Source organism: Bradyrhizobium erythrophlei, from assembly GCF_900129425.1.
In the GTDB taxonomy this organism is placed as follows: Bacteria; Pseudomonadota; Alphaproteobacteria; order Rhizobiales; family Xanthobacteraceae; genus Bradyrhizobium; species Bradyrhizobium erythrophlei_C.
Genome location: NZ_LT670817.1, coordinates 6275135 through 6505820 on the forward strand (window position 1 = coordinate 6275135; position 230686 = coordinate 6505820).

Annotated in this window: 192 protein-coding genes and 9 pseudogenes (2 of these 201 cut by a window edge); 91 read left to right on the plus strand and 110 right to left on the minus strand. The window is 59.9% G+C overall.

The window, feature by feature from the left end; all coding sequences use genetic code 11:
• On the plus strand, positions 1-376 hold the end of the coding sequence (locus B5527_RS30100) for an ankyrin repeat domain-containing protein (RefSeq protein ID WP_172842706.1). The gene continues 575 nt to the left of window position 1, outside the view; the window shows 376 of its 951 coding nt (coding positions 576-951); its start codon lies beyond the left edge, outside the window; its stop codon occupies positions 374-376.
• On the opposite strand, the gene B5527_RS30105 is transcribed toward B5527_RS30100, so the two are convergent.
• The 7 genes from B5527_RS30105 to B5527_RS30135 form a co-directional block, all read right to left on the minus strand.
• Positions 373-960 carry a c-type cytochrome gene (locus tag B5527_RS30105; protein WP_245332321.1) on the minus strand — a complete coding sequence of 196 codons (588 nt, stop codon included), beginning with the start codon at positions 958-960 and terminating at the stop codon, positions 373-375. The genes B5527_RS30100 and B5527_RS30105 overlap by 4 nt on opposite strands.
• Before the next feature lie 97 nt (positions 961-1057).
• Complete coding sequence (locus B5527_RS30110; RefSeq protein ID WP_079604749.1) at positions 1058-2764, minus strand: pyrroloquinoline quinone-dependent dehydrogenase; 1707 nt, start codon at positions 2762-2764, stop codon at positions 1058-1060.
• 242 nt (positions 2765-3006) lie between these two features.
• Positions 3007-4029: a peptidyl-alpha-hydroxyglycine alpha-amidating lyase family protein gene (locus tag B5527_RS30115; RefSeq protein WP_245332767.1), complete on the minus strand. Its 1023-nt coding sequence runs from the start codon at positions 4027-4029 to the stop codon at positions 3007-3009.
• A 113-nt stretch (positions 4030-4142) separates the two neighbouring features.
• Positions 4143-4442, minus strand: a complete 300-nt coding sequence (locus B5527_RS30120) for an HU family DNA-binding protein (protein WP_079604750.1) — start codon at positions 4440-4442, stop codon at positions 4143-4145.
• A 202-nt stretch (positions 4443-4644) separates the two neighbouring features.
• Entirely contained in the window at positions 4645-5055 is a 411-nt protein-coding gene (locus B5527_RS30125) for an MBL fold metallo-hydrolase (RefSeq protein ID WP_338065136.1), read from the minus strand.
• Complete coding sequence (locus tag B5527_RS30130; protein ID WP_172842707.1) at positions 5042-6388, minus strand: MFS transporter; 1347 nt, start codon at positions 6386-6388, stop codon at positions 5042-5044. The genes B5527_RS30125 and B5527_RS30130 overlap by 14 nt, the downstream gene beginning before the upstream one ends.
• Positions 6389-6510: 122 nt before the next feature.
• Positions 6511-7581 carry a Gfo/Idh/MocA family protein gene (locus B5527_RS30135; RefSeq protein ID WP_079604753.1) on the minus strand — a complete coding sequence of 357 codons (1071 nt, stop codon included), beginning with the start codon at positions 7579-7581 and terminating at the stop codon, positions 6511-6513.
• Between the two features lie 252 nt (positions 7582-7833).
• Here B5527_RS30135 and B5527_RS30140 point away from each other — a divergent pair, with 252 nt between their 5' ends.
• From B5527_RS30140 to B5527_RS30175, 7 genes are all read left to right on the plus strand, one after another.
• On the plus strand, positions 7834-8718 hold the full coding sequence (locus B5527_RS30140; protein ID WP_079604754.1) for a hypothetical protein: 885 nt from the start codon (positions 7834-7836) through the stop codon (positions 8716-8718).
• Between the two features lie 574 nt (positions 8719-9292).
• A complete protein-coding gene (locus B5527_RS30145) occupies positions 9293-9820 on the plus strand; it encodes a hypothetical protein (RefSeq protein WP_154072614.1) in 528 nt (175 codons plus the stop codon).
• A 381-nt stretch (positions 9821-10201) separates the two neighbouring features.
• On the plus strand, positions 10202-12613 hold the full coding sequence (locus tag B5527_RS30155) for a phosphoketolase family protein (RefSeq protein ID WP_079607623.1): 2412 nt from the start codon (positions 10202-10204) through the stop codon (positions 12611-12613).
• Between the two features lie 90 nt (positions 12614-12703).
• Positions 12704-13459 carry an HAD family hydrolase gene (locus B5527_RS30160; RefSeq protein WP_079604757.1) on the plus strand — a complete coding sequence of 252 codons (756 nt, stop codon included), beginning with the start codon at positions 12704-12706 and terminating at the stop codon, positions 13457-13459.
• A gap of 39 nt (positions 13460-13498) precedes the next feature.
• Positions 13499-15931 (plus strand): glycoside hydrolase family 65 protein, encoded by a 2433-nt coding sequence (locus B5527_RS30165; RefSeq protein WP_079604758.1) that lies wholly within the window; start codon positions 13499-13501, stop codon positions 15929-15931.
• A gap of 152 nt (positions 15932-16083) precedes the next feature.
• Positions 16084-16773: an ROK family protein gene (locus B5527_RS30170; RefSeq protein ID WP_154072929.1), complete on the plus strand. Its 690-nt coding sequence runs from the start codon at positions 16084-16086 to the stop codon at positions 16771-16773.
• Positions 16774-16839: 66 nt separating this feature from the next.
• Complete coding sequence (locus tag B5527_RS30175) at positions 16840-17250, plus strand: hypothetical protein (protein ID WP_079604759.1); 411 nt, start codon at positions 16840-16842, stop codon at positions 17248-17250.
• Between the two features lie 26 nt (positions 17251-17276).
• On the opposite strand, the gene B5527_RS44710 is transcribed toward B5527_RS30175, so the two are convergent.
• Positions 17277-17453 carry a transposase gene (locus B5527_RS44710; protein ID WP_154072615.1) on the minus strand — a complete coding sequence of 59 codons (177 nt, stop codon included), beginning with the start codon at positions 17451-17453 and terminating at the stop codon, positions 17277-17279.
• A 141-nt stretch (positions 17454-17594) separates the two neighbouring features.
• Here B5527_RS44710 and B5527_RS30180 point away from each other — a divergent pair, with 141 nt between their 5' ends.
• Both B5527_RS30180 and B5527_RS30185 read left to right on the plus strand, forming a co-directional pair.
• Complete coding sequence (locus B5527_RS30180) at positions 17595-18248, plus strand: glutathione S-transferase family protein (RefSeq protein WP_079604760.1); 654 nt, start codon at positions 17595-17597, stop codon at positions 18246-18248.
• Between the two features lie 142 nt (positions 18249-18390).
• On the plus strand, positions 18391-19707 hold the full coding sequence (locus B5527_RS30185) for a sensor histidine kinase (protein ID WP_079604761.1): 1317 nt from the start codon (positions 18391-18393) through the stop codon (positions 19705-19707).
• A 465-nt stretch (positions 19708-20172) separates the two neighbouring features.
• On the opposite strand, the gene B5527_RS30190 is transcribed toward B5527_RS30185, so the two are convergent.
• The 4 genes from B5527_RS30190 to B5527_RS30205 all read right to left on the minus strand — a co-directional run bounded on the left by B5527_RS30190 (position 20173) and on the right by B5527_RS30205 (position 23898).
• Positions 20173-21105 carry an efflux RND transporter periplasmic adaptor subunit gene (locus tag B5527_RS30190; RefSeq protein ID WP_079604762.1) on the minus strand — a complete coding sequence of 311 codons (933 nt, stop codon included), beginning with the start codon at positions 21103-21105 and terminating at the stop codon, positions 20173-20175.
• A gap of 10 nt (positions 21106-21115) precedes the next feature.
• Entirely contained in the window at positions 21116-21307 is a 192-nt protein-coding gene (locus tag B5527_RS30195; RefSeq protein WP_172842709.1) for a DUF1656 domain-containing protein, read from the minus strand.
• Between the two features lie 4 nt (positions 21308-21311).
• Positions 21312-23354 carry an FUSC family protein gene (locus tag B5527_RS30200; RefSeq protein WP_079604764.1) on the minus strand — a complete coding sequence of 681 codons (2043 nt, stop codon included), beginning with the start codon at positions 23352-23354 and terminating at the stop codon, positions 21312-21314.
• Positions 23355-23499: 145 nt separating this feature from the next.
• Entirely contained in the window at positions 23500-23898 is a 399-nt protein-coding gene (locus tag B5527_RS30205) for a nuclear transport factor 2 family protein (protein WP_079604765.1), read from the minus strand.
• Between the two features lie 125 nt (positions 23899-24023).
• Between B5527_RS30205 and B5527_RS30210 the strand changes: the two genes are divergently transcribed.
• Positions 24024-24698, plus strand: coding sequence for a TetR/AcrR family transcriptional regulator (locus B5527_RS30210; RefSeq protein WP_079604766.1), 675 nt, complete (start codon positions 24024-24026; stop codon positions 24696-24698).
• Positions 24699-24922: 224 nt separating this feature from the next.
• Here B5527_RS30210 and B5527_RS30215 read toward each other — a convergent pair whose 3' ends face one another.
• Both B5527_RS30215 and B5527_RS30220 read right to left on the minus strand, forming a co-directional pair.
• Positions 24923-25321, minus strand: a complete 399-nt coding sequence (locus B5527_RS30215; RefSeq protein ID WP_079604767.1) for a hypothetical protein — start codon at positions 25319-25321, stop codon at positions 24923-24925.
• Positions 25322-26142: 821 nt separating this feature from the next.
• On the minus strand, positions 26143-27336 hold the full coding sequence (locus B5527_RS30220) for a lanthionine synthetase C family protein (protein WP_079607625.1): 1194 nt from the start codon (positions 27334-27336) through the stop codon (positions 26143-26145).
• An 836-nt stretch (positions 27337-28172) separates the two neighbouring features.
• Between B5527_RS30220 and B5527_RS30225 the strand changes: the two genes are divergently transcribed.
• The 4 genes from B5527_RS30225 (at position 28173) to B5527_RS30240 (ending at position 34353) form a co-directional block, all read left to right on the plus strand.
• Positions 28173-28913, plus strand: a complete 741-nt coding sequence (locus B5527_RS30225; protein WP_079604768.1) for a response regulator — start codon at positions 28173-28175, stop codon at positions 28911-28913.
• A 2-nt stretch (positions 28914-28915) separates the two neighbouring features.
• Positions 28916-30250, plus strand: coding sequence for an ATP-binding protein (locus tag B5527_RS30230; RefSeq protein ID WP_079604769.1), 1335 nt, complete (start codon positions 28916-28918; stop codon positions 30248-30250).
• A gap of 285 nt (positions 30251-30535) precedes the next feature.
• Positions 30536-33019, plus strand: coding sequence for an outer membrane protein assembly factor BamA (gene bamA, locus B5527_RS30235; protein WP_079604770.1), 2484 nt, complete (start codon positions 30536-30538; stop codon positions 33017-33019).
• A 176-nt stretch (positions 33020-33195) separates the two neighbouring features.
• Positions 33196-34353, plus strand: coding sequence for an alpha/beta hydrolase family protein (locus B5527_RS30240; RefSeq protein WP_245332322.1), 1158 nt, complete (start codon positions 33196-33198; stop codon positions 34351-34353).
• Between the two features lie 21 nt (positions 34354-34374).
• Here the strand turns inward: B5527_RS30240 and B5527_RS30245 are convergent, their stop codons facing one another.
• On the minus strand, positions 34375-34926 hold the full coding sequence (locus tag B5527_RS30245; protein WP_079604771.1) for a MarR family winged helix-turn-helix transcriptional regulator: 552 nt from the start codon (positions 34924-34926) through the stop codon (positions 34375-34377).
• Positions 34927-35297: 371 nt separating this feature from the next.
• Here B5527_RS30245 and B5527_RS30250 point away from each other — a divergent pair, with 371 nt between their 5' ends.
• From B5527_RS30250 to B5527_RS30270, 4 genes are all read left to right on the plus strand, one after another.
• Positions 35298-36821, plus strand: a complete 1524-nt coding sequence (locus B5527_RS30250) for a porin (RefSeq protein ID WP_079604772.1) — start codon at positions 35298-35300, stop codon at positions 36819-36821.
• 1015 nt (positions 36822-37836) lie between these two features.
• Positions 37837-38298, plus strand: coding sequence for an EF-hand domain-containing protein (locus B5527_RS30260; protein ID WP_079604774.1), 462 nt, complete (start codon positions 37837-37839; stop codon positions 38296-38298).
• Positions 38299-38594: 296 nt separating this feature from the next.
• Positions 38595-39062: a sterol desaturase family protein gene (locus B5527_RS30265; protein WP_172842710.1), complete on the plus strand. Its 468-nt coding sequence runs from the start codon at positions 38595-38597 to the stop codon at positions 39060-39062.
• A gap of 19 nt (positions 39063-39081) precedes the next feature.
• Positions 39082-39663: a hypothetical protein gene (locus B5527_RS30270; RefSeq protein WP_245332323.1), complete on the plus strand. Its 582-nt coding sequence runs from the start codon at positions 39082-39084 to the stop codon at positions 39661-39663.
• Positions 39664-39752: 89 nt separating this feature from the next.
• Here the strand turns inward: B5527_RS30270 and B5527_RS30275 are convergent, their stop codons facing one another.
• The 11 genes from B5527_RS30275 to B5527_RS30325 all read right to left on the minus strand — a co-directional run bounded on the left by B5527_RS30275 (position 39753) and on the right by B5527_RS30325 (position 51065).
• The gene (locus tag B5527_RS30275; protein ID WP_079604776.1) at positions 39753-41132 is read right to left on the minus strand and encodes a patatin-like phospholipase family protein; all 1380 of its coding nucleotides are present in this window, start codon (positions 41130-41132) and stop codon (positions 39753-39755) included.
• A 225-nt stretch (positions 41133-41357) separates the two neighbouring features.
• Positions 41358-42164, minus strand: a complete 807-nt coding sequence (locus B5527_RS30280) for an enoyl-CoA hydratase/isomerase family protein (protein WP_079604777.1) — start codon at positions 42162-42164, stop codon at positions 41358-41360.
• Between the two features lie 21 nt (positions 42165-42185).
• Positions 42186-43733, minus strand: coding sequence for an AMP-binding protein (locus tag B5527_RS30285; protein WP_079604778.1), 1548 nt, complete (start codon positions 43731-43733; stop codon positions 42186-42188).
• A complete protein-coding gene (locus B5527_RS30290) occupies positions 43726-44247 on the minus strand; it encodes a (2Fe-2S)-binding protein (RefSeq protein ID WP_079604779.1) in 522 nt (173 codons plus the stop codon). Before B5527_RS30290 ends, B5527_RS30285 begins: the two co-directional genes overlap by 8 nt.
• Positions 44244-45056, minus strand: coding sequence for an FAD binding domain-containing protein (locus tag B5527_RS30295; protein ID WP_079604780.1), 813 nt, complete (start codon positions 45054-45056; stop codon positions 44244-44246). Before B5527_RS30295 ends, B5527_RS30290 begins: the two co-directional genes overlap by 4 nt.
• Positions 45053-48052, minus strand: coding sequence for a xanthine dehydrogenase family protein molybdopterin-binding subunit (locus B5527_RS30300; protein ID WP_079604781.1), 3000 nt, complete (start codon positions 48050-48052; stop codon positions 45053-45055). The genes B5527_RS30295 and B5527_RS30300 overlap by 4 nt, the downstream gene beginning before the upstream one ends.
• Positions 48053-48181: 129 nt before the next feature.
• On the minus strand, positions 48182-49024 hold the full coding sequence (locus B5527_RS30305) for an AraC family transcriptional regulator (protein ID WP_079604782.1): 843 nt from the start codon (positions 49022-49024) through the stop codon (positions 48182-48184).
• Positions 49025-49158: 134 nt separating this feature from the next.
• Positions 49159-49854 carry an urease accessory protein gene (locus tag B5527_RS30310; protein ID WP_079604783.1) on the minus strand — a complete coding sequence of 232 codons (696 nt, stop codon included), beginning with the start codon at positions 49852-49854 and terminating at the stop codon, positions 49159-49161.
• A gap of 110 nt (positions 49855-49964) precedes the next feature.
• Positions 49965-50162: a hypothetical protein gene (locus B5527_RS30315; RefSeq protein ID WP_338065048.1), complete on the minus strand. Its 198-nt coding sequence runs from the start codon at positions 50160-50162 to the stop codon at positions 49965-49967.
• 205 nt (positions 50163-50367) lie between these two features.
• Positions 50368-50700: a hypothetical protein gene (locus B5527_RS30320; protein ID WP_079604784.1), complete on the minus strand. Its 333-nt coding sequence runs from the start codon at positions 50698-50700 to the stop codon at positions 50368-50370.
• Positions 50701-50849: 149 nt separating this feature from the next.
• The gene (locus tag B5527_RS30325) at positions 50850-51065 is read right to left on the minus strand and encodes a DUF2061 domain-containing protein (RefSeq protein ID WP_079604785.1); all 216 of its coding nucleotides are present in this window, start codon (positions 51063-51065) and stop codon (positions 50850-50852) included.
• Between the two features lie 717 nt (positions 51066-51782).
• On the opposite strand from B5527_RS30325, the gene B5527_RS30330 reads away from it, so the two are divergent.
• Both B5527_RS30330 and B5527_RS30335 read left to right on the plus strand, forming a co-directional pair.
• Positions 51783-52067: a hypothetical protein gene (locus B5527_RS30330; protein WP_245332324.1), complete on the plus strand. Its 285-nt coding sequence runs from the start codon at positions 51783-51785 to the stop codon at positions 52065-52067.
• A 296-nt stretch (positions 52068-52363) separates the two neighbouring features.
• Positions 52364-52597 (plus strand): hypothetical protein, encoded by a 234-nt coding sequence (locus B5527_RS30335; protein ID WP_079604787.1) that lies wholly within the window; start codon positions 52364-52366, stop codon positions 52595-52597.
• A gap of 863 nt (positions 52598-53460) precedes the next feature.
• Here the strand turns inward: B5527_RS30335 and B5527_RS30345 are convergent.
• Positions 53461-53625: a septal ring lytic transglycosylase RlpA family protein gene (locus tag B5527_RS30345; protein WP_079604789.1), complete on the minus strand. Its 165-nt coding sequence runs from the start codon at positions 53623-53625 to the stop codon at positions 53461-53463.
• A 471-nt stretch (positions 53626-54096) separates the two neighbouring features.
• Between B5527_RS30345 and B5527_RS30350 the strand changes: the two genes are divergently transcribed.
• From B5527_RS30350 to B5527_RS30415, 13 genes and pseudogenes are all read left to right on the plus strand, one after another.
• Positions 54097-54873 (plus strand): winged helix-turn-helix domain-containing protein, encoded by a 777-nt coding sequence (locus tag B5527_RS30350; RefSeq protein WP_154072616.1) that lies wholly within the window; start codon positions 54097-54099, stop codon positions 54871-54873.
• A gap of 421 nt (positions 54874-55294) precedes the next feature.
• Positions 55295-56734: a class II fumarate hydratase gene (fumC, locus tag B5527_RS30360; RefSeq protein WP_079604792.1), complete on the plus strand. Its 1440-nt coding sequence runs from the start codon at positions 55295-55297 to the stop codon at positions 56732-56734.
• Positions 56735-56746: 12 nt separating this feature from the next.
• Positions 56747-57136, plus strand: a complete 390-nt coding sequence (locus B5527_RS30365; RefSeq protein ID WP_079604793.1) for a hypothetical protein — start codon at positions 56747-56749, stop codon at positions 57134-57136.
• A 45-nt stretch (positions 57137-57181) separates the two neighbouring features.
• Positions 57182-57586, plus strand: coding sequence for a hypothetical protein (locus tag B5527_RS30370; RefSeq protein ID WP_079604794.1), 405 nt, complete (start codon positions 57182-57184; stop codon positions 57584-57586).
• 67 nt (positions 57587-57653) lie between these two features.
• Entirely contained in the window at positions 57654-59192 is a 1539-nt protein-coding gene (gene mqo, locus B5527_RS30375) for a malate dehydrogenase (quinone) (protein WP_079604795.1), read from the plus strand.
• A gap of 61 nt (positions 59193-59253) precedes the next feature.
• A pseudogene (locus B5527_RS30380) lies at positions 59254-59376 on the plus strand (succinate dehydrogenase iron-sulfur subunit); the annotation flags it as partial.
• Between the two features lie 65 nt (positions 59377-59441).
• On the plus strand, positions 59442-61094 hold the full coding sequence (locus tag B5527_RS30385) for an NAD-dependent malic enzyme (RefSeq protein ID WP_079604797.1): 1653 nt from the start codon (positions 59442-59444) through the stop codon (positions 61092-61094).
• Positions 61091-62488, plus strand: a complete 1398-nt coding sequence (locus tag B5527_RS30390; protein WP_079604798.1) for an NAD(P)/FAD-dependent oxidoreductase — start codon at positions 61091-61093, stop codon at positions 62486-62488. The genes B5527_RS30385 and B5527_RS30390 overlap by 4 nt, the downstream gene beginning before the upstream one ends.
• Positions 62489-62596: 108 nt before the next feature.
• A complete protein-coding gene (poxB, locus tag B5527_RS30395; protein WP_079604799.1) occupies positions 62597-64333 on the plus strand; it encodes a ubiquinone-dependent pyruvate dehydrogenase in 1737 nt (578 codons plus the stop codon).
• A 179-nt stretch (positions 64334-64512) separates the two neighbouring features.
• Entirely contained in the window at positions 64513-66561 is a 2049-nt protein-coding gene (locus B5527_RS30400) for an FUSC family protein (RefSeq protein WP_079604800.1), read from the plus strand.
• Positions 66558-66761 (plus strand): DUF1656 domain-containing protein, encoded by a 204-nt coding sequence (locus tag B5527_RS30405; protein ID WP_079604801.1) that lies wholly within the window; start codon positions 66558-66560, stop codon positions 66759-66761. The genes B5527_RS30400 and B5527_RS30405 overlap by 4 nt, the downstream gene beginning before the upstream one ends.
• A 9-nt stretch (positions 66762-66770) precedes the next feature.
• On the plus strand, positions 66771-67742 hold the full coding sequence (locus B5527_RS30410) for an HlyD family secretion protein (RefSeq protein WP_079607628.1): 972 nt from the start codon (positions 66771-66773) through the stop codon (positions 67740-67742).
• Positions 67743-67936: 194 nt separating this feature from the next.
• Complete coding sequence (locus B5527_RS30415) at positions 67937-68380, plus strand: hypothetical protein (protein WP_154072617.1); 444 nt, start codon at positions 67937-67939, stop codon at positions 68378-68380.
• Positions 68381-68579: 199 nt separating this feature from the next.
• On the opposite strand, the gene B5527_RS30420 is transcribed toward B5527_RS30415, so the two are convergent.
• The 10 genes from B5527_RS30420 to B5527_RS30465 are packed head-to-tail and all read right to left on the minus strand — an operon-like array spanning position 68580 to position 78907.
• The gene (locus tag B5527_RS30420) at positions 68580-69632 is read right to left on the minus strand and encodes an extracellular solute-binding protein (protein WP_079604803.1); all 1053 of its coding nucleotides are present in this window, start codon (positions 69630-69632) and stop codon (positions 68580-68582) included.
• 27 nt (positions 69633-69659) lie between these two features.
• Positions 69660-70073, minus strand: a complete 414-nt coding sequence (locus tag B5527_RS30425) for a Rieske (2Fe-2S) protein (RefSeq protein ID WP_079604804.1) — start codon at positions 70071-70073, stop codon at positions 69660-69662.
• Entirely contained in the window at positions 70070-71182 is a 1113-nt protein-coding gene (locus B5527_RS30430; protein WP_079604805.1) for an amidohydrolase family protein, read from the minus strand. The genes B5527_RS30425 and B5527_RS30430 overlap by 4 nt, the downstream gene beginning before the upstream one ends.
• Complete coding sequence (locus B5527_RS30435) at positions 71179-72285, minus strand: amidohydrolase family protein (RefSeq protein ID WP_079604806.1); 1107 nt, start codon at positions 72283-72285, stop codon at positions 71179-71181. The genes B5527_RS30430 and B5527_RS30435 overlap by 4 nt, the downstream gene beginning before the upstream one ends.
• Positions 72285-73400, minus strand: coding sequence for an ABC transporter ATP-binding protein (locus B5527_RS30440; protein ID WP_079604807.1), 1116 nt, complete (start codon positions 73398-73400; stop codon positions 72285-72287). The genes B5527_RS30435 and B5527_RS30440 overlap by 1 nt, the downstream gene beginning before the upstream one ends.
• Positions 73401-73415: 15 nt before the next feature.
• Positions 73416-75179, minus strand: coding sequence for an ABC transporter permease (locus B5527_RS30445; protein ID WP_079604808.1), 1764 nt, complete (start codon positions 75177-75179; stop codon positions 73416-73418).
• 13 nt (positions 75180-75192) lie between these two features.
• Positions 75193-76206, minus strand: coding sequence for an ABC transporter substrate-binding protein (locus B5527_RS30450; protein ID WP_245332325.1), 1014 nt, complete (start codon positions 76204-76206; stop codon positions 75193-75195).
• A gap of 57 nt (positions 76207-76263) precedes the next feature.
• Positions 76264-76677 (minus strand): Rieske (2Fe-2S) protein, encoded by a 414-nt coding sequence (locus tag B5527_RS30455; protein ID WP_079604809.1) that lies wholly within the window; start codon positions 76675-76677, stop codon positions 76264-76266.
• Positions 76677-77780 carry an amidohydrolase family protein gene (locus B5527_RS30460; RefSeq protein ID WP_079604810.1) on the minus strand — a complete coding sequence of 368 codons (1104 nt, stop codon included), beginning with the start codon at positions 77778-77780 and terminating at the stop codon, positions 76677-76679. The genes B5527_RS30455 and B5527_RS30460 overlap by 1 nt, the downstream gene beginning before the upstream one ends.
• The gene (locus tag B5527_RS30465; protein WP_079604811.1) at positions 77777-78907 is read right to left on the minus strand and encodes an amidohydrolase family protein; all 1131 of its coding nucleotides are present in this window, start codon (positions 78905-78907) and stop codon (positions 77777-77779) included. The genes B5527_RS30460 and B5527_RS30465 overlap by 4 nt, the downstream gene beginning before the upstream one ends.
• A 144-nt stretch (positions 78908-79051) precedes the next feature.
• On the opposite strand from B5527_RS30465, the gene B5527_RS30470 reads away from it, so the two are divergent.
• A complete protein-coding gene (locus B5527_RS30470; RefSeq protein WP_079604812.1) occupies positions 79052-79558 on the plus strand; it encodes a MarR family winged helix-turn-helix transcriptional regulator in 507 nt (168 codons plus the stop codon).
• 175 nt (positions 79559-79733) lie between these two features.
• On the opposite strand, the gene B5527_RS30475 is transcribed toward B5527_RS30470, so the two are convergent.
• The 11 genes from B5527_RS30475 to B5527_RS30525 all read right to left on the minus strand — a co-directional run bounded on the left by B5527_RS30475 (position 79734) and on the right by B5527_RS30525 (position 103253).
• Positions 79734-80441, minus strand: a complete 708-nt coding sequence (locus tag B5527_RS30475; protein WP_079604813.1) for a 4'-phosphopantetheinyl transferase family protein — start codon at positions 80439-80441, stop codon at positions 79734-79736.
• Positions 80442-80483: 42 nt separating this feature from the next.
• Positions 80484-83588: an efflux RND transporter permease subunit gene (locus B5527_RS30480; RefSeq protein WP_079604814.1), complete on the minus strand. Its 3105-nt coding sequence runs from the start codon at positions 83586-83588 to the stop codon at positions 80484-80486.
• A 1-nt stretch (position 83589) separates the two neighbouring features.
• Positions 83590-84843: an efflux RND transporter periplasmic adaptor subunit gene (locus B5527_RS30485; protein WP_172842711.1), complete on the minus strand. Its 1254-nt coding sequence runs from the start codon at positions 84841-84843 to the stop codon at positions 83590-83592.
• Positions 84844-84973: 130 nt separating this feature from the next.
• Positions 84974-86395, minus strand: a complete 1422-nt coding sequence (locus tag B5527_RS30490; RefSeq protein WP_079604816.1) for a glycosyltransferase — start codon at positions 86393-86395, stop codon at positions 84974-84976.
• A 42-nt stretch (positions 86396-86437) separates the two neighbouring features.
• Complete coding sequence (locus B5527_RS30495; protein WP_197689230.1) at positions 86438-93940, minus strand: non-ribosomal peptide synthetase; 7503 nt, start codon at positions 93938-93940, stop codon at positions 86438-86440.
• 53 nt (positions 93941-93993) lie between these two features.
• Entirely contained in the window at positions 93994-94203 is a 210-nt protein-coding gene (locus tag B5527_RS30500) for an MbtH family protein (protein WP_079607631.1), read from the minus strand.
• 52 nt (positions 94204-94255) lie between these two features.
• Complete coding sequence (locus B5527_RS30505; RefSeq protein WP_079604817.1) at positions 94256-94888, minus strand: acyl-homoserine-lactone synthase; 633 nt, start codon at positions 94886-94888, stop codon at positions 94256-94258.
• Positions 94889-95214: 326 nt separating this feature from the next.
• Positions 95215-95943, minus strand: coding sequence for a helix-turn-helix transcriptional regulator (locus B5527_RS30510; protein ID WP_172842713.1), 729 nt, complete (start codon positions 95941-95943; stop codon positions 95215-95217).
• A gap of 145 nt (positions 95944-96088) precedes the next feature.
• Entirely contained in the window at positions 96089-98464 is a 2376-nt protein-coding gene (locus B5527_RS30515) for a xanthine dehydrogenase family protein molybdopterin-binding subunit (RefSeq protein ID WP_079604819.1), read from the minus strand.
• A 163-nt stretch (positions 98465-98627) separates the two neighbouring features.
• Positions 98628-101021: a xanthine dehydrogenase family protein molybdopterin-binding subunit gene (locus B5527_RS30520; RefSeq protein ID WP_079604820.1), complete on the minus strand. Its 2394-nt coding sequence runs from the start codon at positions 101019-101021 to the stop codon at positions 98628-98630.
• 1161 nt (positions 101022-102182) lie between these two features.
• Positions 102183-103253 carry a YeiH family protein gene (locus B5527_RS30525; RefSeq protein ID WP_079604821.1) on the minus strand — a complete coding sequence of 357 codons (1071 nt, stop codon included), beginning with the start codon at positions 103251-103253 and terminating at the stop codon, positions 102183-102185.
• Positions 103254-103342: 89 nt separating this feature from the next.
• On the opposite strand from B5527_RS30525, the gene B5527_RS30530 reads away from it, so the two are divergent.
• Positions 103343-104263: a LysR family transcriptional regulator gene (locus B5527_RS30530; protein ID WP_079604822.1), complete on the plus strand. Its 921-nt coding sequence runs from the start codon at positions 103343-103345 to the stop codon at positions 104261-104263.
• Here B5527_RS30530 and B5527_RS30535 read toward each other — a convergent pair.
• From B5527_RS30535 to B5527_RS30565, 7 genes are all read right to left on the minus strand, one after another.
• Entirely contained in the window at positions 104260-104496 is a 237-nt protein-coding gene (locus tag B5527_RS30535) for a hypothetical protein (RefSeq protein WP_079604823.1), read from the minus strand. The genes B5527_RS30530 and B5527_RS30535 overlap by 4 nt on opposite strands.
• 183 nt (positions 104497-104679) lie before the next feature.
• A complete protein-coding gene (locus tag B5527_RS30540; protein ID WP_079604824.1) occupies positions 104680-105012 on the minus strand; it encodes a sulfite:cytochrome C oxidoreductase subunit B in 333 nt (110 codons plus the stop codon).
• Between the two features lie 5 nt (positions 105013-105017).
• On the minus strand, positions 105018-106226 hold the full coding sequence (locus B5527_RS30545; protein ID WP_079604825.1) for a molybdopterin-dependent oxidoreductase: 1209 nt from the start codon (positions 106224-106226) through the stop codon (positions 105018-105020).
• A gap of 59 nt (positions 106227-106285) precedes the next feature.
• Positions 106286-107158, minus strand: coding sequence for a succinate--CoA ligase subunit alpha (sucD, locus tag B5527_RS30550; RefSeq protein ID WP_079604826.1), 873 nt, complete (start codon positions 107156-107158; stop codon positions 106286-106288).
• Positions 107155-108282 (minus strand): succinate--CoA ligase subunit beta, encoded by a 1128-nt coding sequence (locus tag B5527_RS30555; protein WP_079604827.1) that lies wholly within the window; start codon positions 108280-108282, stop codon positions 107155-107157. Before B5527_RS30555 ends, sucD begins: the two co-directional genes overlap by 4 nt.
• A gap of 11 nt (positions 108283-108293) precedes the next feature.
• Entirely contained in the window at positions 108294-109721 is a 1428-nt protein-coding gene (gene sauS, locus B5527_RS30560) for an acylating sulfoacetaldehyde dehydrogenase (protein WP_079604828.1), read from the minus strand.
• A gap of 39 nt (positions 109722-109760) precedes the next feature.
• Positions 109761-111032, minus strand: coding sequence for an MFS transporter (locus B5527_RS30565; protein ID WP_154072618.1), 1272 nt, complete (start codon positions 111030-111032; stop codon positions 109761-109763).
• A 168-nt stretch (positions 111033-111200) separates the two neighbouring features.
• Between B5527_RS30565 and B5527_RS30570 the strand changes: the two genes are divergently transcribed.
• Positions 111201-112082 carry a LysR substrate-binding domain-containing protein gene (locus B5527_RS30570; RefSeq protein WP_079604829.1) on the plus strand — a complete coding sequence of 294 codons (882 nt, stop codon included), beginning with the start codon at positions 111201-111203 and terminating at the stop codon, positions 112080-112082.
• Positions 112083-112122: 40 nt separating this feature from the next.
• Here the strand turns inward: B5527_RS30570 and xsc are convergent, their stop codons facing one another.
• Positions 112123-113898, minus strand: coding sequence for a sulfoacetaldehyde acetyltransferase (gene xsc / locus B5527_RS30575; protein ID WP_079607633.1), 1776 nt, complete (start codon positions 113896-113898; stop codon positions 112123-112125).
• Positions 113899-114049: 151 nt separating this feature from the next.
• Here xsc and B5527_RS30580 point away from each other — a divergent pair, with 151 nt between their 5' ends.
• Positions 114050-114811 (plus strand): IclR family transcriptional regulator, encoded by a 762-nt coding sequence (locus B5527_RS30580; protein WP_079604830.1) that lies wholly within the window; start codon positions 114050-114052, stop codon positions 114809-114811.
• Between the two features lie 14 nt (positions 114812-114825).
• Entirely contained in the window at positions 114826-115746 is a 921-nt protein-coding gene (locus B5527_RS30585) for a bifunctional enoyl-CoA hydratase/phosphate acetyltransferase (RefSeq protein ID WP_079607634.1), read from the plus strand.
• A 308-nt stretch (positions 115747-116054) separates the two neighbouring features.
• On the opposite strand, the gene B5527_RS30590 is transcribed toward B5527_RS30585, so the two are convergent.
• The 3 genes from B5527_RS30590 to B5527_RS30600 all read right to left on the minus strand — a co-directional run bounded on the left by B5527_RS30590 (position 116055) and on the right by B5527_RS30600 (position 120482).
• Entirely contained in the window at positions 116055-117326 is a 1272-nt protein-coding gene (locus B5527_RS30590) for an IS701 family transposase (protein WP_079604831.1), read from the minus strand.
• Between the two features lie 156 nt (positions 117327-117482).
• Positions 117483-118802 carry an MFS transporter gene (locus B5527_RS30595; protein WP_079604832.1) on the minus strand — a complete coding sequence of 440 codons (1320 nt, stop codon included), beginning with the start codon at positions 118800-118802 and terminating at the stop codon, positions 117483-117485.
• A 33-nt stretch (positions 118803-118835) separates the two neighbouring features.
• On the minus strand, positions 118836-120482 hold the full coding sequence (locus B5527_RS30600) for a GMC family oxidoreductase (protein ID WP_079604833.1): 1647 nt from the start codon (positions 120480-120482) through the stop codon (positions 118836-118838).
• A 97-nt stretch (positions 120483-120579) separates the two neighbouring features.
• Here B5527_RS30600 and B5527_RS30605 point away from each other — a divergent pair, with 97 nt between their 5' ends.
• The gene (locus B5527_RS30605; protein WP_079604834.1) at positions 120580-121344 is read left to right on the plus strand and encodes an IclR family transcriptional regulator; all 765 of its coding nucleotides are present in this window, start codon (positions 120580-120582) and stop codon (positions 121342-121344) included.
• Between the two features lie 48 nt (positions 121345-121392).
• Here the strand turns inward: B5527_RS30605 and B5527_RS30610 are convergent, their stop codons facing one another.
• The 4 genes from B5527_RS30610 to B5527_RS30625 form a co-directional block, all read right to left on the minus strand.
• A complete protein-coding gene (locus B5527_RS30610; protein ID WP_079604835.1) occupies positions 121393-121749 on the minus strand; it encodes a Rieske (2Fe-2S) protein in 357 nt (118 codons plus the stop codon).
• A complete protein-coding gene (locus tag B5527_RS30615; RefSeq protein WP_079604836.1) occupies positions 121746-122795 on the minus strand; it encodes an amidohydrolase family protein in 1050 nt (349 codons plus the stop codon). Before B5527_RS30615 ends, B5527_RS30610 begins: the two co-directional genes overlap by 4 nt.
• Positions 122796-122894: 99 nt before the next feature.
• Positions 122895-123998 carry a mandelate racemase/muconate lactonizing enzyme family protein gene (locus B5527_RS30620; RefSeq protein ID WP_079604837.1) on the minus strand — a complete coding sequence of 368 codons (1104 nt, stop codon included), beginning with the start codon at positions 123996-123998 and terminating at the stop codon, positions 122895-122897.
• A gap of 63 nt (positions 123999-124061) precedes the next feature.
• Positions 124062-124895: an IclR family transcriptional regulator gene (locus B5527_RS30625; protein ID WP_172842716.1), complete on the minus strand. Its 834-nt coding sequence runs from the start codon at positions 124893-124895 to the stop codon at positions 124062-124064.
• 152 nt (positions 124896-125047) lie between these two features.
• Between B5527_RS30625 and B5527_RS30630 the strand changes: the two genes are divergently transcribed.
• From B5527_RS30630 to B5527_RS30660, 7 genes are all read left to right on the plus strand, one after another.
• The gene (locus B5527_RS30630) at positions 125048-126250 is read left to right on the plus strand and encodes an MFS transporter (protein ID WP_079604839.1); all 1203 of its coding nucleotides are present in this window, start codon (positions 125048-125050) and stop codon (positions 126248-126250) included.
• The gene (locus tag B5527_RS30635; protein WP_079604840.1) at positions 126247-127248 is read left to right on the plus strand and encodes a quinone oxidoreductase family protein; all 1002 of its coding nucleotides are present in this window, start codon (positions 126247-126249) and stop codon (positions 127246-127248) included. Before B5527_RS30630 ends, B5527_RS30635 begins: the two co-directional genes overlap by 4 nt.
• Positions 127245-127919, plus strand: coding sequence for a Crp/Fnr family transcriptional regulator (locus B5527_RS30640; protein ID WP_172842717.1), 675 nt, complete (start codon positions 127245-127247; stop codon positions 127917-127919). Before B5527_RS30635 ends, B5527_RS30640 begins: the two co-directional genes overlap by 4 nt.
• Positions 127920-128090: 171 nt before the next feature.
• Positions 128091-129029, plus strand: a complete 939-nt coding sequence (locus B5527_RS30645; protein ID WP_276329359.1) for a Bug family tripartite tricarboxylate transporter substrate binding protein — start codon at positions 128091-128093, stop codon at positions 129027-129029.
• A complete protein-coding gene (locus tag B5527_RS30650; RefSeq protein WP_079604843.1) occupies positions 129026-129580 on the plus strand; it encodes a tripartite tricarboxylate transporter TctB family protein in 555 nt (184 codons plus the stop codon). The genes B5527_RS30645 and B5527_RS30650 overlap by 4 nt, the downstream gene beginning before the upstream one ends.
• A gap of 9 nt (positions 129581-129589) precedes the next feature.
• Positions 129590-131119 carry a tripartite tricarboxylate transporter permease gene (locus tag B5527_RS30655; protein ID WP_079604844.1) on the plus strand — a complete coding sequence of 510 codons (1530 nt, stop codon included), beginning with the start codon at positions 129590-129592 and terminating at the stop codon, positions 131117-131119.
• Positions 131120-131136: 17 nt separating this feature from the next.
• A complete protein-coding gene (locus B5527_RS30660; protein WP_079604845.1) occupies positions 131137-131901 on the plus strand; it encodes an SDR family NAD(P)-dependent oxidoreductase in 765 nt (254 codons plus the stop codon).
• A gap of 30 nt (positions 131902-131931) precedes the next feature.
• On the opposite strand, the gene B5527_RS30665 is transcribed toward B5527_RS30660, so the two are convergent.
• From B5527_RS30665 to B5527_RS30685, 5 genes are all read right to left on the minus strand, one after another.
• Entirely contained in the window at positions 131932-132696 is a 765-nt protein-coding gene (locus tag B5527_RS30665) for an ABC transporter ATP-binding protein (protein ID WP_079604846.1), read from the minus strand.
• Between the two features lie 9 nt (positions 132697-132705).
• Complete coding sequence (locus tag B5527_RS30670) at positions 132706-133677, minus strand: ABC transporter permease (RefSeq protein ID WP_079604847.1); 972 nt, start codon at positions 133675-133677, stop codon at positions 132706-132708.
• Positions 133655-134929 (minus strand): ABC transporter substrate-binding protein, encoded by a 1275-nt coding sequence (locus tag B5527_RS30675; RefSeq protein WP_079604848.1) that lies wholly within the window; start codon positions 134927-134929, stop codon positions 133655-133657. Before B5527_RS30675 ends, B5527_RS30670 begins: the two co-directional genes overlap by 23 nt.
• A gap of 104 nt (positions 134930-135033) precedes the next feature.
• Positions 135034-135534, minus strand: a complete 501-nt coding sequence (gene accB, locus B5527_RS30680) for an acetyl-CoA carboxylase biotin carboxyl carrier protein (RefSeq protein ID WP_079604849.1) — start codon at positions 135532-135534, stop codon at positions 135034-135036.
• Positions 135534-136403, minus strand: coding sequence for an IclR family transcriptional regulator (locus B5527_RS30685; protein WP_079604850.1), 870 nt, complete (start codon positions 136401-136403; stop codon positions 135534-135536). The genes accB and B5527_RS30685 overlap by 1 nt, the downstream gene beginning before the upstream one ends.
• 142 nt (positions 136404-136545) lie before the next feature.
• On the opposite strand from B5527_RS30685, the gene B5527_RS30690 reads away from it, so the two are divergent.
• The 3 genes from B5527_RS30690 to B5527_RS30700 are packed head-to-tail and all read left to right on the plus strand — an operon-like array spanning position 136546 to position 140176.
• On the plus strand, positions 136546-137895 hold the full coding sequence (locus B5527_RS30690) for an acetyl-CoA carboxylase biotin carboxylase subunit (RefSeq protein WP_079604851.1): 1350 nt from the start codon (positions 136546-136548) through the stop codon (positions 137893-137895).
• Positions 137895-139349: a pyruvate carboxylase subunit B gene (locus B5527_RS30695; protein WP_079604852.1), complete on the plus strand. Its 1455-nt coding sequence runs from the start codon at positions 137895-137897 to the stop codon at positions 139347-139349. Before B5527_RS30690 ends, B5527_RS30695 begins: the two co-directional genes overlap by 1 nt.
• Entirely contained in the window at positions 139346-140176 is an 831-nt protein-coding gene (locus B5527_RS30700) for a 3-keto-5-aminohexanoate cleavage protein (protein ID WP_079604853.1), read from the plus strand. The genes B5527_RS30695 and B5527_RS30700 overlap by 4 nt, the downstream gene beginning before the upstream one ends.
• Here the strand turns inward: B5527_RS30700 and B5527_RS46735 are convergent.
• On the minus strand, positions 140173-140343 hold the full coding sequence (locus tag B5527_RS46735) for a hypothetical protein (RefSeq protein ID WP_245332814.1): 171 nt from the start codon (positions 140341-140343) through the stop codon (positions 140173-140175). The two genes, B5527_RS30700 and B5527_RS46735, sit on opposite strands and share 4 nt — an antisense overlap.
• Here B5527_RS46735 and B5527_RS30705 point away from each other — a divergent pair.
• Entirely contained in the window at positions 140309-141535 is a 1227-nt protein-coding gene (locus tag B5527_RS30705; RefSeq protein ID WP_425305114.1) for an MFS transporter, read from the plus strand. The genes B5527_RS46735 and B5527_RS30705 overlap by 35 nt on opposite strands.
• 43 nt (positions 141536-141578) lie before the next feature.
• Complete coding sequence (locus tag B5527_RS30710) at positions 141579-142337, plus strand: SDR family NAD(P)-dependent oxidoreductase (protein WP_079604855.1); 759 nt, start codon at positions 141579-141581, stop codon at positions 142335-142337.
• Between the two features lie 647 nt (positions 142338-142984).
• On the opposite strand, the gene B5527_RS30715 is transcribed toward B5527_RS30710, so the two are convergent.
• Positions 142985-143839 carry an N-formylglutamate amidohydrolase gene (locus B5527_RS30715; RefSeq protein WP_079604856.1) on the minus strand — a complete coding sequence of 285 codons (855 nt, stop codon included), beginning with the start codon at positions 143837-143839 and terminating at the stop codon, positions 142985-142987.
• Between the two features lie 297 nt (positions 143840-144136).
• Between B5527_RS30715 and B5527_RS30720 the strand changes: the two genes are divergently transcribed.
• Complete coding sequence (locus B5527_RS30720) at positions 144137-144931, plus strand: GntR family transcriptional regulator (RefSeq protein ID WP_154072619.1); 795 nt, start codon at positions 144137-144139, stop codon at positions 144929-144931.
• 802 nt (positions 144932-145733) lie between these two features.
• Here B5527_RS30720 and B5527_RS30725 read toward each other — a convergent pair.
• Together B5527_RS30725 and B5527_RS44715 are read right to left on the minus strand one after the other, a co-directional pair.
• Positions 145734-148427 (minus strand): bifunctional acetate--CoA ligase family protein/GNAT family N-acetyltransferase, encoded by a 2694-nt coding sequence (locus B5527_RS30725; protein WP_079604858.1) that lies wholly within the window; start codon positions 148425-148427, stop codon positions 145734-145736.
• A 163-nt stretch (positions 148428-148590) separates the two neighbouring features.
• Positions 148591-148743 carry a hypothetical protein gene (locus tag B5527_RS44715; protein WP_154072620.1) on the minus strand — a complete coding sequence of 51 codons (153 nt, stop codon included), beginning with the start codon at positions 148741-148743 and terminating at the stop codon, positions 148591-148593.
• Between the two features lie 171 nt (positions 148744-148914).
• Here B5527_RS44715 and B5527_RS30730 point away from each other — a divergent pair.
• Positions 148915-149643: pseudogene (locus tag B5527_RS30730) on the plus strand (CBS domain-containing protein).
• 64 nt (positions 149644-149707) lie between these two features.
• On the opposite strand, the gene B5527_RS30735 reads toward B5527_RS30730, so the two are convergent.
• Entirely contained in the window at positions 149708-150133 is a 426-nt protein-coding gene (locus B5527_RS30735) for a CBS domain-containing protein (protein ID WP_079604859.1), read from the minus strand.
• 92 nt (positions 150134-150225) lie between these two features.
• Complete coding sequence (locus tag B5527_RS45850; RefSeq protein ID WP_079604860.1) at positions 150226-150600, minus strand: universal stress protein; 375 nt, start codon at positions 150598-150600, stop codon at positions 150226-150228.
• 283 nt (positions 150601-150883) lie between these two features.
• On the opposite strand from B5527_RS45850, the gene fixL reads away from it, so the two are divergent.
• The 5 genes and pseudogenes from fixL to B5527_RS46740 all read left to right on the plus strand — a co-directional run bounded on the left by fixL (position 150884) and on the right by B5527_RS46740 (position 154588).
• Positions 150884-152416 carry a sensor protein FixL gene (gene fixL, locus B5527_RS30745; protein WP_245332327.1) on the plus strand — a complete coding sequence of 511 codons (1533 nt, stop codon included), beginning with the start codon at positions 150884-150886 and terminating at the stop codon, positions 152414-152416.
• On the plus strand, positions 152406-153023 hold the full coding sequence (gene fixJ, locus B5527_RS30750) for a response regulator FixJ (protein WP_079604862.1): 618 nt from the start codon (positions 152406-152408) through the stop codon (positions 153021-153023). Before fixL ends, fixJ begins: the two co-directional genes overlap by 11 nt.
• Positions 153024-153101: 78 nt before the next feature.
• A pseudogene (locus B5527_RS30755) lies at positions 153102-153496 on the plus strand (response regulator transcription factor).
• Positions 153497-153613: 117 nt separating this feature from the next.
• A complete protein-coding gene (locus tag B5527_RS30760) occupies positions 153614-154303 on the plus strand; it encodes a helix-turn-helix domain-containing protein (protein WP_079604863.1) in 690 nt (229 codons plus the stop codon).
• Positions 154304-154375: 72 nt separating this feature from the next.
• Positions 154376-154588, plus strand: coding sequence for a hypothetical protein (locus B5527_RS46740; protein WP_079607635.1), 213 nt, complete (start codon positions 154376-154378; stop codon positions 154586-154588).
• Positions 154589-154638: 50 nt separating this feature from the next.
• On the opposite strand, the gene B5527_RS30770 is transcribed toward B5527_RS46740, so the two are convergent.
• The 14 genes and pseudogenes from B5527_RS30770 to B5527_RS30830 all read right to left on the minus strand — a co-directional run bounded on the left by B5527_RS30770 (position 154639) and on the right by B5527_RS30830 (position 166584).
• Complete coding sequence (locus B5527_RS30770) at positions 154639-154860, minus strand: DUF3734 domain-containing protein (protein ID WP_245332328.1); 222 nt, start codon at positions 154858-154860, stop codon at positions 154639-154641.
• A 134-nt stretch (positions 154861-154994) separates the two neighbouring features.
• On the minus strand, positions 154995-155855 hold the full coding sequence (locus B5527_RS46745; RefSeq protein ID WP_245332329.1) for an integrase core domain-containing protein: 861 nt from the start codon (positions 155853-155855) through the stop codon (positions 154995-154997).
• A 461-nt stretch (positions 155856-156316) separates the two neighbouring features.
• A complete protein-coding gene (locus B5527_RS30780; protein WP_245332330.1) occupies positions 156317-156631 on the minus strand; it encodes a response regulator in 315 nt (104 codons plus the stop codon).
• A 36-nt stretch (positions 156632-156667) separates the two neighbouring features.
• Positions 156668-157930, minus strand: a complete 1263-nt coding sequence (locus tag B5527_RS30785; protein WP_079607636.1) for an acetate/propionate family kinase — start codon at positions 157928-157930, stop codon at positions 156668-156670.
• Positions 157931-157935: 5 nt separating this feature from the next.
• Positions 157936-158901, minus strand: a complete 966-nt coding sequence (locus B5527_RS30790) for a phosphate acetyltransferase (RefSeq protein WP_079604865.1) — start codon at positions 158899-158901, stop codon at positions 157936-157938.
• A gap of 102 nt (positions 158902-159003) precedes the next feature.
• A complete protein-coding gene (locus tag B5527_RS30795) occupies positions 159004-159405 on the minus strand; it encodes a hypothetical protein (RefSeq protein ID WP_245332331.1) in 402 nt (133 codons plus the stop codon).
• Between the two features lie 215 nt (positions 159406-159620).
• A complete protein-coding gene (locus tag B5527_RS30800) occupies positions 159621-161747 on the minus strand; it encodes a DUF3141 domain-containing protein (RefSeq protein WP_245332332.1) in 2127 nt (708 codons plus the stop codon).
• A 150-nt stretch (positions 161748-161897) separates the two neighbouring features.
• Positions 161898-162386 (minus strand): hypothetical protein, encoded by a 489-nt coding sequence (locus tag B5527_RS30805; protein WP_079604868.1) that lies wholly within the window; start codon positions 162384-162386, stop codon positions 161898-161900.
• A gap of 564 nt (positions 162387-162950) precedes the next feature.
• A pseudogene (locus tag B5527_RS47870) lies at positions 162951-163106 on the minus strand (IS5/IS1182 family transposase); the annotation flags it as partial.
• A pseudogene (locus B5527_RS30810) lies at positions 163105-163284 on the minus strand (transposase); the annotation flags it as partial. The pseudogenes B5527_RS47870 and B5527_RS30810, both read right to left, overlap by 2 nt.
• A gap of 18 nt (positions 163285-163302) precedes the next feature.
• A complete protein-coding gene (locus tag B5527_RS30815) occupies positions 163303-164031 on the minus strand; it encodes a hypothetical protein (RefSeq protein ID WP_245332333.1) in 729 nt (242 codons plus the stop codon).
• 86 nt (positions 164032-164117) lie between these two features.
• Complete coding sequence (locus B5527_RS30820; protein ID WP_079604870.1) at positions 164118-164567, minus strand: hypothetical protein; 450 nt, start codon at positions 164565-164567, stop codon at positions 164118-164120.
• Between the two features lie 332 nt (positions 164568-164899).
• Positions 164900-165517, minus strand: coding sequence for a helix-turn-helix domain-containing protein (locus B5527_RS30825; RefSeq protein WP_172842718.1), 618 nt, complete (start codon positions 165515-165517; stop codon positions 164900-164902).
• A gap of 431 nt (positions 165518-165948) precedes the next feature.
• Entirely contained in the window at positions 165949-166584 is a 636-nt protein-coding gene (locus B5527_RS30830; protein ID WP_079604872.1) for a response regulator transcription factor, read from the minus strand.
• Positions 166585-166812: 228 nt separating this feature from the next.
• Here B5527_RS30830 and B5527_RS30835 point away from each other — a divergent pair, with 228 nt between their 5' ends.
• Positions 166813-167205, plus strand: a complete 393-nt coding sequence (locus B5527_RS30835) for a response regulator transcription factor (RefSeq protein ID WP_079604873.1) — start codon at positions 166813-166815, stop codon at positions 167203-167205.
• Here the strand turns inward: B5527_RS30835 and B5527_RS30840 are convergent.
• From B5527_RS30840 to B5527_RS30850, 3 genes are all read right to left on the minus strand, one after another.
• Positions 167200-170154, minus strand: coding sequence for a PAS domain S-box protein (locus tag B5527_RS30840; RefSeq protein WP_079604874.1), 2955 nt, complete (start codon positions 170152-170154; stop codon positions 167200-167202). The two genes, B5527_RS30835 and B5527_RS30840, sit on opposite strands and share 6 nt — an antisense overlap.
• Positions 170155-170438: 284 nt before the next feature.
• Complete coding sequence (locus B5527_RS30845; RefSeq protein WP_079604875.1) at positions 170439-173585, minus strand: efflux RND transporter permease subunit; 3147 nt, start codon at positions 173583-173585, stop codon at positions 170439-170441.
• A gap of 5 nt (positions 173586-173590) precedes the next feature.
• Positions 173591-174886, minus strand: a complete 1296-nt coding sequence (locus B5527_RS30850; RefSeq protein ID WP_245332334.1) for an efflux RND transporter periplasmic adaptor subunit — start codon at positions 174884-174886, stop codon at positions 173591-173593.
• A gap of 727 nt (positions 174887-175613) precedes the next feature.
• Between B5527_RS30850 and B5527_RS30855 the strand changes: the two genes are divergently transcribed.
• The 3 genes and pseudogenes from B5527_RS30855 to B5527_RS46750 form a co-directional block, all read left to right on the plus strand.
• The gene (locus tag B5527_RS30855) at positions 175614-175805 is read left to right on the plus strand and encodes a hypothetical protein (RefSeq protein ID WP_079604876.1); all 192 of its coding nucleotides are present in this window, start codon (positions 175614-175616) and stop codon (positions 175803-175805) included.
• Positions 175806-176220: 415 nt separating this feature from the next.
• Positions 176221-176988 carry a transglutaminase-like cysteine peptidase gene (locus B5527_RS30860; protein ID WP_172842719.1) on the plus strand — a complete coding sequence of 256 codons (768 nt, stop codon included), beginning with the start codon at positions 176221-176223 and terminating at the stop codon, positions 176986-176988.
• Between the two features lie 370 nt (positions 176989-177358).
• A pseudogene (locus B5527_RS46750) lies at positions 177359-177535 on the plus strand (ABC transporter substrate-binding protein); the annotation flags it as partial.
• Between the two features lie 251 nt (positions 177536-177786).
• Here B5527_RS46750 and B5527_RS30865 read toward each other — a convergent pair.
• Positions 177787-178491 (minus strand): annotated as a pseudogene (locus tag B5527_RS30865) (zinc-binding dehydrogenase); the annotation flags it as partial.
• 133 nt (positions 178492-178624) lie between these two features.
• Entirely contained in the window at positions 178625-179035 is a 411-nt protein-coding gene (locus tag B5527_RS30870; RefSeq protein WP_079604879.1) for a F0F1 ATP synthase subunit epsilon, read from the minus strand.
• Between the two features lie 184 nt (positions 179036-179219).
• Here B5527_RS30870 and B5527_RS30875 point away from each other — a divergent pair, with 184 nt between their 5' ends.
• A complete protein-coding gene (locus B5527_RS30875; protein WP_197689231.1) occupies positions 179220-179645 on the plus strand; it encodes a CBS domain-containing protein in 426 nt (141 codons plus the stop codon).
• A 573-nt stretch (positions 179646-180218) separates the two neighbouring features.
• Here B5527_RS30875 and ltrA read toward each other — a convergent pair.
• Entirely contained in the window at positions 180219-181574 is a 1356-nt protein-coding gene (ltrA, locus tag B5527_RS30880; protein ID WP_245332335.1) for a group II intron reverse transcriptase/maturase, read from the minus strand.
• An 831-nt stretch (positions 181575-182405) separates the two neighbouring features.
• Positions 182406-183005: a hypothetical protein gene (locus B5527_RS30885; RefSeq protein WP_079604881.1), complete on the minus strand. Its 600-nt coding sequence runs from the start codon at positions 183003-183005 to the stop codon at positions 182406-182408.
• Between the two features lie 547 nt (positions 183006-183552).
• On the opposite strand from B5527_RS30885, the pseudogene B5527_RS30890 reads away from it, so the two are divergent.
• From B5527_RS30890 to B5527_RS45935, 7 genes and pseudogenes are all read left to right on the plus strand, one after another.
• A pseudogene (locus tag B5527_RS30890) lies at positions 183553-185950 on the plus strand (phosphoketolase family protein).
• Positions 185951-185971: 21 nt separating this feature from the next.
• On the plus strand, positions 185972-186541 hold the full coding sequence (locus tag B5527_RS30895) for a histidine phosphatase family protein (RefSeq protein WP_079604882.1): 570 nt from the start codon (positions 185972-185974) through the stop codon (positions 186539-186541).
• A gap of 54 nt (positions 186542-186595) precedes the next feature.
• A complete protein-coding gene (locus B5527_RS30900) occupies positions 186596-187351 on the plus strand; it encodes an HAD family hydrolase (RefSeq protein ID WP_079604883.1) in 756 nt (251 codons plus the stop codon).
• A 35-nt stretch (positions 187352-187386) separates the two neighbouring features.
• The gene (locus tag B5527_RS30905; RefSeq protein ID WP_079604884.1) at positions 187387-189768 is read left to right on the plus strand and encodes a glycoside hydrolase family 65 protein; all 2382 of its coding nucleotides are present in this window, start codon (positions 187387-187389) and stop codon (positions 189766-189768) included.
• A 255-nt stretch (positions 189769-190023) separates the two neighbouring features.
• Positions 190024-192549, plus strand: a complete 2526-nt coding sequence (locus B5527_RS30910; RefSeq protein ID WP_079604885.1) for a glycogen/starch/alpha-glucan phosphorylase — start codon at positions 190024-190026, stop codon at positions 192547-192549.
• Positions 192546-194699, plus strand: coding sequence for a glycogen debranching protein GlgX (glgX, locus tag B5527_RS30915; RefSeq protein ID WP_079604886.1), 2154 nt, complete (start codon positions 192546-192548; stop codon positions 194697-194699). The genes B5527_RS30910 and glgX overlap by 4 nt, the downstream gene beginning before the upstream one ends.
• A gap of 49 nt (positions 194700-194748) precedes the next feature.
• Complete coding sequence (locus tag B5527_RS45935; RefSeq protein WP_210199306.1) at positions 194749-194928, plus strand: hypothetical protein; 180 nt, start codon at positions 194749-194751, stop codon at positions 194926-194928.
• Between the two features lie 608 nt (positions 194929-195536).
• On the opposite strand, the gene B5527_RS30930 is transcribed toward B5527_RS45935, so the two are convergent.
• Together B5527_RS30930 and B5527_RS47875 are read right to left on the minus strand one after the other, a co-directional pair.
• Positions 195537-197804, minus strand: a complete 2268-nt coding sequence (locus tag B5527_RS30930) for a glycoside hydrolase family 65 protein (protein WP_079604889.1) — start codon at positions 197802-197804, stop codon at positions 195537-195539.
• Between the two features lie 611 nt (positions 197805-198415).
• Positions 198416-198679, minus strand: coding sequence for a phasin family protein (locus B5527_RS47875; protein ID WP_079604890.1), 264 nt, complete (start codon positions 198677-198679; stop codon positions 198416-198418).
• Positions 198680-198945: 266 nt separating this feature from the next.
• Here B5527_RS47875 and B5527_RS47435 point away from each other — a divergent pair, with 266 nt between their 5' ends.
• The 6 genes from B5527_RS47435 (at position 198946) to B5527_RS47450 (ending at position 202891) form a co-directional block, all read left to right on the plus strand.
• Complete coding sequence (locus tag B5527_RS47435) at positions 198946-199572, plus strand: WYL domain-containing protein (RefSeq protein WP_338065137.1); 627 nt, start codon at positions 198946-198948, stop codon at positions 199570-199572.
• Positions 199573-200588: 1016 nt separating this feature from the next.
• Complete coding sequence (locus B5527_RS30945; protein ID WP_079604892.1) at positions 200589-200945, plus strand: DUF3489 domain-containing protein; 357 nt, start codon at positions 200589-200591, stop codon at positions 200943-200945.
• 4 nt (positions 200946-200949) lie between these two features.
• Positions 200950-201459: a DUF2924 domain-containing protein gene (locus B5527_RS30950; RefSeq protein ID WP_079604893.1), complete on the plus strand. Its 510-nt coding sequence runs from the start codon at positions 200950-200952 to the stop codon at positions 201457-201459.
• Entirely contained in the window at positions 201456-201800 is a 345-nt protein-coding gene (locus tag B5527_RS47440) for a recombinase family protein (RefSeq protein WP_338065050.1), read from the plus strand. Before B5527_RS30950 ends, B5527_RS47440 begins: the two co-directional genes overlap by 4 nt.
• Position 201801: 1 nt before the next feature.
• Positions 201802-202041 (plus strand): recombinase family protein, encoded by a 240-nt coding sequence (locus tag B5527_RS47445; protein ID WP_338065051.1) that lies wholly within the window; start codon positions 201802-201804, stop codon positions 202039-202041.
• Positions 201962-202891, plus strand: coding sequence for a hypothetical protein (locus tag B5527_RS47450; protein WP_338065052.1), 930 nt, complete (start codon positions 201962-201964; stop codon positions 202889-202891). Before B5527_RS47445 ends, B5527_RS47450 begins: the two co-directional genes overlap by 80 nt.
• Positions 202892-203425: 534 nt before the next feature.
• On the opposite strand, the gene B5527_RS47880 is transcribed toward B5527_RS47450, so the two are convergent.
• The 3 genes and pseudogenes from B5527_RS47880 to B5527_RS30965 all read right to left on the minus strand — a co-directional run.
• On the minus strand, positions 203426-203590 hold the full coding sequence (locus B5527_RS47880; protein ID WP_425305036.1) for a KUP/HAK/KT family potassium transporter: 165 nt from the start codon (positions 203588-203590) through the stop codon (positions 203426-203428).
• 142 nt (positions 203591-203732) lie between these two features.
• Positions 203733-203867, minus strand: a complete 135-nt coding sequence (locus B5527_RS47885; protein WP_079604894.1) for an ArsR family transcriptional regulator — start codon at positions 203865-203867, stop codon at positions 203733-203735.
• A gap of 23 nt (positions 203868-203890) precedes the next feature.
• Positions 203891-204142: pseudogene (locus B5527_RS30965) on the minus strand (aldehyde dehydrogenase family protein); the annotation flags it as partial.
• A 466-nt stretch (positions 204143-204608) separates the two neighbouring features.
• On the opposite strand from B5527_RS30965, the gene B5527_RS30970 reads away from it, so the two are divergent.
• From B5527_RS30970 to B5527_RS30980, 3 genes are all read left to right on the plus strand, one after another.
• On the plus strand, positions 204609-204878 hold the full coding sequence (locus tag B5527_RS30970; RefSeq protein WP_079604895.1) for a hypothetical protein: 270 nt from the start codon (positions 204609-204611) through the stop codon (positions 204876-204878).
• 402 nt (positions 204879-205280) lie between these two features.
• Positions 205281-205484, plus strand: a complete 204-nt coding sequence (locus B5527_RS30975) for a hypothetical protein (protein ID WP_079604896.1) — start codon at positions 205281-205283, stop codon at positions 205482-205484.
• 13 nt (positions 205485-205497) lie between these two features.
• Complete coding sequence (locus B5527_RS30980) at positions 205498-205686, plus strand: hypothetical protein (RefSeq protein WP_154072623.1); 189 nt, start codon at positions 205498-205500, stop codon at positions 205684-205686.
• A gap of 59 nt (positions 205687-205745) precedes the next feature.
• On the opposite strand, the gene B5527_RS30985 is transcribed toward B5527_RS30980, so the two are convergent.
• Positions 205746-205949, minus strand: coding sequence for a hypothetical protein (locus B5527_RS30985; protein ID WP_079604898.1), 204 nt, complete (start codon positions 205947-205949; stop codon positions 205746-205748).
• 703 nt (positions 205950-206652) lie between these two features.
• On the opposite strand from B5527_RS30985, the gene B5527_RS30990 reads away from it, so the two are divergent.
• Positions 206653-207006 carry a hypothetical protein gene (locus B5527_RS30990; RefSeq protein WP_079604899.1) on the plus strand — a complete coding sequence of 118 codons (354 nt, stop codon included), beginning with the start codon at positions 206653-206655 and terminating at the stop codon, positions 207004-207006.
• 749 nt (positions 207007-207755) lie between these two features.
• Here B5527_RS30990 and B5527_RS30995 read toward each other — a convergent pair.
• Genes B5527_RS30995 through B5527_RS31005 form a run of 3 tightly spaced genes read right to left on the minus strand, consistent with a single transcriptional unit; the run spans position 207756 to position 213037 of the window.
• Entirely contained in the window at positions 207756-208388 is a 633-nt protein-coding gene (locus B5527_RS30995; protein WP_172842720.1) for a TetR/AcrR family transcriptional regulator, read from the minus strand.
• 25 nt (positions 208389-208413) lie between these two features.
• Positions 208414-211851, minus strand: coding sequence for an indolepyruvate ferredoxin oxidoreductase family protein (locus B5527_RS31000; protein ID WP_079604901.1), 3438 nt, complete (start codon positions 211849-211851; stop codon positions 208414-208416).
• Between the two features lie 10 nt (positions 211852-211861).
• Positions 211862-213037, minus strand: a complete 1176-nt coding sequence (locus tag B5527_RS31005) for an acyl-CoA dehydrogenase family protein (protein WP_079607638.1) — start codon at positions 213035-213037, stop codon at positions 211862-211864.
• 139 nt (positions 213038-213176) lie between these two features.
• Here B5527_RS31005 and B5527_RS31010 point away from each other — a divergent pair, with 139 nt between their 5' ends.
• From B5527_RS31010 to B5527_RS31055, 10 genes are all read left to right on the plus strand, one after another.
• A complete protein-coding gene (locus B5527_RS31010) occupies positions 213177-214730 on the plus strand; it encodes an acyl-CoA carboxylase subunit beta (RefSeq protein WP_079604902.1) in 1554 nt (517 codons plus the stop codon).
• Positions 214731-214738: 8 nt separating this feature from the next.
• On the plus strand, positions 214739-216745 hold the full coding sequence (locus tag B5527_RS31015; protein WP_079607639.1) for a biotin carboxylase N-terminal domain-containing protein: 2007 nt from the start codon (positions 214739-214741) through the stop codon (positions 216743-216745).
• A gap of 11 nt (positions 216746-216756) precedes the next feature.
• Positions 216757-217227 (plus strand): MaoC family dehydratase, encoded by a 471-nt coding sequence (locus B5527_RS31020; RefSeq protein ID WP_079604903.1) that lies wholly within the window; start codon positions 216757-216759, stop codon positions 217225-217227.
• A gap of 103 nt (positions 217228-217330) precedes the next feature.
• A complete protein-coding gene (locus tag B5527_RS31025; protein ID WP_079607640.1) occupies positions 217331-218632 on the plus strand; it encodes an MFS transporter in 1302 nt (433 codons plus the stop codon).
• 195 nt (positions 218633-218827) lie between these two features.
• Positions 218828-220756 (plus strand): AMP-binding protein, encoded by a 1929-nt coding sequence (locus tag B5527_RS31030; protein ID WP_079604904.1) that lies wholly within the window; start codon positions 218828-218830, stop codon positions 220754-220756.
• A gap of 76 nt (positions 220757-220832) precedes the next feature.
• The gene (locus tag B5527_RS31035) at positions 220833-221699 is read left to right on the plus strand and encodes an HpcH/HpaI aldolase/citrate lyase family protein (RefSeq protein ID WP_079604905.1); all 867 of its coding nucleotides are present in this window, start codon (positions 220833-220835) and stop codon (positions 221697-221699) included.
• A gap of 276 nt (positions 221700-221975) precedes the next feature.
• Positions 221976-222950 carry a Bug family tripartite tricarboxylate transporter substrate binding protein gene (locus tag B5527_RS31040; RefSeq protein ID WP_172842721.1) on the plus strand — a complete coding sequence of 325 codons (975 nt, stop codon included), beginning with the start codon at positions 221976-221978 and terminating at the stop codon, positions 222948-222950.
• Positions 222951-222989: 39 nt separating this feature from the next.
• The gene (locus B5527_RS31045; protein WP_079604907.1) at positions 222990-223958 is read left to right on the plus strand and encodes a Bug family tripartite tricarboxylate transporter substrate binding protein; all 969 of its coding nucleotides are present in this window, start codon (positions 222990-222992) and stop codon (positions 223956-223958) included.
• A gap of 128 nt (positions 223959-224086) precedes the next feature.
• Entirely contained in the window at positions 224087-224968 is an 882-nt protein-coding gene (locus B5527_RS31050) for an ABC transporter substrate-binding protein (RefSeq protein ID WP_172842722.1), read from the plus strand.
• A gap of 138 nt (positions 224969-225106) precedes the next feature.
• Entirely contained in the window at positions 225107-226210 is a 1104-nt protein-coding gene (locus B5527_RS31055) for a M20/M25/M40 family metallo-hydrolase (RefSeq protein WP_079604909.1), read from the plus strand.
• A 106-nt stretch (positions 226211-226316) separates the two neighbouring features.
• Here the strand turns inward: B5527_RS31055 and B5527_RS31060 are convergent, their stop codons facing one another.
• The 6 genes from B5527_RS31060 to B5527_RS31085 form a co-directional block, all read right to left on the minus strand.
• A complete protein-coding gene (locus tag B5527_RS31060) occupies positions 226317-227201 on the minus strand; it encodes an alpha/beta fold hydrolase (RefSeq protein ID WP_079604910.1) in 885 nt (294 codons plus the stop codon).
• Between the two features lie 528 nt (positions 227202-227729).
• Entirely contained in the window at positions 227730-228368 is a 639-nt protein-coding gene (locus B5527_RS31065) for a TetR/AcrR family transcriptional regulator (RefSeq protein WP_197689232.1), read from the minus strand.
• 60 nt (positions 228369-228428) lie between these two features.
• A complete protein-coding gene (locus tag B5527_RS31070) occupies positions 228429-228707 on the minus strand; it encodes a DUF1330 domain-containing protein (RefSeq protein WP_079604912.1) in 279 nt (92 codons plus the stop codon).
• A gap of 403 nt (positions 228708-229110) precedes the next feature.
• The gene (locus B5527_RS31075) at positions 229111-229746 is read right to left on the minus strand and encodes an MBL fold metallo-hydrolase (protein WP_338065138.1); all 636 of its coding nucleotides are present in this window, start codon (positions 229744-229746) and stop codon (positions 229111-229113) included.
• A gap of 306 nt (positions 229747-230052) precedes the next feature.
• Positions 230053-230304, minus strand: a complete 252-nt coding sequence (locus B5527_RS31080) for an alpha/beta hydrolase (RefSeq protein ID WP_197689233.1) — start codon at positions 230302-230304, stop codon at positions 230053-230055.
• A gap of 243 nt (positions 230305-230547) precedes the next feature.
• Positions 230548-230686: the 3' end of a globin family protein gene (locus B5527_RS31085; protein WP_245332336.1), read on the minus strand. The gene runs 260 nt beyond the window's last position; only the last 139 of its 399 coding nucleotides appear in the window; the start codon falls outside the window, past its right edge — the gene reads right to left on this strand; its stop codon occupies positions 230548-230550.

Below are 230686 nucleotides of genomic sequence, written 5' to 3' on the forward strand. Positions count from 1 at the left end.
GCCGCCGATCGTCTACGCGGCAGCCGGCGCGCGGCTCGATATCGTCAAGCGGCTGCTGGCGCGAAGCATCGACGTCAACGCCCGCTATCCCAATGGTCTCACACTGCTGATGTGGGCATCGGGCCCGGATGAAGCGGTCCCGGAAGCGGAGGCGATCAAGGTCGTGACGTATCTTTTGGATGCCGGCGCGCATATCGATGACCGGGATGACCGCGGCCGCACGGCCCTGATGATCGCGGCCGAAGGCGGCCATGCCGAAATCGCCAATCTGTTGCTGGCGCGAGGCGCCGACGCATCGCTCAAGGACAAGGCCGGAAAACGCGCCGCAGATCTCACGGTGCTGTCTGCGCTGCGCGAACAACTGACGCCGCGCTAGAGACCCGACAGATATTCCGCCAGCGCCGCGATGTCGTCGGGAGAGGTGGCAAGCATCAAATCGGACATGCCGGGATTATTGCCGCGCGCCCGGATGCGGAAGTCACCCATCGTCTTCGTCAGGTACTCCCGGCTCAGGCCCGCCAGCCGAGGCACCGTGCCGTCGCCCTGGAAATGATCGAGATGGCAGCCGGTGCAGCCCACCGAACGGTTGGCGTTCGAGGCGCGGTCCGCGACTTCCTTGGGCGCACGAGGCTGGCCCAGATCGGGCCACGGCTTTGCCGCGAAATATTCCGCGATCGCCTGCATGTCGTCCCGCTCCATCGATGAAGCGATCGGCTGCATGATGTCGCTCTTGCGGTCGCCGCGCTTGAAATCGCGCAGCTCGATATAGAGGTAGCCCGCCTTTTGTCCCCAAATGACGGGGATCGTCTTGTCGGCCGGCTTGCCGTCCGCGCCGTGGCAGCCGGCGCAAACCTGGGTCTTTTCCTCGATGCTTTGTGCGTATAGCGGCGTCGTGCAGATGTTCAATACGGCCGCCAGGGCAACGATGGCGGAAGTGCAAAAGTTCAACTTGCCGCTCATTTATGCGATCCGGTGGCGACTAATCAGAAGACCAGTTACTAGTTAAAAGAAACGGGACCGCAACCGGTCCCGCTTCACTGCTCGATCGCCTGTGCGCTCAATTGAGCGTGAAGGCGATAATGTTGTTGCCGCGGTGAAAATCGATCTGGGTGTTACCGCCCGCGCCGACCACGATATATTGCTTGCCGCCCACCATGTAGGTGGAGGGTGGCGCATTGACGCCCGCGCCGGCGCGGAAGTTCCACAATTCCTTGCCGTTGGACGAATTGTAGGCCGCGAACTTGCCGTTGCCTTCACCGGTGAACACAAGGCCCCCGGCGGTTGCCAGAATGCCGCCGATCATCGGCTCCGGCGTTTTGACCTGCCATTTGATCTTGCCGGTGTTGTAGTCGACGGCGGTGATGTTGCCCGCCTGCGCCTCGCCCGGAATCACCTTGAAGGCGCCACCAAGCCACAACTTGCCGTTCGGATACGGCGAGTTCTCGACCTGGTAGGTCATGGGCTGATGCAGGTTGATGGCATAGGCCAGGCCCTGCCCCGGGTCGGTGGCGATCGGCGACCATTCGACACCGCCGTTCGCACCCGGCAGCATGCGGGCGCCTTCCTTGGTGGGAAGAACCCACATGTTCTCCTGCGGCACCATGGCTTCGGAGAACCGGATCAGGCTGCAATCCTTGCGGTCATGAACATAGATGTGACCGGTCTTGCCGGCATGGATCACGCCCGGGATGACCTTGCCGTCCTTGCCCTTGACGTTGACCAGCACCGGCGGGCTTGCGGCATCGAGATCCCACAGATCGTGGGCGATGTACTGAAAGTGGCAGACATATTTGCCGGTATCGAGATCAAGCGATACCAGCGAGTCCGTATAGAGATTATCGCCGGGGCGGTTCGAACCATCGAGATCGGGCGAGGGATTGCCGACCACGAAATAGATCCGGTTGGTCGCCAGATCGACGGCGGGATTCTGCCACACGCCGCCGCCGAGTTTCGCATAGGGATCGCCTGACTTGGCGAGCAAGTCCTTTTCGGCCTGGATGTCGCGGTGCATATCGCGGCCGGTAGCGTCCTTGGTCGCCCAGACGCCGACCGAATTCTCCGGTATCGTATTGAACGTCCAGAGCAGCTTGCCGGTCTTCGCATCATAGGCTTTCATAAAGCCGCGGATGCCGTATTCGCCGCCATTGGTTCCGATCAGGACCTTGTCCTTGATCACGGTCGGCGCCATCGTCTCGCTGTAACCGAGCTCCGGATCGGCGATGTCGGTCTTCCAGACGACATCGCCGGTCTTTGCGTTCAGGGCCACTAACTTGGAGTCGAGCGTGGCGAGGTAGACGAGATCGCCGAGAACCTGGACGCCACGATTGTTGGGACCGCAGCAGTAGGTCGTAACCAGTCCCATCTTGTGGTTATAGTGCCAGAGCTGCTCGCCGGTTTTGGCGTCGAGCGCATAGACATGGCTGAACGAGGTCGTCACATACATGACGCCGTCGACAACGATGGGCGAGGTTTCCAGCGATTCCTTGACGTCGGTCTGGAAAATCCACGCGACGTGCAGGTTCTTGACGTTGCCGCGCTCGATCTGCCTGGCAGGATGAAAGCGCGTCTGGGCATAATTGCCGTTGGTCAGCAGAAAATTCGTTGTGTTCTTGTCGGCTTCGTTGAGCTGTTGCTGGGTAACCGGTGAAACCTTTGCCTGGCCCGATGCCGACTTGGCTTCCTGCTTGGTCTCCTGCGCGGTGCTCGGCCCAGTGAGTAATCCGACCAAACCGATAGCGGCGCATACAATAGAAAATCTATTCATGTTTCCCGCCCCAATTATTATCTTTAACCGACAAATTGGTCCGCCGGTGCCTTTCAAATCTGACCTGATCGGGCTGGTTTGACAAGGAGAAAACGCCACGCCGAGAGTTCATGGGCGCTCGCTCGGCGGAATTGCCATCGTCCACTTGCCGCACTGCAACCGCCACGGCGGCGTAGGCAACCAATTAAAAGTCCAACCGAATTAGCGCCTATGCCAGGCGCGCCAGCGCCGCTGCAGCAACGCTACTTTTTCAAATATTTCTTCAAGTCCCTCGGGCCGACTTCGGCGCCGAAGACATTGCCTTCCTTGTCGACGCCGACGCCTTCGGCGGTGCTCGACACCGACATGGGCTGTTGATCGGGGATCAGGCCCAACACCCTGGCATCTTCGAGCTTGCCGAAACGGATGCCCTTTTCGCAGCCGGGATTATAGGCATAGGCCGCGGCATCGCGGGACTGGGATTCGGAATCGCCGACATAGATCGTCTGATCCCTGGTGACGACGATGGCGCTCGGGCGGCTGAATTGTTTCCACTCGCCGAGATAGCTTCCGTCGCGGTCGAAGCGAGCGATGCGATTGTGGTTGCGGTCACCGACCAGCAGGCGGCCCTTGGCATCGAAGGCCAGCGCATGCGGCACGTCAAGCTCGCCTGGCCCACTGCCCTTGCCGCCAAATGATCTGATGAATTTGCCCTCGGGTGAAAAGACAAGAATGAGCGACTTGTCGCCGCGCGCGGTGTGCCCTTGCGCGACGAAGATGTCGCCGTTCGACGCGATCGCCACCGCGTTAGGCTGGAAGAAGCCGTCCGGCGCCTCGCCACCGCCGGGTTTGCCCAGCGTCATGAGTATCTGGCCCTGGGGGCTGAATTTATAGACCTGCATGCCGCGGCCGTCCTTGGCGGCGTTGTCCGTCACCCAGACATTTCCGGCATCATCGACGGTAAGGCCATGCGGCATCTGAAACAGGCCACCGCCGAAATGGCGCCGCACTTTTCCGTCCGGCGAAAAGGCGATGATCGGGTCGAGCGGGGAGCCCGCGCAGCTATTGGCGCCGCATCGATCGTAGGCCCAGATCGTGCCGTCGGCCGCGACGGTGACGCCGGCCGTCGAACCCCAGGCGCGCCCATCCGGCAGCGGAGCGAAACTCACTCCGCGCTGATAGGGATCGGGCGCATCGTTGACGCAAGGGTAGCTCGCCTGGGCCAAGGCGGCATGCGCGCCCCACATGGCCAGAATGATGCTCAGTGAAACCAGGCGCCAAGCCATCGCGGCCACGCGCACCCTCCCCGCACCGGTCAGCCGTTCGCTCCCGGCATCGCAAGCCGCGACATCGAACCATGCCTGAGATGCAAAAGGCCCCGGGAGGGGGCCTTTAACACTCACACCGCGTCTTTTGCCGCCTTGACCGGCCGGGCCCTGACGATCTTTCGGGCCGGCTTGGCCTTGAACGTCATCGGCTCTCCATTGAATGGATTGGTGCCCTGCCGCGCCTTGGTAGCCGGCTTCTTGATGACGACAAACTTGGCAAAGCCCGGAACGAGAAACACTCCGGCTTTCTTCAGCTCTTTATAGCCGACCGTCGCGAGCGTCTCCAAAACGCCCTTGACGTCCTTCTTCGCTACTTCGGTCTCAGCGGCGATCTTCTCGATCAGCTGTGACTTGGTCATCTGTACTGCCATTTTGTCTCCTGTATGTTGATTCGCGTCACGAAACAGTATTTGGGAATCCAGCCTGGAAACTGCGCAATGTCGCGATCCCCACAGCTTTATCGGCCTTCTGGCCACTCACAACGGCATTCGTGCCGCCGATTTCCGGTTTGAGCCGGCGCGAAGGGTCTGCACGACCTTGGCGGCCGGGTTGCAGCCTGCCGAAACCGGCATCTCACTGCGCTTCCCGATACGCCTGCGATACCGCCCTTGGCAAGTTGCCCGCGCGCAGCCACCCGGCATATTTCGTTCCGAATTCCGCGCCGACCATGCCTGCCGCATCCTCGACGCTCTTGCCCTGGCTTTTGGCCGACTGCGTTTGCGCCAGCAGATCGATCATATAGGCCCGCTGCTCGGGGATCATCGCGCTGTCGCCGGGCGGGCTATGGTCGGGCAGGATGAGCGCCGGTTTCAGCTCCGCCACGCGATCGAGTACGGCGAGCCAGCCTTTGATGGTCGATCGCGTTCCGATCGGCAAAATCGTGAATTTATTCTGGACCACGTCGCCGGAGATCAGCACCTTGTCCGGCTCGACAAACACGACGGTGTCGCCGTTTGTATGCGCGGGCGGGTCAGCGGGTGGGATTCAATCGCGAACTTTCGACAACGGATTTTTCGGGATCGATCAGGAAAATCCAAATCAGCGAACCGGAGGCCAGAACGCCGGCGGTGACGTAGAAGGGGGCGACCCAGGAGCCCCGCTCCACCAGGAAACCGAACACCAGCGGAGAAATCGAGGCGCCGACGGCGCCCACCATATTCATCACCGCCGTAACAGTTCCGCTCGATGTGCCGCCCACATCCATCGGCACCGCCCAGGCCGGTCCGAGCACCAATTCCAGAAAGAAGTTCGAGGCTGTCAGACACAGGATCGCGGTTATCGCGCTGTCGGTCGTGCCGGCGGGAATCAGCAGTATCGCGGAAAGCAACAGGCCCGGCGCCGCCACGATGCGGCGCGCCAATCTCAAATTGCCGGTCTTGCGAAGGATGTGGTCGGTCAGTAGGCCGCCGGTCAAGTCGCCGACCATGGCCGAGATCAACGGCAGCGGCGCCAGATAGCCGACCGAGCTCAAGGAGAGATGGCGAAATTCAAGCAGGTAGGTTGGAAACCAGCTGACGTAGAAATAAGACCCGTAGAAGAAACAGCCATAGGCCGCCGCGATAAACCACATGTTCGGTGAACTGAAAATCGTGCGCCACGGCACTTCCGATCGGAGCAGCGTTGCGGTCCGGTTCATCTCTCCATTCGGCAAGGTGCCGCGAATATGCGCGAGTTCTTCGGCATTGACGCGCGCTTCATCCTCCGGGCGATTGCGATAGAACAGCAGGAAGACCAGAGACCAGACGAGCCCGATCAGCGCGAAGCTGTAGAAAATCCAGCGCCATCCCCATGCGTTCATGATGATCACGGCGATCAGCGGCGTAATCGCGATGGCGAGGCGGCTGAAACAATGGGTCATGCCCTGGACGAAGCCGCGCTCGGACTTTGGAAACCAAAGCTGCATCGCGCGGCTTGCCGTTGGAAACGCACCGGCTTCGCCCAGACCGAAGGCGAAACGGACCACAAAGAGAGAGGCAGCGCCTGACGCCCAGGCGGTAGCCGCCGTCATCAGGGACCAGAACGGAACGATCGCCAGAAGCACCCGTTTCGGCCCGAAATAATCGGCGAGCCAGCCGCCGGGAACCTGACCCGCCGCATAGGCCCAGGCGAACGCGCTGAAAACCAGCGCGATCTCCGTTTTGCTGAAACCGAACTCCTTGGCAATGGCAGGCGCGGCAATCGAAATATTGCTGCGGTCCATGTAGGTGATCATGTACATCAGGCTGATCAGCAGAAGGACGTACCACCTGACATGGGTACGTTTGGCGCGAGCGAGCGTGCCCGCCGGGCTGGTTGCCGCCGTGATGTCCGCGGGCATGAAACCTCCATCGAATTTCTTGTTCCGACGGTTGTTCATCCGCCGTGTTTTGCCATCCGCAGTCGCACGGGAGCATTTCCGATGCACCCGTCGCGTGAATAACTTAGGTCAACATGAAAATCCTATATGCCGGCGGCCAGTTTAGCCGGTCGTTTGTTCTCGAGCGGCAGCGTCACCGGCTCGTTCAGTTCGGCCGACAGATCGGCGGCGATATAAAGCTCCATCACCCGGCGCGCCTGTTCGGGCGTCACTAGGACCGGCCGATCCAGGGCCACCGCTTCGACGAAATGCACCGTTTCGGAGGCCATGGGGCCGGCATAGACATGCCCCACCGATTCCCCGGGCATCGTCGACATCGGAAACACGGCGCCGTTTTTCATGGTGTTCAACATCACGTCGCGATGGGTGTCGTCGACCATCAGGGCGCCTTCGGTTCCGATCATCTCGATCCACGTGGATGAGAAGTTGGGATAGCCGGGCGGCAGGCTCCAGCCGCCGCCGACAACGAAGGTGAGGCCGCTGTCCATGGTCACGGTCATCCATTGCAGATCGGGAATTTCGTTTCCCGTGGACTCGCGCATCGCGCCGTAGTTGACCTGCGAATAGACGCGCACCGGCTTGGCCGGTTCGAGACACCAGAGCACGAAGTCGAGGTCGTGCGTCGATTCCATCGCGGCGGGGGAAAGCTTGACGCGACCGCTGATTTTCTTGCCGAGGCTGCGCGAAATATGCCGGCTCACCAGCGCGCTGACGGGCTTGCCGATCGTGCCGTCGCTGATGCACTGTTTGACGTAGGCGAATTTCGGGTTGAAGCGCTGCGAATAGCCGATGGTGAATTTGAGCCGGCTGGAACGGGCGATGGAAATAAGCTCGTCCGCCTCTTCAAGTTCGAGCGCAATCGGCTTTTCGAGAAACACGTGCTTTCCGGCGCGCAGAAAGTCCCGCGCCATCGGGAAATGGGTCGTCTCGGGCGTCGCGCACACGAACACGGCCGAAACATCAGGGTTTTCGAGCAAGGCGCGATAGTCGGCGGCTGCCGATTTGGCGCCGATGGCCGCGGCAACTTCGCGCAATCGTTCGGGGCGATTCTCGACGACGTGGACTCCACTCACGAGCGGGTGAGCCGCACACGCCTCGGCCCGAATGCCACCACACCAGCCGACGCCCACGACGGCTACCTCGATCTGATCCATTTTACGGTCTCCAACCCTGTCTTTTCTTGCACTTTTTTGCGTGTATCCGGCCGGGACAGCGGCTTGGAGCGCGCAGATCGAGTTGTTCTCGATCGGTCGACGCAGAACAGTCCGCAGCAACGCCGATGTCAAGTGGGGCCGTTTGGTCAACGCTGGGTTGCTTCAGCCGGGATGCCGTTCGGTCACCCAAGGGTTGGCTTCTGGCGTCACGCAGCACTATGATGCACGTCATTCGCACCGGGAACCGCGTCCATGCAGCCAAAATTCGACCGCGCCGCCGAGGATCTCGGCAACTCGATCCATCTCGAACACGTCAACGTGCAGGTGCCCGACCAGCATTTGGCCACCCTGTTTTATGTCGCCGGTCTCGGGCTCACCCGCGACCCCTATCTGATGGTGTCCGACACCAACATGTGGGTCAATGTCGGCAGAAGCCAGTTTCATCTGCCGAGCGGCGATGCGCAGGTGCTGCGGGGCCATACCGGGATCGTCATCGCGGGCCGCGAAGCGCTGCTCAATCGGCTGGCGTCCGTCGCCGGCAAGCTCGACGGCACGGCGTTCGCATTCAGCGAGCACAACGACTACGTCGAGGCGACATGTCCGTGGGGCAATCGCGTGCGCTGCTATGAGCCCGATGCCGCGCGGTTCGGACGCATCACGCTCGGCATTCCCTATGTCGAGTTCGAGGTGCCGGCAGGCACAGCGAAAGGCATTTGCGATTTCTATCCGCGGATCATGGGAATGCCCGCCGAGTTCAGGAACGGCGATGGCGCGGTCGCGCGCGTCAAGATGGGCAAGAACCAGCATCTGCAGTTCCGCGAGACCGATCGGCCGCAACCGGAATATGACGGCCATCATGTGCAGATGTACATCACGGACTTTTCCGGTCCTTACCGCCAGTTGTCGCAGCGCGGCCTGATCTACAGCGAGGACAATCAATATCAATATCGCTTTCGCGATATCATCGATCTTGCCAGCGGCAAGCGCCTGTTCACCGTCGAGCACGAGGTGCGCAGCGCCACCCATCCGATGTATTTGAGGCCGCTGATCAACCGCAATCCGGCGCAGACCAACCGTACCTATGCGCATGACCACGACCAATGGCTGTGGGCGATGGGTCCGGACCAGTACGACTGAAGCTGGCGGCCCGGATCGATCGAGGTCGCGCAGCCTGGCTTCGCTTGGCCCGGCGCGCCGGCGGGGAACGGCAGAAAGACACAGGACCGCATTCTCGCCGCGCGTTTCGCGCGAGGTTTGTCAGAACGTTTCGCCCTACTCACGCTCGTCATCCCCGCGAAAGCGGGGATCCAGTACGCTGCGGCTTATCGATTCCATCATTGGCGCCTACCGTCATTGCGAGCGAAGCGAAGCAATCCATGGTGCGGCAAGAAAGAAAGCAAGTAAGAGTGGATTGCTTCGTCGCTGCGCTCCTCGCAATGACGTTCAGACACACTTTCGCGATCTCGCGGCGCGATGCGCCCGAGTTGTGCAATTAATCTCCGCCCTGAAAACAGAGGGCGTGGGGAATGCCGGATGCCCGATGCACCCGCAGCCTCGTGTGCGCTATTGGTAGCAAGTATGCACACGAGTATTCACAGCGAGCCACCGGAATCACCCGGCATTCCCACACGCAATGGTTTACGGCTTATAGCGCGCTCTCCCCGGCGACCGGCTTTCTTGCCACCGTCGTTACGCGGATTAATCCGCAAACTTGACGCCAGCGTCGGGGCGTCAGGACCACACGTTTTTGCCGTCCGCTTCAGCATCATTCGTCCGCACGCTCATCGCGCGCATGATGCCGCCGCGTCCATCGCATCCCGCTCCCAACGTCCGTGACGACCGCGAAGCGCCCCTCTTGTGGGAACAGGACGGCAAAGGATATAGCAGCGATTTGGGTCTTCTGAAAATCAGAATATTTTTGCAAAAGGGGCTGGACAGGGGTGAGGTGATTTGCCCGTCAGGCATCGGCGCCTGTGCTGCCCAGGGTGCTTTGCAGGGCTTTTTATTGTTCGAGCGACGAAGCTTCCTTGGCTGGCGACCTTTGGTGACGTCCCCATGGCGCCTACCCACCGCGACGATCTGCCTCCAAGGCCTTGCGGCATTTCTTGGTGGCCCCCGGGGCGCAATTTCTTTAACATCGTCGAAAGTCGAGCCAGATTTGGGATGTTTGCTGGCCCCGGTGATCATTGCGCACAGCCATTTGGGCGTGCGCCGAGGCCGAGAAGACTTCGTGACCTAAGCTGCATCGGCGAGGCCTGTTGGTTGAACGTCGAGCTTGCGGCAAGTGGGTCGCGGAGATCGGCGACGGTCGTGTCCGCCGAGCCCTAGCCTGCCCCGGGGTAAGTCTTCGGGTGAGCGCTTCAGGAGGACTTATGACGTCCGAAATCACCACTGGCCCAGCCGAGGTACCGCGCGACGCTCCCGTGAACATTCGCACGGCCCTCGGTGCGGACGCTATCGGCGAAGCGCTGATCAATAACCTGCATTGCCCCCAAGCCAAACTGCGGCAGGGCCGATACTTGACCTCGATGGAAAACGGAGCAGCCGCTTGAAATGAGACGAGAGCCGCTGCTGTCTCTTGCTGCACGCCTTGGACAGATGCGCCGTCGGAGAAAACACCATGGAAACACTCTCATCGAATCGAAAGTCGAAAACGAACACTGCCAAAAAAGCACCGTTGTCGAGCAAAGAGCTGGAGCTGATGAACGCCTACTGGCGGGCGTGCAACTACCTCTCGGTGGGCATGATCTATCTCAAGGACAACCCGCTGCTGCGGGAACCCTTGCGCACGGAGCACGTGAAGCACCGGCTGCTTGGCCACTGGGGCGCGAGCCCGGCGTTGTCCTTCGTCTGGGTGCATCTGAACCGGATGATTAACCGGCACGACCTCGATGTGATTTTCGTTGCGGGGCCCGGCCATGGCGCGCCCGGAGTGCTGGGGCCAGCCTATCTTGAAGGTACGTACTCCGAGATCTACCCGGATAAGAGCGAGGACGCGGAGGGAATGCAAAAATTCTTCAAGCAGTTCTCCTTTCCGGGCCATATCGGGAGTCACGTCACGCCGGAAACGCCGGGCTCCATCCACGAAGGAGGCGAACTTGGCTACAGTCTCTCGCATGCCTACGGCATGGCCCTGGATAATCCCGATACGATCGTAGCCTGTGTCGTAGGGGATGGTGAGGCCGAGACCGGTCCGCTGGCGACGGCGTGGCATTCCAACAAATTCATCAACCCCATGCGTGATGGGGCTGTGCTGCCAATCCTGAATCTGAATGGCTACAAGATCGCCAATCCAACAATTCTTGCACGTGTGAGCCACGAGGAACTGCAAGCGTTGTTCGTCGGCTACGGATACACGCCGCATTTCGTTGAAGGCGACGATCCGGTTCTGATGCATCAGCAAATGGCCGCTGCGCTGGACGAGGCCGTTGGCGAGATTCGTGCACAGCAAAAATCCGCGCGGGATTCGAACAAGCCCTTCCGTCCGCGGTGGCCGATGATCGTGCTGCGATCGCCGAAGGGGTGGACCGGACCCATGGAGATCAAAGGGCACAAGGTCGAAGGCTCCTGGCGCTCGCACCAGGTGCCTTTTGCCGATGTGCGGGACAATCCGGCCAACTTGAAACTGCTCGACGACTGGATGCGCAGCTACAAGCCCCAGGAGTTGTTCGATGCCGGCGGCCGGCTGGTTCCGGAACTGAAGGAGCTGGCGCCCCGCGGAAACCGGCGCATGAGTTCCAACCCCCATGCCAACGGCGGACTGCTGCGCAAGGACCTCAAGCTTCCTGACTTTCGCGACTACGCGGTAGAGGTGACTACACACGGCACGACGATGTACGAGAACACCAAGCCGCTCGGCGAATACCTTCGCGACGTCATGAGGAACAATCCGACGAGCTTCCGCGTCTTCGGTCCCGACGAAACCGCATCCAACCGCCTGCAAGCGCTTTATGAGGCAAGCAAGAAGACCTGGATGGCGGAAATGCTGCCGGATGACGCCGATGGCGGCGAGCTCTCGCCCGACGGGCGCGTAATGGAGATGCTCTCGGAGCATACGCTCATCGGTTGGCTGGAGGGTTATCTGCTAACCGGCCGACATGGATTCTTCCACACCTACGAAGCCTTTGCCCATGTGATCGACTCGATGTTCAACCAGCACGCCAAGTGGCTGGACATCTGCAAGAACCACGTGGCGTGGCGCGCCCCGGTCGCGTCGGAGAATATTCTGCTCTCATCCACTGTCTGGCGCCAGGACCACAACGGATTCTCCCACCAGGACCCCGGATTTATTGATCTGGTAACCAACAAGGGGCCATCCGTTACACGCGTCTATCTGCCACCCGACGCCAACACCCTGCTATCAGTTGCAGACCACTGCCTGCGCAGCACCGATTACATCAATGTCATCGTCGCCGACAAACAAAAACATCTGCAGTTCACGACCATGGATGAGGCGATCGTCCACTGCACCAAGGGCCTCGGCATCTGGGCACGTGCGAGCACGGATGCCGGCGAGGAGCCCGAGGTTGTGCTGGCCTCCTGCGGCGACGTGGCGACCATGGAAGCACTGGCCGCGGCCGCCATTTTGCGTGAAAACGTACCGGATCTGAAGCTGCGCTTCGTTAACGTCGTGGATCTGTTCAGGCTACAGCCCGCGTCCGAGCATCCGCACGGATCGACGGAGCGTGAGTTCGACAGCCTGTTCACCACGGACAGGCCGATTATCTTTAACTTCCACGGCTATCCCTGGCTCATTCATAAACTCTCCTACCGGTTCAAGGGGCACGAGAACCTGCACGTACGAGGCTACAAGGAAAAGGGCAACATCAACACGCCACTCGAATTGGCGATGCTGAACGAAACATCGCGTTTCCATCTCGTTATCGATGTGATCGACCGAGTACAGAAGCTGCATACCAAGACGGCGCATCTCAAGGAGCGGATGAAAAATGCCATTGTCGAAAATTTCCAGTACGCGCACGAGCACGGCGCCGATCGACCAGAGATCGTCAACTGGACCTGGCCGTACTGAAGTCTGCCTCCGGCCGATCGCCTGCTGTCGTCTCCCTCGAGCGTATGCTGACAGTTCCCTCAGATGCCTCGGGTATAGAGGAGCGCGCGCATGCGCCAGTCCAAGAGCAAGCTGATTAACAGAGACCAATACGACTCCGTTCTTTTTGACATGGACGGCGTGATAACGGACACGGCCAGCCTCCATGCGGCGTGCTGGAAACAGTTGTTCGATGAATTCCTGGAAAGGCGCGCGAAGCTTCAAGGCGAAGAATTTCACCCGTTCGATATCGTCACTGACTACCGGCTTCATGTGGATGGCAAGCCCCGTTTCGAAGGGGTTCGTGATTTCTTGAAGTCACGGGGCATCGAACTCCCCGAGGGGAACGCTGAAGACCCTGTAGACGTCGAAACGGTGTGCGGACTTGGGAATCGCAAGAATGAGTTGGTCAATGATGCCATCGCGAGAAAAGGCGTGCAGGCTTACAATGGAAGCGTGCAATTCATCCATCTGCTCCATCGCAATGGATATAAACTTGCGGTGGTCACTTCGAGTCAGAACTGCGCGTCTATCTTGAAGGCCGTCAAGCTGGACAAGTTCTTCGAGGTGCGGGTCGATGGCAATACAATCCACGCGCAACGACTGAAGGGAAAACCTGCACCTGACACTTTCTTGCTAGCGGCCCGGCTTCTGGGAGCTGAGCCGATTCGGACTGTTGTGATCGAGGATGCGATTTCCGGAATACAAGCAGGATCGGCGGGAAAGTTTGGACTTGTAATCGGCATAGCTCGCAGTGGCGATGCGGACGTACTGAAGCGTCATGGCGCTCATCTAGTAGTTCGCGATCTGGACGAACTGATTGAATGATCGATCAATGCCGCGCCCCGGCTTGGGAGGAGCACCTCGATGCTACACCATGAACGATTGCGCCCACCATCTCAGGATTATCCAGCCGATGAGTGGAACATTGTCGAAAAAACGTTTCGCCCGGATTTTCTTGCGCAGCTCGAAACGATATTGGCCCTGGGCAACGGTTACCTTGGCATGCGCGGCTGCCCGGAGGAAGGCGGTCCGAATGCCGAAAACGGCACATTCATCAATGGATTCTATGAAAGCTGGCCGATCGTATATGGGGAAGACGCTTTTGGCTTTGCCAAGACGGGCCAAACAATCTGTAACGTAACAGACAGCAAGATTATCAAGCTGTTTGTAGACGATGAGCCCTTTTGGTTGGCTAATGCGCGTCTTATAGACTACGACCGACGTCTCAACATGAGAGCCGGGACCCTTGATCGAAATCTTCTCTGGGAGACTCCCGCCGGAAAACGAGTGTCGATCGCATCGAGACGCTTGATCTCCCTTGCAGACAGGCACGTTGCTGCCATCTCCTACAAAGTGACACTCGTTGATGCGCGAGCATCCGTCGTGATCGCCTCCGAGATGGGGACCAATGGACCGAGCAATCGCAAGAATCAAGATGATCCACGCCTGGCGAGAGCGTTACCCGAGCGGGTATTACACCCTCAAACCAATTACTTTAAGGACCGACGCATTGTGCTGTGCCACGCGACGGAAAGAAGCCGCCTCACGCTGACCTGTGCGACCGATCACGCGCTGGAGAGTTCTTGTGGGCACTCATACAAGGTTGCCTGTACTCCTGACTTCGGCCAGGTTGCCTTCACCATAGATGCCAAGCCCGGTTGTCCGATCCAACTCACCAAGTACATTGTCTACCATAGTTCTGAGCAGGCATCCCCCGAAGAACTGTGCGGCCGCGCCGAGTGGACGATGGATCGCATAGTGAACCAGGGATTCCAGCGGCTGCTCGTATCCCAAGAGCAGTACATGGATGATTTTTGGCGCCGCAGCGACGTTCGGATCAAGGATATAAGCGAGCAGCGGACAAGGCGCAGCACCGTGGAGGTCCAACAGGCCATCCGCTTCAACCTTTTCCACATTCTTCAGGCTTCCGCGCGCGCGGAAGAATTGGGGGTGCCTGCGAAAGGACTAACAGGACAGGCTTATGAGGGACACTACTTTTGGGATACCGAGATCTATGTGCTTCCGTTTCTGACGTATACGTCTCCGAGGATCGCCAGGAACCTTCTCGCCTTTCGTTACAAGATGCTGCCTCAGGCACGCGCTCGCGCCAGAGAACTGGGTCATCGAGGTGCCATGTTCCCCTGGCGCACAATCAGTGGAGAGGAAGCGTCTGCGTACTATGCCGCCGGCACCGCCCAGTATCACATCAACGCTGACATCATGTATGCGCTGCGCAAGTACGTGCACGCGACAGGCGACGAGTTGTTTCTCCGAGAATGCGGAGCTGAAATGCTCGTGGAGACAGCCCGTCTATGGGCAGACCTTGGATTCTACTCGGAGGCGAAGGGAGGAAAGTTCTGCATTAATGGTGTCACCGGCCCGGATGAATACAACGCCGTGGTGAATAACAACGCCTACACCAATCTCATGGCCCGTGAGAACCTTCGCTACGCTGCCCAGGTCGTCGCATCCTTACGGACAGCAGAGCCGGGCGCGTACAACGAACTCGTTCGCAAAACGGGGGTCGAGCCCTCTGAGATTGAAGCGTGGATCCGCGCCGCGGACAGCATGTATGTGCCCTACGATGAAACGACAAACGTCATGCTGCAGGATGATAATTTTTCAGATAGAGAACCCTGGAATTTACGTAAGACGCCGCCTTATCACTATCCGCTATTGCTGTTTTATCACCCGCTGAACATTTACCGAAAGCAGGTGATCAAACAGGCGGATGTTGTCCTGGCCATGTTCTTGTTGGGTGATGCCTTCCCGGCAGAAACGAAGAAGCGCGCCTTTGAATTCTACGACCCGTTTACAACAGGTGACTCCTCTTTGTCCTCCAGCGTAGAGGCAATCATCGCCGCACAGATCGGCGACATGGACAAAGCAGTTCGTTATGGCATGGCGGCGCTACTGATGGATTTGGCTGACGTAGGCGGTAACGTGAAGGACGGCTGTCATATAGCCTCTATGGGCGGCACCTGGATGATGCTTACCTATGGCTTCGGCGGCATGCGGGACGACGATGGGACATTGTCGTTCTTCCCGCGTCGTGCTCCTGAGGAAAACGCCATACTGCGGTTTCCAGTAACTTACCGGCGTCAGTTGCTGGAAGTTGAGATTGGTCTGGACCAGGTGGAGTACAGGTTATGCGAGGGTGAACGCCTGGTAATCCGCCATGAAGGGGAAGAACTTGAACTTTCTCGCGCAAATCCTCTGGCTGTTCGACCAGTCGGCAAGTGGGGAGGATCGCAATCAGATGCTCGCGAAGTTAGCCGCGGTCGCTCTGCCGTTTAAGGCACAGGGCACAAGCCTCCAAGAGCACTCGTGAGAGCGAGTTCGGAAATGGTATAGGTTGACCAATGGATCGCAAAGTGGGCGTTGATCAGCACCGCGCCAAACCATCGCAGCGATCTTTCGATGCGGCATTGATGTCGTCCATCAACGAAATGGCGGGACGTGATCAACAGGCTAAGAGGGTGCTGGTCATCGACGTGGGCGGCACCTCGGTAAAGATCCTCCTCACGGGGCAAAGCGAAAGCCGATCCTTCCGATCTGGAACGAAACTTACCCCTCGGCTCATGGTGTCGGGAGTCAACAAGCTCGCCGCGGATTGGATGTATGACGCAATCTCGATCGGCTATCCCGGCCCGGTGCTGGGCGGCCGGCCCGCCGCGGAGCCTGTTAACTTGGGACGTGGCTGGGTCGGATTCGACTTCGAGCAAGCTTTCGGCCTTCCTGTCAAAGTCATAAATGACGCCGCCATGCAAGCCTTGGGAAGCTATAGAGGCGGCAAAATGCTATTTCTAGGCTTGGGAACAGGCTTGGGCACTGCCCTGATCGTGAAGGGCATCGTGAGGCCGATGGAGCTCGGCCATTTGCCTTACAAGAATGGCACTTATGAGGATTATGTCGGCCGAGCCGGCCTGGAACGCTGCGGCATGAAGAAGTGGCGTGGTCATGTGGCCGACACGATCGAACGTCTTGTAGCGGCGCTGCGGCCAGATGAAACGGTGATCGGCGGTGGCAACGTAAACAAGATGGGTACTCTCCCCGCGCGGTGTCGCGCGGGACAAAATGCTAACGCTTTTCTCGGTGGTTTTCGCCTATGGGAAGGCGCAGCTTCCTGTGAAGTCTGATCGCAAATGGTAGCCAGGGATTATTATCGCTGCTGATTTATTCCGCCTTTCAGACGGGAACCTCACATGAATGACGACGCGCCCCGCTGGGCCTCCTTCTCATCCGCATTTTCAATCGTCTTGAGCTTGGCGAGCAACCGGATTGCCGAGCTCGGTTGTGCTCCCGTCGGCGAGGATCCACAGGCATTTGTCAATCGGGGAGGCTTGCGTCAACTGGAGACAGAGGCTGCCGACACAGCGATCAGGAGGGTTAGAGAGGCGGCTTATCCACTCATCTTTAAGCTGTTTGATTCCGAAATGCCTCGCGGCAAGGAACGCAAGCTTGTGCTGAGACGGTTGGGTCAAGACTTGAGCCGCATCGAACAGGCGCTGGGATATGATGAGCAGCTCGCGCAGGACACTGCTCGCGGACGAACTTCCGAGCGCTTGCCTGGCCAAGTTCGTCAGAAGCGGACGGTCAGAAGTCGGAGGAAATGACTATATTTGATGCGGCAGGAATGCCGCTACAGATACGGACAGACCCCGGCGACGCAGATAGCGCTGAAGAACGTGTGGGCGCAGCGGTCGTAGCGCATTGAGATACGCCGCCAGTCTTTTAGCCTTGCGAACATATTCTCGACCTTGAGGCGCTGTCGATACAAGGCAGGTCCTTTTGCCGCGCTTGAATCGCGATGCCACATCAGATGGAATTTGAGTTTGCAAAGGTCTGGGCTATGCGGACAAACCGGACACGGAACGGGATCGTCTTCAATCTCGGTGAGTTTGCCTTGACAGCTTGCCGGCCCCGCAGCCCATGATTTTGGTCAAGGAGGAGCCTCACGATGACCATCACCATTACCGCCTTTGAACGGTCACCCGATGGCGGCAAGGGACTGGCGCGTGATACGCGCGTTCGCTGGGCGCTTGAAGAAGTCGGCCAACCCTACGAGGTTCGCCTTGTTTCGTTTGGTGCGATGAAGGAACCCGCGCATCTGGCGCTTCATCCTTTCGGCCAGATCCCGACCTACGAGGAAGGCGATCTCGCCCTGTTCGAGACAGGGTCGATCGTGTTCCATATCGCCGAGCGCCATGCGGGCCTGCTGCCGGACGATGCCGATGCGCGGGCGCGCGCGATCACATGGATGTTTGCCGCGCTCAACACGGTGGAGCCGGCGATCCTTGAACTCACAACCGCCAGGCTTCTGGAGGGCGATAAGCCCTGGAGTAAGGAGCGCCTGCCTCTGGTCGAGGATCGCGTCCGCGACCGGTTGAAGCAGCTTTCCGCTCGCCTTGGCGATGCCGACTGGCTCGATGGTGCGTTCAGCGCGGGCGACCTGATGATGGTGTCGGTGCTGCTCAGGTTGAAACCATCGGGCATTCTGGACGAATATCCGAACCTGGCCGCCTATGTCGCCCGCGGCGAAGCGCGGCCCGCCTACAAGCGGGCTTTCGACGCGCAACTGGCGGTTTACACCGGCAAGTCACCGACCGGCTGATTGAGGTCCGTCCTGGGCTCGAACTCGTCATCCGAGTTTTTCGTTCAGTTGATGGGTCCTGACCGACGCATTTTTTCGCTATCTGAGTGGTGGCTGAAGCGATAGCATTTCCGACCGCAACGCAGATCGGGAAGGGGCAGCGATGAACCAACTCGAAACCGGCGAAACGCCCAAAGCCGCTCAGGCTGTTTCAAATTTCCAAGACGAGCTGGCCGAAGTTCTGCGGGAACGGGCGGCCATCTCCGCAGTGCTGCGCGCCATTGCCAGTTCTCCTCACGACTTGCAGCCCATATTCGACACTATCCTCGACAGCGCGAGAAGGCTCTGCCGAGCTGATACGGGTGTCTTCCGCTTAGTCGAGGAAGCAGGCTTTCGTCTCGTTGCTCGTGCATTGGGCCCCGGCGTGTCGGAGGATGTTCTACCGCCAAAGCTGGTGGAACCCGGCACCTTTCAAGGCGACTTTTATAGTCGCCTCACCGCAAGCAAGTTGCCGCTCCACGTCCCCGACGTAGCACTTGAACTCCATCGAGCGGACGAGGCTACCCGTGAATTCATCGGGCGGCGCGGCCTTCGGACGCTCCTTTTCGTGCCCATGCTCAGAAAGCACGAGCTAGTCGGATCGTTTGCTTTAGGGCGGCTGCGCGTAGAGCGCTTTACGGAAAGAGAGATCGAACTGGTCACAGACTTCACCGCGCAGGCGACCATTGCCTTGGAGATTATCCGTCGCGAGCGGCAACAGGGCCAGTTGCAGACGGAGCTCGCTCACGCCAATCGCGTGGCCACGATGGGCCAGCTCCTGGCCTCGATCATCCATGAAGTGAAACAGCCGATCGCTTCCACGGTCATCAACGCTCAAGCGGCTCTGCGTTTTCTGGAGCGTCGACCGCCCCATCTGGAACAGGTGCAGCGGGTGCTCGCAGAACTCGTTCATGACGGCATGCGAGCGAGTGACATCGTTGACGGAATCCGCGCCCTTTCGCAAAAGGCGCCGTCCCGGAAAGAGCGCTTGGACATCAACGCCGCGATCCGCGGGGTGATTGAACTCACCCGTGGCGAAGCAGTGGCGAACGGGGTTTCGGTGCAGATGGATCTCGCGCAGGGCCTGCCGCTCATCGAAGGCGATCGAGTGCAATTTCAACAGGTGATTCTCAACCTGATCCTGAATGCCATTGAGGCCATGAGCGACGCCGACGAAGGAACGCGAGAGCTGCTTATCAGCGCCGGGAAGGCGGAGCCGAACGGCGTTCATGTCGGGGTACGAGATTCGGGTCCGGGCCTGGCGCCAGCAGCCCTTGAGCGTGTGTTTGACGCCTTCTACACGACAAAGACCAGCGGTTTGGGTATGGGCCTGACGATCTGCCGCTCGATCATTGAAACCCATGGCGGACAACTGTGGGCGACCGGGCACACACCACAAGGCGCGTTCTTTCACTTTACGATACCTGCTCGGCCGGCATGATGAGCCGATGGTCGGGTTTCCGGCTCCAAACGGCATGACGCCGCAGCGCCCGCATTGGGGGGACTTCCGGTATTGGCCCTTAGCCGGCTTGTTCGGCTGCACCCACGACTCCGTTGTCCGGGGTAAAGCAGGCATTCCGCCGTCGCGTTGCCATGTCCGCTTGTGACCCGAAGCCCGACGTTGGGCACCGGTTTCAAGTGCGCTGCGATCGCCAATGCCGCTAAGGTGATCCGCGTGAGCAAAGCTGATGGCCGACCGGGTCGGTGTGGTTGGTGTGCACAAGCGAGCCGAACACAACCCCGATCGCCAAGGCATCACGCGCTATGCTTTTTCGCTTGCCGTCCAGGTGTAAACCTATGAGGTCCCAAGCTTAAGCCTCGTGAACCGAACAGCTATGAAGAAGGATGGTCGATATTGCAGACCTGAGCGTGGTTCGACGCAAGTCTTGATAGCGGCCCTTCTGAACTACCGACTTTTTATAAGGTTCCCAACGGTTCTTATCGTGTTTAGGGCAGATGGCGCGGGCGTTGCGGCGGGATTAACAATCACGGTCGCCGTCATTCCTGCAGTAAGCGTTATCTCCGCCGGCACGCTATCGATCTTGATTCGAACGGGAATGCGTTGGGCCAACCGCACCCACGTGTAAACAGCCTCGACCGACGGCAAGCCCTGGGTGCTGACTGTAGCGTTTGGTGCACTGATCCCGCGGGTTATGCTTTCGACACGTCCCGTCAGTTTCCCCTCAAATCCCATCAGCTCAACTTCAGCGGCATCACCAACTTTAAAGCTCCCGAGCTTCGTCTCCTCGAAATAGCCCGCGACCCAATATGAATCCGCGTCAACGATTGCGATATTTGGCGATCCACGGTTTGCATAGTCTCCGACGCGAAGCAGAAGATTTGTAACGAAGCCGTTTACAGTGGACCGCACCTCGGTGCGCCCCATATTCAATTGCGCCTGCTCGAGGTTGGCAAGCGCCGTCTGATGGGCGGCCTGGGCAACCAAGTAGCCTCCTTCATAGACCTGCTTCTCTTCGGTTGAAGCGGCTAGGTCCGTCAGTTTTCGACGGCGCTCGTTCTCGTTAGTCTTGACTTCGAGATCTGCGGCCTTGCTCGCGACGTCCGCTTTAGCAAGGTCCAGCGCTACCTTGTAATCGCCCTGATCGATCACATAGAGCAGGTCGCCCTTGTGAACGAACTGATTGTCTCCAACCGGCAACTTCACGATCTGGCCGGACACCTGAGGCGCGATATTGGCAACCTGCACGCGGACCTGACCGTCGCGCGTCCAAGGCGCCACCATGTAATGTTCCCATAATCCAGCGACCGCGAATATCGCGAGTACGAGAACAAGAAATGTAAGCGCGAAGCGAATAATCCGGCGGGCGCGATTGAACATGGTGTAGCCCTCAGAAGAGGATGTTCAGGGTTGCAACAACGCAAACGTAAATGGCGGCTTCCGCCAGCAACGGATGCCAGAACCATTTCTGCAGTTGGGTGACGACAAGAACGAAACGCACTGGAATAAAGATCAACGCCGCAATCAATGCATATTTCACGAATGGCGAGATCAGTAGCCCTGCGAAGACGAATTCCTTCACGGCTTCACTCCTCCCCTTGCGCATGATGGCGCAGCAACCTCAAATGCCTGAGCAGCCTCATTTCCGTGGTTGTTAATACTGCAGTACCGTAAAGCGCGGCTGCGGCATGCCCGAGATCCAGACGCCTCGAGTGGTCTATTGCAGTGGCAGCAGCTAGGTAACTTCGAGCGAGATCTAGTATCTCAGTCCGCGACAACGTCGGAAGGATATGCCTCGCTTTTGCGTCAACGGCCGGGTCAATTGCGGTCCTCGCTTGATCGAGCGCTCGCCATGATCGCCTTACCGCAACGCTGAGATTGCCCAAGTTGGAAAGTCGCCTCATGACGTTGCGACGTGCCAGAGTAACCGGCGCGCCGTGCTGCCACGAACTGAACTGGCTCAAGCGATCATAGTAAAGACTTGCTCTGGGTTGATTGAGGTGCTTCTCGTCAACCAGAGCCTGCCGGAGAGAGCGACCAATGGCCAAAGCCAAGCGAAGACGGCGCAGGGCCGGATCAACCGGGACGATTAGAAGAAGCGAGAGAAAAATGCATACGCTCCCAGCGAAGACGAATGTCGCGTTATCTACAAATGCCGTAGGATTCAGCGTCTGCACATTGGTTGGAGAAATGAGCGATATACTCTGCACGCCATAGAAGATTCCCATCGGACCTTTGCCTGTTTTGATCAACCAGCAGGTCAATGTCACCACAGGCGCGAGAGAGATGATGAACAACGGATAGTCGCTGATATTTGGAAAAATGAAGAAAGCGTAGATTATGCCGGTCACGATCACGGCGGGTGTCATGAACAGTGCCGCTCTTCCCATTGTAAGAGGATCGTGCATGACAGATCCGAGGGCGACGAAGACAACGGTTCCGAGCAGCATCGAGTTCGCGCTGGGCAATCCGGACATGATTGCAATCAATCCGACCATGCCGACCGCGAGGCCGACGCGAAGCCCGTTAAGAACCGCCGCGATATAGTCCTGATGCACGGGAAGTCTCGCTGACCTTCGTGGAAGTTGCCCAATCCGGTTTGAAAGCAAACCGTCACGAATGTCGCGAAATACTTCGATCATGAATCTCGAACGATCGAGAACATAGGCCTCTTCGATGGAAAAGTTCTCCGCCTCCATTGCCCGGTAGGTAAGGGCGTCAAGATCAGGCAATCGTTCCTCAGGGTGCTGAGTGACGATTGCAGCGCGCACGATTGAAATCGCTTCGTCGACAACCGATGTGGCCGATGGCATACTTCGCAGGCCCAGGCCTATCGCCTGGATAGCCGAGATCGCTTCGAACAATCCAAGTAGCGCGCTTCGTGCGCCTTTCGCGCGCGCCAATCCATCGACCAGCTCGGGTGTTGCAAAGCTGATCTCGCTTCGCAATGGCATAAGTCTAGCGCTCATCGCAACGCATTGCGACGAATCGGGGGGCGCGCGCCGATCGAGGGCGGCCAAAGCCATTGCAACGATATCCCTGGTAGCCAGACGTAGCTTGGATTGTAGCGATCGCGCAGATTCGGCGTTCGCAAAAATCGAGCTTACAAATGCCAGCACGAGCACGGCGAGCAGGATGACTGCGACTCGATCAAGCATCGCCGTAAAGGCGATCGTGGGGGCGTCGATGTTGACGATCGAAATAAGCGCGACCGTGTAGCCGGCCAGGATGCATCCATAGGCTCGGAAGTCACGCAGAAGCGTTCCTATGGCAACCAAACATGCCATGTACACCGAAAAGACAGCGATTAGCATCGTCCGATCTTGTGAAAAGAGGCTCGTCAAGATGATTGCAAAAGCGGCTCCAAACAATGTTCCCAAGACACGGTAGATCGCTTTGGACAAAACCATACCCTGGGTCGGCCCCACCAATATGAGGAGGCCTGTGCCTGCGCTTGCTGCGGAATTGAGTTCGAGCATGAAGGCAATGTAGTAGCTGACAGCTAGGGCCACCCAAATCTCGAACGCTAGGGCTGCTGTGCCTACCGGCCATGGGGGGAGACTGAGGTGATACGAACGAAGATCGCGCTGTGTTGGATCCGTGCGCCGTGCTGCCGCAGAGATATTCATCCAACGTCTCCTGAGAGATTCTGGTTTGGTAAACAATCTCGCCGCTCGGCACCCACAAGAATAGTCAAAGCGCGATTTCCGAGTTCGAGGGGGCCAACCACCCTCCAGCAACAAGCCTCAGCCCGTGCGTCATGTTGCGTTCGACTCAACCCTGCGGGCCGGTGAACATATGGTTTCCGTTGACGCTCCGTTCGGCTGGGATTTCCTCTTGCAAAACGTCCCAATGCTCGGCGATCTTGCCACCGGTCACCCTAAAAATATCGACTCCTACAATTGGCTTCGGTCCCCACCCAATGTAGCGGCCGTGAACCATGACATAGTTGCCATCGGCGACCACGAGCCCAGGCCTGTATTCGAAATCGCGTGGAAGATCGCGTAGCAAAGACTTAATCGCCGCGGTTCCGTTTGGAATCTGCGGATTATGTTGCTTGTAATCATCACTAAATAAGCGATCGAGAACGGTCGGATCCCGATCGATAAAAACACCCGTAATGCCCGCGAGCACTAGGGCTTTATTGTCGTCGGCCGTATTTGATGTCGTCATGGCAGCTTGCTCCTAGCTGCGCAGCCAAGGCTTGCCAGCTAACGCAGCGCAATCCCCACCAATCTCTTTATAGGTACAGATCGGTACCTTTGTCAATGGTGCGCGAAACGTGATAGATTGCGGCGATGAGCAAGACAGCCCGGCGAGGCGCGCCGCGACGAGGCGAACCAAGCGCACGCGATCGTTTGGTCGAAACCGCCATCGAACTTTTTTACCAGGAAGGCATTCGTGCTATTGGCATCGATACGGTGATCGCGCGATCAGGCGTGTCAAAATCTTCGCTCTATCGGACCTTTGCGTCCAAGGACGAATTGATCGAAGCCTTCGCTGAGGAGCAAAATCGGCGATTCTGGCAGCGGTGGGATGAAATCACGAATCGATATGCAGGCGCACCGCGCAAACAGATCGAGGCGCTATTCGACGGTATCGCCGATCTGATCGCAAATCCGCAGTTTCGCGGCTGTCCTTTCATCAATCTAGCCACAGAGTTTCCGGATCGGCAGCATCCCGGCACAGCAATTGCCTGCTCTAACAAGAGGGAAATGGGCAAACGTCTGCGACTTCTCGCCCGTGCTCTCGGTGCACGTGATCCCGCCAAACTTGGCGACCAGCTCTCGCTCTTAATGGATGGCGCCTATAGCCACGCTGTGGTGCTTGGCGCGGCGGGCTTAAGACGTGAGCTCATCGAAATGGCGCGGCTGTTAATCGATTCCCAAGTGAACCAAGAAACTATCAATACGTCGACAGCTCTGTTGGAGACACAATCATCATCCCCTAGACGCAAGACCGCTCAACAATAACAGCTCTCGGGGAGCGGCAACATCCTAGATGTCCGGATGTGGCACTTTTCCGACATGCCGGGGCGGTCCGAGCATGTCCGTTCATAGGGGCAGACCGGAAGTGGCCGAACCATGGTCGAACGACGCGATTGACCCAGAGCAGAAGTCCATGCAGACGCTACCGCGAAAGATGTTGTCGCGGGCCACCGGACCGCTTGGCTCGTCGTTCAACGTCGCCGCGGACTTCACATCGAGCAGCGAACGTAGGACGCTTCCACTGGCACCGGCTCCTTGGAGCTGAGTGTGATCCTATTCTCTCCGGAGATTTTCACATCGAATGTTACGTCTGAAACCGTGACACCGTCCGAGCACGACGCAATCACTTGTACATTCGACCCGTCATCGTGCATCGATTTGACAGCGCATTTTTGGAATGTGCCAGTTATTTGCTTTCCCTGGATGATTAAACCGCCCGCGTGGAGATCAGCATCTTGCTTGAACGCAAGCTTGTTATTCTCTTTGGTAAACACCTGGCCGCACGGCGAGCCGTCGACCGTCCAGGCTCCGTTCAAATCGGCGGCCTGTGTCGAGGCTGATTGCGTGACGAGAAGTACCAAAAGCACCAACGGATTGAAGGTTCTCATGAAACTCTCCGATTAAATGGTCAGTAGGCTACCGGAGCGCGTTCGATCGGACGTGGAATGCCGCTAAATCGGTCTGGTCGAGGCCCTCCCGCCGTCGCCGTGCCCCCTGTCCGAACTATTAAGATAGAACCAAGGCTCGTTTTTGGGAAGCCGGGTCTCCTCCTACTCGCGACAAACGCAGCCGAGATTGATGCCGATGCAAAAGTCGATGCGCCGGTCGGCGGCGAGCCAGCGGCCGGCACCCGCCGGCTGACTTCGACTTTTTGGCACGTTTGAGACATGCCGACCGGCTCCGACAATGTCCGTTGATCGGATCAGACCGGAAGTGCCCGGCAAACGGCCGAAACGACGCGATTGACCCGGAACAGTCGTTCGGGATTACTATCCCTCTGCCATAGCCCTAAGAGCGCTTCCCCGATTTTCGCTGAAGCTCGGCCTCTATATCCGCGAACTCGCCGCCCAGTTTGAACAGACACCATCCTTTTTCATCCACTTCTTTGCGGACATCAGGATTCGTGTCTGCCGCTAATCGCGATCGAGTGATCGTCTATTCGTCTTCGGTAGTGGCAGCGGGCATCCCCATATCCTCGCGGACTACAAGCCGCCAGCCAGGAAGGATACTGTGCGTGTGGAAGAGATATTTCATCTTTTTGCCTTCCGGATTGGAAGCTCTCGCGCGGACTATCGTACGTCGCCTTTTGGCACCAAACAGACACGACGCAGCGGCGCCACGCATGTCCGTTGTTGAGGGATGAACGAACTAAGCTCAGACGTGACCCAATTTCCGTTTTTGACCCCAAAGCGGTCCCCCCTCGCTAGAATCAGAACACATCGATAGTCGGGAACCGAGCGTCCCCTGTAATGCAATCCCAAAGGTAGATTGCAAGACCGATGTCGCCGGTCCAAAGCGAATACCGGCCGCGGCCGGCAACCATCTGAGCGCCGCGATACTGGAAGATGGCCGTCATGGCGAACCGGCGCGCGCGGTCGAGCCAAATGGGGTCATTCGTGCGCCGGTAGAGCTTGAGGAATGCGTAGCCATTTCCACCCGTGCCGTGGCAAAGGTTCGAGCCCTTTGTCAGCGGTCCGGCGGCCCAGGTAAAGCGCCCGCCATCCAACAGAAGCGCATCGAATTCCGGCGTAGCGAAGCGGGCGTCGGCAAAGGTCGTCACCATTCCCGGCGCACCGTGACAGTGCTGACATATGAAAAGCCGCTTCTCGCGCTTGCTTCTCGGGCCCCATGTTGTCCCAACTTCGTACCGCCACGCATTCGCTTCAAGCGACTTCGGCACAAATTCGGCTACATGCGCTTGCTGCGCCGCCGTCAACCAATCCCATCCGAGCAATAACGGGATGACGTTGCCAGCGAAGCCGTGAACGGGCCCGAGAAAGCGGTCTTTGGCACCGTAAAGATCCTGGGTCCAAAGTGGACCTTGCGGCGTGTCCTCCAGTTCGGCCAACAGCCGCGCTGCCTGTACTTCGAAGAGGCCGCGCCATCGCTCTTCCCCCGTCATCTCGCCCATGTGGACTGCCGCAACCATCGACCCCGGCATACCCCACATCAGTTCTCGGATTGGCAGTCCATTATTTGCTTCGGCGCGCCTATAAACGAGGTCGGCGAGGCTCGATGTCGGCTCAAGGCGCATTGCGAGAAGTGCCGCACCCATGTCGCCGCGTAGCAGCGAGCCATGCTTCTCGTAGTCGGTCGGAGAACTGGCTTCGTGGTCGATGAGTGTCCGCTCCATCAGCTTGGGCAGAGCAGAGCGAAAGTCTTCGGCGACACGGGTCGCCCCTATGCGATGCAGGTAATCCAGTGCCCAAATGACACCTGCCGCGCCCTTGTAGAAGCTGGGGTCACCATCTCCCACCCCGTCGTCACTCGGGTGAGCCGGCCAGAACGTGTCGGGGTGGAAATGGGCGATCGCATCGGCCGCAATTTCTTCGATCGCGCCCCGAACAGCCGATTCATTCCAGGCGTCCTGTACAAGCGGACGATGACGTCCGGGGGTAATCATGGCGTAAGGGCTCCTGAGCGCTGTCCATCTGTACTTCAGATGACGCAAGTAAGGATCGCACGATTGAACGAAAGCTATCCAAAAGCGTGCCGCGCGGCAAACCAACTGCACCACCTGAAATGGTTCGACGCAGCGAAGCAATGAGGCGTCGCCTCTCTGGCGATTTTCGGACATGGCGCGATGTCCCGCTTGAGTCCGTTATGCGCACCAAACCAGACGTCCGCTGACCACTCCGGATTTATGGGTTCACGCCCTGGTTCTAATGATTTCGGGGCGGTGTGAGATCATCGGCTGGTTCATGCCGGGAGATCGCCTGACCTCCGACGCCGCGCTATGAAGACAGGTCTCGTGTTTGTGATGCGATTTCAACGATTTGTGTTCAAGGCCTTGGCGGCGCGCTTCCTTTTCCCACGACACTATCGCCGATCTGCAGCGATTCGCTGAGGGAGCGGCCCGGAACGGCGCCCAGGCAGTCAGTGCTGGCGCCGGCGCAAGCGGCGACGCGTCCGGCGCGTCGTTAGGATGGCTCATCACCAGTTCGCCGGGCGGAGTCGACGCTCTTCGTCAACGCGCCGTATTCGTCGCGAGCTGCAAACTTGATAATGACCCGTCGTATGTGAGTGCAGAGTTAAAGTCGCTTTGCGAGCCACTAAATGGATTTTGTACGCGCCAGTGGTGCTATCCGCTGCAGCCACGCGGCTTCAACAATGACGCGGAAGAGCGCCTTTTTATTGCCTTAACGGTATGTTGCCTCATGCTGTGAAGGTGGCGCCGGAAACACTCCGAAACAAAAATCCTTCGCCGGTGTTTCCCTGAATCTGCAACAATAGGTGCGCATGGCCACGGCATCGCCGAACATACTTATCGTCGAAGACGACCGCGAGACGCGAACGCTGATTGCAAAATACCTGCGCACCAACGCCTGCAACGTGACGACGGCGAACGACGGACGCGAAATGGCGCGGGCGATGGCCGACCATCGCGTCGATCTTCTGATCCTCGACGTAATGCTGCCGGGTGAAGACGGCCTCAGCCTGTGCCGCAAGGTCCGCGCGGAATCGCAAATTCCGATCATCATGCTCACCGCGCGCGGCGAGGATGTCGATCGGATTCTCGGACTTGAAATGGGCGCCGACGACTATCTGGCCAAGCCGTTCAATCCGCGCGAATTGCTGGCCCGGATCAACGCGGTGCTGCGCCGCCAGGCCGCCGCGCAGACCGTCAGCACCAGCAATGGCGCCACCGCGCTGACCTTTCTGGGCTGGCGGATCGATTTCCGGCTGCGCGAACTGCGCGATCCGGCGGGCGCGCGGGTCGCGATGACCAGCGCCGAATTCGACCTGCTGCGAACCTTTTGCGAGCGGCCGGGCCGCGTGCTGTCGCGCGACAGCCTGCTCGATCTCACCAACGGCCGCAGCGCCGGTTCATTCGAGCGCAGCATCGACGTGCTGGTCAGCCGCATCCGGCGCAAGATCGAAACCGATCCGCAGGACGCCACCATGATCAAGACGGTGCGCTCCGGCGGCTATTTGTTCACTCCCACCGTGGATGCGGTCACGACCCCGGCAAGCGGCTGATCATGAAGCTGGCAGGTTTCCTGAATCTCAGGGGTATCAGCGGACAGATCGCGGCGCTGGTGGCCGCCTCGATCATCGCCATCCATCTGATCATCACCGCAACCTTTCTGATCCACCGGCCGGACCGGTTCGATCCGCCGTTCGAGCAAGGACACAGTCAGCTGGTTCCAGTGGTCCAGCTTCTCGGGGCGGCGCCCGCGGCCGGACGGCCAGCGCTGTTTGCCGACATCGCGCGGGCATTCCCGCAACTGGAGATCGAAAGCCTTCCAGCGGGTCCCGCTGCCGCGGTGGACGAACTGGACAAGTTCAACCTGCGTAGTCTGCATCGCCGCCTCGGCAGCAGCTACCGGATCTTTTCGCTCGCGCACGACGAAAGCAGCCACCAGGTCGGCATCGCGCTGCCGGACGGCACGATGATTTCGGCAAAGCTCCCGCCGGACGAACGGCAACTTCCGTTCTGGATCAGACCATGGATCGTGACCTTGCTGTTTGGCGCCATCAGCGTCACCTTGCTCGGCTTGTGGGCGGCGTGGGCCTTGACGGCGCCGCTGTCGTCATTCGCGAAAGCCGCCGAGAACTTCAGCCTGAACGGCGCCGCGGCACCGCTGCCCGAACGCGGGCCTGCAGAAATTCGCTCGGTGGCGAAGGCGCTCAACCGGATGCGGGAGCGCATCACCGCTTTGATCGACGACCGCACCAAAATGCTGGCCGCCATCAGTCACGATCTGCGCACGCCGATCACCCGGATGCGCCTGCGCTCCGAATTCATCGAGGACGATACGCACCGCAGCCGCATGCTGGATGATCTCGACCAGATGCGCTCGATGCTGGAATCCGTGCTTTCTTTCCTGCGCAACGACGGCAAACTCGAATCCATGACGCTGGTCGACATCGCGACCACGCTGCAGCTCGTCACCGATCAATTCGGCGACATGGGGCACAAGATCGCTTACGACGGACCCGGCCACGCCATGGCCACGGTCCGCCCCGACGATCTGCATCGCAGCATTACCAACCTGGTCGAGAACGCGGTCAGGTTCGGCGCGGAGGCCACCATCCGCCTCATTGTGTCGCCGGACACCGCGACGATCGAGATCGAGGACGATGGCCCCGGCATCGCCGATGCGCGCAAGGCTGCCATGCTCGAACCGTTCGTGCGCGGCGACGACGCCCGGAATATGGATGAGGCTGCGGGTTTTGGCCTCGGGCTTTCCATTGCGCGCGCCATCGTGCTGGCGCATGGCGGCGAGCTGACGCTCCACGACCGGCAACCGCATGGATTGATCGTTCGCATCGAATTGCCGGTGCGCCAGCAAAGCTGGCAGGCAGCCGCCTGAGCACGCCCAACGTTAAGTTTTCGATCGTCGCCTTGCCATACTTCGCACAACGAGGAGTAAGCTCACGTCGTTGTGAATCGGGCGTGTCGATATCTTGCCTTAAACGGACAAGACAGCGAGATGGTGGTTGACTGATTCGTGATCGAAAGCAGCGCCAACGTAACGAGCGTTGGAGGTCTTAATCACCATCAAGCAATACTTTAAAACGATCGGAAACATTTCGGAGATTTTTTAGCCACATGCGCACCTTACGTGCCGTTCGGAATGACAAGGGGCGCGTTGCGGATGAATGTTGGAATGCGAGTTCGGGCAGGCTTTTTGGCCGCCCTGGTGGTGTGCGTCATGCTGGTATCGTCGTTTGCTGTCGCCCAGTCCGTCGCTTCGATCGAGGTCGCGGGCAACCGGCGTGTCGAGATCGAAACCATCCGGTCTTATTTCAAGGCGGATCCCGGTGGGCGGCTGGATCAGGCCGAAATCGACGACGGCCTGAAGGCGCTGATCGAGACCGGCCTGTTTCAGGACGTCAAGATCAGCCAGACCGGCGGTCACCTGCTGGTGACGGTGATCGAAAACCCGGTGATCGGCCGCATTGCCTTCGAGGGCAACAAGAAGATCAAGGACGAACAGCTTACGGGCGAAATCCAATCCAAGGCACAGGGTACGCTGTCGCGTCCCATGGTCCAGTCCGATGCCCAGCGCATCTCCGAGGCCTACCGCCACTCCGGCCGCTATGACGTGAGCGTCACTCCCGAAATCATCGAACAGCCGAACAACCGCGTCGATCTGATTTTCACGATCGTCGAGGGCGAGAAAACCAGCGTCAAGTCGGTCGAGTTCATCGGCAACAACGCTTATTCGTCGTATCGCCTCAAGGACATCATCAAGACCCACGAGTCAAACCTGCTGAGCTTCCTCGGCGGCGGTGACGTCTATGATCCGGACCGGGTCGAAGCCGATCGCGACCTGATTCGCCGGTTTTATTTGAAGAACGGCTTTGCGGACGTGCAGGTGGTGGCCGCGCTGACGGAATACGATCCGGCGCGCAAGGGCTTCCTGGTGACCTTCAAGATCGAGGAGGGCCAGCAGTATCGCGTCTCGTCGGTCAATATCCAGTCCAGCATTCCCACCCTTGACGGAAACGACCTCCGCAGCTTCTCGCGCGTCAGCGTCGGGTCGCTCTACAACGCCGAGGCGCTGGAGAAGACGGTGGAGGAAATGCAGATCGAGACCTCGCGGCGGGGTTATGCCTTTGCCGTCGTGCGGCCGCGTGGCGACCGCAATTTCGAGGCCCATACCGTTTCGATCACTTTTGCCGTCGACGAAGGCCCGCGGACCTATATCGAGCGCATCGACGTGCGCGGCAATACCCGCACCCGCGACTATGTGATCCGCCGCGAATTCGATATTTCCGAGGGCGATGCGTACAACCGCGCGCTGGTCGATCGCGCCGAGCGGCGCCTCAAGAACCTTGATTTCTTCAAGAGCGTGAAGATCACGACCGAGCCCGGTTCATCGAGCGATCGTGTGATTCTCGTGGTCGATCTCGAGGAGAAATCCACCGGCGACTTCTCGGTATCAGGCGGCTATTCGACCACCGACGGTCCGCTTGCCGAGGTCAGCGTCTCCGAGCGTAACTTCCTCGGCCGCGGCCTGTTTGCGAAAGCATCGGTAACCTACGGGGAATACGCGCGCGGGGCCTCGCTTTCCTTCGTCGAGCCTTACCTGCTGGACTACCGCGTTGCGCTTGGTCTTGACCTGTACTATCGGGAGCAGCTTGCCAACGATTACATTTCGTACGGCACCAACACCATCGGCTTCAGTCCGCGGCTCGGTTTCGCCTTGCGCGAAGATCTGTCCTTGCAGCTTCGCTATTCGCTCTATCAGCAGTCAATCACGCTGCCCAGCACGCTCGACAACTGCAACAACATCCCGGGGCCGGCATTTGATCCGACGCCGGCTTATATCAATTCGGTTGATCACGGCCATGACCCCACCGGCAATGCCCAGGCCGGCCTGCTTCCGGGCTGTCTGGCGGACGGTGAGTCTTCACTGCCGGTTCGGAAAGAACTGGCAGGCGGCCCAACGTTGACCTCGTCGGTAGGCTATTCGCTGGACTACAACACACTCGATAACACCAAGAATCCGACCGACGGTCTGCTCATCGACTTCAAGCAGGACTTTGCCGGTGTTGGAGGCGACGTCAGCTACTTGAAATCCGCGATCGACGGCAAGTACTACGCGCCGCTGGTTGCCGATATTGTCGGACTGGTCCACGTCCAGGCCGGCACGCTCAACAGCGTCGGCAACAGCCAGCTTCGAATGCTTGACCAATTCCAGATGGGGCCCAATCTTGTCCGCGGCTTTGCTCCGAACGGGATAGGCCCGCGCGATCTTACCTTCTACCCCTACACCGGATACGGCGATGCGTTGGGCGGCACCAAATATTGGGGCGCATCGGCTGAATTGCAGATGCCGTTCTGGTTCCTCCCGAAAGAGGTCGGTCTTAAAGGCGCTGTCTATGCCGATGCGGGATCGCTCTGGGACTATCAGGGGCCTACGAGTTGGGCCGCCACGGGTGAAGTCAACAACAGCGCTTGCAAGTGCGCAATGGTGTACGACGATTCCAATATTATCCGCACCTCGGTCGGCGTCGGCCTGATCTGGCAATCGCCGTTCGGGCCTCTGCGCTTCGATTACGCAATCCCGATCACGATGGGTAAGTACGACATCGTGCAGCAATTCAAGTTCAGCGGCGGGACTTCGTTTTGATACCCAACTCCAGAATATATCGCTTCGGGTGGGTATGGCGGGCGGCGGGCTGCGTGCCGATGCCGGCTGCTGGCGAACCTCGGCGACCGATATGAACCAGGATTTTTAATGCGCTACCAGCCAACATCGGAGTTGACCGTGGTCTTTGAGAAGCACCTCGTAAGAGGGCCACTATCATGTTGATGGTCAACCCCGCCCGGGAGTCAGCTCCACGCTATGACCGGCGTGGCTGGATGCACTGGCCGGACAACGAAGATTACTCCCATCGCTTCATGCAATTATTGGGTACTGCACAGGAAGGTGGCAGCACAATATCCGAGTGCTTTCTCACGGCGACCCGCATTACGCCAGGCGATGATGAGAGCTGGCATCGGGAGTGGAAGAAATTAGCGGATACCTGCAAGAGAAGGGGCGACCTCGCACTTCAGCAGGGCAACACCAATACCGCAAAGGGTAACTGGCTGCGGGCGTCAAATTACTATCGCACCGCGGAGCACTTCCTCAACACCGATGACAGAAGACGCGGCTACATTCTCGAACAGATGCAATTATGTTCGCATCTTTATCTCAGCTATTTGGCACCCAAAGGCGAGATTATCCAAATCCCCGGCTCCGGCGGCAGCCCAATGCACGGTTATTTTCTCCGGGCTCCAGGGTCTGCGCCTCAAGCACCTGTCGTCATCTCCATCGGTGGGCCGGATCATCTGAAGGAGGAACATCTCTATAAGATGCCGCGTCACGCACACGCCCGAAATCTATCCTTGCTTGTGGTCGATCTTCCGGGACAAGGGGTTTGTCCGCGAGGCGACAGCGTGGTTGGACCAAATGATCTCGAAATGTCCATCAGCTGCTGGGTAGACTATCTTGCAAGTCGTGCCGACGTTGACGTTGAACGGATTGCGATTTTCGGAGAGGGTCTGGGCGCTTCCTTTGCGTCGCGAGCAGCAGCCATAGACCACCGGCTCAGGGCCGCTGTTTGCGATGGCGGAATTTGGGATCTGCACGAACGGGCGTTTCTGTTGAAGCGGATTTCCGGTCGCAACAATCAGGAATCGATCGAAGACCAGGTTTCGAAATTGTGGCGTTATAGCATCGCGAAGAGGATCAGATGCCCAATTCTGGTGACGCTGGGTGAGTGTGATTGGCTGGAAACCAATTACGCCGCCAAATTCTACAGCTATCTCAAGAAATCGGGGATCGATATCAGCCTGAAGATTTTCTCGGCCGCCGAAACGGCCGCGTCGCACGCGCAAATCGATAACCCGACGATTGGAAATGAATTTATCTTTGACTGGATAGCGGCTCGCCTCGGCACAAACGGGGCGACGACATGAGTTTAGGGAAAGCGATGATCGTCAGATTTCCGCCGCGAACCTTAACGAGGCCTTCTCAAGACGATTTTTGAGCACTGTAAGTTTGCCCGTTATGTCTTCGAGCGCGCGATCGTCCAGCTCTGAAAAAATGTACTCATTGAGCCTTTCCTGGTGCAAGGAAAGACTCGCAATTTGTTTGCACGCCTTGTCCGTCAGAGACATCAAGACGACACGCGCATCGTCAACAGAAGTGATCCGTCGCATGAACCCGTGTTTTTCGAGACTCTTGCTCTGAGTCGTAACAAACGACGGGTCGACGTGAAGCTTTTCCGAAACTACCCTGACTGATACCCCGTCACCTCGATCAAGATCACTTATTGCCATGAGAATCAGCCATTGCGGCCCGCTGATTCCCAGCATCCGCGCCAGCATGTAACGGATTTCCTCGAAGTGGGTATTGATCGAAACGATGTCCCAAATGAACTCCCGGACCAGATCCTGGTTTTGACCTGTCGCATTTGCGCCACCCTGGCTGCCGCCCTTGGCGGACCGACCGGATGAAACTCGCTTGGGGGAAACCGGTCGGTTAGCCATGACGGTGGACCTCGCGGACCTCGAATGAGGTTGTTAGGTCAATTAGTTAGCAGATTCGAGCAGGCAAATCACCCCCGGAAAAACCGATTTAGACAGTGTTGCTCAAAAAGCACGCATCTGAATGAAGTAATTAGCTGTGTTGCTAATGTATTTTACTCCACTGAGTTTATCTTGCACTGTTCACATTGTCGACAGGGAAGAACCCGGGTCGTCCCGTTCTAGGTGGTTCGCATAAGTCCCTCGCGTTCATGCGGGAGTGTCCGAAAGCGCGAAGCGGCTGAGCGGTTTTTCAGGGGGCAAGGGAGCCAACCTCAGGGTGTTTTGACCCTGCGGATCCGGAACCTTCCCTGCAGCACAACTTGGAGGTTAACATGAAGTTGGTTAAGAGCCTTTTCCTCGGCTCAGCGGCGGGTCTGATCGCCATGAGCGGGGCACAGGCGGCCGATCTTCCCGTCAAGGCCAAAGCGGTCGAGTACGTGAAGGTTTGCTCCCTGTATGGTTCGGGTTTCTACTACATTCCGGGCACCGATACCTGCATCAGGCTGGGTGGCTATATGCGTATCGACACCACGTTCAACGGCGGTGGCGCATATAACGATCCGTCATGGAGCGGAGCCGCCGGTCAGGACACCCGGCAACGCAACCAGTACATCAGCCGCGTTCGTCAGGACCTCGACATCGATACCCGCACCTCCACCGAATACGGTGTCGTTCGCACGTATTTCGACGCGACGTTCAACTGGACGACCGGCACAGACTCGATCGCCGGCGGTGGTGCTTCGGCTGGCATCTACTACGCCTTCATCCAGTTCGCAGGCTTCACGATGGGTAAGGCCGTGTCCGAGTTCAGCACGCCCTGGACCGGTTATCCCGGCGGCAACTTGACCTCGTACCTCATCGGCGGTGAGGACGACGTGACAGGCATCAACCAACTCGCCTACACCGCGTCGTTCGGTAACGGCGTGTCGGGTACGATCAGCTTGGAAGATTCGCAGGCCTATGATCAGTCGCAGCTGCTAGGAGTCGTTGCGGGGGCTGGCCCAGCGGCAACCTATAACACTGCTGCAACTTGGCTGTCCGGTACGGGGATGGGTAATCCGACCAATACGGGAACGTACGGCAGCTTCTACGGCGGCTCGGCAGTCCCCGATATCGTCGGGCAGCTCCGGGTGGATCAGGCCTGGGGCCTGTTCCAGGCGTCGGTTGCGGCGCATGATATTCACGCGTCTTATTATATTCCATCCAACGAAACCTCCGGCCATCCCTCCGATGCATGGGGCTTCGCCGGGATGCTGGCGTTGTCGATCAAGAATATCCCGACTGGACCCGGCGACAGCATCAACATCGACACCACCTTTGCAAATGGCGCGTCTCGTTATGTCATTGGTGGCGTTTCCCCGAACTCCTTTTCGATGTTCGGCGGCACCAGCGCTGCCGGTGCCTTCCAGAGCATAGGGTTCGCGACGGCTGCGGATGGTATCTTCGGACCGGGCGGCCAGATCGAGAAGACCAACGCTTGGGGCGTCCGTGGTGGTTATAACCACAACTGGAATCCCTATTGGTCGACTTCGCTGTTCGGCAGTTTCTCGGCCCTTAGCTATAATGGTGCTGGCAAAGCACTGTTCTGTGCAGGCATGGGCACCGCGGTTTTGGGTCTGGGCACGAGCTATACTTGCAACCCGGACTTCAAGATCGCCCAGCTTGGTGTCGTAACCCGCTGGACACCGGTCCAGAACCTGACGTTCTCCGGCGAAGTCCTGTATACGCAGCTGTACCAGAACATGTCCGGGACGACCGCTCCGGTGAGCGCGGGAGGCGCCACGCCAGTAGCAGTCTACCAGTTCAAGGACCAGGGCACCGTATCTGTCGGTGTCCGCGCACAACGCAATTTCTGATCGAGATTGTCGACAATAAAAAAGCTCCCGGCGGGAAACCGCCGGGAGTTTTTCTTTGCGTTGCGGCTGCCTTACAGAAGAAAAGACCCTTGGGGCGCCGCACGACTCCGCCGTCCGGGCATAATGACGGGGATACCCGTGTCCTTCAACGCGCTCAGCGTAACCTCTGATTCGATCGTCTGACGACTGTCGAAGAGCAGTCCCCGGCGGGGCTCTTTGCGCCAATGCATCATGCGATCCGACGCGCGTTCGACTTCTGAATAAAATATTACTAACTCAGGTATTGCACTCAATCATCTAAATCATGTATTATTCCAGTCCAGATAGCCGGCAAATGGTTTGACGGCCCTTAGCCAGGGGGAGACCAAAAGCTACCTTATGTTTAACCTCCGAAACCTCCGGCAATGCCCTGCCGGAGGTTTTTAATTTGATGGCCTCGTTTGTGCGGCTCGATAAATTGCTGGAGCTGCCGTTTGGCGATGAACGTTCGCTTTCCTGAACGCGATTTATGGGACCGTGCGGTTGCGAACCCGGTAAGCGGAAGCCGCCGGAGCGTGGTTCGACAACGCCCTCCCTTTTGAACGAGCCTCGCGCTTAAACAATCGTTCCCTTTGTTACCGCGCATGCGGCCTCTCAGGCGCAATCGCGTGACAGCCTCCTTGATGCGCGCGGCAGCCGCATGCAGTGCGCCGCTGCATGGAAAGCGGCAAGGAGCGCATCGAACGGGAACAGATTCGCAATCGACGACCGGCTTATCGGTACAGAGCTCCAGGATACTATCGGGGCCGTTGCCGGGAATGGAATCAGACCTTGCTGGACGGAGACTCCCGTGGAGAAGCCTGCAATTGCGGGCGCCGAATCCCATCGGGGTTTGCCATTTGTGATCTCGCGATTGTAACGGAACATTTCTGCTACCGGATCGGTCCTTAATTTCGCCGGAAGCAACCGTGCTGTTTGGCAGTTGCTGGGGCGAAGACAGGAGAGAGATTTGTCACGTACAACGTCCGTTCGCGGCATGACCATCGCCGTGGGGTTGCTTCTTGCGACCGCACCCTATGCCTCTGCTCAATCCGTTCCGACCGGCGGCGCCGCCCGTGGCCCCCGCCCTACAAAAGACGCCCCGTCGACGAACGGACCCGACATCTGGGACGCCAATCACGATGGCATCTACACCTGCGACGAGTGGAAGAGCTACCTTGATCGGCTATTCAACCTGGCCGATCGCAACCGCGACGGGCATCTCGATCCGTCCGAATTCGCAATCATCCGTCGGGCTGGAATCGCCCTCGCCGACGCGGACTTCGGCTACTTCGATGAGAACCAGGATGGAAAGATCACCCGCAGCGAGTTTGTCGACAAGCCAAGTGAGTTTATTTTGCAGTACGACAAGAACGGTGACTGCCGCGTCACACCGGACGAAATGAAAGGCGCAAACACTGATCAGAAGCCGACGAATGGCAGGGGCAAGAAATTCTGACAGTGAAACACCGACGGCCCTAATCCGGAGATCTCGGTTCGTTAACGCCGTCGTCAACGCTCCTGATAATCCCTGGGCGCGCGAAAGTGAGACATCGTGCTGTTTCCGACAGTCTGTGGACCGAAAAAAGGACGCACCCGCAATGATTTGATCGCAACCACTCACCACGGTGGGTGGTCAGCCAGAAAATCTGAACTACAATCAGAGCAGGACGGCCAATTCCATGGCGGAGTGAGATGCGCGCTGAACTACATGGAAGGAGGCTCTGGAACCAGACGATGTGTCTGGTGCCTACAATGACCGTCGCCATTTACTTCGGCGAGCTTATTTTCGCGACTGCCCTTGCCATCGTATTGCTGGCTACCTCACCTCTTAAGCCATCCATTGCTGCTGTTCTGTTCTGCTGCGGTGTCGCGGCCTTCTCGCTGGCTGAATACCTCACCCATCGCTTTGTGTTGCATTCCATCGCGCCGGTACAGCACCGGATTCATCACGCACGCCCAAAAGACGCTGTGGACAAGATCTTCTGGCAAATATGGCTAGGCTTCGGCGTGTTCTACTTGATGACGGGAGCCGACGCTCTGGCCGGCGCTCTTGTCGATTACGCATGGTATTTATTGGTCCACTATTGCTCCCATCATAGCCCTGCGATTCTCCCGGCTTCCCTGCTGAAACATCACCTCGACCATCACAGGTTTGCGCACCGAAACTACGGTGTCTCAACAAAGTTGTGGGATCTGGTTTTCGGAACGATGCTTCGGTGACGCGAAGCAAGTAATATCGATGAACGATCTCTTCGGACTGATCGCGTTTTTTGGAGAAACGCTGACGGCGCCGACGGTAATCGCGGTGGTAAGGAAACGATCAATGTTTTGGAATCGGGCCATCATTCATCGAATGCTGCGCTGTTCGCTCTTGATGACAGTTCTTGCCGCCGCTCCGGCTTGCGCCGAGCCAGGCTTCGGCAACGTGGCTGGTTCATGGTCAGGCAGCGGTTCGATGAAGCCATCGGATGGAGCGCGCGAGCGCGTCCGGTGCAAAGTTGACTACAATGTCAAGAACGCGGGTCAGTCCGTGAAAATGAATGTGCGCTGCGCCAGCGATGCTTACAAAATGGATTTGAGTGCCAACATTGATCAAAACGGCACCAACCTTTCGGGGAACTGGTTTGAAAGCCAATATCGGCAGGGAGGCAGGGTCTCGGGGCAAAACGTCAACGGCCTTATCGAAGCGAAAGTCGAGAGCGATACGATCGTTGCCCTGCTGACGGTTCGCACAAAAGGGGACCGCCAAACATTCGTGATGGAAGCACCCGGAGCGTGGGTTTCGCAAGTTTCGATCGACCTTGTTCGAGATCCCCAATGATGCTGCGTTCGACCCCGATGGGCTGATGGAGTTACTGTTAGTGCAGGTCTGCCGGCGCGACGCCGCAGTCTGCACGATCGTGAAGGCGTTTAGTTATGAGCCTGAGTTGCCAGGTCCATCCCTGGAGGCGCCTTCGCCCATGAGTAATTGTGGCTTGCGAGATCATAGCCGCGATCGAAAAGCGAAATCATATATCTCTGGTCGAACGGTTCTTTGCTGGTATCGGTAAAGTCGGATGGAATGCTCGCAAGGTTGAAGTCTATTCCCTCGCGCTTGGTGACGGAATAGATGCGGTAAAGATCTCCAATCCCCTGGTTCTTGATAAGCGTGGAGATGGAACGCTGCGTAATCGATAACACGTTCTCATTGACGGATTGCCATTCGGGATCGATTTTTCCGTTTCTAATAACGTACAATCGCGACTTCCTCGCCGGTCGACCGGGTTTTTGATCGCGGGAAACAAACGGAGATAGCGACGGAGCGATAAAGACCTGTCTGGTGACGCCCCCATCTACATGCAGTTCGTCATAGTCCTGTCCGCCAACGCGAACCTGAATTCGGACAGGCGGAAAAACCCCTGGGAGGGTTGCCGATGCGAGTAGTATTTTCCGAAACAGAGTGATCGCATCGCGATTGTTGCTCATCGCAATGCGTCCCATGTCCCACAATACAGGTCGTTGCGTATCAAGGTTGGTCGTGCCGATCAGCAGAATTCGACCCTTGAGGCGCTCGCGCGCAATTTCCTGGAGAAAGGAATCGTCCACATACTTCGCGATCAATCGAGCCAAAGGTGCATCGTCGGTTAACGAGGAGCCCTCGAGCAATCCCGATACGTTGTAGGTGAAAATGTCCTTTCGGCCGTATTTTGTAAAAATCTCGCGCAGCTGACTATCGTGATCGCGTCCCAGAAATGCAAACGGAGCAATGAGGGCCCCTGAGCTGACGCCGGTGACCAGGTCGAATACTGGCCGTGTGCCCGCATCGCTCCAGCCCACCAGCACACCGGCGCCAAAGGCACCGTCTTCGGCGCCCCCGGATATGGCGAGCAGGTTTGAGACAGCCGGCTGCCGTTCCGAGGCAAGCGGCGATCGTGTTCCCGATTTTGGCATATCCGCCATGACGATCGCCTCGATTTCCCGAGCCGGCGCGTCACCCCAAAAGCGGATGTTATGGTATCCTTCGAGTTCGACCTGGCTCGCACTTGCCTCCGGCAGAACATTGCGCGGGGAGATCGTCGCGCAGCCAGCTGTCAAAAAGACAGTGAAACCGATAAAAGCAAGCCGAGCCAGGCGCCGCACCAGCCGGCGAAAGTCATTGACTTGCTGTTCGTGTCCTGACTTCAAGGCACAGGCGACTGGCCGGATGCTACGCAGTATCAGCCACACAACAGCAAATTGCCCCAGATACCGGAAAGTTGTCCTCAACGGGGTGACCGCAGGAAGATTGTCAACATTTCCGGATATTTCCATCGGAGGCATTCGCATGCCCAATGGTTTACTTCAGATATGAAGTCGGGGCGGATCAATGTTGGCTTTGGGGTTTTCTCGCGGCGCCGTCCTCGCTGCTCGATTTTTCAGGATGGCCTCGCGTTTACAGGGCCACCCGCAGCATCCGCTCCATGATCCGATCACGATAGATGAAAATGTGCGCCAGCGCCACCCCGACCGTAATGGCGCATCAATGTGACTTATTTTTCAGCGCCCGACGAATTTCGGCGGGCGTTTGGCATTGAAGGCTTCGACTCCTTCCTTGAAGTCGTCCGACTGACGCAGGCGGCTGTAGCAATGGCCTTCCAGTTCGATCGCGACCGTCAGCGTCGAATCTTCGGTGTCGTTCAACAGTTTCTTGGCGGTCCGCTGTGCCAGCGGCGCGAAGCTACGGAGTTCGTCGACCAGCTTGTCGGTGGCCTTCTCGAGCTCGGCATCGGGCACGCATTCGGTCGCGATGCCCCAATCGAAAGCCTGTTTTGCGGAAATACGCTTCGACCGCATCACGATGTCCTTGGTGCGGGTAATACCGATCATTTTCTGCAGGCGCGCAGAACCGCCCGACCCCGGAATCTGGCCGAGCTTCTGCTCCGGCAGCGCGTAAAGCGTCGTCTCCGATGCGATCCGGAAATCGCAAGCCAGCGACAGCTCGAAGCCGACCCCGAAGCAATAGCCGCGGTTGGCGACGATCACTGGTTTCGCGCAGCGCGTCGGCGACGCGATATTCCACGCAAGCCTGGAGACCGTCTCCGGCGAGGCTTCCATGAAGCCACCGATGTTGCCGCCACTGGAAAAATGTTCGCCGACCGAACGGACCACGATGATGCGAACCCGTGCATCGTCATCGAGCGTTTCGAACACGAGCCGCAACTGATCACGCTGCGGCATCGAAACCACATTGTAGGGCGGCCGGTCGAGAATGATGTCGGCGCGCTCATGCGCCTCATCGATTTCGACCTGGAAACCGTCGAGCTTGCCAAGGCGCGGATCGGCGAAAATGTAGGGAGAAGACATGTTACTTCCTTTCTGATGTTGTCAGGCCGCGCTTGAGGGCGGCGCTTGTTCGCGTTGATAGTCGCCGGCGACGAGCAGGCGGCGCAGCAGCTTTCCAACCGGCGATTTCGGGAGGGCATCGACAAAGACGAAGCGCCGGGGGCGTTTGAAGTTCGCAAGCCCGGATGTTCGGCAGAATTGTTCGAGGTCCTGCTCGGTGACGGCGCCCCTGCGCTTCACAAACGCCGTGACGACCTTGCCCCATTTCTCGTCGGCAAGACCGACCACGGCGACTTCGAGCACGGCCGGATGAAGCGAAAGACAGCTTTCGATCTCGACCGGCGAGACATTTTCGCCTCCGGTGATGATCATGTCGTCGACACGGCCGGTGACGAACAGATCGCCATCGCGATCGACGAAACCGGTGTCGCCGGTGAAATACCAGCCATCGCGCAGTGATTTGGCGTCGGCGTCGGGCCGGCGCCAGTAACCCTCGAAGGACTCATCGCCGGCCAGCCGCGCGATGACCTCGCCCTCCTCATTGGGTAACGCCACGTCCGCAGCCGATTTGGCGTTCAGCTTGACCACCCGTATTTCCTGATTGATGCCGGCCTTGCCGGCCGATCCGGGCTTGGCAGGCGCGTTCTGGTCGATGGTGAAGGTGTAGATTTCCGAACTGCCATAGTGGTTGACGAACAGATCAGGCTGGAACGCGTCGTTCAGCGTCTTCAAGAGCCCGTCGGTCATCGAAGCGCCGGCGAAGCCGAGTTTTCGCACGCTGGAGACGTCGGTCGATGCGAACTCCCGGGCATGGACCAGATCGTGGTAGAGCGTCGGCACCAGATACAGATTACTGATCTTTTCCTTTTCGATCAGCGACAGCGCCCGGCTGGTGTCGTAGCGCGGAAGACAGACGAATGTGCCGCCGATCAGCGACATCGCGATCAGCGACCGTACGCCCATGGTGTGATAGAGCGGCATCACACCGAGTGTACGTTCGCCGCGCCGATAAAGATTTTGTGCGACATGCGCGATGCCCGCGGCCCGTTCCGCGCGATGACGCCGCGGCACGCCTTTCGGCTGCGATGTGGTTCCCGATGTATAGAGCATGATCGACCAGGCTTCGGCGCTTACGCGTGGCGTCACGTCGGCCGCGGGCTCAGCGGCCAGGCGATCGAAAGCAAACGCGCCGGCCGTGTCGCCGCCCCCCGCGCAAATGCGTGCCAAAGCCGGCGCGCGTTTCGATTGCGCAACGGCTTGGGCGGAGACATCCTGGTAGACGACGGCACAGGACTCGGAATTTTCAATATAGAAATCGAGTTCGTCCGCCTTGGCGCGCCAGTTGACCGGCGTGATCACGATGCCGGCCAGTTGACAGGCCCAGTGCAGCGTGGCGGCCGCCTCGCAATTCTGCAGCACCGTGACCAGATGATCGCCCGGTTTCAGGCCAATGCGGTCGAAGGAAGCCACCAGCGAGGAGATGCGCCCGTACCATTGGGCGTAGGTCAGCCGAACGCCGTCGTCGACGATCGCTGGAGCGTCGGGGTCGCGCGCCACACTGGCGACAAAGCTGGCTCCAAGATCAAGCATCTGATTTCTCTCTGCTCAAATCGCCCGCCATTTCGGCCGCGGCTTCAAGCGCCGCGCGCACGATCGGCGTGTAACCCGTGCACCGGCACAAGTGACCGCTCAGCAAACCCCGGACGCTCTCCTCATCCGGCCGTGGGTGTTCGCGCAGGAAACAATCGAGCGACATCAGAATGCCGGCGGTGCAAAAGCCGCACTGAAGCGCGTGATTGCGCTTGAATGCCGATTGCAGAATGCCGAGGCGGTCCGCCGACGGTGCCAGGCTTTCCACCGTCCGGAGCTCGCAGCCGTCGATCTGCACCGCGAGCGTCAGGCAAGCGCGCGCCGCCTTGCCGTCGATGTCGACTGTGCAAGCGCCGCATACGCCATGCTCGCAACCGACATGGGTTCCGGTCGCTCCGATTTGATACCGTAGGAAATCGGTCAGCAGCAGCCGCGGCTCCGCCTCGCCGGCGCACGGCCTGCCGTTCAGCGAGAAGCGGATGGGGTGCCGTCGGCCAGCCTGCAATCGGCTCATTGCAGCACCTCCTGCGTCAGTTCGCGGCCGATCATGCGCACCAGGTCGCGCCGGTATCGCGCCGTGGCGTGGACATCGTCGCGGGCGTCCAGTTCGTAAGCGAAGCCGTTCAAGGCGTCGTCGAGGGCACTGCCTTCGAGGCGTGGAAAATCCCGTGCTGCCGGCATGTCGGCGACTCCCCCCACAGCGAGGCGCACGCCATCGGCCGTCTCCACCGCGGCGCAGGCGACAATGGCGAAGTCACCGTGACGGCGCGCCACCTCCCGGAATGCGCAGCGCGTTCGAACGGCTGGAAACGAAACGGCTTCGATCAGTTCGTCGTCGCCGCGGGTGGTCGCCATCATGCCGGCGAAGAAGTCCTTCGCGGTCACGCGCCGGCGCCGCTTCGCGCTGCGCAGATGCACCTCGCCACCGAGGGCCTGCAGCACCAGCGGCATTTCGGCGCTGGGATCGGCATGCGCGACCGAACCGCAAACGGTGCCCCGGCTTCGCGTTTGCGCATGACCGATCCATGGCAACGCCAGCGCGACGAGCTGCAGGCTCCGGCCGAGTTCCGGCCAATCCAGCAACGTGGCCTGACGGACCCCGGCCCCTATCGTAACCGTTCCGCCCTTGCTCTCGATGCGTGTCAATTCGGGAAGACGCATGATGTCGATCAGCGTCCTGGGCTTTGCCAGGCGCATGTTGAGCATGGCCATCAGCGATTGGCCGCCGGCGATGATGCGCGCGTCGCCACCTTCCTGGCGAAGTACGTCGAGCGCTTCGTCGAGATGTTCGGCTCTGATATAGTCGAATGCGGCGGGCTTCATGGACGGCCTCCGAACAAGCGGCGCAGCTTCGCCAGCAAGGAGATGCGGGATTGCCCCGCCCCGACACCACCTGCCTTGCGCGCCAGCGCCGCGAAGAACTGACCGATGATCACGCGCGCGGCACCGTCGAGCAGGCGGCCGCCGATGCTCGCCACCTTGCCGCCGATCGCCGCCTCATAGACGTAGCGGATCGTTGTGCCGCCATTCTCGGTCGGAATGAGGGTGATGCGCCCCTCCCCGCCACCGAATCCGAGCGCGCCTTCGGCGGACCCGCCCAGCGTGACAGCATGCGGCGGATCGAGATCGGACAGTTTCACGTCGGCGCGGTATCGCCCCTTTACCGGACCGATGCCGAGCGTCACGTCGGCGCGGAAATGCGTGTCCGAGATTTTATCAACGTTGTGGCATCCGGGGATCACAGCCTGAAGCGTCGCGGGGTCGAGCAGCATGGCCCAGACGCGCTCAGCCGGGGCGCCAACCGTCGCCTCTCCTTCGCCGCGCAGACGCCGGTCACCGTTTCGCTTCTCGATTCCCTCGGCTGCGCGCCCAGCCGGCGGTGCGGGTTCGGCGCCGCGCAAGATTAGCGCGAGTTTCGCCGGCACCAGTGGCAACTCGACGTCTTTCAAGCCGAGCGCGTCGGCGACCGCGTTGGCGATACAGACAGGGGTCGACATGCAATTGCCCTCGCCAACGCCCTTCGACCCCAGCGGTGTGAACGGCGACGGCGTTTGCATGTGCAGAATGAGTGGATCCGGCACTTCCGCCGTCGTCGGCACCAGATAGTCGGCGAAAGTCCCGGTCAGAAAACTGCCGTCGGAGGCGTAGGCGTATTCCTCGTAGAGCGCAGCGCCGATCGCCTGGGCGAAGCCACCGCGGATTTGCCCGTCAACCATGGCCGGATGCAGGATCGTCCCGCAGTCGTGCATGGTGACGTAGCGGTCGATCCGCGTTTGCAGGGTCGTCCGATCGACCTCGACGCCGCAGAAATCGAAGATGAAGCCGTGGCACAGCGAAGAGTTGATATGGTCCTCTTCGTCCGGGGCGGTCAGCTCCGGCGGGCTCCAGAAAACGGTTTCACGAATCGTCTGTCCGACGCCGTCGGGCAGCGCGCCCGGCGCCCAGTGGCTCAGTCCCGCGAGACGGGAGAACGATACTCTGTTGTCGGGATTGCGCTTCGATCCGACGTGGCCGCCGGTGAATCCAATATCGTCAACGTCGGTATTCAACTGGCTTGCGGCGATGCGCGCCAGCCGTTGCGCGATGCGCTCGGCGGCGAGTTTCGCAGTACCCGCGACGGCGGGCGCGAAACGGCTGGCGTAATTGCCCGAAGCGATTGACCAGGCATCCTTGACCGTATCCATTTCGGTGTTGACCCTGATATCGGCGGGCGCAAGGCCGAATATGTCCGCAACGACCTGCGACAGGACGGTGCGGTGGCCCTGCCCTTGCGGCACCGAGGCGACATGCACGGTGACAGTTCCAACCGGATCGATAGCGACCGTCGCGGTGGCCTGGGCACCGTTCTTCGGGCCGGCCTTGCGACGCTCGGCCGGCGTCAGCACGGTCGTGATGTAGCCCATGTTAGACACACTGGGCTCGACCACGGCGGTATAGCCGATGCCGTAGAGGCGCCCCTGCGCGCGCGCCGCATCACGGCGCGATTTGAGGTCCTCAAGCGCGCCTTCGTTGACTCCGCTCCTGATCGCCTCCTGATAGTTGCCGGAGTCGAGCAGCGCACCGCTCGCTGTCCGGTACGGAAAGGCATCGGCGGCAACGAGATTGCGCCTGATGACGTCGAGCGGATCGAGACCGAGTTCGACCGCGATGCGGTGAACCAGGCGCTCGAGCGCGAAATAGACCTGCGGGCCGCCGAAGCCGCGATTTAACCCGGTCGGCGTCTTGTTGGTGACCACGACGCGATTGCGAACCGCGAGATGGCGAATATCGTAGGCGCCGGTCAGATTGCCGTGCATGCGATAGAGCGTCGCCGGCTCCGGAGCACGCAGATGCGCCCCGCAATCCTCGACCTGGTCCCAGTCGAGCGCGAGGATCCGGCCGTCGTCAGTGACGGCGGCGCTGAGCGTCGTGGCCCGGTTGGTAGCGGAAACCGACGCGGTCAGATGCTCAAGCCGGTCCTCGATCCATTTGACCGGGCGTCCTGCCGCGCGCGCCGCCGCGGCGACCAGAACGATGTAGGGAAAAATCCCCTGCTTGACCCCGAAGCTGCCGCCGGAGTCCGGCGGCGTTCGCAGCCGCAGGCGGTTGCCTGGAACTCGCAGCGCCCGCGACAGCACCGCATGGATGCTGAAGGGACCCTGGAAATTGGCGAGGACGTCGTAGGCGTCGTCGCCCGGATCATATTCGGCGACCACGCCGTAGGTTTCGATCGGCGTGCAGGAATTACGCGGATAGCGAATGTCGAGACTGATCCGATGCGCTGCCGTCGCAAAAGCCTGCTCCGGATCGCCGTAGCGAAAGGTCCGATCGCTGGCGACATTGCCGGCAAAGCCGTCGTGCAGAACCGGCGCATCCGCATCCAGCGCCGCCAGCGGATCGACCACGGCGGGTCGCGCCCGGTACTGCACCTCAATCAAATCAACCGCGTCTTCGGCCAGATAGCGATCGGTGGCAACGACAATGGCGACGGGCTCGCCGACATACCGCACGCGCTCGACCGCGATCGGCCAGCATTGTACCGGCGCCTTGACGCCAACCACCAGGCTCGCGGTCAGCGCCTTGACGTCCTCGCCGTCGAGGACAGCGACGACCCCGGCCGCTCGCTTTGCCGCGGACGTTTCGATCGAGACGATACCGGCGTGCGCGTGCGGCGAACGCAGGATCGCCGCGTGGAGCGTGCCGGGACGAACCCCGAGATCGTCGATAAAGCGGCCCCGTCCGGTCAGCAGCGCCGCATCTTCGACGCGCGGAATCGATCGCCCGACCCACAGCGAACCCGGCTCATGACTGGCAAATGCGTGGCTGGCGGCTTCCGCCATCCCGAACGTCCTCCCGTGCATGTTGGATGCATCAGGCGACTTTATTTACCCCATCGCGGACCGCCGCCATACCGGCCGATCTCGGGACTTACCATCGCGTCTCATTTCATCGCGCTGTGCAATGCAGCATCAGCTCGCAAGCCGGGATACGTTTCGGAACTCGCGGGGGCTCACGCCGGCGTGGTTGCGGAAGAAACGCGTGAAATGCGCCGGTTCGGCAAAGCCGAGCTGGTTGCTGATATTGCGGACGCTCGCGGACTGATTGAGGACGGCGTCGACGGCCTGCTCCATGCGCACGACGTTCAGATAGACCTTCGGCGGCACGCCGATCGAGGACTCGAACAACCGGAAGAAATGCGCGCGCGATAGTCCCGCTTCCCTGGCGAACGTATCAAGTCCGGCACCCCGTCTGGTTTCGGCCCGCATCGACGCCGCAACCCGGCGGATGCGCCAGTCGCCGGAGCGCGCGTTCATCTCCCTGATCGACGCCGGGAAGCTTCGCCAGGGCGTGAAGCGCTCGATCACCGCGATCATCAGATCGGACAGCAACGATTCATGCGCCGTGCGCGCCTCGGGGCGGGCCATCATGTCGGCCGCCAGATTCATGGTGAGGCCTCGAATACGCGGGGACACGCCGCCGGACGGATGGACGAAGAAGCCCGGTGCGCCACTCGCCGCCCAGCCCGGCCGAAACGCCATCAACCATTCCGGTTCGACGTAAAGCGCGAGAATGACGGTGCGCGGCCGGTCCGGATCGTGCACATAGGAATGTGGCTGCCAGCCGTTCACCAGGACGGCGGTTTCGTTGGTGAGCGGATAGACCTTGTCGCCGACGACGAACTGGGTGTCCGCTCCCTCGACCTTCAAGAGCACGTGACAATGCGGATGGGCGTGGCGCACCAGCGACCAGTCCATATCGAGAAGTGCGACGCGGCCAAAGGCTCCATGTGCAATTCGCAAAGCTGTCGACATAGCAAACTCTCCCAATAGTAACGCCCGGTTCACGCGCCGTTGCGGGATACGAGCATCGTTCAACACTTGATCAAGAAACTTCTTCAGGCTTGATCGGGCGGCCTCCGGCTTCCAATTGGCAGTACTGAATTACCTTAAGATAAGGCAGTTGAGTAGATCGTCATGGTGCCAATGGCGAGAGTGACTACTCCGACGACAGCTTGCAAACACCGATTGGCCCAGGTGAGCCATCGCGCGGAAACTGCGAGCGGCACCGCGATGACGACAGACAACGCGCCCATTCCAAGCATCGAACCGATGCCGAACAGCAGAACGTAGAACATTCCGTACGCGGGATTTTCCACCTGCGATACCGCGAGGACGAGAAGCGCGGCCGACCCGGCCATCCCGTGCATCAATCCGACCAACAGCGAGCGCCAGCGAAAACCGTGCTGATGCGGATGCGCGCTTTTCTGATGCGGGACGGCTTCATTCACGTGGCTATGGAGATGGATGTGCTCCGTGCCGTCGCCGTGTCGATGCCGGTGAAAATGCACGCGGTCACGCCATAACCGCCATAATACGTTTGCGCCGAGTCCGACCAGCATGATGCCGACGGCGGTCTCCAGCGGTCGCGCGAGCCGTTCGGGAATCGCATGACCCAGCAGGATCGCCGCACCGGCGAAGGCGAACAGCGTCAGGGTATGGCCAAGCCCCCAGGTCAGCCCATGCTTGACGATATCGCGAACGCCGGTCCGGCGAGCGGCAATACTCGACACCGCGGCGATATGATCGGCTTCGAGCGCATGGCGCATTCCCAGCAAAAAGCCGATCCCCAGGATTCCGAACATATAGTCCTCGATTTCATTTTGACGAACAAAACCTCACCCCGAAGGCGACCTCACAGCTTCTGCGAATCTCGCTGCGCGGCCAAGCATACCAGCCTTCCAGGCCCTGTCCGCTACGGGCCGAGACCTGAAATACCCTGGTCGAATATTACGGGGCAAACGAGGTTTGCGGCGTTCTCGATCATGACAACAGAAGGCGGTGCAGGCTTTAGCTCGGCGAGGCCCCGCGCCACCATGTCTGCTTCAAGATGGCACCCCGTTCCGGTATTGACCTGCACGGCCGGCGCCGGCGGCGGGGATGCGCTCGCCATCGTTGAGCGCGCGAATCTCCCACCCCGCGAACCACGCCCGGTTCTTCGCCGCCAGCGCGCCATTCTTCAAGGATGCGGGTTTCCAGCTCGACCACGCGTCAACCGAGGACCGCCATAGATCCGGCCTGCAGAGATTGATTGAGGATTTCGCGGACTTCTGCTGCACCGGCCGTTCGAGCGGCCAGCGCTTGACCTCGGGACGTCGCTATCTGTTAAACTCAAGATAAGTGGTCCACACGGCGCTGGCTAATGTCTGCGACGTCTGTAGAGCGCATGTCTTTTCGACTTCGGGCACTACTGCCGACACGTCGATTTTCGCCTGGCTTTGATCGCTTGCCGCAGCAACGTAATTAAGCCCCGTCCAGAAACCATAGATCCAGACGGCTCCCTCTAATCGGTGCTCTTGCGTGGACCGCCAGTGAGAGCAACTCATCCCTCCGATTCCCATCATATCGACGGAAACCTTGGCGTCCTGCGCCGAGACAGGGCACAATGGAGCGGTGAAGAACAGCACCGCCAATAAAACTCGTTTTATCATGCGCCGGAAAACTCGCGTTCTGGAAACATTTTGTCTTGGCGAGGCGGATCTAAAGTTGTCACGGTCGTGTCGTAAGAGGCTGTAAAGCCTCCGTGCGATTCAGTGAACGTTACGCTCACGCTCGCTCATTCTGCAGCCATTTCCACCGCCTAGCGACGGCCCCAAATCACTGCGGCCCATATCCGCTCATGAAAATAATACCAAGTCACCTTGGTAATCACCTCGAGGGCAGCTATCGAACCGGCCACGGCGACCTTTCCCGTCAGGAACCAACTTATCGCGAAGGTGTCGAATGTGCCGAGCGTGCGCCAACTGATTGCCTTGAATATGGAGCGAAGATGCGTCTCGCCACCGCTTATCAGCATTACCGTTTCATCCCCACGCTTTCATCGGTGAACGCTAAACGCTCTCGGCAGGCATGAAAGCTTGGGACGTGGTGTCCAAAAACCGGCTCTTGTTGATCGGTGTCTTTCTGTCGAACGATGTTTGGCATTGCCACCATAGCTCTCGGCATGATGCGTTTGTGCATCGTTCTGCGCAGTCAGGATCGTGACGCCACCCAACGTCACATCACGAACCAATCGATCAGGCATTGCGACCGCCGAAATATTTGCGCGAGCCCATCCGAGGCGCGCCCCTCTTGCGGGCTACCTTCATAGTGACTGCGCACGAACCATCGTCGGCGAACACGACCACCTAATGGTCAGGTGCCCACGGCTGTTCTGTCTCTGGAAGGCTTTGAGCAATTGACGGTTGGACAACCGCCAGAAGAACGTACCCCGCAACAAGTATTCGCATCTGAGTCCCCACTCTGCGATTACCGACCAAACTCAAGGTCGAACAAGAATGCGGCGGTAATTGGTCCGCAAAGAAAGCACTAAACATCACCGTGCCTGGTTCGTCCCGAAGCTAGAGCACGTTGGTATCGTCTGCCATACGACCGGCCCATTGCTTGCCGCACAAGACCGCTAGCCTGTGCGAGGAGGCAGTTGGCTTGTTGAAGGATAGAATGAGTCCGCTGGGCACTCGATGCTCTCCGAAAGATGATTCCCCTTCGGCAGATCGAGGCTGCTGAGCTGCTCGTGAACGCCAACAACTTCTCCACCAATTACGTGTCGGCCATCCTAGCCGGAACACCGCAAGCGGAGTTGGTGACGCCGCAGATGCCAAAGCGACTAAAGGGTATGGGCCCAAGCCACTGCCCAAGTGGAGCGCGAGCTTTCACGATTGCAAGAAGCGATATCGCCAATCCACGATTCGTACGCCAAGATCTCCTCCACCTCACCGTCGTAAAGGAATATCTCCTGATGCTGATCATCAACGACGGAGTGGCGCGATCAGAATCGATCGAGGCTCAGCAGCACTGATCGAGCGGAGCCAGAGAATGATGCGAGAACTATTCCGTCGTTCTTCCTGAAGGCGTCTCCTTCGATCTCAACCAAATCCGAATGTGTTGCATCCCGATCTGACAGACCGGTCCTCTCGACGTCTCACCAACGTTTCGCGGCAAGCTCAAATACCGATTTGAGTGAGAGTCGGGTCTTATTTCTTATTTTCAAAAATTGCTTCGCCTAGCGCGGCCGGTCATATCGTTGCCAAGAGAGCTTCTATTTCTGGCCACGATTTGGGTTCACGACGGCGTGACCTAGCAGGGGAGCGCATCATGCCAGCACAGCGAGTTTGGAAGACGGCGGGGCCGGTCACGAGTGACGCGGAGATCGAGCACCTTCGCCGGCAGCTAGCCTCATTTAACGAGCGTATCCAGGAACTGGAAAAGCAACACCCCGACGCCTCGAAGATAGAGGCACTAAAGACAAGCGCGCTCATGCTAGCCCGGCAGATTGATGAAATTCGCTGTTCAAGCGCGAATGACTTGACCCATCTGCTCACGAAGTAGCCACAGACGGCGGCAGAATTCGCCCGGGACCTGCGTGGTTCGAATGGGTCGCTGCACGCGTCCGTTCAGCCATCGACGCGCCGGACAACATGAAGTTCTCACAACCGAAAGACGAACGTCTTTTGGCGTTCCATTAAACGTACGAGTCGAACTGGATTCACGCGCGGGCGGTCGAAACGGTATCGGAGTCTGGACTGGTCCTGTAACCACTTGCTCTTTGCTCGATTGGCGGTTCAAGCGTGACGAATCCGGTTGCGCGACAGCCAGCGCAAGACTGCGCCTCCACTGCATGATTTGAGAGTTCATGGCTGACGCGCGCGAAATCGCGCCGAGATAGCGGCGTCAATGCGGCGCCTCTCAAGGCGTTTCCAATTTGGGCCTAAAATTTGCCCCCGACTCAAATCACTCTCGTCGTGGATAGGAAGGCTGGGAGCGCGTTCGGCTACCGGAATTGGGGGACTAGCCATGGGACATGCATATCCGCCGCATAGCACGCAAGAGCATCTTGATGGATCGCCGCCTGGTTGCGACGAAGATACCTACGACGAGCACTCGGGCGACGTTGTGTCGCTGCTTGAAGAGAATGCCCGGCTTCGAAGGCTTGTGATTAAGCTATCGGAACTCATCCTGCGAAAGGTCGTGGATGGAACGTGACGGCTCGTCGCCCACAGGTGACCGAATGCAAAGATGTTACTGCCGCCGTGCATGAGTCCGAAGGTGGCACTTTTCTAATCTGACCAGGATATCCCAGGATATCCGTCCTTGCGGGCAAACCAGACTTCGACTGCGGACGTCGACGGCCGGTCGAGAGCGGTCTTTCGATCGTCCCGTCCAGATCGATTCCGTTCAGCTGCTGGACGACGTCAAGCTTGACCAATGCCGCCTCCAACCATTCCTAGCGTTTTGGCCGCGGCATATGAAACGTCCACAACTTGTCCGGGAACGAACGGACCGCCGTCATTGACCCGAACTGTCACGGAACTTCCGGTATCGACGTTTGTCACGCGCAACCGAGTGCCGAACGGCAATGTGGGATGAGCGTATTATCCAACGGTATTACGGTCCCACCTTTGGTCTCTTGAGGCAATTTGCCCCGGCCCCAGGGACTCGACCGTGACTACCTGGTCCCGCGGATTTGACGTCCAACTTTCGGTCGAGACCGGGAAGAAGCTAAAGGAACTCGTAACGCCAAAGTATGCATTTCCCCATCTCTTGATATGTTGTGACTTCCTCCAAGTATGACAGTAACGACCCCTAGCGTGATAGAGCGGCCGACGTCGGTTGCGCTAGGATTCTAGGAAATGGTGACACTGGTGGATGTAGGCAACATCTCTTCATACACGATTTAGCGACCGCAAATCGCTACTGGTTGTCTACAAATGCTTCGTCATCCTCCGACATCAGCCCGCGCAACACCCAGGCCATCTTTGTTTTCCTCGAACGCGGAGCGATCGGGCACACTCGAAACAGCGTCAGAGTCCCCATCAGGAGAGTCTAGCATGGCCCACTCCAAAACTGGCCCACGTCAGTTCACGTTCGCTGATTCAGGCACTTCGGAGCTCGGGGCAGCCTCGATACATTTCCTGGATTCGTCGACCAGACTTGGGCGGCACCAGAGTTACATTCCGGGCGCGCTGCCGCCAACGGTGTGGGATGAAACAGCGGAGCCTCTAGCCGACGCAGACGGCTTGTCGCGTCTGGTTCGTTGCCTCGCTAAAACTCTGTCTGCGGAGATCCAATACGACGACGGCGATCTAATCGCCAAAGATACCGACATTCATTCGCTGCTGTCGAACGCACTTGAGAAGGTGATTGACCGGATTCGCGGATTGTCCCTGCGAAGTGACGATCCATTGCAACAGCTGCTCGCGATAGTTGCTCTGACGCCGAGCAGAGAACCTGTGGTCTCGCCGCAAGCCCGGTTGATTGAAACGGTGCTGCGCGTAGGATCACTGGAGCTCGATCTCATCGATCGAACTGCGAAGCGTGGCGACCGGCCGATCGAACTGAAGCCGCGCGAGTTCCAGTTGCTCGAGTGCATGATGCGACGGAGGGACCAGTTGCTGACGCGCGCAACGCTCTTCAAGGAAGTATGGCACTATAAATTCGTTCCAGAGACAAATCTTGTCGATGTTTATATGGGCAGACTTCGCCGCAAGGTCGACGGGCCGGATGAAACCCCCATGATCCGCAATGTGCGCGGCGCTGGATTCGTTCTAAGCGCGACCGCATCGCACTCTTCCCGCCAAAACGCCGCGATACGGTGCTCCGGGTAGGCGCACTGGAATTCGATCTCATCGCTCAAGTTGCGAAGCGTGGCGACCATCCGATTGATCTGCGGCCGCGCGAGTTCCGGTTGCTCAAGTGCATGATGCAACGAAGCGACCAATCGCCGACGCGGGTAACTCTCCTGAAAGAAGCATCAGCGCTTCAAGGGGAGCCCGGCCCCATGGCTGCTATTGAGATTTCGTGCCGCGAACAGAAGAACACTTTCTGGCGCGTGATCCTCCTGATCCACTCAGCAAAAAGCTCCGCGCCGCAGATTTCGCTTTTAAACCCAATTTAAAAAGAAATTTAATAGCTCTCCCTTGTCCCCTTGCTACCCTCGTCGGGCCCTCGGCTTCAACAGCCACCTTTGAGAGCCGAACGCACCCGATTATTGCGGCGGCAGCCCGACGTGATTTTCAAGGAGAAAACATGACCAGCGGCATTCGCAAAGAGATGGACAGCCTTGGCGAGGTCAATGTTCCCGCCGACAAACTCTGGGGAGCGCAGACACAACGTTCGCTCGAGCATTTCAGTATCGGCAAGGATCTGATACCGCGCGAGATGATCACGGCCTATGCGATCCTGAAGAAGGCGGCGGCCAACGCCAATCATGATAGCAAGCGGCTCGATGATCAGGCTTACAAACTGATCGTTCACGTCTGCGACGAAATACTCCATGGCCAGCATCATGACATGTTCCCGCTGCACGTCTGGATGACCGGCAGCGGCACCCAGTTCAACATGAATGTGAACGAAGTGATCTCCAACCGGTGCTCCCAACTCGCGGGCACGCCGCTCGGCAGCAAGAAACCGGTTCATCCCAATGATGACGTCAACATGTCGCAATCGTCGAACGACAGTTTTCCATCCGCGATGTACATCGCTGCCGCAGTGAATGTGACGCAGCGCCTGATCCCCGCGGTGAAGGCGTTACATGACGCGATCGCCGCCAAGGCAGCCGAATGGGATGACGTCGTCAAGATCGGCCGCACCCACATGCAGGATGCGACACCGATTACCCTCGGACAGGAATGGTCAGGCTATGCCGGCATGCTGGCCGATGACCTTGAACGCATCGACGACGCGCTCAAGGGGGTTTATCGCCTGGCCCTCGGTGGCACCGCGGTCGGCACCGGGATCAATGCCGCACCGGATTTCGCCGAGGCAGCCGCTGCCGGGATTGCCAAGCTCACGCGCCTGCCCTTCGTTAGCGCGCCGAATAAATTCACCGTGCAAGGGGCCCATGACGCGCTGGTACAGCTCTCCGGCACGCTCCGCACGCTGGCGGTCTCGCTCTATAAAATAGGAAACGACATCCGGTTGATGTCCTGCGGCCCGCGCGCCGGCTTCGCCGAATTGATGATTCCCGAGAATGAGCCGGGCTCGTCGATCATGCCGGGCAAGGTCAATCCGACTCAGGCCGAGGCGTTGACGATGATCGCCGTCCAGGTAATGGCGGACGACGTCGCCGTCGGCTTCGGTGGCGCCGGCGGCTATCTCGAGATGAACGTCTACAAGCCGTTGATTATCCACAACATCACGCATTCGATCACGATCATGGCCGATGGCTGCACAAACTTCCGTAAATTCCTCGTCGAGGGGACCCGGCCGAATGACAAGAAGATCAAGGAGTATGTCGAGCGCTCCCTGATGCTCGTTACCGCGCTGGCGCCGGTGATCGGTTACGACAAAGCGTCCGAGATCGCGCATTACGCGATGGACAACGATCTCACGCTCAAGGCAGCGGCGCTTAAGCTCGGCTTCGTAAGCGAGCAGGAGTTCGACCGCGTCGTCGATCCCGCAAAGATGGTCAGGCCCTACGTCGCCAAGGCAATTGACCCCGCCAAGACCAGCGCATCAGCCGGTTGAGGAGCACACCCCATGATCCGATGCATCAAATTATGGACTGGCGCCGACCGGAAGTCGCATTTCGAAGAGGGCTTCATCGATCTCGAGCCCGGAGCAAGGGGAGATGCGCTCAGCGTCAAATTTCCCATTGCCTCGGCATCATTCCACGAAACGGATGCGGATCCGCAACTCGGATGGCACCCGGACGCCGACCGACAGTTGGTCATTACGCTGAGCGGCACGCTGGAATTCGAGACGCCGGACGGGCGATTTGCGCTGCGCCCGGGCGACGTCCTGTTCACCGAGGACACGGGCGGAGCCGGCCACAATTGGAAGATGGTCGGCGACCAGCCCTGGTGCCGTCTCTATACGACCCTCGATCCGAAGACCGTCGTTCCCTTTCGGCCAACCGTTGCCGGTTAGCAGGAGCGCAAACAATCCATCAAGCACCGCACTGGAGGCAGACAGATGATCCGATGTGTACGTTTATGGACAGGTGATGACCAGAATTCTTATTTCGAGGAAGGCGTTATCGAACTCAGCCCTGGTCAGCGCGGCGATTGGCTGAGCGACAAGCTCGCCGTGGCCAGCATCTCTTTCCAGGAAACGGCATCGGGCGGCGCCTTCGCCTGGCACACCGCACCGGTTCGGCAACTGGTCGTCACACTAAGCGGCACGCTGGATTTCCAGACCCGCGAAGGTGAGCATTTCCTTCTCCACCCCGGCAATATCCTGCTCGCCGAGGACACCGTCGGCAGCGGACACAGCTGGAAACTGACCGACGATTCTTCCTGGCGCCGCGCCTACGTGATCCTCCAACCAGGAGCCGCGGTGCCGTTTCGCGCCCGCAAGCTGCAAGGGGTCTCGGCCTGATCGAAAGGCTCGCCGAGAAACTCGCCAGGAAAAACATAGCACCCTGCAAATTTGAAGGAGAACTCCGATGCCAGATAACTCCACTACCGAACCGGACGTCGTCCTCATTGGCGCGGGCATCATGAGTTCCACACTGGGAGTCTTCCTGAAAGAACTCGAACCCTCGCTCACCATCACGATGTTCGAAACGCTCGGGGATTGTGGCCTCGAAAGCTCGGAAGCCTGGAACAACGCCGGCACCGGACACGCCGCCAATTGCGAAATGAACTACACGCCCGAGCGGCCCGACGGCAGCGTCGACATCTCCAGGGCGCTGGAAGTCAATGTTGAGTTCGACCTGTCGCGCCAGTTCTGGTCTTATCTTGTGAAGAAAGGTTCGATCGCCGATCCGCGTTCGTTCATCCATCCCGTGCCGCATATGAGCTTTGTGCACGACGGCAACGTCTCGTTCCTCAAAAAGAGGTTCAAGGCGATGAGCGCGCACCACTGCTATTACGGGATGGAATACACCGAGAATCGGCAGAAGATCGCGGAATGGGCTCCGCTGGTGATGGAGGGCCGGACCGGCGACCAGCCCGTTGCAGCGACGCGGATCATCACCGGTACTGACGTAGACTATGGCTCCCTCACCCATCATCTGGTTCACCATCTGGTCGGGCTTCCGGGCTGCAGCGTGCATTACAAGAACCACGTCACCCACATCGTCCGCGAGGAGGGAGGGCGCTGGCGTGTCGAGGTACACGATCTCGTAAGCGGCGCAAAACGATCGGTAACGACAAAATTCGTCTTCATCGGCGCAGGCGGCGGCGCGCTGCCGCTGCTGCAGAAGTCCGGCATTCCCGAGGGGCACGGCTATGCTGGCTTTCCCGTCAGCGGCATTTGGCTGCGTTGCGACGACCCCGAGATCAACAAGCGCCACCATGCCAAGGTCTACGGCAAGGCCTCGATAGGCTCGCCGCCGATGTCGGTGCCCCATCTCGACACCCGGGTCATCGGCGGCCAGCACTCGCTGTTATTCGGTCCCTATGCCGGCTTCTCGAGCAAATTTTTGAAGCACGGCTCGCTAATGGATTTATTCGAATCGCTCAGGCCGGCCAACATCGAGCCGCTGCTGTCGGTGGCGCGCGACAATTTCGACCTCACGGAATACCTGATTGGACAAGTCCTGCAGTCCGAGAGTCACCGGCTGGCCACGCTGGACGAGTATTTCCCGAACGCGAAGCCTGAAGACTGGAAGCTGCAAATCGCGGGGCAGCGCGTTGAGACTATCAAGCCCGATGTCAAACGCGGAGGCTTGCTGGAGTTTGGAACCGAGCTTGTCGGTGCGGCGGATCGTTCACTCGTTGCCCTCCTGGGAGCCTCGCCAGGCGCTTCCACAGCAGCGTTCATCGCGATCAGCGTGTTGGAGAAGTACTTCCCCGATCAGCTGACGGCCAGCGCGTGGCTGCCAAAACTGAAAGAGATAATCCCATCCTACGGCGTGTCGCTGATTGAGGATGCCGAACTCCTCCGGCGTGTTCGCGCGGATACGGCGCAGCTGCTCAAGGTCGAGAACATTGATCCGCCTGCCGTCAAGACGCGAAGGAGTTCCCGGGCTCGCGCATAGCATGCGGCACTGACGCCTGCGGAGATCGGCCGTTCAACGGAGGGATGATCATGGTGGCGGCGAAGACCCGTTCCGGCTCTATCGCTGCCATACCATCATGAACTGCACCGAGACCTGTCCGAAAAATCTCAACCCTGCAAAGGCGATCGCGAAGACCAAGGAAATGATGGCAGAGCGCGGCTGATTCGTCGTCAACCACCGCTCGCGCGAGCGGCGCAAACACCTTCAACACAGCAGGAAACAACGACCATGCTTAACACGCTCCCTGAATCATCGGGTCATCCCAACGGATATGAACTGTTGCACAATCCGCACCTCAATAAAGGAACATCTTTCACAGAGGCAGAGCGCCGCGCTGCGCACCTCGAAGGTCTTCTGCCGCCGGCAGTGATGACGATCGACGTCCAGGTGGCACGCCGGCACGCCGAGATCGCCAACCTGCACGACGATCTGCTGAAGTATCTCGTGCTGTCCGATCTGCAGTCCCGCAACGAGACGCTCTATTATGCGGTCCTGATGTCCGACCCGGCCACCTACATGCCGATCGTCTATACCCCGACGGTCGGAGAGGCATGCCAGAAGTTCGGGCATATTTTCCGGCAGCCGCGCGGGATCTACCTGCCGATCACCGCACGCGGACGGCTCCAGGAATTGCTATCCAATTGGCCGGAAAGGGACATACGCTTCATCGTCGTCACTGATGGCGAGCGCATTCTCGGCCTTGGCGACCTCGGTGCCGGCGGCATGGGTATTCCGATCGGCAAACTAGCGCTCTATACCGCCTGCGCGGGCGTGCCCCCCCAACACTGCCTGCCAATTGTTCTCGATGTCGGCACCAATAACCAGGTTCTGCTCGACGACCCGTTGTATCTCGGTTTGCGTCAGAACCGGGTGCGCGGGGATGAGTACACGGCTTTTGTCGACGAGTTCGTCGAAGCCGTGCAACAGCTCTATCCGAAATGCTGCATCCAGTGGGAAGATTTTGCCAATTTCCATGCCGTCCCGATTCTTGCACGCTATCGGGAAGAGATATGCACCTTCAATGACGACATCCAGGGAACCGCCGGCATCGCCCTGGCGGGCATCTTCGCCGCGTTGCGCCTCACCGGAAAGAAGCTTGCTGAGCAGCGCTTTCTATTCCTCGGCGCGGGCTCGGCGGCGACCGGCATCGCGGAGCTGATCAGCCTGGCGATGGCACGAGAGGGCGTGGACCTCGCCGCGGCCCGAAGCAGCAATTCGCTGTTCGACATCAACGGTCTCGTGGTGAGTTCGCGCGCCGACCTTGCGGATTTCCAGAAGCCGTTCGCGAAGGACATGCCGCCTGTCTCGACATTTGTCGAGGCGATCCGTGTGCTGCGGCCGACCGGCATCATTGGGGTGAGCACTGTGCCAAAACTGTTCACCCGCGACGTGATCAGGACAATGGCGGAGATCAACGAGCGTCCGATCATCTTCCCGTATTCGAACCCGACGTCGCGCTCCGAATGTACGGCCGAAGAGGCCTACAGCTGGTCCGACGGCCGCGCCGTTTTCGCCAGCGGCAGTCCGTTCCCGCCGGTCGAGATCGCCGGCCGCCGTTTCGTGCCCGGCCAGGGCAACAATGTCTACATCTTCCCTGCCATGGGCATGGCGGTGTTTGCCACCGAAGCGACCCGGGTGACGGAAGAGATGTTCATCGTTGCGGCGGAAGCGGTCGCCGAGGAGGTCACTGAAGAGAACCTCGCCGTGGGACTGATCTACCCGCCGCAGAGCCGCATTCTCGACGTGTCGCTCCACGTCGCCGAACGGGTCGCAACCTTCATTTTTGACCAAGGTCTCGCACGGGTGGAACGGCCGGAGGATATCGGGGGGCTGATCCGCTCGCGGGTGTATCGGCCCGTCTATGCGGAGGCGGCCGAATGAGCGAGGTTCTGCGTCGCGAACGCAACGCTCCCGTCAAACGAAAAGACCTGCTGGCATCGCGCGTGGATCAGGACCCCGACCAAGAAAAGTTGCATCGTATCGTGGTGGTAGGCGGCGGTGCCGCGGGGCTCGAACTTGTCACCCGGTTGGGCGACCGCTTGGGCCGGCGCTCCCGGGCGTCTGTCACCTTGGTCGAATGCGCCCGGACCCATCTCTGGAAACCGTTGTTGTACGCCGTGGCAGCGGGAAGCCTGAATCCCGGCGAATATGAGTTGAGTTATCTTGCGCAGGCGCACTGGCACGGGTTTCACTATTGCTTAGGCGAGATGATCGGTCTGGACCGCGTCAAGAAAGAGGTGCGCCTCGGTGCCGCGCTCGACGGCGAGGGACGCCAGATCACGCCGGAACGCTCGATCGGGTACGATACGTTGGTAATCGCAATCGGCAGCGTTACCAACGATTTCGGAACGCCGGGCGTTGCCAAATATGCAGTACCGCTGGAGACGCCGGCGCAGGCAGAGCGCTTCAACCGCCGTGTGGTCAACGCGTGCCTGCGCGCGCAAACACAGACCGAGCCTGTGCGACCAGGCCAGCTTCACGTCGCGATCGTCGGTGCCGGTGCGACCGGCACGGAATTGGCTGCCGAGCTCCATCGGACGATGCGCGAGGTCGTTAGTTACGGGCTTGACCATATCAACCCTGAGCGTGACGTCCGGATCGTCTTGATCGAGGGTGCACCCCGCATTCTCCCTGGCTTGCCGGAACGCATCTCGGATGCGACCCAGCGCTTGCTCGATAAGATGGGCGTCGAGGTTCGCGCCAGCGCCCGGGTGACGGAGGTATCGGCCAATGGAGTGAAGCTCGCCGACGGCTCCTTCATAGATTCTGAGCTGGTCGTGTGGGCAGCCGGCGTTAAAGCGCCGGAAGTATTGGGCGGGCTCGATGGGCTGGAGACCAATCGCATCAATCAACTCGTCGTCGAATCGACCCTCCAGACGACGCGAGATCCCGACGTTTTCGCGATCGGCGATTGCGCCGCCTGTCCGCGTCCAGGCACATCCGTGCCGGTGCCGCCTCGCGCGCAGGCCGCGCACCAGGAAGCATCGCACCTGGTTCGTCAGATCCAGCGTCGGCTGCGCGACAAACCCTTGCAGCCATATACCTATCGTGACTTCGGCTCGCTGGTATCGCTGGGAAAATGGAGTACAGTCGGCAACCTGATGGGATTCCTGTCCGGCCGCAGCTTCTTCGTCGAAGGCCTGTTTGCCCGGACCATGTATCGCTCGCTTCGCCTTATGCACGAGCAGGCGCTCGGCGGCACCAGGCGGGCTGTACTGTCATTCATCTCCCGCGCTCTGGCGCACCGAATTGACCCGCCAGTGAAACTGCATTGAACGGCCTGAGAGATGCGAAACTTCGAATACCGGCAAGCAGGATCACTCGCCAGCGGCTCTTCCCTAAAGACACGAAGGAGCTCCCGGGCTCGCGCATAGGAGATCATTATGGCCAAGACAGTCGCTGATCAATTTGCGGAAATCCTTGCTGCCGCCGGCGTCAAACGGATCTATGGCATCGTTGGCGACAGCCTGAACGGTTTGACCGATGCGATCCGCCGCCAGGGCAAGATCGAATGGAAGCATATGCGGCACGAAGAGGTCGCGGCTTTCGCGGCCGGTGGCGAAGCGCACGTGACGGGCGAGCTTGCGGTTTGCGCCGGGAGCTGTGGACCGGGCAATCTGCACCTCATCAATGGCCTGTTCGATTGTCAGAGGTCGCGGTTACCGGTGCTTGCCATTGCAGCGCAGGTACCGTCGGCCGAACTCGGCGCCGGATATTTCCAGGAAACCCATCCGGAGAACCTGTTCAAGGAGTGCAGTCACTATTGTGAGCTGATCTCAGGGGCCAACCAGATGCCGCGCGTTCTGGAGATCGCGATCCGACAGGCGGTAGGTAGTCGCGGCGTTTCGGTCGTGGTCATTCCGGGCGACGTAGCCCTTCTGCCCGCCGCGGAGGCGCCGCCGCCGAAGGCAGCGGGCCTGCTGCCCAGCCAAGTCGTTGCGATGCCGGCCCGCGCCGATGTCGAGCGGCTCGCGGCGCTCCTCAACAGCGACGGCCGGGTGACCATGCTGTGCGGCTCGGGATGTCAGGGCGCGCATGACCATGTCCTCGCGCTCGCGGATCGCCTGAAAGCTCCCATCGTGCACGCGTTCCGAGGCAAGGAGCACGTCGAATGGGACAATCCGTTTGACGTCGGGATGACCGGGCTGATTGGCTTCTCGTCAGGCTATTACGCCATGCTTGATTGCGACATCCTGTTGATGCTCGGCACCGATTTTCCTTATCGCCAGTTCTATCCGCGTGGTGCGGGCGTTCGCATCGCACAGGTGGACGTCCGGCCCGAACAGATCGGCCGCCGCGCGCCGGTCGATCTCGGCGTGACCGGCGACGTTCGTGCGACCATTGAAACGGTGTTGCCGCTCATCAAGGAGACGCGCGATCGTACCCATCTCGACCGGGCGACGGCGCATTACCGCAAGGCGCGCAAGGATCTCGATGGGCTTGCGGTCAACAAACCCGGCCGTAAACCGATCCACCCGCAGCAGGTTGCCAAAGCGATCAGCGATCAAGCGTCGCAGGACGCCATCTTCACCTGCGACGTCGGTCTGCCGACGGTGTGGGCGGCTCGCTATCTCGCGATGAACGGCAAGCGGCGACTAATCGGATCGTTCTGGCATGGCTCTATGGCCAATGCGATGTCGCACGCGATTGGTGCACAGACGGCGTTTCCAGGACGGCAGGTGATCTCGCTGTCGGGTGACGGTGGCTTTACCATGCTGATGGGTGACTTTCTCAGCCTGGCGCAGCTCGGCCTGCCGGCGAAGATCGTGGTGTTCAACAACAGCGCCCTCGGCTTCATCGAAATCGAGCAAAAATCCTCGGGCTTTCTCGACTTCGGTACCGAGTTCAAGAATCCGAACTTTGCCGCCATGGCCGAAGCCTGCGGCATTCGCGGGATCCGGCTGGAGGATCCGGCCGATGTCGAGGAGGGTATCGCTACCGCGCTCGCCCATGACGGGCCGGTGCTGGTCGACGCGGTGGTGAGCCGGACGGTGCTTCCTATCCCGCCTGCCATTACTGTCGAAATGGCCAAGGGCTTCACGCTTTACATGGTAAAAGCCGTGTTCAATGGTCGCGGCGACGATCTCGTCGATCTCGCCCGATCGAACCTGTGGGCTTGAGGCCGGGAGAGTTCGGGCGATACGCACCTGGCCGGCGATCGTGGGCTACGCCATTGGTTGCGGCCCGGTGGCGACATGCAAGGCGGTAATCGGCTCAGGTCCGTGGCTTTGCCTGCAAAAGCCCGTTCTGCTCGCGGTTGCGATAGGATGACTGCTAATCTCGAGGGAGGCCGGGGCTCATGAGCCGGGCTGGACTTTGGACCGCGGATCCGCCTCGGGCCTACCAATCGGTGGCGGCCGCATTGCGCTCGGCGACTCCGGCGCTGCTCTTCGGCTTGCGCCTTTGGGCGGCGGTCTGCCTTGCTCTCTACATCGCGTTCTGGCTTCAGCTTGACAACCCGTCCTGGGCCGGCACGTCCGCCGCGATCGTCTGTCAGCCGAGCCTTGGCGCCTCACTGCGCAAGGGCTGGTTCCGCATGATCGGCACAGCGGCCGGCGCAGTGGCCATCGTGGTGCTGACGGCGTGGTTTCCGCAAAACGCACTTGGCTTTCTGCTTGGGCTGGCGGTCTGGGGCGGAGCGTGCGGCGTCATGGTCACGTTGCTGCGTAACTTCGCGGCCTACTCGGCAGCACTCGCCGGCTTTACCGCCGCGATCATCGCAAGCGACGAACTCGGCGCGACCGGAGGCGCGAGCAGCGACGTGTTCATGCTCGCCGTCACCCGCGCCAGCGAAATCTGCATCGGCATCGTCTGCGCGGGCGTCGTTCTCGCCGGGACCGACTTCGGTGGTGCGCGGCGACGGCTGGCGATCCAGTTCGCCGAGCTTTCGGCTGAAATCGCCCGAAGGCTTGTCGGCACGTTTTTACTTGCCGGACAGGAACTGTCGGAGACGCGTCCGGTTCGTCGCGAGCTTGTCCGGCGTCTCATCGCGCTGGATCCCGTCATCGACCAGGCGCTTGGGGAAAGCTCTGACCTGCGCCTTAACTCGTCGACTTTGCAGGCGGCAGCGGGTGGCCTGATCGCGGCTCTGTCCGGTTGGCGCATGGTGGCCGTTCACCTCGAGCGGTTGCCGAGTAACCAGGGCCGGCGCGAGGCCGACATTGTGCTTGGCAACATTCCACAACAGCTGCGTTCGGCGACGGAAGGCGAGGCAAAAAACTGGGCAATCGATCCATCCGGCGTGCGTCGAGCATGCGCGGCGGCGGCGCGGGCTTTGACAGTTTTGCCGAACCGCACGCCTTCACTCCGATTGCTCGCCGATCGGACAGCCAGCGCTCTGATTGGCATTCGGCGGACATTCGATGGAGTGTTGCTGCTGGCCGATCCCGGCCGACGGATTCCTCGATCTCCGTCCGCCCGGCTCTATGTGCCCGACTTGCTTCCTTCTCTCCTGGATGGGGCGCGCGCTTTCGTTACGATTGGTGCGCTCGAGCTCTTTTGGATCGTGACCGAATGGCCGAGTGGCCCGCAGGCCCTTGTCTTCGCTACGATCGCCGTTATGCTGTTCGCGCAGAGGGGCGATCAAGCGTACGCCACCGTGGTGAGCTTCATGGTCGGAGCCGTCCTGTGCGCCGTTTTCGCAGCGATCATCGAATTCGCGGTGCTGCCCGGCGTGGAGACCTTTGCCGGCTTCAGCCTCGCGATTGGCCTTGTGCTGGTGCCGGCCGGCGCGTTGATGGCTCAGCCTTGGCAGACGGTAATTTTCGTCGCCCTGACAGCGAACTTCCTCCCGATGCTCGCTCCGACGAACCAGATGAGCTACGACACTCAGAAATTCTATAACACGGCGTTGGCAATTGTCGCAGGTGTGGGCGTGGCTGCGCTCGCATTCCGCTTGCTGCCGCCGCTATCGCCGGCGCTGCGAAGCCGTCGGCTCCTGGCGCTCACACTACGCGACTTGCGTCGCGTGACGAGGGGGCCGATCCCGCGGACGGCAAATGAATGGCAAGGCCGGGTATATAGCCGTCTCCTGGCACTGCCGGAACAGGCCGAGCCGTTGCAGCGTGCACAGCTCATGGCGGCACTTTGGGTCGGGACCGAAATCATCCGGCTGCGCCGTGTAGCGCACCGCTTCGATCAGGATGTTGAGCTCGGTGCGGCGCTCGATGCCCTGGCGCAAGGTAACGGCTCGGCCGCGGCCGAACGTCTTGCCTTTCTCGACCAACGGCTGGCGGTTCTATCCGGGCGGGGAGCCCCGGTCAGACTCCGGGCGCGCGCCAGCATTCTTGCGATATCGGAGGCGCTTTCCCAGCATGCGGCCTATTTCAATTCGGAGGCGTCGCGATGAGATTTGTCGAAGTTGATCTGTTCGGAGTCTATGTCGCACCGATCTCGCTGATGATGGTGGCGGCGTGGCTTGTTCTGATCGCGTTGCGGCGTGCGGCGGACCATTTCGGTTTGCTGCGTCACGTCTGGCACCCGGCGCTATTCGTGTTCGCTTCCTACATGATCATCCTCTCGTCCATCGTCCTTATTATCGCACGTTGAGGTATGCCGATGTCGAGCGTTGAACTGAAATCGGACCACGCCAGGCAAAGCCATGAAAGCGATGTCCCGCGTCGGGTGGCGAGCGACCTCGACAACGTCAAGTCGCGCATCCGCATCGCTCCGATACTGATCACGCTGGGGACGGTCGCAGTTGCGGCCTTCCTCGCCTGGGCAGCATGGCAGACCTACATGAGCGCGCCCTGGACACGCGACGGCACCGTGCGGGCCTATGTCGTCACGATGGCGCCCGAGGTGGCCGGACGTATCGTCAAACTGCCAGTCGCGGACAACCAGTTCGTGCACAAAGGTGACGAACTGTTCGAAATCGATCCCGCCGACTATCGGATCGCGCTCGAGCAAGCCCAGGCCCAGGCGCAGCGCGATGGCGCCGCGCTCGATTATGCCCGCACGAACCAGGACCGGCAAACCCGGCTTGCGAAAGAGGGCTGGGCCTCGACGGAGGTCTACCAGCAAACCACGAGCACGCTGCATCAATCGGAAGGGGTCGTGGCTTTGGACAAGGCCGCCATCGCCAAGGCGCAGCTCGATCTCAGCCGGACCGTGATCCATTCTCCGGTGAACGGATATGTAACCAATTTGCTGGCGCAGCTCGGCGACTACGCTACCGTCGGTCAAAAGCTGATCTCCGTCGTCGACACCGATTCCTTCTGGATCGATGGCTACTTCGAGGAAACCGGTCTCGGCAGGATCTCTGAGGGCGACCCGGCGACCGTCAAACTGATGGGCTACAAACAGGTCGTTCACGGCCACGTCGGCGGCGTCGCTCGTGGCATCAACATCCCGAACGCCCAGCCGGACTCCGCAGGGCTCGCTTCGGTAAATCCGATCTTCACGTGGGTCCGCCTTGCGCAGCGTGTGCCGGTACGCATCCACATCGATCAGGTACCGGATGGCGTCCGCCTCGTGGCCGGCATGACCGGTACCGTGCAGATCGATCCTCAACCGGTCTCTCACCATTAGCTCCGCGATCCGCCCACCAAATGGAGTCGCCAGTTCGAGGCGCTCGAACTCAATGCGGAATAGCTGCAGCGCCGGCCCAAGATCCCGACACCGGTCGTCCAAAAGCCGAAATTGCCGGTACCCTTACAAAGAACAAAGGCAAGCCAAAAGCGGCGTTGTCGTAGTGGGTGTCGGGAGATATCGCGAGCATTCCGATGAAGCTGCTTGGGAGGGAACAGTCGTTCGTTTTATGGTGTTTTTCTGCATCGCTTGTATTGAGCAGTTGTGGAGGCACGGGACCCGAGTGTGGTTCTCTGGATGCCCGCAATTCAGTGGTTAAGATCGTTTCGGATGATAACAATAATAAACTTGTGAATTACGCTGTCAAAAATTCCAGTTCGGTCGCGGCATTGGTGAGCGATACGAAATCGGAAGCTGAAAAACTGGCGATTTGGGAAAAAGCGAGACAAAGCGCGGTGTATAGGTTGGACGATACAATACTCATGAATTCAAGAAATAAAGCAGCACAAGAGGTTACCTGCGTCGGGCTATTGTATGTGACCGTTGCCGATGTGACTGCGCAAAAAGAGGTTGAGTTCAAAGTGAAACAGACAGCGGATGGGAAGATCGTCGTTTCAGTCAATCCTTTTTTGTTTTGAGGTTTGCAATTTTGAGTAACGCTTTAGTCAAACGTCTTCGCGCAAGCGGTCATCGACTGATAAGCTTTCCTGCGAAACCCTATCAGCCGCAAACTGACTCCATTTCATGACGTTGCTATCAGTATGAAAACCTATGCAGTTCAAGCTTTGGTTTGCCACGAGCTGCTAATAGGGCCATAAAAGAAATTTCCCATTCCAATCATTTGTAAATGCTGCGCGCCAGATCCAGCATTTCATTCTGCCGCACCGGATCGGAGCCGCCCATCAATTTCACTGCGGCGATAGCCCGCGCCTCCGGCGTGACCTTCTCGAGAACCCCACGACGCACGATGCCAAATCCGTCCTGCGCGAATATCTGCTGAACCTCGTCGGACATCGCGAAATCGATATAGAGGCGCGCGGCGTTCGGATGCGGCGCACCCTTCATGGCCGCAGTCGCATAGAGAACGTAAGGTGCGCCTTCCGCCGGCACGACTGCGCGAACCGGCAAGCCCTTGAGATTCAGAATGTCACTGAGAATGAACGGCGTGTAGATGGCCATTTCTCCCCGCGCGACGCGACGTCCCGCTTCACGCATTTCGCGCGTGAACTGGATGCCCTGTGTCGCCAAAGCCTCGTGATAGGCTTTCCCCAGCTTTTCCTCGGTCACGAAAAACATGACATAGCCGCCCCCGACCGCCCGCATATCGTCGGACAAAATCTTGCCCTTCCACTTCGGATCTGTCAGGTCGCTCCAGCTCTTCGGCTCCTCTCCCGCCGGCACCAGCCGATTGTTGACCAACAGTCCGTAATTGATGGTCATGACGGGCGACTTGAGGCCATCGTCCCGGAACGGCTCCATCAGCCCGGCCGCATTGGGTACCGGCTCATGTGGAACGACGGACTTGTCCTCGGCGCTGAGAATGATGACCTGATTTTCAGAATTGAACATGACGTCGCCGAGGTAGCGCCCGGCGGATTGTTCGGTGCGTATGCGCTCGCGCAATTCACTGGCACGCGCCTCCAGCACTTGCACCGGAATGCCGTATTTCGCTTCGAAGGCCTTGGCAATCGCTTTGGTGGAGGGAGCGCCCAAAAGCGCCGTGTAGAGAACGAGCCCCCCTTCGGCCTTCGCGGCGGCGACGACCTTGTCCCAATCCGCCACCTCGGCGGATGACGGGCCGCTCGCGCATAACATTGCAAAACCGATGGATAAAGCAACGAGCGCCCGCCGCATAACGGCTAGAGACGGCCCGACATGAAGCGCGATCATTATTCCTCCTTTTGAGCTTTTGTTCGTTCAGACGGTCACGACGACATAGTCGTCCTCGACCTGGACCTCGTAGCTTTCGGCGACGTAAGGACCTTTTACCAGTTGATCACCGCTTTGCACGGCGACATCAAAGCTGCGGACCTTGAGCCGGTCCGGCGCGCAATAGGATTGTCCTGTCTTGATTTCGAACTCCCAGCCATGGAACGGACACCGGATGAATTCGCCCTTCCGCGCGATGGCGTATTCGCCAACGCCCTGCGGCTGAACCAGTCCGACCACCGCACCCTTGCAGAGCTCCGCGCCGCCATGCGGACAACGGTTCAGCAAGGCAAAGAATTCACCATTGACGTTGAACACGCCGATCTGGCGTCCGGACACTTCGACAATCTTGTGCGAACCCGGCGGGATCTCCAGGGTTCTCCCCACCACATGACGGTTCATGGCAAGCCGTAAAGTTCCTTGGCATTGCCGCTGAACACCTTCCTTCGCTCCTCGTCGGACAGCTGGATCTTGAAGGCGTAGCGTGGATCGTCAAAATCCCAATGCGGGTAGTCGCTGGAAAACATCAGCCGATCCCAGCCCAGCCAATCGATCACGTCGCGCAATTGCGCCTGCTTGCGCGTCTCCTCCATCGGCTGGGTCGTGAACCATACATTGCGGCGCAGATATTCCGACGGCGGCTTCGGCATGTGCGGCACCTCCGCACGGAACCGCGACCAGTGCTTGTCCATACGCCAGCTTAGAGACGGCGCCCAGGTGAAGCCGCCCTCCACCGAAACCACCTTCAGATTTGGAAAGCGTTCGAATACGCCTTCGAAGATCATGCTGGTTAAAACGCCCTGCATAATGGTCCCGAAGGTGTTGTGCTCCTCCAGGTAATAGGTCGGCCATCCGGCGCCGGCGGACGGATGTCCTCCACCCATCGCCGCTGGGTGAAACGCGACCGGAAGCCCGGCGCGCTCGGCCGCGGCATAGATCGGCCAGTATCGCTTGCGCCCCAGAGGCTCCTGCGCCTTGGGAGAAAGCAAAATCTGCCTGAACCTCGTGTCATGCGCGCGGCGCTCGATTTCTGCGGCAGCGAATTCCGCATCCTCCTGCGGCACGATGATCGCGGCGACCAACCTGCGATCCTGGTCCACCCACCTCTCGACTTGCCAATCGTTGATCGCGGTCGATAATGCCTCCGCGAAATGCTGGTTGCGCTCTTCGAAGATGCCGCGCCCGAGCGCGATCAGCATGCCGAACTCGATTCCGTTCGGATCAAGATGCTGGGTCTGCAGCAGGGAAAGCGAACAACCGGGCGGGCCGCCGTCTTCCGGATAGGCGTCGGCCCGCATGCCACGCGCCATCATGCGCGGATGCGGTTCCTGGTTGTAGAGGCCACCGCGGACATGCGGTCCGATCGCCTCGACATGCTGGCGCCAGCGCGCCGGCAGCCACGGATAAAGATCGACCGCGGATCGCGCGGTAACATGCACGTCGCAATCGACGATGTAGGTGCGGGTCGCGGCAGAGCGCGCGGTAGTGCGTTCAAGGAGGTCCTGGTTCATGTGGAAAGCTCCGATGCAGCGGGGGTTGCGATGTGCGGCTTCTGAAGTCGGCGATAGGTCGCGTAAGGATTGTCGATCGCGATCTTGCGAATGAGTTCCGGCGAAAAGCCGTCGGGAACGACGTCCTCACCGTCGAAATGCCAATGCGGATAATCGGTCGAGAACAGCAATATCTCGTCCGTGCCGAAGTGGTCGAGGACGCGCTCTACGAGCGTTGGATCCGACGGAGCGTCGAAGGGCTGCAGCGTCAGCCGGACGCGCTCGCAGATGATTTCGCGCGGGATGCGATCGATCCAGGGTAATTCGGTGCGCACGCCGAGCCACATCTTGTCCTGCCGCCACAGGAACGGCGGCAGCCATGTCGCGCCGGTTTCAGCCAGCACGAAGGTGAGGTCGGGAAATTTCTGGAATACGCCCTCGGCCAGCAAGCTGACCAACGCGCCCTCGAAGCCGGTGGATTGCGTGACATAATCCTCGACGAAATAAGACGGCCAGCCGCTTCCCATTGGCGCCTGTCGGTAAAGGCCGCCGGCATGCAGGCAAATCGGGAGACCGGCGCGGGTGGCGGCCTCAAAGACCGGCCAATAAATCCTGCGTCCGATCGGCATCTCGCCGAGCGATGGCAACAGGATCTGGACGAAATCGGGATTGCCCGCCAACCGCTCGATCTCGGCGACCGCGAGTTTCGGATCCTGCAACGACACGACGATGGAGCCGCGAAGCCTGCGGTCGGTCGGAAGCAATTCCCTGGCGACCCAGTCGTTGAAAGCACTGAGAATGGCCGACGCCATATCGCCGTTGAACAACACGACGGCGCCATGGATGATGTTGCAGATGGCGTAATCGGTTCCGAAGGCGTCGAGCGCCTGGCTCCGGAGCATCGCCGTGTCCGAGCCGGGCACGCCGCCTTTCGGCTTCCAATCGGGACGGCCGTGGATCGGCAGCAACGGATTGTTGCTCGTCATGGCGAAGCCCATACGATCGACGTACCGGTTGTGAAGCTGATCGCTCCAGTAGTCGTTCATGTAAGGAAGCAGCGCCGGCATCGGAGGCGCGGCGGGATGAATGTCGCAATCGACGGCTCCGCGAAAAGGAAGTTTCATCAGTGGGCCTCCCCTTGATCCACCACGGCCCATGCCGCGCTCTGCGGAACGGCCACGGTTACGTTGTCACCCACGGCATAGCCGCCGAACGCGGGCGCATCGACGTTAAGTCGGCCCTCCTCCGTTTCCACAAAGATCGACCGCGTCGGACCGCGGAAAATCGTGTGTGCGATCCGCCCGGACCAGCGCAGGCCGCCGTCATCGGAACTGGCGACGGCAGGCGCAATGCTGATGTCTTCGGGCCGCACCATCACCGTGACGGCCCTCCCCGCCGCGACCTCGGTCGCGGCCTCGCAGCGCCCGCGCCAACCGCGTCCGACCACGTCGAGCCGTACCTTGCCGCCATCGATGCGCGCGCAAGCCTCTACATTGGCGGTGAGCAGATTCGGGGTACCGAAAAAACCCGCCACCGTCCGGTTAGCGGGGTAACGGTAAATATCCTCTGGCGCCCCAATCTGCTGAATCCGGCCCTGATCCATCACGACCACACGGTCGGAAAGCGCCATCGCTTCCGACTGGTCGTGTGTGACATAGAGCGTGGTCATACCGAGCCGTCGCTGGATCGCGCGAAACTCGTCGCCCATTTGCAGGCGCAGCTTGGCGTCAAGATTGCTCAAGGGCTCGTCGAGCAGAAGTACCTTCGGCTCGAACACCAGCGCGCGTGCGATAGCGACGCGCTGTTGCTGGCCGCCCGACAGCGCCGGCGCGGGGCGCTCGGCGAACCGCTCCATTTCGACCAGGCGCAGCGCCTTCAATACGAGATCGCGGACGTCGGCAGCTGACCGCCGGCGCACGCGCAAGGGATAGGCGACGTTTTCGAACACTGTCATATGCGGCCAGATCGCGTAAGACTGGAACACCATGCCAAGACGGCGTCGCTCCGACGGCACGAAAACGCGCGAGGCTGCATCGCTGACGAGTTCGTTGCCGATACTGATCCGGCCGCCGGTATTCTGCTCGAGGCCCGCCACCATGCGCAACGTCGTGGTCTTGCCGCATCCCGACGGCCCAAGCAGCGTGACGAACTCGCCCTCGCTGACACGCAGGTCGACGTCGCTGACGGCGGCGAAATCGCCGAACCGCCGACTGACCTTTTCAAGGACAACGTTAGACATAAGACTCCTATCCAATTACAGCGCGCCGACCCATTTCCTGATCACGCGCAGTTGCACCCATCTAAAACCAATCACCATAACCATCATAATGAGCCCGATCACGCTCACCTGCTCGGCGCTGCCATTGGCCCAGAGTTTCAGAAGCACCACCGACAGAACCTCAGAACCGACGGAGTAAAGCAGCACGGAAGCGCTGAGTTCGCGCATGATCCCAAAGAACACGAGCACCCAGCCTACTGCAAAAGAAGGCCAGACCAGCGCGATCATGATGCGCTGCATCGTCTGCAGCCAGCTCGCACCATGCACGCGCGAGCACTCTTCGAGATCGAACGACAATTGAGCATACGCGCTCGACATCACCCGAACCGAGAGCGGGGTGCCCAGTGAAATATAGGCAAGCAGAAGCGCCCAGATCGTCCCGTAGATCGGGATGGCATGCGGCAGCATCGCGAAGCCCCACAGGAAACCAACTCCGAGAACGATGCCCGGCATCATCCAGGGCAACCATGCCATCGCATCGATCAGGCTGCGTCCGCGCCACTTGGTCCTGACCGAGATGTACGCAACGATACCGCCGAGCCCCATCGTCAGCGTCGCTCCGACGAAACCCAGAAGCATCGTGTTGCCGAAGCCGCGCCAGAACTCACTGCTGCCGGCCACCTCCTGATAATGTTCGAGCGTCAGCATGTCCCATTGGTAGAAGCCGAAGAACTTGAAAAAGGATCCGATCAGCAGTTGACCTACCGGCAGAACGACTGTGATAAAGAAGAACAGTGCGCAAAACGCGAAGGTTACCCAGCGCCATCTGCCGAGCTTCATCACCGCCGGCGAATAGCCCTTGCCGGTTACCGTCTGGAAGCTGCGCCCGCGCAACACGCCCCATTGCAAAAGGATGATGAGGAACATCAGCGCCATGATCACGAAGCTGATCGCGGTCGCATATTGATATTGCGGCGGCGAGCGCTGGTTGATGGAATCGTAAATATCAGTCGTGATGACGTGAATGCCGGCCGGCGAGCCGAAGAACAGAGGCGATTCGAAATTCTCGATGCCGCGGATGAAACTGAGGATCGCGGCACCGGTGAGCGCCGGCAGCATCAGCTTCAATGTGACGGTGCAGAATGTCCGCAGGCGCGTCGCCCCGCACATCCGGGCCGCTTCCTCGAGGCTTGGATCCATCGCGCGAAACGCATCGACGATCAGCAAAAACAGGAACGGCACGGAGTATTGCATCATGTGCCAGATCACGCCGCCGTAGGAATAGACGTTGATTGGCGAACCCATGGATCCCGTGATCCACTGGTAGACCTGGTTGAGAAGCCCAACCTGCGGATTGCCCAACATGCCCCAAGCCATCGCGGTGAGGATCGGCGGGATAAAGAACGGCAGCGTCACCAGCACTTCGAGCGTTCCGCGAAACGGGGTATCCGTCCTCGCGAGAATCCAGGCAAGCAATACCGCGATGATTACCGACGGGATGGTCTTAGCCAGCGATATGCCGATGGTATTGAGAAGGATAAGCAGACTCTGCTGCGAAACGATGTCCCGATAGCCGTCGAGATTGAACACGCCGACGACGCCAGGAGGCGTCGAATGCAGACTGCCATAGAGCAGCATCGACAGCGGGTAGACCGTCAGGAACGCCAGCAAAAGGGCCAGCAGCGTCAGGCCAACGATGCGGCCAGCCGGCGTCGCGCGCAGCCATCGCCAAGCGCCGGAACTGCTCGGTGACGGCGTCGTCACGATACCCGATACGCGATCGTCGGCCGAAAGAGTCATCGAGCGAGCCGCCTCACGGATAGAGCTTCTTGGCCAGCGCCATCATGTCCGCGCGCTCGGAAAGTTTGGCCGGGCCGATCAGTTTGGCGTTGGCATAGGGCTGGGCGTCCGGATCGGCGCGTTCGGCCGCGCCCTGCACGACCGGAAGCATCCAGGCATTGGCGTAAAGTGCCTGCGAATCGACACTCAGGAAATGTTGCATGAAGAGCCGCGCGGCATTCGGATGCGGTGCGCCCTTCAGCATCGCCATATCCATCTGCGCGTAAGGCGCCCCCTCCTTCGGCACCACGACCTTGACCGGCAGGCCCTTGAGATCGGAGGCAAAGGCGAAAACTTGCGAAATATAAATCGGGTATTCGCCCCGCGCGACGCGGCGGGCATCATTGCGCATGTCGCGGCTAAACACAGGCTTTTGCTCGGCCAACTTTTCGTTGAAATCAGCACCCATGCTCTTTTGCAGAATCGCGAACAGGGTGTTGCCACTGCCGAGCGGACGCATGTCATCCGACAGCAGCTTGCCCTTCCATTTCGGCGCGTTCAGGTCGTTCCAACTGGTCGGAACGTCGTCACCCCTGACGAGCCTGGTGTTGATCAGGATGCCCATCGGCTGAACATAGGCGGGCACGCTGAAGTCGGTGGTCTTGAACGGCGGACGAAGGTTGGCGGCATTGGGGATCGGCGGCAGCTTCTGAATGAAGTCGCCATTCTTGAGCTGCTCTTCGATCATAGTCGTGGTGACCATTTCGGCGTCACCGAGATAGCGTCCGGCCGATTGTTCGGTCCGGATGCGCTCGACCAGTTCGCTGGCGCGCAAATCGAGGCTCTCGACGGGGATCCCGTAAGTCGTCGCGAATGACTTGATAACCGCCTGGAAGTAAGGCGCGCCCAGCGCCATATTGTAGACGACGACCTTGCCCTCCTGTTTGGCCGCAGCGACAACCGCGTCCCAGGATGCATCTTGCCCCGACGCGGGAACGGCGGCACCGGCCAACAAGGCGACTACGGCAAGTCTTTTCAAATTCAGCACCAAGATTGCGTCCTCGCCTCTTTTTATTGTTATGCCGATCGAGCGCTCGATCAGATCTCAGACTTCGATCACCACGTACTGCTTCTCGATCGAAACCGGGAAGGTTTCTGCTTGCAACTCGCCTTCGACCAACGCCCCGCCGGATTCCACTTTCAGCTCGAAGCTGCGAACTTTGGTGCGATCCGGTTCGCACCATGATTTTCCCGTTCTTAGATCGAATTCCCATCCATGCCATGGACAGCGCAACAATTCGCCGCGGCGGCTGAACTGGTAAGACCCCGGCTCGCTGGATTCCACCAGACCGACCATGCGGCCCTTGCACAAGGATGCGCCTTCGTGCGGGCAGCGGTTACCGACTGCAAAATACTCACCGTTGACGTTGAAGATTCCGATCTCCCGGCCTTTCACGTTCACCAGTTTTCGCTTGCCGGGTGGAATGTCATCGATGGTTGCCACGATGTGCCGAGCCATCAGCGGAATCCATAAAACGCCTGTGCGTTTCGATAGAGAAGCTGGTCGCGCTGCGTCTCGCTGAGAGGCGCCTTGAAGGCGTATCTCGGATCGTCGAAATCCCAATGCGGATAATCGGTCGAAAACAGCAGACGATCCCAGCCGATTCGATCGAACAGATCGATCAAATGGGCGGCACGGCCTGGCTCTTCCATCGGCTGGGTGGTGAACCAGACCTGCTCACGGATATATTCGGAAGGCCGCCGCTTCAGATAGGGAACTTCGCTGCGCAGCCGCGACCAGTGCTTGTCCATTCGCGCCGTCAACGATGGAATCCAGCCAAGGCCGCCTTCCATAATCACAACGCGAAGCTTCGGGAACCGCTCGAACACACCCTCGAACACCAGACTTGTCAGAACCGCTTGCATGGTCTGCGCCACCGCATGGTGCTCTTCCATATAATAAGACGGCCATCCGCCGCCGGTGGACGGATGCCCGTTGGTGCCGCCGACATGGACCGCGATCGGCAAGTCGTTACGCACGGCCGCCTCGAAAATCGGCCAGTAGCGGCGCCGGCCAAGCGGCTCATCGGTCCGCGGCAAAACCAGGATCTGCGTGAAACTTGGATCGCTTGCCCGCGTATCGATTTCCGCGACCGAAGCAGGAGTGTCTTCTTGCGCAACGAGAATGGAAGCACGCAACCGCGGTTCGTTCTTGACCCACCGCTCGACCTGCCAACTGTTCATGGCCTGGGTCAGCGCCACGCCGAAATCCAGATTTCGTTGGCTGCCGGGATTCCACCGCAAGGGAATCAGCATTCCGATTTCGATGCCGTTGGCATCGAGATGCTGCGTCCGCATCAACTCCAGGCTGGAACCAGGAGGACCACCTTCGTCGGGATAGGCATCCACCCGCGCCGCGTCCGGCGACATCCGCGGATGGGTCAGCGCCTCGGAAAAGGCATGGCGCAAATGGCTGCCATAGATCGAGAGATGCTCGATCCATTGCCTGGCCAGATAAGGGTGAACTTCGGTCCACGACGTCATCGCGGGATGAATGTCGCAATCGATCACCCGCAATTTTGATTCGGCGGCACTGCCTCGCTCAAGCTCGATGATGCTCATACGCTGATCTCCATCGTACGGTCGGCCTTCGCCAACCGCGGGTAAGTCGCGAGCGCATTTTTGCTGGTGATTTTGTCGAACAACGCACCGGATAGTCCGTCCGGCAACACGCGATCGCCGTCGAACTGCCAATGCGGATAGTCCGTCGAGAACAGAAACAGCTCATCGGAATTAAGGTGCTCGATCAGCCGCAGGATCGCTTCCGCCTCATCCGGCGCATCGACCGGCTGAACCGTGAAGCGCACATGATCACGCACGATTTCCGACGGTGCGCGCGTCACCCAGGGAACCTCGGCCCGAACGCCCTTCCAGGTCTTGTCCGCGCGCCAGATAAAGCCGCTCAACCAGGTCAGTCCCGACTCGATGGCGACTACCTTGAGTCCGGGGAACTTGGCGAACACGCCTTCGGAGATCATGCTCTGCAATTGATTTTCGAACGCGGCGGACTGCGACACGTAGTCCTCGACATAATAAGATGGCCATCCCGCAGCGGTCGGCGCATAGCGATACGCGCTGCCGGCGTGAACGCCGATCGGTAGGCCCAGCTGTTCCGCCAGGCGATAGATTGGCCAGAGCTGCCGGCGTCCGAGCGTGACCTCGCCGGACACCAGCATCAACACCTGCACGAAGCGCATGTCGTCGGCGCGTCGTTCGATTTCGGCAACCGCAAGCTCGGTATTATGTGTCGTGATCACGATCGACGCGCGCAGGCGAGGATCCCGGCTGAGCCAATGATCACGGATCCAATCGTTGGTGGCGCGGCAGAGTACGGCGGCCATGTCTTCGCTGTGCATGACCTGGGCACCGTACAGGCAGTTGAGAATGCCAAACCGCGGCTGGTAACGATCCAGCACATGCGCTTGCATCGCCTCCAGCGACGATCCCGGCTTTTGGTCGCGGTCGAGCTTCCAGTCCGGGCGGCACGACAGCGGCGCGTTTTGGGGATAGCTCGTAAGGCTTAGATTGAGACGATCGAGCGCGCGAATCGAGCACATTTCGCGCCAGTAATCGTCGAGATACGGCAACAGCACACTCATCCCGGGCAATGCTGGATGCAGATCACAGTCAATCGCGCCGGAATAGTTGGCCGGACGGTCGGCATCGTTCGCTGGACGGTCTCCTGCCATGGACTTTTCTGCGTTGTGGGTTTGGCGCTTTGGCCAGATTGGACTTATGTTGACGGATCAATAAATGACATGTCAAGCTATTTGACTTGAGGGGCCAGAAATCGACCTGGTGAGGGTTCCGAAGCTTGCGAGGAGACATTTTGAATGCCCGCCACCACCAAGCCCTCTGGGATCAACGATGTGTCCCCGAGAACACCGCGGATCGGCGGAATACTCGGCGAGGAACACATCGCAGTCCTGTTATCCAGTGTCGGCACCCGGCTCAATCGAGGCGCCACCGCTTATTACCGCACGGCGTGGAATCTGAGCATGGTAGAGTGGCGCCTGCTGATCGTGCTCAAGGATACCGAATTCCTCAATGTGGGCGAATTGTCCGAGGCGGCGGACCTCGACAAGGCGGCTGTCAGTCGAAGTCTCGCTTTGCTTGAAGAACGAAATCTCGTTTTTGTCGAGCAGACGAGGACGCGGGGTCGCGCCGCGATCGCGAAGTTGACAGTCGAGGGACGTGAGCTCTCCGAAAAGCTATTGCGGGTTTCGCTCGAACGCGAGGCGCTGCTGTTCAAATACTTTACTCCCGCCGACAAAGAACACCTGAACGTACTTCTTCGTCAGCTGGCGCGTGCCTTGGCGGGCCCGGACTGGGACTATTAGTCAAGCGACCTGTCGACCCCAGAGCGGAGGGAGCGTCTTTCCAAAGCCTGGCGAGCCTCAGATGCGTTTGGAGTTATCAGTCGCAAATGATCCGCTGGTCTGCACATGAATGACCGCTTTGCGCCATAAGCGGGTCTTCGTCATCGCCCGTCTGGCAGGGGCTTTCAAGGTGTTGCTACCCGGCTGTCGTAGTGAGCGACGACATTTCGACCGAGGTATGCACAAAGCCGCCAGCGTCGGACAGTCGTCCCGTTCCGATATATTCGCCGACGCTCGTCCACGTGAAATACTTTCGATGCCAGTCGATCGATGTTATTCGCACATCGGAAAATTCGAGAAATTTCCGCGTCAGCGGAAAGAGACACTTGAAGACAGACTCCTTTGCGGAAAACACCAATGTGCAGAATTCGCAAAAGCTGCGACCATGGGCCGCTTTGAACAGAGTCGCCTCATCGACCATACAGATGTCGGCGATGTCGGCCGTCATCGCAGGATCGATGATCTGTTCCGAATCGATGCCAAGCGCGGCGACGTCAGCCGCCCATGCCACCGCGGCAGCGGCAAAGTCGCCAGTATGAGTGATTGAGCCGACCACACCGTCGGGCCAGATCGGCGCGCGGTCCTCGGCCATGGCTACGTGAGTTGAACCGGCGCCCAGACACTGAAGCGCTTGCTTCGCACACCATCGACCGGCGAGAAATTCTCGCTGGCGATTCTGAGTTGCGTGCCGGAGAGCTTGTGGCAAACGCGATCGCGTTTCGGCATTCAGCGGAAGCGCGAAGGCAGCATCGGTGTAGTCGAGCGAACGATAGAAAACGCGCTGCGAAAGCCGATGTCGGCTTGGCGGCGCCGCTCGAGCCTCGCAGGCTATCCGCCGGTTCATGACGGGTCAGCGATGATGAATGCGGTGCCGAGGGTCACGTGATCAGGCCGGCTCATTGCCGTCCAGCTCATTTCGCCTCTTCAGTCCGATAAGGCGCGAAAGCTTGCTGCTCCAGATGCGGCCGACGTCGTCCATGATCGTAAAGGCTGCCGGCACGAAGACAAGGCTGAGAAAGGTCGAGGCGAGCAGCCCGCCAATCAACGCGATCGCCATGGGGGAACGGAACGCACCGCCTTCGCCGATTCCCAATGCCGAAGGAACCATGCCTGCAGTCATGGCCGCTGTGGTCATGATCACGGGTTGAACGCGCTTGCGGCCGGCTTCGATCAATGCCTGCGTGCGGCTGACACCGCTCGCCATTTCCGCGATTGCGAAGTCCACGAGCAGGATCGCGTTCTTGGTCACGATTCCCATCAGCATGAGAAAGCCGATAATCACCGAAAGGTTGATTGCATTGCCGGTCAGAAGCAGCGCAAGGAACGCTCCGCCGATCGAAAGCGGCATGGAGAAGATGATGGTGATCGGCTGCATCGCGTCGGCGAACAGAAGAACGAGAACGGCGAGCACCATCAGCACGCCTGCAGCGATCGCGCGCGAGAAGCTCGAAAAGACTTCTTCCATGATTTCTGAATCGCCGAACCTTGTGATCGTCACACCAGCGGGCAGGTTTCGTGCCGAGGGCAGCGCCATCACCTGCTCGATCGCCTCGCCGAGCGGGGTGCTTCCGACAAGGTCGGCCTCGATCGCCACGCGACGCCTGCGATCGTAGCGTTCTATGGTCGTCGGTCCCTCGCCGAAACCGGTATCGGCGACCGTCGCCAATGGTACCGTTGTGCCGTTCTTAGCCTTGATGCGCAGCATGTCGAGAGTCGATAAATCGTCCCGCGCCCGCTCGTCGAGTTGCACGCGGATTGGCACTTGGCGATCGATGGCCGAGAACTTCGCCAGATGCGCAGATACATCGCCGATCGTCGCAATCCGTGCCGCTTCGGCAATCTGCGCCCCTGAGATCCCGAGATCGGCAGCCTCCTCAAGCCTCGGCTCGATGCGAATCTCCGGCCGGTCGAGTGCCGCGGTCGAGACCACATTCGCGAGAACGGACACCTGCTGCCGGGCCTCCCGCTCCAGCGCGAGCGCCGCTTGCTCGAGCGCGGCGCCAGGGGGCCCGGAAAGGATCAGCGTGAATTCGCGTCCGCCGCCGCCGTTGCCGAAGCTGTAGCGGATATCCGGGATCGCGCCGAGCACAGCGCGCATGTCGCGCTCGAATGCCTTCTGGTCGTGCGACCGTTCGCTGCGGGCGACGAGGTCTATGACGATAGTGGCCTTGCGTACTTCACCGGCAGTGACGCTCAGCCCGTTGGTACCGGCGGCGCCGCCGACCGCATAGACGTTCCTGACTTCGGGCCGCTCCTTGAGCAGCGCAGTAATGCGGTCCGCGGTCGCCGCGGTATCCGCGATCGTCGAGCCCGGTGGCAGCTCGAACAGGAGAACCGAACGCGACAGATCATTGGTCGGCAGGAAGCCATACGGCAAAGACCCTGCGATCATGATCGATCCCACGAAGATCAGCGCCCCGAGCGCGAGCGTGACGAATCGGTTGCGAAGCGACCACTCGAGCAGGCGCAGATAGCGCCCCATGATGATGCCGTGGCCTTCGACGCGGCGCTGACGGTCGCGCAGGAAATATGCCGCGAGCAGCGGCGTTATGAGTCTCGCGACCAGCAGAGAGAATGTGACTGCGATGGCGACCGTGAGACCGAATTGCTTGAAATATTGGCCAGCGATGCCGCCCATGAAGCTGACCGGCATGAACATGGCGACGATGGTCATGGTCGTCGCGACTACCGCGAGCCCGATCTCGTCCGCGGCCTCGAGTGAGGCCCGATAGGCCGATTTGCCCATACGAATGTGCCGGACGATGTTCTCGATCTCCACAATGGCATCATCGACCAGGATGCCGGTGACGAGCGTGATCGCAAGCAGACTGACGGCGTTCAGCGAAAACCCGAGGATGTCCATCGCCCAGAAGGTAGGAAGAATTGACAGCGGTATCGCGAGCACGGAAATCGCCGTCGCTCGGAAATCGCGCAAAAAAATCAGCACAACGACGACCGCGAGGATTGCGCCTTCGGTCAACGTCTGCATGGTGGCGCGATAATCGGTCTTGGTATAGCGCACCGTGCTGTCGATCTCGGAAATCGACAATTCGGGATGCGCCTTGGCGAGTTCCTGCAACTTCTTGGAAACGGCCTCCGCGACAGCCACATCGGAGAAGCCTTTTGCACGGTAGATACCAAAGGTGACGACCGGTTGCCCGTCGAGGCTGGCGAAGCTGCGTGCTTCCGCCGCGCCATCGGTGACCGTGGCAATCTCATTCAACTTGGTCTTTCGAGCGCCCGGCAGTACGATCGTGCGATTGGCTAGTTCCTCGACCGTCTCGGCGCCCGCGAGCATCCGTATGGTTTGCTCTCGCGAGCCCACTTCGCCGCGCCCGCCTGTGAGATCGACATTCGTGGCTCGCAGCTGTTCATTCACGTCCGGCGCGGTGATTCCGAGCGCCATCAGCCGGTCGGGCAGGAGCGACACCCGGATTTCACGGTCGACGCCACCCGCGCGCTTGACCTGCGCGACGCCGCGAACGCCCTCCAGCGCTCCCGCGATGACGTCATCGACGAACCAGGACACCTGCTCGGCCGTCCTCGAGGGAATCGACACCGCATAGGTGACGATGGCCATCCCTTCGACGTCGACCCGCTGTATCGACGGTTCTTCGATACTCTGCGGCAGCTCCGACCGGATGTTCGCCATCGCGTTGCGGACGTCATTCACCGCACGATCGGCCGGCGTCTCCAACTGAAACTCGACCGTCGTGATGGACACCCCATCAGAGATGCTCGACGTTATGTGCTTGACCCCAACGACCCCGGCCGCCGCGTTCTCGACGTTTTTCGTGACCTGCGTTTCCAACTCGCTCGGCGCAGCACCCGTCTGAGCGACGGTGATGGTGACGATGGGAATGTCGATGTTGGGCATCTGCGTGATCGGCAGGGTCTTCAGGCTGACCGCGCCGAGCACGATCAGGACGACAAAGAGCACCAACGGTGGAATGGGCTTGCGAATCGACCAGGCAGAGATGTTGAGGGCCATATCAACCTCCTTCCGCGGCTCTCGCGTCATTGCGGACGGGCATGATCCGTTCGCCTGGCCTGGTGAAGGCTGCGGCACGAGCGACGACCTCCTGGCCTTCAATCAGTCCGTTCAGGATTTCGACACGGGCGCCGCGTTTGAGGCCGGTTTCGACGTTGCGGATTTCGACGACATTGTTCGTCGCAACCTGGACATAGGGACCATCCTTGCCGAAGAGGACGGCCGACAACGGCACGGTGACGGCTAGTCGCCTGCCAAGTGTAATGTTACCGCGGGCAAAAGTGCCGGCCTTCAGCGCCGGATGGTGCGGAAGCGCGACCGCGACCCGGCCGAGCCGGCTAGTTTTGTCTACGGTCGGATCGACCAGCCGCACACAGCCGTCGATGGCCTCGCTGACGCCGGGCAGCCAGACCTCGACGTCTTGGCCTGGCACGATCTGCGGGAGCGCCGTTTCCGGAACCTCGGCGTCGAATTCGATTTCAGTGTTGCGGACCAGCCGGAACAGAGGCTCGCCCGCCGTGGTGGCTACTGCGCCCAGGCGGGCAGCGCGATGCGAGATAGTCCCGGCGGTCGGCGCCTTGAGTTCGGTTCGTGCGATTTTCAGATTGATCTCGCTCCGTTGCGCCTCCGCAAACGCTTCTTCAGCTTTGGCCATGCGCAAATTCTCCTCCGCAGCGGTGGCTTTCGAGGTGGCGACCTTGGCCTCGGTCTGACGCGCCAGGAGTTGCACCGGGGAGGTCGTGCCGGAGGCGACCAATGTTTGCGCGCGTTTCAGCGCGTCCGCCGCTTCTGCTTCGTTAGCCTGTGTCTCCGCGATCGACGCCTCCATCTGCGCGATCGACGCCTGGGCTATCGCGATCATCGAAGTGTTTTGCGCGAGCTGAGTCCGGAGCATAGCGCCGTCGAGCCGGGCGAGCACCTGGCCTTGCTCGACACGATCGCCGACATCGGCGAGGATCTCGATAATGCGTAGCCCGTCGACCTCCGCGCCGACGACAGTCTCCTCTCGGGCCACAAGGGATCCGGTGACCGTAAGCGTCTCGGTTATTGAATGCCGTTCGGCTCGGGCGAGCGTCGTGGCCATCGGTGCGGCGTCCCCGGCCGGGTTCGTTTCCCGCCTTGGGTCCGGGAGTGGCGCTGCAACCGCCTCGATATGCGGACGCTCCACGCCGATCACGGCGAAGATATAAACGCAGACTGTGACGACGAGTACTAGGAGGGCGATGCCAGCAGACCTCAACGACGTCTTTTTCACCCCATCGCCTTCCTTTGGATCCGCCCCAGCCGGGCGGCATGGCATCCGAACATGACAGCCGGCGTCATCATCAACGATCGCAGGCTTTCCGCATCAAGCACGATGGAGACCATTGAAGCATCGGGACGGATCAAATCGTCCTCGACATCTCACGTATCAGAGCGGTGTCCATGCCGACGGCTTGGCGGCTTGTACCCTCCCTCGGAGCGCCGACAGAGCCGAGCCCACGGCGTATACTTTCGTGAGAACTCGCCGCCGTGCCGTCGGCCGCTAGGCCTTCGACCAGTTCCGCAATCTCGTCACGCGCGTTGTGGCGAACGAATGCGGCGCGCAGCGCCAGCGCGCGCTGTCGATATTGGGGCTTGGTGAGTACGGCGCGGACCGCCTCGCGAATCTGCGAGGCCGTCGGCCGGCCGGTGCCGAGATTGATGCCAGCGCCCGCCCACGCGACCCGCGCCGCTATTTCCGGTTTTTCCTCACTATCCCCGGCAACGACCAACGGCACACCGAGACTGAGCGCGTGGTTGACGGCGCCATAGCCGCCATTGGTCACCATGACACTCACTTTCGGAAGCAGGCGATCGAACGGCAAAAATGTCGTCACCTTGGCATTGCGCGGCAACGCCGCGGGGATCGATTCGACCGGTGGGCCGCCGGTGCTTGCGATCACCGTCAGATCCTCGTTCGCCAGCGCCGTCAGAGTAGGTCCGACCAGTCGCCCAAGGTCGTCGTTTGCGAGGGTGCCCTGGGTGACGAGCACGATCGGACCGGCTTTGTCGAGATCGTCCCACCACCGCGGCGGGCAAAAGTCGCTGGACGGCGGCGGCAGCAACGGTCCGACAAAGCGGATGCTGTCGGGCATTTTGCTGCGCGGATATTCGAATTCCTTGGCCGTGAGCTGCAAATACAGATCAGGCAGCGTAATCATGGCGTCGAAAAGAAATGCCGGCAGGGGGCGCGAGCCGTGCTTCGCGAGGACGTCGTTGAAGTATCGCTGCGCGGAGCCGAAGATCGTTTGTTGCAGATGGCTGGTCATTGCGGCATTGCGCGCGCGATCCGCCGCCGCCCATGTTGGCGCAAGCGCCGTTCCGAAGAACGCGGTGTCCGCGCTCGACAGGGCAAGCGCCGTGATCCCGAGCGCAACGATCGGGACTCTTTTCTCCGGTGGTCCGAGCAAGAGCGGAAAGGTCCCGCAGAACATCGTATCGGTTATAATCGCATCCACTGGAAAATCGCGGCGGATGTCGCGTATCCCGGCGCTCTGATGCGGTATTGCATCGGCAAAGACGTGCTTCAATCCGAAGCACAACTGGCCGGGGCCAGACGTGATCTTGCGGCGCTCGGGAAAGCGTTCGTCGAGTTGCCGATAGTCGATGTCGATTTCCGGGCGGAACGCGACAAATTGCGCGCCGGTGGCCTCCGCTCGCTCCCGGAATAGTCTCCCGCTATACACGACGACCTCGTGACCGCGACCAACGAGGTGTTGGGAAACTGCCAATAAGGGGAAGACGTGACCGGGTACCGCGGTAGCGGCAATGAGAAACCGTGCCATGATGTGCTCTCCCTATCCTTGACCTGTCAGATGACTCGCTGCTTATTTCGCGGTGGCCGGCACCCGAGCGTCGGGCACAACTTCCGGGAGCCGCAAGCTGGCAAAATAACGTTCGAGAAGAACGGGGCTGACGGGACCGATCGGCGCGCCCACCGCAGCCAATTGTTGCTGCGTGAAGTCCGATGCGATCTCGGGATGCGATCGCGACGTGTCCTCTTTTGACAAAATCGACAGGACAGCTGCGAGATCGTCGTCCTGCGTTTCCTCAAGCCGCCGTCGCGCAATGTCCATCCATCGATCGAGCGACACGAGCTCGAGCCGCAGGCCGAGTCGATGAAAGACCCGCGGGACCTCCTGCACATGTAGCGGCTCGCTGTTCATGAGGTGATAGACGCTATCTCTGGACGCTTCGCGGCCCGCGAGCCGGACGATCGCCCGCGCGACGTCATCGGCAGGCGTCATGTTCAGCAGAAGATCCAGGTCGGGAATCACCCCCAGTTCGACATAGAGCCGGACAAGTCGCCAGATCAGATCCGTCTCGTTGCAGATTCCACTGATGCGATCGCCAGTGACGCTGCTCAGCCGATAGATCGACACCGGCAGGCCGCGAGCCTGTGCGCGGCGGGCGAGCGTGTCGCCCACCCACTTGCTTTGGCTATACCCGCCCGCGAGCCCCTGCCACGAGGTGAGGTCGGTCTGTTCGGACACCGGGCCGGACTGGAACTTGTCGATCACCGCAAGGGTGGAAACATAGTGCAGTCTCTTTGGTCGTCCATTCGCGGTCCAATCGAGCAGCGTGAGGACGCTGTCCACATTGGCGGGCTTTAGCGCGGCATAATGATGAAGGAATTCCACGTTCGCGCCGCAATGATAGATCGCGTCGCACTCGTCACGCACAATGCGGGTTCCCTTCTCATCGAGTCCGAGTGCCGGATGTCCGAGATTTCCGATCAAAACCTCGATACGGCGCTCGTCCCAGCACGCCGAAAGCTTTCGCTTGTCGAGCGCCTGCCGCAAGCGGGTCTCGGCGGATCGCCGGTCCGCGGCACGAACGTGGCAGAAGATATGCGCGTCGGTCTCCTGGAGCAGCGTGGAGAGAAGATGACTGCCGACGAAGCCGGTGGCTCCGGTCAGGAAAATGCGCTTGGGCTTGTTCGGCGCGCGCGCGCCGGTCAGCTTGATGTGTGACGGCAGGAAGATGTCGCGGGACAGGTCCGGGGCGCCGTCCGAAGGTCCATCGAGGTCGAGCATCGCCGCAAGGTCCCTGACGACAGGCGTCGTATAAACCGCCGTGATCGGGAAGTCCGACCGGATCTCGTTGCGGATGCGACGGCCGAGGCGGATCGCGAGCAGCGAATGGCCGCCGAGGTCGAAGAAGTTGTCATCGATACCCACGCGCGCGAGTCCGAGCGTATCGGCGAATAGCGCGCAGAGCTTCTCCTCCTTTGCTGTCCGCGGTGGGGTGTATTCGGTGCCGGGTTGCTGGTCGGGAGCCGGCAGGGCGTTGCGATCGAGCTTGCCGCTGGGGGTGAGCGGCAGCGCGTCGAGCACGACGAACGCGGCGGGGACCATGTAGTCCGGCAGGGTGCGCGCGAGATGCTGGCGCAGCATCGCGGCGTCCGGCGCATGACCGGCGGCGGGGACGACATAGCCGACGAGGCGCTTGTCGCCGGGACGGTCTTCGCGGGCGACCACCGCAGCCTGGGCAACGCCGTCATGCTGACCGAGCGTGGCCTCGATCTCGCCGGGCTCGATGCGGAAGCCGCGGATCTTGACCTGGTGGTCGGCACGGCCGAGAAAATGCAGTGTGCCCTCGGGCCGCCAGCGCGCACGATCGCCGGTGCGGTACATGCGGCTGCCCGGCGGTCCGAACGGATCGGCGACGAAGCGTTCGGCGGTCAGGCCCGGACGGTTGAGGTAGCCGCGCGCCAGACCGCTGCCGGCGATATAGAGTTCGCCCGCCACTCCGACCGGCACCGGCTGCAAGCCATCGTCCAGGACATAGACCCGCGTATTCCAGATCGGACGCCCAATCGGCGGCTCCGCCGCGCCGGAGAGCGGCATGCTCATGGTGGCGCAAATCGTCGTTTCGGTTGGTCCATACGCGTTGACCATCCGCCGCCCTTCCGACCAGCGCGCGACCAGATCGGGCGGACAGGCATCGCCGCCGACGATCAGAGTGCCGAATTGCTCGAGCCCCTCGGTCGGCATGCCCGCGAGAACCGCTGGGGGAATAAGCGCATGGCTGACGGCGTACCGGGTCAGCGTATCGGCAAGGATCTCGCCGGCGATGAGGCCGGCCTGCGGGACGACCAGCGCCGCCCCAGCAGGGAACGCCATCAGCAGTTCCATGATCGAAGCGTCGAAACTGGACGAGGAGAATTGCAGGACGCGCGAGTCGGCAGTGATGCCGAGCCGCTCGATCTGGGCTCCGGCGAGGCTCGTCATGCCGATATGCGAGACGACGACGGCTTTGGGGGTTCCGGTGGAGCCGGAAGTGTAGATGACGTAGGCGGCGTTGAGCGGGGTGAGCGGCGCGGTGCGGTCGTGGTCGCCCGGGTTGGTGTCGGGCTGGCGGGCGAGGATGCCGGCGGTGTCGGGATCATCCAACACAAGGCGCGGGGCGTTCTCCGGCAGGCGCTGGGCGATGGCATCGCTGGTGACGAGGCACACCGGCCTGGCGTCGGCGAGCATGAAGGCGAGACGGTCAGCGGGATAATCGGGGTCGAGCGGCAGATAGGCGGCGCCGCTCTTGACGATGGCGAGCAGGCCGACGATCTGCTCGACCGAGCGCGGCAGGGCAAGGGCGACGATCTGCTCGGGGCCGGCGCCTTGCGCGATCAGCAGATGCGCGAGCCGGTTGGCGCGGGCGTTGAGCGCGGCGTAGGTCAGCGTGGCGTCCTCACCCACCAGCGCGGTGGCGTCACCGCGCTGCGCGACCTGAGCCTCGATCAGCGCCGGCAAGGTCGTCGGTGGCACCGCGCGCGCGGTGTCATTCCACTCCACCAGCACCCTGCCCCGCTCCGCCGGGTCGAGAATGTCTATGCCGCCAATCGGCAGATCAGGATCGGCGATTGCGGATTCGAACAGGCGCACCAGACGCGCGGCGATGGCTTCGACGGTTTTCCGCTCGAACAGATCCGTGCTGTATTCGATTGTGCCTTCGATCCCACCCGACATGCCCTGCGTAACGCGACTCTCCGTCAAGATCAGCGCGAGGTCGAATTTGGCCACGCCGCTGCTCATCGGTTGCGCGGCAACGGAGAGGCCGGGCATATCGAGGCTGAGCGCGCCCGCGCTCTGGAACGCCAGCATCACCTGGAACAGCGGGTGACGGCTCAGAGACCGTGCCGGGTTGATAGCCTCGACGATGCGCTCGAACGGCAAATCCTGATTTGCGTAGGCGTCGAGATCCGTGGCGCGTACGCGATCCAGCAGTTCGCGGAAGCTGGGATTGCCGGCGGTGTCGGTGCGCAGCACCACGGTGTTCACGAAAAATCCGATCAGCTCGTCGAGCGTGTGATCGGTTCGCCCCGCGATCGGGCTGCCGATCGGGATGTCCGTGCCCACGCCGAGCCGCGTAAGCAGTGCGGCGAGGCCGGCCTGGAGCACCATGAAGAGGCTGGCCTGCTGCTCGCGCGCCAGCATCAGCAGGCGCTGGTGCAGTTCAGGCGCGATCTCGAAGGCGACAGTATCGCCATGATGGCTGGAAACAGCTGGCCGAGGACGATCAACCGGCAGTTCCAGTTGCTCCGGCAGGCCATGCAGCGCCGCCTTCCAGTACGCCAGCTGACGCGCTATCGGACTTTCCGGATCATCTTCATTACCCAGCAGCGCGTGCTGCCAAAGCGCATAGTCGGCATATTGCAGGGGCAGCCGCGCGAAGACAGGCGCGCTGCCTTCACTACGCGCGGCATACGCGGCAGCGAGATCACGACCCAGCGGCCCGAGCGATGCTCCGTCGCCGGCGATATGGTGAACGAGCAGCAACAGAACCTGCTCGTGCGGCTTGAGGACGAAGAGGTCGACGCGGAGCGGCGGTTCGACGGCGAGATCGAAGCCGCGGCTCGCGGCCGCGGTGAGCGCCTGCGGAAGCTCGGCCTCGGTGATGGCCGCCACCGCGAGGATGGGCCGGGCGATTTCCGTATCAAGGATCAACTGGCGCGGTATGCCCGCCGTTTCCGGAAAGACGGTGCGCAGACTCTCATGCCGCTCGACCAAATCGGCGAGTGCTGATTCGAGGGCAGTCTGGTCGAGGGTCCCGCGAATGCGGAGCGCGAGCGTGAGATTATAGCGCGGGCTTTGTCCTTCGAGATGGTTGAGGAACCATAACCGACGTTGCGCGAAGGAGAGCGGGATTACCTCTGGACGCGGCCCTGGCCGAAGCGCCGGCCGTGCCGCCGCCTGGGCCTGATCGAGCCGTTCGGCCAACCCGGCGATGGTGGAAACTTCGAACAGCGTACCAAGCGGCAACTCGACATCGAAAGCAGCACGGATTTTCGAGATCAGATGCGTGACGAGCAGCGAGTGACCGCCGAGGTCGAAGAAGTTGTCGTGGATGCCTACGCGCTCAAGCCCGAACGTCTCGGCCCAGAGGCCGGCCAGCACCTTCTCGGTCGTTGTCCGCGGTGGGGTGTATTCGGTGCCGGGTTGCTGGTCGGGAGCCGGCAGGGCGTTGCGATCGAGCTTGCCGCTGGGGGTGAGCGGCAGCGCGTCGAGCACGACGAACGCGGCGGGGACCATGTAGTCCGGCAGGGTGCGCGCGAGATGCTGGCGCAGCATCGTGGCGTCCGGCGCATGACCGGCGGCGGGGACGACATAGCCGACGAGGCGCTTGTCGCCGGGACGGTCTTCGCGGGCGACCACCGCAGCCTGGGCAACGCCGTCATGCTGACCGAGCGTGGCCTCGATCTCGCCGGGCTCGATGCGGAAGCCGCGGATCTTGACCTGATGGTCGGCACGGCCGAGAAAATGCAGCGTGCCCTCGGGCCGCCAGCGCGCACGATCGCCGGTGCGGTACATGCGGCTGCCCGGCGGTCCGAACGGATCGGCGACGAAGCGTTCGGCGGTCAGGCCCGGACGGTTGAGGTAGCCGCGCGCCAGACCGCTGCCGGCGATATAGAGTTCGCCCGCCACTCCGACCGGCACCGGCTGCAAGCCATCGTCCAGGACATAGACCCGCGTGTTCCAGATCGGACGCCCAATCGGCACGAATTGACCATCCCCGTCGTGGTGCCAAGACCACGACGTCACCTGAATCGTTGTCTCGGTCGGACCGTAGAGATTGACCAGTCGGACATTCCAGGCCGACGTCACTTCTGTTGCGAGATTCGAAGTCAGCGCCTCCCCGCCGGCGAAGACGCGCGTGAGGCAATGCGTGTCGGCCGGACTGATGAGTTCGGATGTTGCTGCAAGCAGCGATGGCACGAACTGAGCAACGGTAATGCCCTGACGCTTGATATAGTCGATCAACTGCTGCGGATCGCGAGCGACATGCGCTGGCGCAACGTCCAGCACAGAACCTGAAAGCAGTGGCAGCCATATCTCCCAACCCGCGGCATCAAAGCTGACCGACGTCCGAGACAGCACCTGATCCTCTGCGCTCAGCGGGTATTCCCTCATCATCCACAGCATGTGATTGAGGAGCCCGCCTTGCGAGACGACGACGGCTTTGGGGGTTCCGGTGGAGCCGGAAGTGTAGATGACGTAGGCGGCGTTGAGCGGGGTGAGCGGCGCGGTGCGGTCGTGGTCGCCCGGGTTGGTGTCGGGCTGGCGGGCGAGGATGCCGGCGGTGTCGGGATCATCCAGCACAAGGCGCGGGGCGTTCTCCGGCAGGCGCTGGGCGATGGCATCGCTGGTGACGAGGCACACCGGCCTGGCGTCGGCGAGCATGAAGGCGAGACGGTCGGCGGGATAATCGGGGTCGAGCGGCAGATAGGCGGCGCCGCTCTTGACGATGGCGAGCAGGCCGACGATCTGCTCGGCCGAGCGCGGCAGGGCAAGGGCGACGATCTGCTCGGGGCCGGCGCCTTGCGCGATCAGCAGATGCGCGAGCCGGTTGGCGCGGGCGTTGAGTGCGGCGTAGGTCAGCGTGGCGTCCTCGCTCACCAGCGCGGTGGCGTCACCGCGCTGCGCGACCTGAGCCTCTACCAGCACCGGCAAGGTCGTCGGTGGCACCGCGCGCGCGGTGTCATTCCACTCCACCAGCACCCTGCCCCGCTCCGCCGGATCGAGAATGTCCATGCCGCCAATCGGCCGATCAGGATCGCGTACAATCGCCTCAACAAGCCTCACAAGACGTTGCTGATGATCGGCGAGATCCTTCGCGCTGTAGAGCGCTGGATTGGCATCGAAATCAATCCGCAGGCCTTTTCCATCGCCGCGGTCGTAGACGAACATGGCAAGGTCGTCGGCCGAGCCATTCGACAAGTTGTGCGTCGTCGCGGGATGGCCGGCAAAGCGGAGATCGTAGTCGAACGGCTCGATATTGATGACGGTCGTAAAGAGATGCTGATTGGTGGGAAGCAGGTTGAGGTCCCGCCTGAGATCCTCGTACCTGTAGGACTGATGCCGAATCGCCTCGCGGACTTGCCGTCCAACCTCGCGAATGAGCGACGTCGCGTTCATGCCGGGACTCATGGCCAAACGCAGCGGCACGGCGTTCGCAACCATGCCGGGAACGCTGCGCAGGCCCCCCTTGGGTCGGGCCGCCACCGGCAGACCAATGACCAGATCTTCAGCCCCTGTCATGCGATAGAGATAAGCTGCGACCGCGGCGATCATGATCTGAGGCAGACTTGCGCCACTGACCTGCGCTGTCGCGCGCAGCGCCTTCACGCTTTCGGCGGAAAGATGGGTCGTATGGCGGAGCAGGCCACCGGCATTTTGCCGTCGCTGGTCGGCGAGACTGAGCGCGGCCGGCCGATCAGCAAAATGCTTCAACCAATATTGGCGGTCGCGCGCAAATCGTTCGGAGCTTCGATATCTGGTCTCTTCTTCAAGCAGGCGCGCCAATGGACCGAACGTGGCCTCTTCGGGAGAGCGTCCCTCGACTAACGCACTGTATATGCCGGCGACGCGTCGGGCGAACAGGCCGCCGGTAAAGCCGTCCATGACGATGTGATGACTGCGATGGTACCAGAAATAGCGGTCCGGCGCGGCCTTGAACAAGGCGCAGACCCAAAGCGGCCCTGTCAGCAGGTCGACCGGTCTGGTCAACTCCGCCATCATCCAGCTTTCTGCCGTCGCCCGCGGATCTGGCTCGGAGCTGACATCGATGAACGGAAAGGTCGTAATCAATACGGGGGAAATCAGCTGTCGAGGTCCATCGCTCTGCTCGATGAACCGTACCCGCACGGTTTCCGCCTCGCTTCCGGCTTGCCGCAAGGCCAGCTCGAACAGCACAGGATCAATCGGTCCGTGAATTTCTATGGACTCGGCAAGATTGAATATCGAATCCGGCGAGCTGAATTTCTGCGCGAACCACATGCCCGCCTGCGCGGCGGTCAGCGGCAGCAGCTGTGAAGAGTCGTTGATCGCGTCCACGGCTTCCCCAATTCTGTATATCTTTGGCGGATGATCGATTACCGGCTCAGCGGCTATGCCGGTTGGATGCCGGCGCCGGTTCTCGGACGCATGTCCGTCCAGTTCTCATTGATGTATTCGATGCAGGCCTGGCGGCGGTTCTGCTCGAAGGCGGTGGACCAGCCGGCCGGAATTCCGGCGGCTGCAGGCCAGAGCGAGTGTTCACCTCGGTCATTGATCAGGACGACGAAGGCGCCGCCTTGATCGTCGAAAGGGTTGCTCACCTGTCTTGCTCCGATCTCGGTTGGGGGAATGAGTTCAGTCGTGGCATTGCGATCAGGCTGCGGCTGCGTGCGCGAGTCCGGCACGTGCTTCAAGCTGTCGAAGGATTTGCGCGGACACGGCAAGCTGTCCGGCCAAGGCGATGGTGTTGCCGATTCGGTGCGCGGCACCGAGGCGCTCGAGTTGCCAGCCAGCGCGCCTCAGGATTCGTTCCATTCGCACGTCGACAACACAGGCGATCGTGCCTATGCCGTTTGACAGGCCGAATTTCAGAACGCCGATCAGCAGGTCGTAGGTCGTTTGTGACAGTCCTGTTTCAACCGTGGCGGCGTTCCCGCTCACGGCAAATCGGCTGGCTTCCCACACCCGTTCGCCGCGAGGCACGGCCGCCTTGGTCACAAAATACGGAAAGATGTCGCGAAGCATATTCGGGCCGGTCGTCGGCAGCAGGCGGACGCAACCGTTGAGGGTTCCGTATCTGTCGATCGAGAGCAGATAGCTCGGCCCCAAGGCGTCGTATTGGTCGAACTCGAGCTCGCCGCTTACGGTGACGTCCCAGCCGAGGCGATCCTTGAAGACCGCCTTCCGCAGGCGATGCATTTGATACAAATTTCTGACGTTACGTTCTGCGTTGTCTTTTGTGACAATTCTTATCATCTGCGTCCTCATCACGTGCATTAGGGACATTACGCGACGGCGAGCATTAGCTTGAGCTGTCTACCTTTACAGGTATCCTGCGCACATGGATGAGAGAACAATTCAAAGCTGCTCGCGTGTCACATGTTCCACCGTGCGTGGACCGGCGATGCGACAGACCAGCGCATAATCCCGAAGAGCATGCCTCGGGCTCGACCCGAGGGCGGGAACCGGTGTTCCGGAAAAATGTCGCATCAAACAAAAGGTAAGCGACGTATCTGATTCAGCGAAGCTGGATCAAGACTCTGGCGGGCGCTCACGCTCGGCCGGCCGAAGCGCCATGATGCGCACAGACCTTCGATCGCATCGGCGATCGGCTACATGCTGATGATGTCGTACATCAATCCCTTGGCGACCGCCTGCTGCACGGTTGCCACTCCGAGCTTGCGCTTGGCGTTCTCGGTGTGAAAGACCACTGTTCGCCGGCTGACGCTTATAATTTTCGCCGTATCCAAAGCGCTCTTTCCGCGAGCTGCCCATTGCAGGCAGGACCTCTCGCGCTGAGTCAGACATGGGCGAGTCGGTGAAACGGCTGCCGGCGTTACATTGCGCAGTTGCGCATGCAGGTAGATCGCAATGAGATGTAGCTGATGGCGGTATCGCTCGGCTCGGGCATCGAACGCCGAACGGGAATCGCAGTCGGCGAGCGTGAGCGTTGCGACCTTTCCCTGGCGATCATGGATCGGAATGGTGAAACCATGTTGAATCCCGAACTCGCTGGCCTCTTCAAAAAGCCGCTTTTGCTTGTTGGTCAGCCTTGGATCGGATCGGTCGGCCGACCATGCGAAGGGAAGCGTCGTTGCGATCGAGCGCGAGATCACTGGATCGATCCTGTCATACCGCTTTGCGCAGTACTGCTCCACCCAGGAACTCGGATAGGTCGTCATTGCCAGTGTATCGTCATCATCGCCTCGTGGCGCGAAGCTTAGATAGGCAAAACACGGAAAGCCGTATTGATCCAAAGTTCGTCGCAACAGACGCTCAATTTCACACGCGTTATCGTGCATCGAGAGGTTTTGAACAAATTGTTCAAATATTTTATCCATTTTGCACGCCCTCGCCCCGCGGCAATACTTTCGGTCTGATTCATGACCGATTTTGGGCCGTGTGGAAACACTTCTGGTCTCTGTTGTGACGCAGCCGTCACAATGATCGCACACCATTGAAGTGGCATGCAGTTGCGCTCAGATATCAGGCCGCCTTGGCCTTGCGTGCGCCATGAATGACGCGCCACACCCGCTCCGGAGTAAGTGGCATATCGATTTGCGCAACGTTGAATTCCGAGAGTGCGTCGATCACCGCGTTGACGATCGTGGTAAGACTACCGGCGCATCCGGCTTCGCCGCAGCCCTTGGTACCCAACGGGTTGGACTTTGCCGGTGACGGATAACTGCCGACCTCCATTAGCGGAATATCAGCGGCGCGCGGGAGCGCATAGTCCATCAACGAGCCGGTGATCGGCTGGCCGCTCGTGTCATAGCTGACCTTTTCCATCAGAGCCTGGCCGATACCCTGGGCAACGCCGCCGTGCAACTGACCCGCGACCAGCATCGGGTTGACTATGGTTCCAAAATCATTGACGCCCGTGTAACGGACGACGTGCACCACCCCGGTATCGGGATCGATCTCGACTTCCGCGACATGGCAGCCGTTTGGATAGGTCGATGGAACTTCCTTGCTTTGGTGATCGACGCTGAGCGACGTCGGCACCCCCTCCGGCAACTTACCCTCGCGCAAGCGGCGCGACAGTTCCATGATGTCGATGCCGCGATCGGTTCCGGCGATCGTGAAACGGCCGTCGGCGAATTCGATGTCGGTCTCCGCCGCTTCGAGCAGATGCGCCGCCGCCAGCTTACCCTTGGCGACCACCAGTGCGGCAGCTTCGACGATGGCCAAGCCGGAGGCGGTGATGGAACGCGATCCTCCGGTGCCGCCGCCAGTGTGCACGATGTCGCTGTCATTCTGTTCGAGCTTGATCTTGTCGAACGGAACTCCGAGTTGGGTCGAGAGAACCTGGGCAAACGCCGTCGCATGGCCCTGCCCATAATCCAGCGTACCCGTGACCAGCGTTATCGTGCCGTCCGGCTCGAATACGATTTCGCCAAGTTCCCCTCGGGGAGGTGCAGTGGATTCAAGGTAGGAACCGACGGCGATCCCACGGAGTTGGCCGCGCTTGCGGCTTTCCTTCTTCCTTTTGCCGAAATTGGAATAGTCGGACAATTCCAGCGCCGTGCCGAGCACGCCGCCAAAATCACCGCTGTCATAGGTGACTCCGGATGCTGCGGAGTACGGCATCTGGGAGGACTTGACAAAATTTCGTTTGCGCAGCGCCAGCCGGTCAATACCCAACTCAGCGGCGGCGCGATCGATCAGGCGCTCCATGAAATAATTGGCTTCGGGACGACCGGCGCCGCGATAGGCTCCCATCAGCGTCGTGTTCGTGAGCACGCATTTGATGTCCACCGTCAGCAGTGGCGTACAATAAACGCTGGCGATGTTCTTTGCGATGTTCGCCGACAGCGGGTTCGGTGACACGTTGGAAATGTAGGCGCCGAGATTGCCGTAGCCGCTGACGCGGATCGCGAGAAACCTGCCGTTACCGTCCAGCGCCAGTTCCGCGTGGATCTTTTGAGCGCGGCCCTGACTGTCCGAAAGAAAGCTTCCGGAGCGCTCGTCAGTCCACTTCACCGGGCGATTGAGCGACTTCGCGGCGTGCAGGATACAGAGATATTCCGGGTAGTGAATGTTCTTCATGCCGAACGAACCGCCGACATTGGCGGTGAGCAGCCGAACCTTATCGCGGGGTACATTCAGAAGCTGCGCCAGCGCAACCCCATTGCCTGCCACCCCTTGGGTCGGAGCATGAATGGTATAGCGCTGGCTCGACTCGTTCCAAGAAGCGAGCGCGGCACGCGGCTCCATCGCGACAACGGCGACGCGGGTATTCTCAATATCGAGCTTTGTCACGTGGGCGGCAGCCGCAAACGCTGCTTCCACCGCGGCGGTGTCACCATAGTGGTAGTCCAACGCGACATTGTCGGGAATGTGATCGTAGAGGCGTGGCGCACCCGGCTTCGCGGCGGCGTCGGGTTCGGTGACGGCCGGCAACGATTCGATCTCAAGCACCACGGCCTCAGCCGCGTCGCGCGCCTGCGCGACGCTGTCCGCGACGACGAACGCGACAGGATCGCCAACATAGCGAACCTTGTCGGTCATCAGCGGCCGGCGATTGGTTTGCAGCAGCGGCGAACCATCGCGATTCTTCAGCGGCATGCCGCACGTAAAGGGAACGGAATTATCCGCGGCGAAATCCGCGCCGGTCCAGACACCCCGAACGCCCGGCATCGCCCTGGCGGCCGCGGTATCGATATCGCGGATGATGCCGTGGGCCTGGTTGCTGCGAACCATCCATGCATAAAGCTGGCCGGGCAAATTGAAATCGTCGGTGTACCTGCCCTTGCCGCGCATCAGCGCGTCATCTTCCTTGCGGCGGACCGGCTGCCCGACACCATTGTTTTGCGCGGCAGCAATTGGAGATTCGCGACGTGGAGAGCTATAATCCTGCATCGAACTTCTCAAATAGTGCCGGCATTTCGGGCATTTCCGGCGGAGCCTTCTGATAGCGTAGCACCGCTGGAACGACAACGCTCCAATATGCAGGGGACCATGGCCATTACCGCAAATGACCACTGTATGACCGGAACCGCCCCTTGATGGGTTGGGCCGGCGGCTACGCCGTGTTTTGCTGGGTCGCCTTGCCTTGCAAGGCCTGCCAGATTTTGACCGGGGTCAGCGGCATATCGAGATGATCGACATTGAATTCCTTGAGCGCATCGACCACCGCATTGACAACGGCCGGAGGCGATCCGGTCGCCCCGGCCTCTCCGCATCCCTTTGCACCCAGAGGATTCGTCTGCGTCGGCGCGTCCTCGTAAAGCGTCACGTTGACCGGAGGCAGGTTATCGGCGCGGGGCAGGCAATAATCCATGAATGACGCGGTCCGGAGCTGGCCGCTGGCGTCGTAACTGGTGTTTTCGAGCAGCGCCTGGCCTATGCCCTGAACCACGCCGCCGATCACCTGGCCGCGCACGATCAATGGGTTGATGATGCGGCCGAAATCGTCCACGACCGTATAATTGGCGATACGCGCCACGCCGGTCGCCAAGTCGATTTCGACCTCGCAGACGTGACAGCCGTTCGGATAGTTGAAATCCTCGCGCTCGTAACGTGCGGATTCGTCGAGACCCGGTTTTTCGCCCAGAGGCAATCGGGCGGGATCGAAGGAGGCCTTGACGACATCCAGGAACGAAACATTCCGGTCCGTGCCCGCGATACGGTATTCTCCGGGCTTGTAGTCGACGTCGTGTTCATCCGCTTCGAGAAGATTGGAAGCAATGCGCTTGCCCTTTTCGATGATCGCTCGCGCGGCCAGCAGAACGGCGGTGCCGCCGAGCTGAAGCGAACGCGAACCTCCGTGGCCGCCGCCCTCCGGCGTCGCATCGGTGTCGGCCTGACGGAATGCAATTTGATCCGGCGCGATCCCGAACTGCGCTGCGGCGATTTGGGAGAAAGTAGTCTCGTGCCCTTGCCCGTTGGATTGGGTTCCGACCGACAGTACCGCCCGCCCATCCTGCGCGAATTCGATCCTGGCGGCATCGGATGGCGGACCAAGGGTCGCCTCGAGGTAAAACGCCACGCCGATGCCGCGGCTGGCGTTCCGTTTCCTCGCCGCCTTCGCGCGCTTTGCGAATCCGCTTATATCGGCAAGCTCCGTCGCGCGCTCCATGACCGTCGTGAAATCGCCGACGTCGATTTTCCGTGCGAGCGCGGTCGAGTAGGGAAGCTGGCTTGGCTTGATCAGGTTGATCCGGCGCAATTTTATCGGCGAAATACCGGTGACGCGGGCCGCAACATCGATGGTGCGTTCCAGCAGATAGGTCGCTTCGGGTCGACCGGCTCCGCGATAGGCGTCGACCGGCACGGTATTGGTGAAAGCGGCGCGGACCTCCATCGAGATATTGGGAATAGTATATGCACCTCCGAGGACTGCCGCTGTCGGCAGGGTCGGAATGAGGGCACCATTGGTGGACATGTATGCGCCGAGATTGGCAATGGTGTCGACAGCGAGGGCGACGAAACGTCCCGAGCTGTCAAGACCGAGTCGGACCGTCGAGACGAGATCGCGAGCATGCGCATCCGACACGAACGATTCACTGCGGTCGTTGATCCATTTGATCGAGCGCTGAAGCTTCTCGCCAGCAAACACCATCATCGCGTGTTCAGGCTGCAGCTGGTTTTTACAGCCGAAGCCTCCGCCGACATCGTCCGCCTTGCACCGAAGCTTTTCCTTTGGCCAGCCGAAAAGCTCGCAGAGCAAGCCTTGGAAACCGAATGGATTTTGAATCGAGCCTGAAAGCGTCAAATTGCCGCTTTCGGAATCGCGTCGGACAGTGACGCCGCGTGTTTCCATGGAATTCGGCACAATGCGATTATTCACAAGATCGAGCGTCACAACATGGGCAGCACCTGCGAGAGCCCTGCTGGTTTTCTCCGCATCTCCGACACGCCAGGTGAAAGCGAGATTCCCAGATACATTGTTCGGCCAGATCGTGGGTGCACCATGATCCAACGCATGCCGTGCATCGACAATACAATCGACCGGAGCGTATTCGACACGGATGAGCTCAAGCGCGTCTTCCGCTTGTCGCGCCGTTTCCGCCACGATCATCGCGACGCATTCGCCGACATGCCGCACCCGCCCGATCGCCAATCCCGGGCGGGGCGCGGTTGCAATCGGGGAGCCGTCAGCTTGATTGATCGACGGGCGCAGAGGCAGCCCTGAAAAGCCCTCACCTTGCCAATCTGCTCCCGTGAAGACAGCGACAACCCCTCGCGCCGCTCGGGCGGCAGAGGTGTCGATCGAACGGATTTCGGCATGGGCGTGCACTGATCGCAGAAAGACTGCGTGAAGAATATTCGGCCCACCAAAATCATCGACGTATTGGCCGGTGCCGGTAATAAACCGCCGATCTTCCAAGCGGGGCATCGGCTGACCAATTCCGAACTTGGCTAATGCACAGGGAACCTCGGTATCCGACAACAACGATCGATGTTTGGTTAGCATTCGATTTCCCGCAACTTGAAACACATCGACCACATCCGACGGTGCAAAAAGTAGCTACCTTAAGTAGACGGCTCTCTCAAGAAAAAGTTCGGAATCGGAAGAGCTAACGGGTCGCGCGAATGCGCGCCCGATGACAGGCTCCGCGAAGCAATCCAGAGCGCAGCAAAAAGAAAGAGTGGATTGCTTTGCTTCGCTCTCCCCCAAGAGGTCGTCATACCCCGCGCATGCGGGGTATCCAGTACGCTGCGGCTTATCGATTCAATCACTGGCGTCTCGGAGTACTGGATCGCTCGCTGGAGCCTGTCATCGGGCGGCGCGTCGCGCCGACCCGGTGGCGGGTGATGACGGCTGGGGGCGCGGCGCGTTCGTTCTGCGATCGTCATTGCGAGCGCAGCGAAGCAATCCACTCTTTCTTTGTGTTGCAGCATGGATTGCTTCGCTGCGCTCGCAATGACGTGGACACACCTTCGCGATCTCGCGGCGCGGCGCGCCCGAGGTTTGCCAAAAACATCCGCCCTGAAAACAGAGGGCGTGGGGAATGCCGGGCGCCCGATGCACCCGCAGCCTCGTGTGCGCTATTGGTAGCAAGTATGCACACGAGTATTCACAGCGAGCCATCGGAAATCACCCGACATTCCCGCACGCAATGGTTTACGGCTTATACCGTGCTCTCCCCGGTGATCGGCTTTCTTGCCACCGTCGTTACGCGGATTAATCCGCAAACTTGACACCAGCGTCGAGGCATCAGGACCACACGTCTTCGCCGTCCGCTGCAAGCAACGCCCGTCAAGCGCGCCGCCGCGTCCACCGCATCCCGCCCCGCGTCCGTGACGTCGCGAGCCGCCCCTCTGAGTGGGACGGGACGGCGAGAGACATACAACCGATTTGGGTCTTCGGAAAACCAGAATATTTTTTCAAAAGGGGCTGGACACGAAATGACGAAGCACGCCCGTCGGGCAAATCAGTCGACCTGTCCGCCGCAGAAGCGAACGCGGAAGGCATCCCCCACCATTGCTGCCGCCGCAATTTGCAACCGGCTTACGAGCCTCCACCGGACAGCATCTTGACCAGCCGAGACAGATAGTCCTCGCCTTCGTAGAATGATTTCACGAGAATCCGTTCGTCCGTCCGGGCAAGGACGTGAGGCTCACTGGGAGCCCGTCAAGAGAACAAGTGAACGATACCCAGGCTGATGAGTAACAACAAAAAGAGGGAAAGCGTTACGGCGGCCGTAACCTTGCCTCCGACGCGTCTGAGAACGCCGATATCGACACCCAGCCCGAGCGCCGCCATCGAAACGACCGTCAGCAGAGAGGCCACCCTCAGGATCGGCGCCGCAGCGGATTCGGGCAATATTCCAAACGAGCGAAGCCCCGCCAGAACCAGGAAACCGATAATGAACCAGGGGATCAATTGAAGTGGCTTGAAGCGCTTCGACGCAACCGATCCTTCTGCATCTTTCCGAAGCCCTCGCCCGAAAAGGGAGAAGCAGAGCACGATAGGCCCAAGGGTGAGAACACGCACCAATTTAACCAAGGTCCCGATCTGGGTACTGATGAGGCCGACCGGTACAGTCGCTGCGAGGACCTGCGGAACTGCGTACACCGTCAGACCGGCAAGAATACCGTACTGGGTCGGCGAGAGCGCCAGCAAGGGAACCAAAAGCGGCAGACCGAGCACCATCACCACGCCGAGGACAGCCGTGAACGATATCGAGGACACGATGTCGTCGCCGTCAGCCCCGATCACCGGCGCGATCGCCGCAATCGCCGAATTGCCGCAAACCGAATTGCCGCATGCCACCAGAATAGACAGCCGGACCGGCAGCCCGAGCAATCTGCCGATGCCGTAACTGGCCGCCAGAATAACGGCGACGGTCCCAACGATCGCGGCGATCAGTGACAGGCCTGAAGCAGCTATCGCCGAGTAGCTGATGGTTGCGCCGAGCAGCACCACGGCGGTTTCGAGCAATTGTTTGGCGCTGAAGGCGATACCGGGGCGCCAGCGCGAATTCGGCTCCCACGCGGTTCGAATGGCCATCCCGAGCAGAATCGCGATGACCAGGGCTTCCAGATAAGGATGGCTGAAAACACGCTCTTCCAGGTACTGAACACCCACCGAAACCGCGGTGATGACGACGCTCAGGCCAATGCCGGGCATCAGACCACCGATGCGGGCAATGACGGCGCGCCAGCCCTTGTCCGTTGCAGCAGGCTTCTTTGGGGCAGGCATACCAAACTCCTACGTGGGGGAGAAGATTATGCGCTAAAAGCTGGCCTTAAGGGAAATACCGGTTACATTTAGACCCATATGGACAAGTTATGCCTCTGAACCTTCATTTGCTGCGCATGTTCACGACGGTGGTTCGAACCGGCAGTTTTTCGCGCGCGGCGGATGCTCTCCATATCAGCCAGCCGGCGATTTCGAAGGGGGTCAGGGACTTTGAGCTCCAGATCGGCTGCCGACTGCTGGACCGCATCCCAAAGGGCGTGCGTCCGACCCGCGAAGGCCTGGCCCTGATGCGCCATGCGGAAGCCCTGTTCGCGACTGAGCGCCAGGCCGAGGAAGAAATGCGCTCGCTTCGCGGGCTGGAGGAGGGCTCGCTGCGCATCGGCGCCAGTACCACGATCGCTTCCTACATGATCGCCGAATATCTCGGCATCTTTCACAACGCCTATCCCAACATCGATCTTCACATCATCAGCGCAAATACGAGCGAAATCGCCGACCTGACGATCGGACACGAGGTCGATATCGCACTGGTGGAAGGGCCGATCAGGGACGAAAACCTGATAGCGGAGCCGTGGCAAACCGACGTCATGGAACTGATCGTCGGCTCGCACCACCCGTTTGCCGCCTCGAAGACACCGATTGCCGCCTCGGCCCTCGCATCCGAAACGCTGATTGTGCGCGAACCCGGATCGGGCTCGCGGGAGATCGTGACGAGAGCGCTGGCGGATCATGGCATAGAACCGCGCCGGACACTGGAAATCGGCAGTACCGAGGCGATCAAACAGGCCGTTGCGGTGGGTCTTGGTGTCTCAATAGTCTCAAGGGCTGCTGTCAGCGATCAGGTCGCGCAGGGCCGATTGAAAATCATTTCTGTCCGGAACGTAGCCATCAAGCGGCAGTTGTGGCAGCTGAAGATACCGGGCCGGCTGGATGCGCCCGCCGCGGTCGTTTTCGAGCAAATCCTCAACGAGGTGCCCAGGCGCTTGTCTGTCGCCGGCACCTTATCCTAGGTGCCGAATACCGTTAGCGCGCTTCGCCCGAGGGCTTCGAGCTGCCAGAACTTGCCGGGAAGATCCGGGACAAAATAGACGGCTCGCGCCACCACGATCACGGCCACCAGCGACCAGAAAAGGCTGGTTCCGGCAAACGTAAGCCAGCTTGAGACGGGCCCTTGCGGCGCCGCAACGCGCGACTCATCGTATTTCACGGGCTCGCCGAAAGCCTCAAATCGCATCTCTTGCATTGCCGCCTCCGACGTTTCCGAACCGTTCAAACGGTGCGTACATATGTCGGCGGCCGGCGGCAGAAAGCAAAGGAACCGTGTTGGAAATTTACCCTCCGGGGGAGACTGTTATTCTCCCCCACAGGTTCAAAAGGGAACAACCGTTGTGCGACCGGTTGACACCCCCTGAAACAGCCACCTTCCTCAATAAGTCGAGGCGAGGTAATCGACGATCCTGGGCACATCGGCCTCGTCGATCGGCGCACCATAGAGCTTGATCATTTTGGTCACCTCGGCCTGCCAGAAGTCCTTCTTGTACTTCGGACCCTCGGGCTGGGTCTTGATGTAGTCGGCCGAGTGACATGCCGTGCAATTGTTCTGGGCGGCTTCAAGGTTAGGACCCGGTTTGAACGCCGCGGTTTCTTCGGGAAGCGTGTAGGAAACCGGCTTGGCGCTGGCCGCGACAAGACCGTAGCCGGCGATGGTCATCGCGACGAGGCTCGCAACAACGACGGGGGTCGATCGCTTCATCGTCATTCTCCTCAAGCCGCCGTGACGCGGACGGTTTCGACCACGTTGCGCAAATACCCTGCCGGATTCCACAGTGCTTCCATCGGCTGAGTCTTGCCGTCGTTGCTGGTCGCACGCACCTTCAACTCGTGCGCGCCTGCGGGAAGTTTCACCGGCAAACTCCATTCGCGGAACGAATACTTGCTGAGCTCCTTGCCGAGGCGCGCCGACTCCCACGTTTTCCCGCCATCGGTTGAGACCGCAACATCCCTGATGCCGTTGCCGCTATCGAACGCGATGCCTTTCAAGGTGGTCCCGCCCGCTTTCAGGCTGGCGCCGTCGGCGACATTGGTGATGAAGGACCGGACGGTCAGCCGGTTGATCGGGATCGTTGCCTTCGGCGCAGTGCCGGGCTCGACGCAATTGCAGTCATTGTCCGGAATTCGATACGCCGTCTTCATCCAGAAGCCGTCAAACACGCTGTCGACGACATTGATCTCGTTGAGGTGCTTGACCCAGTAGGTGCCGTAATAGCCGGGCACGATCAGCCGCAGCGGAAATCCATTGAGGAACGGCAAGTCCTGACCGTTCATGGAATAGGCCAGCATCACCTCGCCATCGCGCGCATGATCGATGTCGAGGGCCTTGGCGAAATCCGGGGTCCTGTCACTGACAGGACCGTCCATGCCGCCAAACACCACCTGCTTGGCGCTTGCCTGAACGCCGGCCTGGTCCAGCACCGCCTTCAGCGGAACGCCCTTCCATCGCGCATTGCCCATGGCGCCGTTGCCAAGCTGGCCTCCCGCAACCCGAGGCGTGAAAAATCCGCGGCTGTTACCGGAGCATTGATTGACGGCCACGAGTTCTACCGCCGGCATCTTCCTGATGTCGGCAAGCGACAACTTTACCGGTTTGTCCACTTTCCCCTTGATCTCCACCGAGAACTTGTCGGGGTCGATGTCGAGCGGCACGTCGGCCAAATGGTACCGCACGAAGAATGCATCGTTCGGCGTGATAACGTTCTCATTGAACACCGCGAACGGCGTTTCCAGCTGCGGCGGCCGGCTGGTCAATCCGATCATCGGACGCTTCTGCGGGTATTTGACGGTGGGCCGCTCCCCGTTTTCGAACGGCAACGTCACCTTATCCGCCGCGAAGCTGGCAAACGAAGATCCGCCGACCGCGCCGCTTCCCGCGAGCAAGGCTGCTCCACCCTGCAGGACTGTTCTTCTGTTCATCATTGACTCTCTCCCTGTGGTGGCGCGCGAATCTTTCGGGGAATAAACCGGTGACGGGGAAATCAGGCGACGCGCGCTTGCGAAAGAAACGCGGTGATCTCGGCCGGTGTATCGGCAACCCTGACGCCTGCTTTTTCCAGCGCGGCCCGCTTCGAAGCATATCCGCCACGGCCGCCGGTCACGATCGCGCCTGCATGGCCCATCTTCTTGTCCGGCGGAGACGAACGTCCGGCGATGAAGGAGACCACGGGTTTCTTCATCCCGCGGGCATATTCCGCCGCCTCTTCTTCCATCGCCCCGCCGATCTCGCCGACCAGAACAACGGCTTTTGTACGCTGGTCCCGATCGAGCGCCTCGAGCGCGTCACGCGTTGTGGTTCCGATAATCGGATCACCGCCGATGCCGACAAAGGCCGATTGGCCAAGGCCCGCGCGCGTGAGATTGAGGCACATCAGGGTTCCCAGACTGCCGCTGCGCGAAATCACGCCGATGTCGCCGGGCATGAAAATGTTGGGATTGTGACCCGGCATGATTCCGACAAACCCTTCGCCCGGCGTCACGATGCCGGCCGTGTTGGGACCGACGATCCTGCTCTTCGATCCGCGGGCGCGGGCAAATATCTCCAGCACGTCGTGGCTCGGAATGTGCTCCGTCAGCGTGACGATCGTGCCGACACCTGCATCGATGGCGTCGATGATGGCATCCTTCGCCATCGTCGGCGGGATGAAGATCACTGAAATGTCGCAAGGCGTGTGTTTGGCCGCCTCGACGGCGGAACGAAAAATCGGCACGCCGAGATGCGAATCGCCGGCGCGCTTGGGATTGACCCCGGCGACGACATCGGTGCCGCATTCCATCATTTTGGCTGCCCAAAACGAGCCTTGCTTCCCGGTGATTCCCTGAACAAGAACTTTTTGACCACGTCGATAGATCATTTTGCTGCCTCAACGGCCGCCTTAACGGCGTCTTCCATGAAATCGTAGGGTTCGATGCCGAGCCGTTCGCGGACAAGTTTCACGGCCTCGTCTTCGCCGGTACCGTGAATGGAAAAGAAGGCCGGGATCTTCGGCTTGAGACTCTCCCAGGCCAGAACCACGCCCTCGGCCATGACATCGGTCCGCGCGAAAGCGCCGCAGAAATTGACGACCAGGCTTTTGACGCCCGGATTTGACAGCACCAGATCCAGTGCTACCTCGGCCTTGGTGTAGGCCTCTCCGCCGATCTCGAGAAAGTTGGCCGGCTTGCCTCCGAAATGATCGATTACATCCATCGTCGTCATCGTCAGGCCGGCGCCATTGGCCAGCACGCCGACATTTCCATCGAGCTGGATAAATCGCAGCCCATGCGATGCGCCGCGTTCTTCCAAGGCTGTCATTTTGGGAGGAGAAGCGACCTTGACGAGCTCTGGCTGCCGCAACGTCGAAGCATCGTCCAGAACAAATTTGCAATCCAGGGCGACGACCCTGCCGTCGCGCAGAATTGCAAGCGGGTTGATCTCCACAAGCTCAGCGTCCTGATCGCAAAAGGCGCGATAGAGCTTGACCAGCACATCGCCAACGGCGGCGGCGGCCGGCCCAAGATCCAACCCCTTGAGAAGCGCCGATGCATCCGACGCGTCGAAGCCATGTTTGACATCGACGACATGCCGCCTGATCGCATCAGGTTTTTGTTCGGCTACCTCCTCGATGTCCATTCCGCCTTCCGTCGAGAACAGAACGAGCGGGCTCCGGCTGCTCACGTCGATCAGTACGGCAGCGTATAACTCGCGATCGATCGGGCAGCGCTCCTCGACGAGGACGCGCTCGACCCGGCTGCCGCCAATCGTCATGCCCAGTATGGCGCGCGCGGCCGCGGCACCTTGCTCGGGACTATCAGCCATCTTGATGCCGCCGGACTTGCCGCGTTTGCCGGTCGGCACCTGGGCCTTGACAACGGACGGCCCGATCTTTGCCACCGCCTCGGATGTTTCTTCCGGGGTCTTGCAGACAACACCACGGGGTATCGGCACGCCGGCCGGCATCAGGACGCCTTGCTTGGCGGCGTATTCTTCGAGATTCATCGCGGGCGATCCTATTTTCCGTACCGGGCCCAATGCGGACCAAAAAGCTCTTCTTCGGATGGCTTGTCTTCGGGGATGGGAACTACCAGGTGGGTAATATTGAGAAAGTGCTTGTAGTTCAGATTTTCCGAGATGCTGTTTTTTTGCCATGAGCCGCATCCCATCGTCAGCGTGAATTCAAGTCCGCTGTCGAAGCCGCCGCCATTGCCGAATGTGTGCGCGAAATTGATCAACACGCGGACAACCGGCAGGTCTTCCGCGAGCTCTCGCGCCCGGGCCATGTTGGTGGTGTGCAAGCCCATGGAATGACCGCGGCCCTGAAAGTCCAGGATCTTGCGCACGGTCTCTTTCGCGGCCTTGAAATCGGGCGCGCGGTAGACGGTGAGCACGAGCGCGAGCTTCTCGCCCGAGAGCGGAAACGCCTTGCCGATCCCGGTCTCTTCCACCAGCAGGAATTTTGAAGCCGCGGCTTCCGGGGGCAGTTCGAAGCCTTCGGCGAGCACCGGCATGTCGCGTGCGATCAAATGGCGGTTGAGCTTGCCGTTTTTCCACAACTCACCCTGGACCCGAGCTTTCTGCGCGTCATCCACGAGATAGCCGCCCGCCTTTTTCAGGGCCTCGATCGCCGCGTCGTAAACCGAGGACACGATCACCACGGAATTTTCCGAGGAACATGACGTCGCGTTGTCGAAAATCTTCGATGCGCAAATCTTTTGCGCGGCGGAGGTCAGATCGGCGGTCTCATCGATGATAACAGGGACATTTCCCGCGCCGACGCCGATCGCCGGCGTGCCGCTGCTGTAGGCGCGGCGGACGTTATCCTGCGAGCCGGTGACAACCACGAGATCGACCGCCTCCATGATCGCCTGTGTGGTATCCTTTGTGACCGGCGACGGAAGGATCTGGACCAGATCCTTGGGAAGGCCGATCTTGCCGAGAGCCTCGCGCATATATTCGACGGTCAACGCCGTGGTCCGGTAGCCGAGCGGCGAAGGCGCGATAATCACCGCGTTGCGGCCCTTGATAGCCATCATCGCCTTGTTCACGGGCGTCGCGCCGGGATTGGTCGATGGCGTAATGGCGCCGACCACGCCCATCGGCTTTGCGAACTTCACGATACCGCGCTTGTCATCGCGTTCGATTTCTCCGACCGATTTGACGCGGAGAAGATCGCGAAGCGTACCGAATGTCTTGCGCTGCTTCTTGATGATTTTGTCCGGGACGTTGCCCAATCCGGTGTCCTCTACCGCGAGCTCCGCCAATTCGCGGGCGTGCTCCGGCTGGTAGAGCGACCAGGCAACCGCCCGCACAGCTTCGTCGACGCGCGCCTGATCGGCGTTCGCGAAAGCCTCCTGTGCGATCCGCGCACGACGCACCAGATCCTGTGCAATGGCGTTCGCGCCCGAAACTCGATCGTTTAATTCGACTACCGCACTCATTTTCGGCTCCGTTGATTCAACATAAGGCAATTTGCAGGGTCAGGCCGGCATCGGACTTTCTCTTACATCGACAAAGCGACTTCCGGGTTGAATTGTAAAGGCAAGGACCGCGCCCAGCAGCAGAACCCCAAGCGAGCCGATAAAGGGAATATCCCACCTTCCCGTCCAGTCAATCGCCCAGCCGAACACGACCGGCGAGATAATACCGGCCATGCCGAACCCGAAATTCATGAAGCCGCTGGCGCTGCCGGAATATTCCGGCGTGATGTCCATCGGGATGGCCCAGATCGGCGCGACGATCAGTTCCGCAAAGAAGAACGCCGCGCTGAGGCAGATCGCAACCGTCGTCAGATCGTGGACGAACACGATCGGCAGCATAAAGCAGAACGATCCCAGAAAGCCGACCACGATAACCGAAATCCTGGCCATGGCGACGTCGCCTGTCGATTTGAGGATACGGTCGCTCACAATCCCTCCGACGGTGTCTCCAACCACGCCTGCGAAAAACACGCCCGCCGCGAACAAGGCGGATTTCTTGAGGTCGAGCTTGTACTCGTGCAGGAAGAACGACGGCAACCAGTTGAGATAGAGCCAAAGAATCCAGCCGTAGCAAAAGTCCGTCAAGGTGACCGGCAGCATGCGTTTCAGCAGCGGGCCCCAGGGAACTTGCTTTTGCGTCGCCGCTACCCTCGATGGCGGGAGTCCTTCAAGATCCTGCGGCGTGATATCACGATGTTTGCGCGGGTCGTCGCGAAAATAGAACCACCACAGCCCGGCCCAAAGCAGGCTGGCCGCGCCCAGCATATAGAACGAGGCCCTCCAGGAGAACGCCACGATCAGCGCGGCAATGACCGGCGGCGTGGCCGCGTTTCCGAACCGCGAGAATGCGTGGGTGATTCCTTGCGCAAAGGCGCGCTGATCGGGACGCATCCAGTTGGAAAGCGCGCGCGTCGCCGTTGGGAAGGCCGGCCCCTCTCCGATGCCAAGCGCGAGCCGGGCCAGGAACAGAGACGCCAGGCCTCCGACGAGGCCCGTCCATATCGTGGATCCCGCGACAACCACCGCGCAAATACACAATGTCACGCGTGGTCCCATGCGGTCGCCGAGCCATCCTCCTGCAATCTGGAAGAAGGCATAAGGGTACGCAAAAGCCGAAAATGCGATACCTAGTTGCGTTGCGGTAAGACCCAGGTCTCTCTGCATGATCGGCGCCGCTGTCGAGAGATTGACCCGATCGACGTAAAAAATGAGATACATGAGACAAATGATGAAGAGGACGAGACGGCTGGCCTGGTTCCGCATAACCTTCATGTTTGCTCCCTGTCCGATTGCACCTCTGCTCATAGGTTCGAATTCAGCGGTCGAATTCGGCGTTTGGCAGGGCGATCGTTTTGCGTATGCTACAATCCCGGGCAATCATGGCGAAATCGATAATTTGCATCGTCATCATTCGCGGAATTTATCATTGAGCCGAAACCATTGAGCCAAGATCTGGATATCTCACTGCTCAGGACGTTCGTCGCGATCGTCGATACGGGCGGCCTGACGTCCGCCGGCAGAAAGGTCGGCCGGACGCAGCCTGCGATCACCCATCAGATCCGGCGCCTGGAAGATCTGATCGGACGAACCCTGTTTGACGACAACCGCCGCAAGCTCAGCCTGACCCACGACGGAGAAGTCCTGCTCGAATTCGCCCGCGCCATGTTGCGATTGAACGATGAAGCGCGGGCGCGTTTTTCGGCGCCTGACATTACCGGACACGTCACGCTGGGAACGCCGGACCTCTACTCGTCGTATATATTGCCCGAAGTACTGGAGAATTTTTCACGCTCCCACCCCAACGTGGAAATCGAGTTGCGCTGCACCCGCAGCGTTCATCTTCATGCCGCCCTTGAGCGCAACGAGATCGACATCGCGCTGATGACCAACCAGCCGGACTTCCGGCGCGGCGAGCTCGTGCGTCGTGAGCCTCTTGTGTGGGTCGCCGGCGTCGGGAGCAGCCCGGAATTGCGAAAACCGCTTCCGTTGGCCGTTCTTCCGCAAGGGAGCGTCTACCGACATCATGCCCTTGAGGCGCTGGGCTCTGCCGGCAAACAATGGTCGATACGTTCGGTCTGCGACAGCATCGCCGGGCTACAGGCCGCCGTGTTCGCGGGCCTTGCGGTATCGGTCTTTCCGCGTTGCGCCATCGTACCGAATGTGCGCTGCCTCGGTGAGGCGGACGGCCTGCCGAAACTGCCGTCTATCGAACTCGTCATGCACCGCAAGAACCAGGGCATCTCCGACGCCGCCGAGCAGCTCGCGCAATATATCGTTCGCGAGCTCGGGGATTCGACCCCGAGCTCCGTGGCGTTAGGTTGAGAAACCGTCGCTGCCGCTCAACTCGAACCTGAACCCCGCGCTAGGCGGTTTTTTGCGGACGCATGTCTTCGCGCTTGATGCCGGCGACCACGACGGGCTTCTTCATGGCGTCGCGGCGGAACGGCTCTCCCAGTTCCTGGTTGAGAACGATCTCGATGAAGGTCGTGATGCCCTTCTTTTGTTCTTCACACGATAGCCGGAGCGCGTCGGTCAGTTCGGCCTGCGTCTTGACGGTGACGCCCTTGAGACCGCAACCCTCGGCGACCTTGGCATAGCTCAAATTCAGGTCGAGTTCGGTGCCGACGAAATTATCGTCGTACCAGAGAATCGAATTACGCTTTTCGGCGCCCCACTGGTAATTGCGGAACACCACCATGGTGATCCCAGGCCATTCCTTGCGGCCGATCGAACTCATCTCGTTCATCGAAATTCCGAATGCGCCATCACCGGCAAATCCGACGCAAGGCGTATCCGGGTTGCCGATCTTGGCGCCAATGATCGACGGAAAACCGTAACCGCAAGGTCCGAACAGACCGGGCGCGAGATACTTGCGACCCTTCTCGAAGGACGGATAGGCATTTCCGATCGCGCAATTGTTACCGATGTCACTGGATATGATGGCGTCACGCGGAAGTCCCGCCTGGATCGCCCGCCAGGCCTGACGGGGCGACATCAATTCCTTGTCCCGCTTGCGCGCATCTTCATTCCACGTCGTTCCCGGATCGTCGTCCTCGTGATCCATGCTGGAAAGCGCCTGAAGCCATTTCGACTTGGTCGAGTGTACCAGCGCCTTGCGGTCCTCGCGGCCGGCATCGCCCGCGGCCGGCGCCAGCCGGGCCAGAATGGCCTCGGCAACCAGCTTCGCGTCGCCGCAAACTCCCACGGTGACCGGCTTGGTCAAGCCGATACGGTCGGCATTGATGTCGACCTGAATGATCTTCGCCGTCTTCGGCCAATAGTCGATGCCATAGCCGGGAAGCGTCGAGAACGGATTAAGCCTCGTTCCAAGCGCCAGAACGACGTCAGCTTTCGCCACCAGTTCCATGGCCGCCTTCGACCCGTTATATCCGAGCGGACCGACAGCAAGCCGGTGGCTTCCCGGGAAGCTGTCATTGTGCTGGTAGTTGTTGCAAACCGGCGCGTCGAGCCTTTCAGCCAAAGCCACGCATGCCTCGATCGCGTTTCCGAGGACCACGCCTGCGCCTGACAGGATGACGGGGAATTTTGCCTCCGACAGCAATTTCGCCGCTTCCGTAACGGCGAGTTCGCCACCGGCCGGGCGTTCAAATTCGACGATGGCCGGCAGGTTGATGTCGATGACCTGAGTCCAGAAATCGCGCGGTATGTTGAGCTGCGCCGGACCAGAAAGGCGCTTCGCCTTGAGGATAACGCGATTGAGCACCTCCGCGACGCGCGAGGCGTCACGCACCTCTTCCTGATAACAGACCATGTCGCGGAACAGCGCCATCTGCTCTACCTCCTGGAAGCCACCCTGCCCGATCGTCTTGTTCGCCGCCTGCGGCGTCACCAAAAGCATCGGGGTGTGATTCCAGTACGCGGTTTTGATCGGCGTGACGAAGCCGGTAATGCCGGGACCGTTTTGGGCGATGGCCATTGCCATCTTGCCGGTCGAACGCGTGTAGCCGTCGCAGATCAGACCGCCATTGCTTTCGTGCGCGACGTCCCAAAAGGTGATGCCGGCCTTGGGGAAAAGATCGGAGATCGGCATGAACGCCGAGCCGATGATGCCGAACGCATGCTCGATGCCATGCATCTGCAGGACTTTAACAAAGGCTTCTTCGGTGGTCATTTTCATGGCGGCTTCCTCGGATTGGTCCAACCAGACAGCGGCGGAGCTTGATCTTTCTGGCCGGGATCAATGGCATGACGGCTCCCGGCTCGCAACAAATATCTCAATTTTGCATTTTTTATGTTTCATATTTCGGAATATTTGCTATTCATCGGGCATGAACGACCTGTTTGGCGCATTGAAGCCGCTCGGTTTGCTGGAGGCCGTAGCCGGCATGTCGCGTCCCGCGACGCTCGCTGAACTGGCGGCAAGCGTTGGCGTGCCCAAGCCAACGATGCATCGCTGGCTCGCCTCGCTCGAGACGGCGGGACTTCTGCAAAGGACTCTCGACGGCCGAAGATTCGAACTCGCTCCCCGCTCCTCGCGCCTGGCCTTTTCGATCCTCGGCAACAGGCCGGGTGGAACGATAAGACATGAGATCCTGCAGCGCGTCGTCCAGGAGGTCGGCGAAGCCTGCAATCTGACCGTGCTTGAGGGAACGCAGGTCACCTATCTGGATCGCGTCGAAGCGGAATGGCTGTTGCGGATCTCCTTTCAACAGGGATCGAAGGTCCCGGCCTATTGCTCGGCCAGCGGCAAACTCTTTCTTGCCTTGATGCGGCCGGCCAAGCGCGATCTGCTGCTCCGTCAAATGCCGCTGGAGCGTCTGACCGACAACACCATCACCAACACATCCGACTTGCTCAAAGAGCTCGCCGAAATTCGCCGCAGCGGATACGCGCTGGACCGGGAAGAATTCCTGTCCGGACTTGTGTGTCTTGCCGTTCCGATCTTTCAGAAAAAGCAACGGTCGCGCGCCTGTGTCGCGGCACTCGCCATTCAGGCGCCGGTCACGCGGATGTCCCATGCGAATATTCTGACCAAGCTGCCTGCCCTGCAAAAGGCCGCCGAAATGCTGGCCCTCACCCTCGCCGAGTAACCATGAATCACATGATGCCAACGGTTGAACCAACATTTCCGAAGCTCGACGCTCTCGAAGCCGCGGCCCGCGGCAAGGGGCGCCTTGCAGTCGCTGTCGCCTATCCCTGTTCGGCGGATTCTCTCGGCGCGGCGCTTTCCGCCCACGAAGAGAGCGTCATCGAACCCGTGCTGGTCGGACCGCGCCGGCGGATCGAAGCCTGTGCAAGCGCGTTGCAGGTAAGCCTCGAAGGTTTTCGGCTTGTCGAAACCGAGGACGATCCGATCGCTGCGTCGCGGATGGCCGTGGCCCTGGCCGGTTCAGGCGAAGTGAGCGCGCTGATGAAGGGATCGCAGCATACCGACGAGTTGTTGGGGGCCGTCGTGTCCCGCGACGCCAATATGCGAACATCGCGGCGCATGAGTCACGTTTTCTGGTTCGATCTTCCAGCCTACCACAAGCCGCTGATGGTGACCGACGCTGTCGTGAACATCTCTCCCAGCCTGAAGGACAAGCTGGACATCCTCGCAAACGCCATTCAGTTTGCGCATGCGATCGGACAGGCAGCGCCCAAGATCGCGATCCTGTCGGCTGTCGAGACCGTCAATTCGGACCATGCCTCGGGCATGGATGCCGCGGTGCTCTCGAAGATGGCCGATCGCGGTCAGATCAACGGCGCGGTGATCGATGGTCCGCTGGCATTCGACAACGCGATTTCTGCCGCATCCGCGGCAACAAAGGGAATTTCCTCGCCGGTTGCCGGCGATCCCGACATTCTGCTGGTTCCGAACCTCGACGTCGGAAACGTCCTCTACAAGTCGTTTATCTATGTGGGACGCGGAGAATGTGCAGGCGTTGTGGTCGGCGCGCGCGTGCCGATCATTCTCACCAGCCGCTCCGACTCGCGGCGCGCGCGCATCGCGTCCTGCGCATTGGCGCGGCTCAGCCTGCCCTAAAGCACTTTGCAGTTCAGTGGCATCATCCTTCGAGACGCATCGCTTCGCGATGCTCCTCAGGATGAGGTCTGAGACCCTCATGGTGAGGAGCGCGGCAACGCCGCGCGTCTCGAACCATCAGGCCCGTTGGGTGCCTGATTGTGGTTCGATACAACTGGAAAATGCGTTAGTACTACTGTGTCATTTATCGGGTCTGCCTTGCATACGGTGCGTTGAGAGAGTGGCAGCAGGGACATCGTGGCAGGCGTTTAACGATGGCGTCGATGAGCCTACGGCGCATCGTTGCGATTGAGTTCGGGATGTGTCGCTCAGGCCGCAATGGAGGATCCTCTGGGTCGATAGCCGTCGGATACGGCAATCTCCGGGAACAGCCGGGCGCTACGTAGTCCTGAGGGGGGAATCGTCTCCCGTTCGGAGATCAGGAACCCGTAGGTAGCGATGCACAGCGTGGCGTGATGATGAAAGCCTGGCCATCCTCGACCTTCAAAATGACCGAGACCGAGCTCTTGCTTGAGTTCCTGATAGTCACGCTCCACGCGCCAGCGCAGTTTGGCCGTGTCGACCAGATCGCGGAACGGAATGCTTTTTGGCAAGGTCGACAACCAGTATTTGGTCGGCGCATCCTCTCCCTCGGGCCATTCGATCAGCAGCCACTCTTTTGCCGGCTTCTCAGCCTGTTCATGGCTCGATGCAACGTGAACCCGTACGCGGGCAAACCGCGAGCGGAGCCGTGCATTCGTGCCCTCCCGCCATTCGATCGTATGCCATGCTTTCGTACGCAGCCCGAGGGCAAGCTCTTTGACCGAGATCGTATCAGGCGCATCCCGGCGGCCCTTCTTCGGGGCACGGCCCGGCCGTATGCCCGGCGCCCACACCAAGGTCTGCGGCTGTATAGCTGCCGCATAGGCCTTCCCGAGAGCTGTGATGCCGGCGCGCAGTTTGGAGTCGTGGCCGTAGCCCGCGTCCAATAGCACCACATCGCCAGGAAGGCCGGTCTCACAGGCCCAGTGGATGTGCTCAAGCGCTATCTCCGGCTTGGTCTTGAAGCAGATCTCTTCTGGCACCTTCGCCTTGAGCCGACGCGCCTCGTTCGAAGCCCAATCCTTCGTCAAATACAGCCGATAGGCCACAGGAAGGCTCGCCGCGTGGTTGGCAATCGACAACGATACGGCGACTTGGCAGTTCGCCTGCTTGCCAAGTTGTCCGCAGTATTGGTGCGCTACCCCAACCGAGTGCTGCCCCTTTTTGGGAATGCCCGTGTCGTCGATAATCCACGCCGTGATCGGTCCGCGCCGTTCAATCTGTGGCAACACCATCTCGCGAACCTTGGCCAGAACCACCTCGTCCGACCACGGCCCTTGGCCGACAAAATGCAGCAAGGACTGATGCTGTGCGCCCGTTCGATCCGGCGCTGTGATCGCCGCCATCGGCTCAACGCTCTTGCGTGCTTCCGACACAATTAGGCCCGTGCAATAGTCGCGCAACGGGCCTGCCCGATCTGCGTGGCCGATCACGCTGACAAGACTCTCGATATACCGCGTAAAACGCGCTTGAACACCCTTCGCTTCCCGAAGAGCCATCCCAACCTCCTGTTTCTCAATGGGAAGCTCCACGTTAAGTGATTCTCAAATCAGACGGCCGCGACCTTCTGACTCAGTAGTATTAGTCCGGCAAAAAAGAACGGCGCGATTATGATCGGGCCGTTCTGATGAAACACGATGTTCGTCGTCAGACGGTCAAGCGATCTTTGGCACGGGAACGAACGCTGCCTGCGAACGACGCCGCGCCAGCGAGCCGATCCACCAGGCTGACAGAGCGCTCACGATTCCTGCAAACGTGCAATACGACGCGATGGCCCAGCCGCCGTTCGGTCCATAAGCCTGCAACAGCGCCGTGGCGATGATCGGCGTCAGACCGCTCGCAAAGATTCCGGAGAATTGGTAGACAAAGGAGATTCCGGTGTAGCGAACCTGCGGCCGGAACAAATCGCAGAACAGCGCAGCCTCGGGGCCATAGATCGATGCGTAGAACACGGCGAACGGGATAATCAGCGCGGCCCATACCAAAATTGCGTTATCGGGATAGTTCATCCAGAGCCAGAAGGCAGGCAGCGCGGAGAAGCCGGTGATCAGCGAGCCCCAGAAGTAAACATTGGTGCGTCCCATCCGGTCCGACAGCCGGCCGAAAAAGGGAATGAACGCGCACATGATCAGGGCGGCGGCAGTCACGCCGAGAAGCGCTTCTGTCCTTGGCACCTTAAGCTGCTGTGTCAGGTAGGAGATCGAATACACGCCGAAGATATTGAAGAACACGCCATCGATATAGCGCGCGCCCATGCCTGCGATGATTTCCTTCGGGTACTCCGAGAGCATCGAGGCAAAAGGGACTTTGACTTCGGCCCGGCTCTCCTTGAGTTTGGCAAATTCCGGCGTTTCCATGATGTTCAAGCGGATATAGAGCCCGATCAGCACGAGCACGAAGCTCAGAGCGAAAGCCAGACGCCAGCCCCAGGCCAGGAACTGCTCGTTGGTCAGAGTGTAGGAAAGCAACGCAACAACACCCGACGCCAGGCACAGCCCGATCGAAAGGCCGATTTGCGGAAGGCTCGCATACAGGCCGCGCTTTTCGGGCGGGGCATATTCGTAGGTCATCAAAACTGCGCCGCCCCATTCGCCGCCAAGGCCGATGCCCTGCAAAATGCGTAAGCACAGAAGCGAAATCGGCGCCCATACTCCAATCTGGGAATAGGCGGGAACGAGAGCGATCATGAACGTAGCGACGCCCATGATCATCAGCGTCAGGATCAGCATGCTCTTGCGGCCTATCCGGTCGCCGAAATGACCAAAGATGACGCCGCCGAGCGGACGGGTGACGAATCCAACGGCAAACGTCGTGTAGGCGAGCAGAGTGGAGACGACCGGGTCGCCGGCCGGAAAATACAGCTGGTTGAAGACGATGCCCGCGACCACACCGTACAGAAAGAAATCATACCATTCGACGGTGGCGCCGATCAGCGAAGCGAATACGACCCGTTTGAGCAAAGTGCTCTGATTCATCTTGTTTCTCCCCATTTTTAAAATTTTGTTTGGCTAGGCTGCTATCGATTCATCTCTCGCGGCCAAAAGGATCATGTCGGACGCTTTTTCTGCAATCATCACCGCCGGTGCATGCGTATTCCCTGACACGAGCGTCGGCATGATCGAGCAGTCGACCACGCGAAGACCCGCTATCCCGTGAACGCGAAGGTTGGCATCCGTCACCGCCATGCCGTCGGCCCCCATCTTGCAGGTGCCGGTCGGATGAAAGATGGTTGCGCCGTTTTCACGCGCGAATTCGAGGATCTCGCTGTCCGACTGCACCGCGGCGCCGGGCTTGTATTCGCTCTCGATGTAAGGTTTGAGCGCGTCCGTCGCTGCCAGTCTGCGCGCGTATTTGATGGATTCGACGGCGCAGAGGCGATCCTTTTCGGTTGCGAGATAGTTCGGGCGCATCGACGGCGCCTGCATCGGGTCTGCCGACCTGATCTCGACGCTGCCACGCGATTCAGGCCGCAACTGGCAAACCGAGAACGTGCATCCGGACCATGGATGCGGCTTGGCGCCGGCAAGCTCTGCGGACAGGGTTCCGAAATGAAATTGGATGTCCGGTGTTGCAGAGCCTGGCAAAATGCGGGTGAAAAGGCCGCCCTGGTTGATCCCTATCCCGAGTGGCCCCGTTCCATTCATCAGCCATTTGAGTCCGATGCGCGCCTGACCCGCGAGCGTGCGCAGGTCATCGTTCGTGGTGATCGGTTTCGAAACGCGATACATCAACCGGAATTGCAGATGGTCCTGCAGGTTCTGGCCGACGCCGGGCAGATCGTGAACGACCTCGATCCCGTGGCGACGCAGGAGGTCCGCCGGTCCGACCCCGGAGAGTTGCAGCAGTTGCGGGCTCTGCAGCGAACCCGCCGACAGAATGACTTCACGCGCCGCCCGCACCTCGTGCATGACGCCGTGCTTGCGGTAGCGCACGCCTACGGCTTTGCGGCCTTCGAGAATGAGGCCGGTGGCTTGTGCATCCGTTTCAACGCGCAGATTTTTCCGCGAACGCGCCGGTTTGAGATAGGCCACCGCCGAGCTGTTGCGCCAACCGTTGCGCGTGAACAGCTGGAAGTAACCAATGCCTTCCTGATTGCCGCTGTTGAAATCCTTGGTGCGGGGAACGCCGAGTTCCTGGGCGCCGCGAATGATGGCCTCCATCAATTCGCTTTTTTCCTCGATGTCCGACGACCATAGCGGCCCGTCAGCCCCGTGGGTCTCGCTGGCACCACGGCTGTTGTGTTCCGACTTCATGAAATATGGAAGGACGCTCTTCCAGTCCCAGCCGGCATTTCCGAGTTGCGCCCAATGGTCGTAGTCGTCGCTCTGGCCGCGAATGAAAACCAGTCCGTTGATCGAACTCGATCCGCCAAGCCCTCTCCCGCGCGGCCAGTAGATCTTTCGATCATGCATGTTGGCCTCGGGGTCGGTATAAAACCCCCAATTATAGGCCTTATGAAACATCGTTTTTCCATATCCGATCGGGATATGGATCCAGAGGTAATTGTCCCTGGGACCAGCCTCCAAGAGCAGGACCTTATGGCGGCCATCCGCGCTCAGCCGGTTGGCCAGCACACACCCCGACGATCCTGCGCCGACGATGACATAATCGAATTCTGCCACGCTCAAAGTCGTCCCACCCTTGATTTGTCTCATTGAGTGAGACAATATGTCTCAAAGAATGGGTCAACGAACAAAATTTGTCAACTCCTGAAGGGGGAGGCATGTGTTCGGCGATTGGGGTTTTTTCTAAATGACAACACCGACGACGACCGGAGTCTCCGAGCGCGCACTCTTGATGCTCGAGATCATTGCAAGAGCGGAAGAACCGCCGACTCTCAACGACCTCGTGACCTTGATCGAATTGCCTAAAGCGACCACGCATCGCTTCGTCACGCTTCTGGAGAAACTGGGATTCGCCAAACGCACCATTGACGGAAAACGATACGAAATCGGATATCGCCTGACCGAACTCGCGATCGACGCGATGCGCCATTCGTTTCAGCTTGCGCCGCGCCGCGCGATCCTCTCGGGTTTGGTGAGCGAGATCGGCGAGACATGCAACATCACGATGCTCGATGGGACCGAGCTGGTCTATCTGGACCGCGTCGAATCCGATTGGCCGCTGCAGATTCGTCTCAAGATCGGATCGCGCGTTCCGCTTCACTGCACCGCGAGCGGCAAGCTGTTCCTGGGTCTTGCGCCCGCTTCACTGCGAAAGGCGCTTTTCCAGTCGCACCCGCTGCGAAAGCACACACCGCGAACCATTGTTGATCTTTCCGCCCTGGAGCACGAACTGGACAAGATACGGAAAACGAAAATTGGAACCGACGATGAGGAATTCATCGAAGGCATGACCGCTGCCGCCGTCCCGGTGATGGACTCGAAGGGAAATATCTGCGCGACGGTTGCCGTGCACGGTCCCAGCGTCCGGTTGCCGCTCGCGCGCGCCCTGGCTCTGACGCCTGCATTGTTGAGGGCTGCAAAGGCGATTGAAAGCACCTTCCACGCGCGCTGATGCAGCAGGATTATATTTCCGGCGGCGGAGGCCGACGCCGGCGTTAGATTACATCACGACAAAAACGTCGTCGTTTTCGATCTCTACGCTGAAACGCCGCAGCCGCAGTTTTCCGTGATCGGCGACAGACTCGCCGCTGATAAGGTCGAACTCAAACCCATGCCATGGACAACGAAGAATTTGCCCGGGCCTGTCCATGAGCAAAACATTCGGTTGATCGCTATGAGCGTGTCCCGTCACGCAGCCGTGCTCGAGATTTGCGCCCTGATGGGGACAGCGGGCGCCGACGGCCTTGATTTCACCCGACGGCAGACGCGTCAGCAGAATGGTGCCTCGCCCCATCGCAAACGGCTTCATGGCGTTGCTTGCAACTTCGCTGACGCCGCAGATACGATGCCTGGTCATTGCGCCGGCGCCTCGAGGCCATACAGCGCCGCGCCGTTTTTCCAGAAGATTTTCTCCTTCAGATCGTCGGGCAATGAGCGGGGAATCGAAACCTCGGGATCATCGAAGTCGAAGTGCGGATAGTCCGTCGAGAAGACCAGATACTCGTCGCTCCCCATCAGATCGATCAACTTCATCCACTGGTCGCCGGTCAGATCTTCGGCCGGCTGGGTGGAAAATCGCAAGCGCTCGCGCATATGCTGGCTCGGCAGTTTCTTGACCCAGGGTACCTCTACCCGGCCCTGGCGATACTCCCGGTCCATGCGCCACATCAAATGCGGCAACCAGCTGAATCCTCCCTCGAGGATGATGAAGCGCAGCGACGGATAGCCGTCGAAGACCCCGTTCAGAATAAGGCTGATGACTTCGGCCATCATCGACGTCGGCAGCAGGGTATGACGCTCGATATAATGCAGCCCCATGCCGAACGGCCCTTCGGCCAGGATGGTATGATGCAGCGCGACGACCAGCTGGTGGCGCTCGGCAGCTTCGAAAATCGGGCGATACATCGGATGGCCGTAAGCGATGTCGTCGACGACCGGCAACATCACCTGCTTGATCTGCGGATGCGCGGCCATCCGGTCGATCTCGCGGGCCGCGGCTTCAGGATCGCGCGCATTGATCTGGATGCTGCCGATGAACCGCTTGTCTTTCGCCAGCCAATGCTCGGCAACATAGTCGTTATAGGCGGCAGCGAGCGCCGAACTCAAACCGTACTGCAACTTCAGCATCGTCGGATAAAAATATCCGGTCAGGACCGCATAGGTTTGGTTATAGGTGTCCAGCAGCTGGCGGCGCATGACCCCGTAGTCACTGACCGAGGCTGAACCGTCGGCGTTGCGGACGTCGGCGCGATTGCCGCAACCCGGTGAAGTGTACGCAAACGGCTGACTGAAGCCGCGCCAGGCGCCGCGCTCGATCCACTCGCGGTAAGGCTCCTTCAGATAGGGAACGAGATCGCGAATCCCGGCGAAACTCTCATGAACGTCGGCGTCGATCAGAAGCATGGCGGTCGTCTCATTCGCTGCACAAAAACCGGGACGAAATGTACCGGTTTCAGAGTGACGCTAAAACCCCGCCGCGCGCAAGCATTTTTTGCCGGGGTTTTACTCCGCCGTGGTCGGTATTCTCGCCGGCACGCGGAATTCCTCGCGTGCGACACGCGCCGCGGCGACGGCTTGCGGATCAAGCTGCGGCGATGCCCCGTTCAATTGAATGCTGCCGCGCTCGATGCGGAGCGGAGTGGTCAGCAAACCGTGGCGTTGCTTGAGGAATCCGTTCATCTCGCCGGCCGTCGTCAGGAGCTTCGAGCCGACACAGGCTTCCATCCAGCATCCGATTTCGGTGGCAACGCCGTTGCCGAGCACAGCGCCGAGCCCCAAAGAGCGGACGCGCGTTAATGCCCGCTCAAGTTTGTCGATTCCACCCAACTTCATCAATTTCAGTTTGATGATATCGGCCGCACCCAGGGCCGCGGCCTTTTCCACATCCGCCATGGTGTAGATCGACTCATCGAGCATGATGGGAACCGTCGCCACGCGCTTGACGGCCAAAGCAGCGCCCCAATCCCCGGCGGCGCAGGCTTGCTCGAACAGTTCGATATTGGCCGGGTCGAGACTGCGCGCGAAGGTGCAGCCGTCCTCTTTCGAATAGCCCTGGTTGGCGTCGATCCGGATCACCGCGCGTCCGCGCAACGCCTGTTGGATGTGCCGGACGCGGCGCAAATCATCGTCGACATTCCAGCCGACCTTGACCTTGATGGTCGAATAGCCCGCCGCCAGCAGCCGTTCCAGTTCGGCCTCAATGGCTGCCGGCTCGGTCTCGTTGAGAATGGCGAGCAGTGGCAGCGATGCGGCACTCGGGTTGAGCGTAGCGTGGCCCGCCGCCATTTCCACAGCGGTCGCAAAGGCGGTCACCGTGAATGGATTTTCCTCCAGCCAGGGCGCGAGCTTGTCGTCCACCTCTCCGGTTCGAACACCGGGCATTTTCGATCCGATCGCACGCGCCGCGTGCCAACATTGTTCGAGCGTCTCCTCGGTATATCCGGTCAGGATTGTCGCCTCGCCAACGCCCGAGCGGCCATCGGCAAAAGCCACGGTTACCAGCAGGGTATCGAAGGCTTCGACGTTACCAAACACCAGCTTGTAGGGGCTTTTGAGCGGCACCCGCAGAAGGTCAAGCTCGATCCGCTCAAGATAAGACTCTGACATCGTTTACTCCCCAAGACAGGCGCTGCGTTCCGCGCAGGGTGCGGCAAACGCAGGCGATTGCTGTTAAAGCAATGTACGCGCAAGCTTTTCAGCAGCGCGGCGAAGCGTCGGTGCGTGTGCGCGGACGTCATTGACGCTTAGTCGCGCGACGGGTGCATGCAAGGCGAGGCCGGCGATCATCTCGCCATCGATGCCGATCAATGGAACACTCAACCCTGTCGCGCCCACCATGAATTCCTCATTGTTGACGGCCATGCGCTCGTCACGAATCCGCGCCAGCTCTTCGTCGAGACGTTTTCGGCTGGTGATGGTATTGGGCGAATAGGCCTTGAGTTCGATCTCGTCGAGCAACGCGGTTCGCCGCGCCGTCGGCATCAACGCCAGAAACAATTTTCCCGTTGCGGTGCAATGAAGAGGCACGCGCGAACCGGCACTCAAATGCGTGCGCAAGGGCCAATTGCATTCGACGCGTTGGACATAGGCGACCGAGCTGCCGTCGAGCACGCCAAGATTGATCGATTCGCCGATCTCGGCGACGAGGCGCTCGAGAATAGCCCGTACCGGAGACATTCGTGCCGAAAAAACCACCGCCCGCAGCGAAAAGCGCGCCAGGCGGTCGCCGGGCACGTAGCGCTTGCCGGTCAGGTCCCGCTTCAAAAGCTCCGCGGCTTCCAGATTGATGAGCAGCCGATGCACGGTCGCCTTTGGCATGTCCATCTGGACAACCAACTCGGCGAGGGTCAAGGCGCGGTCCGCTGCGATCAGATGTTCAAGCAGCGAAAAGCCCTTTTGCAGGGCTGACGAGCCGGCCGCGCCGGAATAAATCGGTTCTACCGGCACGATCGAGCCGGCGCCCGGCCGGCGCGCCTTGGTTTCTGTTTTCGAACCAGGCCTCAAGGCGGAAAACCCTTTTGCTGATCGGCGGCATCGCACCAATACCATAGCATAATAGAAACCGAGACGAAATATCTCGAAAAACAATTGCCTCAGGTCGGAAATCGGCTAGCGTCGGGGCCGGGAGCTGATTTCTAACGGAGCGTCGCGCGTCCATGCTGGCCAAGGCGATTACTGCCACGTTGGGCGTGCAGGCGATGATCGTCACGGCGTCGCTGGTCGTGCCGCTGACGGCGGCCGCCGTTGCGCCGAGCCTTGGCCTCGAGCCGCATCTGGTTGGATACTACGCATCGCTGACCTTTCTGGCCGCGGCCCTTGCCTCGCTTGCAACGCCGCAATGGGTGCGGCGCTACGGCGCCATCCGCGTCCATCAAATCATGTTGCTGGTGGCGGTGGCGGGGCTGGTGGTTCTGTCGGCTGAAACGCTGACCGGATTCATCATCAGTGCATTGCTGCTCGGACTCGCCTACGGCCCCGCCAATCCCGCGAGTTCCTCGCTGCTGACGCGCTACACATCATCCGGCACACGGGCGCGGGTGTTTTCGCTGAAGCAAACCGCTGTGCCATTGGGTGGCGCGCTCGCGGGATTCGCCGTTCCCTTTCTGATGACGCGGATCGGCTGGCTTGGTGCGGCGCTGGCGGTCGCAGCCGTCTGCCTGTTCGGCGCCCTCCTGATCGGCGGCTGGCGCCGCGCGCTGGATCATCAAGACGACCACGCACCGGTCGGCAGGACCGGAGCCGTCGCGGCGCTGCGTCTGATTTCGGTGAGTTCGACTTTGCGACCGCTGGGAATCATGGCTGTTTGCTTCGCCGCGACGCAATTCAATTTCACCGCGGTGTTCGCGGCCGTTCTGGTGGAACGGATGCGATGGTCGCCGGTCGAGGCCGGTTCGGCGCTCTCGATCGCGTTGGCCGTCAGCGTGGCCTCACGGCTCGGATGGGGATGGGTCGCGGATCACCTACCGCCGCGTTTCGTGCTGGCAGCGCTTGGCGCGATGATGGCGTCCGCGACGGTCGCCTGCGCCTTTTTGGCGCCAACGTGGCCGGGTGTTGTCGTCTATGCAATCGCGTTTCTGTTCGGCGCCTCGGGCTCAAGCTGGAACGGCCTGGCGCTCTCCGAGGCCGCCCATTTCGCCCCAATCGGTCACGTCGGCGAAGCGACCGCCGGCATCATGTTTTTCATCTATACGGGTGCGCTGATCGGACCGGCCTTGTTCAGTCTGGTCACATCGATCAGCGGAACCGTCACCCTTGCGTTCCTGCTGCTCGGATTGTTTGCGCTGCTGCCGGTCCCGTTGCTGCTGTTGAGGGACTACAGCGTCGTTGAATCCAGCCCAGCCACGAAAGCCGTCATATGAGAGCGATCAGCATTGAGGCATTTGGCGGTCCCGAAGTCTGCCGGTTGACCGACGCCGCCGAACCGCGGCCCGCCGCCGGTGAAGTGACGGTGCATCTCGCCTATGCCGGCGTCAATTTCATGGACATCTACATGCGCAACGGAACCTATGCGCGATCCCACACCTACAAGACCCCGCTGCCGATGACGATCGGGATGGAGGGAGCAGGTACGGTGACGGCGCTCGGCGATGGGGTGACCGGACACGCGATCGGCGACCGCGTCGGATTCTGTCTTGTCCGCGGCAGCTATGCCGAAGCCATCAATGTTCCGGCGTGGAAAGCGGTTCCGATTCCCCTCGCCGTGCCACTCCCCGTCGCCGCGGCCCTCATGCTGCAGGGCTCGACTGCGCATTATCTCAGCCATTCCGCCTTTCCGCTCGCCCCCGGGCATACCTGCCTGATCCATGCCGGCGCGGGCGGTGTCGGACAGTTGCTGATCCAGCTTGCAAGGGCGCGCGGCGCCCGCGTGCTTACGACGGTTGGCAATGAGGACAAGGCGTCGATCGCCAGGACGTGCGGCGCCGACGAAACGATCCTGTATCGGCAGACCGATTTTCGCGAGGAGGTCATGCGTCATACCGATGGACGCGGCGTCGATGTGGTCTACGATTCGGTCGGCCGCGATACGATCCACGGCAGCATTCGCAGTCTGAAAAAGCGCGGCATGTGCATTCTGTTCGGAGCCAGCTCCGGCGTCGTCCCGTCGATCGAACCGATCGAGCTGGCCGAAGCAGGCTCCGTTTTCTTCACCCGGCCGCATCTGGCCGACTATATGAGCGACGCCGAAGAGATTCGCGGCCGGTCGAATGACCTGTTCCGTCTGCTCGCGAGCGGCGGCCTGCATGTTGCCATCGACCGCGAATTTCCGCTGGCGGAGGCATGCGACGCACATGTCTACCTGGAAGCCGGCCAGTCACGCGGCAAGCTTCTTTTGCGTACCGAAGGTCAATTTGGATGAGAGAATACGCCATTGGAACGGACCAGGATTTAAGCTCGACGCTGACGGCTGAAAACATGCGCAAGCTGACGGAGCGTGGCGTCGAGAAGAAATTCGAGCGCGGCGGATGCCTGTTCCACCAGGGCGACGGCGGCGCGAACGTTTTTCTGCTGCTCGAAGGCCGCGTCAAGGTTTGCCTGATCGGCTCTTCCGGACAGAAGACCATCCTTCGCATCCATCTGCCGGGCAGTCTGATGGGTCTTACGGCGCTGGCGGCGCCGCCGATGCGCGACGCCACCGCGACCGCGCTTGAAACGGTCACCGTCGTGGAACTGACGCGATCGGAAATGCAGGCGATTCTGCTGGAAGACTCCGCGCTTTCGCTTCGCGTGATGCGAATGCTGCTCGATCGGCTCTCGGATCTGCATTCGCGTCTTGCGGATTTACAGGCAGCCAGCGTCGATCAACGGCTGGCGCGGGTATTGCTGGCGCTAGGCCAGCACGACCCCATCACGGAGGCCACACCATCGATCTCGCTTACCCACGAGGACCTTTCGAACATGGTCGGCGCGCGGCGGCCGACGGTGACGTCGGCCCTGAACCGTTTTCTTCAGGATGGCCTGATTGAAAAATGCGGCCGCAGCATCATGGTCAAGGATACGGGCCGCCTGGCGCGACTTTTGGTAGTATGATGCGCCTCTGCCGGCGATCGGTGCTGCCGAAGTTGTCAGCTAGCTGACAGACTTGATGGCTTCGATACAGTAGTAAAAATGACACGGGCGTCGTCCGCCCGAGAAGCAGAGAAATTGCACCCCAATGGGACGGGCATAAAGGGAGGTTTCGAAGTGCGTCATGCTCTCATCGTGGCAGGTTGCCTGCTGTTAGGATCGGCTGCGGTATCAGGCGTTGCCGCGGAAGATGCCTATCCAACGCGTCCCATCACCTTCATCGTTCCCTGGGGTCCCGGTGGCGGCGCCGACCAGCTCGCGCGCATCGCCGGCAAGTTGATGGAGCAGCAACTGAAGGTATCGTTCCCGGTCATCAACGTGGCGGGAGCGACCGGCCAGACCGGTTTGACCAAGCTCGTGACCGGGCCCGCCGATGGATACACGATCGAAGTCATGACCGGTGATACGTTCGCACTGTTTGCGGCGGCAAATGCGCGGTTCAAGCTGGACCAGCTTGTGCCGCTGGGTGTCATGATCCAGCAGCCTTCCGGCTTCTTCGTCAAGATGGATAGCCCGTGGAAGACCTGGGCCGACGTCGAGGCGGCGGCGCGCGAGAAGCCTTTGCGGGTTGCAGTCACCGGCTTCGGCAGCCCCGACGACTTCACCGTAAATTATTTCCGTAGTAAGGGATTGAAGCTGGAATCCGTGCCCTTCGCCGAGCCGGGCCTTCGCTACTCTTCGGTGATCGGTGGGCAGAGCGACCTAGTATACGAGCAGGCCGGCGATATCAGAAGTTTTCTCGACGGCAAGCAGATACGTCCTGTTCTATTCTTCAGCGACAAGCCTTTCGAGGCGTATCCTGACATTCCCTACTCAAAGAAACTTGGCTACGATGTGAAGCTGCCGCAGTTCAGGGTGATCGTCGCAAAAGCCGGAACCAGCCCGGCTCAAGTCAAGGTTCTGACCGAAGCCATCAAGAAAGTCGGCACGGATCCGGAATTTACCGCCTACCTCAAGCAACAGCTCGGCGAACCGCAGAGTTTCGTCGCGGCTGGTGACGCCATCCCCTACATGAATAAATGGCTTGAAGAGGCCAGTGCGCTCAGCGCGTCATCCAAGGCCAAGCAGCCATGAGCGATGTCCGTGGCGCCGCCACGGGAGCTGAACGCGTGGTTCCCTATGCGCTGGTTTTTGGCGTGGCGGCCTTCCTGCTGTACCGCGCGGAGCATTTTGAGTTCGTAGCGTCGGCCGACCAGATCGGCCCGGACAGTTGGCCGAAGCTCGTCCTCTACATGATCATGGCGACGTCGGCGTTCGAAGGCATTCGCCGGCTTCTGACCGCCAGCAGCGCTCAGTCCGCGCCAAGCGTCGCACCGGTCACCGAGTCCCCGTTCGAACGCGAGCCCGCCGATATGCGGATCGTGTTCGCCTGCGTGGCGGCGTCGCTGATCTATCTGGCGCTGTTCGAGATCGTCGGATTTTTTGTCGATACGCTGGTTTTCATGATGGCCTTGATCTGGATCGGCCGGTTTCGTCACTTCTGGGCCGCGCTCGCCATCAGCACCGTGACGACGTTGCTGTTCATGCTGGTGTTCATGCGGGTGATTTTCGTCGCACTGCCGCTCGGCATCGGTCCATTTGAATGGCTGTCGACGAGCCTGATGCGCCTTCTCGGCGTTCACTGAGAGGGCTGGATGCATACGCTGCAATTGCTGCTGGCCGGATTTGGCGAGGTCTTCAAGCCGCTGGACCTCCTGATGATGTTCATCGGCCTCCTGATCGGCATGGCCGTATCGATCATGCCCGGTCTCGGCCTGGTGATGGGCGTGGTTCTTGCGCTTCCGTTTACCTACGGCATGGCGCTTGAGCCGTCGATCATCCTGCTGACGGCGATCTACATGTCGGGAACCTATGCCGGCTGTTTCACCGCTATTCTTTACCGCATTCCCGGCGAACCGATGGACGTGCCGCTGCTGTGGGACGGCTATGCGATGACCCAGCGCGGCGAGGCCTCCAAGGCCCTCGGCTGGGCGCTGGTCGCAGCACTCACCGGCGGGCTGGTCTCGACCGCGGTGATGACGACGTTGGCAACGCCGCTCAGCGAATTCGCCCTCAAATTCGGCGCGCCCGAATATTTCGCCGCAGTGTTCTTCGGTCTCACCACCGTCGTCGCACTGGCCGGCACGTCGATTCCCAACGCGTTGATCAGCCTGTTCCTCGGACTTCTGGTCGCGACCATCGGCACCGACAGCACCTATGGGATCGAGCGCTTTACCTTCGACTCACCGATTCTGACCAACGGCGTCCCCTATGTGATGGTTCTGGTCGGCATGTATGGTTTTGGCGAGATCCTGATCAAGCTCGGGCAAAGCCTGCACGTCGAAGTGCCGCCCGACCGCGCCAGCACCAAGACCCGTTTCCCGTCATTTCAGGAGTTGTGGCAATTGCGCGCGACATTCGTTCGCAGCACGGTTCTGGGCACGATTCTCGGCGTGGTACCGGGTGCCGGCGCCACCATCACGTCCTTCGTGTCCTATGCGATCGAGAAGCAGTATGGGCGCCGCGGCGACAAGATCGGAACCGGAATTCCGGAAGGGATCGTCGCGCCGCAAATTGCATCGACGGCATCGGTCGCCGGGCACATTGTCCCCCTTCTGACGCTGGGTATTCCCGGCAGCGGGGCGACGGCGGTCATTCTCGCGGCGTTCCTGCTGCACGGCGTGCAGCCGGGCCCGTTCCTGTTCAGCAATCCGGAGTCGACGCTGGTCGTCTATACCATCATGGCATCGATGTTCGTTGCCGTTGTCGGCATGTGCCTGATGGGTTTTGCCTGGATCCATGTCGTGGTGAAGGTGCTGACCATCCCCCAGGGCGTGCTGGCCGCGATCGTCATCATGTTCTGCCTGGTCGGAGCGTTCGCCGACCGCAACACCATCTCTGATATGTGGATGATCGTCATCTTCGGCACGCTGGCGGCCTTGTTCGAACGCTATCGCCTCCCGGTCTCGCCCATGGTGCTGGGCTCGATCCTCGGTCCGCTGGCCGAGGATTCCTACATGCGCAGCATGATCACCTATCATCGCGACTGGACGGTGTTCTTTACGCAGCCGATCGCCGGCGGCCTGATGGCTTTATCCATTGTCTCGCTGTCCTATCCCATCGTGCGCAGCCTGCTCGCGCGTCGCCGCGCGATGGTGGCGGCGATCCAATATCCTGACCTTTAAAGCAAGCGGAGAATATCATGCGGTTGCGTAATAAAGTTGCCGTCGTGACGGGCGGCGCCAGCGGGATCGGCAAAGCCATCGCGGCTGCCTACGTGCAAGAAGGCGCGCGGGTTGTTCTGGTGGATATCGACGAACGCAAAGGCAAGGACGCTGCTGCCGAGATCGGAGCGGAGGGTGAAGCGGTCTGCCTCCGCGCGGACGTGACGGACTCCGCCTCGGTCAATCAAATGGCGCAAGAAGTCGACCGGCGCTTCGGCCGCATCGATATTCTCGTCAACAATGTCGGCGTCCGTATCACCAAGCCGTTTCTCGAACATACCGACGCGGACTGGAACATCATGATTGCGACCAATCTGACGGGGCCGTTTTTTTGCGCCCGTGCGGTCACGCCGTTCATGATCCGCGGCGGGAGCGGCCGTATCATCAACACTGCTTCAATCGCCAGTTTCGTCGGACGGCCCAACCGCGTCGCCTACGTTTCGGCGAAATCAGGGCTATTGGGTATGACGCGGGCGTTGGCAATCGACCTTGGCGGTACCGGCATCACGGTGAACGCGATCGCACCTGGGTCAATCAATTCGCCGATGAATGCATCGCAAGCGGCGGATGCTGACCATGACTGGGGCAAGGAAACGCCGGTCGGACGATGGGGAACACCAGAGGACATCGCGAATGCGGCGCTGTTTCTTGCGCTTGACGCATCAAGCTACATCACGGGCGCCGAGTTAAAGGTAGATGGCGGCTGGGTCTCGACCAAGGCGCGGGCCGGCGAACTCGCTTAGTGAAGCGAGCTTCCAGGTTCGACGCTGGACCTAGCGGCTCACAAAATCGTCGCGAATCAGCTGACGCAATCGGCGCTTGAGTTCGATATACGAGACGTCATCCTCGTCGCGTGGTCTCGGCAAATCAACCCTGACAAATTCCTTCACGCGTCCCGGACGGCTCGTCATCACGGCGATGCAGTCCGATAACTTGATGGCTTCGTCGATGCTGTGGGTGACGAGCAGCACGGTCTTCGGCTCGCGCTGCCAGATCCTGACCAGTTCGTCCTGCATGAAGGCGCGATTTTGCGCATCAAGGGCGGCGAAAGGCTCGTCCATCAAGAGCAGGTTCGGCTGTACGGCGAGCGCCCGGGCGATCGCCACGCGCTGGCGCATGCCGCCGGAGAGCTGATGAGGAAGCTTGGCCTCGAAACCCTCGAGACCGACCAGCCCGATATAATGCTGGGTGATGTCCTCGCGCTGTTTGCGCGACACTCCTTTCATCTCCAGGCCGAAGGCGATGTTATGGAACACGCTCATCCACGGGAATAAAGCGTACTCCTGGAAGATCATCGTGTTCCGCCATCCCGGCAGATTGATCGCCGCGCCATCCACCGTCACGGCGCCGGTGGTGGCGCGCTCGAAACCGGCGGCGATGTTGAGCAGCGTGGTCTTGCCGCAACCGCTGTGACCCAGGATGCTGCAAAACTGGTTGTCGGGCACCTCGAACGTCACGTCGCAAAGCGCGATCACGCTATCCGGGGCGTGATGGTCCCCGTAGATTTTCGATACCCCGCATACTGCCAGCCGACCCATTGAAAAATCCTATTTGCGCAGCGCCAGGGACCAGGGGAGCAGCCGGCGGCCCAGCGCAAGGATCACGGCATCGATCAATAATCCGATGAGGCCGATCGCCAGCATCCCGACGATAATAATGTCGGTTCGAAGCATGCTGCGGGCATCGTTGATCACGAAGCCCAGACCAGAGTTTGCGCCAACCAGTTCGGCGGCGACCAGCGCCATCCAGCCGACGCCGAGGCCGATCCGAACCCCGGTGATGATTTGTGGCAGCGCACCGATGAACACGATGCGCGTCAGCAATCTACGTTCGGACGCACCCAGGCTGCGCGCCGCGCGGACCAGGATCGGGTCGATGTTCTTAACGCCGACGATGGTATTGACCAGGATCGGGAAGAAGATTCCGAGAAAGATGATGAATTCGTTCTGCTGATCACCGATGCCGAACCACAGGATACTCAGAGGTATCCATGCCAGCGGCGGAATCGGACGCAGGATCTCCATGATTGGATTGACCTGATCATACACCACGCGCCACCAGCCCATCATGATGCCGAGCGGAATAGCGGTGGAGGCAAACAGAAACGCCACCGCCTCCCGCTTGAGGCTGGCCATCAGGTGATGAAAGAGCTCGCCGGAGGCAATCATCCCGGCCGCGGTCACCGCAATAGTGCTTGGTGCCGGCATCAGCACCGCCATTTGCGGATCGATCCGCGGCAGCCAGATCTTTGAAGCGAATTGCCAGGCGATCAGCAGAACGAACAGGGTGATAAAGTTCGGAAGCGCAAACAGCATTCTGAGCAATCGCCGCCACCACCAGCTGCCGGGCGCCGGCGTCGCTCTCAGCGTTGCTTCAGCCGGCGTGGGGTCTACCGCGTTTATTGGGTCGGTGCGCCGCATTGCATCGCTCACGCCGAACCCGACCGCCTCCGCGCCATCATGATTGGCTGGAGGCTTGGCCACCGCGGCATCGCCATCAGGGCTGGAAGGTCTTGCCATTAAAGGACCAAGCCTTGGTTAGATCGCCCTTTTCCGGCCACGGCTGCGGATCCTTCAGCGTGGCGGCATTGGCGTAGGCGGGATATGGAAGCTCGCCGATTTTTCCCGACCAGCCCTTTGGAATGAACGGTGCCTGCGCTGGTAACGCCCAGCCGAGTTTTTGATAGGTCTTTTCCATAAAACTGGCGTCGAAAGAATCCTCGTAGTCCTTTGCGGTCAGCACCCTGGTAAGACGGTTGCGGTCTTTCAACCATTTTGCAATACGGGCGTTTTCCTCGCCCCACATCTTTGCGAAGGGATAGCTGGAGGTCGGTTTGTACAAATTATTGTAGAGTTGAGTTTGCTGCAGCAGCAGCGGCTTTCCATACGCCTTCAGCATGGGCTCGGCGGCGAGGAAGTCGGCAGCTTTGTCCGGATTGAGCCGGATCCACAAGGTCGCTTCCATGAAGGCATCGCTGATCGCCTGAACGACATCAGGCACGTTGTCGATCAGTTCCTGCCGTACATAGAACATTCCCTCATAAAGGTTATACGGGAAAATCGTATCGACTTCGCGGCCCGTCTTGCGGTCGTCGGTGATGATGGTCACCGACGGCTCCCAGGGCACCACTGCGCCGATCCCCTTCACCATCAGCAATTGCTCGCCGGGGGGCATATTCTTCAGGATGACGTCCTTGCCAATCTGCAAGCCAACCACTTCGGCGGCTTGCGTAAAGTAGAATTCGGCCGAAGAGCCCGTCACAATGCCGATCGTCGCGGGCGGATTGCTGCCCTTGAGGTCGGCGAGCGTCTTGACCGGCGAATCGAGCGGCACCACCGTCGAATGCTTCAGGTTTGGCGCGACGACAGCGATGGCGCGCACCGGTATGCCGCGGTCGAGCAGAGAAGTGAACGGGAAGTTCCCGCCATTGCCGACCTGAATGCGGGCGGCGGCTACGGCCTCGTTGACATCCGGACCAGCGGCGAAAACCTGGAATTTGGATTCCAGGCCGCGCTTCTCCAGCAATCCGGCCTTGTCCATCACCACATTGACGGTGTTCTGACCGGAGAATGGGCCCTGCCATCCCACCGCGAGCGGCCACCAGCCTTTCTGCTTCAGCCAGGCGATCGACTTCTCGGAAACCTTTTCGTAGGGCTGCGGCCAACCCCAGTCGTTGAAACTCTGCGCCGCTGCAGGGACCACGCCGGACCAAAGCACAGCTAAAGCGACTCCTGCCAATATTCCGTAACGCGCTCCTGATAGCTTTTGCATGTTTTCCTCCAGACCAATTTCATTTTTTGTTGGCGGATAAATTCCGCAATCTCAATGAGGTCTCAAGCTGCAGGCGTCGAAAGCAGATTGGCTTCCATCATCTCCTAGACCGGCTCGATGACAAACAGCGTGCGTCCATATTCCACCAAATCTCCAACCTCGGCGCCGATCTGCACCACGCGGCCGGCGTACTCGGAATTTATGGTCGTGAACAATTTCATGACTTCGATGATACAAAGCGGCTGGCCCGGCTGCACGACCGTGCCGATCTCGACAAAAGGCGGCGCATCGGGGCTCGGCGCGCGATAGAAGGTGCCGACCATGGGCGCCGTCACCTCGATCTGACTTGCCGTTGCCGTTCGCGCGGTCGCCGCTTGTTGCGCAGCCGTTGTCCCGGGCTTGGCCGCCGCATCGGCGCGCGGGCGTGGCGGAGCCGCAATTGCCGGTGCGGACTCGGTTCGCTCGGCCCCCGGCGCGACGTAGCCGGGGGAAGCGTTTCGACGCACGACCAGTTTGATATCGCCTGTTTCGACAATGAATTCATCACACGAACTGCTGTCGATGATTTTCAGGATCTCAGCGACTTCCTCGTATCTCAGACTCACTAACGCTCCTCCTCCCTAAAATTTGCACCCTGCTCGACGGTCGCAGTCAGACTGTTGGCGGCGGCCCGCAGCAGCGGAATGTGCGCGACACCCTGTTGCAGCGACATGCGCGCAAGGGGCGCAGAAACCGCCAGCGCCGCGACCGGCTGTTTTTTCGGACCGAGGACCGGAACCGCGACGCATACCACGCCGGTCAGAAACTCCTGGTCATCGGTCGAGACTCCCGCTGCTCGGATCCTTTCCAGTTCATCTTGCAGACGATCGACGTCGGTGATGGTGCGTTCGGTGTAGCGATAAAGCGGGATCGACCGAAGCATCAGCGCGCGCTTGTGCGCGGGCAACAGGCTGAGGAACAGTTTACCCATCGACGTGCAATGAAGCGGGACATGCGACCCCCGTTCGAACCGGAGCCCCAACGGCCAGGCCGACTCAACGCGGTCGAGATAGACAACGTGGCTGCCGGCCATCACGCCGAAATTGCAGGTCTCGCCGATTTGCTGGGACAACGCTTGCAGTATTGCATGCCGCGGCGCCCGCGACATCGAGGCCGCAACGATATCAAGTCCGAGCCTCTCCAATCGCGCCCCTGGCACATAGCGACTGCTGCCGGGCTCACGTTGCAGCAAGCCTTCGCCTTCCAGCATGCGCACGATGCGGTGGGCGGTAGGCTTCGGAAGCCCGAGCAAGGCGCCAAACTCCGAAATTCCGAGCGGTCGCCCGGCCGTCGCCATCACCTCAAGAATGGCTACCGCCTTGACGGTCGGGAACGCTTTGCCGGCTCCTTCCGAAACGGGCGTCGCGGAACGATCGTTGGCGCGGCGCTTGAAGCGACTTTGGAGGACCTGATCGGGATCGAGAGGACGTTGCATAGGTGTATTAGAAACCGGAACAAAAAGTCTTGCAATATGAAACAAAACGATGCCAGTCTAATTCCTGAGGAAGAAAAATGGTAAATTAGTAGGGAGACGCGCTTTGCGGAAGTTCGCCCCCGTCGAGAAGCGGAATTAGCTCGTGCGCCGGGTTTTGGTCGCCAATCGCGGTGAAATCGCCCTGCGGGCGATCCGCGTCTGCCGTCACCTCGGTCTGGAAAGCGTCGCCGTTTACAGTTCGGCCGACGCCAATTCGCCGCATCGCTGGAGCGCCGATCACGCCGTCTGCATCGGTCCGCCTCCGCCGAAATCGAGTTATCTGAACGCGGGGGCATTGATCGAAACCGCGGTCGCGCTGAAATGCGACGCCATCTATCCCGGCTATGGCTTTCTCGCCGAGAACCACGCCTTCGCCGAGCGCAGCAAGCAAGCAGGTCTTACCTTCATCGGACCCGACAGCGACGCCATCGCAAGCATGGGCGATAAGGTCGCGGCACGCCAGGCCGCGGCGGCGGCCGGCATTCCCGTCGTCCCCGGCTCCGAGCACGGCTACACATCGGCGGAGCCGGCCAAGGCGGCCAGCGCCGACATCGGCTTTCCGCTGCTGCTGAAGGCAAGCGCGGGCGGCGGCGGCCGCGGCATGCGGGTCGTCGAACGCGCCGAAGAGTTCGTCGCCCAGTTCGAGCAAGCCTCGGCCGAGGCGTTGGCGGCGTTCGGCAATGCCGAAGTTTATCTCGAGAGATTCTTCCCCCAGGTTCGCCACATCGAGATCCAGGTATTCGGCGACAGACACGGCAATTATGTTCACCTCGGTGAACGTGATTGCAGCGTGCAGCGCCGACACCAGAAGCTGGTCGAGGAAGCGCCCTCTCCCGCGCTCGACGACGCTACCCGCCGCCAAATGGCCGAGGCGGCGGTGGCGCTGGTCAGAACGCTCAAATATGTCAACGCCGGCACGGTCGAATTCATCTACGATCCGTCGAGCGGAAAATTCTTTTTTATCGAAATGAATACCCGCATCCAGGTCGAGCATCCCGTGACCGAAATGGTTACGGGCACCGACCTTGTAACGGAACAGTTTCGCGTCGCCGCGGGCGAAAGGCTGTCGTTCGGCTCAAGCTTTGCCAACGGACGCTCGGCCATTGAGTTCCGTATCAACGCCGAAGACGCTTCACGAGATTTCCAGCCGTCGCCCGGGACACTGAAACGTTGGCGCCCGCCGACAGGACGCGAGGTCCGCGTCGACAGCCACGCATACGAGAATTACGCGGTGCCGCCTTATTACGATTCCATGCTCGCAAAACTGATCGTCAGCGGCTCCGATCGGGCATCATGCATCGAAACCGCCAGGTCCGCACTGGCGCGCTTTCAAGTTTCCGGCGTTGCCACCACCGTCCCGTTCCACGCGCACCTGCTGCAACAAACGGAATTCGATCGCGCGGAGATCCATACCCGGTGGATTGAAAGAGACTTTCGGATGGTGATCACCTGATGGCAAACAAGAAGACCGTTCAGCTCGTCGATGTGACTCTGCGTGACGCGCCGCAATGCCTATGGGCGACGCGCATGACCACCGCGATGATGGCCGACGTCGCGCCCCGGCTGGACCGCGCCGGGTTTGAGGCCATCGACCTGGTTGGCGGGGCAGTGTTCGACGTCTGCGTACGCTATCTTCGCGAGGATCCGTGGGAACGGATGCGCATCCTCAGCGGGTGGGTAAAGCAAACCCCGCTCATTGTCATGACGCGCGGCCAGAGCCTGTTCACGTTCGAGTTCTTCCCCGACGATATCGTCGAACTGACGGCCGAGCGCATCTTCGCCAACGGCATGCGCTATCACACGCCGTACGACGCGCTCAACGATATGCGCAACATGCAGGTCCCGGTGCGCGCGGCCAAGAAAGTCGGCCTCTACACAGCCGGCGGCGTGGTCTACACCATTAGTCCCGTCCATACCGACGAGTATTACGCCCGCAAGACGCGCGAGATGGTCGCCCTCGGCGTTGACGCCGTCTACCTGAAGGACGCAAGCGGATTGCTGACGCCCGAGCGTGCGAAAACACTCGTGCCTGCGATCAAAGCCGCCTGCGGCACGCTGCCGCTGCATCTTCATTCCCATTGTCTTACGGGGTTGGCGCCCTACACCGCTTGTCACGCCGCCGAATGGGGGATCGATGTGGTCCACACCGCGACGTCGGCGCTCGCCAACGGCGCCTCCCATCCCTCGACCGAATGGTTGACGCGGAACCTGCGTCGCAACGGCTTTGAGGTTCCGGTCGACCTGGCGCCGGTCGAGGAAGTCGCCGAGCGCCTCCGCTACATCGCCAAGCGCGAGGACAAACCGCTTGGAGATATCGTCGAATACGACGCGTTTCACTACGAGCACCAGATGCCCGGAGGCATGATTTCCAATCTGAAGTCTCAATTGACGCCTCTTGGGATCGGTCATCGCCTGCCCGAGGTGCTCGAGGAGGCCGCGCGGGTGCGTTGCGACCTCGGCTATCCCATCATCGTCAGTCCATTCGCACAATTTGTCATGACGCAGGCCGTGCTGAACGTCATGGGCAAGGAGCGATATGCCACCGTCCCGGACGAGGTCCGAAAATACGTGCTTGGCTACTATGGCGAAATCGCCGGACCGATTGATCCCGATCTTTTCGATCGCATTGCCAACGGCGCCGAGCCTACCTCCGCGCGGCCGGGCGACCTGCTGGAGCCTGGAATCCGGAAAGTTCGGCGTGAACGTGGCCCCTTCGTTTCAGATGACGATTTGTTGCTATCGGCGTTCTATCCCGACCGGGAATACCAGGCGCTCAAGGCTGCCGGCCCGATCGACACCAGCTATCCGCTCGCTTCCACCCCGCTCGCCACGCTGCTTAAGGAAGTGGCATTGCGACGCGATATTCGTTCGTTCCACTTCATCCAACGCCCCCGAGCATTAGCATGACAACCGCCGCGATCATCACTGTTGCCATCACCGGAGCCATTCCGCGCAAGGTCGATACGCCCGCCGTGCCGGTCACACCTGTCGAGCAGATTGAATCCACCCACGAGGCTTTCGAAGCCGGCGCCACGGTCGCGCATATCCACGTGCGCAATCCCGATGAAAGCCCGAGTTCGGACCCGGACCTGTTCGCGCAGGTGCAGGAAGGCGTGGTCAAGCATTGCCCCGGCATGATCGTTCAGTTCTCGACGGGCGGTCGCGGCCGCTCGCAAAACGAGCGCGGTCGGATGCTGTATCTCAAGCCGGAGATGGCATCGCTTGCCACCGGCTCGGTGAATTTCGCCACCCAGATCTACGAGAACCCACCACAGCTTGTCGAGGACCTCGCCAAGTCGATGCTGGAATATGACGTCAAGCCGGAGATCGAGGTGTTCGACGTCGCCATGCTCTACAATGCGCGCAACCTCGCCGACCGCGGTCTCCTCAAACGGCCGTGCCAGGTGCAGTTCGTGATGGGAATACCGAACGCGCTGCCCCCGCGCCGCAAGCTGCTGGAATTTTTGATCTCAGAACTGAACCAGCTGATGCCGGACGCGACATGGTCGGCCGCCGGAATTGGACGGCAGCAGCTCGAGGTCAACCGCTGGTGTCTCGAACTCGGCGGCCACGTCCGCACCGGACTCGAGGACAACATCAAGTTCGACAAGGATCGTCTCGCTCGCAGTAACGCCGAGCTCGTCGCCCGCGTCGCCGAGCTTTGCGGGCATTATGGACGGCAGGCCGCCACGCCGGCAGAAGCGCGGCAACTATTAAAACTGCCCGAAGCCTAGCCGCCGAGGGCCAAACAGGGGGAGGCAACGATAATGAAAGCAGACATGGAGACCCGAAGCGCGGCGATTTCGCCCGGTAGCGTGGCATTCGCCAGCGCGATCGGCACCACGATCGAATGGTATGATTTCTTTCTGTACGGCGTGGTGACGCCGCTGGTGCTGAACAAGCTGTTTTTTCCTAACTTTGATCCGGTCGCCGGAACCCTGCTCGCCTACACCACTTTCTTTGTCGGTTTCATTTCTCGCCCGATCGGCGGAATCATTTTCGGTCACTATGGCGACCGCATCGGCCGAAAGACCGTACTGATCCTGACACTGGTCATCATGGGCATGGCCACCTTCCTGATCGGCCTGCTGCCAACTTACGCCTCCGTCGGAATATGGGCACCGATCCTGCTGCTTCTGCTTCGTGTCTTTCAGGGCATCGGCATCGGCGGGGAATGGGGCGGCGCGGTCCTGATGGCGGTCGAGCATTCGCCGGCCGGACGGCGCGGCTTCTATGGAAGCTGGCCGCAGATTGGCGTGCCGGCAGGATTGCTGCTGAGCGCCGGCGCCGTCTACGTACTCTCCTACTTGCCGGACGCCGACTTTCTCGCCTGGGGCTGGCGCGTTGCATTTCTGATCAGTGCCGTTCTGGTGGCCGTGGGTCTCTATATCAGGCTTAAAGTCATGGAGACGCCCGCCTTCAATCGAATTCAGCAGGAGAATCAAATTGCGGCCGTGCCGGTGGTGGATCTATTCAAAACCCACGGTAAAAACACACTTCTCGGACTGGGAGCACGTTACATCGAAGGCGTAACCTTCAACACCTTCGGCGTGTTTATTGTCGGCTATCTGACCGGCGCGTTGCACTTGTCACGGCAAACAGCGCTGGCGGGTGTGATGATCTCGTCGGCAATCATGATCGTCCTGCTGCCGATCTACGGTAATCTGTCAGACCGGTACGGCCGACGCCGCCTGTACGCCCTCGGCGCGCTTGGAATTGGTGTGTTGTCGTTTCCGGCGTTCTGGCTGATGCAAACGCAATCACCGATCCTGGTCTGGATCGCGATCGCTATTCCGTTCGCCTTCGTTTACCCCGCCGTCTACGGGCCACAAGCCGCGTTGTTTTCGGAACTGTTCGATACCCGCGTGCGCTATACCGGAACGTCCTTCGTCTATCAATTCTCCGGTATCTTCGCGAGCGGCCTGACCCCGATCATCGCGACGGCCCTGTTGCCGCTTGGCGACAACAAACCATGGCTGATTTGCCTTTACGTACTGGTGGTGAGCGTCATAAGCGCCCTATCGGTCTATGCCATGAAGGAGTCGAACAATCGTGACATGGCTGTCGACAACAGGGCAGGCAAGCCAGCGTAACTGAACGACCGTTTTTACCGATCACAAGGACCGGCGCGATCATATGGATCTCAAGCTCAAAGATCGCGTCGCGGTCGTCACTGGCGGCGGCTCCGGTATCGGGCAAGGCATTGCCCGGGCGCTCGCGGCCGAAGGCTGCAAACTTCACATTTGGGATCGCGACAAGAGCGCAGCGCAAGAGACGGCGTCGTCACTCACCGCGACCGGCGTCATCGCCCAATCGACTGCGGTCGATGTCGGCGATCCCAGTGCTGTGGAAAGGGCTTTCGCGGAAACCCTCGCCAGAAACAGCCGCCTCGATATTCTCGTCAACGCAGCCGGCGTACTCTCGACCGGTCTGGTAGCCGATCTGCCGACCACGGAGTGGCAGCGGATAGCACAGGTTAACCTCGCCGGCGTGATCTATTGCGTGAAAGCCGCTATCCCGGTCATGAAACAGCAACGCCATGGCCGCATTATCAACATCGCATCGGTATCGGCCATGCGCGGCGGTGGCTCGGTCGGCAACACCCTATACGGCACTACCAAGGCCGGTGTAGTCGCGCTCACCATGGGATTGGCGCGCGAGTTAGGTCCATTTGGCATCACAGCCAACGCCCTTGCTCCCGCTGTCGTGGACACCGCGATGACCCACACGGCACTCACCGAAGATGCAAAACGCAGAATATTGGAGCGCATTCCGCTCGGCCGCCTGGCTCAGCTGTCTGACATCGCAGACATTGCAGCATTTCTTGCTTCCGAACGGGCGGGGTTCATTACCGGAGCAACTATACCGGTGGACGGTGGCATCCTCACCACGTGAACATGCCTATTGGCGAGAGGCGGCCCTGCGTCCTCACAGGCCCGTCGGTTCGGACGCCCGGGGACACTAAGCGGAGAGCCATCCTGTCATGATGCACAGCATGCGCTATAAATGAGGAAAACCGAATAGTTTCGCTGGATTGTCGACCAATATCTTTTTCAGGATGTCTCCCTCTGGCGCGTATCGGTACAGTAATTCGAGCATAAAAGAGCATTTTGCTCCGTTGACGGATGCCGAACGCCGAACATTGGTGAGTCTTTTGAAGAGAATAATTTAGCGCGCCGGAGACGGATCTTGCTGTTTTCAGCACGGTCTTGGCTCGGGCGGACTCGACGGACACAGGGCTTTGCCGGCTGACTACCGACAAACCCGGGATGAAGGTTAGCCTCTGATATACGCCCTTGCGCGCCGCGGCTCTTCTCTAAGATGCCGGAAACTTTTTTACGGCGCCCTCCGTAGTTCGCGCCAGGAAGTCTCGCCCAAACAATGAGCAAATCGTAGCGCATTCGCGATTCGCGGATGCTGGGCGGGCCTTGTCCGTTCGGCGCGTGGCGTCATCCGTGTGACGAAGCGGTTGCGGAAAGATCCAATTAAGCTGATTGCGTACGCAACGAGTGACAGACTGAGGCTTGCTGGATTGACGCTTCTTACCCGCGCAGACGCTCACGAGCCGATTTCGCAAGAGCGGTCACTATCGCGTTTGCAGCCGCCTTGATGTCTTCGAAGCCTTCATTTTTCAGGAAAGTTTTGACGTCCATAAAGCGCCGCTTGTTGATCTCGACCATGATGGAGTCGACCCCCTCTTTCGGATTGCCGTATCGCCTTACGATCTCTCCCCCGTCATACGGCATGTTTATCGAATATGTGTAGCCAAGCGAGTTTATATGCTTCCCTACGAGTTCCACGAAATCGTGGCTCGCGCCGGCGCCGTTCAGGTCACCGATGCAGAAATCGGCGCGCTCTTTGCCAGCGTCGATATGCGTTGGTGCGCCTACGGCTGACATGCAGTGACAGGTTAGATGGTATACGAATCCAAATGACGATTTATGCCGATCAATGATGGATCTTAACTCTGCGTGATATGGCCGATGATACCGATTGAGGCGGTCCTCAACTTCGGCGTAGGTGAGCTTTCGCTCTTGCACCGGCTCTCCGTACCTCGATTTGGACTTCAACAAACCGAGCCCCCGCTTGGAAACGGTAGGCTGCAAAGGCACCGGCCACTCGCCTTCGACAAGCTCTGGGTCAATGTCCAGTTCGTGGCGGTTGGCGTCGATGTACATGTGAGGGAATGACGCATACAGAAGCGTCGCGCCAAACCTCGGCGCATCGCCCCAGATCTCGTCGACATACATCGACACATTGTCATGGATCGCGGTGAATGGAACCTGCGAACGCATATCCGGCGGATATTCGCGGCCGCTGCGCGAGACGTCGATGACGATCGGCAGGGGCTGAATGGTCGGATCGTATCGGTAAAAAAGCCCGGGCTGCACGTGCATAATTTCCGCCTTTTGTCGTCGGAACGCACCGCCAGATGCGCTGGGCCGCTCCCAATACTGCGAGCCTGCCACCGCTTCGCGGCAAGGAGTCTTGCTTATCCAGCGCAGTTGGCTCTGGAACCCATTAACAACGCAGGTAGGGAAAGGCAATAATAATTGAAGACAGTCTTCCTTTTGATATGGTTCAGGTTTGACCGCCCGTCCTTTTGTCCACGGGAGCCTCTAAACCGTGGTATTGCCACATGGTAAGCTGGTGTTCTGACTTCAAAAATCCTGCCGGCCGAAGCCCGAGGACCTTTGTTCGAATTTGCGGTTGATCTGCTCCCCCACAGCATCCGCGCATCTTCTAGAGGTGGCACCTATTTCATGACCCGGTCCCCGAACATCGAGATTACGGTTACAAAAGCCGACATTGACATGCGTGGCGGCGTTCCAGCGTCCGTCGCGGCAAGACTTCGCGAGGCGATCATCTCCGGCGAAATTCCGGCCGGCACGCTCTTGCGACAAGAAGAGATAAGTCAGCTGTTTCGAGTGGGCCGGCCGCCGGTCCGGGAGGCGCTCACGCTGCTTGATGCGGAAGGGCTGGTTATCTCACGTCCACGTCGCGGCTTTGCCGTCGCCCCACTCGATCCGAACGATGTCGAAGAGATCTTCGATATTCGAATGCTGCTTGAAGAGCGCGCGGCCCATTTTGCGGCGCAACGGCGCACCCTGGAAGATGTCAATGTGATGGAAAAGCTGATCCACACGATGGAGCAATCAAAGATTTCGAGTTCAGACGAGGCGATTGCATTCTCTTTGGTAAACCGCGAATTCCACGACTTGATTCACAGGGTGAGCGGCCGACCCGTGACGGCGAGTGTGATGCTTGGTCTGCGAAACAAGGTCGAACGATACATCCGTTTGGGCGGGTTGATCGCCGGGAATCTGGAGCAGGTTAATCGCGATCATCGGATGATTTTCGAAGCGTTCAGAGATGCGGACGCTGAACGCATGGCGGTATTGTGCCGGGAACACATACGCAGCACGGGAAAACGACTTGTGGCGGCCCTGAACGCCAGCCAGGGGAGAGAACCGAAACTAATCCCGTAGCAGGCGCGGCCCATGTGGACGAGGCACTTGTCTGAATAGCAGCCATTGTTTCAATCAGCCGACTGCATCCAGTCAAACCGGATGCAATCGCTTTCCCCGCCCTCAATCGTTTCTTCCGCAACGTTGCCGAGATGGAGTTGACCATTCGGAAGTTGCGCAAGCGCGGCGTCAGAAGCAGCGGTGCTGAAGCTCGAAAAGAGAACCAAAACTGTTAAATGAGCTGCAAAACGCGGTTGGTTTCGCGTCGATCAGATGGCTAAGTGCTTGAAAAGCTTGGTGGTGTGCGCAGTCATATGCGAACCAGTCTCTACTGGAATTTCCCTGTTATCAGGGAATTTAACAGGGATTTTTTTGATTTTCGGCCGTTTGAGGCAAAAAGCGCAGCAAGAACCCCCCCTGCTGCAGCCACTTCTCGCATAATTCCCTATGACGAGGAACAGGGAATTTCTCGCAGCATATCAGGGAATTTTAGACCTCACATCAGGGAGTTTTTACTCAGCATTGCCCCGCCAATCGCGTCCGACCATCGGAAAGCGCCGGTAACAAGCAGTAACTGTTGATATCCCGCCAGCGCTCCTTGTTGTGCCTCTCCCTTCGACGTAGATAAAATCCACCTTTGCAGGGGACCATCTCAACCGACAGCTGCCTCAACTCCGATGTACGGAGTGCCCAACTATTGGTTCGAGAAAATGAAGAAGCTTACGTGGCCGCTCGTTTAGCAACATGCGCGTAGCGCAACGCCACAATCGCGGAACGTTTTCACTTTCGATTATTTCCGCGGCTTCTTGCGTTGGCGGTCGGTTCAAAGCGTGAGCTTTACGTTGCAAACACCGTGTTCGACGGCATCAGTCTTCACCTCAAAACCAAGTTCCCGGCACATTTGCAGCATCACCGTGTTTTCCTGAAGGACGTCGCCCGAGATCGCCTTGAGACCTTCGGACTTCGCGTACTCGATAATCAACTGCATCAATGCCCAGCCCAGCCCCCTGCCTTTGAGATCGGATCTGAGCAGGATCGCGTACTCGCCAGTTTCGTAGATCGAATTAGAGTGAACCCGCACCACACCGACCATCTCGTTGGTACCTTCCTCGAACGCGACAAAGGCCATCGCGCGGGCATAGTCGAGTTGCGTCAGACGGGCGATAAATTCGTGGGAGAACTCCTTGATTGGCGCGAAAAACCGCAGCCGTAGATCCTGGCTGGTGACGTGCCGCAAAAGCTCGTGGATCTGCGGTTCATCCTCGGGGCGAATTGGGCGCACAATAACCCGCCAGCCGTCATTCACCTCGATGTGGCGTTGCCATTGCGACGGATATGGCCGCACTGCGAAGTTGCCAGGGCCCGCCCCGCCAAACTTTCTCGCCACTGACCCGACGGCGATGCGGGCGTCGACTGCCAGCACGCCGGTCTCATCCGCCAGCAACGGATTGATGTCCAATTCGCGGATGTCAGGTATGTCCGCCGCCATCTGCGCCAGCTTCACCAGAACCATCGCGACGGCATCCGGCTTGACCGCGGGTACATCCCGATAGGAGCGAAGTAGCCGCGAGACGCGGGTGCGCTCGATCAGGTCACGGGCCAGTTGCAGATCAAGAGGCGGAAGGGCCAGCGCCTTGTCGTTCATGATCTCCACGGCGGTGCCGCCGCGGCCGAACACGATAACGGTGCCAAAGGTCGGATCGTCGGCAACGCCAACAATCAACTCACGGGCCTTGGGCTGCACCACCATCGCCTGCACGATAACGCCGGATATTCGCGCCTGCGGGCGAAGCGCCTTCGCCCGCCCGAGGATCTCGGCAGTCGCTGCACGTACCGCATCGGCATTAGTCAGATTGAGCACGACGCCGCCGACGTCGGATTTGTGCACAATGTCGCGCGACATGATCTTGAGCACTACGGTGGCTCCTTGCGCGAACAGCACCGAAGCATGAGCGACAGCTTGATCGGCGTCGGCCGCCGCAAAGGTCGGCACCGTCGCGATCCCATATGCTTCAAGCAACCGCTTGACCTCGACCGGGTCAAGCCACTTCCGGTCATCCGCAAGCGCCGCGGCAGCGATCTGCCGTGCGGCATCGACATCGGGCGTGAATTCCCTGGGCATGGCCGGCGGAACCTGCGCCAATGCCTCCACCAGCTCGCGATGCCTTACCAGATGCATGAAACCCCGCACCGCATCGTCTTCGGTGGGATAGTTGGGAATGCCGGCACCGCTCAGCTGATCGCCGATCTTCTGGTCTGCGCCAACCCAAGCCGCAAGCACCGGCTTGGCTGAACCGAGGCGTTGTTGGCGGTATTTATTGACCACGGCGATCACCGTAGCGGCAATGTCGTCAGCCGGAGCGATTGCGGTCTGAACATTCATCACTAGGATCGCATCGTTGCTCGGGTCGGCCAGCAACAGCTCGAGCGCCGCCGCATAGCGCCCCGGATCTGCGTCGCCGACGATATCGACGGGATTTGATGCGGACCAGGTCGGCGGCAGGACCGCGTCGAGCTTCTCGCGAATGACGGGCGTGATCGCAGCGGGGATACCGCCCAACTCGGCAAGCCGATCGACCGAAAGGACGCCGATGCCGCCGCCATTTGTCAGGATCGCCAGCCGCTTTCCCGGAGGCTTTTCGACACGCCCAAGTGTCTCGGCGCAGTCGAACAATTCGCGAAGATCAGATACCCGCAGGATGCCAGCACGATGGAATGCGGCATCATAGACCGCGTCCGAACCGGCGAGCGCGCCGGTGTGCGTCGCGGCGGCCTTCGCGCCTTGTGCCATACGGCCGGATTTGACGACCACGACGGGCTTGATCCTGGCGGCGGCGCGCGCCGCGGACATGAACTTGCGGGCGTCCTTTATCGCTTCGATGTAGAGCAGGATCGCCCGGGTCTTTGTATCAAGCGCGAAATAGTCAAGTAGGTCCGCAACATCGACGTCGAGCTGGTCACCAATGGAAACAATTCCGGAAAACCCTACGTCGCGTTGCGCCGCCCACTCGACCATCCCCGCAGCAATCCCACCCGATTGAGAGATCAGTGCCAGGTGTCCCCGCCCCGGCATGCGCGCGGCGAAACTTGCATTGAGGCTTACGCCCGGCATCATGATGCCAAGGCAATTGGGCCCGATCAGCCTCATTCCATATTTTTGCGCGCCGCGTTCGGCCACATCCGCCAGCGACCCCGCACCATGGCCAAGGCCGGCGCTGACTATCAAAGCGCCTGCTGTGCCGAGCCTTCCAGCCTGATCGATGATGCCTGCCACTTCCGATGCCGGCGCGGTGACCACCACAAGTTCGGGCACAAACGGCAATTTGCCGAGACTGTTGACCGCGACAACGCCGTCGATCTCAGTATAGTGACTGTTGACTAACCCAAACTCGCCTTTGAATTTCTCTTTGAGAATATTGCCAAGGATGGCCCGCCCGACGGAGCCTTGACGCGGACTCGCCCCGACCAGAGCGACCGAGCGGGGCGAGAGCAGATTGTTCAGACGATAGTTCGACATCGGTTCAATTGCCCGGCATGCGCCTGCGTTGGATTTCATCAGCCTTAACGGCGCTCTGCTGCGTCGTCGGGCCGTCTAGCGCGACAGCATAACCCAGCACGGTAGCTGGCCGATGACGAATTCGGAGAACAGGTGCGTTTCGGTTCGCGTCCGATCCACCACCTCATTGCCAGCGCATACGATTTCCTCGAGTATTGCCCTTCTGCGCACCGAACAACCAATCCAGGGCGCGGTTGTTCGCATGCGCGAATTGCGCAGTCGCATCGGCCGCCGGTTGCTCGACAATCGCGGCACGCGGTTCGGAAAGCTCGTTCATGTTGACCTCCGGGTTGGCGTCCATTCTGGATGATATGAGCTTACCCCAGGGTTCATATTGAGCTGCATCAAGCGAAGGGACCCCGACCGTCTTTGACTTGTGTCAAATCGCGCCGCTCTGGCTGACATAGCTTTCCAAAATCAGTTGCAATATCGAACCCTCGGGGGCCCGATGCGCGCCCACCAGATCATGACCCGATCGGTCATCACCGTCACACCGGAGACCACGATCGTCGACGCCGCAAACACCACGCTGCGGCGGCATGTCAGCGGGCCGCCGGTGGTCGACGGGGGCCGGCAAACTCGTCGGCATCGTATCGGAAGGCGATTTCATTCGCCGTTCCGAGATCGGCACCCAGCGCAGGCGCGGCCGATGGCTGAGATTCATCGTCGGCCCCGGTAAATCGGCAACCGATTTCGTTCACGAGCACGGTCGCAAGGTGGCCGACATCATGACGCCGGAGCCGCTTACCGTGACCGAGGACACCTCGCTCGAAGCAATTGTCGAGCTGATGGAAAAGCGCAATATGAAACGGCTGCCGGTAACGCGAAGCGATAAAATCGTCGGCATCGTGTCGCGTGCCAATCTGTTGCAGGCGGTAGCGAGCCTGGCCCGCGAGGTTCCCGACCCGACCGCCGACGATGATCACCTTCGCAACCGTGTCTTCGATGCATTGGAAAAGAACGACTGGTGTCCGGTCGGCCTCAGCGTCGTCGTGCGCGACGGAATCGTCCATTTGAGCGGCGTCATCAGCGAGGAGCATTCTCGCCAGGCCGCCATTGTCGCCGCGGAGAACGTTACCGGAGTGAAGAAGGTTCACGATCATCTGTGCTGGGTCGACACCACGCCGGGATGTACCTGAACTCTCCGGAAGACGAGGGTCTGGCAAAGGCGAGCTGATCGAGCCCCAACCGGCATCGAAGGGATAGGATGCACGTTCCCCGATACACCGGGCGCCATGGGGCTATGCCTGGGCGCAGCGCTGCAACGAACGCATCACGTCTTCGCGTGAAATGATGCCGGCAAGCCGTTGGCCCTTTTCAATCACCGGCAAGCTTCTCAATCGATGATCGACCATGAGTTGAAGCACCCTGGTCAACTTCGTTTCTGTCCGGACATAAACGAATTCTGGGGTCATGATATCCGCGGCGGTTCGCTTCATCAGATCGTCGTAGCGCGGGACCATGTGGGACGGGGTAAAGACGAAGTTTGCAAGGTAGTCGAACTTCGAAACCAGTCCAACCACTTGCGAGTTTTCTTCGACCGGGAAAGCATTAAAGTCTTCTTTCTCAAACAAATCGCCAAGTTCGCGTAGCGTGACCCCCGGCGACACCGTCTTGGCGTCTCGCGTCATCGCATCGGCAGTTACTTGTTCAAGAAACTTGTACAAAGCGCGATCCGCTCGGTTCCACTAGGAATTTAAATGTTATTTCACCACGCTTTCCCGAAGGTGTTTTTGATCAAGGTCAATTTCAGCCAGCTTCAACGCGACAGTAGCGTGCAGCGACCAGAGGGATTGACGAGACCTTTCGTCACACCGCCAAAAACCCATTCGCGAAGCCGCGAATGACCGTAAGCGCCGGCAATGATCAGACCGGCGCCGAGCTCCGACGCGATCCTGTCAAGCTGCGTCGGAACATCGCCGCACTCGCTAGGCGCCTGCCCCGAGGCAACCACGCCGTGGCGTGACAACCAGGCGACTACATCATTGACCCCTGACAATTCCGCAGGGCGATGGACATCGTCCTCGGCAATTTCGACGACGTTGAACCGCTTCGCTAACTGCCCAGCAATCTCGAGGCGGGTGTCATTTGACCGGTCGAGCGCCAGGCTGACCATCACTGTCGCATAGGTCATCAATCACTCCTTGCTAAAATTGATCCATGCTCTTAGGCCTCAAGCTGAAGGGTGAAATGAGATAGATCAAAGAATTCCGCCCAGCTGCAGCGATAAAGCCGGGGATTGCGGAATTGTAGGAAGAAAACGGCAGCGATGCGTGATTAACCGACCGACGGAAGCTGCCTGTTCTCACTTGAGCGAACGCCCCAGTTTGGAGCATATTGAGAGGCCCGCCAGGCAGGCGATGTGCTGCAGCGCCAGCCGAACGTGTGTTGTCAAACTGTCAGAAGAGAAAGCGGACGTGACCACCACGCCCCATTCAGCGTTCGAAGATCCTGTGCGCGAGGAACGTTTTCGGCTGGGCATCGAAGGATCCGGCATTGGTATCTGGGATCTTGATCTTTTGACGCACAGGTTGTTTTGGTCGAATATCACCAGGAGCCTTTTTGGCGTCGCTAAGGACCTACCCCTCAGCTACGAACTATTCCTTTCACTGCTTGAACCGCAGGACCGCGAGCGTACCGATCAAGCCGTGAGGCGCTCGGTTGAGACCGGCTGCAGTTTCGACATGCAGTACCATGTTGACGGCCGGTCACCATTGCACCGTTGGGTTCGCGCACGCGGAAGCGTCGTACGGGACGAAGAAGGGGTACCCCGTCACCTTAGCGGGTTAGTGATCGATATTGATGATCAGAAGCAAGTCGAAGAGGCCCTGAGAATCAGGGAGAGTCACCTTCGTTCGATCCTGGAGACCATCCCTGACGCAATGATTGTCATCGACCGGAGCGGCATCATGCAGTTCTTTAGCAGCGCCGCCGAAAGGCAATTTGGCTATCTCGAAGGTGAAGCGATCGGCCAAAACGTCAGCATGCTGATGCCGAACCCGGATCGTTCGCGCCACGACGGTTATCTGACACGGTATCTGGCCACGGGCGAGCGGCATATCATCGGCATCGGACGAATCGTAACCGGTCAACGCAAGGACGGGACGACTTTCCCGATGCATCTTTCGATCGGAGAAATGCAATCCGGCGGAGTGCCCTACTTCACCGGCTTTGTCCGCGATCTGACGGAACATCAGCAAACGCAAGCGCGACTTCAGGAACTGCAATCAGAACTCGTTCACGTTTCACGTTTGAGCGCAATGGGAGAGATGGCGTCCGCGCTCGCACACGAACTCAATCAACCGCTCGCCGCCATCAGCAACTACATGAAAGGGTCGCGTCGCCTTCTTGCTGCAAGTTCCGACCCCAACAGGGCGAAGATCGAAAGCGCCTTGGATCGCGCCGCCGAACAGGCAATTCGCGCCGGCCAAATTATTCGGCGACTTCGCGATTTCGTTTCGCGAGGAGAATCCGAGAAACGCGTCGAAAGTCTCTCCAAGTTGATTGAAGAAGCCGGTGCGCTCGGTTTGGCTGGTGCCCGCGAGCAAGGGGTCCAGATTCGCTTTAATCTCAATCCGAAACACGATCTGGTGCTGGTGGATCGGGTTCAGATCCAGCAGGTTCTGGTAAATTTGTTTCGCAACGCGCTGGAGGCGATGGCCCACTCACCGCGCCGCGAGCTGATCGCGTCAAATGCCTTGGTCGCGGATGATACTATCGAGGTTGCGGTTTCCGATACTGGGCCCGGATTTCATGATGACGTAGAGCAAAATCTATTTCAGACTTTCTTTACAACGAAGGAGACCGGCATGGGCGTTGGGCTATCCATCAGCCGCTCGATTGTCGAAGCGCATGGCGGCCAGATGTGGGCCGAATCCAACGATTCGGGCGGCGCAACTTTTCGCTTCACGCTGCCCGCCGCATCAAGCGAGGTGACAGATGCCACATAGGGGAAAGGTCTACGTCATCGACGATGACGCGGCCATGCGGGATTCTTTGGATTTCATGCTCGGCAGCGCCGATTTTAACGTCACGCTGTTCGAGTCCGCTCAGAATTTCCTCAATACGCTGTCCGACATCGAATTTGGATGCGTCGTCTCCGACGTACGCATGCCAGGCATCGACGGTATCGAGCTCCTGAAATGCCTAAAAGCAAGCCCTCGCCTGTTCCCGGTCGTGATCATGACCGGACACGGCGATATCCAGCTCGCCGTGGAGGCCATGAAGTTGGGCGCCGTGGATTTTATCGAAAAGCCCTTTGAGGACGATCGGCTGATCGGGATGATCGACGCGGCGCTCAAGAAGGCGGAGTCTAGTTTAAAGAGCGAAGCGGTTACACTCGAAATCGCATCGCGAATTGCAAGTCTCAGTCCCCGGGAACGTCAGGTCATGGAGGGCCTTATCGCGGGATTCCCTAACAAGATGATTGCAAAGGAGTACGACATCAGCCCCCGCACCATAGAAGTTTATCGGGCAAACGTGATGACCAAGATGCAAGCCGGCAGCTTGTCGGAACTTGTGCGGCTTGCGATGCGCGCCGGCGCGATTAAGGATTGAGCTAGATCAAGCTCGGGCACTCACAATGATATTGAATGAACGAGCATCATTAGCCTCCAACATTCGTAGGGCCCCGTGATTTCCTTGTCACCGGCAAAACCGACTGTATACGTGGTCGATGACGACTTTGGCGCCCTCAATTCGCTGCGATTTGTACTTGAGACCGACGGATTCGACGTCGGAGCCTTTAAAAGCGGATCGGCATTGCTGGACGCGGTCGCCGCAGCGGGAGCTGGCTGCTTCGTGATCGATTACAAGATGCCAAACATGAGCGGCATCGACCTGGCGCAGCGCTTGCGGAACCGTGCATCGACACGCCAATAGTTCTGATTACGGGCTACCCCGACGATGATATCTCGGCCAAGGCCACGGCAGCAGGGATACACCATGTCCTGTTGAAGCCTCATCTTGAGGAGAGTCTGGTAACCCACGTTCGAGGTGCCATTCGGGAAGGTCAGCCCGTTAGTCGTTGAGCGTTCGGGGCGACCTCCGCTAAACTACTTAGGGAGCATCCCCTAAGATATCGAACGAATTTTCATGTTCGACTGCTCGGCATAGTAGTTGGCCATCCGCCGCAGAGGAGATGGCTCATGCTCACCCAATCGCTCAATACTTCAATTATCGGTAACAAGGTTGCTCCGGTTGCTTACTCCCCTTCGGACCATTTTTGTGCCATTACGGGGCATGCAGGCTTGGTCGCTACCGAGTTTTCTTACCGGAAAGACGAGGAAATCTACGGCGAAGATGAGCCGGCGGAATATGTTTATCAGGTAATCCGCGGCGCTGTTCGGACCTACAAGCTGCTTTCTGACGGACGGCGCCAGATCGGCGCGTTTCATCTTCCGGGCGACGTCTTCGGGCTTGAATCGGGAATAGCCCACCGGCTCGCAGCGGAAGCCGTCATCGATACCACCGTGCGCCTGGTGAAGCGCCGCATTCTCGAACAGGCGGCAGGGACCGATGTTAAGGTTGCGCAAAAGCTTTGGACCATGGCGGCTAGCGATCTCCGGCACGCGGAAGATCATATGTTGCTTCTCGGACGGAAGAACGCGATGGAGCGCGTCGCGAATTTCCTTCTTGAGATGGATCTCCGCCTTGCCGTCGCCGGCATGATGGCGCTGCCGATGTGCCGCCGAGATATCGGTGATTATCTGGGACTTACGCTGGAAACGGTTTCAAGGGCGCTTTCTCAGCTGCAAAACGAGGGTGTGCTCGGATTTTCCGGCGCCCGTCAGATCGTTCTTCGCAATCGCCAGCGTCTCAAGAACATGGATGCGTGACGCCTTAGTAAGCGCGTCAGAAAAATGTGCGCTATCTTGTACCGGAACATCGCAACGAAAAAGGAGAATGCTATGACACGGTATATTGCTCGGTTCATGAAGGACGTTCTCGGAGAAAATGGATGTGAAAGGGAAATTTGCCAACGGGAGCTTGAAATCGAAGCCTCAAATCAGGCGTCTGCGGGAGACGTGGCGAAGACCAAATTCTGTGAGATCGAAAACGTAAAGGACTGGTCCCTTCATGCGGATCGCGTTCGAATAGCCGAAACGGAGTTCCCGTCTTAAATTACGCCGCCTCGATCGGCGTCGGGACCCCACACCGATTTCCCTCACGACTAAGTCCCGAGAGAGTGATAAGCAATGAAGTCTTTGAGTTCTTGACTGAGCTCAGCGCGCTCAATCTTCAAATCATCGTTCTCCTCAAGATCAGCAGGAAGTCTGCGCAGCAGGGCCGCAAGGGCACGCTGTACTCTGTGCACGCTCTTGAACTGGCCGGTGCTCGCCCGCGTGCGGATCGAAAATTGGATCTCCTTCTGACGCGTGGCGACTTCCGCCATTTGCGCGGAGGCTGCGCCTGTGCGCTCCAAAGATCGACCTGGAAGGCGAGCGTGTCCTTGCGGCGGGGATCGTTCTCAATCACCCACTGCAGCGGCGTGTTGGACACGAGGCCGAGGCGTGTGCCTGTCGCAAATCAAATCCGGACATATTGGTGGTGTAGCCCGCCGAGAATTGGGCGGCAAAGAATGTGCCCGGCGAGTTCGAGGGCGCGGGAGATCGGCGCATCTTTCTCCAAAGATAAATGCGTCCGTATCTTGTTGTGATAATTCATGTACGACAGTATGTGACGGAGGTGTCGCTCGCCGAACACAACAACGTGGTCAAGGCATTCCCGTCGGATCGAACCGATCAGCCTTTCGGCATATGCGTTTTGCCACGGGGAACGCGGCGATGTTGGTCGGTCGCGGATGCCCATCGATCGGAGTCTGCGGATAAAGACCTCACCATAGGCGCCGTCCCGGTCACGAATGAGATAGCGGGGAGCCTGTTCCCAGCCGCATGCTTCCGTGACCTGATTTGCGATCCATTCTGCGGTTGGATGCGCTGTGACGCCAGACCACAGGATATGTCGCCGGCCGTGCCCCATGATCAGCAATCCATAGAGCAGGCGGAACGAGATTGTCGGCACGACGAACATATCCATCGCAGCGATCCCGTCCGCGTGATTGCGGAGGAACGTCCTCCAGCCTTGGGACGGCGGGTCTCGTCGCCTGACCATGTATTTGGCTACGCTCGTCTGTCCGACATCGATGCCGAGCTTGAGCAACTCTCCATGGATCCGCGGCGCTCCCCACAGCGGATTGGCAATGCTCAGCTCGCGGATAAGCTTGCGTATCTCCGGCGGTACGGTTGGTCGGCCACCGCCGCGCAGCGACTTCCAGCTCCAGTACGATCTGAACCCGGCACGGTGCCATTTTATGACGGTCTCTGGCTTCACAATCGCCAGAGCGTTTAGGACCGTTGGGGCCAATCGATACACCCCGGCAAAGAGCAAACGGTCCGCCGAACGGAAGGTCTGCCTCCTCGGCGAATTCCGTCGCAGTACGTTAGTCTGATGCCGAAGGACCAGGATCTCGGCTGCCAGCGAAGCTCGTGACCGGAACAACCCGACCAACGCCATCCAAACAAGGCTGCAAGCTTTCCGCATAGGACAGAAAGATTGCGTGATTCTGCCTCAGTTGTCAGCCCGATTGGGTTTGCGACAGGGACAGGGTCAAAAGGGCCGTTTCGCCAGTGCGTTAATCACTTCCAGTCTACCCCGACAAACAGACATTCTGTGAGTCCGTCGGCATGTCCCAAAGGTGCACAAACCCGGAAGTGGCAGTTTAGTTCTTCGAGTTTATTGATGTAACAACTCTTGCAGGTCGCAAAAAATTGGGAGAGGGCGGATGATTGCGAGCTCAAGGGCATCCGAATAGTTGAGCAGCTATATTAGGGAACGGAATACGGGAAGCCCTACGACAACCACTGTGCATGTTTCGCAACTGCCTCACGGACGCAAACCAGCAGATAGCTTCCTAGCCACGGCTTCTCGACGACCAAAACCGCAATTGCTGCGGCTCGGTCGCGCACATATTCGGTTGGATTCCCTGTGATGAGAACAGCCGGGATCGAAACTCCCCGACCGTGCAGCGCGCTGACCAGTTCCAGTCCATTCATCGCGGGCATGTGGTAGTCAACGACTAGGCACCCAATCGCAGGCAGGCTCGCTTCGTTGAGCAAGTCGTGGCCATTGGAAAAGGCGCGCACCTCGAAGCCCTCACTCTTCATCCTGTTTTGAGGGAATCCCGCACGGCCTCGTCGTCATCAACGACGAGGATGACTTGCTTGGTAATCTTCGGTGCAGGCTGAGTCATCAACAAATTGCCTTCGCTGTTGGGCGGAAACAGGACTATGTGACAGCACGGAAAGCGTATGGCGCGCGATCATCAGTTCCTCGTCGGTGGGGATTGCGTAAAGCGCGACGCGGCTGTCGGGCCGCGAGATCAGTAGCTGCGGGACCGCATTCGCCCCCGGATCGAGCGCAGCGCCGAGCCAGGCGAGCTTGTCGGCGATGCGCGCCCGCATCGTCGCCGAGTTCTCACCGATCCCGGCGGTGAACACAAAGGCATCGATGCCGCCGAGCGCCGCCGCCAGCATGCCGGCATACAATCCGACCCGGGTGACGAAATACTCGATCGCGAAGGCGGCGCGCGGATCGGCGCTGTCCTGAAGCTCGCGCACATCGTTGCTAATGCCGGACAGACCTTTGAGGCCGCATTCGCGATAGAGCAGATCCTGCACCTCGCCGGCCGTCATACCCTTCTCGCCGATCAGGTAGAGCACCACGCCAGGATCGAGCTGTCCCGAACGGGTACCCATGGGCAACCCGTCGAGCGCCGTGAACCCCATCGTGCTGTCGATGCTACGGCCGCCGTCGAGCGCACACATGGAGGCGCCGCTGCCAAGATGCGCGACGATGACGCGGCCGTCGGCGACGGTCGGGGCGACCTGGCGCAGCCGCTCTGCCACATATTCGTAGGAGAGGCCGTGGAAGCCATAGCGCCGCAAGCCTTCCGCATAGAAGCGTTGCGGGATGGCATAGTGGTCGGCGAGCGCATCATGCCCGCGGTGAAATGCGGTGTCGAAGCAGGCGACCTGCGGCAAATCCGGCCTCCGCGCCAGCAGCGCCCGTATCGGCGCCAAGTTGTTCGGCTGATGCAGCGGCGCCAGCGACACATAGCGCTCGAGGTCCGCCAGGACCTTCGCGTCGACCAGCACCGGCCGGTCGTAGTCTGGCCCGCCATGGACCACCCGATGGCCGACAGCGACGAGCTCGACCTTTTGCGTCTCGAGCAGCCAGGCACCGGCGGCATGCATTGCGGCCGGAAGGTCGATCACTTGGTCGGGCGTGTAGGTCTGGTCGATCAAGGGCCTCTTGTCGGCTGCCTGGGCGCGCAGCCGCGGCCGCCTACCGATGCCGTCGATCTGGCCTTTGATCAGGCATTTCAGGTCGGAGAGGGCTCCGAGCGCGAACACCTGGAACTTGAGGCTCGACGAGCCCGCATTGACGACGAGGATCGTTTCCATGTTGGTCACGCGGCCGGCAAGACCGTGGCGCGCCGCCGGGCGTCCGCATATAGGGCCGCCACCGCGCAGGAGGCCATGCGGGTGCGGACGGAATCTGCCCGCGACGTCAGGATGATCGGTACGCGTGCCCCGAGCACGATTCCGGCCGCGTCGGCCTGGGCCAGGAACGAAAGGTTCTTGGCGAGCATGTTGCCGGCCTCGAGGTCGGGCACGACCAGGATCTGAGCACGGCCCGCGACCGGCGAATGGATGCCCTTGATCTTCGCGGCGTCGGGATCGATGGCGTTGTCGAAGGCGAGCGGGCCGTCCAGCACCCCGCCGGTGATCTGGCCGCGCTCTGCCATTTTGCACAGGGCTGCCGCCTCGATGGTCGACGGGATCTTGGACGTGACGGTTTCGACCGCGGAAACGATGGCAACGCGCGGCGTGCCGAGCCCGGCCTGCGTGAACAGGTCAATTGCGTTCTGGATGATGTCGCGCTTCGCATCGAGATCGGGGAAGATATTGATCGCCGCGTCGGTGATCAGCAGGGGCTCCGGATAGGTCGGCACATCCATGACGAACACGTGGCTAATCCGCCGCGCCGTCCGCAGGCCTGTCGCGGAGGCGGTCACCGCGCGCATGAGCTCGTCGGTGTGAAGGCTGCCCTTCATGAGCAACTCGCCTTTCGCCTCATGGATCAATTTGACGCCCTGCGCGGCCGCTTCGTCGGCGTCAACCGCGTCGATCAGCTCGAACCGGCTAATGTCAATCCCGTGCTGCCGCGCCAGTGCGGCGATGCTTGCCTTCGGTCCGACCAGGGTCGGGATGATGATGCCGGCCTCTGCCGCCTCGGCGACGGCGCGCAACGAAGTCTCGTCGCAGGGGTGGACCACGACAGTGGTCGCCGGCGGCACCTGCTTCGCGCGGGCGATCAGGCGTTCGTAATTCGCATGGGTCTGGACTGGTGCAGCCACCTGGGAAATCGTCATTGCAAGCTCCTGTCTATGCTGTGCCTCGCCGACCTGCGTTTTGACGCCTTGGCGATGTTCCTATTAATGCCGCGCTGCATGACTGCTCGATCGCCGATTTGTTCAGCCCCATTTCAGCGTGAGAGCGATGTCGCCCGGCACGCCGCCAGAGAAGTCGACGACCTGAACGCGGATCTTGTATCCGATCGGGCGCAGGTGCCGATCCCAGAAGGAATACATCTCCTTCGGCAGCCCGGTCAGGGTGCTCTCCCAGCCCGGCTCCATCATATTGATCGCGCGGCCGTTGTCCGTGCACAGCGCGTTGGGAAAGCGGAAGACCTCCACCTCGGTCAAGCCGTTCTTGACCGCGCGCTGGACGATTTCGGCCGCGCGCTTGAGCGCCTCCTGCTCGGAAATGCCAGAGGGCTTCAACAGCTTGTCGATCAACGCCTTCTTCTCGGCGTCCGCCTTCTCCTTCTGGCGCAACACCTCGCTCGCCGTCTCGGCCTCGGCAAGGGCAAGCATCTCCATCGCCTGCTTCGCGGTCGGCAGTGGATTCGATAACTTGGCGGCAGTCGTGCTCATTGTCTCTCTCCTGTCAGCATCCATTGGCTATTCGCGTCCAGCGCCGAGGTTCGGCGACCGGAAACCTGTCCAAAGCGCCCGGCAGGAAGCTAACTTCTCGCGCATCACCGGCAGGGTCATCATTTCAGCTCGACTTTGGACTTCCTTGTAACTTGCTAGGCAGCCGGGCTCGCGGATGCGACGTCCTCTACGACGAGGATCCGCGCGATCCGTTGCAGCCGCTCGGCCACTTCGCCGGTGATCTCGCCGCCGGCGCCCAGCACCTGGCGCACAGCGGCCACAGTGCTGCGCCGCGACTTGGCATCGGGAATGAGAGCTGGAAGCGCTGCGACGGCCGCCTCCTGGTCGAGCAGCAGGATGAAGGCTTGCTCGTGCACCATCCTCTTGAACTCGGCGAGTGCCGGCCGCTGCACGTCGTACCGGACGGCGCGCAGACGGCGAATGGCCTCGAACCCGCGCGCGTCGACGGCCGCCCGCGGGATGCCAACATAGAGCAGCGCGCGGATGGTGCCTTCGCGCACGTCGCCAGTCGCGACCCGCGATTTCAGCTCGGCGATCCGCGTTTCCACCAGCTCGTCATGGAGCGGCATCTTTGGCGCCTTGCGCTGCCGCCGCGTATCCGCCGGGTCGATGCCGACCGCGACCTGCAGCAGTGGATTGCTATAGATCGTAAGAAACGTGCGCTCGGCTAGCGTTTCGACTCCATCCCGCCAGGAATTGAGGCCGGCGACGATCTGCTCGGAAACAGTCTCCTGCACCGCCAGGAACGGATTGTCCGCCGCCGCAGGCTGACGCTTCTTGCGCACTGCTTGCGCGATGGCGGCGACAGGCGCCAGCCACGGATTTTTGTCGGACAACAGCTCGTATTGCAGCCGCAGCGGATGCAGCCGGTCGAGCCACTCGGCCACAGGCTTCGACACCATGGCGCGCACCATCGGCTGGGCGAACGTGCGGTAGAGCGCGAGATTGATCTCTGACACCCGCGCCGCAGTCGCGAAACGCCGCTCGTCAGCCGCATCGTTGCCGCCCAGCGCGCGAATGTCGTCGAGGGTGCGCGCCTCGCAACGCATAATCCACTCGCCGGTAACGAGGTCGGGGCTCGCCGTGTCATCACGCTTTGCCTCGAACACCGCCTCGTAGAGGCCCGGCGGCAGCACGTCGATCAGGTCAATGTTGTTGGAGAACTCGGCATACTCCTTGCGAGCCACGCCGGTCGCCACGAAGATTCCGAGATGACCTACGGACTCGTGGATGGTGTAGACGATCGTCTGGCCGTGTCGGCGGATGTCGTCGACATCGTCGTACAGATCGAGGAGCCATCCCAGTGCCTGCTGCGGCGGCGTGACGTTGTCACCTTTGGAGCAGAACACGACGATCGGCGAACGGATGTTGCGCAGGTCGATCATCGTCCCGTCCGAGCCCTTAATCATTCCCGCCGCAAGCTTGTTGCCGATGAACAGCTCGTCGACGATGGACTGGATCTCCTCAGCGTTGAGATTGACATGCCCGCCCCACCACCGCTCGAAGCCGAGATAGCGCGGGGCCTCGGCGTCGATGTTGGCGTACAAGTTGTACTGTTTGGTCCACAGGGTGTTTGCGGGATTCTGGTTCTCGAAATTCTGCACCAGCCAAGTGCCGTCGAATTTGCCGTGGCCGAGATCGCTGGTGAGCGCGGTGAGCCAGCTGCCGCCGAGCAGGCCGCCCGAGTAGCGCATCGGGTACTTGCCGTGTATGCCGCCCCAATAAGACAGAGGCGACCCCGCGATGATGATCGGGCCGAACAGCTCTGGACGCATCGCCGCGAGCATCATTACGGCCCAGCCGGCCTGGCAGTTGCCGATCACGCACGGCTTGGCGTCCGCATCGGGATGAAGAGCGATCACTTTCTCCAGGAACACCGCTTCGGCGCGCGCGATGTCCTCGAGGGTCTGGCCCGGCACCGGATCGGGCAGGAAACCAACGAAATAGCAGGGATGGCCGGCCTTGAAGGCGACGCCGATCTCGCTGTCGGCCTTGAAGCCGGCGATGCCCGGGCCGTGCCCCGCGCGTGGATCGACGACGACGAACGGACGCCGCCTCTGGTCGATGTCGACGCCCTTCGGCGGGATGATGCGCGCAAGCGCGTAGTTAACCGGCCGTTCGAGCGTACGGCCATCGATCACGATCTCGGCCGCATAGCTGAGCACGTGCGGCGCGACCTCGGCCATATGCTCGTGGTACTGGTTGCCGCGCTGCCGCATCACATCCCAGAACAGGACATTCCGCTGCGTGGTGTCGACCATGTACTCGATCGCTGGGGCGAACGGGCCGAAAGCCTGCGTCGAGGCCGCAGCCGCAGGTTCATTCAGATTGGAGCTCATGCTGGACTCTCCAGTGTTTGCGTCTAAAACGTTGCGGTAGAATCACAATACGGCAACCACGCTCATTTTCGGTCAGAGGCAACGCGCGGCGATTGCCTCGTTAGCGTGCGCGACATCGACGTCGAAGCGGCCGAGATCGCGTTCGCGTTCGGTACCGCTTTTGCACAGTGCCATCACCGCGCGTGCCTTTACCACTTCTAAAAAATAGAGCCGCGTCGCCGTGCATATTTCTGATCTGTCCACGCCGCTGAGGCTTTTGATCCGTGTCTGCATCGCCGCGACGCTGACGCTCGCGTCCGCGAGGTTACGGTCGCAACCCGGCAAGTGTGGCGCGTCCTGACGTGCAGGCGGCGCCGCCAGAACCGCCGTTGTGAAAGTGACCGGTACGATCAACCCGACAAATGCAACCAATGAGACCACAAAGCGCTTGAGCAGATTTGGTGCATCAACCATGAACGCATCGCGGCAATGCTTTGAACAGTAGCGCCGCTTGCTGAACCAGTCGCGCCGATAAGCAACAAGACCAATGCCGCGATTGCAGTCTGGATTTGAACGTTTCATAACGCTTTCCTTCCATAATTTTTGACGACGCTGACCGCCTCATGTGCCCATCCTGCGAAGCACTGCGTATCGCAGTAGATCAATCGCGTCTGTGAATCACGAACGTAGCCTTTCTCAATAAGGCCACCGCACACTGCGCAGTGTTGGTCCGCGCATGGGACACGGTTATTGACGACAACGAACCGAATTGCCCGTGGAAATCTGCTGGTGGCGAAAGTCAGATCGGTACTCATGTTCCACATTCATCGGTTCGGAAGTGAGCAAGGGCAGAGCCGTGCATGTTCTAAGTGACACTCATTTTGGCGGTTTGACGTGTCGAAATCGATTGCACGCAGGTAGCGCGGAATAGTTCTCTAGTTTTGTGCGCTAAGCCAACGCTTAGGGTTGTTGGCGAGGCCTGGGGCTTTCCGGGACCCTACGCGGCGACGCAGCTGAAGGTGGGCACCTGCGTGCGACGTTAACGGGTACGTCGGGTTAGAACGGCAGCACTGCGAAATGTCGGCTTTTGTGTGTAAAAACACGGACATTCGTGGGCGGGCAGGCGCGGCAGAGCGCACGACCGCATTAGATGCGGATCGCTTCCATCAACCCGCCAACGCCCGGAATGCTCATTGCCCGTTTCATATTGTAGGCCAGGACGTGCAGTGCCATTTCGGTGCTGACGTTTTTGAGCGTTTTCATCTGGAAGTGCGTCGCTCCCATCCAAGATTTTATCGTGCCGGCTCGACTGCACCCGATTGAGGTAGCCGTAGACGTAAATCTTCAGCAACGTCGCCGGATGATAGGCTGGCCTTCCTGTCGCCTCCGGCTCGACGCCGCCAAAGCCCAACCTGCCCAGATTAAGCCCTTCGACAAAGACATCGATCGCCCGGACCGGATTATTCTCGGACAAATAGTCTTGTCGCTCGGAAATCACTTAACTCAAGAGGCCCACCGCGCGCGATGCTACAAGAGCAATGGTTGCGAGCGAAATGGCAGATTCCGCCATCATAAGCAGCTTGGCCCTTACTGTAAGTGGGAGTGTGTCGGTGGGCGAAAATGCGGTTGCAGTTGTAAACGCCAAAAATAGGTAATCAACAAAGCCGGGAGACCAGTTTGGAAACTGTGTACGAGCGAAAGTCGTCTGTTGTTGCGCGAAAAGAAAATCGCTCCTCGGGTCTGGCGCCAGCCCCTTTAAGGGGGGACCACCATGATCCAACGCCCAGAACCAAAGCGCAAACAATACGATGTTGGTGGCCCAAATGTTTAGTGAGTCTAAAAGGAGCGTTCGACCGGTGCCAGCATGACCGGACAACATTGCTGCAACTAGTCGAATAAGTACGCCAGAATTCACCAGCGTGACCACGGCGGTCAAAACAATTGCTAGGCGTCGGAGCATTCTCCTAAGGTCGCCGACAGAATGCCACTGCTTATCCGTTGATGCTTTCCGCGCACGCTTTTGTACCCACGCAGTGCCGATTGATAAGGGAATCAAGAGCGCAAGCTCCAGACAAGGCGCGAACCAACGTGGCCCGACTGTAAGGTCATTCACGATACCAATTTGAAGTCCTACGATTACCAAAATGGCCACGCGCGCGAGCCAGAAATCAACGAGATAGGTTGCTAGGTGTCTTTGGGAACCGGGCATATGGCCAGCAACTTTCAATTCTTGTCCATGGGCCAAAAACGTTTGTGTCGAGAATCTTCGTGGACGACAGTATGCCGTACAACATCGCGAATTGATGCCCCTAATCAACTACGCAAGGCATAAAGCTCTGCTTTACAAGCCTCAGTGAAATCTTCCAGCGGATTATCCCAATGGATGCTGGTGCCTTCTAGGTGCTTTCGCATATCGTCGAACGTCTTGTTAGAGTCTGCGTATGCTCCAGTAACTTTTCGGATCACCTGTTCTGCGGCGTGGAGGACGGGACTGGAGGAGATTAGGCGCATCCGCTCCATGACCGCGTAAAGCCCCGCTAGAACGTCGGGCCCCTCGGCCTGTTTGCCCCATGCTTCTGTTAAACGTTTCGATGCCTCTATGATAAATTCTGCGTACAGCGTCTCCCGCTTAGCCGCCTCCTGTAGAAGCAGTTGGATTCGAAGCTGCCTGTGTTGTGTGAGCCAGGAAGCGGCGAAGGTTGAAACTCCACCGATTAGCGAGCCGATTAGTGCAGAAGTGGCGGATAATATTGCCGGGTCCATTGCACAGCCCCCGTTCTGACTTGTCACTCAAATTGTCCATAACTCCGACGGCAAGAAGCCCTAACAATCAGCGCCAGCCGACGGTTCCTGCTTTCGACTCTTCCGGCAATTCCGCAGCCTGTTTTGCTATCTCCAGGCAGGTCAGCAATTCAACGTAGCTGGGCGCACGATCGAGCCCAGCAAAATGCTCGCACTGACTGCGCTGTGCTGCGTTGTACCGGGTTCACTCGTGCTCGAGCCTGGTCCGTGCATCGTTTTCATCATGCTGGCACGCTGCAGCAGTCCCCCGCGGTAGGCCCACTGCGGCGGCCGGGCGGCAGGTACGCTCGACGTCAAATTTCGGCACCGTATCGGCGGCGAGAAGGACGTGCGAGACGGTCAAGATGATCGGCAATAGCGCAGGCATGATATGTCCTCCGCTGGCGCCAAGTTCCCAGTCTCACATTCCCAGCCGGATCATGTTGCAAGGCGCCGAATTTCCGCGAAGTAGCTCGCTGCTCCTGTGGCTCACGCTCGCGTTTTGCATCTCTACGTTCCTTTTCCGCAAAACGCCTGGAGTGAGTCAGGCAATATTCGGTTGGGGAGATTCCTGTGATCTTTCGGAACGCCGCCGAAAACGAACTCGTTCGGCTGAAGCCGAGTGCAAGACCGATTTCGGCAATCGACAATGCCGAACCTGCCAGCAGTGTTTTGCTTCGCTCGATCCGTTGTTGAATGACATAGCGATGCGGCGGTATTCCAAATGACCGTTTGAATGCGCGGCTGAAACAGTGTGAAGTTAGATAAACAAAACGTGCCAGCGCGTGGACCGTTATGGATTCGGCGATGTGCTTTTCGATGTAGGCCGCGACTACAAGTTGCTGCCACGCAGCGAGCCCACTCCTCGCTTGCACCCGGATCTTTCTGGCGTGAACGGGAAAGCGAGGTCGCTGATGCAAGTTCGTGATCATGCCGGATTGTCCTTTTGATTCAAGTCGAGAGGCGACGGTCGAGCATGCGAACCTATTGGCGGGTTCATTGCGCGAGAGCCGTCTACGCCTTCGCGGCAGGACGGTGGGGGCAGCCACCTGGGATCGATGTGGCGTCCTGTCCTCCCACGATGATCGCAATCGATGTCGAACCTGATTCGATGTTTCCACAACGAGTTCCTCACATTGTGTTGGTGGCCTGCAGACTCCCGCAGTGCTCGCCTGTCTCTCGCGTGACGCAAACATCGCGAATTGGGACGCCGCAGTCTATTGTGCGTGGGTCGTGCCGGATTCGCTTGTGGTTGGCGAGATTAAGCGATGGCTTAGAAACGACGCGGGACCGATAGACTTAGGAGCCGACTCCGCTTTTCTGGTGCGACCTTAAGATGTCCCGCTGTTCAATCATGTGCGAGCTAAGAGCGTAGCGGCTTTTCTGTTGCGAGGTTGAGGCGATCCGCCATTCGGCTGAGCTCCGGAAGCGAACGGGCCTTCATCTTTCGCATCAGGTGGGTACGATGCACCTTCACCGTGGATTCGGCGATGCCGATGTCGTTCGCAATCTGCTTGTTGAGGCGACCGGCCGTAACCTGGATCATGACCTCGCGCTCGCGGGAGCTAAGTGTCGCGAAACGCTCCCTGAGCGCAGCCAATGCCCTGTCGCTCTCCCGACGAGCACGATCGCGCGCGAGCCCGGCCTCCACAGCATCGAGGAGTTCCTGATCACGAAACGGTTTTGTGAGGAACTCAATGGCCCCCCCCTTCATCGCCTGCACGGTCATCGGGACGTCGGCGTGCGCTGTAATGAAGATGATTGGCACTTGCCTGTTCGCCGCGGCAAGATCACGCTGAAGCTCGAGACCGCTTCGCCCGGGCATTCTCACGTCGAGCACCAGACAAGTCGGTCCGTCCGACAGCTTGGCCTTGGAAAAATCGGCAACAGACGAAAATTGCTGGATGTCCAAGCCGACCGAGCGCAAGAGTCGCACGACCGAATCGCGAAACTCGGCATCGTCGTCGATGATCACGACGCTGGGCTTGGCTTCAGGCATCCCCAGACCATGCAAAATGGGCCGCCTTGTTCCTGCTGGAATGGTATTTATTCTACTCACAATCCGTTGCCACCAACAGCCCCCTACCTAAGCGAATAGTCGAGCGCATAAGCCATCGCTTAGGGCAGCCGGCATTGCTTTGTCGGGACGCTTCGCCGACATTAATAGCATGCAGCGCGGCATTTGGACAGCCACCGATACCGTGGGGCCAAACCAGTTGAACCGAAAATGGCGAAACGTACATTGATCTCGGTTGTCGAGGATGATCAGCCCTTTCGCGAATCCATGAGAAAACTCATGACCGCGCTGGGCTACACTGTCGAAGCGTTTTCCTCGGCAGCTGATTTTCTGGCATCACCCATATTGCCTGCAACCGGGTGCCTGGTCACCGACGTCCAGATGCCTGGAATGAGCGGGGTTGAGCTCCACAGACATCTCGTCGATAGGGGCCACGTGATTCCGACGATTCTCGTCACTGCCTATCCGGATGACATCACCCGAAACCGCGCCTTGAAGGATGGAGTGGTTTGTTACCTTAGCAAACCCGTGGATGATGAGCATCTGGAACGCTGCCTTCGTTCGGCTCTCGAGTCTGGAAAGCCGCATGAAGAGCACTCATGAACCCTGCGGGCTTGCAGGCAGAGTGAACTGAAATACCGCGCCCCGAGGCCGATTGGCCTCTGCCCACAGTCGACCTCCATGAGCGGTGATGATGGACCGGCAAATCGAGAGTCCCATTCCGATTCCAGCATTCTTTGTGGTGTAGAACGCCGCGAAAACCTTATCGAGACGCTCCGGATCAATTCCTGGCCCTGAATCTTGCACTGCGACCAACACATCGCTCGTCTGGCCCTGCTTGGTGCTGATCGACAACTCGCGCGCGTCCTCCTCGACTGAGCTCATCGCTTCCACGGCATTCAGGATCAGATTCAAGATGACTTGTTGCAATTGAACACGATCGCCGTGAACGAGCAGCGACCCCTTCAGAGTGGTACGGACCAAAACCCCATTCTTTGTGATTGCGCTCTGCACCATCTCGATAACCTCGTCGATCGCCTCGTTGAGGTCGAAAGGCTCGCTTCGTGGAGGCGCCTTCTGGATGTGATCGCGCATGCGATCAACGATGCCTTTGGCCCGATCGGCATCCCTGACAATGCAGGCGAGCGCCTCTTTGACTTCGGGCAGGTTTGGCGGGCTCATTTCCAAAAAGCGCATTCCTGCACGCGCATTGTTGCGGGCCGTGGCGATGGGGTGCAGGATTTCGTGAGCCAGCGAGGCGGCCAATTCGCCCATTATGCTCACACGATTCATGTGCGCGAGATTCGACTCCAACTGGCGAAGTCTCTCGTGCTCCTCTTGCGCGCGTTTACGTTCCGTCACATCGATGTGCGTAGCGACCATCTCGACGCGTTCTCCCTGCGCGGAGAGCATAGGCTGGCCCGTAGCTTCGATATATTTGACCGTTCCATCGGGAAGTACGATTCTGAACTCGAACGCAAGATCTCTCCTCGCATGCAAGGCCTCGTCGGTCGCCGCATTCACTCTCTCGCGATCATCTGGATGTATGCGTTGCAATACAGTTTCCCGGTCCGGAAGTCCCTGCAGCGGATCAAATCCCCATATCCGGTAACTTTCCTCTGACCAATAAACAGCCGCGGTGGCGTTGAAGGCCAAGGTCCCGGTGTGGCTCAGCCGCTGTGCCTCGGCCAGATAAGCTTCGCTGCGTCGCAGTGCCTCTTCTACCCTCTTTCGCTCGGTGATGTGCCGCCCCACGCCGCGGTAGCCGATGAAACGTCCCGATTTGTCAAATACCGGCAGCCCATAGACCGACACATAGCGCTTGCCACCGTCGGACGCAGGTCGCGCGAGCTCAAAATCTCGGAATGGCAGGTGGGCATCGAGCGTCTCGCGGTGCTTGCGCCAGGCCTCGGCGTCAGGCTCGAGGTAAGGCACTTCCCAGCGAGTCTTGCCGATCTCGGAGCCCGGCGCCGGCGCGTCAGCTAGCCCTTCAGCAAACACCTGGCGGATAAAGCGATGCTGCGCGTCGCTCTCCCAGTACACGTCGAAGGAGAATTGAACGATGGTCCGAAAGCGCTCCTCGCTCTCCCGCAGTTCATCCTCTGCGCGCTTGCGCTCGGAGATATCGCGCACCAAGCACAAATACCGGCGTCCGCCTTGCTCAAACTGGTTTAGGCGAACCTCCACCGGGAAAGAGGTGCCGTCCTTGCGCCGGTGGCGGGTCTCGAAAGTGATGGCTTCCCCGGCGACGGTGCGCTGCTTTAGACGTTGGATGGACGTACCGTCGAGACCGACATCGAAATCGCTTTTATGTTTGCCGATCAGTTCTTCCCTGCTGTAGCCCAGACCATGGCACGCTTGGCGGTTGACGTCGAGAATGGTCCAATCATCGTCAAGCAGCAAGAAGGCATCGGTCGCGTGATCCACGAAGATGCGGAAGCGCCCCTCGCTTGCGCGCAGCTCTTGCTCCGCCCGCTTGCGCTCGGTGATGTCGCGGTCCAGGGAAACGGCCAGCATTTGGCCCTCGTGCCAAAGCTCCCGAATGCTCACCTCGACGGGAAACACGGTTCCATCCTTTCGGCGATGACGACCATCATAGGTCACGATTTTCCCTCCCCGGAGACGCTCCCGGATGCGTTGCAGAAGCGCCGGTGTCAGATCCGGACCATAGTCGAACGCGGTCATCCCGATCAGTTCGTCGCGGCGATAGCCCAAGCTTTCGCACGCCTGGCGATTCACATCGAGAACGGTCGCATCCTCATTGTAGAGAAAGAACGCATCGGTTGCGTGGTCCACCACGGTGCGGAAGCGCGCCTCGCTCGCGCGCAGCTCGCGCTCGGCCTGTTTCAGCTCCGTGATGTCTTGCAGAACGCCAAACTTGCGCAGAGGTCGCCCCGAGCCGTCCCAGGTAACATCGCCCTGGCTGTGGACGATTCGCAGGGCCCCATCGGGACGCAGCACCCTATATTCCACGTCGTAGCGTGGACCCCCACGGCGTACGGCTGCCGCAGCGGCATCGGCTACTCTCGCTCTGTCCTCGGGGTGAATCAATTCCAGCCATGGCGCAACAGGCCGCATTCCCAAGATCCGGCCAACCTCGGCCGAAACAGTTACGCGATCGGTAATCAAGTCATGCTGCCACCAACCAACATGCGCAATTCGATGCGCCGTTTCCAACCGGAGATTGGTCTCGCCTAACTCTTCTTGCACGCGCCTAAGCTTCGTCGTTAGTGCGGTCACGACCAGCGATGTTGTGAGGAACATCGCGATCCTCAGAATATCGTCCGGATCATCAACGCGGAACTCGAACAATGGCGGCACGAAGAAGTAGTTCAGGCAGGCGACGGCGACGATTGATAGAACGACCGAGACGACAAAGCTGCCCAACAGCGAAACCAGCGCGATCCAAATCAGATAGGCTAAGGACGTCCTCCCGACGCCAAAGCCGATCTTAAAACAGACGAAGGTGATCAATGCTACGCCGGCAATACCCAGCAAAAACTGGGCGGCAACGGCGTGTAGTCGGGGTCTCTGCTTGTGTGTGATCTCCATCCCAACCACGCCCCGAACGATGCTCACACAGCTGCGGGGACGCGGACAGCGGCCCAATCCCCTCCGGTCTCTCGAGTATAGTGCTTCCGCTTGCGCGAGCCGAAGCGGCTAATCCGCGCAACCAGCAAGGAAGCATATGGTACGCTACTGGCGCTTTTAGGGGAAGATCTGCGGACCGTTGTCCGCACGCGTCGCGCTCTTCGTTCTTCCGCTGAACGCGTGAACTCCGTGTCGTGCCGAGCGTGCCTGACGTTTTGGGGCCGCCTGGCACCTCCCCCGCCGGATCATTCGGCCGGCTGCACATGGCTCGTCGCCGTGACCGTCGATTTCCTCTGCGTCTTCTCCCGCAGCGTCTGAAACACAACGTAAAGCATGGGGATCAGGAGGATACCGATGGTACTCGCCGCCAGCATGCCGACGAAGACTGGTGTGCTGACGCTGCGGCGGGCAATTTCCGAGGCGCCCTCCGCCCATACCAGCGGCGCCAGGCCGACGATGAACGCGATGGAGGTCATTATCACCGCGCGGAAGCGCAGCTTTGCGCCGAGCTCTGCCGCTTCCCTGATGCCCATGCCGCGCTCCCGCTGGTCCTTGGCAAACTCGACGATCAGGATGGCGTTCTTGGCCGCCATTGCGATCAGCACGACGAGGCCGATCTGGGCGTAGAGATTGAGCGTCAATTTGAATACCAGGACGCCAGCGAAGGCTCCCAGCACGGCGGTCACCACCGACAACAGAACAGGGACCGGGATCATCCAGCTTTCGTACAGGCCGACGAGAAACAGGAAGGCGAACAGCAAAGCCATTCCGAGCACGATCCCGGTCTGCCCGCCGGCCCTTTGCTCCTGAAACGCCGTGCCGGTCCATTCAAACCCGAAACCGGGCGCCAGCGTCTTCGCCGAGATGTCCGCCATGGCGGCGAGCGCCGTGCCGGAGGCAACGCCCGGCGCCGGAATGCCGTTGACGGTCACCGAGCGATAATTGTTATAACGCGTGATGACCTGAGGACCGGTGATGTTGCGCAGCGAAGCGATCGCCTGCAGCGGAACCATGGTGCCCTTGCTGTTGCGGATGTAGATCTGCCAGAGATCGGGCACATCGCGCCGGTTCCCCGCCTCGCCCTCCACATTGACCTGCCAGGTTCGGCCGAACAAATTGAAATTGTTCACGTAGTAGCTGCCGAGCGTCGCCTGCAAGGTGGTAAATACGTCATTGATGGTAAGCCCCAGCGACTCGGCTTTTGCGCGGTCGATGTCGAGATAAAGCGAGGGCGCGGCTGCACCATACGTGGTGAACACCTGGGCGAAGCGGCTATCCTGCTTTGTGACGTCGATGAGTCCCAGGACCACGCTTCCTATGGTGGCCGGATCTGCACCCTCGAAACTCTCGAGCTGGTATTCGAAACCGCCGGTCGTGCCCAGACCGATGACCGGCGGCAGGTTGAACGGCAGGACGGTCGCGGTGCGGAGCTGCAGGCCGGCGCCGAACGTCTTGGCGATCAGGGCCTGAGCCGAATCCACGGCCTGCTTGCGGTCTTCAAACGGCTGCAACACGGCCACCATGAAGGCGGTGTTGCTGGATGAGAACGAATCGAGGAACGAGTAGCCGATGATGGAGACCGTGTCCTTAACCTGCGGCATGGATTTCAGGACAGCTTCGACCTGTCCGACAACCTCGCTGGTGCGCGCGACGGAGACACCGTCCGGCAGCTGCACCTGCACGAAAAAGGCGCCCTGGTCCTCCTCGGGCAGGAAGCTCGTGGGCGTCACGCGTGCCAAGCCGCCGACGCCAAGCCCGAATGCGACGACGAGCACGACCCCAAGTACCGAGAACCGCAGAAGCTTGCGGACGACCAGGGCATAACCGTCGCGCACCCCGTCGATCCCTCGGCTGATGTAACCCATCAGGCCGCGGCGCGGGCCGGAGTGTCGCAGGAACAGCGCACACAAGGCGGGCGACAACGTGAGCGCGTTGAACGCCGAGATCAGCACCGTTGCGATGATCGTCACCGCGAATTGCCGAAACAGCACGCCCGAGATCCCGGCGATGAACGCGACCGGAACGAAGACCGAGAGCAGCACCAGCGTGATGCCAATGATCGGCGCCGTGACTTGCGTCATGGCCTTCTTGGCGGCGTCCGCCGGAGAGAGATCCGGCTCTTCTTCCATCACGCGCTCAACGTTCTCCACAACGACTATGGCGTCATCGACCACGATGCCGATCGCAAGCACCATCGCCAGGAGCGAGACGGTATTGGCCGAATAGCCGAACGCCACCAGCACCATGAAAGCGCCGATGAGACTCACAGGAACCGCAATGACCGGAACGAGGGTGGCGCGCAGCTGTCCAAGGAACAGAAACACCACGAGCGCGACGAGGACAAATGCCTCGAACAAAGTTTTCAGCACCTCATGGATAGTGTCGTTGATGAAAACCGTCGTGTCGTAGGTCGCTCGTGCCTGCAGTCCCTCCGGAAAACGAGGGCGCACCTTGTCAAGCGTTTCCTTCACGGCTGCGGCAGTCGCAATGGCGTTGGCACCGGGGGACAGAAAGATTCCGATCGTCACCGCCGGATGGCTGTTGAGGCGGCTGAAGTTGTCGTCGTTCATGGCGCCCAGCTCCACCCGCGCCACGTCTTTGATGCGCAACGTAGACCCGTCAGCGTTGGCGCGCAGCACGATGTCGCCGAACTGCTCCGGACCGATCAGCCGACCTTGAGTCTGCACATTCACCTGGATCTGCTGATTGTCGGCAATCGGACGTGCGCCGATGCGGCCGATCGACGCCTGGACATTCTGGCTTTGGATGGCCTTGATGATGTCGGATGGGGCAAGATTGAGGCTTCTCAAGCGCACCGGGTCGAACCAGATCCGCATCGAGTAATCGAGCCCACCGAACAGTTTGGCCTCCCCTACGCCCGACGTGCGCGACAACTCGTCAAGGACGTTGATGATCGCGAAATTGGTGATGAAAAGCGGGTCGTATTTGCCGCTTTCGTCATAGAGATTCACGAACTGCAATATCGAGGACGATTTCTTCTGGACCTTGATTCCCTGCAGTTGGACCTCCTGCGGCAGCTGCGAGATGATCGTCTGCACGCGATTGTTGACATTGACCGTATCGATGTCGGGATTGGTGCCGAGTTCGAAACTTACGGCGAGCGTATACGAGCCGTCATTGCCGCTCGTGCTCTTCATGTAGATCATCTTGTCGACGCCGACGATCTTGGACTCCAGCGGCTGCGCCACCGTCGCCTCGAGCACCTCCGCGGACGCGCCAGGATACCTCGTGGTGACCTCGACCTGGGGCGGCACGATATCGGGGAGCTGCGCGACCGGGATCCGGGTGAGGGCCAGGAGTCCCCCGAGTGTGATGACGATCGAGATGACGATCGCTAGGCGTGGCCGGTCGATGAAGATTGAGGAGATCATTGGTGTCAGCTCCTGCTAGCGATGGACGTTGCGGGCGCGGGTGTCACCGGCGCGTTGGGTCGCGCCCGTTGAAGTCCCTCGACGACGACCTGCTCTCCCTCCTTGAGGCCATCAACAATGCCAGCCGCCTCCGGCGTCACCTGGCCGAGACGCACCCGGCGCTGCCGGGCGATATTCTGATCGTCCACGACATACACGTAACTGCCTTGCTGATCGGCGAGGACGGCGGCGCGCGGCACGGCGATGACCCGCTTCGGCTGCACGGATTCAAGAAGCACGGTCACGAACTCGTCGGCCACAAGCTCGCGAAGGTTGACACCGCCCGCCGTCTGCTGCCCCAGGACGGGATTCGAAATGACCCCGCGGAGAAGGAATGTGTCGGTATCCTGTGCGATCGCGTTATTGATGAAGTCGAGCTTCCCTGTCTGGCCATAGACCCTCCCGTCCGGAAGGCGAAGTCGGATCTTCACCGCATCGAATCCGCCCTTCTCGGAATACTCTTCGCGCAACTCGAGGGCGCGGCGCGTCGGGACCGAAAAGACCACGTACATCGGGTCCTGGCTGACCACCGTGCTCAAGGCGCCGGATGTCTGGCCGACCATGCTGCCCACGGTCACCGATGCACGCCCGATGCGGCCATCGATCGGCGAGTGGATCTCGGTATAGCCAAGATCGATCTGTGCGCGTTCGAGCTGTGCCTGTGCTGATTGCAGCTGCGCCGCCGCGACGCGCTGGGTTGCTTGCGCGCTGTCGAGGGCCTGCTTGGTACCAGCATTTTTCTCGAGCAGTTCTTGCTTGCGCCAAAGCTCGATGTTGCTGTTCTCGAGCTGCGCCTTGGCTTGCGCGACCGCCGCCTCCTGGACGTCGACCGCTGCCTGGAACGGCGGGCGCTCCAGCGTGTAAAGCGGATCGCCCTTCTTGACGTCGGTACCATCCGTGAAAAGCTGCTGGTCCAAAAAGGCGGTCAGGCGCGCTATGATGTTGACGCTGTTCATCGCCTCAATACGGCCGTTGAATTCGTAGCTGTCGGTCATCGGCCGACGTTCCACCTTGATCACTCCGACCACTGGCGGACCGGAGGGTGAAGGCTGTGCCATCGCAGAGGGGGCGGCCCATATGACGGCCAAGAGCGCCGCTCCAACCAACAATGAACGTGCCGTCGGGTTCATCTTTTGCACGAGCGATACGGACCTGCGGATGCCGCCTTCTCGCTCGGCGGCCGGCTTCGACTCGGGTGAGCCCGCCGCATGAATTTCGCTGAACGCGATATCTGCAAATGTCGCCAGCGCGAACAAGTTCATAGATGTTTCCTTTCCGTGCCTGCCAGCCTCACGCCCCACGAAGCGCTTGATTTGGATTTCACAGTTCACCGGCGGTGGTTCTCATTCGATGAGATTGGTTCAGTTAGGTGGAGTAGCGCGTAAGCATTTTTTCCAGCACCTAATTTGATGATTTCGCTGTAGCCGTCCATTGGCCACGGGTCGGCTTCCGTTAATCCAACGAGGAGAGAGCTAGTACTTTGGCTTAGCGTGCTTGAAGGTCCGGAGACCCGGTTTCAGATGCATTCTTTCCGGAAAGGGTGGCGCATAATCCAATGAGGAAAGATCTGGTGGCACAATGACCTGTCAACACGCGTACTGCCGTCAACCTAAGTAGGAGTTGGCTCAACGAAAACGTCAGGCCGATCGACCTGCGTAGAATGGAGCTACCGCTCTACTGAACTAACATTACGGGCATCTGATCAAGAGGGCAGAAACTGGGTGGTAGGCCCGCCCCAGGAAACGTTGAAATGAGTCCATTCTTGAAATCGCATGTCTTCAGAGCGTTGTTCGCCATCCCTTCTCGGGGCCGCGTCCTCGATGCGATGGCGCAGCGGTGGCGCCGGCTCACGGGCTTGCTGTTCGATCCATATCGGCCCGAACTGCACTACATGCGTGGCCCCGGCCCAAAATGGCGAGAGAAACACGCGCGGACCGGATTCGCGAGGTAAAGGCTTCAGTCGCGGAACGATGGAAAGGTTCCAAACCGATGACCTCCACTCAATACGTTACCAATATGGCGCGCACCTTTATGGCCGCAGAAATGGTCATGGCGGCGGTAAATCGCGGAGCAACCTTGGCTGCTCGTGCGCGAGCTGAGAAAGTCCTTGACGACTATTTTGCCCTTGTTGAACTGGCGGTCTCTTGGACAGAGCACAATCCGCTTGATCGACGCTTCTGATCCGAGCGCCACATGTCCAGCAAGCAAACGAGGACATGCACCATTGACAAATGAGAGCAGCATTATCGTTAAGAGCGTTCCCTATGACGTGAGCAGATCTTTTGGATTGGTCATCATGGTTTCTCTTATTACGGACCTGAAACTTAGCGGTTACTCTGCTGCGATTTCAGCCTTGGCAAGGTTTGCTGAACGCGATTCCTCGGCCTCCGGGGCGTCTCTCACAATTGTGCTTGCCCTATGCGCTCGCTTACGAATGCGCTTTTGGCAATTCCTGCTGGAAACGTGGTGGGACTTCTACCGCCCGGAATTCCATTGCGTCCGCGGCCCAGGGCCTAAATGGCGCCAAAAGCACAACCTTCTTGATCCTGTCGCTGGCCCGCCAGTCGGTAACCAGCGACAAACAAGAGGGATACCAATGAGCAAAGCGACCACCTCCAAATCCGACGCAACAGCAAACAATCACCGTGCCCGAAATTCTGCCACCAAGTGTCTATCCAGTGTGCTTTGCGTTTTTTGTGTTTTCGTTTTTTGCATTACAGCGGCTCATGCCCAAGCAGACATTGACGAGCCCTTTGGACTTTCCACCTTTCCAGCGGCAGAAACAGCAATGGCAGCAACGTGGAAAGCACTGCTGGTCGAGATCAACAATGATCTTTCAATCGTCGCCAAGTGTCGCGAACAATCCGTGTCGTGTTCTTCGCCTGCCGCCATCGGATTTGTGAGCATCGCAAAAGAAGGCGAACGACATGACGGGCCGGCTCTGATTGGGCACCTTAATCGAGCAGCAAACTTTGCAATCAGGCCACTCGATACGGCTCACGCAGATGACGAATGGAGATCACCCCTGGCAATCCTCGCAAGGAGCAGTGGCGACTGCAAACACTATGCAGTACTAAAGTACGCAATGCTCCGAGAGCTCGGCGTTTCACCTGACGCCCTGAAGATTATCGTTGTTGAGGTTAGATCAATTCACCAGCTGCACGCTGTACTTTCGGTTCGGGCTGAGAAAGGCCGCTGGTTACTTCTTGATAATCGCACGCTGATGCTGATTGAAAGCTCTATGGCGCTCGATTACTATGATCCTTTGTACGAGCTAGATCAGAACGGAGTCAGACAATTCGCGTCGTCACCCCGCTCTCCCCAACTAGATGGTTTCGCATCAAGGAGCCGGAGCCTGCGATGAAGGACATTCAAAAAATCCGATTCGTGGGAATCGCGAACAGATCTGCCGACTGATGCGCCACATCGGCACGAAATGGAAAATGCATAGGAGCGAAATATGAGAGAAGTTTTGAGTCTCGCCACGTTTGCCCTCGGGGTATTATGCTTTGTCGCGTTCGTGACCGCGGTAAAGCCGAATGCGTTTGCAGCAGCCGAGGCGCCGAACAAGCCTGCCCATTGCCAAACGGATGACTCGCGGACGCGGGGATGCGGTTTGCACGTCTTTGCCGCTGCATCAGGCTTCGGGCAGCGGTGGTGACAGGCGGCAGAGGGTCGACGTCTGCTTAGACCCGCAATGGGTGACACTTTTTATAATGGGATTTCAATAAGCCACGAGCGGGCGGATCCGCGAGGATCAACGCATGGTGCACGACCTCTACCTGGTCCAAATCAAGTCGCCCAGTGAATCCAAAGGTTCCTGGGACTTCGTGAAGCTGGTGGCCACGATTCCTCCCGACCAGGCCTTCCGACCGCTTGACCGCAGCAAATGCAGGTTGGTTGATAAGTAGAAACAACGGCGAGACACGCAGCACGAATCCCGTTGAACAAAGGAGTGGCCGGGTCAGTGTGTCCCGGTAGATTGCGCAGGGTGCACCGCTGTAACGTTGCTGCTGGCGAGAAAGCGTCCCACTATATAACCGAAGGTCAGCGCCGGCCCCAGCGTAATGCCAGCCGCTGGATATTCACCTTTCATCACCGAATTCATGTCGTGCCGCGGGCGAGGAGCCGTCATGCAATTCGGGTCTCCTACCTGCTCAACCTATCCATGCATATCCAGAACCACGCGCCCTTCGATCGCGCCGGCATGCATGCGCGAGAACACGTCGTTGATTTTCTCGAGCCGCTCGGTGGCGACAGTGGCACGCACCTTTCCCGCACCGGCGAAGGCAAGTGCCTCCTGCAGGTCGAGCCGGGTGCCAACGATCGAGCCCCGCACCGTAATGCCGTTCAGCACCATGCCGAAGATCGGCAGCGGAAAGCTGCCAGGCGGCAATCCATTGAGCGAGATAGTGCCGCCGCGTCGGACCATGCCGAACGCTTGCTCGAAGGCATTCGGTGAAACGGCCGTGACCAGCACGCCGTGAGCGCCGCCGATCTCCTTCTTAAGGTAGGACACCGGATCGGTCGACTTGGCATTGACCGTTACCGTCGCACCAAGGCGCTTGGCCAGGGCGAGCTTCTCATCATCGATATCGACCGCGGCGACGTTGAGGCCCATCTCCCGGGCGTATTGCACCGCCATATGGCCGAGGCCGCCGATGCCGGAGATCACCACCCAGTTGCCAGGCTTGGTGTCTGTGACCTTGAGGCCCTTGTAGACCGTGACTCCGGCGCACAGGACCGGAGCAATCTCGCCATCGGAGATATAATTCATTCTAGTGAATCCACCGCCGGCGGATGGGGCTTGCACCCACTGGAAAGCGCCGCCTTTGCACGGCGCACGCCACAAGCAGACATCGTGTCTACTCGATCACCTCGTCGGCGCGCGCGAGCATCGCCGGTGATGGATTGATGCCCAGCGCCTTGGCGGTCGTTACGTAACGTGTGCCGTGACGGCGAAAGAAGCCTATCGCGCGTCTGTTAAACGATTCCTACAGCTAGAAGGCCGTGGTCAGGGTCAAACTCTTGTGGAGGGATTTGTAATGATCGAGCTGTTCCATGGCACGATCAAGTTCTTGGCCGATCGAAATCTTCGCCAAGTTATCCTGCAATACGTCGATGCGGGCCATTAGGTCAGTAAGATCAAAATCCTCAACTGTTGAGGCAGCGTCCGCAAGAATGGTGAGTTCCTCTTTCGAAAATTCGGCCAGCCCTCCTAGCACTACAAATCCCTGCTGGGTGTCAGCGGCTCTAATTACTACAATTCCCGGGCGTAGCGCTGAAACGATCGGCGCATGGCCGGCCAGAACGCCGAAATCGCCTTCCAAGCCCGGCAAGTCGACCTGATCTACCTCGTCTGAAAACAAGAGCTTTTCCGGCGACACAAGGTTTGCTTTGAAAGTTGACATTGTACTTTCCCAATCGCTCTAATCTTGTGTAGAATCTTGGCTCACACGACGTCGAGGCAGCCGACGGGCAGACATTCGGCTCGGTACCCGGCCGCGCATTGGAACCACTCATTGACATCATGAAGCCCTGCAAAGGCCAAGGCAAGTATCACAACGACGGCTGCGATTGGAGGATGCTATGTCCGTGGAAAGTATTCTGAGAAAAAAGGGAACCGACGTGGCAACAATAGCCCCGGAAGTTAGCGTCAAGAGAGCGGCTGATTGGCTGCGTGCAAAAAGTATTGGCGCTCTCGTGGTAACGCGCGGCGACGCAGTTCTTGGTCTCATTTCTGAACGTGAAATCGTTCACGCGATTTCTCGCTACGGCGAGACTGCCACATCGATGTCTGTGAGCGACATCATGCGACATGGCGTAATCACCTTATCCCCGGCCGAAACTGTCTCTCACGTGATGGACCTGATGACCCGCCACCGCGTGCGCCACATGCCGGTGGTCCATGACGGCAAGCTCGCCGGTATAATTAGCATCGGCGACGTGGTCAAACATCGTCTGGACGATCTGGAACTCGAGACCAACGTCCTGCGCGATGCCTACATTGCTGCACGTTAACGCTGGACTGTCAGCTGAGCTTGAGCTTAGCCGTCCCGCGCCGCCGGTGCGCGTCGCCCCCTTCGCGGGGGCGTGGATTGAAACATGTCGAGCGTCTCGCGGATACTCTCCGAGATCGAGTCGATGCGGACTTCAAGGTGTCGCGGCGTAGCTTCGCGGCGGGTCCGGGCTAGGGAAATCTATCGCATTTTTCGTCACCGCCCTGCTCGACCGGGGCCGGGGGCCGCGCCCCGCAGAGCCACGCCGGCGAGGACGGCGGCGATATCTGCATCACTATCCGGCAGATCGTCGAGGACATGCCACTCTTGTACTTTGCGCCCGCGATGCAAAAATTGAACTCGCCGGTTTGGCTGGTGGATCCCCATGATGGCGCCAGCGCCTTTTTAATTGGGGAACGGGGCTTGTCGATTTCTATCGCTCTGTTGAGGGTTGGCGCATCCTAGCAGCGACAGTTCACCTCAGCGCCGCGCCGGGACAGTGACGGTCGCGGTAGGGACGAGGATTTCTCCTCGCCCACCGGGTCACCGGAGGCGGTCGCCCGCCTCCGGTTCCCACAGAACGTAGCGTGCGGATTTACCGCACTACGCTCTTCGGCAGTTGGTTCACAGCACTGCTAGCGCCTGCAGCCTCCCGCATGGGAGGCGCAGTTTTGGTGTCAGCAACGGTGTCCGCTCTTTGATTTGGTTGAAGGCGTCCCCAAGTGAGGCGACGGCTTGCCCAGCTGCGGCTGCACAACATCTTGCGCCAGTAACGCTCGACGACCCGACAGACTTTTACGAGGCTCCGGAGATTTCCGGCGACGCCGTAATAGGCATAGTGGCCGCGCAGGACGATGTTGATTTCACCGGCCTGGTCGCTGATTTTATAATGCCGTATTCGCCGCATCAGCTCTTGCAGAGACAGGAGGCTGCGCTTTAGCCGAGATTTCTCGGTACGCATCCCAACCTTGAAGTTGCCTTTTTGGTTTCGCGAGCAATAGAGCGTCAGGCCCAGAAAGTAGATTGTTTCCGGGCGGTTCCTGCCGCGCTTGCCCGCGTGTTTCTGCGCGAACCGACCGAACTCGACCAGTTTGGTCTTGGTCGGCTCTAGAGCAAGGCCGAATTTCCCCAACCGGAGACGCAGGGCGTCCTGCACGCGGAGGGCATCCGATCGGTATTGGAAACAGATCACAAAGTCATCGATGTAGCGCACCAGTCGGGCTTCGCCCCGCAACCGGCCCTTCACCACGCGTTCAAACCAGAGGTCGAGAACGTAATGAAGGTACATATTGCTCAACAGCACGCTAATCGATCCACCTTGCGGGGTTCCCTGTTCGCTCGGACGAACCGCTCCATCTTCCAGGACGCCCGCTTTCAACCAACGCCGGATCAAGCTGATCAGGCGCGGATCGCCTACCCGATATTCGACAAACCGGAGGACCCAATCATGATTGAGACTCCCGAAGAAGTTCTTCAAATCCGCCTCCAGCACCCAGCCGATCATGCCGCCGGCGATGACCTCATTGAGGGTCGCCAAGGCGGGATGGGCGCTGAGCTCCGGCCTGCCGCCGAACGAGCAGGGCAAGAAGTCCTGCTCGTAGATGGCGGACAGCACCTCAGCCGTGGTGCGTTGGAGCGCCCGGTCGGCGACAGTTGGAACCCCGAGGGGGCGCTTCTCCGTCTTGCCAGGCTTGGGGATATAGACCCGCCGAATGTTAGGCGCGCGATATCCCTGGCGGTGGATGGATTGGAGCACCGGCTCTATCCAGCCCTCGAAGCTCTCCTTCGCCGCCTCCACCGTCTGACCATCCACCCCGGCGGCGGATCGCTTCGGAATCTCTGATAGATTCTCCAGCACCCGGTCGCGCGTGATGTGATGGGCCAGCGAGGTGAAGCGGAGATTTGGCTCCCTTCGAGCTTTCACTGCTATCTGTTCAAGTTTCGTTTCCATGGTCAGCTGATCTTCTCTTTGAATAGAAGGCCGTAACTCCCGTTGCATGGAGCCCATGTCGCCCAAGAACAATTCAACTACCGCTGACCGCTTCCCCAGGTGGCCGGCTCTCCCGTCCTCGGAGTACTATCGGTCAGTCTGACTTCCACCCGGTCATCAGACCCTTCTCACCTCTTCGGCTTGGCAGGTCCTACAAGCTTGCGCCTGAACCGGATGGATTTCCCTTGTTCACGTTGCTTCCTTTGGTTGCATGCTGGCGGTACGAACCCCGGGAGCATCTCAGGCCGCTGGCGTTGGCGCGGTCTTTGGTTCCGCCTTCCCCATTACGGGATAGGGTCAGAAACTCCGATCACGATCGATTTCGGGGCTATTTTCCCGTTCACTTCATTCCGGCCTACAACCTCCCTGTCTACGCTTCGCAGCGGCCGTTACCGGACGCCACGCAAGACTCGGTTCGCGGCTGCTCGCTAGGCTTTGCCGCGGCCGTCATCGCAGACGGCAGACTTCAACGCGCTTGCAAGGCGCAACCCGCACAGATCCCGGCGTGCGCTGCTAACGCACCGGGCTCCTCCCTCGGGTTCTGGCGTCGAAGGGGTGACAAGGCAGCGGGTGTATAGTTCTGATTGGCGGAAAGAAGCGGGCGGCGAACTGGATGAACCTCTCCCAGCTGAGGCGTGCCGTTTGGCTGCGCCGCTTGAGCGATGCGAGCCAGAGCCGCTTCACCTTGTTGAAGAACCACCACAGGCTCGGGTGGTTATCGGCTATCAGTCGAATGTCCGACAAAAGAAAGACCGCCTCGCGGCGGTCTCTCCGAATCCAATCAGCACTTGGTCAAGCAACTCGCTTGAACGCCTCCTGCGCCATCTGATTGGCGCGATCGAATGCAGCGCGCGTTTCCGTTAAAGCAGCCATAAGTGCGGACCATGACTGGGTCCCCGCCTCGTTCAACTTCTGGAGTTTTTTCTCCGCCTCGGCGGCATCGGCGTTCATACGATTTACGGCGGCGTCGATTTCGCTCCGACGCTTAGCAGCGAATTTTTTGGCATCGATGCCAAGCTGATCGGCCGCTTCGCGCCACGCTTTCAATTGGGCGTCGGCTTGAACCTTGAACGTCGCCTGTTGGTGCTCGATTTTTTTGCCGAAGCTCTCGACATATTTCTTGACCTCGGCCTCGAACGAGCGCCAGTCAGCTTCTAGTTTTGCCTTTGCCTGAATCCAAGCGGACTCGTTAGCTTCCGACTGCTTCGTAATCGTTTCCCGGAAGTCATCGCGCTGCTTACGCAGGTCAGCCAGAACCTTGTTGGCCTTGTCGCGGGCATCGGACTGCACCTCGGCGAGCTTCCCTTCAAACGACGTCACTGCGGCGTCCATTTCATCGAGACGCTCCTTGGCCCAATTTGTAAAGAAGTGGATATTGCTTTGCGTAGCCATTGCTCATCTCCATGAATTTCGAAATGGTGCTGCCCACCCATCTTGCTGATTAACATGCCGCGCCAAACCATTTTTGATGTGGGTCAACGTCAAACCTCAGAATGATCTTGGTCTGACCGGACAAGCCATGATTAAATTGGGCCGCGCTTGATCTAAATCAACGACCATCGCCGACGCGCGCCTAACCTGCGGGCAATGCCGCGGCTGTCGATCGCGCTGATCTGCATCTCCTTCGAGCACCCGCCTTGCCGTGTCGGGCGAAGGTGTCGACATCGACTGACCACGCGGGCTTCGCAAGCAGAGCGGCGCGGTGAAGTACCGAGGGGACATCGTGATTGCCCGGAACGGTTAGTTCACGCCAGTGAAGGAAACCATGGTATGGCCCCACGCCCAATTTCAAATTGTGCAAGGTTCACCACCCGATTTGACCTCGTTCGACCTTGCAGCGCTCGGCAGTAAAAATGTCGAAGAGTAAGAAGAGCTAATCCGTGTTCAGACGCAGCTTTTTAAGGAGCTGCAGCAGTTAGATGACCTGGATCAGGAGGCAATGATGGCTGACAAAGAGCGGGCATTGATGGATGCGTACTGGCGGGCCGCCAACTACCTGTCGGTCGGCCAGATCTATCTCTATGACAACCCGCTGCTAAAGCAATCGCTCACCAAGGAACACATCAAGCCCCGGCTCCTCGGCCACTGGGGAACGACGCCAGGCTTGAACTTCATCTACGTTCACCTGAACCGGGTGATCAAGAAGCACGACCTCGACATGATCTACATCACCGGCCCCGGGCATGGCGGTCCCGGTCTGGTCGCCAACGCCTACCTCGAGGGGACCTACAGCGAGGTCTATCCGAACATCTCTCCCGATGAAGAGGGCATGAAGCGCCTGTTCAACCAATTTTCCTTTCCTGGCGGCATTCCGAGCCACGTTGCACCGGAGACTCCCGGTTCAATTCACGAAGGCGGCGAACTCGGCTACGCCCTCTCGCATGCCTACGGGGCGGCCTTCGACAACCCCGATTTGATCGTTGCCTGCGTTGTCGGCGACGGCGAAGCGGAGACTGGACCGCTGGCAACGAGCTGGCATTCCAACAAATTCTTGGACCCGGCGACCGACGGGGTGGTGTTGCCGATCCTGCACCTGAACGGGTACAAGATTGCCAATCCCTGCATTCTCGCCCGCATCAGCCATGAGGAGCTGGAGCAGCTGTTCCGCGGCTATGGCTACACGCCGTATTTCGTCGAGGGGGATGAGCCGGGAAAAAATGCACGACCTCATGGCCGCCACTCTAGATAGGGTCGTCGGCGAAATTCAGCGCATCAAATCGGACGCATGTCGAAAGGGTTTCAGCGAGCGTCCCCGCTGGCCGATGATCGTGCTTCGCACACCCAAGGGCTGGACGTGTCCGAAAGAAATCGATGGCAAGCGCACCGAGGACTACTGGCGCTCGCACCAGGTGCCGATGGGCGAGATGCATGAGAATGCGTCCCATGTACGCATTCTAGAACAGTGGATGAAGAGCTACCGACCTGCGGAGCTCTTCGACGACAGCGGCCGCCTCCGACCCGAGTTGGCCGACCTCGCACCTCGAGGTACCCGCCGCATGAGCGCCAACCCGCACACCAATGGTGGCTTGCTCCTGCGTGAACTGCGGCTGCCGAGCTTCCGCGATTACGCTGTCGAGGTGACCGCACCCGGCGCCGTTACGGCCGAGTCCACGCGGGTGATGGGCCGGTTCTTACGCGATGTGATGAAACTGAACATGGAGCAACGAAATTTCCGCCTTTTCAGTCCCGACGAGAATAACTCGAATCGATGGCAGGATGTGCTCGAGGTCACCAATCGTGCCTGGGTCGCGGAAACCCATCCCTGGGATGATCACCTGGCCCCTGGCGGGCGGATCATGGAGATGCTCAGCGAACACCAATGCCAAGGCTGGCTCGAGGGCTATCTCCTGACCGGCCGGCACGGCTTCTTCTCTTGCTACGAGGCGTTCATCCACATCATCGATTCGATGTTCAACCAGCACGCCAAGTGGCTCAAGGTGTGCAACCACATTCCCTGGCGGCGACCGATCGGCTCGCTGAACTATCTCTTGTCGAGCCATGTCTGGCGCCAGGACCACAACGGCTTCAGCCACCAGGACCCGGGATTCATCGACCACGTCATCAACAAGAAAGCCGAAGTCATCCGCGTCTATCTGCCGCCCGACGCCAACTGTTTACTGTCGGTCACCGACCATTGCCTCCGCAGCCGGAACTACGTCAACGTCGTTGTCGCGGGCAAGCAGCCCGCTCCTCAGTGGCTGACGATGGACCAGGCGGTCAAGCACTGCGAGGCTGGCCTCGGCATCTGGGAGTGGGCCAGCAACGACCAGGGCGGTGAGCCCGATGTCGTGATGGCCTGCTGCGGTGACGTGCCGACGCTAGAGACCATGGCCGCTGTCGACCTCCTTCGAAGGCACGCGCCCGAGCTGAAGGTCCGCGTCATCAATGTCGTCAATCTGATGAAGCTGCAGCCAACGACCGAGCACCCGCACGGCCTGCCGGATGGCGATTTCGATGCGCTGTTCACCGTCGACAAGCCGATCATTTTTGCCTTCCATGGCTACCCGTGGCTGATACACCGGCTGACCTACCGGCGTACGAACCACCGGAACATTCACGTGCGCGGCTACAAGGAAGAGGGCACGACCACGACACCGTTCGACATGTGCGTGCTGAACGATCTCGATCGCTTCCACCTCGTGAGCGATGTGATCGACCGCGTGCCAAAGCTCGGACCGCGGGCCGCTTACGCTAAGCAGGCGATCCGGGACAAGCTCATCGACCACAAGGAGTACATCGCCCGATACGGGGACGATATGCCCGAGATCACCGGCTGGAGATGGGGGCAGGAGGCGGCTTCCGCGGTGGTTCGTTCGACAGCCGCCGATAATGTATGACCCTGCTGGCGGGAGGAGAACGTGAACGTGTTCGCAATCAGGCACGGGGAGACGGCCTGGAGCCGCAGTGGCCAGCACACGGGTACGACGGACATTCCGTTGACCGACAACGGCCGCCGGCTTGCCAAGCGGATGCGGCCGGTACTCGCGGCCGAAGCCTTTGCGCTGGTTCTCTGCAGCCCGATGCAGCGAGCACGAGAGACCTGCGAGCTGGCAGGCTTGGGAGATAAGGCCGTCATCGACTTTGATCTCGTCGAGTGGAATTACGGGGAATACGAGGGGCTGACGCCCGAGCAAATCCAGGAGATCGCGCCGGGCTGGTTGATCTTCCGGGATGGATGCCCGGGCGGCGAGACGCCGGAGCACGTCGGTGCGCGCGTGGACCGGGTGATCGCCCGGTCGCGCGCGATGGAGGGCGACACCGCGTTGTTCGCGCACGGGCACGTCCTGCGCGTGTTCGTGGCGCGCTGGATCGGGCTGCCTCCGGGCGGAGGTCAACACTTTCTGCTGAATACGGGCACCCTGTGTGTGCTGGGCTACTACGGCAAAATACCGGCCCTAGGGATTTGGAACGGACCTCTCCTCGACTAGATCGCAGCGAGGTCAGTTGTGCGCTCAGGTCCGTGAGTAACAGGAGAGCGATTCATGCCGCGGCCTGAGAGCAAGCGCGTCAACCGTGACCAGTACGACGCCGTTCTTTTTGATCTCGACGGCGTAATAACGAACACTGCCACTCTCCACGCGACGTGTTGGAAGCAGATGTTTGACGAATACCTTCGGGAGCGAGCGGAACAGAAAGGGGAGGTATTCCGCCCCTTTGATCTCGCCACGGACTACCGGCTCTACGTGGATGGAGAGCTCCGTTTCGACGGCGTTCGTGACTTTTTGAGATCACGCCGTATCCAACTGCCTGAGGGAACCCCTGACGACCCTGCAGACGTCGAAACCGTGCACGGACTCGGGAATCGCAAGAACGAGCTGGTGAACTGTGCCATCGCGGAGCTGGGCGTGGAGCCTTACGCCGGAACCGTCCAATTCATTCATCAACTCCGCCGGGATGGGTTCAAAATTGCCGTCGTGACCTCCAGTCAAAACTGCGATGCCGTCCTGAGGGCGGCCAAGTTAGACGACCTGTTCGAAGTGCGGGTCGACGGCAATCTGATCCAAGCACAGCGACTTGCCGGGAAACCGGCCCCGGACACGTTCTTGATAGCTGCAAAGCAGCTCGGTGTTGAGCCGATACGGACAGTGGTCATCGAGGATGCCATTTCCGGAGTTGAGGCCGGCTCCAATGGGAAGTTCGGGCTTGTGATCGGCGTCGCACGCAAGGGAAATGCCGAGGAGCTGAAGCGTCATGGCGCGCATCTGGTGGTCGACGACTTGGGCGAACTGGTCGAGTGACCAACGCCTCGCGCTGACGTGGGAGGAACAGCCCGATGCTGCACCATGAACGCCTCAGGCCGCCATCCCATGATTATCCGGCCGATGAGTGGAACGTCATCGAAAAAACGTTTCACCCTGAATTCCTGGCCCAGTCGGAAACGATGTCGGCGCTCGGCAACGGATATCTCGGCATGCGCGGGTGCCCGGAAGAAGGGGGCCCCAACGCCGAGAATGGCACTTTTATCAATGGGTTCTATGAAACACGCCCGATTGTCTATGGCGAAGAAGCTTATGGTTTCGCCAAAACTGGCCAGACGATCTGCAACGTGACCGGCAGCAAGATCATCAAGCTCTTCGTTGATGACGAGCCGTTCTGGTTGCCCAATGCGCGTTTGTTAAAATACGACCGGCGGCTCAACATGAAGTCCGGGACGCTCGACCGGGAGATCCTTTGGGAGACGCCCGCCGGAAAACAGGTGTCGATCACATCCCGACGTTTGATCTCTTTCGCCAACCGGCACGTGGCCGCCATCTCCTATTGTGTGACACTCCTCAATGCGCAAGCCTTTGTCGTGATCTCGTCGGAGATGGCGACCAATGAAGCCAGCGCCGGCGACAGCGGGGGCGACCCGCGATTGGCGCGAGCCCTTCCGGGCCGGGTACTCCATCCGCGAGCGAGCTACTCCAAAGACCGGCGCATCGTGCTGTGCCATGCGACCGAAAGCAGCCGCTTCACGCTGACATGTGCGACTGACACTGCGTTGGAGAGCTCTTCCCCGCATTCCTGCAAGGTTGTCCACACCGCTGACTTCGGCCAAGTTGCGTTCACCATCGACGCGCAGCCCGGCTGTCCACTCGAACTAACCAAATACCTCGTCTATCACACCTCGCAGACGGTTTCGGCCGAAGAGCTCTGCGGCCGTGCTGAATGGACATTGGATCGCGTAGTGACCCAGGGCTTCCGGCAGCTGCTCGCCTCTCAACAGCAGTACATGGACGATTTTTGGCGCCGGAGCGATGTGCGGATCAAGGATATCAGGGAGGACCGAACAAAGCGCAGCACCGTGGAGATCCAACAAGCGATCCGTTTCAACCTTTTTCACATTCTGCAGGCCTCGGCGCGGGCGGAGGACACGGGTGTGCCGGCGAAAGGCCTCACCGGACAAGCTTACGAAGGGCACTACTTTTGGGACACGGAGATCTACTTGCTGCCGTTTCTGACCTACACGTCCCCGCGGATCGCCAGGAATCTCTTGGCCTTTCGCTACAAGATGCTGCCGCAGGCACGAGCGCGCGCCAAGGAATTAGACCATCGAGGAGCCATGTTTCCGTGGCGCACCATCAACGGGGAAGAAGCATCGGCGTACTACGCCGCCGGAACCGCGCAGTATCACATCAATGCGGACATCATGTACGCGCTGCGCAAGTATGTGCAGGCGACGGGCGATGAAGCATTCCTGCGAGACTTCGGTGCCGAGATGCTCGTGGAAACGGCGCGCCTATGGCTGGACCTGGGGTTCTACTCGGATGCAAAAGGAGGAAAGTTCTGCATCAACGGTGTCACTGGCCCCAATGAATACAACGCCGTCGTAAATGACAACGCATATACGAATTTGATGGCCCGCGAAAACCTGCGGTACGCAACCGAGGTTGTCGAATCCCTGCGGGCGACAGAGCTGGATGCATACAACGCGCTTGTACAAAAAACCGCGCTTGAGCCGTCTGAGGCGAAGGCATGGATCCACGCGGCGGAGAATATGTATGTGCCGTATGATGAAAAGCTGCAGATTATTCCGGAGGATGACAACTTTCTGGACAAGGAGCCATGGGATTTCCGGAACACGCCGGCCGACCATTATCCGCTGCTGCTATTTTATCATCCTCTGAATATTTATCGGAAGCGAGTGATCAAGCAAGCGGACGTCATCTTGGCCATGTTCTTGTTGGGCGACGTTTTTTCTCCAGAATCGAAGAAGCGCAACTTTGATTTCTACGACCCATTGACGACGGGCGACTCATCGCTCTCGTCATGCGTCGAGGCGATCATCGCCGCACAGATCGGCGACATTGATAAAGCCATTCGTTACGGGATGGCGGCACTGCTCATGGACTTGGCGGACGTGGGGGGTAACGTGAAGGACGGCTGTCATATCGCCTCCATGGGTGGCACCTGGATGATGCTTACCTATGGTTTCGGCGGTATGCGCGACGATGACGGCACGTTGTCGTTCTGGCCACGCCGTGCTCCCGAGGACAACGCCATCCTTCGATTTCCCGTAACCTACCGCGGCCAGCTGCTGGAAGTGGAAATCGGTCTGGAGAAGGTGGAGTACGCGTTGCGTGAGGGCGAGTGCCTCGTCATCCGCCATGAAACCGAAGAAGTTGAACTGACTCGGGAAAATCCGCTGGCGGTGCGGACAATCAGTAGAAGATGAGGACCGGATCTCGAATGCCAATCGAGCGTTGGCGCAGTCGCTCTGCAGATGAAAGCGCAAGTCCACACGCACCGAGGCATCGTGGGCGCTTTGGCAAGGTCGTTTCGCCTATGCCGCCATGCCTGTTTGCCGGAGCTCGCCGGCGCGACTACTCGGCAAACTCAAATGGCGAGCCTTCCAGGATGGTCATAAGATCATCCGGCCCTATGACCTGCCCGATCCGATGGGCTAGACACTTGAGGAGGAGGAGGACGCATGGGGCCTGAACTCACGAGTAATTCCCCAGCCAACGCACGCAGCCCGATTGCTCTCACGAACGTTCGCACCGGACTTGGAGCGGATGCGATCGCCACAGCCCTGATCGAAAACCTGCACTGCCTTCAGGGAAAACTGCCACGGCACGCGACGCGCAACGACTGGTACATGGCCCTCGCCTACACCGTTCGCGACCGCATGATGGAGCGCTATGTAGCCACCGTGGGATCGATTGCCGGAGCGAATACGGACGCCAAGGTTGTTGGCTATCTTTCGGCGGAGTTTTTGACGGGACCGCATCTCGGCAACAGCCTCATCAATCTCGGGATATGGCAGGCCGTAGAGGAGGCGCTGTCGCGAGTGGGGCAAGATCTGTCGGGCCTCCTTGAGCAGGAGGAGGAGCCTGGGTTGGGTAATGGCGGTCTCGGCCGCCTGGCGGCGTGCTACATGGACTCGCTGGCGACGCTGAACGTTCCGGCTATCGGCTACGGCATCCGCTACGAGTTCGGAATCTTCGATCAGGCGATTCGTGACGGCTGGCAGGTCGAGGTCACGGACAAGTGGCTGCGCTTCGGCAACCCCTGGGAGATCGTGCGTTCGGAAATCGCGTTCGATGTGAAGTTCGGAGGGCGCACGGAGCCGTACCAAGACGAAGCCGGTCGATATTGCGTGCGCTGGCTTCCCGAGAAGGTGGTCAAGGGCATCGCCTACGACACCCCCGTCCCGGGCTACCGAGTGCCCACCACAAACCTCTTGCGCTTGTGGAAGGCCGAAGCCACTGAACCCTTCGATTTCGAAGCATTCAACGTCGGCGACTACTACCGGGCCGTGGACGAGAAGGTCATATCGGAAACCATCTCCAAGGTGCTTTATCCCAACGACGAGCCTGAAGCAGGCAAGCAGCTGCGGCTGGCACAGCAGTACTTCTTTGTGTCCTGCTCGCTGCAGGACATGATCCGATTGCTCCTTATGCGCGACAAAGCGCTCAACGAGCTTCATTCGTATTGGGCCGTGCAGTTGAATGACACACATCCCTCCATTGCCGTTGCCGAGTTGATGCGCCTGCTCGTGGACGAGCACGCGATGGAGTGGGGTGAGGCGTGGGCTGTCACCCAGAAGACATGCGGCTACACGAATCACACGCTTCTTGCCGAAGCGCTCGAGCGGTGGCCGCTGCCATTGTTCGCCAAGCTATTGCCGCGCCATCTGGAAATCATCTACGAGATCAATCGTCGCTTCCTCGACGATCTCCGGCTGCGCTATCCGAATGACGATCAGCTGCTTCGGCGGCTTTCGCTGATCGATGAAGCGGGAGACAAATATATACGCATGGCGCACCTCGCGAGCGTTGGGAGCCATGCGATCAACGGGGTGGCCGCCCTCCATACCGAGCTTTTGAAGCGGACGGTGCTCCGCGATTTCCACCGGGTGTCGCCGGAGAAATTCCTCAACGTGACGAACGGCGTGACGCCGCGGCGCTGGATCGCGCTGAGCAATCCGAACTTGAGCGCGCTCATCACTCGGCACATCGGTGACCGATGGATAGCGAATCTGGAAGACGAGCTCAAGCACCTTGAGCCGCTGGCTAGCGACATCGACTTTCAAAGAGATTGGCAAGCCGTCAAGGCCGATAACAAACGCAACCTAGCCGGCTTCATCAAGGAGCGCACGGGCGTCATCGTGGATCCGCACTCGCTCTTCGACATCCAGGTGAAGCGGCTGCACGAGTACAAGCGCCAACACCTGAACCTCTTATACTTGGTCACTCTTTACAACAGGCTCAGGCGTGACTCCAGCGCTGCGGGACCTCCCCGAACGGTCATCTTCGGCGGCAAGGCCGCTCCGGGATACCGCATGGCCAAGCTGATCATCAAGTTAATCAACTCCGTCGCGGCCGTCGTCAATCAAGACCCAGTCGTCTCTGAGGTTCTCAAAGTGGTGTTCCTGCCGGACTTCAACGTCAAGAACGGCCACCGCGTCTATCCCGCCGCAGATCTGTCGGAACAGATCTCCACGGCAGGCAAGGAGGCGTCGGGCACAGGCAACATGAAATTCGCCATGAACGGGGCAATAACAATCGGCACGTTGGACGGCGCCAACATCGAGATCCGCGACGCAGTGGGACACGAGAATTTCTTCTTGTTCGGCCTGACGGCTGAGGAGGTCGAAAGAGTAAGGGCTGAGGGCTACAGACCGGGCAGCATATACCAATCAAATCCGGAGCTGCGCGAGGCAATCGACCTCATCAATTCCGGATTCTTTTCAAACGGCGATCGCGGGCTCTTTTACCCGCTGGTCGAATCGCTGCTCACAAGCGACGACTACATGCTCCTGGCGGACTATCAGGCCTACGTGGAATGCCAACAGCACGTCAGCGACGCGTACTCCGATCAAAATGCCTGGACGCGCATGTCTATTCTCAACACCGCGCGGGTCGGTCACTTCTCCTCCGACCGCTCGATTCGGGAATATTGCCGCGACATCTGGAAGGTCACGCCGATCGCTCCTGACGAAAGACGAGCATGATGCGGACGGTGAGTACCCGCGATGTCACATCGGGTACGAGCGCTCCCCTCGGCGCGACGGTCCTGCCGGGTGGCGTCAATTTCAGCGTGTTCTCTAAGCATGCGGTCCTGCTCGAGCTGTTGCTGTTCGATGACGAGAATGCCACGCAGCCCACAAGGATCATTCCTCTCGCTGCGGATAAATGTCGCACGTATCACTACTGGCATGTGTTCGTGCCGGACCTTCGGCCGGGCCAGGTGTATGCTTACCGGGCCCATGGGCCCTTCGATCCGGACCGCGGACTTTGGTTTGACCCCGAGAGGGTGCTGCTCGATCCTTACGGGCTTGCCGTAGCCGTGCCCAAGGCATACGACCGCTGGGCTGCGGCGCGTCCCGGCGATAATCTTGCCGTGGCGATGAAAAGCGTCGTAGCCGATCCCAATCGGTACGATTGGCAAGGTGATCTGCCGCTCGCGCGACCCTTTGTCGAGACCGTGATTTACGAGCTGCATGTGGGCGGATTTACTCGTCATCCCAGCTCAGGCGTCGCGACCGAGAAGCGCGGCACATACGCTGGAGTGATCGAAAAGATCCCATACCTCAAAGATCTGGGCGTCACCGCAGTGGAGCTGCTGCCGGTGTTCCAGTTCGACGCGCAGGACTGCCCGCCGGGGAAGACGAACTACTGGGGCTATGCGCCGGTCTCGTTCTTCGCGCCGCATCGGGCGTACAGCTCACAGGAGAGCTCGCTCGCAGTCCTTGACGAATTTAGGGACATGGTCAAGGCGCTCCACCGCGCGGGCCTCGAAGTCGTCCTGGATGTTGTGTTCAATCACACAACGGAAGGCGGCCGGACAGGACCGACGTTGTGCTATCGCGGTCTGGCGAACGACGTCTATTACATCCTCGAGAAGGACAAATCCCGATACGCCGACTACACCGGCTGTGGCAACACGCTGAATGCCAACCAGTCGATCGTGCGCCGGCTGATCCAGGACAGCTTGCGTTACTGGGTATCCCAGATGCATGTGGACGGATTCCGATTCGATCTGGCCTCGATCCTGTCGCGCGACGAGGAGGGTCGTTTGCTGCCGAACCCGCCCGTTCTCTGGGACATCGAGTCGGATCCGTTGCTGGCCGGTACCAAGCTGATTGCTGAGGCGTGGGATGCCGCCGGACTCTATCAGGTCGGAAGCTTCATCGGAGACCGGTGGCAGGAGTGGAACGGCCGGTTCCGCGACGATGTGCGACGTTTCCTGAAAGGCGACAACGGCTCGGTATCGGGCGTGGCCGCACGGATCCTGGGCAGCCCCGACATTTACGGTCACGAGGAGCGCGAGGTCGAGCAAAGCATCAATTTCGTGACCTGCCATGATGGGTTCACCCTCAACGATCTCGTCTCGTACGACCGAAAGCACAACGAAGCCAATGGCGAGAACGACCGCGACGGCTCCGAGGGCAATCTGAGCTGGAACTGCGGCGTGGAGGGGCCCACCGAGGATCCAATGGTCGAGGCGCTGCGCAACCGGCAGGTCAAGAACTTCTTCGCACTGGAGCTGTTATCGGCCGGCGCGCCGATGCTGCTCATGGGCGACGAGGTGCGCCGAACCCAGAGGGGCAACAATAACGCCTACTGCCAAGACTCTGATATCAGCTGGTTCGACTGGAGCCTCCTAGAGCGGCATGGCGATATCCACCGATTCGTGAAAGCGCTCAACAGATTTCGCCATCGCCCTGACGTGGTGGCGGAAATGACGGCGCCCAGCCTCAATCAGCTGCTTCGCCGGGCGCCCATCGAGTGGCACGGAGTGGCGCTCAAACACCCGGACTGGAGCGACCACTCGCACTCCCTCGCCTTTACACTGCGAAGCTTGCGCTACCGCCTTCTGCTTCACGGAATGCTCAATGCCTATTGGGAACCGCTGACGTTCGAGTTGCCGCCGGTGTCCGCCGAGCAGGGGTGGCGACGCTGGATCGATACGACGATCGAGGCACCCGATGACATCTGCCCTTGGGAGAGTGCACCTGTCGTAAGTCAGCCGACATATGACGTGCAGCCGCGGTCCGTGGTCATTCTCGTACTGGCTCTGGAGGGGCCGAGATCATTGGGATCATTCCCGCTTATGGAACAATTCCCGCCCTCAACCGAAAGCCAATCGATCGTCGCGTGAGACGTGGCGTACGCCACCGCACGCCCATGCTGGCACTTTACGGATGCCAGTGCTGATTCTGAAGGGGAGCGCTGCCTCCGGGCCGCGATCGGCTACGACAAAGGCGCAGGCGATCGACGCCGGAGCTGCGGTCGAAGCAGCGCGCCGAATCGTCGAGCTCGAGCAAGAGATTGATCTTGATCAATACGACTGCCGGACGCGGGAGTATTTGTATCTAGCTGCGCTGTGACAAGCGCTTTTTCAATCCCCGATAACCCGACAAATGAGCAAAGACATGACGGATAAACAGCAGAGAGTGGTTACCTCGCAACCCACGGAAACGGCAAGAGATGCCCTTCGGACCAAGAGCAAGCAGACAGTTGAGGAACACTGGGTTCAGGATGCATTGGAGGATGACGAAGTTCGAGAGGCTTTGAAGTGTCTCCATGCACGCGGTAAAAATCATGGGGATAGGTTGGCTTAGCTTGCAATTGCCTGTGATTTGGCCGCTGCTGGCCTTGCCGCTGCCCGGGGTGATCCAGATCCAAAGCTTGTAGCCAAGCACCGAAAAGGCAGCATCGCCGCTGATATTCCCCGCCAGCCTCCAGCCAGGCGCTCAGCCTGGTTCGGCGCAAGGGCACGGTAAGCCTCGTGGGATTGCCGCCAGGCAGTTGCGGCCAAGGAGCTCGCCTCTGGACACCGTGCCGTGGCAGATGGCCCCCTCGCTCGCCGAATACGCATATCGGGCATCGGCCCACTTAGCGTCGTGCTGTTCCATGGGGCGGGCCCTGGTGGCGTAGTGGATGACCGGCTGCGCCGCACTTTGGCGAGAGAGGTATTGGAGCATCTGAGGAACCACTAAAGAGGGCAAACAGTTGCCTGGTCGCAGCGAACCTCGTGCTGACGGCCATTCACCAAGAGCGTTATCGAGTCCCCGGATTCCAGTGTTGCCTGCAGAAGATCGTGGTCAGCATCGATCCTGAATTTCAGGCGCCGACCACGCCACTCAATCGCGAAGCCCAGGCTTCGCCACTTCGCGGGCAGCTTCGGATTGATGGCGATTTCGTCGCTTTGCAATGATAGCCCTGCGAACCCCAAGACCGCCGTGAGCCAGGTTCCGCCGAGAGAGGCCATGTGCAACCCCCCCGCGATAGTCGTGTGCGTATCCGCGAGATCTATCGCCGCAGCCTGCTGGAAATATCGCAATGCGAGGTCAGAGTAGCCCAGCCGGGCTGCGGCCAAGCCATGCATGGCGCCGCTCAGGGAACTACCATGGCCGCAGCGCGGCTCATAATAGCGAAAGTTCGCGTCTGCGTGGTCGCCAGCGAATTCTTCCGGTAGCAAGCCGAGTAACGCCACAACATCCGCCTGCTTGATCACCTTGGTCTTTTGGGTCCGCTCGCGTCCGAGCACGACATCCATCGGCACAGAGCGGCCCTCGTAAGCCGTCAGATCGATCTCCTCAAGGTCGAAAAATCCCGCGAACTGCTCAAACAGTCCCGTTTGCGGATTCAAGCCGGTCGCCATTGTCTCTGCCACGGTCTGCCATTGAACAAGTTCCGTATCACCCAAGGCGAGCCGGGATGAGAGGCTTGCCCAGCGCTCAGGCCAGCGTTCGCGTAACAGGCCAACCACATCTATCGCCCGCCGAATGTTCCAGCGTGCCATGACATTCGTGAAGGCATTGTCGTCTATATGCTCGTGGTATTCATCTGGTCCTATAACGCCGCGGATATGGCAGTAACCGTCCGGCTCCGGCTGGGCGCGGCTCGACCAGAACCGGGCCGTCTCAAGGAGGATCTCGGCACCAGCCCTCAGGAGGAACTCTTCGTCTCTGGTCGCCTGCCAGTACTGCCAGACTGCGTACGCAACGTCCGCCGTAACGTGCTGTTCCTGCCTGCCGCAGAGGACTTCGACAATGCGACCATCGGGACAGACAACTCGCTCCGGCGTTGCCTCCGTACCGGTGTCGGCCGATTCCCAAGCGTACATGGCCCCGCGCCAACCCATGCCGGCCGCCTTTGCCCGTGCCCCGTCAATGGTCCGAAATCGGTACATCAGCAGCCCGCGGGCCGCCTCTGGCCAAGTCAATGTGTAGAACGGCAGCAGATAGATCTCGGTATCCCAGAAAACATGCCCATGATAATCATCTCCCGTCAGCCCACGCGCTCCGATGGAGACGTGCTCGTCCGCGGGGTTAACGGCGCTATTCAGATGATAGGCAGCGAAACGCAACGCCAGTTCTGCAGCCGAATCTCCCTGGACCTCGAAATCGCTGCGCTGCCATCGCTCTGACCAGGCGGCCTCGTGTTCTTGGACAAGCTTGCGCCAGCCAAGTTGCCGGGCACCCTCGAGCTTCTCCCATGCAACTCGGTCAGGAGCCTCATCTTGGCTGTCGCCTCGCGCCACGGCCACCAGCCGCGACAGGCATACGTTCTGGCCCGTACGAGTTTTCCAATGCCAAGACCATACGAACGGACCCGACATAGTCGGTGCGAGCTCGGAGCCGTCAATCTGCAGGCAGAGTGCGGCAGCCATCGCGAGGCGTTTATTTGAATTCCTGGTCCGCCAAACGCCGAGATCCTGCTCAAGCCGCTCAGACAAAAGCCCGAGGCCCAGTCCCTCAAATGATGCTTCCAGGGTGACCTCGACCTGGCCGTACTCGACCTCCAAATTGATCACGTGCAGCCCGAGCGCACGCTCATTCAGTGACACGAGCCCCATCGTCCGAACGTGGACGGCGATGTTCGGGTGGTCAATCAAGCGGCATCCTGTGAACAATGCGCCTCGCCGCATATCGAGAGTCGTGCGATGCGAGGCTACCTCGGCAGGATGGTGTACGAGTGGGCCGCCAGTGGAAATGATGCGGGATTCCAGCCAGCCGGGAGCGGAAACAAGCACCGGTATGGGATGCTCGGAGCCAGGTATATCGAACAGACCGGCAATGTACGTGCGATGCGGTTCGATCCAGCGCGATCCGCGACTGACCGCGCGTCCCCCTCGCACCCCGAGAAAGCCGTTGCTGGTTGCAAAACGTGCCTCATAGATGCCTTCACGAAGTGGGTCGTAACCCTCTGCGACAAGCACCCAGGTGGGATCTGATGTCGGTTCGAGTAACTTTTCCATCGCCGACGCTCCGCTCACTCCGCGATTGGGTAGAGTCGATCCGGCAGGCAGGGAATCCATTGCAAATTCACAGCAAGCTTTCGGGGAACACTGAGGGACGCGGAACCGTCGCCTGTGCGACTGCGCCCGACGAGGTTCGATTCTGCGTCTTGTGCTTGCCTACCTTTCGGAATTGCTATCGTCGGGTCTCGCTTTGCTTGCAAAGCTGGTAAGCGTGGGCGATCGAGAGTTGGATTCGATCCCTGCGCTCCTCCGTCGAGCTGGTTCATAGCGCTGCCCCTTCTTTCCAGTGTTCACAACTAGTCTGTATCCCTTGGCTCGGCCAACGGAGATGGCAGCTGCATCAACGCGGCGCGGCAGGTCGGCCTCTTCCTCCATACCGATCCAGCGTAGCTTTTTGATCAGGTTGACCAGCTAGCTGGATGTACGCTCTACGACGGCTTCAGGGCGCTCTTCGATGCCTAATGACTCTCCTATGGGCGACTCCCTTGCGCATTCCTTTCTTTTTGAGATGCCGCATTGTGAGCCACCAACCAAAGGCGTCGGTATCAATTCGCCGGAACATAAGAAGCTAGGTCCGCCACACGTCGGCAGCTCTGCGGCCCGCAACCCTATGAAGGTTGCGTGCGCAGGTGATCGAACAGTTTCGACGCTTCGCCAACAGATCGCGACCAGGATTCCTGCGCGAAGTCCAGTTGGCACTTCATTGCTTCGGCAAAGTCTGCACACTCAGCAAGCTTCCTCAGGTGATCCGCCTGGTCCTGAAGACAGGAAGCAGTGAATCCCAGCGCCCCTTTTGATGCCGTGACGTACGGGTTGTTCGGGAAACCATTAAATGATTTCAGCCACTCAGGAGCTCGAACGAAACTGTCGATGCTGCTGCGCTTTCATTTGCCATTGTGGATACTCCGTTGATTGATGAAAGGCGAAATGAAAGACTATGCCTCCTCGAGCGGCACCCTTTGATTCAGATCAATGCTGACTCTATTGGGTGGGAAATTTCAAAAGGTCAGAATTCGCAACGCAGTATGGGATTTCCGATGCTCAGGCCTCTGGCGACATCGCGACATATCTCGGCAACTCTCGGAGTCCGCCCGTCCTCGACAGACGCTCGGGCTTGCATGTTGCTCCCTCCAACTTCGTGCCACTCTTTGATGCAGCGGAGAAAAATCTTGCACCATGGCTTAGGGGAGATGGTCAAAGTTACCGGGGGTTGAATTTCGTCGAAACGACGCTGCCCGAACCGCTTATCAATCCTTCGTTGCTTGGTCCGCTTCTGATGGCGCCTGAAACGCGAACGCCAGTCCGGATCAACTGTCAATCTATGACTACAGCTCAACCATCGGTTAGAATCATATCGCCACATACGATAGTAAGGGCATCAAGAAGGTTCCATGTCAGGGCGTGGGACAGCCTTCGCAAAACGTTTTCCGATTTTTCCTTAGCAAGGATCACGGCGAGCGAAACTGCGTTGGACGAAGCAGGGATCCCCGTAGATGCGGACAACGAATGGAACGAGTTTGTGCAAATAGTGCTTGTGCCAAATCCATCTCTTTCGCCGGCCCAGATCAAAATGGTTCAGCAAGAGTATTCGATGGAGCGCGGGAAGTTAGCCATTCGCACCCGACGAGCGTTGGCGATCTACGCGATGGTAGAGATCGGCATCATTGACGTAGTCCGACCGCCCTCAGCTAACACGAGCGGAAAACTTCTTTTGCCCGAAAACGCAAACACCCTTCGGAAGTTGGTGTTCGGGCGAGAACTTTGAATCGGCTCAGGTCATCACGAGCCCGCGTTGGGCGATCAACTTTCCCGTTCTAACTTTTCTTTTGGCCAGCCATTCCTTCAGGCTTCCTCAAGGGTGCTACCACCAGCTAGGATATAATTATCAGGTGCGATTACACGGATAGCAAGGTAACAGTCGTTCACGTCGAACACTTTGCATCGCAGGGAGCTAATATTCCCAACTGGCTCGGACAGAATAACCATCCGCGAGCACGGCTTGGTATTTCGGCTAGGGAAGCAGTGGCAAATTGTATCAGACCCGTTCTGGTCTAGTGTCTTAGCAGCCCGAGGTCGCTAAGGACGCCTTGTCGCGAACGTTCTTCAGAACAATAACCCCGGCATTTGAGGAGCGCGTTTCTCGCTGCGACCAGCGAGTTTGCTGGTGGCGACGGAAAACTCCGCGTCTCGACCTATTGACTACAACTTGGCCCTCACGATCTCCCCTGGGGGCCTTTCCTCTAGCTTTGCGCTCGTCCACGGCTTCTGTTTCGTATCAAGAGTGTGCGGACCTTCCGACAGGCTAAATTTCTCGATCACACTAGAATGCCGGATCGTGTAAATGCAGTAGTCTGCATATTTGCATTATTGCCGCGCAATAGTCGCGGCATTTTAGCCCTCGAGAAGATTCCGCCGCCGCGGTAGCGTACGCGGACGTGTTTCGCGCAGGTTCGATACAGTTGTAGACTTATTTTTACGCCGACCTCTTTTCGAACCCCCTATGGTGGAATCAAAATCCACTGCCTTACGGCTTAGCGACGCTCCCATAAACCTCTTAGCTGCGGATTCCCTCACTATGCTGAGCATTCGGGGTCAAAGCGAATGAGAAAAATGAGCAATTTTCTTGCTCAAAATTGACTGGCTTTCGGGCTTGATCGGAGCGTTGCTGTTGTGACTTGGGGCGGCCGAGGCGCGCTTCGGGGTCCTGCCCTGCCGGGTGATCTACCCGGGCGGGGCTGAGGTGGTGCGGCGGATGGCGCCGCACGAACCTAGGAGGATCCCATGACCAAGCCCAAATCCAAGCCGAAGGCTGCGACCCGCTCAACAGCTCGAAAGACCAGCAAACCTAAATCTCGCGCGCGATCGGCGCACGCATCGTCCAAGCCGGCAACGGGGCCCCATACCAAACACGCCCGCATCATTGCGATGCTGCGAACATCGGCTGGCGCGACGATTGCGTCTCTCGTCGCCGAAACTGAATGGCAGCAGCATTCGGTGCGCGGCTTTCTTGCCGGTGTGGTTCGCAAGAAGCTCGGACTCAACCTTATTTCAGAGCAAACGGACAAGGGTCGGGTCTATCGCATCACGAATGGCAAAGCTCCGTCTGTCGCTGCGGACCGGACTAAACCGGCAGCCTGATGCTATGCAGAAGAAATATCGCAATGGTCGTGCCCCGACCAAAACGTCTGTTGAGGACGAGATCGCGCATCTGCGCGGTCTCGATCTCGGGGGACTGCGCGCGCGCTGGCAGGGCGTCTTCCGGAGACCGGCCCCTGCTCATCTGACGCGGCATCTGTTGTTTGCAGTCATCGCCTATCGGCTCCAGGCTGATCGCCTCGGCGATCTCGATCACGCAACCCTACAGGTGCTGGATCGAACGGTTGCGAAGTTAGAAGGACCAGCAATGTCCGCCCGTCTGGCCAGCTTTGACCAGAAGCGGACCGAGCTTACTCCCGGCACGGTCTTGGTCCGGGAGTGGGATCGACAGTCGCAGCGGGTGATGGTGATAGCTGACGGCTTTGCCTGGAACGGCCAGACCTATGACAGCCTCTCCAAAGTCGCCTTTGCGATCACAGGCACTAGGTGGAACGGTCCGCGCTTCTTTGGCCTCCGGGATAAGGACGATAGATCGACAACGGGGGCTCGGCCATGAGGGCTGCTTCGGTCAAGCCGGTCCGCTGCGCGATCTATACGAGGGTTTCTACCGAGCACGGGCTCGACCAGGAGTTCAACTCGCTGGACGCGCAATACGAGGCCGCCTCCGCCTACATCAAAAGCCAGGCCCACGCCGGCTGGACTCTGGTCCGCTCCCGTTATGACGACGGGGGATACTCCGGCGGGTCCACCGACCGCCCCGACCTTCAGAAGCTGCTGGACGATATCCGCACCCGGAGGATTGACGTCATCGTCGTCTACGGAGCGTATCCGCGACAAGATCGCAGCATCAAAGCGGAAAGGGCTTTGGGTCGGAGGCACCCTGCCCTTTGGCTATGAGATGAAGGACGGCAAGATTGCCATCGTCGAAGAAGAAGCTGAACTGGTCAGATCAATCTTCCGGCGATACCTGGAACTTGGCAGCGTCAACGAACTGTTACGGGACCTCAAAGAACGCAACATCCGAACCAGAACCAAGCAGCTTTCCACGGGTGCGACGCGTGATCCCGTTCGGCCGTGGCGCGCTGTACTACGTGCTGAGCAATCACTTCTATATCGGCGAGGTCAAATACAAGAATGAAATCCTGCCAGGCGAGCAGCCTCCGATCATGGATCGCGCGCTGTTCGAGTCAGTCCGGCAGAAATCACTCGCCCAATGGTCCCACCGTACCATTGCGCGCAACAAGTCCGACCACCTGCTGACGGGTTTGCTGTTTGACGATGCCGGGCATCGCATGATTCCAACCCACGCCACAAAAGCTGGCGTCCGCTATCGCTACTACGTGTCGACGCCTTTCCTGCATGGAGAGGCAAAAACCGCATCAGCCGGATCGGTCTTCCGCGTTCCTGCTGCCGACATCGAAGATGTCATCGTAAACTTCCTAAAGGAGTATCTCGCCAATCAAGAAAAGTCGACAATTAGCGCTGTGCACTTAATGGATCGTGGCGACTTAGCACAGCTGGTTGCTGGAATTGTCGTGCACAAGGACAGGCTGATCGTTCGACTCAAATCAGACAACGCGGACGAAGCATCCGATTCCCAGGATGATCAGTCGCTCTCAATTCCCTGGCAGAAACCGCCCTCCAAAAGATCCCGCCAGATCCTACTCCCGCATAATAGATCTCGAAGCGACGTCCGTCCGGAACAGTTCGAGCGCCGGGCGCGCCTGGTCAGCGCAATCGCGCGAGGTCGTCGGTGGCTGGATGATGTTGTCTCAGGTCGAGTGACTACGGTCGCACAGCTTTGCACTCGCGAGAAGTGCAGCGTTCGGCAGGTCAATATGACCATCTCGCTCGCCTTCCTCGCACCCAATCTTGTCAAAGCGGCCGTAGAAGGTCGCCTGCCCCGCGGCATCGGCATCGAGCGGCTCCGCGATCCGCCGACCGAATGGAGCCGGCAGTTTGAGGCGCTCGGACTCAATCCGGAATAGCTGCAGCGCCGGCCCAAGGTCCCGAATTACGGTGGCCCAAAAGTCGGAATTCCGGGTGCAGAGCGGTCCAACCTCGCGCTCAACCACGGCCGCCGGGAACGGAATTTTTGGATGTAGAGACGAAGCGCCAAAAATCGTCATTTAAACGCGCGAACGCCCGCAGAGACCAAAATCCGGGAACTGAGTGGCCGGAAATCCCCGCAGAAACGCGCTATTCGGCGTCGCGCCGGAAACGTGCGGTTTGCGGAGACTGGATGGTGGGCGCACTAGGGCTCGAACCTGGGACCCGATGATTAAGAGTCTGATGTTTTCTGCGTTATTTCAAGGGCTTAACTGTAAATCATCTCGTTTTACGACCTAACGAGATCAATGCGTTACACACGAACTGTAAATCGCATTTGTGACTTTCGAAGCCACCCCGCTCGCGCATTTCCTTGCCACAGGAAACTGAAGTCGCTTGCAGCCTTGTGCAGGAACGCCAGCCAGAATCGAACCCGTTCACGCGATCAGCGAGTGCGAATTCATGTGAGCAGCTTAGAGTTCAATCCTTCGCCCAATTTCCACGAGCGCATTCGAAGGTACTCTGAACCGATCGACTGCATGGGCGGAGCTTCGGGACATAAAGGCAAATATCTTGCTCTGATCGATGGACAGGCGCTCGAGCGCCTGCTGTTGCTCCGATGAAGACGTGGTCGTCATTTTTACCCTCCATCATACAATGGGACGTCGGGAGATTTTGCGGCTTTGTCAAACGGCCGGCGCACTGCTTTGCGGAACGGGCGAGTGCGAGGGCACACTTCAGCACGGAAATGCACAAGCGTGCCGGTGAGTGCCTCCTCCTTCAGTCCATACTGAACGTTTTGTCATCGCTTTTCCCGCACACCAGGCCCACGTTCTCAAGGACAGATAAATGCTTCGAAACCGCCGGCTGCGACATCATCTCTGCGAAACGCTCAACGATCTCGCCTGCGGTCATATCTCGTGCGTTTTCTACGCACGCTAAGCGGACCAAGGAAGCGAGTACGTTTTGAGGTTCGTGAAGCTCTTCATTGCTTCCTGCACGCCTTCTTTTTATCCAAGCCCCGAATCTTTGATTCCGCCAAATGGCGACATTTCGATGCGAAATCCGGGAACTTCCCAAACGTTCACTGTGCCGACGTCAAGCTCGTTCACAAAACGTGTGATGTAGTCGAGCCTGTTAGTGCAGACACCTGACGAAAGTCCGAAGGCTGTGGAGTTCGATATCCTGACGACGCGCGCGTGGATGTCGGAGCCGCTTCACCGCGCAAGACCACGAGATCGTGTCCGGCGAAATTTGGCGATTGTCCCGGATTTGACTGTCGACAGGCACAGGGAGCGCAACACTCTCAGTCACCGATAAAAGCCGAAGGCGGCGCGGTGATGGGGGCAGTGAATTCCCTTTATGTTCGGTAGTCGATTAAATTCAAAAGGGACCGCTTCACTTTTTCAAAAGGGACCAATCCCTTATCCGAATGATGGAAAGGGGCCAATACGCGCGACCGGGTGCCCGCAAGAAAAACCCGCCCGGCGTGCATCGGCAGCCCCTCACCTCTCATCGTCTGGATGATGCCAAGCCCTCAAGGCGCGCTAGCGCGCTCGGAACATCTGAACGAAACGTGAGGTTTGCGCACCTTGTGGTCGAGACTCCCCGCTACCATAATCGTGAAAAGGGGGCCCCAAACTCCGGAGACCCATCATGCGAAAGCTGATCACGACGATAGCGTTGCTGGCCCTGATCGACACTTCGGTGGCGATTGCACAGACGGTTGGTTCGCGAAATCCGGCCCCAGCTCCCTTGATGAGCTCGAACCAGCAATCGATACCGGAGGCGCCGATCGGGCATCGACAGCCGCGTGTTAATCAAGTGCCCTCGGAGAAGAACCTGATGGATGATCCGAACGATCCAATCAATCGCGAGAACGCGGAGCTCGACCGCATGACCAAGGGCATTTGCCGCGGTTGCTAACAACTGGCCTTCTCACCTCTCCTCGTCCGGATGCACCGACAGATACGCATCAATCTCCCGCTCTTCCGTGAGACACGCATTGGGGAAAGCGGAAGTTGAAACGGGATGAATAGTGTCCGCCCCGCAACAATTTGTTTGTTCCTTTGATGGAACAGCAGTTTTGATTCGACCCCTTCGCTTGCCAATGCAAGTCTCCCGTAACCGGGGCGGACGGGGCCATTTCGAAAGCACGCAATTTTGAGCCCGGTAGGCCGCCGGATATTGCCCGGCGGCCTTTTCAGGCCTTTCCTGGATGAGCACGTTTCGCCCTGGATGAGCACATTTCGGCGTGACCCCATGGACCTTTAAGCCGACGCGCGCGTTTTGTGAATGTAGGGGCGATCCAGAACGGAAGCCTCACCCATGAGCATTATTCCTCTTCACCTTCAAAGACGCTTCGAGCAGCGATGGGCTGCTCGTTTCGGTTCGCTGGCAATCCCGGCCGCACCAAAGAACGTCGGATTGAAAGGACCGCCGGTCAACATGCGCCGCGCGCGGCAAAAGCCAAAGAAAAACCAGCCGGGCCGGGTCGGCGACTGCGCATTGATTATCAATGTCGCCAACTGAGGCGGCCTTCCTGATGGCCAAGAATTCCGACCCGCGCCTGCTTGAAGTCACGGTAACCCCTTTGGAGCCAGCGCGATGGGAGTGGCGAGTTTACGAAGGCGATACGCCACTGATGACGGGCTTTGAGACCTCGCGCGAGACCGCCCAGATTGAGGGTGATAGTGCTCTCTTCCGCTTGCTTTCCGCAGGTTTAGACAAATAACCGACCCCAAACGCCCCAGCGTGAACCGGGCGCTCTCACCTCTCCTCGTCCGGGCGAGTCTACTTGAACATCGTCTTGACCGCCTGCCAGAACGATAGGCCTTCCCGGTGTTGATGCTCAGCGGTTGGCGCCGGCTGAATGGCGCTCACCGGATCGAACAAACCCGCTTCCAATCGCGCATGCTTCTCCAGGTCGAGCCTCTCGGCCTCCCGGCGATCCGACTCATACTTGTCGACAGGGGTGAGACTGGCTTTCTGAGCCATTGCTTACCCTCCCCTTTTTCCGTGACAGAAGCCAAACGGGTCCCAGGTTGAGTTCGTTCCGTGGCGCTCCCAAAAAGAAAAAGCCTTGACCTTACCGCTCATCATCCGGATGCACTCAGACGTAAGACGCGATCTCGCGCGTTTCCGTCAGCTTTGGATCATGCGCACGGGGACAAGTGAGGGACAGCGGCGCGATCGGGTAGAGTCGCTCGCGGCAGGGGTAATCCCTGATGGGTAGGAACGCTTTTTAGAACTTCCGCGTTGACCATTTGCGGCGGGGGGTCGTCTCTCCGATGTGTGTGTAACACCTGCCGCCCGCGGCCTGGCCCTTGCGATTCCCCAAGACGGGCCGTTTGGCGGGAACCGACCCTATAACGCACAACGCCCGCCCGAGCGGAATGGCAGGACGGCAATGCGATATCTCAAGCTGGCAATCCTAGTTTTGGCATATGCGCTGATATCGCCCGCGTTTGCGCAAACCTGTTGCCCCGAGGGCTGCGCGCAAGAGGCCAATCGGTGCGTGACCACAGGTCCGCTGTGGACCAGATGCATTCCCATCGCCTGCGCCGAGGGTTCTGGAAGGCCGTCCGCCGCGTCCTCTGGCCCCACGCGCGAGCACCGAAAAAGCGCGGTACTCGCCCGCCCGCTACGCACAGCGCGTACTTACGTGGCCCCACGTCAGATTCCCCCGCAGTGCCCATTGATGAATCCGACCAAAGCACAGGTCGACGAGGCGACCAATCAATGCGTGAACGCGTTGACCGGAAGTGCGCGGTTGCGGGGTTGCTTTTTCGAGGACGATGCCGGCAAAGCCGAAGACAAAAGGACTGGCCTGAGCTGCCCTGATCGTCAAGCTGCGCTGGCCAAGCAGTGTCGAAAACGCTGCGCCAATTACGCATCCGATACGAACCATTTGGTGTGCACCGGCAGCTATCCGAACACCGTCTGGCATATCTCCTTTGGAGATATCTCGGGCGACACCGGTGATTCCACGCGTGTAGAGCTCTGCGGGCCTCGGCTAAGAAGCATCTTGGCGAAAAAGCCGCCGCCGGGTTGAGGACGGTAAGGGTGCCGATCAAGGTTGCCCCGGCTCCTGCTCGAAAGCCCGCTGCACGACGCCGGTGCCGATTCCAAGTTTCTGGCCAATCTTGAGGATGCCATCGCCACCTGCCCTAAGTTCCAGTATTCGCACCTCCACCGACGGATTTACCCGGCGCCGGCCGAGTTTGGTTGCCGTTCGCCTTGGCGGGCGAGACCGGCATTGTTTCGGCCAGTACCGGGCTCTGGGTACTGGCCTGTTTTGACCACCGGTAGCCTAATTTGAATTTCGCAGTGGCCTAATTTGAAAAATGAGCACGTTTTAGACCGGCAAGTTTTCTGTTCATCGGACGTTGGGGGTGTCTCAGGCACACTACGCTGCCGGGATTTCAGGACCGGCCACGGGAATGCCAACGCCGCCGAGCGATCATACTCCGCTCCGGCGGTGTTGTGCGTTTAGCTGGGGCGATTAGGCGCAGGCGCCAAACTTACAAGTTATCCGAGAATGCCGCAACGATCTCCGGCGGATAGGCTAGTTGTTCGATGTCGGAGATGTACGGCAAATGTCAGATCCGGCAAATAAAAAGAGGTGCACGACACGCCGAGAATGGGCAGTACCGCGCTCTTTTGCAAGGAGGAAGAGTGCTTGGCCGATGCGCACGAGCAGACTGCTTTCCACGTGAGTTCATTGCAGTGCTTGGCCAACTAGGGATCGATCCTAGTAAGTATGCAGAGGTGTATCACCAGCTCCGGTCAGGTTGAAGCAACTCAGCGTAAAAACGCCGCAAGCAATGTCCTGGTGAGTTCGGATGGCAGACCCTGCGCCGGATCGTACCATTCGAGCGACCAGTTAAGCGCCCCTAGAATTGCGAGGCGCGCTGCACCCGGGTCCATGCCGGATGGAAGCGAGTCGCTTTTGGCGGCCTCGTCCAGCAGGGTGCGCCACACTTTTTCATATGCTCGACGATCGTTGCCGAGATGGACGCGCAGGGTTTCGGGCACGTTGGGGAAGCAGCGAATATGGGCTGACGTGTAATCGCTTTCATCGAGCAACGTCTCGAGATGCGCGGCCATGGCCGCCGCCAGCTTCGATCGCGCGTTCGCGTCGGCTCCCTGCGCATCCACCGCCGTCACGACTGCGGCGTGAACTTTCCTCACCCCGATACGGAGCACCTCGGCGGCAAGCTCTTCTTTCGACGCAAAGTGATAATAGAGACTCCCTGCCTTCATTCCGACGAGCTTGGCGATGTCGCGCAGCGACGTCTCGGTATAACCCCTCGCGCGGAACAACTTCGCGGCAACATCCAGAATTTGTTGTCGCGACACATCCGAACGTCGCGAACGCCCCTCGCCCGCGCTCGCATTGCTGCCCGACCCGTCTCGCGCGGCGATCTCGGTCATTGCGGTCGAACTTCCATTGCGATCCCTATTCCGCGGCGATTTGCGCATGCGTATCGCCAGGCCAGCGATCGAGCAAGATGGCGAGGCGCACGGATGCCTGCTTCTCCGAGACCGTCTTCACATGCCCAAACCCCTTGATCGCGAGCGGCAGGCCGGCGATCTCAACGGCCAGAGCGTGGTTACCGTTCGTCAGTTCGGGAATAACGCGCGAATCGATCAACGTTTCGTAGTCGTCGATCATGCGACGCTCCGATCGTCGTTCGGCCGTATAGCCGAATGGATCCGCCCACGTTCCGCGGAGGAATTTCAGCCGCGCCAGAATCCTGAACAACGGAACGATCCAGCTGCCCATACGCATCTTGCGAGGATAGCCGGTGACCGGATCGAGCCTCGCAAACATTGGCGGCGCCAGATGGAAAGCGACGGCGCCGCCGTCGAATTGCTGCGCGAGACGGTCGAGAAATCCACTTTCCACATGCAGACGCGCCACCTCGTACTCATCCTTGTAGGCCAGGAGCTTGTGGAAGCTTCGGGCGACGGCTTCTGCGAGAACCGTCGATCCCGAACGGATCCGGCTCTCCGCCATCGCGGTCTCCGAGACCAGCATTCTGAAGCGCTCGGCCAGTTTGTCATTTTGATAGCGGCAAAGCTCATCGGCCCGAACATCGACGATGTCCTCGAAGGTCGTCACCAGCGGCGGTGTGGCGATCGCCAAAGACTGCAGTTCGATAACGCCGGGGTCGTTGACGAAGGCGCGTCCCCAGGCGAAAGCCGCCTTGTTCATCGCGACTGCGGCTCCGTTCAGTTCAATCGCGCGCAAGATGGCCGCTTCGGTCAGCGGAACGCGCGCCTTCTGCCAGGCCATGCCGAGCGCCATCATATTTGCCCCGACCGCATCCCCGAGCAGCCTGGTCGCCAGCGCGGACAGGTCCGTAAACGTCACCTCGGCGTAGGTCTCGATGCGCCGCTTCATCAATGCGTCGGGAAACACCCTGTCCGGATCCGCCGTGAAATCGCCCGTCATCACCACATGGTCGTTGATAACGGCGACGGCGTTCTTCGACAGGAGCGAAAGAACCTCCGGACTGGACGCAACCGCGATGTCACATCCAATGAGCGTTTCGGCTTCGCCCAGCGCGAAGCGCACGGGCCCGAGCATGTCCGGGCTCGGGGCGATCCGGATATGGGTGGTGACTTCGCCGCCCTTCTGGGCAAGCCCGATCTGATCCATGATCGAGACACCGCGGCCATCGAGGTGGGCCGCCATGCCGAGAATGGCCCCGATGGTGACGATACCGGTACCGCCGATGCCGCCTACAACAACGCGGGCAGGACGCCCAAAATCGATAGCGGGTACTGGCGAAGACGGTGCGATCGCTTGGTCCGCCGCGGCTTTCCTGGGCAAGCCACCCTCGATCGTGACGAAGCTCGGGCAAAACCCCTCAACGCAGCTCGCATCCTGATTGCAGGTCGTCTGATCGATCTGGCGCTTGCGGCCGAACTCGGTCTCAAGCGGAACGATGGATACGCAGTTCGACTGCCGGCCGCAGTCGCCGCAACCTTCGCAGACCGCCTCATTGATGACGATCCGCTTGCCGGCGTCGGGCATCTGGCCACGTTTCCGGCGACGGCGTTTTTCCGCGGCGCAGACCTGATCGTAGATCAGGACCGAGACGCCCTTGGTGTCGCGCAACTCGCGCTGGACGGCTTCGAGGCGATCCCGGGGGTCGAGCGCAACGCCGGACGGCATATCCTCGCCGCGATGGCGTTCCGGCTGCTCCGCGACGATCCGGATATCGCGGACACCTTCCGCGGCAAGCTGGCGCGCGATCTGGGCCACGCTGAAGCCGCCCTCGGCCGTCTGGCCTCCGGTCATCGCCACCGCATCGTTGTACAAAATCTTGTACGTCATGGTGACGCCGGCCGCGATCGCAGCCCGTATCGCCAGCAGTCCGGAATGCGCGTAGGTCCCGTCGCCGAGATTTACAAAGACGTGACCGGTGCTGGTGAACGGCGCCTGCCCGATCCAACTCGCCCCCTCGCCGCCCATCTGGGTGAATGTCGTCGTATCGCGGTCCATCCACTGCGCCATGTAGTGGCAGCCGATTCCCGCGAGAGCCCGGCTGCCGTCCGGCACGACGGTCGAGCGGCTGTGCGGGCACCCGGAGCAGAAGTAAGGCAGCCGCTTGACGAGAGCGGTTTCGGCGTCTCGCCTGACATCGCCGAGCGCGGCGAGACGCGGCGCGAGCGCATCGCCAAGCCCCAATCCGTGCAGCCGCTGCGCGATCACCTTGGCAAGATGATCCGCCGTGAATGCGGCCCGCGGAGACAAGAGAGGCTTGCCGTGATGGTCGATCTTGCCGGCGAGTCGTGGCCGTTGGGCGGCGTCGAGCGTGAGCAGAATTCGCGCCACCTGATCTTCGACAAGAGGCCGCTTTTCCTCGACGACCAGAACCTCGGCGGCATTCGCACACTGCTCGCGGATAAAGTCCGGATCGAGCGGCCACGGCATGCCAATCGAGCAAAGCCCGATGCCGAATTCTTCCCACCGTTCGGGCCCAAGATCCAACATGGTAAGGGCCTGCATCAGATCGAGACGCGACTTGCCGACAGAGAGGATGATCAAGCGGCGGCGATCGACGCCCGGGTCGGCGAGACTTCGGTTCAAACCGTTGGCCCGGCCGAAGGCGATGGCCGCAGGCAGCCGCACGTCGAACAGCCGCCGCTCCTGCTCAAGGGGCGAGTCGGGCCAACGGATTGACACGTCGGTCGGCAGACCGGCAGGCTGGAGAATGGTGGGCGTTGTCTCGCGCAGGTCGACGACCGCGGCAGAATCCATGGTATCGGCGAGCGCTTTCATGCCAACCCAAAGACCCGTGGCGCGCGACATCGCCCAGCCGATCACACCGAAGCGAAGAACCTCGGAGACGTTTGCGGGGTGAAGCACAGGAATGGACGCGTCGAGAAACGCATAGTCCGATTGCGATGGCAGACTTGCTGACTTGCAGGCATGGTCGTCGCCGGCGATGGCGAGTACGCCGCCACACGGAGCGGTGCCGGCCGCATTCGCATGTTTCAGCACATCGCCAGATCGATCGACGCCGGGGCTTTTGGCGTACCAGATTGCGAAAACGCCTTCGCGCGTCGCGCCGGAGGACAGTCCGGCTTGCTGGCTACCCCACACACTGGTCGCGGCCAGATCCTCGTTCAGGCCGGGCTGAAAGACGATATCGTCCTGGTCGAGAAAGCGCTTCGCCGCCCAGAGTTCGCGATCATAGGTCCCCAGCGGTGACCCACGATAGCCGGACACGAAACCTGCGGTGTTGAAGCCCGCGGCTCGGTCGATCCGCCGCTGCACCATCGGCAGACGAACCAGCGCCTGCACGCCGGTCAGGTAAATGCGACCCTCGTCGGCGACATATTTGTCGTCGAGCGAGATCCCGGAACTGGTCGATCCGTCCATGGCCAGACCCTCAAAGCCGCTTGGCAACTTCTTCCAGCATGACTTCCGTGGCGCCACCCCCGATGGCCTGGACACGGGCATCGCGTGCCATTCTCTCAATGGCGCTTTCCCGCATGAAGCCCATCCCGCCATGAAACTGGACGCAGTCGTACATCACCGCATTCACCAGTTCGCCGCAGTAGGCTTTCACCATCGAGACCTCGCGAGTCACGTCCTGGCCCTGTGCATCGCGCCAGGCCGCGGAATAGACCAGCTGGCGGCCGGCCTCCACCTCGGCTGCACGCATCGCGATCCGCTGCCGGATGGCTTGTTTGTCCCACAACGGCGCGCCGAAGGCCCTGCGTGCTTTCAGATAGGCCACCGTCAAATCAAGCGCGGCCTGCGCCTCACCCATCGCCATGGCGCCGATCACCGTGCGCTCGTTCTGAAAATTCTTCATGATCGCGTAGAAGCCGGCTCCCTCTTCCCCCAGCACCGCGTCGCGAGGCAAGAGACAATTCTCGAAAACAAGTTCGGCCGTATCCGAGGACCGCCAGCCATGCTTGTCGAGCGCGCGGCCGACGCGAAATCCGGGCGTCCCCTTCTCGACCAAGAACATCGTCACTGCTTTGCTGCCGCCGACATCACTGGTCTTGGCCGCAACGCAATAAAGGTCGGCATGGACACCGTTGGTGATGAACATCTTGGTGCCGTTAAGCACATAGCCGGCATCGGTCCTGCGCGCTGTGGTACGGATGCCCTTCACGTCGGAGCCCGCATCCGGCTCGGTCACGGCAACGGCACAGATCGCCTCGCCAGCGACGATCTTGCGCATCCATCGCGATTTCTGCGCGTCGGTCCCGGCATTGAACACATGCACCGAGGCCATATCGGTATGCACCAACGCGGTGATCGCGACACCCGAGAATGTCGAGCGGCCCAGTTCCTCCGCCAGCACGACACTTCCGAGCGTGTCCATGTCCGATCCGCCATAAGCTTCCGGGTAGCGGATCCCGAAAAAGCCGAGCGATCCCATCCGTCGTAAAACCTCGCGCGGAACGAAGCCTTGCTGCTCCCAGTTCTCGCCGTACGGCTTGATGTCTTCCTCGACGAAGCGACGAACCTGATCGCGAAGCATCTCGTGCTCTTCCGTGAAGAACGGCGAGCGCCGGACGTTTACGGTCAAGCGTGTCCTAACATCGAGCATCTGGCGTTCCTCCTGATCGAACCGCACGGTATGGCTTGACGCAGCCGCGGCTTTGTCGCTTAATTCATCTAACATACGTTAGGTAGATTAGGCGCGAAGTCAAGCTTCGGTCAGATCGTACCGTTCTGGGGAGTGAGCGATGGATGGTGCCGTGCGCTTCGACGCGCTGATCGAGACGTTGCGCGACCGACAGCGCACGATGCTCGCGGGCGGCGGCGCGGCGCTGGTGCAGCGGCACCGGGCGCGCGGAAAGATTGCGGTTCGCGACCGGATCGACCTGCTGCTGGATGCGGGGAGTCCCTTTCTCGAGCTTTCGCCGCTCGCCGCCTACGGACTTTATAACAATGAGTTGCCGTCCGCCGGGATCGTGACGGGGATCGGTCTTGTGCACGACACGCCCTGTATGCTGATCGCCAGCGATGCCACCGTGAAAGGCGGTTCGTTTTTCGCCGAAACCGTTCGCAAGCATCTGCGCGCGCAGGAAATCGCCGAACAACACCGGCTGCCCTGCATTTACCTGGTCGATTGCGGTGGCGCGTTTCTTCCCGAACAGGATCGCGTCTTTCCCGACCGCGATCACTTTGGCGGAACGTTCTACAATCAATGCCGCATGTCGGCCGCCGGCATTCCACAAATCTCGGCGGTATTTGGCGGATGCACCGCCGGCGGCGCGTATATCCCCGCTTTGTCCGACCAGGTCGTGATGGTGCGCGGCACCGGACGCATCCATCTCGGTGGCCCTCCGATCGTGAAGGCTGCGATCAACGAAATCGTCGATGGAGAGACTTTGGGCGGCGCGGACATGCACGCAACCGTATCCGGCGTGACCGACCATGTGGCGGATACGGAAATCGAGGCAATCGGCCGCCTGCGGACCATCGTTCTCGGTTTCGGCGCACTGCGCCGAGCTGCGCAACCGCCGTTCGCGCCTGTCCCGCCCACGGAGGATCCGGAGCAACTGACATCGCTGGTGCCGGTGGATCTCAAGAAACCCTATGACGTACATGCGGTCTTGAGCCGAATTGTCGATGACAGCTCGTTTCAGGAATTCAAACCGGCGTACGGCTCGTCCCTGGTCACGGTGTTCGCGCGCATTCACGGCTTTCCCGTCGGTATCCTCGCCAATAACGGCGTGCTGTTTTCCGAATCCGCGCTGAAGGGCGCGCATTTCATTGAGCTCTGCGACCAGCGTCACATTCCGTTGTTGTTCCTTCAGAACATCACCGGCTTCATGGTCGGGACCGAGGCCGAGCGGGCCGGCATTGCCAAGCATTCGGCAAAACTGGTCTATGCGGTGTCCAATGCGCGGGTGCCGAAATACACGGTCCTGATCGGCGGTTCGTACGGCGCCGGCAACTACGGGATGTGCGGACGCGGCTTCCGGCCGCGCTTTCTGTTTTCGTGGCCAAATTCCCGCATCGCCACCATGAGCCCGGAAGTCGCTGCCACCGTCGTGACCGAGCTCCGCCGCCAAAGTCTCAAGGGCGCAGCCGACGACGACGTCATCGCCGAACTGGACCGGCGCACGCGCGAGCAATTCGAAGAACAGAGCAATCCGTACTACGCGACCGCCCGCCTCTGGGACGACGGCATCATCGAACCCGCGCAGACCCGCGACGTTCTCGGCCTTTGTCTCGCGCTCTCCGCCGACGAGGCGCGCGATACCGCGCCCCGCCCCGTCTATCGGATGTGAAGGGCAACATGATCCGCTCGCTCCTTATCGCCAATCGCGGCGAGATCGCGGTCCGAATTATCCGCACCGCCAAGCGGATGGGACTGCGCACCGTCGCGGTCTATTCCGAGGCCGACCGAGGGGCCATGCACACGACGCTCGCCGACGTCGCCATACCAATCGGTCCCGCGGCGGCACGCGACAGCTATTTGCGGGCGGACCGGATCATTGGGGCCGCAGACGCAAGCGGCGCGGATGCCATCCATCCAGGTTACGGTTTTCTGTCCGAGAAGACCGACCTGCCGTTGCTGTGCGAACAGAATGGCATCGTCTGGGTGGGCCCCCACGTCAAGGCGATCGGCGCCATGGGCTCGAAGATCGAAGCCAGGAGGCTCGCGGTGTCCGCGGGCGTGCCGGTGGTGCCGGGTTATAACGGCGACGATCAGAACGATCGCCAGCTTGCCGCCGAAGCCGTTCGGATCGGCCTGCCAGTGATGATCAAGGCAACCGCGGGCGGCGGCGGAAAAGGCATGCGCCCGGTCTATGCAGCGGAGGACTTGCCGGCGTCGATCATGGCTGCAAGGCGTGAAGCCGAGGCCGCCTTCGGCGACGGACGCCTGCTGATCGAGAAGCTTATCGTTCGCTCGCGTCACATCGAGGTGCAGGTACTGGGCGACAAGCATGGCCGGTTGATTCATCTGTTTGAGCGCGATTGCTCGATTCAGCGCAACAACCAGAAGCTGATCGAGGAGGCTCCCGCTCCCAATCTTTCGGAAGCGACGCGCGCCGCCCTGCACCACCACGCGGTGAAACTCGCAGCCTCCATCGGTTATGATTCCACAGGTACGATGGAATTCATCGTCGATGCGGCGACCGAAGAGTTCTACTTCCTCGAGATGAACACGCGGCTTCAGGTCGAGCACACCGTGACCGAGGAAATCACCGGGCTGGATCTGGTCGAGTGGCAATTGCGGATCGCGGCGGGAGAACCCCTGCCGTTTGCTCAGAGCGACGTCCGCAGCGAAGGGCACGCGATCCAGGCTCGGGTCACGGCAGAGCGAGCCGACCAGGGTTTTCGGCCCGATATCGGCAAGATCGCGCTCTGGTCGCCGCCGCCCGGTATCAGGGTCGATACTGGCGTCGGCACCGGCACGATGGTTGAGCTTCATTACGACAGCCTGCTGGCCAAGCTGATCGCGACCGGCCCGGATCGGCCCCAGGCACTCGCGCGGCTACGCGGTGGTCTCGATCACCTGACCGTCCTAGGCCCCGCAACCAACCGGGCCTTCCTGCTCGACACCATCGAAACTCCGGATTTTGCCAAGGGCCGGGCAACAACGCGCCTGATTGCCGACAACTGGCCCGGCGGATGGTCGTACGAGCCAACGGCGCTCGCTCTCGCACATCGTGTGGCCGCGCTGGTCGGGTGGATTGCCGCACAATCCCGCGCGCAGAACACCTCGCCGTGGTCGAGCCTGCCCGGCTTCCGAACCCTGAGCAAAAGTGGACGCACGGCTGTGACGCATTTTTCGGTCGCGTGCGACGGCACCGCGGCCGATATCACGGTGACGGGCGGCCCTCGGGAGTTTGCTATCAGCGATGCTCACGGCACTCTGACCGTCGACGCATGCATCGAGGGCAACAGCCTGACCGCCGTGATCGATGGCGCATCACACCGTTTTCCCTTCGCGATCGATGGTCGCCATATCGCGTTGCGCGTCCAATCCATCGAGACGTTATTCGAGGTGCGCCCGAAAGTCGAAGCTGCGCTCGACACCCCCGCGCGTGCGGGCGGCACGGACGACGGCAGCATCATCTCGCCGATGGCGGGCCTCGTCGCCGATATCATGGTGGCGGTGGGCGACGATGTCACAGCCGGCCAGACCGTCGCGGTTCTCGAATCCATGAAGCTGTTCACCGATCTGAAAACGACCGCGGGCGGACGAATTTCGCGAATCGTCGCCGCGCAGGGCGAGACGGTGGCGGCACGTGCATTGATCATTGTTATCGAACCGGCCCAAGCGCCAAAGCTGTAGGGAACAACGATATGCCCGGACTGTGGTTTGAGGAGTTTTCGGCAGGACAGATCTTCGAACATCCGATCACCCGGACGGTGACGGAAATGGACAACATGCTGTTCTCCAACATGACGCTCAATCCGCAACCGCTGCATATCGACTTCCATTTTGCCGCCGGCACCGAGTTCGGCAAGCCGCTGGTCAACTCGCTGTTCACGCTCGGCCTGATGATCGGCATCTCGGTTCACGACACGACGTTGCGAACCACGGTCGCAAATCTCGGCATGACGGACGTCAACTTTCCGGCGCCCGTCTTCCACGGCGACAGCATTCACGTCGTCACCACTGTCGAGGCTACGCGGTCGAGTGGCTCGCGGCCCAAGGCAGGAATTGTCACGTTCAGGCACAGGGCCTTCAACCAGACCGGGACGGAGGTGGCAAATTGCGTGCGGACCGCCCTGATGCATCGCCGCCCGGCCTCGCACGTCTCGAGCGAATGACGCCCGGGGGATCAAACAGGACACAATTCCACGAATTCCCGCCTCCGGGCGGATGCAGGAAGCGGCCAACAACAAACCAAATAAACAATCGGGGAACAACGCCATGAACGAGACAATCGGACGGCAAACCGTCAGCAAGGTTGCATGGAGACTTCTGCCCATCATCATTCTGATGTATTTCCTGAGCTATCTCGACCGGGTCAACGTCAGTTTCGCCGCACTGACCATGAACAAGGATCTCGCTTTCACGGCCACGGTCTATGGCTGGGGAGCCGGACTGTTCTTCGTCGGTTACTTCCTGGGAGAGGTGCCGAGCAATCTCGCGCTGGAACGCTTCGGCGCCCGCATCTGGCTCGCCCGCATCATGATTACCTGGGGCGCGGTCTCAGCGGCGATGGCGCTCGTCTCGGGACCTTGGAGCTTCTATCTCATTCGCTTCCTGCTCGGCCTCGCCGAGGCCGGCCTGTTTCCAGGCGTGATCCTCTATCTGACATATTGGTTCCCGGCACGCGCACGCTCGCGGATGATCGCGCTGTTCCTTGCTGCGGCTCCGTTGTCGACTCTGATCGGCGCGCCGCTCTCCGGCTACGTTCTCGGGCTCGACGGCGCTCTCGCCCTGCGCGGCTGGCAGTGGATGTTCATCCTGGAAGGCGTGCCGACCGTACTGGTGGGCATCTACATTCTCTTCATGCTTCCGGACCGTCCCGAACACGTTGACTGGCTCGCCCGCGATGAGCGCGATTGGCTGACCGGCGAACTTGCGACGGAAAACGCGCAGCGCGCCGAGGCGCGTATCCACGGGGTTGGTCAGGCTCTCGGCAATCCACGCGTGCTGGCTTACTGCCTTTGGTATCTGCTGGTGGTGACGGGTCTTTACGGAATTGGATTCTGGATGCCGCAAGTCGTGCGCGCGCTGGGCTATTCGGTGAGCCAAGTGGGCTGGCTTGTCGCAATCCCATCGATCGCGACTGCTGTACTAATGATTCCGTGGTCGATTCACTCCGACCGGACCGGTGAGCGTCTCTGGCACACGATCCTACCATCGCTGCTCGCCGTCGCGGGATTGCTTCTGGCCGCGCAGGCCGGCAATCCGATCGTCGTTATGATCGGCTTCACTCTTGCTTCGATCGGGGTGTTTTCGGCTATTCCGCCGTTTTGGGCTCTTCCGGTTTCGAACCTGTCGGGCAGCGCGGCGGCCGCGGGGATCGCGATCATCGGAGCGGTCGGCAATCTCGGCGGATATTTTGGGCCACTCGCCTTGGGCATGATCAAGGACGCGACCGGCGGCTTCTCGATCGGGCTGATGTTGTTGGCTGGCTCGGTCGCGTTGTCATGTCCACTGGTCTGGATGCTGGAGCGCGCGCAAGTGCGACGCACCGTCCTTCAGCAACCCGGCATCGGTTGATCATGAACATCGTGCGGCACCTGGTACGTCGGTCGAATTCCTTGAGCCCGCCGAAAACAATCTGCCGCACTCCCCCGTTGGTACCACGCACGGCATGGCCGGCTTAGCCGGCCATGGAATAGCAGCACGACCCCTGACGACCCGCAAAATAATGCGGGCGCTGTTCGGACAAAACGCCATTTTGGAGAAAACGCCATGGATGCCATCGAGACGCTGACCGTTGCACCGCTACTTCCCCTGCCTGACCGATGGCAGGTTCCACGTCAGGCGGCTCTGCTGCAGGAGGCCCGCGCCGCCGAGCTCAGCGGAGGCCCCGATGGCTATTGGGATTGGGCCGGCCGTCGCCTGCGATGGCAGCGCCCGTGGGAAGCGCTGCGAGAGGGTGCGCTGGGAGATATCCGCTACTATGCCGGCGGTCGGCTCAATGTCGCCGACAACTGCGTCGACCGGCATGCGGAAGACCCGGCCCGTGCCGACCGGCACGCCATCATCTGGGAAGGCGAACCCGGCGACGTGCGGCGCCTGACATATCGCGAACTGCGCGATGAGATCGGCCGCTGCGCAAACGCCCTGAAATCGCTCGGCGTGCGCCGCGGCGAGGTCGTTGCCATCCACCTGCCGAACCTGCCGGAGGCGTTCATCGCCATCCACGCCTGCAACCGAATCGGCGCGATTCATACCGTGCTGTTCAGCGGTTTTGCGCCGGACGCGATCCGCCTGCGCCTGCTGGCCTCGCGGGCCGTCGTCGTCATCACCGCGGACGGTTCCTATCGCCGCGGCCGCACCGCTCCGCTGCTCGCCAACCTCCGCGAGGCGCGCCAGTCGGTTCCTCAACTGCGCCACACGGTGGTGATCAACCGTACTGGCGCGGAGCCGAACCTGCAGCTGAGCGAAAGTGGATGGACCACGCTGCTGGACTCGATGGCTACTGAGTGTCCGTGCGAAATGATGGAGGCGAACGAGCCTGCTTTCCTGATCTTTACTTCGGGAACCGAGAACAAGCCCAAGGGGGTCGTGCACAGTACGGCCGGCTTCCTGGTCGGCACCTGGGCCAATGTGCAGTGGCAGGTCGGGCCAGAGCAGGACGACATTTACTGGTGCGCCGCGGACGTCGGCTGGCTGACGTTTCCGATCCAGGCCATCACCGGCGGCTTGGCGCACGGCATCACCTTGTTCTGCTACGAAGGCGCGCTCGACTATCCGGAGCAGACGCGGATCCTGGACAGCGCCAAGCGGCACGGCGTCACCAAGATTCTCGTCGCGCCCACCGGACTGCGCATGCTGCGCGCGGCGGGCGACGACGTCGTCAACAGCCGACGGCCGCAAGGCCTGCGCCTGATCACGACGCAGGGCGAGCCGCTCGATCCCGAGACCGCCGAATGGACCCAGCGCATGTTTGACGTGCCGTTGGTCAATGCCTACGGACAGACTGAAACCGGATCGACCTGGACCTATCCGGTCTACGGCGTGGATGCTCTCAAGCCGGGGAGTTGCGGGACCCCGGTCCCCGGCCACGCCTGTCTCGTCGTCGATGACGCGGGCGAGCCCGTCCCTGCCGGAACGCGCGGCAACCTGGTGCTGACCACGCCTTTCCCGACGCTGGCGCGAACGATCTGGGACGATGCCGAGCGCTACCAGACCGCCTATTTCACGCGCTTCAAAGGCAGATATGCCACGTCCGACGAAGCTGTGATCGACACGGACGGACAGATCTGGGTGCTCGGCCGAACCGACGATGTCATCAACGTCGCGGCTCACCGTATCAGCACCATGGAAATCGAAAGCGCGGCCGCAAGCGAACCAGGAGCCGCGGAAGTCGCGGTCATCGGCATCCGCGATGCCGTGCGAGGCACCGTGCCGGTCGCATTCGTGACGCTGCGTCCCGGTGCGGATCCGGCATCGGTGCGGAAGGGTGTCTCCGCCGCCGTCGAACGCGGGATCGGAGGCATTGCGCGGCTCGGTCAGGTCTATATCTCGGCAGCCCTGCCCAAAACGCGTGCCGGCAAAATCATGCGGCGCCTGTTGCGTGAAGCCGCCGAGACCGGCACGGTGCGGGGCGACATCACCGGCCTCGACGATCCGGCGGCGTTGCAGGCAGTATTGGCTGCGGTGAATGCCGCCTGACTCTGGTTTTTCTTGTGCTTGTACAGTCTCTCGGAGATAGGACGCCGCACCCCTCCTTCAAAACTCGGGCGAGCCCATGCGATCTCTTCTTTTTGTCCCCGCAGATTCCGAGAAGAAGCTCTCGAAGGTGCTTGCTGCCGGCGCCGACGCGCTGATCCTCGACCTGGAAGATTCGGTTGCACACGGCAATAAGCCGCTCGCACGGGATCTGGCGCGGGCATTTCTCGAAAGCCACGCGTCGAAGGCCGATCGTCCGCTTCTCATCGTGCGCGTCAATGCGCTCGACTCGCACATGGTCAACGCCGATCTCGACGCCGTGGTCGCAGCAAGCCCGGATGCGATCATGCTGCCCAAAAGCGAAAGCGGTGTGGACGTGGCCGGTCTTGCCGAGAAACTCACGAGCCGGGAAGCCAATCATGGAATGACCGACGGGCATATCAAGATCATGGTCGTCGCGACGGAGACTGCCAAGGCCGTGTTCAACCTCGGCTCCTATCAACGTGTGAGCCCGCGACTGAACGCCCTGACCTGGGGAGCGGAAGATCTTTCCGCCGACGTCGGCTCGGAGACCAACCGGAACGACAAGGGACATTATACCGAGCCATTTCGGCTCGTTCGTTCGCTCTGCCTGTTCGGAGCCGTCGCAGCGGGCGTCGATCCGATCGACGCGGTTTTTCCGGCCTTTGGTGATCTCGAGGGTTTACGCCGCGAATGCGAGGAAGCCCGCAGGGACGGCTTCACGGGAAAGATGGCGATACATCCGGCTCAGGTTCCCATTATCAACGACGTCTTTTCTCCGACCGAAGCGGCCATCGCGGCGGCGCGCGCCGTGGTCGATGCGTTCGCGGCCGCTCCGTCTGCCGGCGTCATCAATCTTAAAGGCGAGATGCTCGACCGGCCGCATCTCACGCGAGCCGAGCGTCTGCTGAAGCGCATCAGGTAGACCCAGGACTTCGGAGCGCCCGGAAGTCCCGTTTCCGCCGACGATCACTATTCATATTCCGAAGCGGGCGATGGCGAACGAAATTGCGGAAATGATGGGCAAGCTCGGATTCTCGAAATTCGAGATCGTCGGACACGATCGGGGCGCTCGCGTGCGGGGGAGTGACCTGAACGTAGGGCGAAGGCCGCTTTGCGCCAAACGCCGCCATTCAACAACTGATAAGCTAAGGTTTGGCTACTAAATGAGTTTGGCTAGTAAATGAGAAGGAGATCTGATGTGAGAATTCTGACGGTTCTGTTGGCGTGGATCATCACACTGCTGCTTGTGACGTCCAACCTCGCGCTCGCAGCGCCTTATCCCACACGTTACCTGACATTGATTGTTCCCGTGCCTGTCGGTGGTGCGGGTGACTTCGTAGGAAGACTTGTTGCGGAACGATTGTCCAATGCGCTCGGAGAAAGGGTCATCGTGGACAATCGCGGCGGCGCCTCGGGCACCATCGCAGCCATGGCTGTCGCTCGCGCCGCGCCTGACGGTTACACCCTTCTGCTTTCATCGAGCACGACTCACGCTACCGCGCCGGCTGCGTTCAAGGCTCTGCCCTACGACCCGATCAAGGATTTCACACACTTTGGGCTAATTGCGACCGCTCCGGCAGTCCTGAGCATCAATGCCGCGCTTCCGCCGAAGTCCCTCGTCGAACTTGTCGATTACGCCAAGCGCAATCCAGACCAATTGAATTATGGATCGTCGGGAGTCGGCGCTCCGGGCCAATTCTGGGGCGAGATGTTCAAGACCGCGTCCAAAGTTCGTATGGTCCACGTGCCTTACAAAGGCACGGCTCCGGCCATGCTCGACCTCGTCTCGGGCCAGATTCACGTTATCCTCGACGGACTTCCGTCGCAACTTTCCAACATTCAGGCCGGCACGATCCGACCGCTGGCGGCGATGAGCACCGCCCGTTTGCCGATGTTGCCTGACGTCCCAACGATGGCAGAAGCAGGCTACCCGACCGTTCTTGGCGGCTTGTGGTTTGGTTTGTCAGGACCAGCCGGCCTTCCCAAGGATGTAGTCGACCGCTTGAGCACTGAGCTCGCGAAAATCAACGCTGACCCGACGTTTCAGGATAAGCTGCAATTGTTTGGGATTATCAGCACGCCACTGCGCAACGACGACTACGTGAAATTTATCCAAGGCGAAATCTCCAGATACGGCAAGATCGCACTTGAGACCGATATCTCAATCAATTAATCCACACAAAATTGCGAGCTTACACCACGGGAGCCAAGAATGCGTCGGCTTGTCCTGATTGCCCTGCTTGCATTCTTCGCTACACCGATCAAAGCCGAGACTTGGCCGAGCCGGCCGCTAACAATGGTGGTGCCGTTTGCGGCTGGTGGACCGATGGACGCGGTTGCGCGGATTCTGCAATCTGCTTTGAGCGACGCCTTGCAGCAGCAGGTGATTGTCGAGAACGTCGGCGGGGCCGGCGGCATGATTGGCGCCGCCCGGGTCGCCAAGTCGGTGCCAGACGGATATCAGTTCGTGCTCGGCAACGTCGGCACGCAGGCCGTCACCCAAACGCTCTATAAGACTCCCTTTTACAATTCGATAACTGATTTCACTCCGGTCGTGCTAATTGCAGATCTGTCGCTGGTGATGGTGGCGCGCAAGGACTTGCCTGTAAACAATTTACGGGAATTCATTGCCTACGCGAAGACCAACCAGAAGACGATGCAATTTGCTTCGGCAGGCGCAGGCTCCGCCACCCATCTCGGCTGCGCATTGATCAACGCGCGAATCGGCGTCGATGTCACCCATGTCCCATATCGTGGCGGCGCGCCGGCGATGCAGGATCTGGTAGCCCAGCGAGTCGACTATCTGTGCATCGATACACCGGCCGCGATTCCTCAAATTGAAAGCGGAGCGATCAAGCCGATTGCCATACTCAGCCATGGGCACTCGCCGAGCTTGCCAAATCTGGCGTCGGCGCATGAGCAGGGATTGACTGATTTCGAGGCATCCAACTGGAGCGCCCTCTTCCTGCCCAGGGACACGCCCGCATTTATTGTTCAAACGTTGCACGACGCCACTGTCGCGGCCATGAACGATCCGACAGTGCAAAGACGCTTCAAGGAAAACGGCATTGATCTCGTCGCTGACGAGCGGCGATCATCTACCTATCTCGCGCAGTTCGTCATCGACGAAATCGCCAAGTGGGCCGGGCCGATTAAGTCCTCTGGCTTAGCTTTGGAATAGATTCGAAATGGCGGCACTGGACGCATGTCGCCTACAGGCTAATGAGGCCGCGCCTATTGTGCCTCGAAGGCCAAAAAGATTTTTCGCCAGTGAAAACTCCCTCACAACCACTGTTTTTGGAGACCGACGTGAAGATCAGACTCATGGAGAACTTCCGGGCAATCTTCTATGCGCCGTATTACGCCGCTCACAGGCTCGGCTTCTACGCGAACGAGGGCGTCGATGTCGAATTGGTTTCAAGCGACGCACCGGGCGATGCAATTGCGCATCTTACAAATGGCACGATTGATCTGACCTGGGGCGGCCCGATGCGCGTAATGACGGCGCACGATCGGGACGATCAGAGCCCCCTGGTCTGCTTTGGCGAGGTTGTTTCGCGGGACCCGTTTTTTCTAATTGGCAATTTCAAGCGATTTAAGCTTTCGGACCTTGCGCACCTGCGTTTCGCTGCTGTCTCGGAGGTACCGACACCTTGGATGTGCCTACAGCACGATTTGCGCGAAGCCGATATTAACCCTGCAATGATCGCAAAAACTTCTGATCGAACAATGCCAGATAATTACGCCTCGCTGCGCGAGGGGCGGCTTGATGTGATGCAAGCGTTCGAGCCGTTTGCCTCACGGGCCGAAATGGATCGAGCCGGCGAAATACTGTATGCAGCAAGTTCACGGGGGCCAACCGTCTACACTGCCTTTATCGCAACTCGGAGCAAAGTCGCGGTACACCGTGACGCATTTGTCGCAATGACGCACGCGCTTGCAAAAATGGAACAGTGGCTCTACGCCCACAGCGGAAAAGAGCTCGCTGAGGTCGTCGCCTCCTTTTTTTCGCATGTGCAGCAGGAACTACTCGTTCGTTCTCTGCAGCGCTATCTCGATGCCGGCCTATGGGCGCGCGATCCTGCGATGTCGAAACAAGGGTTTGAACGCCTCGGGTCGAGCTTCCTTTCGGGTGGCTCCTTAAAGCGTCCACCGGTTTTTGAACATTGTGTCGATGCACGTCTGGCTTAACCGGCCTCGACGGGTTGCGGAATCGAGAACAATCGCTCTTATTGCGTGTTCCGCGCAAGTGTCGGTAATTTACTCTTGCCAAAGGAAACGGGCGGCCACTTAATCGCATGATATTGGCCATCGGGGGAATTGTATCGGATGCAGACAGTCGTCGACTTGCTATGCCAGATGATTGCGATTGATTCGCAAAGCTCGGTCTCCAATGTCCCGCTTGCGAATTTCATGCAATCGCAACTCGAACACTGGAACATCGAGCGCATCGACTACGTTGATCGCGAAGGCATCGCTAAGACAAACATCGTCGCCGCTGATCCCGAAAGCACATCACCCCTCGCCTTTGCCGGGCATCTCGATACGGTCTCGGCTACCGGCTGGGACACGGACCCATTTCGAGCCACGATCGCGCAAGACCGGCTGACCGGGCTTGGTGCGGCCGACATGAAAGGGCCCATCGCTGCCTTTCTTTCGGCAGCTCGGCGAATGGATCCCCGGCTGCGCCCAAAAATCGTGCTCACGGCCGATGAAGAAGTGACCAAACAGGGCGTCCGCGAGGTGGTCGCGAAAAGCCGGCTGCTGCGTGACGGTACGCCCAAATGTTTCATTGTCTGCGAGCCAACAAGCCTCGATGTCGTGCGCGGCCACCGCGTCGACGTCCAATTCGTGGTACATTCCCATGGGCGCCAGGCCCATTCCTCGACCGGGCTAGGCTTGAATGCCAACCTGCAGCTGGTGCCCTTTCTCGCGGATATCCGCGACCTGCACCTTCGCCTGAGGCGCGACGTCGCGCTTCATGACATCCAGTATGATCCGCCGTTTTGCGATCTCAACTTCGTCATCGACAATTACGGCGCGTTTCCCAACGTGACTGTCGGGCTCGCCACCTGCCGCATCAAGTTCCGGTACTCGAAATCGATCGACCCGCGTCCGGTCGTCGAGGAAATCCGGCGTGCCGCGGGCGCTCACGGGCTCGACATCGAGGTGCGGCCGGAAGCGCCGCCGCCCGAGCTTCCAGCCGATGCGCCTCTGGTGCGCGCCATGGAAAGAACCATCGGCCGCAAGGCTCGCGTCATGGGGATAGGGACCGAAGCCTCCGAGTACAGCCGCATGGCGCCGTCGTTGATCCTAGGTCCCGGTAGTATCGACGTTGCTCACAAGCCCGCGGAGAGTATCAGCATCAGGGAGCTCCAGGAGGCTGTTGGCATCTATGAGCGGATTGCAAGGGAGCTTCCCGCATTGCTGTGAGGACAGGGCTGCGATCATGCCGCTAGATCCCGCTTCAGCTGGATTGAAGCAGAATCTAGCGCCATCTTGTTCGAGCATGGCCTTCGGCAGCCCGGCAATCATTCGGCTAAGGCTTTATACCCGTGATAGACTTGCTGATGGCTCGGGGATCTCGCATCGGCCAGCGGCCGCTGTCCACCTGCGAAAGAAATTCCCCGACGATCCGGTTATATTCGTCCGGCTCCTCGATGTTGATCGCATGACCTGCATTTGGAATAATCGAAAGCGCCGCGGAAGGTATCGATTGTTTCATTAGAACGCCGGGAAGCAAACACGGCCAATCTTCATCGCCCGAAATGACAAGTGTGGGTACCGTCATTTTCTTCATTTCCTCAACCAGAGAATAGAGCGACGGCCGCTCCTTCTGAACACCCGCCTGAGTGTTCGCCGAACCGACGGCTGAATGCTCCGACAGGATCTGCTTGAATTCGGCAAAACCACGTGGATCCTTATTTTCGAATTGCACCCGGGTTGGTCCGTATGCATACCGCTCGGAAAAGGCCTGCATTCCCGATGATCTAATAAAATTGGCTATAGTGTCGGCCTCGGAGCGGAAGGTCTCCCGCGTTTCCAGCTCTGCTCCATACCCACATCCGCCAACGCATAAGGACTGCGCCCGATCGTGATGACGAAGGCCGAAGTGGAGCGTCGCAAAACCTCCCATAGAAAGCCCTACAATATGAGCTTTCTCTTCGGCGATGTGGTCGAGTACGGACAGGACGTCATCCGCCGCGCGAGCCTGCGAATAAGACGCCGGGCCCTCCGGAACATCGGACGGGGGAAAACCGCGCGCATTGAATGCGATCACACGGTATCGTTTCCCGAAATGACGTAGCTGCGGTTCAAAACTCCGAAGATCCCCGGCAAACTCATGTACCAGAATTAGTGGTCGTCCGTTGCCGGTCTCCTCGTAGTAAAGGCGTACGCCATCGTCCGTTGTCGCATATGGCATTTTTGATTATCCCCTTGCGGTTTTTTACAGGATTGTGAGGGTGCTGGACCGCTCAAACAAGTACCTGACGGTCCTTCAAAACTACTTTCCCGTCAATCTCCACGATTGGATGCCAGACACCAGATCGACATGGCCGACTGCTCTATCGTGCTGCCGAACGCGATTCCATTTCCGATGCTAAGATGAAGCGCGAACGCCGGCTTTGCGCCAGAAGCGGCCGTTCAAAAATCGGCCTCGCCAAATTTCGGCCCGACGAACAAAGTCAACGCACTCTCGAGACATCGAACCCCGCTGACACTGAAGGGCGCTCGGTTCAGCGCTGCTTGGCTGGCTTTCTCTAGACTGTTTGATCTCTCGGTGCACACGTCGTGCATCCGCAGGGTTCTAACCGATCGGTCGAAACCATTATTGGATCAGTGACGAGCAAAGTGACTGTTCGCGCCACCTACGCGGGAATCAAAGGCTCAGTTCGACGCGGCCACCCAGGTGAACTCATATGGCGCTCACACAACGGATCGTGGCTCAGTGCTACTTTCGCGGCCCGGGGGCCTGGTTCGAACGCCCGCCGATAGATGCGAGTATGTCTTGCTGAACGTTCTCTAGGATCCCGTTCGAATGCACCGGCGCAACTTGTGCGACGGACCGTGACAGGACAAGTGCACCCAGCATTTGGCAATGCAAGCTGATAGCTCGTTCCCGCAACGTCTTACGCTCACCGATCATGGCTGGCGATCCACTCTCCGCGAGCAGCCCAGCCAGGAGCGTTATCTGATCATCCAATCCGCCGGCGAAATACGACTGCGCTCCGGAGCCCAGGCGGGGCGCATCGCCCGCAAATCGGGCGACAGGGCAACCATGATCGATGTCGTCGCGGTGGGCTCGAGACAAATACCAGTCTATATAGCGCCGAAGAGCGGTGGTGGACTCATCGACGGGCGCCCTCGCGATATTGACGAACTTGGTATTCCCCTCAGCGATTGCCGACGCAAGCACCTCGGCAACCAGTGCCTCCTTCGACTCAAAGTGGTTGTAGAAGCCACCTTGCGTAAAGCCGGCGTGCTTCATCAGCTCGCTCAGCCCGACGGCGTCCACGCCGCGCTCTCTGAATAGCTGCGTCGCCGCGGCGATAATCGCGCGGCGGCTTTCCGCAGCCTGTTCTCTCGACACGCCCAGCGCTTGCTCCTCGATTCGTTACCGCAGATGGTGAATTAGCAGGTCATGGCTTTTCTAGCCGACGAGGCGGAAGCGGCAGTCGAAGGCCGCGGCGCGAATATCCAGAAGAGCTTGATAGGCCGGCGAATTGTACCAGGCGAGAGCGGTGTCCTTGTCCGGGAAACGCACAATCATGCCGTTGTCATAGGCGGGCTCTCCAAAGAGCAATTCCCACGGCGCCAACACAATCACTTCGCCGCCGAATTGCCGAATCATTGGGATGGCTTGCGAGGCGTACCGATCAAGAGCTTCTCGGTCGCGCACGGTTGCTTCAATGACGAGATACGCACTCATACCGTGTCCTTTCCATCTCGTGAAATGAGATTGCCTGCGCGACCGAATTGAACCGCTGTCGGGCCTGCCCCCTTCGCTTCAAGCCTGAAGACTAGTTTGGCCAGGCTCGAGCCGTCGGCCCCGGATCGACGCACAGGCGACGCTTTCGACAAAGTCCCATCCATCCGCAAAATTCCCTCCATCCGTACGTGCGCCATCCATTAAGTGCGGAGGCGCGAGAGGCCACGCAAGCGGCAAAGACAATTTCATATAGTATTGAATAACAATGATCCTCCCTTGTCATGCCACTCTTCGTTATAGAACGCCGGTTGGTCGGCGGCGCGAGTGGCTTTGAGTTCGCCCCGGCTATTCGTGCGGAGCGATTATGCCAGTCTGATTTACCGTTCTCAGCCTGGGGTGGACTCTATGTGTTCTTCTTCAAAATGTTCGCTGCGCTCCAAAGGGAGCCTGGGTTGACGCGATCGGGATAGATTTTCAGCATCGCATCGTAGAGCTCGCGTGCGGTCGATGTTGCTGTATTCAGGCGGTTGAAGTCGTGGAGGTATTGCCGCGTCTCGGCAATGTTGCGGGGATCGTCGTCGTTTTCCGGCACCTTGTGCCCGGCGATCACGGCCTTCGGTTTCAGAGCCTCAAGCTTGTCGAGCGTGGAAATCCACTCAAGCCGGCTCTGCGCATCGGTCTCGCCAAGATAGGGATGGATGCCTTTGTAGACCGCATCCCCGGCGACGATCAGTCCGATCGACGGGACGTGCAAGCATGTTGAATGAGCCGTATCGGTCCGCCCGGCATTTACCGCGACAAGTTTGTGCCCTTCCAGCTCCAGCTCATTGTTTTCCAGCGGCTCGGCGACCAGCAGGCGGTCTGCAATCTCGCCAGGGAAAAGCCAGAAGTTCTCGATCTTGTCGGGCGATATATGCTCATGCATGGCCTTGACGATTTCGGGTGTCGCGACCGCCTTGGCGTGCGGGAAGCGCTCCAGGAGCGATGAAAGGCCGAAGAAATGGTTGCCGTGACCATGGGTGATATAGATCGCAGTCAGATTCTTGCCGCTCTAGACGATCCAATTCAGCAGCGTCTGGGATTGCTCGATCGTGAGAAACGTGTCCACGAGGCCCCCGTCACGTTTGCCATAGATGAGCGTCACCGAATTCGCCACACCCACTGCAGCTCTTCCTTGCCGGGCGGCAAATCGCGCGCCAAGCCCTTGCGCCTTACCGTAAGCACATCCCATTGAAGATCAGCGTTCGGAGTATCCAGTCCAGTCATCATCATACCCTTTGGTGTTGTGGAAGATTCGCAATGTCGCAATTGACGGCGGCGAAAGCGTCGCGGGCCCCATTAGGCGTCACGGACGGCTCGCGTTCGGATTGAGCAGGTGCTCGTGAAACCATTCGGTTGCGGCCGCTTCCGCCAGCGGAAACTGGCCGAGATAGGGATCGAAGTGGCCACCCTGTATCAGGGCGAGCCGTTTCGGCTCCAGCGCACGCTCATAAGCTGCAAGTGACAGGTCGGCGGCCGTCAGCCTGTCGTCGCGCGCGACAACCAGCAGCAACGGTGTTGGCGAAACGCGCGTAATCCAGTTACCGGGTTCGTACATGCGCGCGGCCCGCGTCGAGCGAATAGTTGTGTCGTTTTCCCAGACGCCCGCTGGAATAGGCTGGTGATAGAAATTGATGGCGTCCTGGGAGCGGCAACGAAACAGAACAGCCCGATCATTCCGTCAACTACGCGATTCCATCACGGCATCAACTCGGATGAGGTTTTCGGTACACACAGGGGTTCTTAAGCAATAGTTCATGTCAGAGAGACGATAACCAGAGGCTCGCCCACGGGATATCCTTTACTCGCCAGCCTGACTGCGACCATATGCTTCGGAAATCATGTAGCCGGACAGCGTGCCATAAGCGGTGCCCCACGCATCCGCAACTTCCGGCGTCCAGCCATCCGCTAGGCCCTTCTCCAGCGTCCACAGCAGCGCG

What these genes read in the sequence shown, in the direction of transcription:
- B5527_RS30590 (WP_079604831.1), bottom strand. Translation starts at nt 117,326, where the DNA reads ATGGCTCTTCGGGAAGCGAAGGGTGTTCAAGCGCGTTTTACGCGGTAT.
- B5527_RS30860 (WP_172842719.1), top strand. Translation starts at nt 176,221, where the DNA reads ATGAGCAAAGCGACCACCTCCAAATCCGACGCAACAGCAAACAATCAC.
- B5527_RS30105 (WP_245332321.1), bottom strand. Translation starts at nt 960, where the DNA reads ATGAGCGGCAAGTTGAACTTTTGCACTTCCGCCATCGTTGCCCTGGCG.
- B5527_RS30490 (WP_079604816.1), bottom strand. Translation starts at nt 86,395, where the DNA reads ATGGCACGGTTTCTCATTGCCGCTACCGCGGTACCCGGTCACGTCTTC.
- B5527_RS30370 (WP_079604794.1), top strand. Translation starts at nt 57,182, where the DNA reads ATGATCCGATGTGTACGTTTATGGACAGGTGATGACCAGAATTCTTAT.
- B5527_RS30695 (WP_079604852.1), top strand. Translation starts at nt 137,895, where the DNA reads ATGGCAAACAAGAAGACCGTTCAGCTCGTCGATGTGACTCTGCGTGAC.
- B5527_RS30445 (WP_079604808.1), bottom strand. Translation starts at nt 75,179, where the DNA reads ATGACTCTTTCGGCCGACGATCGCGTATCGGGTATCGTGACGACGCCG.
- B5527_RS46740 (WP_079607635.1), top strand. Translation starts at nt 154,376, where the DNA reads ATGACACGGTATATTGCTCGGTTCATGAAGGACGTTCTCGGAGAAAAT.
- B5527_RS30120 (WP_079604750.1), bottom strand. Translation starts at nt 4,442, where the DNA reads ATGGCAGTACAGATGACCAAGTCACAGCTGATCGAGAAGATCGCCGCT.
- B5527_RS30655 (WP_079604844.1), top strand. Translation starts at nt 129,590, where the DNA reads ATGCATACGCTGCAATTGCTGCTGGCCGGATTTGGCGAGGTCTTCAAG.
- B5527_RS31000 (WP_079604901.1), bottom strand. Translation starts at nt 211,851, where the DNA reads ATGGACGGATCGACCAGTTCCGGGATCTCGCTCGACGACAAATATGTC.
- B5527_RS47445 (WP_338065051.1), top strand. Translation starts at nt 201,802, where the DNA reads ATGAAGGACGGCAAGATTGCCATCGTCGAAGAAGAAGCTGAACTGGTC.
- fixJ (WP_079604862.1), top strand. Translation starts at nt 152,406, where the DNA reads ATGCCACATAGGGGAAAGGTCTACGTCATCGACGATGACGCGGCCATG.
- B5527_RS30900 (WP_079604883.1), top strand. Translation starts at nt 186,596, where the DNA reads ATGCCGCGGCCTGAGAGCAAGCGCGTCAACCGTGACCAGTACGACGCC.
- B5527_RS30155 (WP_079607623.1), top strand. Translation starts at nt 10,202, where the DNA reads ATGGAAACACTCTCATCGAATCGAAAGTCGAAAACGAACACTGCCAAA.
- B5527_RS30315 (WP_338065048.1), bottom strand. Translation starts at nt 50,162, where the DNA reads ATGGCGAGCGCATCCCCGCCGCCGGCGCCGGCCGTGCAGGTCAATACC.
- B5527_RS30110 (WP_079604749.1), bottom strand. Translation starts at nt 2,764, where the DNA reads ATGAATAGATTTTCTATTGTATGCGCCGCTATCGGTTTGGTCGGATTA.
- B5527_RS30210 (WP_079604766.1), top strand. Translation starts at nt 24,024, where the DNA reads ATGAGCAAGACAGCCCGGCGAGGCGCGCCGCGACGAGGCGAACCAAGC.
- B5527_RS30295 (WP_079604780.1), bottom strand. Translation starts at nt 45,056, where the DNA reads ATGAAGCCCGCCGCATTCGACTATATCAGAGCCGAACATCTCGACGAA.
- B5527_RS30365 (WP_079604793.1), top strand. Translation starts at nt 56,747, where the DNA reads ATGATCCGATGCATCAAATTATGGACTGGCGCCGACCGGAAGTCGCAT.
- B5527_RS30245 (WP_079604771.1), bottom strand. Translation starts at nt 34,926, where the DNA reads ATGGCTAACCGACCGGTTTCCCCCAAGCGAGTTTCATCCGGTCGGTCC.
- sucD (WP_079604826.1), bottom strand. Translation starts at nt 107,158, where the DNA reads ATGATCTATCGACGTGGTCAAAAAGTTCTTGTTCAGGGAATCACCGGG.
- B5527_RS30970 (WP_079604895.1), top strand. Translation starts at nt 204,609, where the DNA reads ATGCGAAAGCTGATCACGACGATAGCGTTGCTGGCCCTGATCGACACT.
- B5527_RS30185 (WP_079604761.1), top strand. Translation starts at nt 18,391, where the DNA reads ATGAACCAACTCGAAACCGGCGAAACGCCCAAAGCCGCTCAGGCTGTT.
- bamA (WP_079604770.1), top strand. Translation starts at nt 30,536, where the DNA reads ATGAATGTTGGAATGCGAGTTCGGGCAGGCTTTTTGGCCGCCCTGGTG.
- B5527_RS30300 (WP_079604781.1), bottom strand. Translation starts at nt 48,052, where the DNA reads ATGGCGGAAGCCGCCAGCCACGCATTTGCCAGTCATGAGCCGGGTTCG.
- B5527_RS30605 (WP_079604834.1), top strand. Translation starts at nt 120,580, where the DNA reads ATGACAACACCGACGACGACCGGAGTCTCCGAGCGCGCACTCTTGATG.
- B5527_RS30510 (WP_172842713.1), bottom strand. Translation starts at nt 95,943, where the DNA reads ATGGATAAAATATTTGAACAATTTGTTCAAAACCTCTCGATGCACGAT.
- B5527_RS30130 (WP_172842707.1), bottom strand. Translation starts at nt 6,388, where the DNA reads ATGCCCGCGGACATCACGGCGGCAACCAGCCCGGCGGGCACGCTCGCT.
- B5527_RS30535 (WP_079604823.1), bottom strand. Translation starts at nt 104,496, where the DNA reads ATGCAAGAGATGCGATTTGAGGCTTTCGGCGAGCCCGTGAAATACGAT.
- B5527_RS30640 (WP_172842717.1), top strand. Translation starts at nt 127,245, where the DNA reads ATGAGAGAATACGCCATTGGAACGGACCAGGATTTAAGCTCGACGCTG.
- xsc (WP_079607633.1), bottom strand. Translation starts at nt 113,898, where the DNA reads ATGAAAATGACCACCGAAGAAGCCTTTGTTAAAGTCCTGCAGATGCAT.
- B5527_RS30785 (WP_079607636.1), bottom strand. Translation starts at nt 157,930, where the DNA reads ATGGAAACGATCCTCGTCGTCAATGCGGGCTCGTCGAGCCTCAAGTTC.
- B5527_RS30660 (WP_079604845.1), top strand. Translation starts at nt 131,137, where the DNA reads ATGCGGTTGCGTAATAAAGTTGCCGTCGTGACGGGCGGCGCCAGCGGG.
- B5527_RS30795 (WP_245332331.1), bottom strand. Translation starts at nt 159,405, where the DNA reads ATGCTTGCCCTTGCCGAGGCCGAGACGGCGAGCGAGGTGTTGCGCCAG.
- B5527_RS31025 (WP_079607640.1), top strand. Translation starts at nt 217,331, where the DNA reads ATGAACGAGACAATCGGACGGCAAACCGTCAGCAAGGTTGCATGGAGA.
- B5527_RS30700 (WP_079604853.1), top strand. Translation starts at nt 139,346, where the DNA reads ATGACAACCGCCGCGATCATCACTGTTGCCATCACCGGAGCCATTCCG.
- B5527_RS30430 (WP_079604805.1), bottom strand. Translation starts at nt 71,182, where the DNA reads ATGAACCAGGACCTCCTTGAACGCACTACCGCGCGCTCTGCCGCGACC.
- B5527_RS30415 (WP_154072617.1), top strand. Translation starts at nt 67,937, where the DNA reads ATGAAGCTGCTTGGGAGGGAACAGTCGTTCGTTTTATGGTGTTTTTCT.
- mqo (WP_079604795.1), top strand. Translation starts at nt 57,654, where the DNA reads ATGCCAGATAACTCCACTACCGAACCGGACGTCGTCCTCATTGGCGCG.
- B5527_RS30805 (WP_079604868.1), bottom strand. Translation starts at nt 162,386, where the DNA reads ATGAAACGTTCAAATCCAGACTGCAATCGCGGCATTGGTCTTGTTGCT.
- B5527_RS30870 (WP_079604879.1), bottom strand. Translation starts at nt 179,035, where the DNA reads ATGTCAACTTTCAAAGCAAACCTTGTGTCGCCGGAAAAGCTCTTGTTT.
- B5527_RS30790 (WP_079604865.1), bottom strand. Translation starts at nt 158,901, where the DNA reads ATGACGATTTCCCAGGTGGCTGCACCAGTCCAGACCCATGCGAATTAC.
- sauS (WP_079604828.1), bottom strand. Translation starts at nt 109,721, where the DNA reads ATGAGTGCGGTAGTCGAATTAAACGATCGAGTTTCGGGCGCGAACGCC.
- B5527_RS31035 (WP_079604905.1), top strand. Translation starts at nt 220,833, where the DNA reads ATGCGATCTCTTCTTTTTGTCCCCGCAGATTCCGAGAAGAAGCTCTCG.
- B5527_RS30460 (WP_079604810.1), bottom strand. Translation starts at nt 77,780, where the DNA reads ATGAGCATCATCGAGCTTGAGCGAGGCAGTGCCGCCGAATCAAAATTG.
- B5527_RS30350 (WP_154072616.1), top strand. Translation starts at nt 54,097, where the DNA reads ATGGCCCACTCCAAAACTGGCCCACGTCAGTTCACGTTCGCTGATTCA.
- B5527_RS31045 (WP_079604907.1), top strand. Translation starts at nt 222,990, where the DNA reads ATGCGTCGGCTTGTCCTGATTGCCCTGCTTGCATTCTTCGCTACACCG.
- B5527_RS30650 (WP_079604843.1), top strand. Translation starts at nt 129,026, where the DNA reads ATGAGCGATGTCCGTGGCGCCGCCACGGGAGCTGAACGCGTGGTTCCC.
- B5527_RS30905 (WP_079604884.1), top strand. Translation starts at nt 187,387, where the DNA reads ATGCTGCACCATGAACGCCTCAGGCCGCCATCCCATGATTATCCGGCC.
- B5527_RS30180 (WP_079604760.1), top strand. Translation starts at nt 17,595, where the DNA reads ATGACCATCACCATTACCGCCTTTGAACGGTCACCCGATGGCGGCAAG.
- B5527_RS30240 (WP_245332322.1), top strand. Translation starts at nt 33,196, where the DNA reads ATGTTGATGGTCAACCCCGCCCGGGAGTCAGCTCCACGCTATGACCGG.
- B5527_RS30685 (WP_079604850.1), bottom strand. Translation starts at nt 136,403, where the DNA reads ATGCAACGTCCTCTCGATCCCGATCAGGTCCTCCAAAGTCGCTTCAAG.
- B5527_RS30715 (WP_079604856.1), bottom strand. Translation starts at nt 143,839, where the DNA reads ATGCACGTGCAGCCCGGGCTTTTTTACCGATACGATCCGACCATTCAG.
- B5527_RS31080 (WP_197689233.1), bottom strand. Translation starts at nt 230,304, where the DNA reads ATGTACGAACCCGGTAACTGGATTACGCGCGTTTCGCCAACACCGTTG.
- B5527_RS30990 (WP_079604899.1), top strand. Translation starts at nt 206,653, where the DNA reads ATGAATCCGACCAAAGCACAGGTCGACGAGGCGACCAATCAATGCGTG.
- B5527_RS30565 (WP_154072618.1), bottom strand. Translation starts at nt 111,032, where the DNA reads ATGAAGGTTATGCGGAACCAGGCCAGCCGTCTCGTCCTCTTCATCATT.
- glgX (WP_079604886.1), top strand. Translation starts at nt 192,546, where the DNA reads ATGATGCGGACGGTGAGTACCCGCGATGTCACATCGGGTACGAGCGCT.
- B5527_RS30835 (WP_079604873.1), top strand. Translation starts at nt 166,813, where the DNA reads ATGGCGAAACGTACATTGATCTCGGTTGTCGAGGATGATCAGCCCTTT.
- fumC (WP_079604792.1), top strand. Translation starts at nt 55,295, where the DNA reads ATGACCAGCGGCATTCGCAAAGAGATGGACAGCCTTGGCGAGGTCAAT.
- B5527_RS30850 (WP_245332334.1), bottom strand. Translation starts at nt 174,886, where the DNA reads ATGAACTTGTTCGCGCTGGCGACATTTGCAGATATCGCGTTCAGCGAA.
- B5527_RS30405 (WP_079604801.1), top strand. Translation starts at nt 66,558, where the DNA reads ATGAGATTTGTCGAAGTTGATCTGTTCGGAGTCTATGTCGCACCGATC.
- poxB (WP_079604799.1), top strand. Translation starts at nt 62,597, where the DNA reads ATGGCCAAGACAGTCGCTGATCAATTTGCGGAAATCCTTGCTGCCGCC.
- B5527_RS30325 (WP_079604785.1), bottom strand. Translation starts at nt 51,065, where the DNA reads ATGCTGATAAGCGGTGGCGAGACGCATCTTCGCTCCATATTCAAGGCA.
- B5527_RS30165 (WP_079604758.1), top strand. Translation starts at nt 13,499, where the DNA reads ATGCTACACCATGAACGATTGCGCCCACCATCTCAGGATTATCCAGCC.
- B5527_RS30480 (WP_079604814.1), bottom strand. Translation starts at nt 83,588, where the DNA reads ATGGCCCTCAACATCTCTGCCTGGTCGATTCGCAAGCCCATTCCACCG.
- B5527_RS30250 (WP_079604772.1), top strand. Translation starts at nt 35,298, where the DNA reads ATGAAGTTGGTTAAGAGCCTTTTCCTCGGCTCAGCGGCGGGTCTGATC.
- B5527_RS30975 (WP_079604896.1), top strand. Translation starts at nt 205,281, where the DNA reads ATGAGCATTATTCCTCTTCACCTTCAAAGACGCTTCGAGCAGCGATGG.
- B5527_RS30665 (WP_079604846.1), bottom strand. Translation starts at nt 132,696, where the DNA reads ATGGGTCGGCTGGCAGTATGCGGGGTATCGAAAATCTACGGGGACCAT.
- B5527_RS31020 (WP_079604903.1), top strand. Translation starts at nt 216,757, where the DNA reads ATGCCCGGACTGTGGTTTGAGGAGTTTTCGGCAGGACAGATCTTCGAA.
- B5527_RS30800 (WP_245332332.1), bottom strand. Translation starts at nt 161,747, where the DNA reads ATGGTCGACACCACGCAGCGGAATGTCCTGTTCTGGGATGTGATGCGG.
- B5527_RS30470 (WP_079604812.1), top strand. Translation starts at nt 79,052, where the DNA reads ATGCCCGCCACCACCAAGCCCTCTGGGATCAACGATGTGTCCCCGAGA.
- B5527_RS30710 (WP_079604855.1), top strand. Translation starts at nt 141,579, where the DNA reads ATGGATCTCAAGCTCAAAGATCGCGTCGCGGTCGTCACTGGCGGCGGC.
- B5527_RS30930 (WP_079604889.1), bottom strand. Translation starts at nt 197,804, where the DNA reads ATGGAAAAGTTACTCGAACCGACATCAGATCCCACCTGGGTGCTTGTC.
- B5527_RS30580 (WP_079604830.1), top strand. Translation starts at nt 114,050, where the DNA reads ATGAACGACCTGTTTGGCGCATTGAAGCCGCTCGGTTTGCTGGAGGCC.
- B5527_RS30435 (WP_079604806.1), bottom strand. Translation starts at nt 72,285, where the DNA reads ATGAAACTTCCTTTTCGCGGAGCCGTCGATTGCGACATTCATCCCGCC.
- B5527_RS30160 (WP_079604757.1), top strand. Translation starts at nt 12,704, where the DNA reads ATGCGCCAGTCCAAGAGCAAGCTGATTAACAGAGACCAATACGACTCC.
- B5527_RS30910 (WP_079604885.1), top strand. Translation starts at nt 190,024, where the DNA reads ATGGGGCCTGAACTCACGAGTAATTCCCCAGCCAACGCACGCAGCCCG.
- B5527_RS30995 (WP_172842720.1), bottom strand. Translation starts at nt 208,388, where the DNA reads ATGACCGAGATCGCCGCGCGAGACGGGTCGGGCAGCAATGCGAGCGCG.
- B5527_RS30220 (WP_079607625.1), bottom strand. Translation starts at nt 27,336, where the DNA reads ATGATTACCCCCGGACGTCATCGTCCGCTTGTACAGGACGCCTGGAAT.
- B5527_RS31010 (WP_079604902.1), top strand. Translation starts at nt 213,177, where the DNA reads ATGGATGGTGCCGTGCGCTTCGACGCGCTGATCGAGACGTTGCGCGAC.
- B5527_RS30840 (WP_079604874.1), bottom strand. Translation starts at nt 170,154, where the DNA reads ATGGAGATCACACACAAGCAGAGACCCCGACTACACGCCGTTGCCGCC.
- B5527_RS30780 (WP_245332330.1), bottom strand. Translation starts at nt 156,631, where the DNA reads ATGAAGAGTGAGGGCTTCGAGGTGCGCGCCTTTTCCAATGGCCACGAC.
- B5527_RS30215 (WP_079604767.1), bottom strand. Translation starts at nt 25,321, where the DNA reads ATGAGAACCTTCAATCCGTTGGTGCTTTTGGTACTTCTCGTCACGCAA.
- B5527_RS30545 (WP_079604825.1), bottom strand. Translation starts at nt 106,226, where the DNA reads ATGATGAACAGAAGAACAGTCCTGCAGGGTGGAGCAGCCTTGCTCGCG.
- B5527_RS30820 (WP_079604870.1), bottom strand. Translation starts at nt 164,567, where the DNA reads ATGGACCCGGCAATATTATCCGCCACTTCTGCACTAATCGGCTCGCTA.
- B5527_RS30115 (WP_245332767.1), bottom strand. Translation starts at nt 4,029, where the DNA reads ATGGCTTGGCGCCTGGTTTCACTGAGCATCATTCTGGCCATGTGGGGC.
- B5527_RS30635 (WP_079604840.1), top strand. Translation starts at nt 126,247, where the DNA reads ATGAGAGCGATCAGCATTGAGGCATTTGGCGGTCCCGAAGTCTGCCGG.
- B5527_RS30670 (WP_079604847.1), bottom strand. Translation starts at nt 133,677, where the DNA reads ATGGCAAGACCTTCCAGCCCTGATGGCGATGCCGCGGTGGCCAAGCCT.
- B5527_RS30985 (WP_079604898.1), bottom strand. Translation starts at nt 205,949, where the DNA reads ATGGCTCAGAAAGCCAGTCTCACCCCTGTCGACAAGTATGAGTCGGAT.
- B5527_RS30305 (WP_079604782.1), bottom strand. Translation starts at nt 49,024, where the DNA reads ATGTCGACAGCTTTGCGAATTGCACATGGAGCCTTTGGCCGCGTCGCA.
- B5527_RS45850 (WP_079604860.1), bottom strand. Translation starts at nt 150,600, where the DNA reads ATGACCTATGCGACAGTGATGGTCAGCCTGGCGCTCGACCGGTCAAAT.
- B5527_RS30675 (WP_079604848.1), bottom strand. Translation starts at nt 134,929, where the DNA reads ATGCAAAAGCTATCAGGAGCGCGTTACGGAATATTGGCAGGAGTCGCT.
- B5527_RS30595 (WP_079604832.1), bottom strand. Translation starts at nt 118,802, where the DNA reads ATGAATCAGAGCACTTTGCTCAAACGGGTCGTATTCGCTTCGCTGATC.
- B5527_RS30385 (WP_079604797.1), top strand. Translation starts at nt 59,442, where the DNA reads ATGCTTAACACGCTCCCTGAATCATCGGGTCATCCCAACGGATATGAA.
- B5527_RS30585 (WP_079607634.1), top strand. Translation starts at nt 114,826, where the DNA reads ATGCCAACGGTTGAACCAACATTTCCGAAGCTCGACGCTCTCGAAGCC.
- B5527_RS30230 (WP_079604769.1), top strand. Translation starts at nt 28,916, where the DNA reads ATGAAGCTGGCAGGTTTCCTGAATCTCAGGGGTATCAGCGGACAGATC.
- B5527_RS31030 (WP_079604904.1), top strand. Translation starts at nt 218,828, where the DNA reads ATGGATGCCATCGAGACGCTGACCGTTGCACCGCTACTTCCCCTGCCT.
- B5527_RS30260 (WP_079604774.1), top strand. Translation starts at nt 37,837, where the DNA reads ATGACCATCGCCGTGGGGTTGCTTCTTGCGACCGCACCCTATGCCTCT.
- B5527_RS47885 (WP_079604894.1), bottom strand. Translation starts at nt 203,867, where the DNA reads ATGACCGCAGGCGAGATCGTTGAGCGTTTCGCAGAGATGATGTCGCAG.
- B5527_RS30475 (WP_079604813.1), bottom strand. Translation starts at nt 80,441, where the DNA reads ATGAACCGGCGGATAGCCTGCGAGGCTCGAGCGGCGCCGCCAAGCCGA.
- B5527_RS30285 (WP_079604778.1), bottom strand. Translation starts at nt 43,733, where the DNA reads ATGCTTGATCTTGGAGCCAGCTTTGTCGCCAGTGTGGCGCGCGACCCC.
- B5527_RS31070 (WP_079604912.1), bottom strand. Translation starts at nt 228,707, where the DNA reads ATGAGTGCGTATCTCGTCATTGAAGCAACCGTGCGCGACCGAGAAGCT.
- B5527_RS30620 (WP_079604837.1), bottom strand. Translation starts at nt 123,998, where the DNA reads ATGTCAGAGTCTTATCTTGAGCGGATCGAGCTTGACCTTCTGCGGGTG.
- B5527_RS30610 (WP_079604835.1), bottom strand. Translation starts at nt 121,749, where the DNA reads ATGACCAGGCATCGTATCTGCGGCGTCAGCGAAGTTGCAAGCAACGCC.
- B5527_RS30440 (WP_079604807.1), bottom strand. Translation starts at nt 73,400, where the DNA reads ATGTCTAACGTTGTCCTTGAAAAGGTCAGTCGGCGGTTCGGCGATTTC.
- B5527_RS30335 (WP_079604787.1), top strand. Translation starts at nt 52,364, where the DNA reads ATGCCAGCACAGCGAGTTTGGAAGACGGCGGGGCCGGTCACGAGTGAC.
- B5527_RS30390 (WP_079604798.1), top strand. Translation starts at nt 61,091, where the DNA reads ATGAGCGAGGTTCTGCGTCGCGAACGCAACGCTCCCGTCAAACGAAAA.
- B5527_RS47880 (WP_425305036.1), bottom strand. Translation starts at nt 203,590, where the DNA reads ATGACGACCACGTCTTCATCGGAGCAACAGCAGGCGCTCGAGCGCCTG.
- B5527_RS30170 (WP_154072929.1), top strand. Translation starts at nt 16,084, where the DNA reads ATGGCGGGACGTGATCAACAGGCTAAGAGGGTGCTGGTCATCGACGTG.
- B5527_RS30420 (WP_079604803.1), bottom strand. Translation starts at nt 69,632, where the DNA reads ATGATCGCGCTTCATGTCGGGCCGTCTCTAGCCGTTATGCGGCGGGCG.
- B5527_RS30320 (WP_079604784.1), bottom strand. Translation starts at nt 50,700, where the DNA reads ATGATAAAACGAGTTTTATTGGCGGTGCTGTTCTTCACCGCTCCATTG.
- B5527_RS31005 (WP_079607638.1), bottom strand. Translation starts at nt 213,037, where the DNA reads ATGCTCGATGTTAGGACACGCTTGACCGTAAACGTCCGGCGCTCGCCG.
- B5527_RS30885 (WP_079604881.1), bottom strand. Translation starts at nt 183,005, where the DNA reads ATGGCTACGCAAAGCAATATCCACTTCTTTACAAATTGGGCCAAGGAG.
- B5527_RS30615 (WP_079604836.1), bottom strand. Translation starts at nt 122,795, where the DNA reads ATGCTTCTGATCGACGCCGACGTTCATGAGAGTTTCGCCGGGATTCGC.
- B5527_RS30530 (WP_079604822.1), top strand. Translation starts at nt 103,343, where the DNA reads ATGCCTCTGAACCTTCATTTGCTGCGCATGTTCACGACGGTGGTTCGA.
- B5527_RS30555 (WP_079604827.1), bottom strand. Translation starts at nt 108,282, where the DNA reads ATGAATCTCGAAGAATACGCCGCCAAGCAAGGCGTCCTGATGCCGGCC.
- ltrA (WP_245332335.1), bottom strand. Translation starts at nt 181,574, where the DNA reads ATGGAAACGAAACTTGAACAGATAGCAGTGAAAGCTCGAAGGGAGCCA.
- B5527_RS30525 (WP_079604821.1), bottom strand. Translation starts at nt 103,253, where the DNA reads ATGCCTGCCCCAAAGAAGCCTGCTGCAACGGACAAGGGCTGGCGCGCC.
- B5527_RS30225 (WP_079604768.1), top strand. Translation starts at nt 28,173, where the DNA reads ATGGCCACGGCATCGCCGAACATACTTATCGTCGAAGACGACCGCGAG.
- B5527_RS30540 (WP_079604824.1), bottom strand. Translation starts at nt 105,012, where the DNA reads ATGACGATGAAGCGATCGACCCCCGTCGTTGTTGCGAGCCTCGTCGCG.
- B5527_RS47440 (WP_338065050.1), top strand. Translation starts at nt 201,456, where the DNA reads ATGAGGGCTGCTTCGGTCAAGCCGGTCCGCTGCGCGATCTATACGAGG.
- B5527_RS30140 (WP_079604754.1), top strand. Translation starts at nt 7,834, where the DNA reads ATGCAGCCAAAATTCGACCGCGCCGCCGAGGATCTCGGCAACTCGATC.
- B5527_RS30980 (WP_154072623.1), top strand. Translation starts at nt 205,498, where the DNA reads ATGGCCAAGAATTCCGACCCGCGCCTGCTTGAAGTCACGGTAACCCCT.
- B5527_RS30425 (WP_079604804.1), bottom strand. Translation starts at nt 70,073, where the DNA reads ATGAACCGTCATGTGGTGGGGAGAACCCTGGAGATCCCGCCGGGTTCG.
- B5527_RS30945 (WP_079604892.1), top strand. Translation starts at nt 200,589, where the DNA reads ATGACCAAGCCCAAATCCAAGCCGAAGGCTGCGACCCGCTCAACAGCT.
- B5527_RS30465 (WP_079604811.1), bottom strand. Translation starts at nt 78,907, where the DNA reads ATGGCAGGAGACCGTCCAGCGAACGATGCCGACCGTCCGGCCAACTAT.
- B5527_RS30175 (WP_079604759.1), top strand. Translation starts at nt 16,840, where the DNA reads ATGAATGACGACGCGCCCCGCTGGGCCTCCTTCTCATCCGCATTTTCA.
- B5527_RS30505 (WP_079604817.1), bottom strand. Translation starts at nt 94,888, where the DNA reads ATGTCCCTAATGCACGTGATGAGGACGCAGATGATAAGAATTGTCACA.
- B5527_RS30515 (WP_079604819.1), bottom strand. Translation starts at nt 98,464, where the DNA reads ATGCAGGATTATAGCTCTCCACGTCGCGAATCTCCAATTGCTGCCGCG.
- B5527_RS30725 (WP_079604858.1), bottom strand. Translation starts at nt 148,427, where the DNA reads ATGTCGAACTATCGTCTGAACAATCTGCTCTCGCCCCGCTCGGTCGCT.
- B5527_RS30190 (WP_079604762.1), bottom strand. Translation starts at nt 21,105, where the DNA reads ATGTTCAATCGCGCCCGCCGGATTATTCGCTTCGCGCTTACATTTCTT.
- B5527_RS31015 (WP_079607639.1), top strand. Translation starts at nt 214,739, where the DNA reads ATGATCCGCTCGCTCCTTATCGCCAATCGCGGCGAGATCGCGGTCCGA.
- B5527_RS31055 (WP_079604909.1), top strand. Translation starts at nt 225,107, where the DNA reads ATGCAGACAGTCGTCGACTTGCTATGCCAGATGATTGCGATTGATTCG.
- B5527_RS30280 (WP_079604777.1), bottom strand. Translation starts at nt 42,164, where the DNA reads ATGTCTTCTCCCTACATTTTCGCCGATCCGCGCCTTGGCAAGCTCGAC.
- B5527_RS30135 (WP_079604753.1), bottom strand. Translation starts at nt 7,581, where the DNA reads ATGGATCAGATCGAGGTAGCCGTCGTGGGCGTCGGCTGGTGTGGTGGC.
- B5527_RS30520 (WP_079604820.1), bottom strand. Translation starts at nt 101,021, where the DNA reads ATGCTAACCAAACATCGATCGTTGTTGTCGGATACCGAGGTTCCCTGT.
- B5527_RS30830 (WP_079604872.1), bottom strand. Translation starts at nt 166,584, where the DNA reads ATGCCTGAAGCCAAGCCCAGCGTCGTGATCATCGACGACGATGCCGAG.
- B5527_RS30855 (WP_079604876.1), top strand. Translation starts at nt 175,614, where the DNA reads ATGACCTCCACTCAATACGTTACCAATATGGCGCGCACCTTTATGGCC.
- B5527_RS30200 (WP_079604764.1), bottom strand. Translation starts at nt 23,354, where the DNA reads ATGAATATCTCTGCGGCAGCACGGCGCACGGATCCAACACAGCGCGAT.
- B5527_RS30400 (WP_079604800.1), top strand. Translation starts at nt 64,513, where the DNA reads ATGAGCCGGGCTGGACTTTGGACCGCGGATCCGCCTCGGGCCTACCAA.
- B5527_RS44715 (WP_154072620.1), bottom strand. Translation starts at nt 148,743, where the DNA reads ATGAACGAGCTTTCCGAACCGCGTGCCGCGATTGTCGAGCAACCGGCG.
- B5527_RS30310 (WP_079604783.1), bottom strand. Translation starts at nt 49,854, where the DNA reads ATGTTCGGAATCCTGGGGATCGGCTTTTTGCTGGGAATGCGCCATGCG.
- B5527_RS30205 (WP_079604765.1), bottom strand. Translation starts at nt 23,898, where the DNA reads ATGACGACATCAAATACGGCCGACGACAATAAAGCCCTAGTGCTCGCG.
- B5527_RS30825 (WP_172842718.1), bottom strand. Translation starts at nt 165,517, where the DNA reads ATGATCACGAACTTGCATCAGCGACCTCGCTTTCCCGTTCACGCCAGA.
- B5527_RS30270 (WP_245332323.1), top strand. Translation starts at nt 39,082, where the DNA reads ATGAACGATCTCTTCGGACTGATCGCGTTTTTTGGAGAAACGCTGACG.
- B5527_RS30600 (WP_079604833.1), bottom strand. Translation starts at nt 120,482, where the DNA reads ATGAGACAAATCAAGGGTGGGACGACTTTGAGCGTGGCAGAATTCGAT.
- B5527_RS30410 (WP_079607628.1), top strand. Translation starts at nt 66,771, where the DNA reads ATGTCGAGCGTTGAACTGAAATCGGACCACGCCAGGCAAAGCCATGAA.
- B5527_RS30275 (WP_079604776.1), bottom strand. Translation starts at nt 41,132, where the DNA reads ATGGAAATATCCGGAAATGTTGACAATCTTCCTGCGGTCACCCCGTTG.
- B5527_RS31060 (WP_079604910.1), bottom strand. Translation starts at nt 227,201, where the DNA reads ATGCCATATGCGACAACGGACGATGGCGTACGCCTTTACTACGAGGAG.
- B5527_RS30845 (WP_079604875.1), bottom strand. Translation starts at nt 173,585, where the DNA reads ATGATCTCCTCAATCTTCATCGACCGGCCACGCCTAGCGATCGTCATC.
- B5527_RS30950 (WP_079604893.1), top strand. Translation starts at nt 200,950, where the DNA reads ATGCAGAAGAAATATCGCAATGGTCGTGCCCCGACCAAAACGTCTGTT.
- B5527_RS30760 (WP_079604863.1), top strand. Translation starts at nt 153,614, where the DNA reads ATGCTCACCCAATCGCTCAATACTTCAATTATCGGTAACAAGGTTGCT.
- B5527_RS44710 (WP_154072615.1), bottom strand. Translation starts at nt 17,453, where the DNA reads ATGTGGCATCGCGATTCAAGCGCGGCAAAAGGACCTGCCTTGTATCGA.
- B5527_RS30455 (WP_079604809.1), bottom strand. Translation starts at nt 76,677, where the DNA reads ATGGCTCGGCACATCGTGGCAACCATCGATGACATTCCACCCGGCAAG.
- B5527_RS30265 (WP_172842710.1), top strand. Translation starts at nt 38,595, where the DNA reads ATGACCGTCGCCATTTACTTCGGCGAGCTTATTTTCGCGACTGCCCTT.
- B5527_RS30630 (WP_079604839.1), top strand. Translation starts at nt 125,048, where the DNA reads ATGCTGGCCAAGGCGATTACTGCCACGTTGGGCGTGCAGGCGATGATC.
- B5527_RS30290 (WP_079604779.1), bottom strand. Translation starts at nt 44,247, where the DNA reads ATGAGCCGATTGCAGGCTGGCCGACGGCACCCCATCCGCTTCTCGCTG.
- B5527_RS30770 (WP_245332328.1), bottom strand. Translation starts at nt 154,860, where the DNA reads ATGGCGGAAGTCGCCACGCGTCAGAAGGAGATCCAATTTTCGATCCGC.